The sequence below is a fragment of the Sphingomonas longa genome, from assembly GCF_016892685.1.
GTDB lineage: Bacteria > Pseudomonadota > Alphaproteobacteria > Sphingomonadales > Sphingomonadaceae > Sphingomonas > Sphingomonas longa.
Genome location: NZ_JAFEMC010000001.1, coordinates 510,849 through 737,293 on the forward strand (window position 1 = coordinate 510,849; position 226,445 = coordinate 737,293).

At 66.7% G+C, this 226,445-nt stretch carries 217 protein-coding genes, 5 tRNA genes and 5 pseudogenes (2 of these 227 cut by a window edge); 108 read left to right on the forward strand and 119 right to left on the reverse strand.

The features are described 5' to 3' along the window. Nucleotides 1–288 carry the beginning of a nicotinate phosphoribosyltransferase gene (pncB, locus tag ILT43_RS02450; RefSeq protein WP_211534346.1) on the reverse strand. 1,017 nt of this gene lie to the left of the window's left edge, so the window shows 288 of its 1,305 coding nt (coding positions 1–288); its start codon is at nt 286–288; its stop codon lies beyond the left edge, outside the window. Nucleotides 289–617: 329 nt separating this feature from the next. After that, complete coding sequence (locus ILT43_RS02455; RefSeq protein ID WP_239473988.1) at nt 618–1,817, reverse strand: multidrug effflux MFS transporter; 1,200 nt, start codon at nt 1,815–1,817, stop codon at nt 618–620. A gap of 184 nt (nt 1,818–2,001) precedes the next feature. On the opposite strand from ILT43_RS02455, the gene ILT43_RS02460 reads away from it, so the two are divergent. Next, on the forward strand, nt 2,002–2,469 hold the full coding sequence (locus ILT43_RS02460) for a hypothetical protein (protein WP_204193889.1): 468 nt from the start codon (nt 2,002–2,004) through the stop codon (nt 2,467–2,469). Between the two features lie 1,094 nt (nt 2,470–3,563). Here ILT43_RS02460 and mutL read toward each other — a convergent pair. Then, nucleotides 3,564–5,315 carry a DNA mismatch repair endonuclease MutL gene (mutL, locus tag ILT43_RS02465; RefSeq protein WP_204193891.1) on the reverse strand — a complete coding sequence of 584 codons (1,752 nt, stop codon included), beginning with the start codon at nt 5,313–5,315 and terminating at the stop codon, nt 3,564–3,566. A 160-nt stretch (nt 5,316–5,475) separates the two neighbouring features. Here mutL and ILT43_RS02470 point away from each other — a divergent pair, with 160 nt between their 5' ends. From ILT43_RS02470 to ILT43_RS02505, 8 genes are all read left to right on the forward strand, one after another. Continuing rightward, nucleotides 5,476–6,516, forward strand: a complete 1,041-nt coding sequence (locus ILT43_RS02470; protein ID WP_055848136.1) for a rod shape-determining protein — start codon at nt 5,476–5,478, stop codon at nt 6,514–6,516. 23 nt (nt 6,517–6,539) lie between these two features. Further along, complete coding sequence (locus tag ILT43_RS02475; RefSeq protein ID WP_204193893.1) at nt 6,540–7,418, forward strand: rod shape-determining protein MreC; 879 nt, start codon at nt 6,540–6,542, stop codon at nt 7,416–7,418. Further along, nucleotides 7,415–7,954 (forward strand): rod shape-determining protein MreD, encoded by a 540-nt coding sequence (gene mreD / locus ILT43_RS02480; RefSeq protein WP_204193895.1) that lies wholly within the window; start codon nt 7,415–7,417, stop codon nt 7,952–7,954. Before ILT43_RS02475 ends, mreD begins: the two co-directional genes overlap by 4 nt. Beyond that, the gene (gene mrdA / locus ILT43_RS02485; protein ID WP_204193897.1) at nt 7,951–10,026 is read left to right on the forward strand and encodes a penicillin-binding protein 2; all 2,076 of its coding nucleotides are present in this window, start codon (nt 7,951–7,953) and stop codon (nt 10,024–10,026) included. Before mreD ends, mrdA begins: the two co-directional genes overlap by 4 nt. Continuing rightward, complete coding sequence (gene rodA, locus ILT43_RS02490; protein WP_204193899.1) at nt 10,023–11,132, forward strand: rod shape-determining protein RodA; 1,110 nt, start codon at nt 10,023–10,025, stop codon at nt 11,130–11,132. Before mrdA ends, rodA begins: the two co-directional genes overlap by 4 nt. Before the next feature lie 103 nt (nt 11,133–11,235). Continuing rightward, nucleotides 11,236–11,311: transfer RNA gene (locus tag ILT43_RS02495), tRNA-Lys, on the forward strand. 101 nt (nt 11,312–11,412) lie between these two features. Further along, on the forward strand, nt 11,413–11,763 hold the full coding sequence (locus ILT43_RS02500) for a DUF6481 family protein (protein ID WP_204193900.1): 351 nt from the start codon (nt 11,413–11,415) through the stop codon (nt 11,761–11,763). Continuing rightward, nucleotides 11,760–12,431, forward strand: a complete 672-nt coding sequence (locus ILT43_RS02505; RefSeq protein WP_239473854.1) for a spermidine synthase — start codon at nt 11,760–11,762, stop codon at nt 12,429–12,431. The genes ILT43_RS02500 and ILT43_RS02505 overlap by 4 nt, the downstream gene beginning before the upstream one ends. Before the next feature lies 1 nt (nt 12,432). On the opposite strand, the gene ILT43_RS02510 is transcribed toward ILT43_RS02505, so the two are convergent. After that, on the reverse strand, nt 12,433–14,022 hold the full coding sequence (locus ILT43_RS02510) for a tetratricopeptide repeat-containing sulfotransferase family protein (protein WP_204193902.1): 1,590 nt from the start codon (nt 14,020–14,022) through the stop codon (nt 12,433–12,435). A 137-nt stretch (nt 14,023–14,159) separates the two neighbouring features. Here ILT43_RS02510 and ILT43_RS02515 point away from each other — a divergent pair, with 137 nt between their 5' ends. From ILT43_RS02515 to ILT43_RS02525, 3 genes are read left to right on the forward strand one after another with little or no spacing between them, the layout of a single operon-like run. Then, nucleotides 14,160–15,359, forward strand: coding sequence for an HlyD family secretion protein (locus ILT43_RS02515; protein ID WP_204193904.1), 1,200 nt, complete (start codon nt 14,160–14,162; stop codon nt 15,357–15,359). 2 nt (nt 15,360–15,361) lie between these two features. Next, complete coding sequence (locus ILT43_RS02520) at nt 15,362–16,927, forward strand: MDR family MFS transporter (RefSeq protein WP_204193906.1); 1,566 nt, start codon at nt 15,362–15,364, stop codon at nt 16,925–16,927. Then, nucleotides 16,927–18,369, forward strand: coding sequence for an efflux transporter outer membrane subunit (locus tag ILT43_RS02525; RefSeq protein ID WP_204193908.1), 1,443 nt, complete (start codon nt 16,927–16,929; stop codon nt 18,367–18,369). Before ILT43_RS02520 ends, ILT43_RS02525 begins: the two co-directional genes overlap by 1 nt. Nucleotides 18,370–18,381: 12 nt before the next feature. Here ILT43_RS02525 and ILT43_RS02530 read toward each other — a convergent pair whose 3' ends face one another. Both ILT43_RS02530 and ILT43_RS02535 read right to left on the reverse strand, forming a co-directional pair. Further along, entirely contained in the window at nt 18,382–18,930 is a 549-nt protein-coding gene (locus tag ILT43_RS02530) for a TetR/AcrR family transcriptional regulator (RefSeq protein ID WP_204193910.1), read from the reverse strand. Between the two features lie 71 nt (nt 18,931–19,001). Further along, nucleotides 19,002–21,002: a FecR domain-containing protein gene (locus ILT43_RS02535; RefSeq protein ID WP_204193911.1), complete on the reverse strand. Its 2,001-nt coding sequence runs from the start codon at nt 21,000–21,002 to the stop codon at nt 19,002–19,004. Nucleotides 21,003–21,175: 173 nt separating this feature from the next. Here ILT43_RS02535 and ILT43_RS02540 point away from each other — a divergent pair, with 173 nt between their 5' ends. After that, on the forward strand, nt 21,176–22,846 hold the full coding sequence (locus tag ILT43_RS02540; RefSeq protein WP_204193913.1) for a ShlB/FhaC/HecB family hemolysin secretion/activation protein: 1,671 nt from the start codon (nt 21,176–21,178) through the stop codon (nt 22,844–22,846). A gap of 11 nt (nt 22,847–22,857) precedes the next feature. Continuing rightward, on the forward strand, nt 22,858–25,158 hold the full coding sequence (locus tag ILT43_RS02545; protein ID WP_204193914.1) for a putative bifunctional diguanylate cyclase/phosphodiesterase: 2,301 nt from the start codon (nt 22,858–22,860) through the stop codon (nt 25,156–25,158). Nucleotides 25,159–25,163: 5 nt separating this feature from the next. On the opposite strand, the gene ILT43_RS02550 is transcribed toward ILT43_RS02545, so the two are convergent. The 3 genes from ILT43_RS02550 to ILT43_RS02560 form a co-directional block, all read right to left on the reverse strand. Beyond that, the gene (locus ILT43_RS02550) at nt 25,164–25,661 is read right to left on the reverse strand and encodes a hypothetical protein (RefSeq protein ID WP_204193916.1); all 498 of its coding nucleotides are present in this window, start codon (nt 25,659–25,661) and stop codon (nt 25,164–25,166) included. Next, nucleotides 25,658–26,524, reverse strand: coding sequence for an N-acetylmuramidase family protein (locus ILT43_RS02555; RefSeq protein ID WP_204193918.1), 867 nt, complete (start codon nt 26,522–26,524; stop codon nt 25,658–25,660). Before ILT43_RS02555 ends, ILT43_RS02550 begins: the two co-directional genes overlap by 4 nt. Nucleotides 26,525–26,622: 98 nt before the next feature. Then, nucleotides 26,623–29,220: a M1 family metallopeptidase gene (locus tag ILT43_RS02560; protein ID WP_204193920.1), complete on the reverse strand. Its 2,598-nt coding sequence runs from the start codon at nt 29,218–29,220 to the stop codon at nt 26,623–26,625. Nucleotides 29,221–29,328: 108 nt separating this feature from the next. Here ILT43_RS02560 and ILT43_RS02565 point away from each other — a divergent pair, with 108 nt between their 5' ends. Beyond that, nucleotides 29,329–30,297 (forward strand): NAD(P)H-dependent flavin oxidoreductase, encoded by a 969-nt coding sequence (locus ILT43_RS02565; protein ID WP_204193922.1) that lies wholly within the window; start codon nt 29,329–29,331, stop codon nt 30,295–30,297. A 182-nt stretch (nt 30,298–30,479) separates the two neighbouring features. Here ILT43_RS02565 and ILT43_RS02570 read toward each other — a convergent pair whose 3' ends face one another. Together ILT43_RS02570 and ILT43_RS02575 are read right to left on the reverse strand one after the other, a co-directional pair. Then, the gene (locus ILT43_RS02570; protein WP_204193924.1) at nt 30,480–30,944 is read right to left on the reverse strand and encodes a DUF1465 family protein; all 465 of its coding nucleotides are present in this window, start codon (nt 30,942–30,944) and stop codon (nt 30,480–30,482) included. Nucleotides 30,945–31,016: 72 nt separating this feature from the next. Further along, on the reverse strand, nt 31,017–31,214 hold the full coding sequence (locus tag ILT43_RS02575; protein ID WP_211534347.1) for a YdcH family protein: 198 nt from the start codon (nt 31,212–31,214) through the stop codon (nt 31,017–31,019). A 168-nt stretch (nt 31,215–31,382) separates the two neighbouring features. On the opposite strand from ILT43_RS02575, the gene ILT43_RS02580 reads away from it, so the two are divergent. Further along, nucleotides 31,383–31,541, forward strand: a complete 159-nt coding sequence (locus tag ILT43_RS02580) for a DUF465 domain-containing protein (RefSeq protein WP_082474815.1) — start codon at nt 31,383–31,385, stop codon at nt 31,539–31,541. Between the two features lie 32 nt (nt 31,542–31,573). Here the strand turns inward: ILT43_RS02580 and ILT43_RS02585 are convergent, their stop codons facing one another. From ILT43_RS02585 to ILT43_RS02605, 5 genes are all read right to left on the reverse strand, one after another. Beyond that, entirely contained in the window at nt 31,574–31,975 is a 402-nt protein-coding gene (locus tag ILT43_RS02585; protein WP_204193928.1) for a PilZ domain-containing protein, read from the reverse strand. A gap of 110 nt (nt 31,976–32,085) precedes the next feature. Continuing rightward, nucleotides 32,086–32,547, reverse strand: a complete 462-nt coding sequence (dksA, locus tag ILT43_RS02590; RefSeq protein WP_204193934.1) for an RNA polymerase-binding protein DksA — start codon at nt 32,545–32,547, stop codon at nt 32,086–32,088. A 504-nt stretch (nt 32,548–33,051) separates the two neighbouring features. Further along, nucleotides 33,052–33,639: a hypothetical protein gene (locus ILT43_RS02595; RefSeq protein ID WP_204193936.1), complete on the reverse strand. Its 588-nt coding sequence runs from the start codon at nt 33,637–33,639 to the stop codon at nt 33,052–33,054. Between the two features lie 99 nt (nt 33,640–33,738). Then, complete coding sequence (locus ILT43_RS02600) at nt 33,739–33,963, reverse strand: hypothetical protein (protein WP_204193938.1); 225 nt, start codon at nt 33,961–33,963, stop codon at nt 33,739–33,741. Between the two features lie 168 nt (nt 33,964–34,131). Further along, nucleotides 34,132–34,641, reverse strand: a complete 510-nt coding sequence (locus ILT43_RS02605) for a host attachment family protein (RefSeq protein WP_204193946.1) — start codon at nt 34,639–34,641, stop codon at nt 34,132–34,134. 146 nt (nt 34,642–34,787) lie between these two features. On the opposite strand from ILT43_RS02605, the gene serS reads away from it, so the two are divergent. The 5 genes from serS (at nt 34,788) to ILT43_RS02630 (ending at nt 39,626) form a co-directional block, all read left to right on the forward strand. After that, nucleotides 34,788–36,065, forward strand: coding sequence for a serine--tRNA ligase (serS, locus tag ILT43_RS02610; protein WP_204193948.1), 1,278 nt, complete (start codon nt 34,788–34,790; stop codon nt 36,063–36,065). Then, a complete protein-coding gene (gene surE, locus ILT43_RS02615) occupies nt 36,065–36,829 on the forward strand; it encodes a 5'/3'-nucleotidase SurE (protein ID WP_204193950.1) in 765 nt (254 codons plus the stop codon). The genes serS and surE overlap by 1 nt, the downstream gene beginning before the upstream one ends. 3 nt (nt 36,830–36,832) lie before the next feature. Further along, the gene (locus tag ILT43_RS02620) at nt 36,833–37,960 is read left to right on the forward strand and encodes a M23 family metallopeptidase (protein WP_204193952.1); all 1,128 of its coding nucleotides are present in this window, start codon (nt 36,833–36,835) and stop codon (nt 37,958–37,960) included. Nucleotides 37,961–38,010: 50 nt separating this feature from the next. Further along, nucleotides 38,011–39,240 (forward strand): tyrosine--tRNA ligase, encoded by a 1,230-nt coding sequence (gene tyrS / locus ILT43_RS02625; RefSeq protein WP_204193966.1) that lies wholly within the window; start codon nt 38,011–38,013, stop codon nt 39,238–39,240. 68 nt (nt 39,241–39,308) lie between these two features. Next, nucleotides 39,309–39,626: a PilZ domain-containing protein gene (locus tag ILT43_RS02630; protein WP_204193967.1), complete on the forward strand. Its 318-nt coding sequence runs from the start codon at nt 39,309–39,311 to the stop codon at nt 39,624–39,626. A 183-nt stretch (nt 39,627–39,809) separates the two neighbouring features. Here ILT43_RS02630 and ILT43_RS02635 read toward each other — a convergent pair whose 3' ends face one another. Then, entirely contained in the window at nt 39,810–40,250 is a 441-nt protein-coding gene (locus ILT43_RS02635) for a DMT family transporter (RefSeq protein WP_204193969.1), read from the reverse strand. Nucleotides 40,251–40,292: 42 nt separating this feature from the next. After that, the gene (gene recG / locus ILT43_RS02640; RefSeq protein ID WP_204193971.1) at nt 40,293–42,344 is read right to left on the reverse strand and encodes an ATP-dependent DNA helicase RecG; all 2,052 of its coding nucleotides are present in this window, start codon (nt 42,342–42,344) and stop codon (nt 40,293–40,295) included. Nucleotides 42,345–42,417: 73 nt separating this feature from the next. Between recG and ILT43_RS02645 the strand changes: the two genes are divergently transcribed. Together ILT43_RS02645 and mfd are read left to right on the forward strand one after the other, a co-directional pair. Continuing rightward, nucleotides 42,418–42,684, forward strand: coding sequence for an FAD assembly factor SdhE (locus ILT43_RS02645; RefSeq protein ID WP_204193972.1), 267 nt, complete (start codon nt 42,418–42,420; stop codon nt 42,682–42,684). A gap of 35 nt (nt 42,685–42,719) precedes the next feature. Then, a complete protein-coding gene (gene mfd, locus ILT43_RS02650) occupies nt 42,720–46,187 on the forward strand; it encodes a transcription-repair coupling factor (protein ID WP_204193974.1) in 3,468 nt (1,155 codons plus the stop codon). A gap of 170 nt (nt 46,188–46,357) precedes the next feature. Here mfd and ILT43_RS02655 read toward each other — a convergent pair whose 3' ends face one another. Then, nucleotides 46,358–46,777, reverse strand: a complete 420-nt coding sequence (locus ILT43_RS02655; protein ID WP_204193986.1) for a YybH family protein — start codon at nt 46,775–46,777, stop codon at nt 46,358–46,360. Then, nucleotides 46,774–48,231, reverse strand: coding sequence for a GGDEF domain-containing phosphodiesterase (locus ILT43_RS02660; protein ID WP_204193988.1), 1,458 nt, complete (start codon nt 48,229–48,231; stop codon nt 46,774–46,776). The genes ILT43_RS02655 and ILT43_RS02660 overlap by 4 nt, the downstream gene beginning before the upstream one ends. Before the next feature lie 127 nt (nt 48,232–48,358). Here ILT43_RS02660 and moaA point away from each other — a divergent pair, with 127 nt between their 5' ends. The 3 genes from moaA to ILT43_RS02675 all read left to right on the forward strand — a co-directional run bounded on the left by moaA (nt 48,359) and on the right by ILT43_RS02675 (nt 50,311). Then, nucleotides 48,359–49,363 (forward strand): GTP 3',8-cyclase MoaA, encoded by a 1,005-nt coding sequence (gene moaA / locus ILT43_RS02665; RefSeq protein WP_204193989.1) that lies wholly within the window; start codon nt 48,359–48,361, stop codon nt 49,361–49,363. Continuing rightward, complete coding sequence (locus ILT43_RS02670; RefSeq protein ID WP_204193991.1) at nt 49,360–50,139, forward strand: NAD kinase; 780 nt, start codon at nt 49,360–49,362, stop codon at nt 50,137–50,139. The genes moaA and ILT43_RS02670 overlap by 4 nt, the downstream gene beginning before the upstream one ends. A 97-nt stretch (nt 50,140–50,236) precedes the next feature. Continuing rightward, nucleotides 50,237–50,311, forward strand: a tRNA-Asn gene (locus tag ILT43_RS02675). A 219-nt stretch (nt 50,312–50,530) separates the two neighbouring features. Here ILT43_RS02675 and ILT43_RS02680 read toward each other — a convergent pair. From ILT43_RS02680 to ILT43_RS02695, 4 genes are all read right to left on the reverse strand, one after another. Beyond that, nucleotides 50,531–50,803: a hypothetical protein gene (locus tag ILT43_RS02680; protein WP_204193993.1), complete on the reverse strand. Its 273-nt coding sequence runs from the start codon at nt 50,801–50,803 to the stop codon at nt 50,531–50,533. A 123-nt stretch (nt 50,804–50,926) separates the two neighbouring features. Continuing rightward, a complete protein-coding gene (locus ILT43_RS02685) occupies nt 50,927–53,983 on the reverse strand; it encodes a TonB-dependent receptor plug domain-containing protein (RefSeq protein WP_204194000.1) in 3,057 nt (1,018 codons plus the stop codon). Nucleotides 53,984–54,245: 262 nt separating this feature from the next. After that, nucleotides 54,246–55,085: a hypothetical protein gene (locus ILT43_RS02690; protein WP_204194002.1), complete on the reverse strand. Its 840-nt coding sequence runs from the start codon at nt 55,083–55,085 to the stop codon at nt 54,246–54,248. A gap of 71 nt (nt 55,086–55,156) precedes the next feature. Further along, complete coding sequence (locus ILT43_RS02695; protein ID WP_204194004.1) at nt 55,157–55,675, reverse strand: hypothetical protein; 519 nt, start codon at nt 55,673–55,675, stop codon at nt 55,157–55,159. Between the two features lie 234 nt (nt 55,676–55,909). Between ILT43_RS02695 and ILT43_RS02700 the strand changes: the two genes are divergently transcribed. The 5 genes from ILT43_RS02700 to ILT43_RS02720 all read left to right on the forward strand — a co-directional run bounded on the left by ILT43_RS02700 (nt 55,910) and on the right by ILT43_RS02720 (nt 58,932). Beyond that, nucleotides 55,910–56,503 carry a hypothetical protein gene (locus ILT43_RS02700; protein WP_204194006.1) on the forward strand — a complete coding sequence of 198 codons (594 nt, stop codon included), beginning with the start codon at nt 55,910–55,912 and terminating at the stop codon, nt 56,501–56,503. A 736-nt stretch (nt 56,504–57,239) separates the two neighbouring features. Then, nucleotides 57,240–57,527 carry a hypothetical protein gene (locus tag ILT43_RS02705; RefSeq protein WP_204194007.1) on the forward strand — a complete coding sequence of 96 codons (288 nt, stop codon included), beginning with the start codon at nt 57,240–57,242 and terminating at the stop codon, nt 57,525–57,527. Between the two features lie 86 nt (nt 57,528–57,613). Beyond that, nucleotides 57,614–57,883, forward strand: a complete 270-nt coding sequence (locus tag ILT43_RS02710; RefSeq protein WP_204194009.1) for a hypothetical protein — start codon at nt 57,614–57,616, stop codon at nt 57,881–57,883. After that, nucleotides 57,880–58,212: a hypothetical protein gene (locus ILT43_RS02715; RefSeq protein WP_204194011.1), complete on the forward strand. Its 333-nt coding sequence runs from the start codon at nt 57,880–57,882 to the stop codon at nt 58,210–58,212. The genes ILT43_RS02710 and ILT43_RS02715 overlap by 4 nt, the downstream gene beginning before the upstream one ends. Before the next feature lie 432 nt (nt 58,213–58,644). Further along, complete coding sequence (locus tag ILT43_RS02720; protein ID WP_204194013.1) at nt 58,645–58,932, forward strand: hypothetical protein; 288 nt, start codon at nt 58,645–58,647, stop codon at nt 58,930–58,932. A gap of 30 nt (nt 58,933–58,962) precedes the next feature. Here the strand turns inward: ILT43_RS02720 and ILT43_RS02725 are convergent, their stop codons facing one another. Genes ILT43_RS02725 through ILT43_RS02755 form a run of 7 tightly spaced genes read right to left on the reverse strand, consistent with a single transcriptional unit; the run spans nt 58,963 to nt 63,569 of the window. Next, entirely contained in the window at nt 58,963–59,304 is a 342-nt protein-coding gene (locus ILT43_RS02725) for a LuxR C-terminal-related transcriptional regulator (RefSeq protein WP_204194015.1), read from the reverse strand. Then, a complete protein-coding gene (gene sctT, locus ILT43_RS02730) occupies nt 59,301–60,077 on the reverse strand; it encodes a type III secretion system export apparatus subunit SctT (RefSeq protein ID WP_204194016.1) in 777 nt (258 codons plus the stop codon). Before sctT ends, ILT43_RS02725 begins: the two co-directional genes overlap by 4 nt. A gap of 26 nt (nt 60,078–60,103) precedes the next feature. Continuing rightward, complete coding sequence (sctS, locus tag ILT43_RS02735) at nt 60,104–60,373, reverse strand: type III secretion system export apparatus subunit SctS (RefSeq protein ID WP_204194018.1); 270 nt, start codon at nt 60,371–60,373, stop codon at nt 60,104–60,106. Between the two features lie 30 nt (nt 60,374–60,403). Next, complete coding sequence (gene sctR / locus ILT43_RS02740; RefSeq protein ID WP_318293451.1) at nt 60,404–61,075, reverse strand: type III secretion system export apparatus subunit SctR; 672 nt, start codon at nt 61,073–61,075, stop codon at nt 60,404–60,406. Between the two features lie 3 nt (nt 61,076–61,078). After that, the gene (locus ILT43_RS19760; protein WP_204194025.1) at nt 61,079–62,110 is read right to left on the reverse strand and encodes a FliM/FliN family flagellar motor switch protein; all 1,032 of its coding nucleotides are present in this window, start codon (nt 62,108–62,110) and stop codon (nt 61,079–61,081) included. Beyond that, a complete protein-coding gene (locus tag ILT43_RS02750; protein WP_204194027.1) occupies nt 62,107–62,430 on the reverse strand; it encodes a FliO/MopB family protein in 324 nt (107 codons plus the stop codon). The genes ILT43_RS19760 and ILT43_RS02750 overlap by 4 nt, the downstream gene beginning before the upstream one ends. Further along, the gene (locus ILT43_RS02755) at nt 62,430–63,569 is read right to left on the reverse strand and encodes an EscU/YscU/HrcU family type III secretion system export apparatus switch protein (RefSeq protein ID WP_204194029.1); all 1,140 of its coding nucleotides are present in this window, start codon (nt 63,567–63,569) and stop codon (nt 62,430–62,432) included. Before ILT43_RS02755 ends, ILT43_RS02750 begins: the two co-directional genes overlap by 1 nt. Before the next feature lie 288 nt (nt 63,570–63,857). Between ILT43_RS02755 and ILT43_RS02760 the strand changes: the two genes are divergently transcribed. From ILT43_RS02760 to ILT43_RS02815, 12 genes are read left to right on the forward strand one after another with little or no spacing between them, the layout of a single operon-like run. Further along, nucleotides 63,858–64,631, forward strand: coding sequence for a lytic transglycosylase domain-containing protein (locus ILT43_RS02760; RefSeq protein WP_204194030.1), 774 nt, complete (start codon nt 63,858–63,860; stop codon nt 64,629–64,631). Nucleotides 64,632–64,654: 23 nt separating this feature from the next. Next, nucleotides 64,655–66,652 (forward strand): flagellar biosynthesis protein FlhA, encoded by a 1,998-nt coding sequence (locus tag ILT43_RS02765; protein ID WP_204194032.1) that lies wholly within the window; start codon nt 64,655–64,657, stop codon nt 66,650–66,652. A gap of 2 nt (nt 66,653–66,654) precedes the next feature. Next, a complete protein-coding gene (gene sctC / locus ILT43_RS02770; protein ID WP_204194033.1) occupies nt 66,655–68,595 on the forward strand; it encodes a type III secretion system outer membrane ring subunit SctC in 1,941 nt (646 codons plus the stop codon). Continuing rightward, a complete protein-coding gene (locus ILT43_RS02775) occupies nt 68,592–69,713 on the forward strand; it encodes a hypothetical protein (protein ID WP_204194035.1) in 1,122 nt (373 codons plus the stop codon). The genes sctC and ILT43_RS02775 overlap by 4 nt, the downstream gene beginning before the upstream one ends. Nucleotides 69,714–69,770: 57 nt before the next feature. After that, nucleotides 69,771–70,082, forward strand: a complete 312-nt coding sequence (locus ILT43_RS02780) for a hypothetical protein (protein ID WP_204194036.1) — start codon at nt 69,771–69,773, stop codon at nt 70,080–70,082. Nucleotides 70,083–70,108: 26 nt separating this feature from the next. After that, complete coding sequence (locus tag ILT43_RS02785; RefSeq protein ID WP_204194038.1) at nt 70,109–70,507, forward strand: hypothetical protein; 399 nt, start codon at nt 70,109–70,111, stop codon at nt 70,505–70,507. Between the two features lie 28 nt (nt 70,508–70,535). Beyond that, nucleotides 70,536–71,270, forward strand: coding sequence for a type III secretion system inner membrane ring lipoprotein SctJ (gene sctJ / locus ILT43_RS02790; protein WP_275431416.1), 735 nt, complete (start codon nt 70,536–70,538; stop codon nt 71,268–71,270). After that, the gene (locus ILT43_RS02795) at nt 71,267–71,725 is read left to right on the forward strand and encodes a hypothetical protein (protein WP_204194041.1); all 459 of its coding nucleotides are present in this window, start codon (nt 71,267–71,269) and stop codon (nt 71,723–71,725) included. The genes sctJ and ILT43_RS02795 overlap by 4 nt, the downstream gene beginning before the upstream one ends. Beyond that, a complete protein-coding gene (locus ILT43_RS02800) occupies nt 71,722–72,321 on the forward strand; it encodes a FliH/SctL family protein (RefSeq protein ID WP_204194042.1) in 600 nt (199 codons plus the stop codon). Before ILT43_RS02795 ends, ILT43_RS02800 begins: the two co-directional genes overlap by 4 nt. After that, nucleotides 72,318–73,643, forward strand: coding sequence for a FliI/YscN family ATPase (locus ILT43_RS02805; protein ID WP_318293452.1), 1,326 nt, complete (start codon nt 72,318–72,320; stop codon nt 73,641–73,643). Before ILT43_RS02800 ends, ILT43_RS02805 begins: the two co-directional genes overlap by 4 nt. Beyond that, nucleotides 73,640–74,074: a hypothetical protein gene (locus tag ILT43_RS02810; protein ID WP_204194044.1), complete on the forward strand. Its 435-nt coding sequence runs from the start codon at nt 73,640–73,642 to the stop codon at nt 74,072–74,074. The genes ILT43_RS02805 and ILT43_RS02810 overlap by 4 nt, the downstream gene beginning before the upstream one ends. Nucleotides 74,075–74,082: 8 nt before the next feature. Then, entirely contained in the window at nt 74,083–74,745 is a 663-nt protein-coding gene (locus ILT43_RS02815) for a hypothetical protein (protein ID WP_204194046.1), read from the forward strand. Between the two features lie 10 nt (nt 74,746–74,755). Here ILT43_RS02815 and ILT43_RS02820 read toward each other — a convergent pair whose 3' ends face one another. Both ILT43_RS02820 and ILT43_RS02825 read right to left on the reverse strand, forming a co-directional pair. Next, entirely contained in the window at nt 74,756–75,583 is an 828-nt protein-coding gene (locus ILT43_RS02820; RefSeq protein ID WP_204194047.1) for an ankyrin repeat domain-containing protein, read from the reverse strand. Between the two features lie 107 nt (nt 75,584–75,690). Next, on the reverse strand, nt 75,691–76,563 hold the full coding sequence (locus ILT43_RS02825) for a Tle-like phospholipase domain-containing protein (protein ID WP_204194049.1): 873 nt from the start codon (nt 76,561–76,563) through the stop codon (nt 75,691–75,693). Nucleotides 76,564–76,788: 225 nt separating this feature from the next. Here ILT43_RS02825 and ILT43_RS02830 point away from each other — a divergent pair, with 225 nt between their 5' ends. Further along, nucleotides 76,789–77,697 (forward strand): LysR family transcriptional regulator, encoded by a 909-nt coding sequence (locus ILT43_RS02830; RefSeq protein WP_204194051.1) that lies wholly within the window; start codon nt 76,789–76,791, stop codon nt 77,695–77,697. A gap of 575 nt (nt 77,698–78,272) precedes the next feature. Here ILT43_RS02830 and ILT43_RS02835 read toward each other — a convergent pair. The 11 genes and pseudogenes from ILT43_RS02835 to ILT43_RS02890 form a co-directional block, all read right to left on the reverse strand. Further along, nucleotides 78,273–78,839, reverse strand: coding sequence for a hypothetical protein (locus ILT43_RS02835; protein WP_204194053.1), 567 nt, complete (start codon nt 78,837–78,839; stop codon nt 78,273–78,275). Nucleotides 78,840–78,987: 148 nt separating this feature from the next. After that, on the reverse strand, nt 78,988–79,185 hold the full coding sequence (locus ILT43_RS02840) for a hypothetical protein (RefSeq protein WP_204194054.1): 198 nt from the start codon (nt 79,183–79,185) through the stop codon (nt 78,988–78,990). A 362-nt stretch (nt 79,186–79,547) separates the two neighbouring features. Next, nucleotides 79,548–79,721 carry a hypothetical protein gene (locus ILT43_RS02845; RefSeq protein WP_204194056.1) on the reverse strand — a complete coding sequence of 58 codons (174 nt, stop codon included), beginning with the start codon at nt 79,719–79,721 and terminating at the stop codon, nt 79,548–79,550. A gap of 249 nt (nt 79,722–79,970) precedes the next feature. Continuing rightward, nucleotides 79,971–80,246: a hypothetical protein gene (locus ILT43_RS02850; protein WP_204194058.1), complete on the reverse strand. Its 276-nt coding sequence runs from the start codon at nt 80,244–80,246 to the stop codon at nt 79,971–79,973. A gap of 307 nt (nt 80,247–80,553) precedes the next feature. After that, entirely contained in the window at nt 80,554–80,964 is a 411-nt protein-coding gene (locus tag ILT43_RS02855) for a hypothetical protein (protein ID WP_204194060.1), read from the reverse strand. A 1,275-nt stretch (nt 80,965–82,239) separates the two neighbouring features. Next, nucleotides 82,240–82,638 (reverse strand): annotated as a pseudogene (locus ILT43_RS19820) (DDE-type integrase/transposase/recombinase); the annotation flags it as partial. A gap of 185 nt (nt 82,639–82,823) precedes the next feature. Beyond that, entirely contained in the window at nt 82,824–83,444 is a 621-nt protein-coding gene (locus ILT43_RS19655; RefSeq protein WP_204196123.1) for a carboxylesterase family protein, read from the reverse strand. After that, entirely contained in the window at nt 83,389–84,288 is a 900-nt protein-coding gene (locus ILT43_RS19660; protein ID WP_204194064.1) for a carboxylesterase family protein, read from the reverse strand. Before ILT43_RS19660 ends, ILT43_RS19655 begins: the two co-directional genes overlap by 56 nt. Next, a complete protein-coding gene (locus ILT43_RS02880) occupies nt 84,285–87,704 on the reverse strand; it encodes a glycosyl hydrolase 2 galactose-binding domain-containing protein (protein WP_204194071.1) in 3,420 nt (1,139 codons plus the stop codon). Before ILT43_RS02880 ends, ILT43_RS19660 begins: the two co-directional genes overlap by 4 nt. 40 nt (nt 87,705–87,744) lie before the next feature. Further along, nucleotides 87,745–89,283 carry a tryptophan halogenase family protein gene (locus tag ILT43_RS02885; protein WP_204194073.1) on the reverse strand — a complete coding sequence of 513 codons (1,539 nt, stop codon included), beginning with the start codon at nt 89,281–89,283 and terminating at the stop codon, nt 87,745–87,747. A 113-nt stretch (nt 89,284–89,396) separates the two neighbouring features. Next, nucleotides 89,397–92,513 (reverse strand): TonB-dependent receptor, encoded by a 3,117-nt coding sequence (locus tag ILT43_RS02890; RefSeq protein WP_204194074.1) that lies wholly within the window; start codon nt 92,511–92,513, stop codon nt 89,397–89,399. Nucleotides 92,514–92,836: 323 nt separating this feature from the next. Here ILT43_RS02890 and ILT43_RS19825 point away from each other — a divergent pair. Together ILT43_RS19825 and ILT43_RS19830 are read left to right on the forward strand one after the other, a co-directional pair. After that, nucleotides 92,837–93,140, forward strand: a pseudogene (locus ILT43_RS19825) (IS481 family transposase); the annotation flags it as partial. A 226-nt stretch (nt 93,141–93,366) separates the two neighbouring features. Further along, on the forward strand, nt 93,367–93,531 hold the full coding sequence (locus ILT43_RS19830) for a hypothetical protein (protein WP_425530281.1): 165 nt from the start codon (nt 93,367–93,369) through the stop codon (nt 93,529–93,531). Between the two features lie 493 nt (nt 93,532–94,024). On the opposite strand, the gene ILT43_RS02900 is transcribed toward ILT43_RS19830, so the two are convergent. The 5 genes from ILT43_RS02900 to ILT43_RS02920 are packed head-to-tail and all read right to left on the reverse strand — an operon-like array spanning nt 94,025 to nt 99,700. Beyond that, entirely contained in the window at nt 94,025–94,690 is a 666-nt protein-coding gene (locus ILT43_RS02900; protein ID WP_204194076.1) for an alpha/beta fold hydrolase, read from the reverse strand. Continuing rightward, nucleotides 94,687–95,763, reverse strand: a complete 1,077-nt coding sequence (locus tag ILT43_RS02905) for an AbrB family transcriptional regulator (RefSeq protein WP_204194077.1) — start codon at nt 95,761–95,763, stop codon at nt 94,687–94,689. The genes ILT43_RS02900 and ILT43_RS02905 overlap by 4 nt, the downstream gene beginning before the upstream one ends. Nucleotides 95,764–95,788: 25 nt before the next feature. Then, the gene (locus ILT43_RS02910; RefSeq protein WP_204194079.1) at nt 95,789–97,090 is read right to left on the reverse strand and encodes a CitMHS family transporter; all 1,302 of its coding nucleotides are present in this window, start codon (nt 97,088–97,090) and stop codon (nt 95,789–95,791) included. A gap of 37 nt (nt 97,091–97,127) precedes the next feature. Continuing rightward, complete coding sequence (locus ILT43_RS02915) at nt 97,128–98,630, reverse strand: OprO/OprP family phosphate-selective porin (RefSeq protein ID WP_204194081.1); 1,503 nt, start codon at nt 98,628–98,630, stop codon at nt 97,128–97,130. After that, a complete protein-coding gene (locus ILT43_RS02920) occupies nt 98,627–99,700 on the reverse strand; it encodes an ABC transporter substrate-binding protein (RefSeq protein WP_204194083.1) in 1,074 nt (357 codons plus the stop codon). Before ILT43_RS02920 ends, ILT43_RS02915 begins: the two co-directional genes overlap by 4 nt. A 101-nt stretch (nt 99,701–99,801) precedes the next feature. Here ILT43_RS02920 and ILT43_RS02925 point away from each other — a divergent pair, with 101 nt between their 5' ends. Together ILT43_RS02925 and ILT43_RS02930 are read left to right on the forward strand one after the other, a co-directional pair. Continuing rightward, nucleotides 99,802–100,467, forward strand: a complete 666-nt coding sequence (locus ILT43_RS02925) for a response regulator (protein WP_204194084.1) — start codon at nt 99,802–99,804, stop codon at nt 100,465–100,467. Continuing rightward, a complete protein-coding gene (locus tag ILT43_RS02930; protein ID WP_204194086.1) occupies nt 100,457–101,875 on the forward strand; it encodes a sensor histidine kinase in 1,419 nt (472 codons plus the stop codon). Before ILT43_RS02925 ends, ILT43_RS02930 begins: the two co-directional genes overlap by 11 nt. Nucleotides 101,876–102,018: 143 nt before the next feature. Here the strand turns inward: ILT43_RS02930 and ILT43_RS02935 are convergent, their stop codons facing one another. Then, a complete protein-coding gene (locus ILT43_RS02935; protein ID WP_204194088.1) occupies nt 102,019–103,110 on the reverse strand; it encodes an ATP-binding protein in 1,092 nt (363 codons plus the stop codon). A 212-nt stretch (nt 103,111–103,322) separates the two neighbouring features. Between ILT43_RS02935 and ILT43_RS02940 the strand changes: the two genes are divergently transcribed. Together ILT43_RS02940 and ILT43_RS02945 are read left to right on the forward strand one after the other, a co-directional pair. Next, nucleotides 103,323–103,487: a hypothetical protein gene (locus ILT43_RS02940; protein ID WP_204194090.1), complete on the forward strand. Its 165-nt coding sequence runs from the start codon at nt 103,323–103,325 to the stop codon at nt 103,485–103,487. Between the two features lie 397 nt (nt 103,488–103,884). After that, entirely contained in the window at nt 103,885–104,982 is a 1,098-nt protein-coding gene (locus tag ILT43_RS02945; RefSeq protein WP_204194091.1) for a helix-turn-helix transcriptional regulator, read from the forward strand. A 279-nt stretch (nt 104,983–105,261) separates the two neighbouring features. On the opposite strand, the gene ILT43_RS02950 is transcribed toward ILT43_RS02945, so the two are convergent. Then, nucleotides 105,262–106,740, reverse strand: a complete 1,479-nt coding sequence (locus tag ILT43_RS02950) for a deoxyribodipyrimidine photo-lyase (RefSeq protein WP_204194093.1) — start codon at nt 106,738–106,740, stop codon at nt 105,262–105,264. A gap of 97 nt (nt 106,741–106,837) precedes the next feature. Further along, nucleotides 106,838–108,568 carry a tryptophan-rich sensory protein gene (locus ILT43_RS02955; protein WP_204194100.1) on the reverse strand — a complete coding sequence of 577 codons (1,731 nt, stop codon included), beginning with the start codon at nt 108,566–108,568 and terminating at the stop codon, nt 106,838–106,840. Nucleotides 108,569–108,871: 303 nt separating this feature from the next. Here ILT43_RS02955 and ILT43_RS02960 point away from each other — a divergent pair, with 303 nt between their 5' ends. The 3 genes from ILT43_RS02960 to ILT43_RS02970 are packed head-to-tail and all read left to right on the forward strand — an operon-like array spanning nt 108,872 to nt 113,137. Then, nucleotides 108,872–109,558, forward strand: a complete 687-nt coding sequence (locus ILT43_RS02960) for an ATP-binding cassette domain-containing protein (RefSeq protein WP_204194102.1) — start codon at nt 108,872–108,874, stop codon at nt 109,556–109,558. Further along, nucleotides 109,548–112,076, forward strand: coding sequence for an FtsX-like permease family protein (locus ILT43_RS02965; protein WP_204194104.1), 2,529 nt, complete (start codon nt 109,548–109,550; stop codon nt 112,074–112,076). Before ILT43_RS02960 ends, ILT43_RS02965 begins: the two co-directional genes overlap by 11 nt. Next, the gene (locus ILT43_RS02970; protein WP_204194105.1) at nt 112,076–113,137 is read left to right on the forward strand and encodes a lipocalin-like domain-containing protein; all 1,062 of its coding nucleotides are present in this window, start codon (nt 112,076–112,078) and stop codon (nt 113,135–113,137) included. Before ILT43_RS02965 ends, ILT43_RS02970 begins: the two co-directional genes overlap by 1 nt. Before the next feature lie 225 nt (nt 113,138–113,362). Here ILT43_RS02970 and katG read toward each other — a convergent pair whose 3' ends face one another. Beyond that, nucleotides 113,363–115,585, reverse strand: coding sequence for a catalase/peroxidase HPI (gene katG / locus ILT43_RS02975; protein WP_204194107.1), 2,223 nt, complete (start codon nt 115,583–115,585; stop codon nt 113,363–113,365). A gap of 90 nt (nt 115,586–115,675) precedes the next feature. On the opposite strand from katG, the gene ILT43_RS02980 reads away from it, so the two are divergent. Continuing rightward, nucleotides 115,676–116,587, forward strand: coding sequence for a hydrogen peroxide-inducible genes activator (locus ILT43_RS02980; RefSeq protein WP_204194109.1), 912 nt, complete (start codon nt 115,676–115,678; stop codon nt 116,585–116,587). Nucleotides 116,588–116,721: 134 nt separating this feature from the next. Here the strand turns inward: ILT43_RS02980 and ILT43_RS02985 are convergent, their stop codons facing one another. Together ILT43_RS02985 and ILT43_RS02990 are read right to left on the reverse strand one after the other, a co-directional pair. After that, a complete protein-coding gene (locus ILT43_RS02985; RefSeq protein WP_204194110.1) occupies nt 116,722–116,976 on the reverse strand; it encodes a hypothetical protein in 255 nt (84 codons plus the stop codon). Nucleotides 116,977–117,193: 217 nt separating this feature from the next. Continuing rightward, nucleotides 117,194–117,619, reverse strand: coding sequence for an SDR family NAD(P)-dependent oxidoreductase (locus ILT43_RS02990; RefSeq protein ID WP_425530287.1), 426 nt, complete (start codon nt 117,617–117,619; stop codon nt 117,194–117,196). On the opposite strand from ILT43_RS02990, the pseudogene ILT43_RS19835 reads away from it, so the two are divergent. Continuing rightward, nucleotides 117,578–117,670 (forward strand): annotated as a pseudogene (locus tag ILT43_RS19835) (IS5 family transposase); the annotation flags it as partial. The gene ILT43_RS02990 and the pseudogene ILT43_RS19835 sit on opposite strands and share 42 nt — an antisense overlap. Before the next feature lie 281 nt (nt 117,671–117,951). On the opposite strand, the gene ILT43_RS03000 reads toward ILT43_RS19835, so the two are convergent. Genes ILT43_RS03000 through ILT43_RS03025 form a run of 6 tightly spaced genes read right to left on the reverse strand, consistent with a single transcriptional unit; the run spans nt 117,952 to nt 124,902 of the window. After that, nucleotides 117,952–118,857, reverse strand: coding sequence for a glycosyltransferase family 2 protein (locus tag ILT43_RS03000; RefSeq protein WP_204194115.1), 906 nt, complete (start codon nt 118,855–118,857; stop codon nt 117,952–117,954). After that, the gene (locus ILT43_RS03005) at nt 118,854–119,759 is read right to left on the reverse strand and encodes a polysaccharide pyruvyl transferase family protein (protein ID WP_204194116.1); all 906 of its coding nucleotides are present in this window, start codon (nt 119,757–119,759) and stop codon (nt 118,854–118,856) included. The genes ILT43_RS03000 and ILT43_RS03005 overlap by 4 nt, the downstream gene beginning before the upstream one ends. Then, on the reverse strand, nt 119,756–120,823 hold the full coding sequence (locus tag ILT43_RS03010; RefSeq protein WP_204194118.1) for a glycosyltransferase: 1,068 nt from the start codon (nt 120,821–120,823) through the stop codon (nt 119,756–119,758). Before ILT43_RS03010 ends, ILT43_RS03005 begins: the two co-directional genes overlap by 4 nt. Then, nucleotides 120,820–121,740 (reverse strand): glycosyltransferase family 2 protein, encoded by a 921-nt coding sequence (locus ILT43_RS03015; RefSeq protein WP_204194119.1) that lies wholly within the window; start codon nt 121,738–121,740, stop codon nt 120,820–120,822. The genes ILT43_RS03010 and ILT43_RS03015 overlap by 4 nt, the downstream gene beginning before the upstream one ends. A gap of 13 nt (nt 121,741–121,753) precedes the next feature. Next, nucleotides 121,754–122,902 carry a glycosyltransferase gene (locus ILT43_RS03020; RefSeq protein WP_204194121.1) on the reverse strand — a complete coding sequence of 383 codons (1,149 nt, stop codon included), beginning with the start codon at nt 122,900–122,902 and terminating at the stop codon, nt 121,754–121,756. Continuing rightward, complete coding sequence (locus ILT43_RS03025) at nt 122,899–124,902, reverse strand: HAD-IIB family hydrolase (RefSeq protein ID WP_239474010.1); 2,004 nt, start codon at nt 124,900–124,902, stop codon at nt 122,899–122,901. Before ILT43_RS03025 ends, ILT43_RS03020 begins: the two co-directional genes overlap by 4 nt. Before the next feature lie 367 nt (nt 124,903–125,269). On the opposite strand from ILT43_RS03025, the gene ILT43_RS03030 reads away from it, so the two are divergent. The 4 genes from ILT43_RS03030 (at nt 125,270) to ILT43_RS03045 (ending at nt 128,180) form a co-directional block, all read left to right on the forward strand. Beyond that, entirely contained in the window at nt 125,270–125,623 is a 354-nt protein-coding gene (locus ILT43_RS03030; RefSeq protein WP_204194124.1) for an aldo/keto reductase, read from the forward strand. A 108-nt stretch (nt 125,624–125,731) separates the two neighbouring features. After that, on the forward strand, nt 125,732–126,406 hold the full coding sequence (locus ILT43_RS03035) for a recombinase family protein (RefSeq protein ID WP_204194130.1): 675 nt from the start codon (nt 125,732–125,734) through the stop codon (nt 126,404–126,406). 129 nt (nt 126,407–126,535) lie between these two features. Continuing rightward, on the forward strand, nt 126,536–127,597 hold the full coding sequence (locus tag ILT43_RS03040) for a ParA family protein (protein ID WP_204194137.1): 1,062 nt from the start codon (nt 126,536–126,538) through the stop codon (nt 127,595–127,597). Next, nucleotides 127,578–128,180, forward strand: coding sequence for a HEPN domain-containing protein (locus ILT43_RS03045; RefSeq protein WP_204194139.1), 603 nt, complete (start codon nt 127,578–127,580; stop codon nt 128,178–128,180). Before ILT43_RS03040 ends, ILT43_RS03045 begins: the two co-directional genes overlap by 20 nt. Before the next feature lie 90 nt (nt 128,181–128,270). Here ILT43_RS03045 and ILT43_RS03050 read toward each other — a convergent pair. After that, nucleotides 128,271–128,345: transfer RNA gene (locus tag ILT43_RS03050), tRNA-Gln, on the reverse strand. 46 nt (nt 128,346–128,391) lie between these two features. Beyond that, nucleotides 128,392–129,474: a branched-chain amino acid aminotransferase gene (locus tag ILT43_RS03055; protein WP_204194141.1), complete on the reverse strand. Its 1,083-nt coding sequence runs from the start codon at nt 129,472–129,474 to the stop codon at nt 128,392–128,394. 63 nt (nt 129,475–129,537) lie between these two features. Between ILT43_RS03055 and ILT43_RS03060 the strand changes: the two genes are divergently transcribed. Next, a complete protein-coding gene (locus tag ILT43_RS03060) occupies nt 129,538–130,026 on the forward strand; it encodes a MarR family transcriptional regulator (protein WP_204194143.1) in 489 nt (162 codons plus the stop codon). A gap of 1 nt (nt 130,027) precedes the next feature. Here ILT43_RS03060 and proC read toward each other — a convergent pair whose 3' ends face one another. From proC to ILT43_RS03085, 5 genes are all read right to left on the reverse strand, one after another. Then, a complete protein-coding gene (proC, locus tag ILT43_RS03065) occupies nt 130,028–130,834 on the reverse strand; it encodes a pyrroline-5-carboxylate reductase (protein WP_204194144.1) in 807 nt (268 codons plus the stop codon). Further along, nucleotides 130,831–131,337, reverse strand: coding sequence for a type III secretion system chaperone family protein (locus ILT43_RS03070; protein WP_204194146.1), 507 nt, complete (start codon nt 131,335–131,337; stop codon nt 130,831–130,833). The genes proC and ILT43_RS03070 overlap by 4 nt, the downstream gene beginning before the upstream one ends. A gap of 71 nt (nt 131,338–131,408) precedes the next feature. Then, a complete protein-coding gene (locus tag ILT43_RS03075; protein WP_204194148.1) occupies nt 131,409–131,687 on the reverse strand; it encodes an accessory factor UbiK family protein in 279 nt (92 codons plus the stop codon). Between the two features lie 22 nt (nt 131,688–131,709). After that, nucleotides 131,710–132,261, reverse strand: a complete 552-nt coding sequence (locus tag ILT43_RS03080) for a tryptophan-rich sensory protein (RefSeq protein ID WP_204194150.1) — start codon at nt 132,259–132,261, stop codon at nt 131,710–131,712. A gap of 191 nt (nt 132,262–132,452) precedes the next feature. Then, on the reverse strand, nt 132,453–133,187 hold the full coding sequence (locus ILT43_RS03085; RefSeq protein WP_204194152.1) for a TlyA family RNA methyltransferase: 735 nt from the start codon (nt 133,185–133,187) through the stop codon (nt 132,453–132,455). Nucleotides 133,188–133,369: 182 nt separating this feature from the next. On the opposite strand from ILT43_RS03085, the gene ILT43_RS03090 reads away from it, so the two are divergent. Beyond that, nucleotides 133,370–134,035, forward strand: a complete 666-nt coding sequence (locus ILT43_RS03090; RefSeq protein ID WP_204194153.1) for an RBBP9/YdeN family alpha/beta hydrolase — start codon at nt 133,370–133,372, stop codon at nt 134,033–134,035. A 225-nt stretch (nt 134,036–134,260) separates the two neighbouring features. Here ILT43_RS03090 and ILT43_RS03095 read toward each other — a convergent pair whose 3' ends face one another. From ILT43_RS03095 to ILT43_RS03125, 7 genes are all read right to left on the reverse strand, one after another. Next, nucleotides 134,261–135,313 (reverse strand): Ig-like domain-containing protein, encoded by a 1,053-nt coding sequence (locus tag ILT43_RS03095; protein ID WP_204194155.1) that lies wholly within the window; start codon nt 135,311–135,313, stop codon nt 134,261–134,263. A 25-nt stretch (nt 135,314–135,338) separates the two neighbouring features. After that, the gene (locus tag ILT43_RS03100) at nt 135,339–135,500 is read right to left on the reverse strand and encodes a hypothetical protein (RefSeq protein WP_204194157.1); all 162 of its coding nucleotides are present in this window, start codon (nt 135,498–135,500) and stop codon (nt 135,339–135,341) included. Further along, the gene (dxs, locus tag ILT43_RS03105) at nt 135,497–137,422 is read right to left on the reverse strand and encodes a 1-deoxy-D-xylulose-5-phosphate synthase (protein WP_204194158.1); all 1,926 of its coding nucleotides are present in this window, start codon (nt 137,420–137,422) and stop codon (nt 135,497–135,499) included. Before dxs ends, ILT43_RS03100 begins: the two co-directional genes overlap by 4 nt. Nucleotides 137,423–137,531: 109 nt before the next feature. Beyond that, nucleotides 137,532–137,999, reverse strand: a complete 468-nt coding sequence (locus tag ILT43_RS03110; protein ID WP_204194160.1) for a Fur family transcriptional regulator — start codon at nt 137,997–137,999, stop codon at nt 137,532–137,534. Between the two features lie 57 nt (nt 138,000–138,056). After that, nucleotides 138,057–138,440 carry a MerC family mercury resistance protein gene (locus tag ILT43_RS03115; protein ID WP_204194162.1) on the reverse strand — a complete coding sequence of 128 codons (384 nt, stop codon included), beginning with the start codon at nt 138,438–138,440 and terminating at the stop codon, nt 138,057–138,059. 81 nt (nt 138,441–138,521) lie between these two features. After that, nucleotides 138,522–139,526 carry a DUF6976 family protein gene (locus ILT43_RS03120; RefSeq protein ID WP_204194163.1) on the reverse strand — a complete coding sequence of 335 codons (1,005 nt, stop codon included), beginning with the start codon at nt 139,524–139,526 and terminating at the stop codon, nt 138,522–138,524. Beyond that, nucleotides 139,523–139,666, reverse strand: a complete 144-nt coding sequence (locus tag ILT43_RS03125; protein ID WP_204194165.1) for a hypothetical protein — start codon at nt 139,664–139,666, stop codon at nt 139,523–139,525. The genes ILT43_RS03120 and ILT43_RS03125 overlap by 4 nt, the downstream gene beginning before the upstream one ends. Before the next feature lie 228 nt (nt 139,667–139,894). Here ILT43_RS03125 and ILT43_RS03130 point away from each other — a divergent pair, with 228 nt between their 5' ends. From ILT43_RS03130 to dcd, 5 genes are all read left to right on the forward strand, one after another. Next, nucleotides 139,895–140,935, forward strand: a complete 1,041-nt coding sequence (locus ILT43_RS03130; RefSeq protein ID WP_204194166.1) for a COX15/CtaA family protein — start codon at nt 139,895–139,897, stop codon at nt 140,933–140,935. 141 nt (nt 140,936–141,076) lie between these two features. Next, nucleotides 141,077–141,556: a 50S ribosomal protein L13 gene (gene rplM, locus ILT43_RS03135; protein ID WP_082474823.1), complete on the forward strand. Its 480-nt coding sequence runs from the start codon at nt 141,077–141,079 to the stop codon at nt 141,554–141,556. Further along, nucleotides 141,556–142,113 carry a 30S ribosomal protein S9 gene (gene rpsI / locus ILT43_RS03140; protein ID WP_211534349.1) on the forward strand — a complete coding sequence of 186 codons (558 nt, stop codon included), beginning with the start codon at nt 141,556–141,558 and terminating at the stop codon, nt 142,111–142,113. The genes rplM and rpsI overlap by 1 nt, the downstream gene beginning before the upstream one ends. A gap of 311 nt (nt 142,114–142,424) precedes the next feature. Continuing rightward, the gene (locus ILT43_RS03145) at nt 142,425–144,188 is read left to right on the forward strand and encodes a bifunctional metallophosphatase/5'-nucleotidase (RefSeq protein ID WP_204194168.1); all 1,764 of its coding nucleotides are present in this window, start codon (nt 142,425–142,427) and stop codon (nt 144,186–144,188) included. A gap of 69 nt (nt 144,189–144,257) precedes the next feature. Beyond that, complete coding sequence (gene dcd / locus ILT43_RS03150; protein WP_055847979.1) at nt 144,258–144,812, forward strand: dCTP deaminase; 555 nt, start codon at nt 144,258–144,260, stop codon at nt 144,810–144,812. 6 nt (nt 144,813–144,818) lie between these two features. On the opposite strand, the gene ILT43_RS03155 is transcribed toward dcd, so the two are convergent. Both ILT43_RS03155 and eno read right to left on the reverse strand, forming a co-directional pair. After that, the gene (locus tag ILT43_RS03155) at nt 144,819–145,139 is read right to left on the reverse strand and encodes an FtsB family cell division protein (protein ID WP_204194169.1); all 321 of its coding nucleotides are present in this window, start codon (nt 145,137–145,139) and stop codon (nt 144,819–144,821) included. After that, nucleotides 145,136–146,419, reverse strand: a complete 1,284-nt coding sequence (gene eno / locus ILT43_RS03160) for a phosphopyruvate hydratase (protein ID WP_204194171.1) — start codon at nt 146,417–146,419, stop codon at nt 145,136–145,138. The genes ILT43_RS03155 and eno overlap by 4 nt, the downstream gene beginning before the upstream one ends. 145 nt (nt 146,420–146,564) lie before the next feature. Here eno and ILT43_RS03165 point away from each other — a divergent pair, with 145 nt between their 5' ends. The 5 genes from ILT43_RS03165 to ILT43_RS03185 are packed head-to-tail and all read left to right on the forward strand — an operon-like array spanning nt 146,565 to nt 148,512. Beyond that, on the forward strand, nt 146,565–147,086 hold the full coding sequence (locus ILT43_RS03165; RefSeq protein ID WP_204194172.1) for a hypothetical protein: 522 nt from the start codon (nt 146,565–146,567) through the stop codon (nt 147,084–147,086). A gap of 27 nt (nt 147,087–147,113) precedes the next feature. Beyond that, nucleotides 147,114–147,422 (forward strand): phage holin family protein, encoded by a 309-nt coding sequence (locus ILT43_RS03170; RefSeq protein ID WP_204194174.1) that lies wholly within the window; start codon nt 147,114–147,116, stop codon nt 147,420–147,422. Continuing rightward, nucleotides 147,419–147,754, forward strand: coding sequence for a DUF3618 domain-containing protein (locus ILT43_RS03175; RefSeq protein ID WP_204194176.1), 336 nt, complete (start codon nt 147,419–147,421; stop codon nt 147,752–147,754). Before ILT43_RS03170 ends, ILT43_RS03175 begins: the two co-directional genes overlap by 4 nt. Beyond that, complete coding sequence (locus ILT43_RS03180) at nt 147,751–148,230, forward strand: DUF883 family protein (protein WP_204194178.1); 480 nt, start codon at nt 147,751–147,753, stop codon at nt 148,228–148,230. The genes ILT43_RS03175 and ILT43_RS03180 overlap by 4 nt, the downstream gene beginning before the upstream one ends. A gap of 54 nt (nt 148,231–148,284) precedes the next feature. Further along, nucleotides 148,285–148,512 carry a DUF4170 domain-containing protein gene (locus ILT43_RS03185; RefSeq protein WP_204194179.1) on the forward strand — a complete coding sequence of 76 codons (228 nt, stop codon included), beginning with the start codon at nt 148,285–148,287 and terminating at the stop codon, nt 148,510–148,512. Nucleotides 148,513–148,700: 188 nt separating this feature from the next. Here ILT43_RS03185 and ILT43_RS03190 read toward each other — a convergent pair whose 3' ends face one another. The 5 genes from ILT43_RS03190 to carA form a co-directional block, all read right to left on the reverse strand. Next, nucleotides 148,701–149,336 (reverse strand): rhomboid family intramembrane serine protease, encoded by a 636-nt coding sequence (locus ILT43_RS03190; RefSeq protein ID WP_204194181.1) that lies wholly within the window; start codon nt 149,334–149,336, stop codon nt 148,701–148,703. A 4-nt stretch (nt 149,337–149,340) separates the two neighbouring features. Further along, nucleotides 149,341–149,817 carry a transcription elongation factor GreA gene (greA, locus tag ILT43_RS03195; protein ID WP_204194183.1) on the reverse strand — a complete coding sequence of 159 codons (477 nt, stop codon included), beginning with the start codon at nt 149,815–149,817 and terminating at the stop codon, nt 149,341–149,343. 76 nt (nt 149,818–149,893) lie between these two features. Next, nucleotides 149,894–153,238, reverse strand: coding sequence for a carbamoyl-phosphate synthase large subunit (carB, locus tag ILT43_RS03200; RefSeq protein ID WP_204194190.1), 3,345 nt, complete (start codon nt 153,236–153,238; stop codon nt 149,894–149,896). Beyond that, nucleotides 153,238–153,504: a hypothetical protein gene (locus tag ILT43_RS03205; RefSeq protein WP_204194192.1), complete on the reverse strand. Its 267-nt coding sequence runs from the start codon at nt 153,502–153,504 to the stop codon at nt 153,238–153,240. The genes carB and ILT43_RS03205 overlap by 1 nt, the downstream gene beginning before the upstream one ends. Beyond that, complete coding sequence (carA, locus tag ILT43_RS03210; protein WP_425530282.1) at nt 153,501–154,682, reverse strand: glutamine-hydrolyzing carbamoyl-phosphate synthase small subunit; 1,182 nt, start codon at nt 154,680–154,682, stop codon at nt 153,501–153,503. The genes ILT43_RS03205 and carA overlap by 4 nt, the downstream gene beginning before the upstream one ends. Nucleotides 154,683–154,780: 98 nt before the next feature. Between carA and ILT43_RS03215 the strand changes: the two genes are divergently transcribed. The 4 genes from ILT43_RS03215 to rpoD all read left to right on the forward strand — a co-directional run bounded on the left by ILT43_RS03215 (nt 154,781) and on the right by rpoD (nt 159,705). Next, nucleotides 154,781–155,248, forward strand: a complete 468-nt coding sequence (locus ILT43_RS03215) for a GatB/YqeY domain-containing protein (protein ID WP_204194202.1) — start codon at nt 154,781–154,783, stop codon at nt 155,246–155,248. Nucleotides 155,249–155,312: 64 nt separating this feature from the next. Further along, entirely contained in the window at nt 155,313–155,765 is a 453-nt protein-coding gene (locus ILT43_RS03220; protein ID WP_204194203.1) for an endonuclease domain-containing protein, read from the forward strand. 47 nt (nt 155,766–155,812) lie between these two features. Next, on the forward strand, nt 155,813–157,672 hold the full coding sequence (gene dnaG / locus ILT43_RS03225) for a DNA primase (protein WP_204194205.1): 1,860 nt from the start codon (nt 155,813–155,815) through the stop codon (nt 157,670–157,672). Continuing rightward, nucleotides 157,672–159,705 carry an RNA polymerase sigma factor RpoD gene (rpoD, locus tag ILT43_RS03230; RefSeq protein ID WP_204194207.1) on the forward strand — a complete coding sequence of 678 codons (2,034 nt, stop codon included), beginning with the start codon at nt 157,672–157,674 and terminating at the stop codon, nt 159,703–159,705. Before dnaG ends, rpoD begins: the two co-directional genes overlap by 1 nt. 246 nt (nt 159,706–159,951) lie before the next feature. Here the strand turns inward: rpoD and ILT43_RS03235 are convergent, their stop codons facing one another. The 4 genes from ILT43_RS03235 to trmD form a co-directional block, all read right to left on the reverse strand. After that, nucleotides 159,952–161,151: a DUF418 domain-containing protein gene (locus ILT43_RS03235; protein ID WP_204194208.1), complete on the reverse strand. Its 1,200-nt coding sequence runs from the start codon at nt 161,149–161,151 to the stop codon at nt 159,952–159,954. A 10-nt stretch (nt 161,152–161,161) separates the two neighbouring features. Continuing rightward, nucleotides 161,162–162,520: a DUF418 domain-containing protein gene (locus ILT43_RS03240; RefSeq protein ID WP_204194210.1), complete on the reverse strand. Its 1,359-nt coding sequence runs from the start codon at nt 162,518–162,520 to the stop codon at nt 161,162–161,164. A gap of 115 nt (nt 162,521–162,635) precedes the next feature. After that, the gene (gene rplS / locus ILT43_RS03245) at nt 162,636–163,028 is read right to left on the reverse strand and encodes a 50S ribosomal protein L19 (protein ID WP_055848026.1); all 393 of its coding nucleotides are present in this window, start codon (nt 163,026–163,028) and stop codon (nt 162,636–162,638) included. 2 nt (nt 163,029–163,030) lie between these two features. After that, a complete protein-coding gene (trmD, locus tag ILT43_RS03250; protein WP_204194212.1) occupies nt 163,031–163,759 on the reverse strand; it encodes a tRNA (guanosine(37)-N1)-methyltransferase TrmD in 729 nt (242 codons plus the stop codon). Nucleotides 163,760–163,883: 124 nt separating this feature from the next. On the opposite strand from trmD, the gene ILT43_RS03255 reads away from it, so the two are divergent. Beyond that, complete coding sequence (locus ILT43_RS03255; RefSeq protein WP_204194214.1) at nt 163,884–164,789, forward strand: NAD(P)/FAD-dependent oxidoreductase; 906 nt, start codon at nt 163,884–163,886, stop codon at nt 164,787–164,789. Nucleotides 164,790–164,792: 3 nt separating this feature from the next. Here the strand turns inward: ILT43_RS03255 and ILT43_RS03260 are convergent, their stop codons facing one another. The 6 genes from ILT43_RS03260 to ILT43_RS03285 all read right to left on the reverse strand — a co-directional run bounded on the left by ILT43_RS03260 (nt 164,793) and on the right by ILT43_RS03285 (nt 168,832). Further along, nucleotides 164,793–165,107, reverse strand: a complete 315-nt coding sequence (locus ILT43_RS03260; protein ID WP_204194215.1) for a hypothetical protein — start codon at nt 165,105–165,107, stop codon at nt 164,793–164,795. Between the two features lie 103 nt (nt 165,108–165,210). Continuing rightward, the gene (locus tag ILT43_RS03265) at nt 165,211–165,522 is read right to left on the reverse strand and encodes a hypothetical protein (RefSeq protein WP_204194217.1); all 312 of its coding nucleotides are present in this window, start codon (nt 165,520–165,522) and stop codon (nt 165,211–165,213) included. Then, entirely contained in the window at nt 165,519–166,097 is a 579-nt protein-coding gene (locus ILT43_RS03270) for a hypothetical protein (protein ID WP_204194219.1), read from the reverse strand. Before ILT43_RS03270 ends, ILT43_RS03265 begins: the two co-directional genes overlap by 4 nt. 648 nt (nt 166,098–166,745) lie before the next feature. Beyond that, nucleotides 166,746–166,830, reverse strand: a tRNA-Leu gene (locus ILT43_RS03275). Between the two features lie 54 nt (nt 166,831–166,884). Beyond that, nucleotides 166,885–167,256: a DUF805 domain-containing protein gene (locus tag ILT43_RS03280; protein WP_204194220.1), complete on the reverse strand. Its 372-nt coding sequence runs from the start codon at nt 167,254–167,256 to the stop codon at nt 166,885–166,887. 67 nt (nt 167,257–167,323) lie between these two features. Continuing rightward, nucleotides 167,324–168,832 carry a YifB family Mg chelatase-like AAA ATPase gene (locus ILT43_RS03285; RefSeq protein WP_211534383.1) on the reverse strand — a complete coding sequence of 503 codons (1,509 nt, stop codon included), beginning with the start codon at nt 168,830–168,832 and terminating at the stop codon, nt 167,324–167,326. 103 nt (nt 168,833–168,935) lie between these two features. Here ILT43_RS03285 and ILT43_RS03290 point away from each other — a divergent pair, with 103 nt between their 5' ends. From ILT43_RS03290 to yihA, 6 genes are all read left to right on the forward strand, one after another. Next, nucleotides 168,936–169,250 carry a hypothetical protein gene (locus ILT43_RS03290; protein ID WP_204194223.1) on the forward strand — a complete coding sequence of 105 codons (315 nt, stop codon included), beginning with the start codon at nt 168,936–168,938 and terminating at the stop codon, nt 169,248–169,250. Between the two features lie 104 nt (nt 169,251–169,354). Continuing rightward, on the forward strand, nt 169,355–169,489 hold the full coding sequence (gene rpmH, locus ILT43_RS03295) for a 50S ribosomal protein L34 (protein WP_055843128.1): 135 nt from the start codon (nt 169,355–169,357) through the stop codon (nt 169,487–169,489). 5 nt (nt 169,490–169,494) lie between these two features. Continuing rightward, nucleotides 169,495–169,812 carry a ribonuclease P protein component gene (rnpA, locus tag ILT43_RS03300; RefSeq protein WP_204196127.1) on the forward strand — a complete coding sequence of 106 codons (318 nt, stop codon included), beginning with the start codon at nt 169,495–169,497 and terminating at the stop codon, nt 169,810–169,812. Next, nucleotides 169,809–170,027: a membrane protein insertion efficiency factor YidD gene (gene yidD / locus ILT43_RS03305; RefSeq protein WP_204194225.1), complete on the forward strand. Its 219-nt coding sequence runs from the start codon at nt 169,809–169,811 to the stop codon at nt 170,025–170,027. Before rnpA ends, yidD begins: the two co-directional genes overlap by 4 nt. Before the next feature lie 64 nt (nt 170,028–170,091). Further along, complete coding sequence (yidC, locus tag ILT43_RS03310; protein ID WP_204194226.1) at nt 170,092–171,798, forward strand: membrane protein insertase YidC; 1,707 nt, start codon at nt 170,092–170,094, stop codon at nt 171,796–171,798. Then, a complete protein-coding gene (gene yihA, locus ILT43_RS03315) occupies nt 171,795–172,430 on the forward strand; it encodes a ribosome biogenesis GTP-binding protein YihA/YsxC (RefSeq protein WP_204194228.1) in 636 nt (211 codons plus the stop codon). Before yidC ends, yihA begins: the two co-directional genes overlap by 4 nt. A gap of 194 nt (nt 172,431–172,624) precedes the next feature. Here yihA and ILT43_RS03320 read toward each other — a convergent pair whose 3' ends face one another. Further along, nucleotides 172,625–172,840, reverse strand: coding sequence for a hypothetical protein (locus ILT43_RS03320; protein ID WP_204194229.1), 216 nt, complete (start codon nt 172,838–172,840; stop codon nt 172,625–172,627). A 136-nt stretch (nt 172,841–172,976) separates the two neighbouring features. Here ILT43_RS03320 and ILT43_RS03325 point away from each other — a divergent pair, with 136 nt between their 5' ends. From ILT43_RS03325 to dapE, 3 genes are all read left to right on the forward strand, one after another. Further along, entirely contained in the window at nt 172,977–174,290 is a 1,314-nt protein-coding gene (locus ILT43_RS03325; RefSeq protein ID WP_204194231.1) for a M28 family metallopeptidase, read from the forward strand. A gap of 70 nt (nt 174,291–174,360) precedes the next feature. Then, complete coding sequence (locus ILT43_RS03330) at nt 174,361–175,023, forward strand: glutathione S-transferase family protein (RefSeq protein ID WP_204194233.1); 663 nt, start codon at nt 174,361–174,363, stop codon at nt 175,021–175,023. Next, entirely contained in the window at nt 175,020–176,132 is a 1,113-nt protein-coding gene (dapE, locus tag ILT43_RS03335; protein ID WP_204194241.1) for a succinyl-diaminopimelate desuccinylase, read from the forward strand. Before ILT43_RS03330 ends, dapE begins: the two co-directional genes overlap by 4 nt. Nucleotides 176,133–176,184: 52 nt before the next feature. Here the strand turns inward: dapE and ILT43_RS03340 are convergent, their stop codons facing one another. From ILT43_RS03340 to ILT43_RS03350, 3 genes are read right to left on the reverse strand one after another with little or no spacing between them, the layout of a single operon-like run. Further along, complete coding sequence (locus tag ILT43_RS03340) at nt 176,185–176,691, reverse strand: Smr/MutS family protein (RefSeq protein ID WP_204194243.1); 507 nt, start codon at nt 176,689–176,691, stop codon at nt 176,185–176,187. Between the two features lie 25 nt (nt 176,692–176,716). Beyond that, nucleotides 176,717–178,090 (reverse strand): murein transglycosylase A, encoded by a 1,374-nt coding sequence (gene mltA, locus ILT43_RS03345; RefSeq protein ID WP_204194244.1) that lies wholly within the window; start codon nt 178,088–178,090, stop codon nt 176,717–176,719. Between the two features lie 13 nt (nt 178,091–178,103). Further along, on the reverse strand, nt 178,104–178,754 hold the full coding sequence (locus ILT43_RS03350) for a Tim44/TimA family putative adaptor protein (protein WP_204194245.1): 651 nt from the start codon (nt 178,752–178,754) through the stop codon (nt 178,104–178,106). A gap of 167 nt (nt 178,755–178,921) precedes the next feature. Between ILT43_RS03350 and secB the strand changes: the two genes are divergently transcribed. The 3 genes from secB to trpS all read left to right on the forward strand — a co-directional run bounded on the left by secB (nt 178,922) and on the right by trpS (nt 182,377). Continuing rightward, on the forward strand, nt 178,922–179,443 hold the full coding sequence (gene secB / locus ILT43_RS03355) for a protein-export chaperone SecB (protein ID WP_204194246.1): 522 nt from the start codon (nt 178,922–178,924) through the stop codon (nt 179,441–179,443). Nucleotides 179,444–179,807: 364 nt separating this feature from the next. Continuing rightward, the gene (gene murJ / locus ILT43_RS03360) at nt 179,808–181,373 is read left to right on the forward strand and encodes a murein biosynthesis integral membrane protein MurJ (protein ID WP_204194248.1); all 1,566 of its coding nucleotides are present in this window, start codon (nt 179,808–179,810) and stop codon (nt 181,371–181,373) included. An 11-nt stretch (nt 181,374–181,384) separates the two neighbouring features. Next, nucleotides 181,385–182,377: a tryptophan--tRNA ligase gene (gene trpS / locus ILT43_RS03365; RefSeq protein ID WP_204194250.1), complete on the forward strand. Its 993-nt coding sequence runs from the start codon at nt 181,385–181,387 to the stop codon at nt 182,375–182,377. 163 nt (nt 182,378–182,540) lie between these two features. Here trpS and ILT43_RS03370 read toward each other — a convergent pair whose 3' ends face one another. From ILT43_RS03370 to mutM, 4 genes are all read right to left on the reverse strand, one after another. After that, a complete protein-coding gene (locus ILT43_RS03370) occupies nt 182,541–183,518 on the reverse strand; it encodes an NAD-dependent epimerase/dehydratase family protein (RefSeq protein WP_204194251.1) in 978 nt (325 codons plus the stop codon). Between the two features lie 67 nt (nt 183,519–183,585). Beyond that, entirely contained in the window at nt 183,586–184,959 is a 1,374-nt protein-coding gene (gene dnaA, locus ILT43_RS03375; protein ID WP_239474020.1) for a chromosomal replication initiator protein DnaA, read from the reverse strand. Nucleotides 184,960–185,410: 451 nt separating this feature from the next. Further along, on the reverse strand, nt 185,411–185,674 hold the full coding sequence (gene rpsT / locus ILT43_RS03380; RefSeq protein ID WP_204194255.1) for a 30S ribosomal protein S20: 264 nt from the start codon (nt 185,672–185,674) through the stop codon (nt 185,411–185,413). 102 nt (nt 185,675–185,776) lie between these two features. Continuing rightward, nucleotides 185,777–186,592: a bifunctional DNA-formamidopyrimidine glycosylase/DNA-(apurinic or apyrimidinic site) lyase gene (mutM, locus tag ILT43_RS03385; RefSeq protein WP_211534351.1), complete on the reverse strand. Its 816-nt coding sequence runs from the start codon at nt 186,590–186,592 to the stop codon at nt 185,777–185,779. A 55-nt stretch (nt 186,593–186,647) separates the two neighbouring features. On the opposite strand from mutM, the gene ILT43_RS03390 reads away from it, so the two are divergent. After that, nucleotides 186,648–187,379, forward strand: a complete 732-nt coding sequence (locus ILT43_RS03390) for a class I SAM-dependent methyltransferase (RefSeq protein WP_204194264.1) — start codon at nt 186,648–186,650, stop codon at nt 187,377–187,379. 7 nt (nt 187,380–187,386) lie between these two features. Further along, a complete protein-coding gene (gene ubiB / locus ILT43_RS03395; RefSeq protein ID WP_204194266.1) occupies nt 187,387–188,919 on the forward strand; it encodes a 2-polyprenylphenol 6-hydroxylase in 1,533 nt (510 codons plus the stop codon). A 21-nt stretch (nt 188,920–188,940) separates the two neighbouring features. Here the strand turns inward: ubiB and ILT43_RS03400 are convergent, their stop codons facing one another. Continuing rightward, nucleotides 188,941–189,180, reverse strand: a complete 240-nt coding sequence (locus ILT43_RS03400; RefSeq protein WP_204194273.1) for a hypothetical protein — start codon at nt 189,178–189,180, stop codon at nt 188,941–188,943. 29 nt (nt 189,181–189,209) lie between these two features. Further along, entirely contained in the window at nt 189,210–190,241 is a 1,032-nt protein-coding gene (locus ILT43_RS03405) for a spore coat protein U domain-containing protein (RefSeq protein ID WP_204194275.1), read from the reverse strand. Between the two features lie 166 nt (nt 190,242–190,407). Here ILT43_RS03405 and ILT43_RS03410 point away from each other — a divergent pair, with 166 nt between their 5' ends. Beyond that, nucleotides 190,408–192,258 (forward strand): M61 family metallopeptidase, encoded by a 1,851-nt coding sequence (locus tag ILT43_RS03410; RefSeq protein WP_204194276.1) that lies wholly within the window; start codon nt 190,408–190,410, stop codon nt 192,256–192,258. Nucleotides 192,259–192,360: 102 nt separating this feature from the next. On the opposite strand, the gene ILT43_RS03415 is transcribed toward ILT43_RS03410, so the two are convergent. Both ILT43_RS03415 and rpsU read right to left on the reverse strand, forming a co-directional pair. Beyond that, complete coding sequence (locus ILT43_RS03415; RefSeq protein ID WP_204194278.1) at nt 192,361–192,945, reverse strand: FKBP-type peptidyl-prolyl cis-trans isomerase; 585 nt, start codon at nt 192,943–192,945, stop codon at nt 192,361–192,363. A gap of 112 nt (nt 192,946–193,057) precedes the next feature. Continuing rightward, nucleotides 193,058–193,264 (reverse strand): 30S ribosomal protein S21, encoded by a 207-nt coding sequence (gene rpsU / locus ILT43_RS03420; protein WP_088331195.1) that lies wholly within the window; start codon nt 193,262–193,264, stop codon nt 193,058–193,060. A 225-nt stretch (nt 193,265–193,489) separates the two neighbouring features. On the opposite strand from rpsU, the gene cysS reads away from it, so the two are divergent. Next, on the forward strand, nt 193,490–194,920 hold the full coding sequence (cysS, locus tag ILT43_RS03425; protein WP_204194280.1) for a cysteine--tRNA ligase: 1,431 nt from the start codon (nt 193,490–193,492) through the stop codon (nt 194,918–194,920). Here cysS and ILT43_RS03430 read toward each other — a convergent pair. After that, nucleotides 194,912–195,838: a M48 family metallopeptidase gene (locus ILT43_RS03430; protein ID WP_204194287.1), complete on the reverse strand. Its 927-nt coding sequence runs from the start codon at nt 195,836–195,838 to the stop codon at nt 194,912–194,914. The two genes, cysS and ILT43_RS03430, sit on opposite strands and share 9 nt — an antisense overlap. Before the next feature lie 101 nt (nt 195,839–195,939). On the opposite strand from ILT43_RS03430, the gene rfbF reads away from it, so the two are divergent. Then, complete coding sequence (rfbF, locus tag ILT43_RS03435) at nt 195,940–196,710, forward strand: glucose-1-phosphate cytidylyltransferase (protein WP_204194289.1); 771 nt, start codon at nt 195,940–195,942, stop codon at nt 196,708–196,710. Further along, a complete protein-coding gene (rfbG, locus tag ILT43_RS03440; RefSeq protein WP_204194291.1) occupies nt 196,710–197,780 on the forward strand; it encodes a CDP-glucose 4,6-dehydratase in 1,071 nt (356 codons plus the stop codon). Before rfbF ends, rfbG begins: the two co-directional genes overlap by 1 nt. Here the strand turns inward: rfbG and ILT43_RS03445 are convergent. The 11 genes from ILT43_RS03445 to ILT43_RS03495 are packed head-to-tail and all read right to left on the reverse strand — an operon-like array spanning nt 197,767 to nt 209,010. Then, entirely contained in the window at nt 197,767–199,134 is a 1,368-nt protein-coding gene (locus tag ILT43_RS03445) for a glycosyltransferase 87 family protein (RefSeq protein WP_204194292.1), read from the reverse strand. The two genes, rfbG and ILT43_RS03445, sit on opposite strands and share 14 nt — an antisense overlap. After that, nucleotides 199,131–199,523, reverse strand: coding sequence for a GtrA family protein (locus ILT43_RS03450; RefSeq protein WP_204194294.1), 393 nt, complete (start codon nt 199,521–199,523; stop codon nt 199,131–199,133). Before ILT43_RS03450 ends, ILT43_RS03445 begins: the two co-directional genes overlap by 4 nt. Continuing rightward, the gene (locus tag ILT43_RS03455) at nt 199,520–200,485 is read right to left on the reverse strand and encodes a glycosyltransferase (protein ID WP_204194295.1); all 966 of its coding nucleotides are present in this window, start codon (nt 200,483–200,485) and stop codon (nt 199,520–199,522) included. Before ILT43_RS03455 ends, ILT43_RS03450 begins: the two co-directional genes overlap by 4 nt. Then, complete coding sequence (locus ILT43_RS03460; RefSeq protein ID WP_204194297.1) at nt 200,482–201,051, reverse strand: hypothetical protein; 570 nt, start codon at nt 201,049–201,051, stop codon at nt 200,482–200,484. The genes ILT43_RS03455 and ILT43_RS03460 overlap by 4 nt, the downstream gene beginning before the upstream one ends. Before the next feature lie 59 nt (nt 201,052–201,110). Next, nucleotides 201,111–202,094 (reverse strand): NAD-dependent epimerase/dehydratase family protein, encoded by a 984-nt coding sequence (locus ILT43_RS03465; protein WP_204194299.1) that lies wholly within the window; start codon nt 202,092–202,094, stop codon nt 201,111–201,113. Continuing rightward, a complete protein-coding gene (locus tag ILT43_RS03470; protein ID WP_204194301.1) occupies nt 202,091–203,926 on the reverse strand; it encodes a thiamine pyrophosphate-binding protein in 1,836 nt (611 codons plus the stop codon). Before ILT43_RS03470 ends, ILT43_RS03465 begins: the two co-directional genes overlap by 4 nt. After that, nucleotides 203,923–205,317, reverse strand: coding sequence for a lipopolysaccharide biosynthesis protein RfbH (gene rfbH / locus ILT43_RS03475; RefSeq protein ID WP_239473860.1), 1,395 nt, complete (start codon nt 205,315–205,317; stop codon nt 203,923–203,925). The genes ILT43_RS03470 and rfbH overlap by 4 nt, the downstream gene beginning before the upstream one ends. Before the next feature lie 60 nt (nt 205,318–205,377). Continuing rightward, nucleotides 205,378–206,415: an oxidoreductase gene (locus ILT43_RS03480; protein ID WP_204194303.1), complete on the reverse strand. Its 1,038-nt coding sequence runs from the start codon at nt 206,413–206,415 to the stop codon at nt 205,378–205,380. Continuing rightward, nucleotides 206,412–207,320, reverse strand: a complete 909-nt coding sequence (locus tag ILT43_RS03485; RefSeq protein ID WP_204194305.1) for an SDR family oxidoreductase — start codon at nt 207,318–207,320, stop codon at nt 206,412–206,414. Before ILT43_RS03485 ends, ILT43_RS03480 begins: the two co-directional genes overlap by 4 nt. Continuing rightward, nucleotides 207,317–208,141, reverse strand: a complete 825-nt coding sequence (locus tag ILT43_RS03490; RefSeq protein WP_425530288.1) for an inositol monophosphatase family protein — start codon at nt 208,139–208,141, stop codon at nt 207,317–207,319. The genes ILT43_RS03485 and ILT43_RS03490 overlap by 4 nt, the downstream gene beginning before the upstream one ends. Before the next feature lie 56 nt (nt 208,142–208,197). Next, nucleotides 208,198–209,010 carry an aldolase/citrate lyase family protein gene (locus tag ILT43_RS03495; protein WP_239473861.1) on the reverse strand — a complete coding sequence of 271 codons (813 nt, stop codon included), beginning with the start codon at nt 209,008–209,010 and terminating at the stop codon, nt 208,198–208,200. 200 nt (nt 209,011–209,210) lie between these two features. Here ILT43_RS03495 and ILT43_RS03500 point away from each other — a divergent pair, with 200 nt between their 5' ends. The 4 genes from ILT43_RS03500 (at nt 209,211) to ILT43_RS03515 (ending at nt 212,071) form a co-directional block, all read left to right on the forward strand. Continuing rightward, a complete protein-coding gene (locus tag ILT43_RS03500) occupies nt 209,211–210,149 on the forward strand; it encodes a D-2-hydroxyacid dehydrogenase (protein ID WP_239474025.1) in 939 nt (312 codons plus the stop codon). Between the two features lie 52 nt (nt 210,150–210,201). Continuing rightward, nucleotides 210,202–210,387, forward strand: a complete 186-nt coding sequence (locus ILT43_RS03505) for a hypothetical protein (protein WP_204194316.1) — start codon at nt 210,202–210,204, stop codon at nt 210,385–210,387. A 126-nt stretch (nt 210,388–210,513) separates the two neighbouring features. Then, nucleotides 210,514–211,887 (forward strand): class II 3-deoxy-7-phosphoheptulonate synthase, encoded by a 1,374-nt coding sequence (locus ILT43_RS03510; RefSeq protein ID WP_204194336.1) that lies wholly within the window; start codon nt 210,514–210,516, stop codon nt 211,885–211,887. Between the two features lie 109 nt (nt 211,888–211,996). After that, nucleotides 211,997–212,071 (forward strand) — tRNA-Glu (locus ILT43_RS03515). Between the two features lie 63 nt (nt 212,072–212,134). On the opposite strand, the gene ILT43_RS19665 is transcribed toward ILT43_RS03515, so the two are convergent. Beyond that, nucleotides 212,135–212,260 carry a hypothetical protein gene (locus ILT43_RS19665; RefSeq protein WP_275431403.1) on the reverse strand — a complete coding sequence of 42 codons (126 nt, stop codon included), beginning with the start codon at nt 212,258–212,260 and terminating at the stop codon, nt 212,135–212,137. Nucleotides 212,261–212,427: 167 nt separating this feature from the next. Between ILT43_RS19665 and kynU the strand changes: the two genes are divergently transcribed. Then, entirely contained in the window at nt 212,428–213,675 is a 1,248-nt protein-coding gene (gene kynU, locus ILT43_RS03520; protein ID WP_204194360.1) for a kynureninase, read from the forward strand. A 2-nt stretch (nt 213,676–213,677) separates the two neighbouring features. Continuing rightward, nucleotides 213,678–214,952, forward strand: a complete 1,275-nt coding sequence (locus ILT43_RS03525) for an SLC13 family permease (RefSeq protein WP_204194372.1) — start codon at nt 213,678–213,680, stop codon at nt 214,950–214,952. On the opposite strand, the gene ILT43_RS03530 is transcribed toward ILT43_RS03525, so the two are convergent. Beyond that, entirely contained in the window at nt 214,949–216,250 is a 1,302-nt protein-coding gene (locus tag ILT43_RS03530; RefSeq protein ID WP_204194373.1) for a UDP-glucose dehydrogenase family protein, read from the reverse strand. The genes ILT43_RS03525 and ILT43_RS03530 overlap by 4 nt on opposite strands. 225 nt (nt 216,251–216,475) lie before the next feature. On the opposite strand from ILT43_RS03530, the gene ILT43_RS03535 reads away from it, so the two are divergent. From ILT43_RS03535 to ILT43_RS19840, 3 genes and pseudogenes are all read left to right on the forward strand, one after another. After that, nucleotides 216,476–217,699, forward strand: a complete 1,224-nt coding sequence (locus tag ILT43_RS03535) for an acyltransferase family protein (protein WP_204194374.1) — start codon at nt 216,476–216,478, stop codon at nt 217,697–217,699. A 126-nt stretch (nt 217,700–217,825) separates the two neighbouring features. Then, nucleotides 217,826–219,094: a nucleotide sugar dehydrogenase gene (locus ILT43_RS03540; RefSeq protein ID WP_204194375.1), complete on the forward strand. Its 1,269-nt coding sequence runs from the start codon at nt 217,826–217,828 to the stop codon at nt 219,092–219,094. Between the two features lie 569 nt (nt 219,095–219,663). Further along, nucleotides 219,664–220,275: pseudogene (locus tag ILT43_RS19840) on the forward strand (glycosyltransferase); the annotation flags it as partial. A gap of 201 nt (nt 220,276–220,476) precedes the next feature. Here ILT43_RS19840 and ILT43_RS19845 read toward each other — a convergent pair. Continuing rightward, nucleotides 220,477–221,178, reverse strand: a pseudogene (locus ILT43_RS19845) (NosD domain-containing protein); the annotation flags it as partial. Between the two features lie 153 nt (nt 221,179–221,331). Between ILT43_RS19845 and ILT43_RS19425 the strand changes: the two are divergent. From ILT43_RS19425 to ILT43_RS03570, 5 genes are all read left to right on the forward strand, one after another. Next, nucleotides 221,332–221,700, forward strand: coding sequence for an acyl carrier protein (locus tag ILT43_RS19425; protein ID WP_239473863.1), 369 nt, complete (start codon nt 221,332–221,334; stop codon nt 221,698–221,700). A gap of 12 nt (nt 221,701–221,712) precedes the next feature. Further along, complete coding sequence (locus ILT43_RS03555) at nt 221,713–223,629, forward strand: HAD-IIIC family phosphatase (protein ID WP_204194763.1); 1,917 nt, start codon at nt 221,713–221,715, stop codon at nt 223,627–223,629. After that, complete coding sequence (locus ILT43_RS03560; protein ID WP_204194764.1) at nt 223,626–224,552, forward strand: class I SAM-dependent methyltransferase; 927 nt, start codon at nt 223,626–223,628, stop codon at nt 224,550–224,552. The genes ILT43_RS03555 and ILT43_RS03560 overlap by 4 nt, the downstream gene beginning before the upstream one ends. Before the next feature lie 66 nt (nt 224,553–224,618). Continuing rightward, a complete protein-coding gene (locus ILT43_RS03565; RefSeq protein ID WP_204194765.1) occupies nt 224,619–226,163 on the forward strand; it encodes an MBOAT family O-acyltransferase in 1,545 nt (514 codons plus the stop codon). Nucleotides 226,164–226,180: 17 nt separating this feature from the next. After that, nucleotides 226,181–226,445, forward strand: partial view of a hypothetical protein gene (locus ILT43_RS03570; protein ID WP_204194766.1) — the beginning only. The gene runs 788 nt beyond the window's last position; only the first 265 of its 1,053 coding nucleotides appear in the window; its start codon is at nt 226,181–226,183; its stop codon lies off the right edge, out of view.

Here is a 226,445-nt window from a genome sequence, read left to right on the forward strand (position 1 = left end):
GCCATAGAAGCTGTTGCCGGCCAGCCAGATCAGCTCGCGCTTGTCGAACCGCAACGTGCGGGCGTGATCGAGCTGCGCCCGCAACTCGCCCTCGTCGATGATGTCGGCCAGCCGCACGGACCGTGTGCGGTTGATCAGCGTGAACGTGGCGTCGACGGTCGGATGCGCGTTACGGATCATCTGCAGCATCAGCAGCTTGTAGAAATCCGTATCGAGCAGGCTGCGTACGATGGGATCGAGCCGCCAGCCGTGGTTCCACATCCGCGTGGCAATGTCCGTCACCGGCATGAGGCGCCCTGCCCACTCGTCATCGTAACGCCCCCTTGCATCGGAACGCTACGATCAGCATCGCCGACCGTTCCGTCTCGCCCCGGTCGACACCCTAACCCTATGGGAAACTTCATAAACTATGTTGGACTTTGCGTCGGTGCGGGGAAATCATCCGGCGCGGTCGCGTTCGACGACGAACTGCACCGCATCCGAGAGGTCCCCGATGAGCCAGCCCGCCCCGCCCGATCGCCGTTATCTGCGCATGGTTATCGGCGGTATCATCGCCCTCGTCGCGCTCATCATCGTCATCAGCACCGCACACTATTGGGCGACCTTCAACTAAGCCGCTACTCCGCCGCCATCCGCGCCCGGAACAGCTGACCGCGCTCGATCAGCAGCACCACGACGAGCACGGCCAGTCCGATGCCGAGATACCCGATCGCCAGCGGCATCGTCGTGCCATTATACGCCTGTCCGATGATCGAGCCGACCACGACCGCGCCGATGCTGGTGATGAAGCCCTGCACCGACGACGCGCTGCCGGCGATGTGCCCGACCGGCTCCATCGCCATCGCTCCGAAATTCGATCCGCACAGGCCGATGCACGTCATGCTCAACGCCTGGAACAGGATGTAGCTGACGAGCGACTCGTGCCCGCTGGCGATCACCGCGATGTGGACGATCGACAGCCCGATCAGGGCGAACACGCCCGCTTGCGAGATCAACCGCGTCCCCAGCCGCTCCACCAGCCGGCTGTTGGCGAAGCTCGCACATCCCATCGCGAACGCGCACAGCGCAAACAGCAGGGTAAACCGCTCGCCCGCGCCGAACTCGTCGACGAAGATCTGCTGGGCGGACGACACGAACGCGATGATCCCGCCGAACGTCAGCGATGCGGCGAAGGCGTAGCCGACCGAATAGCGGTCGGTCAGTGTCGTGCGGTACGCGTTGCCGAGCGACGCCAGCGAGATCGCCCGCCGCCGCGCCACCGGCAGCGTCTCCGGCAGGCGCAACGCACTCCACGCCAGCACGAACGCCGCGAATGCGCCGAGCGCGTAGAAGATGAAGCGCCACGGCCCGAACGCGAGCAGGCCCTGACCCAAGGTCGGCGCGAGGATCGGCACGAGAAAGAAGATCATCTGCGCCAGCGACAGCGTCCGCGCCATCTGTCGGCCGGAGAATTTGTCGCGCACGATCGCCACTGCCAGCACGCGGGTCGATGCGGACATCAGCCCCTGCAACATGCGTGCACCCAGCAGCGCTGCGAAGGTCGCCGACCCCGCCGCGAAGATGCTCGCCGCGACGAAGCCTGCCAGCGTGACGATCAGGATAGGCTTGCGCCCGAACCGGTCGGCGAGCGGCCCATAGACCAACTGGCCGGTCCCGAACCCGAGCATATAGGCGGTGACGATCCACTGCCGATGATTGGCGGTCGCGATCGCAAGGTCGTGGCCGATCTGCGACATGGCGGGCAGCATCAGGTCAACGCCCAGCGCATTCACCGCCATCACCGCCGCAACGAAGGCGACGAACTCCTTGGGGTGCATGTCGGTTCTGGGCGGGTCCGCGGCAGGCGTGCCGGTTTCCGGCGATTGTTCGGTCATCCCGGCCGCTTAGCGCGGGATCGACAAGGAGGCCACGAGTTCAGCAGGCCACCTCGCTTGACTTTGTAGACGCGCACGTATTTTATACGTGAAACTTCAATTAAGGTATTTGAGAGGTGGAGGTCACATGTTGATGGCGATAGCGATTGCCAATTTCCTTCTCGCGCAACATCCGACCACGCCCTTGTGGCTCAAGGAACTCGAACCTCTTTGGCGCGCCACGACTTCGGGGCATCGGGTGAGCAACGCAGAAGTATCCGCAGACGGTCAAGCTAATCTGGGGGATTTACATCGCCGGATTCTGCTCTCAGATCAAGGTAGCCGTTCTGATGTACTGACGGAGTCATACATCAGAAAGTCATTTCCTAAATCTGCGTATAAAGGCTCCAAACTGCACATCCAATGTATTCCTTCGCTTTGTGAGATTGCCTCCTTATACAAAGCAGAAAGACGAAGCACCGATCTGTTTATAAAAGATTACAACTCTTTTTTATCAAAAATATGCACCAGCTTAAAGGGAAGATGTACGATCGCGGTCAACGACTCGAATTCAAGCCGATTAGGCTCTATACTATTGTCCTATGTTAGCTATTGATTTCTCTAACTTGAGGTTATTGACTTGAGATATTTAGTAACTTTGGCTATCGCCGTTTCAGCGCCCGCATTGGCTGTGCAACAGCGCGCGCCCTGCTTTGAGTGCAGGACCGGAGATCAACCAGATCTATGCATTGTAGTCGGAGTGCAACCTCAGAGCATCAGGGGCTATAAATATTGTGATACAATCGATGTTCGGAAGCCCGGCGAGCCGATTTTTACCCCTGGCCAAGCAAATCCCCGCCGATACTGGTGCGTGAAAACCTCCCAGTGCGATACTAGGCGACTAAGCGCGACAACCGGAGTTGCCGACGAGCTTTGCCATTACGAAAACTCCTCGCCCAAAGTCGGATGATCTTTGTGAAGGTTGCAACGGTAGGGTTATGCACCTTGATTATATTGCAAGTTATGCTTCACAGGCAAGGCCCAACCACCGAGAAACCGCTTTCTTCCGAGCCGATTACAGTGTTACGTGGAGATTTCGATGTCAGTCCGCGACATTCGACCCCACCCACTACCCCCTTACCCTTATCCGGGCAAGGGCACTACGGAGCCATCCCAGTCGAGAATCAAGGCAATCTACTTGAGGGAATACTTCCAAAAAAGGCAGTGTCTGACTTTCCAAACGACCCGAGTTTGCTCCATCGCAATTTCAGAGCTCAGCAACGAGATCTAAATTGGGCGCCTCAGGCAGAAAAAACGCTTAAACTTTACTCGGTCAAAACGCCCTATCTCGACAAATCGATAGAGACTCGCGTAATCTGCGCTACAACTATTTGCGAGTTTGCAGGAGTAATCGATAGCACAGCATCCATCTCAAATATGAATGTTGCTTTGAGCTACCTCCAATCTGCTGAGTCGATCCGCTTTGCAGAAACTAACGGGTTTGATCCACACGGCTACTCTGTAGCCTTTGGATCATCGCCATCTCGACCATCGTCAGTCACATTCGTTCGCTATTTCGTGAAGAAGTAAAACATGATTGATCCCAATAGATTGTCGGGTCGATCACAGCGATGATGAGATGATGAAAGCGCATTTGCTGTTAAACGTCGTTCCAGTCTGAAGGCGAGCATCATTTGCTTGATATGCTAGTCACCGCCCGAACAGCTTCTCCACGTCGCTCATCTGCAACTTCACCCAGGTCGGTCGGCCATGATTGCACTGGCCGGAATGCGGCGTGGCCTCCATCTCCCTCAGAAGCGCGTTCATCTCCATCACCGACAGTACCCGTCCTGCCCGAACCGATCCGTGGCAGGCCATCGTCCCCGCCACCGCATCGAGTCGTTCGCGCAGCGACAGCGCTTCGTCGAATGCGGCGAGTTCGTCGGCGAGATCGGTGACCAGTCCGCGAGGATCGGATTGGCCCAGCAGCGCCGGCGTCGCGCGGACCAGCATCGCGCGAGTGCCGAACCGCTCCAGCTCCAGCCCGAACTCCGCCAATTCATCCGCCCGCGCCTCCAGCCGATCGCAGGCGGGCTCGTCCAGCTCCACCACCTCCGGCAGCAGCAGCGCCTGCGCCGCGACCCGACCGCCGGCCAGCGCCGCGCGCATGCGTTCCAGTACCAGCCGCTCATGCGCGGCATGCTGATCGACGATGACGAGGCCGTCCTCCGCCTCCGCGACGACATAGGTCCGCGCCACCTGTCCCCGCGCCACCCCCAGCGGGTGTGCGATCGTCGCGGGGGGCGCAGCGTGCGCGGGTTCGGCCCGTGCCTGGGGCGGCGGGGCGTTGAAGTAGCCGGGGCGGCGATCGAACAGGGTCGTCGCGACGGGCGCAGGCTCCGACCAGTGCGGCACCGCCGCGACCGGTTCCGGCTGCCACCGCGTCAGCGCGTCCGCGGCCGGGCGCTGCACGCTGCGATGACCGGCATCGTCCAGCGCGCGGCGCAAACCCGACACGATCAACCCCCGCACCAGCGCCGGATCGCGGAACCGCACCTCCGTCTTCGCCGGGTGCACGTTCACGTCGACCTGCTCGCCCGGCAGGTCGAGGAACAGCGCGACGACGGCATGGCGGTCGCGCGGCATCATCTCCGCATAGGCCCCGCGGATCGCCCCGATCAGCAGCCGGTCCTTCACCGGACGGCCGTTGACGAACAGATACTGGTGGTCGGCCACCCCGCGATGGAAGGTCGGCAGACCGGCGACACCGCCCAGCACCACCTCCTCGCGCACCCAGTCGATCGCGACGGCGTTCTCCGCCAGCGCCCGGTCGGTCAGCGCCGCGACCCGCGCCGGCCGGTCCTGCCCCGGCGGCACCGACAGCACGCGCCGGCCGTCATGCTCCACCGACACCCCGACATCGGGCCGCGCCATCGCCAGCCGCCGCACCGCATCGAGGCAGGCGGCATACTCGCTGCGCGGACTGCGCAGGAACTTGCGCCGGGCGGGCACGCGCGCGAACAGGTCCTCGACCAGGATGCGCGTACCGGGCGGCAGCGCAGCCGGCCCCTCGTCGACCACCTCCCCGTTGTCGACCACGCGTCGCCAGCCGTCCGCACCCGCCGGCCGGCTCTCCAGCGTCAGCCGCGCGACGCTCGCGATCGAGGGCAATGCCTCGCCGCGAAAGCCCAGCGTCGACACCGCCTCGATCGCCTCGTCCGGCAGCTTCGACGTGCAATGCCGCTCCAGCGCCAGCGCCATGTCGTCCGGGTTCATGCCGCAGCCGTCGTCCGCGACCTCGATCCGGGTCAGCCCGCCTTCGGAAAGGTTGATGGCGATCCGAGTCGCCCCCGCGTCGATCGCGTTCTCGACCAGTTCCTTCAACGCGCTGGCGGGCCTTTCCACCACTTCACCGGCAGCGATACGATTGACCAGATGCGTGGGGAGACGCCGTATTGACATGGGGCCGGCACTTAGACCAAGCGCAGGCATCCCGCGACCCCGCACGATGTGAGAAACCGCCGCTTACTTTTGTCGGGGCGGGTTTCGGGGGATGCCGACGCGATTGCCCGACGACCCGAAACTTTCCGACCCCAGCGGCCGGCCTGACACGGAACCCTTCATGAATCCCTTCCGCTTCTTCAAGTTCATGTCGCAGGATATGGCCATCGACCTCGGCACCGCGAACACGGTGGTGTATGTCCGCGGCCGCGGCATCGTGCTGAACGAGCCGTCGGTGGTCGCGGTGGAGACGCTGAACGGCGTCCGTCGCGTCAAGGCGGTCGGCGACGACGCCAAGCTGATGATGGGCAAGACCCCCGGCACGATCGAGGCGATCCGCCCCCTGCGCGATGGCGTCATTGCCGACATCGATGTCGCCGAGGAGATGATCAAGCACTTCATCCGCAAGGTGCACGGCCCCCGGAAGTTTGCGCGCTGGCCGGAGATCGTGATCTGCGTGCCGTCGGGATCGACCAAGGTCGAACGCCGCGCGATCCGCGACGCCGCCTCGAATGCCGGTGCCAGCCAGGTGTTCTTGATCGAGGAGCCGATGGCCGCCGCGATCGGTGCCGACATGCCGGTGACGGAGCCGATCGGATCGATGGTCGTCGATATCGGCGGCGGCACGACCGAAGTCGCGGTGCTGTCGCTGCGCGGGCTCGCCTACACCACGTCGGTCCGCGTCGGCGGCGACAAGATGGATGAAGCGATCGTCAGCTACGTTCGCCGCAACCACAATCTGCTGATCGGCGAGGCCACGGCCGAGCGTATCAAGCAGGAGGTCGGCTGCGCGAAGCCGCCCGCCGACGGCATCGGGGCGGTCATCTACATCAAGGGGCGCGATCTGGTGAACGGCGTGCCCAAGGAGATCCAGATCAATCAGGGCCAGATCGCCGAGGCATTGTCGGAGCCGGTGGCGACGATCGTCGAGGGCGTCCGCGTTGCGCTGGAGAATACTGCGCCCGAACTCGCCGCCGACATCGTCGATCAGGGCATCGTCCTGACCGGCGGCGGTGCGCTGTTGCAGGGTCTGGACGAGGTGCTGCGCGACGAAACCGGCCTGCCGGTGATGGTCGCCGAAGACCCGCTGACCTGCGTCGCGCTCGGCACCGGTCGCGCGCTGGAGGATCCGATGTTCCGCGGCGTCCTCCAGAACGGCTGACCTCCAGGGAAGGAGGCCGGCGCATGGCGCCCGTCCACGACCGCAGGGCCGGATTTTCAAGGCGGCGGCAATACAGCATGTTCATCGGCTACGTTCTGGCCGTGGCCGGAGCGGTGGTGGGTGGCGTGTTGCTGGTCGCCAGCCGCTTCGACCCGCCACTGTTCGCCGGCATGCGCATGGCCGCGGCGGGCGTGACCGCGCCGGTGTCCTCCGGGCTGTCGGCGATCGGCCGCGGTCTTGCGGTGGTCCCGGAGACGATCAACGGCTGGATCTTCGCCCATCAGGAGAATGCCGCGATGAAGCGCGAGCTGGCGGTCACCCGGCCACTGCTGTCTCGCGCCCGCGTCATCGCCTATGACAACCGCCGGCTGCGGACGCTGCTCGCCCTGCGCGATCGCGACGAACAGGTCGTCGTCACCAGCCGGCTCGTCAGTTCCTCCGCGTCCAGCGGGCGGCGGTTCGCGCTGCTGAACGCCGGGCGGTTGAACGGTGTTCTGCCGGGCATGCCGGTGCGTGGGCCGGAGGGGCTGATCGGTCGCATCACGGAGACGGGGCTCAACGCCGCCCGCGTGCTGCTGCTGTCCGACCCCGACAGCATCGTCCCCGTTCGCCGCACGCGCGACGGCCTGCCCGCGATCGTCGCCGGGCGCGGCGACGGCGCGGTCGATCTGCGCTCCGTCAACGCCACCAACGTGCGCTTCTCCCCCGGCGACCTGTTCGTGACCAGCGGCACCGGCGGGCTCTACGCACCCGGCATCCCCGTCGCGCGCGTCGTCAAGGGCGGGTCCGACACCGTCATCGCCCGCACCTTCGCGCAACCCGACAGCTTCGACTTCGCCCTCGTCAGTCGTGTGTTCGTGCCGTTGCCACCTCCGCCGCCCACACCGGCCGCCGCGCCTTGAGCACGATCGAGTACAACCCCTTCGCGCCACCGCTGGCACCGGGGCGCGCGCGTGCCCTGCCGTGGATGACGGTGATGGCCGGATCGCTGACGACGGCGGTGCCGGTGATCGCGACCTTCCCGATCCTGCCGCCACTGGGGCTGCTGATGCTCGTCACGTGGCGGCTGCTGGCGCGGTTCGCCTTGCGTCCGTGGGCCGCGGCGCCGCTCGGCGCGTTCGACGACCTGCTCAGCGGACAGCCGCTGGGGTCGGCGGTGCTGCTTTGGTCGCTCGTCTTCCTCGGCGTCGACCTGATCGAGCGACGACTGGTCTATCGTGACTTCTGGCAGGACTGGCTGATCGCGTCGGCGGCGATTATTCTGTGCCTCGCCGGCGGGCGCATCCTGGCGGTGCCGATGGGCGCGCAGGTCGACGGCGCGATGGCAGCGCAGGGCGTCGCGACGATCCTGCTGTTCCCGGTCGCCGCGCGGCTGGTGGCGTGGATCGATCGCAAACGCGGCATGAACTCCGGCCTGCCGACCGGGGACACCGCATGAGGCGCAACCCGAAGATCGTCACCGAAGCGATGCAGTCCTACAGCTTTTCGCGTCGCGCTTGGCTGCTCGGCGCTGCGCAGGCCGGCGTCGGCGTGATGCTGGCGGGACGGATGGCCTGGCTCTCCGTCGCCCAGAACGAACATTACAGCATCCTGTCGGAAAAGAACCGCGTCGACTCGACCCTGATTCCGCCTCGCCGCGGCTGGATCGTCGATCGCAACGGCGTGCCGATCGCCAACAACCGCACCGACTTCCGCGTCGACATCATTCCCGACCGACTGCGCGACGAGGACCGCGTGCTGGTGCTGCTCCAGCAGCTGCTCCGCCTGACGCCGGAGGACATGGCCCGCGTGAGGATCGATCTCGATCGCGCCGCGGGGTTCCAGCCCGTGCAGGTCGCCGAGCGGCTGGACTGGGATCGATTCGCGGCCGTCAGCGTGCGTCTGCCCGAACTGCCCGGCGTCCAGCCCAGCCGTGCCTTCGCCCGCCACTATCCGGCGGGTGCCGCCGTGGCGCATCTGACCGGCTATGTCGGCGTACCCAACGCCGAACAGTTCAAGGCTACGCGAGACGGCTTGCTCGTGACGCCGGGCTTTAAACTCGGTAAGGACGGCCTTGAAAAGGCTTTGGAAAGTCGCCTGCGCGGCAAGCCCGGTGCGAAGCGGGTGGAAGTCACGGCCCGCGGCAAACTGGTTGCCGAACTCGCGACCAAGCCCGACGTACCCGGCAAGACCGCCAAGCTGACAATAGACGCCGGGCTTCAGGAATATGCCGCACGTCGACTCGGCACCAATTCCGGCTCTGCGGTGGTGATCGATTGCCGCACGGGCGAGATGCTGTGCATGGTGTCGGTGCCCGCTTATGATCCCAACAGCTTCTCGGACGGGATCAGCCATTTGGAATGGCAGATGCTGTCGGAAGATGACCACGTTCCCCTGATGAACAAGGTCACGCAGGGCCTCTATCCACCTGGATCGACCGTGAAGCCGATGAACGCGCTGGCGCTGCTCGATGCCGGGGTGGCCGCCGATCAGCGGATCAATTGCACCGGCGCGATGCGCGTCGGCACGGGCGTATTTCACTGCCACAAGCGCGGCGGCCATGGCCCGCTCGACATGAAGGGCGCGGTCGCCCAGTCCTGCGACATCTACTTCTACGAGATGGTCCGGCGGCTCGGCTACGACCGGATTGCCCCGGTCGCGCGCACCGTCGGGCTGGGGGAAAAATTCGAACTGCCCTTCACCACGCAACGCTTCGGCACCGTGCCCGATTCGGCGTGGAAGCTACGAAAATACAAGGACGAATGGCGCGTCGCGGACTCGCTAAACGCGTCGATTGGCCAAGGCTACGTCCTCGCGAACCCCCTCCAGCTCGCGGTGATGGCAGCGCGCCTCGCGTCCGGTCGCGCGCTCCAGCCGAGCATCCTCGCCGATCGGGTCCACCGCGACGCGCCCGCCCTGCCGTACCAGTCGGAACATCTGCAACTGGTGCGGGAAGCGATGTGGGGCGTCGTCAATGGCGGCGGCACCGGCGGCGCGGCACGGCTGCTGATCCCCGGCGTCCAGATCGCTGCCAAGACGGGTACTGCGCAGGTCCGGCGCATTACGATGGCCGAGCGCCGGTCGGGCGTGCTCAAGAACGGACAACTTCCGTTCAAGCTGCGCGACCACGCGCTGTTCGTCTGCTTCGCGCCCGCCGACAATCCGCGCTATGCCGCTGGCGTGGTGCTCGAACATAACGGCCACACCGTGCGCAACCTGGATACGCCGCTGATCGGCCGCGACATCATGACTTATCTGCTCGATCGCGAGCGCGCGCTCGCCAGCCTCGCCGAGGTCGAACCGACGTGGGGTGGCGACATCGCCACGCGCATGGCGGCGACCGAGGCGGCGTACCGCGCCGCCCGCAACCCGCCTCCCGCCGCCGCCGCGACCAAGACCGACGCGGTCGTCCCCAGCGACGCGCCCGCGGTGGAGCGCGCGACCGACCTCGCCAACCAGACCCAGGCTGCGCTCGCGACCAACACGGTCGCCGAGGAAGGCTCCACCGAAGGCACGGAGCGCGACGAATGAGCGGCCGCACCGTCCCGGAGGGCCTCGCCCGCCTGCCCTGGAAGGTCATCCTGCTGGTGATCGCGATCGGCGTGTTCGGACAGGTCGTGCTGTACTCGGCCGCCGGTGGCTCGTTCAGCCCCTGGGCCAAGTCACAAGGGTTGCGGTTCTTCGTCCTGCTCGCCGGCGCCGTCGCGATCTCGCGCGTGCCGGAGCGCGCGTGGAAGGCTGGCGCGTTGCCCGCCTATGCACTGATCCTGATCGCGCTGGTGCTGGTCGAACTGCTCGGCGCGATCAAGGGCGGCAGCCAGCGCTGGCTGGATCTGGGTTTCATCCGCCTGCAACCGTCGGAGTTCATGAAGCCGGCGATCGTCCTCGCCTGCGCCAAATTCTACGACATGCTGCCCGCGGGCGAAACCCGCCGCTTCTCCGCGATCTGGCCCGCAGCGCTGCTGATCGGCCTGCCCGCCGCGTTCGTCATGAAGCAGCCCGATCTCGGCACCGGCCTGATGATCTGCGCGGGCGGTGCGACGGTGATGTTCCTCGCCGGCATCCCGCTCCGCCTGTTCGTCGGCGGCGCCCTCGCCGCGGCGGTGGCGATCCCGCTGGCGATCAATTTCGTCCTGCACGATTACCAGCGCAATCGCATCCTGATCTTCCTCGATCCGGAAAGCGATCCGCTTGGGACCGGCTATCACATCAGCCAGTCGAAGATCGCGATCGGGTCGGGCGGTATCTGGGGCAAGGGATTCCTCAACGGAACTCAGAGCCACCTCGACTATCTCCCTGAAGGTCATACGGATTTCGTCTTCGCGACGATGGCGGAGGAGTGGGGTTTGGTAGGTGGCTGCCTGCTGATCCTCGCCTTCCTGCTGGTCATCCGCTGGGGCATTGACGTCGCACAGGCCGCGGAGGGGCGCTTCGCCCGGCTGGCTGCCGCCGGGCTGGCGACGACGATCTTCTTCTACGTCGCCATCAACCTCATGATGGTGATGGGCCTCGCCCCCGTCGTCGGCATTCCCCTGCCGCTGGTAAGCTTCGGCAGCTCGGCGCAGCTGACGGTGCTGCTCAGCCTCGGCATCCTGATGTCGATCGATCGCCAGAATCGCCGCCGCCCGCGTTGGTGAGATTTGGCGCAAACGCAAAAAGGGGGTTGCGCCCCTCGCCCACGCTGCTAACAGCGCGCTTCCCGACGCGGGGCGGCACACTCAGCCACCCGATGAACGGTACGGACGCATAGCTCAGTTGGTAGAGCAGCTGACTCTTAATCAGCGGGTCCTTGGTTCGAGCCCAAGTGCGTCCACCAGATTTTCCAGGGGCTTCGCGGTGACGCGAGGCCCTTTTGGTTTGTGGCTTCCCCGACTATCATCACCTTGGGCGATCACGCCCGCAACAGCGGAACCCTACATGGCAGGCTTCAAGGCCCCCGATTTCAACGAGCGTAACGCCGCCGCGCGCGACGCCAGGCAGCGCGCGCTGGAGCAACTGCGAGCGAAACCCGCGCTTGACCCCGAGGTCGTTGCCGAGCGTGCGGCCAAGCAGGCTGCGAAGGAGGCTGCGGAGGCCGAGAAGCGGGCCGCCAAGGCCGCCGCGATCGCCGCCGCCAAGGCGGAACGCGAAGCCGCTGCCGCCGCCAAGGCTGCCGCGGAGGCCGAAGCCGCCGCCGCCAAGAACCCGGCGCGGCTGCTCCCCACCGAGGCCGAGCTGAAGGCCGCTCGCGATGCGCGCTATGCCGCGCGTAAGGCCCGCAAGCGTTGACCCCACGCGAGTTGCTGGGCGTGGCGGAGGTGCCGGGCGGTCCGCCGCTCCGGCTGTTCCGCCGCGGTGGCGACTTCATGATCGTGCTCGAGCGCAACGAGCTGATGAGCACGCGGATGAACGGGTCGGAGATCGCGCTGGGCACGATGACGTGCCAGCGTCTGGGCGACCGCCCTGCCCCGCGGCTGCTGATCGGCGGCTATGGCATGGGGTTCACGCTCAGGGCAGTGCTGGGGCTGCTGAAAGCCGATACCAGAGTCGTGGTGGCCGAGCTGGTGCCCGGTATCGTCGAATGGGCCCGCGGACCAATGGCGGCGCTGACCGATGGCTGCCTCGACGATCCTCGTGTCGATCTCCGCCTGACCGATGTCGGCGCGGTGCTCGATGCGCCGGACGATCGCTTCGATGCGATCCTGCTCGATGTCGATAACGGCCCCGACGGGCTGACCCGGCCAGCGAACGACGGGCTCTACACGGCCCGCGGACTTACCCGCGCCCGCATGGCGCTGCGGCCGGGCGGCATCCTCGCCATCTGGTCCGCCGCGCCCGACGCCGCCTTCGCGCGGCGGCTGTCGCAGGCCGGATTCGAGGTCGACGAGGTCCGCACCAAGGCGCGCGACAATGGCAAGGGACCGACCCACGTGATCTGGTTCGCGACCCGGCACTAGGTCACTCGGCGAGCGGCCCCAGCCAGCGTTCGTAGGGCCGCCACGACTCCAGCGCCGCCACGCTGATCGGCTGGCGCACCTGTTCGGCGCTGGGCGTCCGGATCGCCCGCTCGGTGCGATGGAAGTCGAGGCACGCCGGCTCGAACGGCAGGCCGAGATAATCGAGCAGGCGGCGCACCGTCGTCTCCGTATCGGTCACCAGATCCTGCAATTCGACCGGGTGGACGGCGCCCGGCAGCAGATCGTCCCAGAGCGTCATCATCCGCACATAGCCGCGCCGGTAGGCTGCGATATCCTTCAGTGAATTCGCGAAGGTGAACCCGCGCGAGAAGAGCTGTTTATAGATAGACAATCCACCACCCAGCGCGTCGCGGCGCATGTCGATGATCTTCGCGTGCGGCAGGATCGTCTTAATGAGGCCGACATGGCGGAAGTTCGCGGGGGCCTTGTCGATGAACAAGCGCCGCCCCGTCCGGCGATGGCTTCGCGTGCGGCGCAGATATTCGCGTCCCAGCGCTTCGAGTCCCTTGGCGTCGGTCGCTGCGAGCGTCTGCTGATACGATATGCCCCTGCCTTGCGGCGACAGCGCGATGTGCCGGACGATCGCCTCCAGGTCGCCGAGTTCGCGCGTCGCCTCGATCGCGGAGTGACTGGCGAGGATTTGCTCCACCAACGTGGAGCCGGACCGCGGCAGGCCAACGATGAAGATCGGGCCCGGCTCGGCGCATCCGGCGGCGGCGCTGCGCTCGAAGAACGCGGGCGTCAGAGAGCGACGCGTCGCTTCGATCTCCGCGTCGATCGCGCGAGCGTCATGCGGCTGTTCGGCGCGTTTGTCATGGTTCGCGGCCTGATATTGCGCGAACGCCGCGGCGTGATCGCCCGCAATCTCGCGCGCCCGCGCCAAGGCGAACGAGAGCGGCGTGCGGTCCGCCGCCGACAGGTCGTCTCGCGCCAGCCAGCCTTCCATCGCCACGACCTCGTCTTCGGTGAAGCGAAACATCTTGATGTCGGACAGCGCCCAAGACCCCCGCCCGACTTCCCTGCCGGTAGAGATCGCACGGCGATAGCTGCCGATCGCCGCATCGGTGTCGCCCAGCGTCCGCTGCGCGTTGCCCAGCGCCAGCAGCGCTTTCGCGTCGTCCGGATCGGCATCGACGATCGCCTGCAACCCGTCGCGCGCGCCCACATGATCGCCACCCTGCTCCATCAGGTGCACCGAGATCGTGCGATACGCGGCGACGTCGGGCCGCGCGCTGCGTCGCACCGCGACGATCGCCTGCGCATCGGCTATGGCGAGCCGATCGAGCACCTCGACCAAGGCGGACCAGATGTCGTGGCGATCGGGCGCCTGTTCCGCCGCGGCGATCAGAAGTTTGCACGCCGACGCGTCCTGCCCGGCCTGAACGCCGATCCGCGCCATCATCAACAGCGCCGGCACGTTGCCGGCATCGTCCTGAAGTATGTCGGTCAGTGTCGAATGGGCACCGCGGACGTCGCCTGTTGTCAGGAACCGTTGCGCCGCCTCGAGCCGGGCCGATGCTACTGCGGTTTGCCGGGGGTTTGAAGGTCGCGAGCGGGTCGTCTGGGTCATCGGCCAGACAGTAACTCCCTTTAGTGCCAAGTTTCCAGCCGTCGCGTAGGCAGCCGCCCCTACCCCACCGCCCGATGGTTGAACCGGACACGATGTCCGTTTATGGGCGACACCAAGCCCTTTCAGCCGAGCGCATCATGACCCAGGACGATTCCGCCGACCCCGCCTCGGCCCAGCACGACGATCATGGCCGGCACGATGCAGAGCCCGGCGCGGACACAGCCCCGCCGGCCAAGCGCAAGCTCAGTGGCCGGGCAAAGGCGATCCTGCTGATCGTCGTGCTCGGGCTGATCGTCGCCGGCATCCTGTGGTTCATCGATTACCGGGCGCACGGCCAGTATCTTCAGGAAACCAACGACGCGACGATCCGCGCCGACGCCGTCACCGTCTCTCCCAAGACGGCCGGCTATGTCGCGGAAGTGCTGGTCACGGACAATCAGGATGTCGCCGCCGGTCAGCCGCTCGTCCGCATCGATCCACGCGACTACCGTGCCCAGATGGCGCAGGCCGACGCGCAGGTCGCCGTCGCCCAAGCGCAAGCGGACAGCGCCCGCGCCCAGATTCGCGAGCAATATGCCACGATCGAACAAACCCGTGCGCAGCTGGCCGCCGCACGGGCGCAGGCGGCGTTCGATGCCTCCGAAGTGGCGCGCTACACGCCCCTCGCCGCGTCCGGCGCGGAAACCCGGGAAAAGCTCGCCCAGCTTCGTGCCACCGCCACCCGCTCCGCCCAGGAGGCCCGCGCGCAGGCGGCGGGGCTGCTGACCCAGCAACGCCGCATCGCCAGCTTCACGTCGCAGGTTCGCCAGGGCGAGGCGCAGGGCCGCGCCGCGCAGGCCCAGAGAGAGGCCGCCAACGTCGACGTTCAGGCGACGCTGCTGCGCGCGCCGATCGCCGGCCGCGTCGGCGACAAGACCGTAACCGTCGGCCAATATGCGCAAGCGGGAACCCGGCTGATGTCGCTCGTCCCGCTCGACAAGCTCTACATCGTCGCGAACTTCAAGGAGACGCAATTGGCCCTGATGCGCGTCGGTCAACCTGCGACGATCAAGGTCGACGCTCTCGACGGCGTCGAACTCCACGGCCGCGTCGTCAGCCAGTCGCCGGGCACCGGTGCGCAGTTCTCGCTGCTCCCACCCGAGAACGCGACGGGCAACTTCACCAAGATTACGCAGCGCGTGCCGGTCCGCATCGCGCTGGAAGCGACGGCGGACGCCCGCCGCCTGCTCGTGCCGGGCCTGTCGGTCACGGTTACCGTCGACACGATCTCGGCCAAGGGCGATCTCGACCGCATCCGCGACCAGCAGAAGCAGTTGCAGGACCGGCAGGCGCGCTGATCATGGCCAGCGTCGCCCTCGACCGTCAGCCCGCAAGAAGCCAGCCGGAAAAAGCCGACGCCGCCGCATGGCTGGCGGTGGCGGCGGGAACGATCGGCGCGCTGATGGCGACGCTCGACATTTCGATCGTCAACTCGTCGCTGCCGACCATCCAGGGTGAAATCGGCGCGAGCGGTACGGAGGGGACGTGGATCGCTACCGCCTATCTGGTGGCGGAGATCGTCATCATCCCGATGTCGGCATGGCTGACCAGGCTGTTGGGGCTTCGTACCTTCCTGCTGATCGCGGCGGGGCTGTTCACGGCCTTTTCGGTGCTGTGCGGCATTTCCACATCGCTGCCGATGATGATCATCGGTCGCGTCGGTCAGGGGTTCACCGGCGGCGCGATGATCCCGACCGCGCAGACGATCATCGCCCAACGCCTGCCCCGGTCGCAACAGCCGATCGGCATCGCCCTGTTCGGCGTCACCGCGATCATGGGGCCGGTGCTCGGGCCACTGATCGGCGGCTGGCTGACGGAGAATGTCAGCTGGCACTACGCCTTCTTCCTCAACGTGCCGATCTGCGCGATCCTCGTCGTACTGCTGCTCGTCGGACTGCCGCATGACAAATTGCGGCTGGACCTGATCGGGGAGGCGGACTGGTTTGGCATCGCCGGCCTTGCGCTCGGTCTTGGCGGGCTGACCGTGTTTCTGGAGGACGGCCAGCGCGAACAATGGTTCTCGTCCGAACTCATCCGCTGGATGGCGTTCGTCTCCGTCACCGGTTTCGCCCTGTTGTTCTGGGGGCAGCTCACCGCGCGAAGACCGATCATCAAGCTCAAGCTGCTGCTCGACCGCCAATTCGGATCGGTCGCATTGATGGGCATCGTGCTCGGGATGGTGCTCTACGGCACCTCCTACGCGATCCCCCAATTCCTGTCGGCGATCGCCAATTACAATGCGCTGCAATCGGGCAAGGTGGTGCTGCTGTCCGGCCTTCCCAGTCTGGTGATGATGGCGATCGTCCCGATCCTGCTGAAGCGCGTGGATATCCGGCTAGCGGTGGCCGCCGGCCTATTCATCATGGGCGGATCGGCGCTGCTCGACTCGAACCTGTCGCTGGCGTCGTCCGGGCCCGACTTCACCGTCTCGCAGCTGCTGCGCGGTGTCGGCCAGATCCTCGGCATGCTGTTCCTCAGTCAGGCAGTGGTGCGCTCGGTCCCACCCGAGGATGCCGGCGACGCGTCGGGCCTGTTCAACGCCGTCCGCAATCTCGGGGGCAGCTTTGCGCTGGCCGGCATCTCCATCTTGCAGGACCAGCGTATGTGGTTCCACTCGCGCCGGCTGGAGGAGACGCTGAACGCCAATTCCCCCTTGGTGCAGGACTATGTCGCGGGGCTGTCGCAGCAACTCGGCGGCACGCCGACCGCGATGCGACTGATCGGGCAGCAGATCCAGGGGCAGGCGCTGGTCATGACGTACAACGACATCTTCTGGATCATGGGCATGGGAACGCTCGTCGTCCTGCCCCTCGTCCTGTTCCTCCGCCCGCTCCCGAAGGACGCCGCGCCCGCGGCGATGCACTGATGACGACACGCGCCGCCCTGATCCTGTTGCTCGCCTCGCTCTCCGCCTGCACGGTCGGACCGAACTACGCCGGCCCGCCGAGTGTCGCGTCCGACGCCGCGACTCGCGGCACTTTCGTGCGCGCGAGCGATGCAGCGCTTACCCCCGCCCCCGGTCCGGCGCGCTGGTGGGAGGCCCTCGGCGACACGACGCTGACGGCGCTGGTCGACGACGCGTTGGCGCGCAGCCCGACGATCGATCAGGCGCAGGCCCGCATCCGCGAGGCGCGCGCGCAATTGACGCAACGGCGCAGCGCGCAGCTTCCCGGCGTCAGCGCCAACGGCACCTATCTCCGGGCCGAAGTGCCGGGCGTCGACCTCGGCGGCGACGAAAGTGGCGGTGGCAGCGGTGGTTCGACCAGCCTCGCCTTCTACAATGCCGGCCTCAACGCCTCGTGGGAGGTCGACCTGTTCGGCGGTGCGCGCCGCGGCGTCGAACAGTCGGAACGCACGATCGAGGCGCGCTTCGCCGACCTCGCCGACGCGCAGGTCAGCCTCGCCGCTCAGGTTGCGCAGGGCTACGTCTCGCTCCGGGACGTGCAGGCGCGCATCCGTCTCAACGCCCGCTCGACCGCGTTGCAGGAGCGACAGGTCGCGCTGACGCGGCAGCGTTATGCCGCCGGCACCGCCTCCGCGCTCGATGTGGAGCGGCTCCAGACCGCGCTCTCGAATACGCAGGCGCAGGCGGTCCCGCTCGGCTCCCAGCGCGACGAATATCTCAACCAGCTGGCGGTCCTGACCGGCCGTACCCCGGGTGCGCTCGACGCGACGCTCGGCACCGTCGTGCCGGTGCCGCTGCCCCCTGCGAACGTTCCGATCGGCGACCCCGCCAGCCTGATCGCCAACCGCCCCGACGTGCGCTCGGCGGAGCGGCAACTTGCGGCGAGTACCGCCGCCATCGGCGTCAACCGCGCCAAGCAACTGCCCGGCATCCGCTTCCTCGGCCTGCTCGGGCTCGGCGGCACCAGTCCCGGCGACATCTTCGATCTCGGCAACCTCACCGCGCTCGCCGCACCGTCGCTCAGCTGGTCCTTCCTCGACTTCGGGCGCGCCGCCGCCGCGACCCGCGTGTCGGAGGCGCAGCGCGATCAGGCGGAGGCGAAGTACAAACAGGCGGTCCTCACCGCGCTTCAGGATGCGGAGACCTCGCTGTCGCGCTTCGGCAACCTGCGCCTGCAACTCGCCAGCCTGATCCGCGCCCAACAATCCGCCGCCCGCGCTGTCGCGCTCAACGATCAGCGAGTGCGGGCCGGTACCAGCACGACGATCGATCAACTGGACATCGAGCGGCAGCGTCTGTCGGCGGAGATCGCCGTGGCGCAGGCGACCGCGCGACTGACCAACAGCTACGTCGCGGTTCAGAACGCGCTGGGGCTGGGCTGGACGGTACCGCCGGCGTCCTGATCGTCGCTCAGGCTAGCCTCTTGGCCGCAGGCCGTGGAGCAGCACCGGCATCGCCTCCGCCACCATCGCCTCGGCAGCCTCGCGCGAATGCTGCGGCAGCAACAAACCGCCCAGCATGCGCAGCGCCAGCATCGCCTGACGCGCGGTGACGCGGGGATCGAGGCTACCGTCCGCGTGCCCACGATCCACGAACGGCGACAGGATACCCTCCAGCCGCAAGGCAAGGGCTTCCAGCGCGATGCGGGTCTCGCCCTCCATCGGCAGATCGGCCGCCAGCCGGTCGAACAGCGCGCTCGCCTGAACGCCGGCCAGCGCCATCGCCATCATCGTGCGATCGAGTGGGACGGAGACGTCCAGCCCCGCGGCGATACGATCGAGTTCGGCATGGAACACCGCGATCAGCAGCGCGACGCGGTCCTTGAAGTTGCGGTACAATGTCCCGCGCCCGACCCCCGCCAGCGCGGCGACCTCCTCCAGCGGAACGAGGTAGCCCTTGGCACGGAAACAGTCGGACGCCGCCGCGATCAGGGCGTCGCGGCGCGCCTGCGCGTCACGCCGCATCGCGACCGGTTCGGAACGGCGGGAACGTCATCCCGTCCTGATGCCGCCCCGCCCCGGTCCGCGCAAGCCGATCAGTCCTTCTTGCCCTTCAGCAGGTCGTTGAGCTTGCCCGCGATAATGCCCAGCGGATCGAGCAGCGACGGCGTCGGCCCGCTGCCCTTCGCCTTGTCGGCTGCCTTCGCAGCATCCTCGGCCGCCTTGGCAGCGTCCTTCGCGGCCTTGTCCTGCGCCTTCGCGGCATCGCCCGCGGCCTTGTCGGCGGCCGCCTGAGCATCCTTGGCCGCCTTCTCGGCCTCCCTGTTGGCCTTGTCGGACGCGGCGTCCGCGGCTTTCGCCGCGTCCTTGGCGGCCTTGTCGGCAGCCTTGTCGGCAGCATCCTTGGCCGCATCGCGGGCGACCTTGTCGGCGTCCGCCTTCATCGCATCCTCGGACGCCTTGGCGGCATCCCTGGCAGCCTTGTCGGCGTCCTTTGCCGCCTTGTCCGCAGCCCTGGCCGCGTCCTTGGCAGCCTTGTCGGCGGCATCGCGCGCCGCCCGTTCGGCATCCTTGCCAAGCTGGGCCGCCGCATCCGCCGCCGCCTTGGCCGCGTCCTTCGTCGACTTGTCGGCTGCCGCGGCGGCCGCCGCCGCGCTGGCGCGCGTCGCGTCCTCGGCCGCGCGCGCCGCGACCGCCGCCGCCTGCGCCGCCGCAGCCTGAGCGACAGGATCACCCACTGCCGCCGCTGCATCCTGCGCGGCCTTGGCAGCGTCGCGGGCAGCCTGGTCCGCCATCGCCTGCGCGGCGACCTGGTTCGCTTCCTGAGCGGCGCGCTGCGCTTCCGCCGCGGCGGCTGCGTCCGCCGCACGCTGCGCCGCCTCGGACGCCTGCGCCGCGGCTTCGGACGCCGACCGCGCGGCATCCTGCGCCGAACTGTCGGTCATCATCTGTGCAGCCTGCGCGGCAGCTTGCGCGGCGGCGGCGGCGGCGGCCTGCGCCTCCACCTGCGCCGCCGCTCTCGCGAGCCGCTCCGCCTCGGCCGCTTCGGCAGCCGCCGCCGCGCTCGCGGCAGCCTTCGCGGCATCCTCGGCCGATTGCCGCGCAGCCTGATCGGCTTGAACACGGGCCGCAGCGGCAGCGGCGGTCTCCTGCGCGATCCGATCCGCGTCCGCTTTCGCCTGTGCTGCTGCCGCGGCGGCGGCGTCCGACTGACCGGCGGTGGTCACCGCCTGATCCTGCGACGTTTTCGCCTCCATCATAACCGCCGCCACCTCGACGGTTTTGACGGCCGCGGTCGAGGCTTCGGTCGCAACCCGCGTGGCGCTCGCCACGTCGGCCACGGCCGCGGCGATGCCGCCGCCGATCGTGCCGGCGACCAGACCACCCGTCGTATCCGCCAGTGAGACGGGTGCTTCGTACACCGCCGTCGTCACCGCCACCGGCTCGGCAGCTTCGGGAGGAGCGGTCGCTGCGGCATCCGGCGCAGCGACCGCTGGGACCGTCGGAGACTCGCCCGCCGCGCCCGGAGCCTCGACGACTCGCGTCACCCCGTTGCTCTCCACCTGCATGCGCGCGCGATCACCCGCTCCGACCAGCGCGACCGCGCCCGGCAGGATCAGGTCGTGCGCGCGGCCATCCGCGGTGGCGACATCGACCGCACCTTCCAGCACCTGCACGGACGCGCCCTTCGCGTCGACACCGACGGAGAAGGTCGTGCCCTTCACGACGGCGGCGAGGTACGGCGTCTTCACCTCGAAATGCGGCGTCATCTTCTTCTTGATCATGAAGACGATGTTGCCGAAATCCTCCCATACCCGCGTCACGCCGGTGGCCGGCTCGACTTCGGGCAGGCGAAGCTGGGACGACGGGGAGACCATCATATATTCGGTGCCGCGGATCAGCACGACGCGCCCGCCCTTACCCGTCGTCACGGTGTCGCCCGGGGTCACCGCCAGACCACGCGTCGCGATCTTGCCGATACCGGCGCGCGAGACCTGAACCGGCCCCGACATCTCGCTGATCGTCCAGCCGCCGGGTCCCGCCAGCGCCGCCGTGGAACAACTGATGGCCAGCAGGGCCAGGACTCGTTTGTGCATCACCGTCTCCCGGTGGCTGTCATCGGACAGTCACCCATGCCCCCTCTCGCGCGGCCAAGGTGTCGGTCGCGTTGCGAGACGGAGTTAACGCAGCGTTAGGTCCAAGTTGCGGGAGATAACCTTTTGCAAAGGCTTCAGAGGCTAGGTCGGGCTCCACACAGCTGGACGACCCGATGCCGCGCCTTCGACGATTTCTTGCCACCCTGCTCATCGGTGCCGGAGGCACGCTGGGGTCCCACTGGGCAGACGCTCAGGTCCGGCTGGACCGCGCCGATCCCAGCATCACCGAACAGGCACTACCGCAAGCGACCAAGCCTGGCGAGACGCTGACCGCGGACCCGGCGGTGGAAGCACCCGCCGCCGTTGTCGAGAATTTGGCCGGTGCCACGGGTGTCGTCGCCGCGATCACGGTGACGGGCCGCACGCAACTTCCCTCGTCGGCGTTCGCCGCCGTCCTCACCGACTATGTCGGTCGCCAGCTCGGCCGCGACGAACTCGCCCGGCTCGCCGGCGCGGTTGCCGGCGTGGCGCGCCGCAGCGGCTATCCGTTCGCCAGCGCCTCGATCGAGCCACAGGCGATGCGCAGCGGCATCCTGCGAGTCACGCTGGACGATGGCCGTGTCGATGCGGTGCGCGTGATCGGTGCGATCAATCCGGTCGCCGATCGGCTACTGACGCGGGCGCTGGTCACGGGGCGTGGCGTGCGGCGGTCCGAACTCGAACGCGCGATCCTGCTGGTCAGCGACATCGCCGGCGTGACGGTGAAGAGCAACCGCTACACGCGCCAGGACGGCTTCGGCATCCTGCTCGTCACAATCGCGCAGGATCGCGCCAGCGCCTATGTCCAGGTCGACAATCGCGGCAGTCGCGAGGTCGGCCCGATCCGGTCGACGATGCTCGCCAGCCTGCGCGGATTGGCCGGTCCGGGAGACGAGTTGTCGCTGATCGCGGCGCAAACGCCGTTGAACCCGTCGGAATTCGCCTTCCTGCGCGCCCGCTACGCCGCCCCCGTGGCGAATGACGGATCGATTCTGTCGGTATCCGGCTCCTATGGTCGTTCCAATCCCGGTGCCTCGCTCGCCCGCCTGGATGTCGTCGGCAAAAGCGTCGACCTTTCCGCCGCCTATGCTCGCCCCCTGATCCGCAGCCGCGCACGCAGCCTGTGGAGCACGCTGGAGTTCAGGGCGATCCAGATCCGGCAGACGCTGGCAGGCGTGCTGCTGCGCGACGACCGGCTGGCGACGCTGACCGGCTCGCTCAACGGTGCGGCTCGCGTCGGCGGCGGCGTGCTGCGTGCAGAGGCATCGGTAGTCGGCGGACTGCCGCTATCGGGTGTCAGTCACGAGGGGGATGCGCGGATCTCCCGGCGCGACGGTGACGCGCGGTTCGCAACGATCGGTTACACGATCGACTGGACGCATACGCTGTCCGGCCCGATCAGCCTCGTTCTCGCCTCCTCTGGTCAGCTAGCCTCCCGCCCCCTGCTCGCCACGGCAGAAATCGGTGCGGGTGGCCCATCCTTCGGTCGCGCCTATGATTATGCGGAACGTACCGGCGACAACGGTATCCTCGGCTCGGCAGAAGTCCGCGGCGACCTTGGCCGGATCGCGCCGGGCGTCGTCGAGCGGGCGCAGCTTTATGCGTTCGTCGATGGCGGCACCGTCGGTAACTGGCGCAACGGTGTCGGCGGCGGGTCGCTCGTGTCGAGCGGCGCGGGCATCCGCGCAGGCCTGTTCGCGCGCCTCGACGGGATGATCGAGGTGGCGGTACCCTTGAACGCCGACCGGTTTGACACGCGCAATCGCCGCCCGCGCCTGTCGTTCCGTCTGTCGCGCAGCTTCTGATCGACTCGCCCATGTTCGCTCGCTCACCTTTTGCGTTGTTTCGGCGGGCCCGCGCCTCCTCATGGGCGATCCTCGGCATTGCGCTGGCGATCGGAGTCGGGGTCGGTGCGACCCGCCTGGGCGATACCGCCGACCATATGCTCGACACGCTCCGCTTCGAGGCGGCGACCCGCAGCGCCAGCGGCGGAGTCGCGATCGTGGAAATGGACGCCGCCAGTGTAGCAGCGATTCAGCGTTACCCCTGGTCCCGCGCCCATTATGCCCGCGTCGTCGATGCCATGCGCCGGGCGGGCGCCGCCTCGGTCGTGTTCGACGTCGATTTCTCGTCCGGTTCGGACACCGCCGGCGACACGGCCTTCGCGGCGGCTCTCGCGCGCGCCGACGGGCTGGTGACGCTCCCGACCTTTGGACAACAGGCCGGCGCGGGCAGCACGCGGACCATCGATGCGCTGCCGATTCCTGCCCTGCGTCAGCATGTCGCCCTCGCCTCCGTCAGCATCGCCCCCGACAGCGATGGCGTCGTCCGCGCGATGCCGCTGGCGACGATGACCGCCGGCGTCCCCCGCCCCTCGCTCTCGGCTTATATCGCCGGCCGGCCGGGGACTGCCGACCGGACCTTCCCAATCGACATGGCGATCGATCCCGACACGATCCCGCGCCTCAGCTTCGTCGCGGTCGAGCGTGGCCGGTTCGATGCCGCCGCCGTACGCGGCCGCAACGTCCTGATCGGCGCGACCGCGATCGAGATGGGCGATCGGTATGCGGTCCCCGTCTGGGGCGTCCTGCCCGGCGTCGTGGTTCAGGCTTTGGCGGCAGAGACGCTTCTGGCCGGCGTACCGGCGGTCGGCGATGGTCTGACCCCCACGCTGCTCGCGCTGTTGCTGGCGACCTGGGTGCTCGCCCTCCGGTCGATGCGCGCCGTTCTCGGTGGTGGCATCGCGGCCGGTACCGTCATCATCACTGCGGTCCTAATCGCGCAGCACGGTTTCAGCACGCTGTATCCCCTGGCGGGGGCACTCGCGATCCTGCTGGTCGCCACGCTCGGCGCGGCGGTGCGGCACGTCGCCGGCCGCTTCCAGGCTCAGCGCACCACCGACGAGGCGACCGGGCTGCCCAATCGCCACGCGCTGCCCGTCACCACGGACGGGGCGTTCGTCGTCGCGCGGCTGGTCAACATCGACAGCCTTGCCGCCGTCCTCGACCGCCAGTCGCTCGCCGACGCCGTCGTCCGCACCGCGGAGCGACTGCGCCTGATGAGCGCGAACGCCACCGTCTACCGCCTCGACCGCCACCATCTCGGCTTCGTCATAGCCGATGGAGCCGAGCCGGAGGGGCAGCTTCAGGGTTTGCGCTCGATCCTGCTGCAACCGGTCGAGGTGGGCGGGCGGCGGATCGACGTCGGCGTGGCGATCGGGCTGGCGGAGGTCGGCGAGGTCGAGCGGCAGGTCGCCGACGGCATGCTCGCCGCCGACGCCGCCCAGCGCGAGGGTGTGTTCTGGCGTCGCGCCGCCACCAATCTCGACCAGATCGAGCGGCAGGTGTCGCTGATGGGCGAACTCGATGACGCCCTCGCCGCCGGTCAGATCGAGGTTTTCTACCAGCCCAAATTGTCGCTCGCGCAGGGTCGTCCCACCAGCGTCGAGGCGCTGGTGCGCTGGCGTCATCCCGAACGCGGCTTCGTCGGCCCCGACCTGTTCATCCCCCTCGCCGAGCAGACCGATCGAATCGCGCCGCTGACGCTGTATGTCGTGGAGCGAGTCCTGACCGACATCGCGAACTGGCGCGGGCTGGGCCCCGATCTCGCCGCCGCGATCAACATCTCCGCCAAGCTGCTCTCGGCACCCGCCTTCAACGCGGCGATCGAACGGCTGCTGGAGCGATCCGCGATCCCGACGTCACTGCTGATCTTCGAGGTCACCGAATCGGCGGCGATGTCCGATCCCGACAAGGCGGTCGCGGCGCTGCGGCGCTACCGAGAACTGGGCATTGCCGTGTCGATGGATGACTACGGCACTGGCCAGTCGACCCTCACCTACCTACGACAACTGCCGCTCAACGAACTCAAGATCGATCGCAGCTTCGTGCAATTCGCGCATCAGAACCGCAACGACGCGGTGCTGGTCCGCTCCACGATCGACTTGGCCCACGATCTCGGTCTGAAGGTCGTGGCGGAGGGGGTGGAGGACGCCGAATGCCTGGAATTCCTGCGCGCCGCCGGCTGCGACATGATCCAGGGCTATCACATCAGCCGGCCTCTCCCGCTCGACGCGCTGCTGACCTTCATCGCCACGCCGGTCGCCGCCGCCGCGTAGATCGGTCAGCGTGTCGCCAGCGCCCGGCGCATCGCGGGGATGGTCATCGTTCCCATCCGGTCGACCAGCCCGAGCGACAGCGCGTCGTCGACGGTCCACCGGCCCGATCGCCGGTCCAACGCCACCACGACGGGCGTGCGCCCGGAGGCGTTCGGGGACGATGTGTCATAGACGAACCCGATGCGCGGCATCGGTCCCGGCACGACGCCGACCGCGGCCAGCCCATCGCAGGACACCGTTTCGGTATTGCCGATCCCGATCGTCTCCACCGTCACCGCCCCACGCCCCGGCGTGGTCAGGGTGACGCGGCAGCGGTAGGGGGAGTTGAAGGGGGACTGACCCGGCGGCGGCTCATACCGGATCGACCGCACGACCAGCGGCGGCAAACCTCGCAGTTTCAGCGTTACGGCCGGGTGGACGGCGCGCCCGCGCGACACGGCTGCGACAAGCGACGTCGCGTCCGACATCAGTCCACAGACGGCCATCAAAATGACCACCCTCATCGCTTCGTCAACGCGGCATAAGCATCGGCCATCTTCGTATCATACGCATTGTCGGCGTATTTGGGTCCATTGTAGATCCTAGCGAACGTTGCCCATTCGCGCTTTTGAAGCGCCGTCTTCAGGCGCCCGTCCGCCCCGATGAAGGACACGAACGCTGCAAGGTGGCGACGTTCCCCCTCCAGCATGGCATCGACGAACGATGCGACGTTCGTAAATCCGCACGCCTTGAAATTGTCGCCCATGATCTGGAACTTGCCCCAGGATGCCGACCGCAGCGCGGCATCCTCGTCCAGCATCGCCGCCCGGATCAGCTTCGGATACTGCGCAGCGAACTTGCCGTAGCCGCCCGCCGATTTCGCCGAGATATCCGTATGGCTGCGGTCGAACGCACCTTGGGTGAGGCGTGAGAAATAATGTCGTTCGAACAAGATCGTGGGCCGCCCGACATTGTCCCAACTCGACGATTTCGTTTCGGTGTCCGCCACCGCCCGGATCGCAGCGGCATCCGCCCCCAGCGTCTTGGCCGCCGCCTCGTAATCCTGCGCGGTCAGCCCGTCATCGATATGCGCCCAGCAGAAGGGCGTGAACACCCGGTGCCGCGGTCCCGCGATGACCGCCTTGTCCAGCGCCTTGAACGTATAGCCACTCGGCGAAATCACGCCGTCCGGCTTGGCAAGCGCCGCACCGTTCGCCTGAAACGCACGGATCGCACGGTCCAGCTCCGCGTCGAACGGGCCCTGCTCCGGAGGGGGCGACAGCGGCTGCACCCAGCGGGCGTGCCGGCGTAGCAACCGCCGGACCAGCGCTACGTCGTCTGCAAGGTTCGCGCTGCCGGTGCCGACACTGGCCGTAATCCTGTCCATGACCTTGTCTCCCCCGACCGAGTCATACCACGGATACGACAAAGGGGAGTAGCGGCATCCCGCTACTCCCCTCCTCGGCGCATCGAATAACTAAGCTCTTACAAACCCAGCCAAGCCTGCGTACCCGGACGTAACTTCTCGGCCGCCGCCTTGCGCACGCCGATCAGCTGGATCGTCTGCTGCGCCGGCTTGCGCGCCGGCTCCGGCAGATACTTGTCGGCATAGGCCTGGATCTTGCCCGGCATCGCCGGATCGTTCGATCCGCCACCCAGCCCGGCGACATAGCCGCCGCGTTGGCTCTGCTCGACGAAGGTGTCGACCAGTTCGCGGTTCGCGATCGCCCAGTCGAATGCCAGATCGGGGTGACGGCCCGCGACCGACCGCAACAGGCTAGCCTTCTGCGGCGGCGTCAGCGCGTCCGTCTTGATCAGGTCCAGCGCGCGCTGACCGATCGCCGGATCGCGCGCCGCACCCAGCAACGAGACGTAGCGGTTCTTCACCACCGGCGACCGCTCCGCCTGCATCAGCTTCAGCAACTGATCCCACTCCGCCGACGTGGCGTTGATGGCATAGGTCGACAGGATGGGCTGGCGGATCGATGCCGGGATCGCCGTCGGGTTCGTCGCAAGCTGCGCGACATAGCTGCGGGCGCGGGCGACGACCATCGGATCGCCATTGGAGCCCAACCGCCCGACCAGCGTCTCGCGCAGGTTGTTCGCCAGCGGCTCCTCGCCCGACCGCGCCTCGAAACCGATCCGCGCCAGCACCGGCGACAGCATCGCGTTGGTTTTGGTACGCAGCGGCTGCTCCAGCGGAGTCTGGTCGAACAGACCGGTCAGCGTGCCCAGCTTCGACGCCACGACCGACCATTCCAGCGGATCGGAGCCGGCATTCACCCGGTCCTGCACCGCGAAATAGCGGGTCAGGTCCTGATAGCCACCGAGCGCCAGTCCAAAATCGTCGCCGAGCGTGCCGACCCGGTCCTCCAGCGTCAGCTTCGCATAGTCGCGCACGATCGCGGAATGCCCGGCCTCGTCGTACAGGACGCGCGTGTAGCTGCCCTTGCCGCGGTTGAGCACCACGGTGCCGCAACCCTTGACCTTCACCGGCGTCACCTGTGCGCCCGATACGACGGCGCTGGTGCTGCCGCCGCCGACCGTCGCGACGACCAGCGGTACGTGCCACGTCTGCGCGGTCTTCGACGGCGCGTCGAGGCCATAGCGCCCCTGCGACAGCGACACCGTCGTCACGCCCCCGGCGCAGCGCGCGCCGGCCATCGTCACCAGCGGCACGCCGCCCTGCAACGTGAAGTCGTGCGCGATCTTCGTCACGTCCCGGCCCGCCGCGGCCGACAACTCGGTCCAGAGCTGATCGGTAACGGTGTTGCCGTATTTGTATTTCGCCATGTAACGGCGGATGCCGTCACGGAACTTCACCTCGCCCAGCGTCGACTCCATCATGCCGATGACGGCCTGGCCCTTGGAGTAGGTGATGCCGTCGAACGCCTGACCGATCTCGTCGACGGTCTGGACGTGGCGGATGATCGGGTGGGTCGCCGCCGTCGCGTCGAGCTGCATCGCGCCCTCGCGCTCATAGGCGACGGCGACCGCATCGGCCTTCCACGTCGGGTTCAGAACGCTGGTGGCCTTGCCCTCCATCCAGCTCGCGAAGCCCTCGTTCAGCCACAGGTCGTCCCACCAGCCCATCGTGACGAGATCGCCGAACCACTGGTGCGCCATTTCGTGCGCAACGACGCTATGGACCTGCTGACGACCGCTCTCCGCGGTGCGGGCCGCGTCGAACAACAGGGTCGGCTCGAAATAGAAGATCGCCCCCCAATTCTCCATCGCGCCGAAAAACTGGCTGGACCCCGGACCAGCGATCATGTCCATCTTCGGCAGCGGATAGGGCTGGCCGAAATAGTCGTTGTAATAGGCGAGCAGCCGCTTCGCCGCGCCCAGCGCGTAATCGCCCTGATCGACCACCCCCTTGCGGGTGATGACGCCGATCTCGACCGGCCCGCCCTTCACCGTCTTGCGATCGACATCGCCCATGCCGAGGAACAGCAGATAGCTGGACATCAGCGGCGTCTCGCCGAACTTGTACAGTTGCGACCCGTCCGCCTGTTTCGCCACGTTGCTGGCGGGCATGTTGGAATAGGCCAGCTGCCCCGCGGGCGCGGTGGTCGTCAGGCGGAACCGCGCCTTGAACGACGGCTCATCCCACATCGGTGCGAACTTGCGCGCGTCCGGGGCCTCGAACTGGGTCGCTAGCATGCGCGCCGGCGTGCCGTCCGCATTGCTGTAATCGATCGCGAAGAAGCCCGATGCCGACTGGCTGATCTTGCCCGTCCACTGGAACGCCACCGCGTGGCGACCCACCGTCGCCGGTGCCGCCAGCGTCAGGGTCAGCGTCTGCGCGTCCTTGTCCATTGCGATCTTCGCGGGCTTGCCGTCGAACGTCGCGCTGGTCACGTCGAGATCGGCGGCGTTCAGCACGATCGTGCGGGTCGCTTCCCGCACGTCGACCGTCACCGTCTCCGCCCCCGAAAAGGTCAGCGTCTTGGCATCCGGCCGCACGCTGATATCGTACAGCACGGGCACGACGTTGCGTGGCAATTGCCCGGAAGACGTAGCGGCGGCGAGCGCCGGCGCGGACACAGACAGCGACAGCAGGGCTGCGACGGCGAGCTTCATGAAACAGAATCCCCTATTCGGTGTATGGTGCGTGTCATACGCCATCCGGAGCGGGTTTCAACGGGTGGTCGCTGGACAGCATCGTCTCGTCCCGCCAAGGTTCGCCGCATGACGCTTCCCGCCCTGTTCGATCGCCTCCGCCTGCCGGTCATCGGCTCGCCGCTGTTCCTGATTTCCGGCCCGGAACTCGTGATCGCGCAGTGCAAGGCGGGCATCGTCGGCTCGTTCCCGGCCCTCAACGCGCGCCCCTCTGCGATGCTCGACGAATGGCTGCACCGGATCACCGAGGAACTCTCCGCGTACAACCGCGCCAATCCCGATGCCCCCGCCGCGCCGTTCGCCGTGAACCAGATCGTCCACCGCTCGAACGACCGGTTGGAGGCCGATCTCATCACCTGCGCCAAATGGCAGGTGCCGATCGTCATCACGTCACTGGGCGCGCGCGAAGACCTGAACGCCGCCGTTCACGGTTGGGGCGGCATCACGCTCCACGACGTCATCGACGACACCTTCGCCCGCAAGGCGGTCGCGAAGGGCGCGGACGGCCTGATCGCGGTCGCTGCTGGTGCCGGCGGGCATGCCGGCCGCCAATCGCCGTTCGCACTCATCCAGGAAATCCGGCAGTGGTTCGACGGACCGTTGGCGCTGTCCGGGTCGATCGCCAGCGGCGGCGCGGTTTTGGCGGCGCAAGCGATGGGTGCGGACCTAGCTTATATCGGTTCCGCCTTCATCGCCACCGACGAAGCCAACGCCGACGCGGCCTACAAACAGGGTATCGTCGACGGGCGCGCCAAGGACATCGTCTATTCCAGCCTCTTCACCGGCGTTCACGGCAACTATCTGCGCGGCTCGATCGAGGCGGCCGGCCTCGACCCGGACGCCCTGCCGGAGGGCGACTACAAGACGATGAACTTCGGCCAGAGCAACGGCGGCGAAGGCAGCAAGGCCAAGGCGTGGCGCGACATATGGGGGTCAGGCCAAGGCATCGGCGTCATCGACGCAGTCGAACCGGTCGCAGCGCGCGTTGCCCGGATGCAGGCGGAGTACGACACCGCAAGGGCGCGCATCGGCGCCTGACGGCTGGAACCCCTGCCCGACCCCGTTCCCCTCCTTATTTTCGCCTTCAGGGGATTGATGCGGATCGCTCTCCCCTCAACGGCATGCCTCCTTTCTACTCCCTCCCCTTCAGGGGAGCGTTGGGGTGGGGCCTCTCCACCGGTGACCCACCACCGAAATCCGCCTTACTGCCGTCAGCCGATCTAAAACGACGCAGCCAACCGCCGCTGCAACGAATGCACGCCACACGCCGCCGTCGGCACGTCACCCGCCAGCGTCCGGTCCATCGCCGCAGCGCGGCGGTGCAGCGCCGCACTTGCCGCAATCAGGCGCCCTGCCCGCGGCGGCAACGTCGCCGCGACGTCCGCATCATGAGCGGGAGCATCGCCCAGCCGGCGAGACGGATCGGCGGCGGCCCGCGGGGTGAGTTCGCCCGCCTCGACCGCGCGTTGCGTCATCAGCCATGCGATGACGTGCATCAGCCGTGTCGTCACCTTCAGCGACTCGCACGAAAACGTCACGCGGGCGAACGGATCGAGCGACTCCCGCTCCTCCCGGCCGGCCTCGTCGAAATACGCGCGCACTTCGTCGGCCAGCAACATCGCGTCGGTGTAGAGCGCATCGACGAAGCGGCGATCGAGCCGCGAATCAGGCGTGGTGCGGGTCATGACGGATAATTTACACGAGCGGCGTGACGCGACCATGCCCTACGCGCGCGCCGTGCGTCCCGAAGTCGCGCGTTAAGCAATAATGTCGGGGACCAGTTGGTCTTCCAGCATCGCAATCTCATCGCGCAGCCGCAGCTTGCGCTTCTTGAAGCGTGCGAGCTGGAGCTGGTCGGGCACCGGGACGATCGCCAGCGCAGCGATCGCGGCGTCCAGGTCGCGATGGTCCTGCCGCAGCACGTCCAGCCTGGCGATCAGTTGCGTATCGTCCACTTGCGTCCCCAACCCCGTCCGATTGGCTCTCTGTAACGGAAAAGCGGCCCGTGGAAACGGCCGACGGACGATCGCGCACGGAACATCGCAATCGGTTTCGATCGCATGGCGACAAAACCACGCGTGCGTGGTTTACTCCATTCCCCGTTAGCAAAGGAGACCCTGCCCATGCAGTCGACCGCGCATCAGACAGCCCTCGAGGGCAAGCATGCCACGCTTGATCGGCGCATCGCCGAAGAAGAGCACCGGCCGCTTCCCGATGCTGTGACGTTGGCCGCACTCAAGAAGCAGAAACTCAAGCTCAAGGAAGAGATCGCCGGGCTGTAGAGCCGGTGATCGCAAGCCCTGCCTCGCCCGCTTCAGCGGCGGGGTAGCGGCTTGGCATAGAAGGGCGTCGTCGTGCCGCCGCCGATCGGTTTCCGCGCCAGTTGCGGGTCGATCGCCTGGTCCAGGGCGATGCCCAGCCGCCCCTCGGCGCACCACGCCACCTTGCCGGTGACCGCGCCGACACCGCGCATGTCCAGCCATACCGGTGTGCTCGCGGCGACCCGCGCCGGATGCTCCGCCATCAGGCCCCCGGCCGACAGGTTGCGGATGCGAACGTCAAATACGGTCGGATCGTCGCCGATCTTCAGGCGGGCGCTGAGCAACAGGCTGTCGCGATGCCGCTGCCGGGAGCCCGACCCGCTATCGGCATCCCCGCTACTGCCATGATGCGCGTCCGGCTCCGCTCCGTTCCACTCGCGTGAGATGCCGTCCATATTCACATGCGCCCGTATGACCTGACCGAGCGTCCGCGTACCCGGCAGAACGTCGCCAAATCCTTAAAATGAGCGCCCGCGATCCCTGAAGCGTCCCGCTTCGGGACAGCTTAATCCTCGCGGGAAACCTTCTCGTTACGCTCGTGCCGCTCCTGCGCCTCGACCGTCATCGTCGCGATCGGCCGCGCCTCCAGCCGACCCAGGCTGATCGGCTCGCCGGTAACCTCGCAATACCCGTATTCGCCCTCGTCGATCCGCCGGATCGCCGCATCGATCTTGCTGATCAACTTGCGCTGCCGGTCCCGCGTCCGCAACTCAATCGACCAGTCGGTCTCGCTCGATGCACGATCGGTCAGGTCCGCCTCGCGCAGCGAGTCGACCTGAAGCTGCGAGAGAGTCCCCTGCGCCTCCAGCAGGATCGATTCTTTCCAGCACAGCAATTTGTCACGGAAGTATGCCTGCTGACGCAGGCTCATGAACGGCTCGTCGGCCGTGGGTCTGTAGCCGTCGGCATCGTTCGCCGCGCCCAGACCGGAGGGAAGCTCATCCACGCGATTCAACACGGTCGCCATGCCCCACTCTCCTTCGACCCATCGTGCGCGGCATGTTTGCTCGCGGCATCGGGTCGCCCCCAAATATCGATGCGCCTATAGTAGCGGATCGAACGCCTCACAAGCGGACGGTGAAGAAACCGGGTCCGTGTTTTCAAACTGATGTGGCGGGAAAACCACGCTCTAGCGGCGCTGCGTAGGTGCCACAGTGGTTACGAGGTCTGCGCTGTATCATTGTGGCACGTTAACCCCGCGAAGCATGATCCATGCGGTCGTTCCGGAGCAAAACTCCGCCAAATCGTGGTTAACGCGATTGCGCTTAAGAGTTTGTTGGCCCCCTTACTCGCACAGCGGATAGGTGCCGCCGAATCCCGGGTGTCCGGGCTTTGGTTGCGACGCAAACGGGAAAGCGACCGATCTTATGTCTGTGCGGATGGCTCTTGCAAAACTCTGCGCTTGCGCCTGCGGCGGAGCCGTGATCGGCGGCGGCGCTGTTCATGTCGCCGAGCGTCCGCAACGCGTCGCCTATTCCAAGCAGAAGATGGTCAAGCGAGTCGCCCATCGCCAGGTCGCCAGCAAGCCGCGCGTCCGCCGCGTCACGACCCGCACGACCACGACCTGCGCGCCCGCGGTCGTCACCGTCTCCACCCAATCGCCGCCCGTTCCGATCCCCGAACCGATGGGCAGCCCGTTCATCGGCGGCGGTGGCGGCTTCGCGCCGGCGGTGATCGGTGGCGGCTTCGGTGGCAGTCCCGGCTTCGGCGGCGGATTTGGCGGCGGCTTCGGCTTTGGTGGCGGCGGTGGCGGCGGTTCGGTGGTCATCTCGTCCACCAGCTCCGGCGGCAACGTCATCTCCAGCTCCAGTTCGGGCAATGTCTCGAGTTCGACCGGCGGCGTCTCCAGCTCGTCGGGCAACGTGTCGACCTCGTCGGGCAGCGTGTCGAGCTCCGGCGACGTTTCTACCTCGAGCGGGAATGTCTCCACCTCGTCGGGCGTGTCGACATCCTCGGGTGTTTCCACATCGAGCGGCAACGTGTCGACCTCATCCGGTGTCTCCACGTCGTCCGGGGTTTCGACCTCGTCGGGCGTGTCCACGTCGTCGGGGGTTTCCACCTCCTCCGGCATCTCCAGCGCCAGCTCGGCGTCCAGCGCCAGTTCGGCGTCGAGTGCGAGTTCGGCCTCCAGCGCCAGTTCCGCCTCGGGCAGCAGCGGCTATCCGGGCAAACCCGGCCATCCGTCGTCGAGCGGCGGCTGGTCGTCGAGCGGCGGGTGGAGTTCCAGCGGCGGCTGGTCGTCCAACGGGTCGTCCGCGAGCAGCGCCTCCTCGGCCTCGAGCGCGTCCAGCGCATCGTCGGCGTCGAGCGCCTCTTCCGCCTCGTCGGCCTCGTCCGCCAGCAGCGCATCGGGCAGCACCGGCTCCAGCGGCGGCCCGCCCACACCTGTTCCGGCCCCCCCGATGGTCCTCCTGTTCGGTGCAGCGGCCGTCGCGCTCGTCGCACGTCACCGCCGCGCCAAGCCGCAGGCCGCCTGATCCGCTGACATAGAAAAAGGGCTCCCGCGCACGACGGGAGCCCTTTTTGAGTGTGGTACCGTCGCGCCGAGCGGCTACGCCGACCGCAGCGCCTGCTCGATATCGGGCACGGCATGCCCGGTCAGGTCCTTTGCCAGTTCGCCTGTCAGACGGTCGCTGACCGCTTTGTGGTAATGCTTGCGCAGTTCGCCCAGCGTCTTCGGCGGCGCGACGATGATCAGCGATTCAAACTCGTTCGCGAGCGCCCGGCGCTTGAGCATGTCGGCGGTTTCCGCGGCGAAGCGGTCTTCCTCCTGCTGATGATAGTCGGTCTCGCCCATCGACCCACGCGACGGGGCGAACTGCGCGCCACCGCCAGATGCGTGGTTGCTGCCACCCTGCGCCACCGCGGGGGCACCCGCACCGGTCTGCGTCGAGCGCGCACCGCCAGCGGCATCCGTCTTCTGGTCGCGATCGGCGGGGTTCACATGCTCCTGCGCATGTTCGACCTGCAAGTTCGGGAATTCGGCATCGCCCTCGTTGCGGAAGAACAGCGCCTTGCGACCGTCGGCCACGAGCACGAACGCGTTGTGGGGAACCTGCATCGTCTCATCTCCTGATTATCGTGCCTCTGGAGGGTGTAACGCCGGCCGCGGCGAGAGGGTTGCCGGTCCCTTGCCCAAGTACGTTCGCCCGCGCAGTCGGACGCCCGTCTTGCGTGGCTTCCCCGCGCCCGGCATAGCCCCGCGCCATGCACGACATCCGCGCCATTCGGGACGATCCCGCCGCTTTCGACGCCGCCCTTGCTCGTCGGGCCTTGCCTGCGCAGGCGGAGTGGCTGGTCGCGCTGGACGAGCGCCGTCGCCGCACCACCGCCGCCGCGCAGGACGCGCAGACCCGCCGCAACGACCTGTCGAAGCAGATCGGCCAAGCCAAGGCGCAGAAGGACGAGGTCCGCGCCACGGCGCTAATGGCGGAGGTCGCCGACCTCAAAGCGCGCTTGCCGCAACTGGAAGAGGAAGAACGCGCGATCGGCGCGGAGCTGGACGCCGCGCTCGCCGCCATCCCTAACCGCGCCGCCGCCGACGTCCCGGAGGGCAAGGACGAGGACGATAACCGACTGGTGTCCGAATGGGGCACCCCGCGCGCGTTCGACTTCGACGTTCGCGAGCATGACGCGATCGGTCCCGCGTTGGGCATGGATTTCGAGGCCGGGATTGCCATCGCGGGTGCCCGCTTCACGCTGTTGCGCGGCGGCATCGCCCGCCTGAACCGCGCGCTCGGCCAGTTCATGCTCGACCGCCTCGTCGCTGAGCACGGGTATGAAGAGGTTGCGCCGCCCGTGCTCGTGCGCAGCGAGGCCCTGTTCGGCACCGGCCAGCTGCCGAAGTTCGCGGAGGACCTGTTCAGGACAACCGACGACCGGTGGCTGATCCCGACCGCCGAGGTTTCGCTGACCAACCTCGTTCGCGAGCGCGTGCTGGTCGAAGGCGAACTGCCGCTGCGCCTTGCCGCGCTGACGCCATGCTTCCGCTCGGAAGCGGGCGCCGCGGGGCGCGATACGCGCGGGCTGATCCGCCAGCACCAGTTCGACAAGGTCGAGATGGTGTCGATCGTGACGCCCGACGCGTCCGATGCCGAACACGAGCGCATGACCCGCGCCGCCGAGGGAGCGCTGGAAGCGCTGGAGCTACCCTATCGCCGAATGCTGTTGTGCAGCGGCGACATGGGGTTCTCGGCTGCGCGCACCTATGATCTGGAGGTCTGGCTGCCCGGTCAGGCGCGGTATCGCGAGATTTCCAGCTGCTCGACCTGCACCGACTTTCAGGCGCGCCGGATGAACGCCCGCTATCGCCCGGAAGGCGGCAAGCCGCAGTTCGTGCACACGCTCAACGGCTCCGGGCTCGCGGTCGGGCGCACGCTGGTCGCGGTGATCGAAAATTACCAGCAGGCGGACGGTTCGGTCGCGGTCCCGGCGGTGTTGCAGCCCTATCTGGGCGGTCTGACGGTGTTGGAGCCGGCGCGCTGATGCGCATCCTCCTGACCAACGACGACGGGTATCATGCCCCCGGCCTGAAGGTGCTGGAGCGGATCGCCGCCGCCTTCTCGGACGACGTCTGGATCGTCGCGCCCGCCGACGAGCAGTCGGGCGCCGGCCATTCTCTGACGTTGACCAAGCCGCTCAGGGTACGTCGTCATGGCGAGAAGCGCTTCGCGGTCGCGGGAACGCCGACCGACGCGGTGATGATGGCGGTGGCGAAGATCATGGCCGATACGCCGCCCGACCTGATCCTCTCGGGCGTCAATCGCGGCGCCAATCTGGGCGAGGACGTGACCTATTCAGGCACCGTTTCCGCCGCGATGGAGGGCGCGCTGGCCGGGATCCGATCGATCGCGCTGAGTCAGGTCTATAGCCGCGACGGGCTGGGCGATTCAGTGCCGTTCGGGGTGGCGGAGGCGTGGGGCGAACGCGTGCTGCGGCCCCTGATCGACGCGCCGATGACGCCGCGCACGCTGGTCAACGTCAACTTTCCGGCCGTGCCGGTCGACGCGGTGAAGGGCATCCGCGTCGCCCCGCAGGGCCTGCGCGATTACGGACGGCTGAAGATCGTCACCAACACCGATCCGCGCGGCTATGATTATCATTGGTTCGCGCTGGGCGTGACGGAGCATCGCCCCGGCAGCGACGATGATCTGGCGGCGGTGGCGGACGGCCATATCTCCGTCACCCCGCTGCATCTGGACATGACGCACGCAGCGTCGCTCGCGATGCTCGAACGGGCGTATCGCTGAGCGATGCGGACGCGGGCGCTCCTGCTGATCGCGGTCGGTCTCGCCGGCTGCATCCCGCAGGTCGAGCCGCCTGCCTCCTACAGGACGCCGCCATTCGGAGGGCCTGCCGAACGACCTGCGGAACCGGTCGCCGGCCCGGTGCCCGACGAACCGCCGCAAGATACATTGGGCGCGGCGGAGGAGCCGGATCGCCGCGTCGGCACCGTTGCGCTGCCAGCCGCCAGTTCGAAGCCGGCCTGGGAAGCGCGCCCGGTCGCGGCGGATGCAGTGGAGGTCGAGGCATCGACCTACACCGTGCGGTCCGGCGACACGCTGCGCCGGATCGCCGACCGCACCGGCGCGGGGCTGGACGCGATCGCGCGCGCCAACGGTATCACCTCGCCCTACACGGTGCGGATCGGGCAACGGCTCGACATCCCGGCGGGGCGCTATCACCTCGTCCGGTCGGGTGAGACGGGCATCGCGATCGCCCGCGCCTACGGTGTGGAATGGTCGCGGATCGTCTCCGCCAACGTGCTGACGGAGCCGTACACGCTCAGCGCCGGGCGGCGGATCGTGATCCCCGGCACCGCCGCCGGCCAATCGCGCGCGTCCGAACGCGCGGCGGCGTTCAGGCTCGACGTCGACGACATCCTGACCGGCGGCGAGCCGGCGCTCGCCCAGAACCAGGCACCCGCACGGCCGGTGTCGCGCCCCACGCGCAAGCTGCCGCCGACCACCCCGGTCGCGCCACCGGTCCGGCTGGCGGGCGGCGGCTTCGGCTGGCCGGTGGACGGCCGCGTCGTCAAACGCTTCGGCCCCGGTGCCAGCGGCGAACGCAGCGACGGGATCAAGATCGCCGTGCCGCTGTCGACGCCCATCCGTGCGACCGCCGACGGCGTCGTCGCCTATGCCGGAGACGGCATCAAGGCGCTGGGCGGCCTCGTCATCATCAAGCATGGCGGCGGCTGGACCAGCGTCTACGGCCATGCTTCGAAGCTGCTGGTCAGCCGCGGCCAGAGCGTGAAACGCGGCCAGACGATCGCGCTGTCGGGCGACACCGGCTTCGCGGCCGACCGGCCGGAGGTGCATTTCGAACTGCGCAAGGGCCGCACGCCCGTCAATCCGCAAGGGCAATTGCCGCAGACCTGACGGGATCCGCGGGACGTGACGCCGCGCCCGCGAGTTGCTAACCGCCGGCCATGTCCTACCAGTCCGACCTGCTCACCGTCCTCGGCAACCGCGGCTACATCCACCAGCAGACCGACGCCGTGGCGTTCGATGCGCTGGCGGCGAAGCAGATCGTCCCCGGCTATATCGGCTTCGATCCGACCGCGCCGTCGTTGCACGTCGGCAGCCTGGTGCAGATCATGCTGTTGCGCCGGCTTCAGCAGACCGGCCATAAGCCGATCGTGCTGATGGGCGGCGGCACCGGGAAGATCGGCGATCCGAGTTTCAAGGACGAGGCGCGCAAGCTGCTGGGCGAGGACGGGATCAAGGCCAATGTCGCGTCGATCCGGCGCATCTTCGAACGCTTCCTGACCTTTGGCGACGGGCCGACCGACGCGGTGATGCTCGACAATGCGGACTGGCTCGACGCGCTGGAATACATCCCTTTCCTGCGCGATGTTGGCCAGCATTTTTCCGTCAACCGGATGCTGTCGTTCGATTCCGTCAAGCTGCGGCTGGATCGCGAGCAGTCGCTGTCGTTCCTCGAATTCAACTACATGATCTTGCAGGCGTACGACTTCCTGGAACTGTCGCGCCGTGCCGGCTGCCGGTTGCAGATGGGCGGCAGCGATCAGTGGGGGAACATTGTCAACGGCATAGAACTGGCGCGGCGGATGGACGGCACCGACGTGTTCGGCTTGACGACCCCACTCATCACGACCGCCGACGGCGGCAAGATGGGCAAGACGATGTCGGGTGCGGTGTGGCTGCACGAGGATCAGTTGCCGCACTTCGACTACTGGCAGTTCTGGCGCAACGCCGACGATCGCGATGTCGGCCGCTTCCTGCGCCTGTTTACCGACCTGCCGCTCGACGAGATCCGCCGGCTGGAAGCGCTGCCCGGCGCGGAGATCAACGAGGCGAAGAAGGTGCTCGCCAACGAGGCGACGGCGATGTGCCGCGGCCGTGCCGCCGCCGAGGAGGCTGCCGAGACTGCGCGCCGGACGTTCGAGGAGGGTTCAGGTGGTGCCGCACTGCCGACCTTGACGGTGAGCGGATCGATCGGCGTGCTCGACGCGCTGCTCGGGCTCGGACTCGTGAAGTCGAAGGGCGAAGCGAAGCGCCTGATCGCGGGCGGCGGTGCGCGCGTCGACGGCGAGGCGATCGGCGACGAAGCGGCGTCGATCGCCGTTACGGCACCCCGCCGGCTGTCAGCGGGTAAAAAGCATCACGGAATGCTGGTTCCGGGTAATGCAGATTAACGTCCGGTAAGGATTCGCACCGGTATACGAAGTCTGCGTCGCGACAGCCGACGCGACGAGGATCGAGAATGAACAGCGCCGGCCTTCGCACCAGCATAGACGATCGCAGCGAACCCCGCATCGACGTCATCCACCGCACCCGTCTGGCGTGTACGGATGGGGTCGAGCGGCTGGCGACGGTCGTCAACGTCTCCGCCCGCGGACTGATGGTCCGGGTCGACGGCGAATATGGCGAAGGCGACCGCGTCCAGATCACGCTGCCGCGGGTCGGAAAGGTCGCCGCCGAGGTCCGCTGGTCGCTGGGTGGTCGCATCGGCTGCCGGTTGGAAAGGATGATCGGCATGTCCGACTATCATCAGCTGTTACAGGCGATCCGCCGCGCCTGAACACGAAACAAGCCGCCGATCTTGCGACCGGCGGCTTCCCCCGACGGACATCGGGAAGGCTGGGTAGGACGGCAGGATCACTCCCGGCCCGACCCTCTGGATACCTGCATGATCTTCTAATGACGGCAGGTCAATACGGGTCCGTCACGGCTTTGTAACAATTCGGGACGCCGGGTCAGCGACTTAGCCACGCCGGACCAGCAGCACACCGGCGATGACCAGCGCGACACCACCGATCCTCGCCACGCTGACGGGCTCGACCTTCAAGCCCAACAGCCCGAAATGGTCGAGCAGGATCGCCGTGACGAGTTGCCCTGCGACCGCGATCGTCAACGTCGAGGCCAGGCCCAGCCGCGGCGCGGCATAGGCCAGGGCGGCGACGAAGCACGCACCATACAGCCCGCCGGCCCACGCCCAGCCGGGCGCCCCCTTCAGGGCGGAGAGCGGTGTGCGGTCCAGCGCGGCCCATCCCGCAGCGAGCACCATCGTACCGACCGCGAACGACACCAGCGAAGCGAGCCAGAGCGACCCGGATATCTTCGCGAGCGCGGCGTTGGTCGGCGGCTGCACGGCGACGCCAACACCGGCGAGCAGGACGATCAGGATGGGGATCAGGGCAGCCATGACCGCGATCGTTGGCCGCAAGGGCCGAACCCGTCAATGCTGCTAGCCCGACCGCAGCCGCGCCACCCCCGCATCGCGTTCGAACAGGTACAGCGCAATCCGCGCCGCCTGCCCCCGCTCGCCCTCCAGACCGCCATCGCGATCGACCAGCAGCCGCGCATCGTCCTGCGCGCATTGCAGCAAGTCCGGCAGCAGATCGGGCGGTGCTAGGCGGAAGCCCTGCTCGCCCGACTGACGCGTTCCCAGCATCTCGCCGCCGCCACGCAGCCGTAGATCCTCCTCAGCGATGCGGAAGCCGTCGTTCGTCTCCCGCATCAGCGCCAGTCGCGCGCGCGACGTCTCGGACAGCGACGATCCCCGCACCAGCAGGCAGCGCGACAGACCGCCGCCGCGCCCCACGCGTCCGCGCAACTGATGGAGCTGCGCCAGCCCGAAACGGTCGGCATGCTCGATCACGATCAGCGTCGCGTTCGGCACGTCGACGCCGACCTCGATCACCGTCGTCGCGACCAGCACGCCCAGCGCCCCCGCCGAGAACGCCGCCATGACGTCGTCCTTCTCCGTGGGCTTCATTCGGCCGTGAACGACGCCGACCTTGCCCGGGAAGCGCCGCCCGAGTTCCTCCGCCCGGGCCTCGGCTGCAGCGAGATCCGACTTCTCGCTCTCCTCGACCAGCGGACACACCCAATAGGCTTGCCCGCCTTCCGAAAGGTGGCGACCCAGCGCATTCACCATCTCGTCCAGCCGATCCTCCGATATGACGCGCGTCTCGATCGGCTGCCGGCCCGGCGGCATCTCGTCGAGCCGGCTGACGTCCATCTCGCCATATTGCGCCAGCGTCAGCGTGCGCGGGATCGGCGTCGCGGTCATCGCCAGCAGGTGCGGAGGGCGCGCGCCCTTGGCTTGCAGCATCAGCCGCTCGGCGACACCGAACCGGTGCTGCTCGTCCACCACCACCAGCGCCAGATCGCGATAGCCGACCGCCTCCTGAAAGATCGCGTGCGTACCCACGAGGATATCGATCGATCCGTCAGCCAGCCCCATCAGCGTCGCCTCCCGCACCCGCCCCTTGTCGCGCCCGGTCAGCACCGCGACTTCCAGCGGCAGCCCGGCGAGCGTGCGCCGCAGCGTCTCGTAATGCTGCCGCGCAAGGATCTCGGTCGGGGCGAGCATCGCCGCCTGCGCCCCCGCCTCCACCGCCACCAGCATCGCCATCGCCGCGACCAGCGTCTTGCCCGACCCGACATCGCCCTGAAGCAGCCGCAGCATCGGTGCCTCCTGCGCCAGATCGCCCTCAATCTCCCGCACCGTCCGCGCCTGCGCGCCCGTCAAGCTGTACGGCAGCTTCAACAGGTCGCGCAGCCGGCCGTCGCCGGCCAGCGCCCGCCCCCGCCGCTTGCGCGTGTCGGCGCGCACCAGCGTCATCGCCAGCTGGTTGGCGAACACCTCGTCATAGGCCAGCCGCGCCCGCGCCGTCGCGTCGGCGGGATCGGCGTGGATGCGGACCAGCGCCTCGCGCCAGTCGGGCCAGTCACGCTTCGCCTTCAGCCCCGGCTCGATCCATTCGGGGAGCGCCGGTGCGCGCTCTATCGCCTGATCGACGAAGCCCGACAGTCGCCGCGACGTGATGCCTTCGGACAGGGGATAGATCGGCTCGCGCGCCCGCAGGACCTCACCCGGATCGGCCAGCTCGGGGTGTACGATCTGGAGATCCTGGCCGTATTGGTCGAGCCGCCCCGACACCAGCTTCGGCTCGCCGAGCGGCAGCAGCTTCTTCGCCCAGCCGGGATGTCCGCCGAAATAAGTCAGGCTGACGGCGTTCCCCGCCGCATCGAACGCGTTGACCCGTGTCGGTCCACGCCCGTTCGATTCGCGATAGCTGCGCGGCGTCAGCACGATCGAGATGATCCGCCCGGCGTCCGCGGCATCCAGCTCCTCGCGCGGAACCCGGTCGACCCAGCCGGTCGGCAGGTGAAAGGCGACATCGACGACGCGCACCAGCCCGAGCCGATCGAGCGGCTTGGCGAGCGCCGGCCCGACGCCCTTCAGCGACGTGACCTCTGCGAACAGCGGATTGAGGATAACGGGGCGCATGACTAGATACGCTCCTATACCCCAGCCGACGTGCGCCGCCAGCGCCCGCCGGCTTATCGCCGTTGGGAGCCTTATGGATCACGAAACCCGTATCAAGCGTCTGCGATTCCGCAGTTGGCACCGCGGTACGAAGGAGGCCGACCTGATGATCGGCGGTTTCTTCGACGCGCATCACGCCGGCTGGACTGCCGACGAGCTCGACTGGTTCGAGACGCTGCTGGAGGAACAGGATGTCGACATCATGGCGTGGGCGATCGGGTCGCTCCCCTGTCCGCCGCAATGGGACGGCCCGATGATGCATGCGATGCGCCAGCTCGGCTACGTCCCCATCGCCAAATGACTTAGCCCCTCCCGCATCGGGAGGGGGGAGATACCATGCCCGACCTGAAGACGATCCTGACCGCCAAGACCCCGCTGGCCCTGTCCGGCGTTCCCGACGGGTTTCGCCCATCGCTGCTTGCCGATCTGGCAAGGGCGGCGAAGACGCGGCTGGTGTTCGTCGCCGCCGACGATCAGGCGATGCGCGCGATCGCCGCAACCGCACCCTATTTCGCACCCGATCTGGAGGTGGTGCAGTTCCCCGCCTGGGACTGCCTGCCCTATGATCGCGCCTCCCCCACGCTGCGCATCATGGCCGAACGCATCGCCGCACTGCACCGGTTGCAGGCCAAGCCGAAGACGCCCCAACTGGTGCTGACCACGGTCAACGCCGCCACCCAGCGGGCGCTGACGCCATTCCGCATCCGCCAGCTGGTCGCGACGCTCGCGCCGGGCGAGCGGATCGGCCGCGACGATCTTGCCACGCTCCTGCAAGCCAATGGCTATGTCCGGACGGAAACCGTTCACGATCAAGGAGATTATGCTGTTCGAGGCGGCATCGTCGACCTGTTCCCGAGCGGGGAGGAACAGGCGTTGCGCCTCGACTTCTTCGGCGATGAGATCGAGAGCGTCCGCACCTTCGACCCGCTGGACCAGCGCACCACCGGCCGCATCGACGGCTTCACGCTCCTGCCCGCGTCCGAGGCGCTGCTGGAGGAAGAGTCGATCAAGCGCTTCCGGACGCGCTATCGCGAGAGGTTCGGCGCCACCGCGACCGGCGATCCGCTGTATCAGGCGGTGTCGGACGGTCGCCGTCTCGCCGGCATGGAGCACTGGCTGCCCCTGTTCGAGGACAAGCTGGTAACGCTGTTCGATCATCTCGACGCCGAGGCCGTGATCGTCCGCGACGGCGTCACGGGTGCCGCAGGCGAAAGCCGGTTCGAGGCGATCGCCGACTATTACGAGAACCGTAAACGCGCGGAGGCGGCGCAGCCGGGCAGCTATCGCCCCCTGCCCGCCAAGGCCCTATACCTCGATGCCGACGAGTGGCGCGCCGCGCTGGATACGGCGACCACGCACGTCACGACCCCCTATCACGAGCCAGAGTCGAAAACCGTCCTCGACTTCGAGGTCGACGGCCCCCGTGACTTCGCCCCGGAGCGCGCCGCGCAGACCAACGTCTACGAAGCGGTGGTCGAGCATCTGGAGAAACTGCGCAAGGACGGTCGTAGGCCGGTGCTCGCCAGCTATTCGATCGGCGCGCGAGAACGCCTCGGCAACCTGTTGAAAGATCACGGGTTGAAGGGCGGAAAAACGGCAGAGACGTGGCAGGAGGCGCTGGGCGTCGCCGATACCGCCAAGAGCTTCGGCGTCGCGCTGGTCGTGCTGCCGCTCGACCACGGCTTCACAGCCCCCGGTGTTGCCGTATTGACCGAGCAGGACATGCTCGGCGACCGGCTGGTCCGCCGGACCAAGCGCAAGAAGTCCGCCGATGCGTTTCTCGCCGAGCTCGCGACGCTGTCGCCGGGCGACCTCGTCGTTCACGCCGATCACGGCATCGGCCGCTATGTCGGGCTGACCTCCGTCCCGGTCGGCAAGAGCCCGCACGATTGCGTCGCGCTGGAATATGCCGGGGGCGACAAGCTGTATGTCCCGGTCGAGAACCTCGAAGTCCTGAGCCGCTACGGATCGGGCGAGGAAAGCGCCAGCCTCGACCGACTGGGCGGCGAGGCGTGGCAGCGTCGCAAGTCGAAGATGAAGGAGCGCATCCGCGAGATCGCGGGCGACCTGATCCGGACCGCCGCCGAGCGCGCGCTGCATCAGGGCGACGTCATGGAGCCGGACGCCGCGGGCTACCCCAGCTTCGTCGACCGCTTCCCCTATTCGGAAACCGACGATCAGGACCGCGCGATCGACGACGTGCTGAACGATCTTGCCGCGGGCAAGCCGATGGATCGGCTGATCGTCGGCGACGTCGGATTCGGCAAGACCGAGGTGGCTTTGCGCGCCGCCTTCGTCGCGGCGATGGCCGGCAAGCAGGTCGCGGTGGTGTGCCCGACGACGCTGCTCGCGCGTCAGCATTTCAACAACTTCAGCGCCCGGTTCGATGGCTTTCCGATGAAGATGGGGCGCCTGTCGCGCCTCGTCACCGCGGGCGAGGCGAAGGCGACGCGCGACGGATTGGAGGCGGGCACGATCGATGTCGTCATCGGTACGCACGCGCTGCTGGCGAAGAACATCGACTTCAAGCGGCTGGGGCTGGTCATCGTCGACGAGGAGCAGCGGTTCGGCGTCACGCACAAGGAGAAGCTGAAGGCGTTGCGGGCGGACGTCCATATGCTGACGCTGACCGCGACGCCCATCCCGCGTACGCTCCAGATGGCGATGTCGGGCCTGCGCGAACTCTCGGTGATCCAGACGCCGCCGGTCGATCGCCTCGCGGTACGGACCTATGTCATGCCGTGGGACCCGGTCGTGCTGCGCGAGGCGTTGCTGCGCGAGCATTATCGGGGTGGACAGAGTTTTATCGTGACGCCGCGACTTGCCGACCTGCCGGACCTCGAAGATTACTTGAGGAAGGAGGTGCCCGAAATCCGCTATGTCGTGGCGCATGGCCAAATGAGTGCGACCGATGTCGAAGAGCGGATGAGCGCCTTCTACGACAAGAAGTTCGAGGTGCTGGTATCGACCACGATCATCGAGAGCGGCATCGACATCGCCTCCGCCAACACCCTGATCGTCAACCGCGCCGACCGCTTCGGCCTTGCCCAGCTCTACCAGCTACGCGGGCGCGTCGGCCGCGCGAAGACGCGCGCCTACGCCTATCTCGTGACTCCGCCGGAGCGGCAGATGACCGACGCCGCGGAGAAGCGGCTGAAGGTGCTCTCCGATCTCGACTCGCTGGGGGCCGGGTTCCAGCTGGCCAGTCACGACCTCGATATCCGGGGGGCCGGCAATTTGTTGGGTGACGAACAATCCGGTCATATCAAGGAGGTTGGCTACGAACTCTACCAGTCGATGCTGGAAGAGGCGATCATGGATGCGAAGGCCGGCGGCCTGCGCGATCGCCCGCGCGACTTCAGTCCGCAGATCACCGTGGATGCGCCGATCCTGATCCCGGAGGATTATGTCCCCGATCTCGACCTGCGGATGGGCCTCTATCGCCGCCTGAACGAGCTGGAGGCTTCGCAGGAGATCGAGGCGTTCGCGGCGGAGCTGATCGACCGTTTCGGGCCGTTGCCCGACGCGACGGACAATCTGATCCGCGTCATCGAGATCAAGCTCAATGCGCGCAAGGCCTGCATCGCCAAGATGGACGTCGGCGCGAAGGGCGTACTCGTCAGCTTCCACGACAATAAACCCGCGAATATCGATGCCTTGCTGGCCTATGTCGACAGGCTGAAGGATGTCGCGAAGCTGCGCCCGGACGGCAAGCTTGTCCTCAACCGGGCGTGGCCCGACGCCAAGGCTCGACTGCATGGCGCGCTGCAATTGTCGAAGGGGTTGGCGAAAACGGCAGGGTGAGAGGCGGAAGATATCCGACCTCGCAGTGCCTAATTACAAGCGATCAAACGCGTCGCCCCTGCTGCGTCATGCCGGACTCGTCCGGGCATGATGGAGAGGGTGACAACATGAGTCCAACCGCCTGCCAGGATATAGCGCCGCCGCGACTGCCCGGGGTGGCCCCCTACCGATCAGCTACTATGGTCGCTCAGGATCAGCCATTTGCCACCGCGCTTCTCGAACACCAGCGTCGTCATGCCGGTCTCGATCTTGTCGCCGGTCAGCGTCCAACGCGCGATGTACAGCCGGTGCGTCGGATCGAGCGCCTTCTCCACCAGCGGCTTGAAACTCAGTGTCCCGCGCAGCTTGCCGGTCGCGCCATAGTTCTTTCGGTACCGGGCCGCGATCGCTGCCTTGCCCCGCGCAAGGCCGTCGCCGTCACCGGTCACGAACACCGCATCGTCGGCATACACCGCCAGGAAGCGATCGAGATCGTTGGTGTTCCACCCCGCCGCGCTTTCCGCCATCGCCTTCCCGACACCGTCTTCTGCGGGAGCCTGCGCCACGATCGCGGCGGGAGCCAGCACGAGCATCATCGACGAACCGATCATTGTCCCTCCACCATCCGCACCAGCGCAGCCTCGTCCAGCGGGCCGGCGCGCAGGAAGCCCTGATACCAGCCGCATCCTTCCGCTGCCAGCAAGGCCAGTTGCTGCGGCGTCTCGACCCCTTCGGCAATCACCGCGAGGCCCAACGCCCGGGCGATCTCGATCACGCCTCGCACGACGACGCGGTCGCGAGGATTGCCGGCAATATCGCGCGCCAACGCCTTGTCGATCTTCAGATAATCGAGCGGCAGCGCCTTGAGATAAGCCAGACTGGAATAGCCCGTACCGAAATCGTCGATCGCCACCCGGCACCCCGCCCCGCGCAGTTCGGCGAGCAGCGCCGCCGCGGCATCCAGTTCGCGGATCATGCCGGTCTCGGTCACCTCGACCGTTAAACGTCCGCGCGGAAAGCCACTGGCGTCGACGCGGTCGAGGAACAGCCGCGCGAAGCCGGCGCGGGTCACGTCGGCGGCAGTGAGGTTGACCGACAATCGCAGGGCACCCAGGGACCGCGGCCACGCCGCCGCCCGCGCCAGCGCCAGTTCCTGGATGTGATCGGACAAGGCGATGCCGAGGTCCGCACGGTCGGCGGCGGCGAACAACTCCTCCGCGCCCAGCGACCCCAGCCGCGGATGCGACCAGCGCGCCAGCGCCTCGACCCCGACGATGCGGCCCGTGGCGATCTCCACCTGCGGCTGGAACACCACCGCGATTTCCCCGGCCGCGACCGCATGATGCAGGTCGATCGCGAGTTCGTCGGGCGGCGCCGCCCCCTCCCGCGCGGCGACCCGCACGGTCGCGCCGTCGCTCGCGCGGGCGTGTTCCAGCGCGTCGATCGCGCGGCGAACCAGCGCGGCGGTATCGTCGCCGGCCTCCGGCTGTGCCAGTCCCAACCGTGCGCCCGCCATCACCGGCACGTCGCCGATCGCATAGGGCCGCGCGAGCGCCTGCGCGATCCGGGCGACGGCGGCGGCCGCCTCGCCCTGGTGCACTGCCACCAGGAAACGCGCCGCTGACAGGGTCGTGACGGACGCCCCCGTCGCGGCAGAAATACGTTCGGCCGCCTGCACCAGCGCCGCATCGCCCGCGCCGCGACCATGCGCGGCGTTGAGCAAGTCGATCCGCGAAAGAGCGACCGCGATCACCGCCTTGTCGCGTTGCGCAGGGAAAGCGTTCGGTATCTCGGCCGCTTCGCCTAGCGGCGTGCGCCGCTCGTGCAGTCGGGCCATGGCAGCGAACCGGCGGGCGGCCGTCACGGATGCGTCATCGCACGGCTCGGTGAGGAAATGGCTCGCTCCCGCCGCGGCATAGGGCAGCGGGTCTTCGCCAGCCGCGAGCAGGACCAGCAGCGGTCCTCCATCGGCGGCGAGCGCGACGACCTCCGTCAGAGCCGCGTCGGGCCGACCACGCGCATCCACTAGTGGCACGGCCCCGCCCTGCTCTTCGCCCCCGTTCATTGCCCGATCCTAGGGGAAAGCCGCACGTCGTGGGAAGAGCATGTTCGGCATCGCGGTGAAAGGTTGCGCTCCCGCGGAGAAAAGTCGGGCTTGCCGCCGCCCCTCCCGCATCCTAGCTCCTGTCGTGATGAGTTGCGCCACCACCAACCCGATGATCGACCCGCACGGCCGGACGATCCGCTATCTGCGCATCTCCGTCACCGATCGCTGCGACCTGCGCTGCCGGTATTGCATGTCGGAGAAGATGACGTTCCTGCCGCGATCGGCACTGCTGAGTCTGGAAGAGATCGCGATCATCGCCGAACGCTTCATCGCGCGCGGCGTCACGAAGATCCGCTTGTCGGGCGGCGAGCCGCTGGTCCGCCGCGATGTCGGCGAGCTTGTGCGACGGCTCGGCCGACTGGTCGGCTCCGGCCTCGACGAGCTGACGATGACTACCAACGGCACGCGCCTCGCGGAACATGCCAGCGAGATGGTCGACGCCGGGATCCGCCGCGTCAACGTCAGCCTCGATAGCCTCGACCCCGACACCTTCCGCTTCATCACCCGGCACGGCGACGTGACGCAGGTTATCGCCGGCATCCGCGCCGCTCGCGATGCCGGACTACGGGTCAAGATCAACGCCGTGGCGCTCAAGGGTCTCAACGAACACCAGCTTGCGCCGATGCTGCGCTGGTGCGTCGAGGAAGGGCTGGACCTGTCGCTGATCGAGACGATGCCGCTCGGGGCGATCGACGAGGATCGCACGGACCGTTTCCTGCCGCTCACTTCGGTGTTCGACGCACTGTCCGCGGAGTTCCCGATCGTCCGTGACTCGCACCGCACCGGCGGACCAGCGCGCTATTGGCGGGTCGAGGGTACCGACACGCGTCTCGGCCTGATCTCGCCGCTGACCGCCAATTTCTGCGACGGCTGCAACCGCGTACGGCTGACGACCGAGGGCAAACTGTACCTCTGCCTCGGTCACGACGATCAGGTCGATCTGAAAGCGGCGTTGCGCGACGGCGGCCTTGGGGCGCTGGACGAGGCGATCGACATCGGCCTCGGCCGCAAGCCCGCGCGCCACGACTTTCGGATCGAGGCCGGCTCTGCCCCGGCGGTCGCCCGGCATATGAGCGTCACCGGCGGATGAGCCAGCCGCCGCGGCGGGCGCTTGTCGCCTCCCCCACCACTCCGGCGCAGACCGCCGCGGCGGAACTGGCGGATGCGCAGGATTGGGTGGATGTCGAGGATGCAGACCTGATCGTCGCGCTCGGTGGCGACGGTTTCATGCTCCAGACGCTGCATCGCATGCTGGAGCGTCGCAAGGCGCCCGTACCGGTGTTCGGGATGAACCTGGGCACCGTCGGCTTCCTGATGAACGAGTGGCGCCGGCATGGGCTGGAGGGGCGACTGGAACAGGCGCGTCCGTTTAAGGTCACGCCGCTGCAATGCACCGTCACCGGCAGCGACGGGCGCATCCACTCCATGCCCGCGATCAACGAAGTGTCGCTGCTCCGCGAAACGCGCCAGACCGCCAAGCTGGAGGTGATAGTCAACGATCGCATCGTCCTGCCCGAGCTCGCCTGCGACGGTATCCTCGTCGCCACGCCCGCAGGATCGACCGCATACAATTTTTCCGCGCAGGGCCCGATCCTGCCGCTGGGATCGAACCTGCTGGCGCTGACGCCGATCAGCCCTTTCCGCCCCCGTCGCTGGCGCGGCGCGATCCTGCCCGACAAGGCGCGGATCGCCATCCGCGTGCTCGATTCCGGCAAGCGCCCGGTGTCGGCCGTCGCCGACCAGCGCGAGATTCGCGACGTGGCGGAGGTGACGATCTGCGTCGACCGGGCGCGGGAACTGACGCTGATGTTCGATCCCGAACACGCTCTCGATGACCGCATCACGATGGAACAGTTCATCGCCTGACTACCCTGTTACGGCGGTCGTGAACGGATTGTCGCAATATGGTCACGCAAGGGGTTGCGCCGCCGTTTCGACCGTTTATAGGACCGCGGCACGGCATTCCCTGATAGCTCAGCGGTAGAGCTCTCGACTGTTAATCGAGCGGCCGTAGGTTCGAATCCTACTCAGGGAGCCAGCCCCACGATCGTCGGAAGATCGCCTCCGCGCGATGTGGTGGCTGCTCGGTGGAACCGCTACTGGCGGATTCTGTCGCGCTTTCTTCAAGCCGCGGACTGGATCAGGTGGCCTACAGTTCCACGCTGCGATGTCGGCTCGCCCGAGGCACCGCGCAGACGCCATCCTTCTGACCGACAAACATCCGGTCGCCCCGGTGGACGGCGGGACGCTCGTCCCGTTAATTGCGCCCAGGCACCCCGGTGCGGCGACGTGCCAGCGCGTTTTCGGCGTTGACCCCGTTCTCATTGTCGATCGTCGCCCACTCCCGGCGGGTGTGGCATACGTTCTTCGACAGGAAGCTCCCCAGCGCCTGCTCACGGCGGCACACCTTCTTGTCGGGATCGGGCGTGGCGGAGGGCGTCTCCTTGCTCGCAGGCGCGTCCTGAGCGCCTGACGAGGCTGCCACCAGCAGCGCGGCGGCCGAGGCGATCATGATCGTCATCTTCGTCATGCGATGTTCCTATTCAACGAGCGAATTCTTGGCGACCCACGGCGACCGTCGTCCGGGCGTAAACACACGAAAAAGGGGCCCCGGCGAATATCGCCGAGGCCCCTTTTTCTTCGTCATACCGGCTTAGAAGCCGAACTTGACGCCGGCGCGGAACTGACGGCCGAAGATGCCCTCACCCGCCTGCACCGGGTTGTAGAGATACGCACCATAGGTCGCCGGATCGAGCGGCGGCAGGTCGTTGAGCAGGTTCAGGACGTTGAAGTAGAAGCTGAACTTGTCCGTGACCTTGACCGTGCCGACGAGGTCGACGGTGATGTATCCGTCGACATTCTCCGGCAGGTAATCGACCGCCAGGCCGCCGTCGCCGCGCACGCCACCCTGATCCTCCGCCGACAGGTTATACCCGGCGACGTAGTTCACCGTGCCGCTGAGGCTGAACTGGTCCTGGATGTCGAGCGTCTGCGTGACGTTGGCGCGCCAGCGGGGCGTGCCCGAACCCGCCGTCAGGTTGTAGTTGCCGAGCGTGCCGACATACTTCTCCTTGCGGCCACCCGGAAACGTCGTGCTCAGGTCGAACAGGATGCTGCCTTCGCCCGAGATCGTGTAGCGGAGGCCGTCGGTCAGGTCGAAACGCGCCGTGCCGCCGATATCCAGGCCCTGCGAGTGGATCGTGTTGGCATTGACCAGCTGCGACCGCACCAGACCGACGCGCGGCGTGGCGTTTTCGAACCCGACGCCAACCGCGTCCGGAATGACCTCGAAGCCGTCAGGGATGGTCTCGCCTGCGTAATAGGCGGCCAGTGCGTCGCCCGCCGTCAGCGTCGTGATCGCACCCGTCTTCTTGATGTCGAAGAAGTCGACCGTCAGGGCGACGTTGCGGATCGGCTCGAACACGATACCGGCGGTGAAGCTACGCGACTTTTCCGGGTTCAGGTTCTGGCTGGCGAGCGTCGTCTGACCGTAGCTGCCGGACCGGATGTAGGTCGGACAGTCGGCGAACGTGGCGACAGTGCAGCCATATTGCGCCAGGTACGTGTCGTTGAACAACGTCGCATTGTTCGTGACATAACCGGTCGTCGGCAGAGCGTTGGCCTCACCGAAGCTTGGGATGCGGAAGCCGCGCGACCACGTTCCCCGCACCGCCAGCTGGCGGAACGGCGTGAACTTGGCGCCGATCTTGGGCGAAAAGTTGCTCTGGCCCGACGAATAATGATCGTAACGGCCCGAGGCGTTCACCAGGAACTGCTCGACGATCGGCAGCTGCAACTCGCCGAAGGCCGAGCTGACCGTGCGGTTGCCGCTGGTGCCGAACGCATTGATCGTGAAATACCGCTGCGTCGGACCGTTGATGTCCGGGTTCGCCGACGGCGCGTCAATTGCCTCGTAGAACACCGATCCCCCGAATGCGAGCTGAGCCGCGCCACCCGGAAGCTGGAACAGCTCCTTCGAAACCGACGCCTGCAACTGGTACAGGTCCGAGCTCGAGTCCGCGATGTTGGTCGGGGTCAGGTAATCGCGCGTCGCCTGCGAATTCTGCGACGGGTCGAGGAAGTTGTAGCTGCCGTCCGCGATCACATCAAGCAGATGCTGGATATAGACATAGCCTGCCTGCGTGCGACGCAGGTCGGTGTGCATCGCGGTCGCATCGACGCGGTAGTTCCAGCCACCGTCGATCGTGCCCTGCACACCAGCTGCCGCACGATAGACGCGGTTGCGCGTGGCGTTGTACGTCACCGAGTTCGGCAGCGTACCGAGCAGCAGCGCCGTCTGACCGGCCGCCGCGAAGGGGTTGTTTGGGTTGAGCGTGCCGTTGGTGGCGCCGCAATTCACCGTACCACGCGGGCAGACATAGACCGGCAGCGTCAGGGGAGCCGAGCCAGGAGCATATTGCGCCGCCGCCGACGAAGTCGAGAATTGCGGGAAGAGGATGCCCGCCGGCGCGTTGCCGCGAATGACCGACGGATCGCCGCTGTAGTTGGACGAGGACTGCTGGAAATTGACCTGGAAATAGGCCTCTGCATTGTCGCCGACCTTGCCGGTGAACCGCGCAGACGCACCGAAACGTTCGATATTCGGCGACACGACGCCGTACTGGTTCACCAGATCCTGCTGACAGACGACGTTGGCGATCGCACCGTTGTTGGTCTGCGCACGATCGGCATCCGTGGTGTTGTAAGGGGTGCCGTTCAGGCAGCCCGGCGTCAGCAGCTGATACCGCGATCCGGGGACGGCCGTCGTACCCGTCGCCGGACGCACGAAGAAGTTCGCGCCGGCGATGACGCCGTTGTTCGGCAGCAAGCCGTCGGAGCCGAGGCCGTTGGCGATGTTGTTCGGACCACCCGTGCCGACGCCGCGCTGGTCGGCGGAGTTGAAGGGATAGGGCAGGTCGCGATTGTAGACCGCCTCGCTGCGGAAGAAGAAGCCGCTGATGTAGGCGTTGTAGCCCTTCTCATCCAGGTCGCCGGTGCCGGCGGTCAGCGTCAGGCGCTGGTTGGCGGCGACGCCGTCCTGGCTGATGCCCGCTTCCGCACGACCGCTGATACCGTTGAACTTGCGCTTGGTGATGACGTTGACGACGCCCGCGATCGCGTCCGCGCCGTAGCTGGACGATGCGCCGTCGCGCAGGACCTCGATGCGGTCGACGATGTCGTCCGGGATCGTGTTGAGGTCAACGAAGTTGCGCGTCGCGTCGTCGGCCAGCGGGTAATAGGCCGCGCGCAGACCGTCGAACAGCACGAGGGTCGAGTTGGTCGACAGACCACGCAGCGACACCGCCGACGCACCGCCGGCGAACGCGCCGTTCGCGGTGAAGGAATTGGTCAGCGCCGGGCCGTTGTTCGATGCCAGCGACTGGATCGCGCCCTGCACCGTGTTGATGCCGCGCGCGTCCAGATTGGCCGCGGTGATCGTCGTGACCGGCGACGGCGTCGCCGAGTCGGTCTGACGCAACAGCGAACCGGTGACGACGATCTCGTCGTTGCCGTCCGTAGCCGCACCCGTCGCATCGGTCGCGTTCTGGACCTGCGTCGTGGGTTCGGCCGAACGCGCCTCGGCGTTGGCCGCGTCCTGAGCGGGAGCCGGCGCGTTCTGCGCTGTCGCCGGGGCGCTCATGGCGAGCAGAACGGCCAGCGTCGAGACGCTACCGCCGAGTGCGCGCCACTTGGTCGCTGAGCTAATCATGGTGTTACTCCCCTTACGCGGCCACCTCGGGCGGTCCGCTCACGTGTCTGCAATCATCGCCGGGGGCTGCCCGGAACGGACGCTGCATAAGCCGCTATGTGGCTGAGTAAACGTGACGAATTTGGTAAATTGGTTTTCGCCGGAACCGTTGCAACAAGGTCACAGTTTATGACCTATTCGGACCTTTCCCGACACATACGACAAGGCTGGCTGCGCGCGAATATCATCGCCGCGGCCTGCCCGACCTGCCGTAATATGCCGGTCAGATCCGCACCACCGACCGGCGTTCGACGCGGTACCGCATTTCCGCAGCGAAGCTGCGCGCGGCGGCCTGCTGGTAGACGCCGGCGTCGCCATCGCGGCTCAGTCGCTCCAGTTCCGCGAAAGCACGTGCACCGTGGCGCTTGCTGGCGAACAGCTCGGTGGCGGTGTCGGCGACGACCTTGCCCCCGCTCGGCCATGTCGACAGACAGGCAAGGCCAGCGACGACCTCCCGGAGTTGATCGGGTGCGATGTCGGTACGCTTCAACAGCGAACCGCGCCGATACGCCTCGGGATAGTCCCGCTCGAACCGCGCGATCGTCTCCGCCTCGACCGACGCGCTGACAGTGTAGGGCGACACACAGCCCGGCGTCGTGTCGGCCGCGGCCCGCGCGACCGCCGCCGCGGGTGACGTCATGCGGCCATCGACCCAGTCGAACTGCACGATCTGCCGCGACACCGGGTCAGGCATCGCAACGCTCGGCGCTCCGGCCTGCAACCGCAGCGTCGCGCCGTCGGCACAGGTGCCGAACGGCGCGGACACCTGCAATGCCCCCGTCGTTGGCTGAGTCACGATGACGTATCGCGCCGGACACTCGCCAGCCGCCGCGCCGCGAACCAGATGATAGCGTGTCGTGCGGCCGCGCACGGTGCCGACGACGCGGACCTGATCGACCAGCGTCGCGCCGAACGGCCGCGCCACGACCTCCTTGCCGATCCGGATCGATTGCGGGTCCGCCACCGTGGCCTTGCTGGCGGACGCCTTCGCCGGCGCCCCGCCGGTTTGAGCCTCTGCGCTGCCGGCAATCGCCAGCACGGCGGTCAGGACGAGCAACCTCATTGGCGAATTCCCCTGCTTCTGCCGCTATAGACCGGCCAAACGCCTGGAAGTTCCGGGCAATGACTGCCGGGCTATTCGAGGCCGACCGACAGTCGTGCCGCCGCCGCATTGACCCCATCGATCACGCCGTCGATGCCGCCATAATTACCGCCGGAGCCGTTTCCGTTGACCGACGCGTCGAGCGCCTGCCCCATCGCTGCGATCTGCTGATCAGCCGATCCGCCCGACAGGCCGGCGACATGCACCACCGCGGCGCGCGTGAAATCCTCCAGCGCGCGGTGCAGTTCACCCGATTGCGCCGGCGTCGCCCCGAACCGATCCGACAGCATGTCCGTCAGCCCCTTGAGGCCATACACGTCGCCGCCCCGCGCCAGCTCGGCCATGTCCGGCCGAAACCCGTCCGACACGCCCGCCTGCGCCGTCCACGCTTCTGCCGGTGCGGAGGTCGGAGCCACAGCTCCTACCCATGCGAGCACGCGGTGCCCGACCTGCCCCAGCGCCGCGCGTGTCGCGTCGGCGGCAGTCTCAACGGAGGACGTGCCCGGCTGAGCAGCGGGCGACAGGGATGAAATGCGATCGATCGGTGTCATGGCTATTGCTCCAACGTGCTACCGATATGCGAGCAAGGCGGACGCGGCGCCATAGTCGCTCCGACTAGTCAGCATCGGCGGCCCTCTAAGCGTTTCGATTAGCCGTCTAGTCGATTTGCTGAGCGCGCCCGCCGTCGGAAGTCGCCATAAAGGGTCGGCAAGGCGGCGATCGGCGTCGCCCTTCGACCCCCCGGACCGGGCTTACTCGCCGGGATGATAGATGGGAGAATGACAATGTTCGGTATCAATCTCAACGCTGTGTCTCTGATTTCGACCGTTGCTCTCGGTCCCGTTGGCGGCCTTGGCATGCAACTCGCGACGCAGGTTTTCGCCAATATGGGCCAGCAGATACTCCAGGGCATGGGAGAGAGGATGAACCTCGGCCAGTCGGCTATCGATCTAGCTCTGGATTCGTTCACCAGTTCGAGCGGCGGGGTTCGGGCATCCGGCGACTTTTCGGGATCGATCGGCGAGTTCGGCAGTTATCTGGGCGGTAGTCCTGCGCAGATCGGCGAGCAGGAGCGGAATACTTTGGATTTCGTGAACAACACGATCAGGCAGGCTGGAGAGAGCAGCGAATTCAGTGAGGCCCGATCTTCGGGCAAGGGGGGTGGTTGGTTGATGGCGATGGCCAAGGCTCTGGGCGCACAGCTCGACCAGTTGGGCGACGAAATGTCTCGCACTGCCGGTCAAATCACCAAAGACACACCAAGCCTTTCGGCAGAGTTCGGCGTCATGACGCAGCAATTTAGCATGCTAATGAACGCCGCAACGAACAGCATCAAAACAGCCGGTGAAGCAATGGCGAAGGCGGCGGGCCGAAATTAATCGCAGATTCAGCCGAAGCGTCGTAAAAGGCCCGTTCAAGTCGAACGGGCCTTTTCAATCTGGGAGATACTTCATGATGATGCGTTGGATGTATTCTTCGATCTTAGCCGGGTTGGCTGGCACGTTTGGTGCCAGCCCAGCGGCAGCGCAGTGGGACCCCGGCCTTGTCGCGCAGGGTCAGGTATTGAGCGGAACGGCACGTGGCTACGCGGAGCGTGGTGGCTGGAGGGATAGGGATGCGCGACGCTCATCTCCGCAAAGCGATGCCAAGATATGCGCGTCCATTCCCCAGTACAGAAGCCGGTGGGGTAGAAAACATCCCAAGGTGTTGGAACTGACACGCCTGTGCCGCAAAGCAGGCTACTGACCCAGCGATTGCTCTGCGGACAGTGACAGAAGGAGCCAAGGCAATGCCTCGTTATGTCATTCTGGGAGTATTATTGCTTAATTCAGCCCCCGCCGCTGCGCAAGATGTGCTTGGCCCGGTAAACCCGGTCGATTACATGCCCGCGATCACGATGGGTTCGGCGATCGAGGCTGATGCCCGGAGCTCCTCGCGCCGCCGCACAGCTCGCTTGCGGGGCGTATCCGATGCGCAGACCTGTCGCGAGTTGCCGATTTACAGGTCGAAGCTGGGGGCCAAGGACTCGCGGATCGTCCGTCTGACCAGAGCGTGCAGGCAGGCGGGATATCGCTGATCGCCGGCAGTTGGACGAACGCGTCCGGAGAAAGGCTCATGCATCATTTAGCGTATTTGGGAGCGCTGGTTTTGATAGCAGCCCCCGCCGCTGCGCAGGACGTGCTCGGCCCCGTCAATCCTGTCGATTACATGCCGGCGATCACGATGGGCGCCGCAGCCGAAGCCTCGGCCCGGTCGTCCGGTCGGGAAGCGCGAAGCCGCCGTGGATCGGCTGCGAACACGCGCCGTACCTGCGCGAAACTTCCGACCTATCGCGCACATTATGGCCGATCCAATCGCCAGGTCATCCAGTTGACCCAGCTTTGTCGAAAGGCGGGCTACTGAACCGTTCTGCGTCGGTCGAGACGTGTCTAAGGCTCGAGAGGTAAGGAGTTGAAATGACACCGCCCCCCTACGCAATCGCGCGTTGCATGTTCGCTGTCGCCGCCGCTGCCGCGATTTGGCCCGTTGCCTCCGGCGCGCAGATGACACCGATCGATCCCGCCGCCTGGTCGACGCCGAACGTCATGGTCGAAGGGCTGCGGAACGGTGATCGAGGTCGGACCCGTTCTGCCCGGGACCGTGAAGCCTCCGCGATCCGGACATGCAGGAGCCTGCCTGCTTTTCGCAGGAAGCTCGGTGCTTCCGATCCGAAGATTATCAAGCTGACCCAGCTTTGTCGCAAGGCCGGATACCGATGAGTGCGGCGCGTTCCGCCGCACCCCGGTACCCGACGATGCTGGCGCTCGCGGCTACGGCTCTGCTGGCCGGATTCGGCACGCATGCCAAGGCGCAGGATTTGTACACCAGCCCACTCGATCACACCGGCGTGATGGCGCTCGGCTCGGCAGCGGACGCACAGGCCGAGCAGGTCGCTCGGCAGGACCGGTCGAAGCGGCGAACGACCGCGCGACAGCCCAGCACGCGTCGCGCCTGTTCCGTAATACCGTCGTTTCGCGCCAGATTCGGTGCTTCCGATCCGCGAATCGTCCGACTGGCACGGCTCTGCCGTCGGGCTGGTTACCGGTGACGTCAGGATGGTCAGCCGAAACCTGGGTGATCGAGCTCGTTATGTCGATGTCGGAGGAAGCCTGATGAAGCCCAATCCCCTTTCCGCCCTGATCGCCTTCATGGCCTCCGGAGTCGCCGTGGTTCCAGTCGGTGCGCAGTGGGACCCCGGCCTCGTCGCGCAGGGTCAGGTCCTGAGCGGCACGGCGCGCGGGTTTGCGGAACGCGGAGGTGTGCGAGATCGGGCCTCGCGTCGCACCTCCGCAAGCGACGCGAGGATATGCGCGTCTCTCCCTCAGTACCGGGCGCGCTGGGGCGCCAAGCACCCCAAGGTGCTGGGACTCGCGCGTCTCTGCCGGAAGGCGGGGTATTGACGGTGTCCCGGTCGGCGCAGCTTGACGGTCATGATATCGAACGTCGCCGACCGCATCGGCTTAGGCGCTGGAGCAATTGCATGTTCAAGGTTCGTGGCATCCCGGTTGTCGCCATCGTCACCGCACTCTGGTGTGCGCCGGTGGCGGCACAACTCGATCCGGCCATGATCGCACAGGGGCAGGTGCTGAGCGGCACGGCGCGCGGCTATGCCGAGCGCGGCGGCGTGCGCGACGACGGCGGTCGGGGCTCGCCCGACAAGACCGCCCGGATTTGCGGACAGGTGCCGAAGGTGCGCGCACGGCTTGGCGCGAAGAACCCGCGATATCTGGAACTGGCGCGGTTGTGCAGGAAAGCCGGCTATCCCTGAGCGCTTGACCCTGACGGTCGCCGGCCTTGCTCAATCCGCAGGGTAGAACAGCATTCCCGCCAGCGCGGCGAGTTCGCGCATGCCGTCCAGCTCCAGCTTGCGCGTCACGTTCGACAGATGCACGCGCACGGTGTTCTCCGAAATCAGCAGCAGCGTCGCGATGTCGGCGTTCGCGCGGCCCCACCCCAGAAAACGGATGCAGGTCAGCTCCATCGGCGTCAGCTTCAACAGCGCGTCGCGGTGGCGCGCGGGGACCCGCGCCGCCTCCACGATATGCTCGCCGAGCGTGACCGGGGCCGCCGCGCCGGGCTGCGCATCCGCCTTGCGCAGCAGCTCCGCGATCGCCGCGAGCCGCTCGGCATCGTCGGTCACTTGCTCAGGCCCTTCAGGATGCCGATCACGACATCGGGCCGACTGCGGATGTCGCGCGCGACGATCTCCACATACGATCCCGCCAGCATGAACAGCACGAGCGTCGCGGCGAACGCCTTGATCGACAGCGACAGGGTGAAGACGTTCAATTGCTGCGCGAAGCGGTTCATCAGGCCGAGCGCCATGTCGATCAGGAACAGCACCGTCAGCACCGGTGCCGCGAACAGCGTGGCGAGCACCGTCAGCCGTCCGAACTCACCGATGAACAGGTTCAGCCCGCGCGCATCCAGCACCGGCATCGTCGAGGCGATCGGCCACAGCGCGTAGCTTTCCATCAGCACGCCGATCAGCAGCGTCAGTCCGCCCGAGGCCATGAACACCACGCCCGCCAGCCGCCCCAGAAAGGCACCGTTGAGGGATGTCTGATGCCCCGACAGCGGGTCGACGATCTGCGCCAGCGTCGCGCCGACCTTGGTATCGATGATCTGCCCCGCCGCCTCCAGCGCCCAGAGCACCGACCCGAAGAAGAACCCGACGACGAGGCCGACGAACACTTCCTTGGCGAAGATCTGGAGCCACTGACCGGGGCCGAGCGCGAGGATGTCGATCGCGGGCTGGAGGATGAACGACACGAGGCCAAGCGCGATGAACACCGAATTGCGGACCAGCGCCGGCACCGTCTCGCTGGAGAAGATCGGCAGCAGCAGGAACGCCGTCGCGATCCGCGCGGTCGCCACGCCGAGCAACAGCGTCTGGTCGGCCCAGCCGTTCACCTGGCGACGCCGTTCATATCACCCGATCACTGTGACGTGATGACCGCGAACTCCGTGAACACGCGGTCCCCGAAGCGATACAGCGCACCCGCGAGCAGCGAGGCGGTGACGAACAGCGTCAGCACGATCGCAAAGAACTTGATCGTGTATTGCAGCGTCTGTTCCTGGATCTGCGTCGCCGCCTGCACGACGGCGACCAGCAGTCCGGCGACCGACGCGACGATGATCGGCGGCGCGGACAGGATCAGCACCAGCCACAATGCCTCGTTGGTCAGCGTGACGAAATCGCCGTTCATCGCGCGTGCTTCCTGTCAGACCGGTTCCGTTCAGACATAGGATAGCACCAGCCCGTGCGACAGCTTCACCCAGCCATCGACCAGCACGAACAGCAACAGCTTGAACGGCAACGATATCGTGGTGGGGGACAGCATCATCATGCCCATCGCCAGCAGGATGTTGGAGATGACGAGGTCGATGACGAGGAACGGCAGGAAGATCAGGAAGCCGATCTGGAAGGCGAGGCTGAGTTCGCGCACCACGAACGACGGCACGACGACGATGAAGTCGCGGTCCGTCATGGTCGAGGCGACTTCCGGATTGCCGACGCGCTGCGCGGTGCGCAGAAAAAAGCCGCGCTCGGTCGGCGAACTGTGCTTGATGAGGAACGCGCGCAGCGGCTCCTTGCCGGCGTCGACCGCGGTCAGCATCGTGCCCGTCGATCCGGCGATGGCGCTGCCCGCCGCCACCGACTGGTTCTGCTGGATCTGCGCCTGCATCTGCTGGCCGACCGGGTACATGACGTACATCGTCAGGATCAGCGAGAGGCCGTTCAGGACGATGTTCGGCGGCACCTGCTGGAGGCCCAGCGCATTACGCAACAGGCTCAGTACCACGACGATCTTCGTGAACGAGGTCACCATCACCGCAAAGAACGGGGCGATGGCGAGCGCGACGACGACGACCAGCGCGGAGCCGGGCGTGAAGGTGGAAAGGTCCACGCCTCAGTCGCCGGACGAGAGCGGCACGTCGGTGACGAGCACGCCGAACCCGTCGCCGATCGCGACCAGCTCGCCCTGCGCGACCACCGTGCTGCCCGCGAGCACCCGCACCGCGAGCGTGCCGCCGGGTGACGGCAGCGGCAGGACGGTGCCCGGTGCCAGCGTCGCCAGCGTTTCGGTGCTGATCCCGTCGCCCGGCAGCTCGATGAGGGTCGGGATCGACACGCCGGTCAGGTCGACGGACGGCCCAGCCCCCCCGGTAACCGGCGAGGGTATCGGCTCGTCGCGCCGCTCCTCGATGGAGTTCAGCGAATGGTCGGCAGCATGTTCGTGCACGATGTACGCTCTCCCGGCGACGTCGATTCGTCCCACAGCCATATCGTTTCGTCCCGGCAACGCCAATCGCGCGCTCAGGGGCGATGTCCCCAACAGGATCAGATCGCCCCGCGCCAGAGCCTGCAATCGCTTGACCGGCAGCGATGGCCCGGCCCACCGCAAGCGCCAGCGCAGGTGAAGCGATGGCATCGCCTGCGCCTCGAGTTCGCCGACTTCCAGCGGCTCGACGTCCAGGTCGCTGGGCAGCGCAACGATCAGGCGGCTATGCGCCTGCCCGCCATGGCCACCGTCGCGGTGCGCGTCGATGCGCAGGAAAAGATTTTCGCGCGGCGCCTCCCGGATCAATCCGGATGGAAAAAGCTCGGTGCCGAGCACCCGCTCCAGCGTGGCGACCACGGGCTCGATCCGCAGCAGCGCCGCCGCCGCGCTGGCCGCATCGGGCTCTCCGCCCGCAGTCGTCATCGGCGCCAGATCGCCATCCAGCAGCAGCGGCGACACCAGCACGGCGCGGCCCCGCCCGTCGAAGCGGATCCACGCCCCCGCCGCACGGCGATCCCGCTCGGTGGCGAGGCGCGCGCGGGTGCGCAGGCGATCGACGACGCGGCGGTTCAGGCTGGCGATCAACAGGCTCTGCAGCTTCGCCTCGCCGGGATCGAGCCGCCGCAGCGTATCGCGGATCGGGCTGTGCCGGTCGCTCACGAACGGGTCTCGCTTTCGGCGTCGACGCGCCGCACTGCCGTCTTGCCCCAATTCTTGAGCAGGCTGACGCCGCCGCTCGCGACGCCGATCAGCATCAACTCGCCCTCCGCCTCGACCAGGATCAGCCGTTCGCGCTGACCGACCGCCAGTGCGCGCACGAAGCGCAGTTCGCGATCCGGCTCACCCAGGCGACGACCCATCCCGCGGTCCTGCCAGTGGCGCATCAGCCGGATCGCGCCGTATGCGAGCCCGAGCACGATCGCGAGCGCGATCACCATGCCGAACAGCCCCGAAATCGCGGTGCCGAGCGTCGAGTCCATCAAGCATTCTCCGAAAGGTCGACGGGCCGGTCACCGGCCTCGCCGTCGCGGACGCGTTGCGCCCACAGGATGATCTGCGCGATCGCGTCGAACATGTCGCGCGGGATCACGTCGTCGACGCCGCAATCCTCATACAGCTTCCGCGCGACGGGAACGTGTCGAATGATCGGCACGCCCGCCTCTTCCGCGGCTTCGCGCATCGCTTTCGCCAGCGGTCCCTCCCCCTTGGCGCTCATGGTCGGCACGGGGCAGGTTTCGCGGTCGTAATCGATGGCGATGGCGATATGCGTTGGATTCACGACCAGCACATTCGCCGAACGCGCCGCGCCGACGGAATTCTGGCTGGACCATTCCTCATGCAGTTGCCGGCGCTGCTGCTTGATCTGGGGATTACCCTCGTTTTCCTTCGACTCGTCGCGGATGTCGCGCAGGCTCATCCGCAGCTTCTTCGTGTAGCTATGCTTCTGCCAACCGAAGTCGAGCACGGCGACCAGCAGGAACACGCCGAACGTCCACAACAAAGCGTCGCGGACCAACTCGCCCGTGAACGCCAGCGCCGCCGCCGCCGCGGGACGCCCGTCGACCTCCGTCTCGCCGACCAGCAGCGGCCCGGTCTTGCCGAGGATGTCGCCGAGCGAGCCGCGCAGCACCAGCCAGATCACGAACACGATCAGCGCCGCCTTGGCGATCGTCTTCAAAAGCTCGATGACGTTGTCGAGGCTGAACATGCGTTTGATGCCCTCGACCGGGTTCATCTTGTCGAACGACGGCGTCATCTTCTCCATCGTGAAGACGCCGCCGGCCTGGAGGAACTCAGCCAGCACCCCCGCCAGCGCGGCCGGAACCAGCGCGACGGCGGTGATCACCAGCAATGCGACGATAGACGCGTGGCCGAGCGACGCCAGCGCGATAGGGAACGGATCGCCCCGCCCGATCATCGTAAACCCGGCATCGAACAGCCCGACGATATAGTCGCCGGCGAACCGCACGCCGAATGCCATCACCACGAACCAGACGAACAGCACGGCGGTCGCGGTGACGTCCTTCGACTTGGCGACGTCGCCCCGCTTGCGCGCGTCCGCCAGCTTCTTGGGCGTCGGCTGTTCGGTCTTGTCGCCACTGTCGTTCTGCTGAGCCACGACATCCTCCCGAACCTTGCGGCGACGCATTCCGTAACGTCGCGGCGACTGGCCGTTTGCGATGCCGGCGGGATCATCCGCCGACCCGTCGTGGGTAGACCGGCAATTGCATCGCCAACCACCATTGCGGGTCAGGCTGGTTTATTTGCGGGACAAAATGTTCACAATGCGGGTAACAACCGTCATCTGGCTGGCCTAGCCTAATCATGCGTCAAGATTCGACAGGCCGCGACAGGATTGTTTCACGACGACCCTGCGGCGGTTCCGGACCCAGAAACGGAGAATCCCATGCCCGCCACGACCCGATCGGCCACCCGGTCGCCGCCGATACTAGGCTGCTATGTGGTCGGGGCGATGCTCTTCGCCGCCCCCGCCTTTGCCCAAAGCTGCGATACGGCGGCGCTCGGAGCGCGCTTCACCGAGGCCGCCGCGCTGTGCGCCGATCAAGGCGCGCCGGTCTCGCGCAAGGCTGCATCGGCTCCGTTGCCGGCCAGCGTTCCTGCAGCGCCGGTCACGGCACCGGCTGTGGCCACCGCGGCGAGCGCGGCGGTCCGGCCCGGCATCGCGGCACGGGAGCCCGTTTCGATCCAGATGACCGGCTATCGCCGCCGCCTGGCCAAGGCGGTTGCGACGGTCGAGGCGCGCCGCGGTCCGGTGGACTCCCGGTTGCTGAACGCGGTCGGCCAGCGCTACCGAATCGATCCGCGTCTGCTGGCGTCGATCGTCCATGCCGAGTCGGCCGGTCGGCCGACCGCGGTGTCGAACAAGGGTGCGCTTGGGCTGATGCAGGTGATGCCGGGCACCGCACGTGGCCTGGGCGTCCGCGATCCCCAGCAATTGCTCGGCAACCCCGCGCTCGCGCTCAGTACCGGTGCGGTCTACCTCAAGCAGTTGCAGCGACAGTTCGGCAACAACGTCCCGCTCGTGCTGGCGGCGTACAATGCCGGGCCGGGTGCGGTGATCCGAGCCGGTCGCCGCGTACCCCGCTACCGTGAGACGCAGGGCTACGTTGCCAAGATCATGGGCAGCTACACCACCCGCGCCGCCGCCGCGCGTCGCTGATCCGGTTCGGGGGGCAAGCGGGCATGAGCGTCGAACGATATCTGGCATCGCAGGACACCGTGCCGCGCACGGGACTGTTCGCGCGCATCGCCGACCTCGCGCTGCCGATGGGCGCGGTGTCGATCATCGCGCTGATGATCCTGCCGTTGCCGACGTTGCTGGTCGACCTGCTGGTCGGCATCAACATCACGTTCGGCGTGATGCTGCTGATGACGACCCTGTATATCCGCGGGCCGCTCGATTTCTCCAGTTTCCCGTCGATCCTTCTCGTGTCGACGCTGTTCCGGCTGTCGCTGTCCGTGGCGACGACGCGGATGATCCTGATCGACGGCCACGCCGGCAACATCATCCAGACGTTCGGACAGATGGTGGTGGGCGGCAACATCGTCGTCGGGCTCGTGGTGTTCCTCATCATCACGGTCGTGCAATTTATCGTCATCGCCAAAGGCGCCGAGCGTGTGGCCGAGGTCGCCGCCCGGTTTAGCCTCGATTCGATGCCGGGCAAGCAATTGTCGATCGACAGCGATCTCCGTTCCGGCCTGATCGACAAGGACGATGCGCGCCGCCGCCGCCGCACGCTGGAACAGGAGTCGAAGCTGCACGGCAGCCTCGACGGTGCGATGAAGTTCGTGAAGGGCGACGCGATCGCCTCGATCGTCATCGTCGTCGTCAACCTGATCGGCGGTCTCGCGGTCGGCGTCATGCAGCAGGGCATGGCGCTGGGCGACGCCACGCATAAATACTCGATTCTGACGATCGGCGAGGGCCTCGTCGCCCAGATACCCGCACTGCTCGGCGCAATGGCGGCGGGCCTGATGGTCACGCGCGCGACCGATGACGAGGACGACGCGAATCTGGGTCAGGTCATGCACCGCCAGTTGGTCGCCAATCCGCGCGTGCTGCTGTTCGTGGGCGCGACCGCGTTCCTGATGGCGCTGGTCCCGGGCTTTCCGACGTTGGTGTTTCTGTTCCTGGGCTTCTCGCTGATCCTCGGCGGGGCACTGCTCCATCCCAAATTGCAGCCGCATCTGATGCGCCACATCGCGCCGTTGCGGTCGCAGGTGATGCGCGGGCGCGAGCCGGAGCGGCTGGCGACGATGCACACCGCGCCCGCCCTGCCCCGGCCCGTCGTCCCGCTGCTGCTGGAACTGCGGGGCGCGCGCCCGACCCAGTCGGAGGAGGTCGCTCTGTCGCAGCGGCTCGGCGCCTCGCTCGATGCTCTCCAGCATCGCTCGGGCGTGCCGCTGCCGCGGCTGGCGATCCACTTTCTCGATCCCGAAGCACCGCCGTCGTGGCGATTGCTGGCATTCGAACTCGGCGTCGCGGGCGGGCCGATGGACGATCTCGGCGACGTGGCCGATACCGTTCCCGATCAGGTCCGCCGGCTGCTGCCGCGCTTCCTCGGCGTGCAGGAGGCGGTGACGCTGCTCAACCGCGTCGGCGAAACCTATCCGGAGGTCGTGAAGGAAGCGGTGCGGGCGATCCCGTCTGCGCGGATCGCCGAAATCCTGCGCCGGCTGGCCGAGGAAGAGGTCAGCATCCGCAACATGCGCGACGTGCTGGAGGGGATGACGGAGGCCGCCGGGCAGGAACGCGACATGGCGCGGATCGCAGATCTGACGCGCATCGCGCTGAAGCGGTACCTGATGGACCAGATCGCACGCGACGGCACGGTGCGCGCGCTGGTGGTGAAGCCGGAGCTGGAAACCCGGCTGCGCGATTCGATCCGGCTGGTGGACGGCGTCGAGCGAGTCGCCCTGCCGCCGGACGTCGCGCGTGAGTTGGTGTCGACCATTCTGGCGACGGCCGAGGCGACGCAGGCCGATGCGCTGGTCACCAGTTACGAGGTACGCCGCGCGACCCGCAAGCTGATCGAGCCGGATATCTGGAACCTGCCGGTCCTCGCTTTCAACGAATTGACCCCTACCACGCGGATCGAGATCATCGGCCAGATCGGCCTGCCGGCGGTGACGCTGGCGGACCCGAGCGCCGGTGCGGTCGCGACCACAGAATCGGAGTGACGATGCAGATCAGGACGACCCGCACGATGCCGCTGGCCGCGGCCTTGCTCGCCACGGTTGGCGGCTTCGGCCTGCTGGCGGGCGCGCCCGGCGCGGCGCCGGCGGCGGTATTGCAGGCGGTGCCGCCGCGCACGCCCGCCCCGAATCCGGCGACCGTGCCCAACGGCGTGACGATCACCGCGCGCGAGCAGCCGATCGCCCAGTTCCTGCGCGACCTGTTCGGTCGCGTCGGCCGCCCGGTCGTGCCCAGCCCGAAGCTGACCGGGACCGTGAACGGCGTCTTCACCGGATCGATCGACAAGATCTACCGGGACATCGCCCGCGCGTTCAACCTCGTCAGCTACGACGACGGGGCGGCGCTCTACGTCTATGCGGGCAGCGAGGTGTCGGTGCAGACGCTGAACGTCGGCAGCGACGGCGCACAGCGGATCCAGCGTCAGGCGCGGGCGCAACGGCTGATCGACGGGCGCAACACGCTGCGCGCGGCCGGAGACGGTACGCTGGTCATCAGCGGCACGCCGCGCTTCATCGAACAGGTCACGGCGCTCAGCCAAGGTGCGAACTCCGCGCCCCTTCCCGGCCCGGGTTTCGGCGGCAGCGGCGGCGGTTTGTCGACCAGTTTTACGCCCCCGCCTCCGCAGCCGCTGGAATTCCGGGTCTTCTATCTGCGCTATGCCCGCGCGGAGGATACGGTGATGAACGCCGGTGGTCGCGAGGCGCGGATACCCGGCATCGCCACGATCCTGCAGAACCTCGTCCTCGATCAGCGGCCGGGCGGCAGCGCGTTGGGCCAGACCACGACGCAGTTCGGGGCGCGTCTCGTCCGCCAGAGCCAGCCGCGGCTGCGCGGTCTCGGCCTCGACTCGGTCGCACCCGATTCCAGTCAGGCGTCGTTGCTGGCGCAGAGCGACATTCTCGGGCTGGGCGCGAACGCGGGCGGCGGCGCTATCGGCGGTGGCGGCGACGTGGTCGCCCCGCTGACCAGCGATATCGTCCGGATCGAGCCGAACCCGGCGCTGAACGCGATCATCGTCCGCGACGTGCCGGAACGGATGGCCGCCTATGACTCGCTGATCCGCGCGCTCGACGTGGAGCCGCAGATCGTCGAGGTCGAGGCGACGATCATCGACATCAACATCGACAAGCTGCGTGAACTCGGCATCAACTGGCGGCTGTCGACGGGCGGGTTCGGGGCGCTGTTCGGCAATGGCGATGCCACGTCGGACGGCCGGTTGCTGCCGATACCCGGATCGCGGCGCGGCAACGTCGACAACATCTCCCCATCCGGGAACGGCGGCACAATCTCGACGATCATCGGCAGCCAGCGCGAGTTCCTCGCCCGCATCCGCGCGCTGGAGCAGAAAACCGCCGCGCGCGTGATCGCCCGGCCGCAGTTGATGACCCTGTCCAACAGCGAGGCGGTGTTCGATCGCACGCGCACCTTCTACGTTCGCGTCGCCGGGCGGGCGGAGGTCGACCTGTTCAACGTCACTGCCGGCACCGTCCTGCGCGTCAACCCGCACGTCTTCCGCGATCACGACCAGACGCGCATCCGGTTGATGGTCAATATCGAGGACGGCACTTTGACGGGGCAGTCGATCGAGAACCTGCCGATCGTCGAGCGCGCGACCGTCGCGACGCAGGGCATGGTGCTGGACGGCGAGAGCCTGTTGCTGGGCGGGATGACGATCGATTCCGATCTGGACATCGAAACCAAGATTCCGCTGCTCGGTGACATTCCGGTGCTCGGCAACCTGTTCAAGACTCGCAGCCGGAATCGCAACCGGACGGAGCGGCTGTTCCTGATCACGCCGCGCACGGTGACGCTCGGATCGCGCCTGTCGCCGTCCGCCGCCAGCATCGCCGGCGCCCCGATGCCCGCGCCGGGCGCTGTGCCGCCGATGCCCTCCGTTCCCGTCCGAAACACGGGAGTGCCCCGATGAGCGAGGGCGGCAACGTCCTGCGCGTGCTCGGCGGCCGGCTATCGGGCACGCAGAAGCAATTGCCGGACGACGGCCGCATCTCGATCGGTCACCAGTTCTGGCAGGACGTCGTGATCCGCGATGCCGCGGTGAAGGGGCATGCCGTCGATCTCGTCGTCAGCGACGGCGGCGCCGCGCAGGTGACCGTGCTGGAGGGGTCGATCGAACTGCTCGGCTCGACCGTCGACGCCGGCCAAACCGCCCTACTGCCGCCCTACGTCCCCTTCACCATCGGTGCCATCCCCCTGGCCTGGGGCGATCCCGAAAGCCCGCGCTGGAGCGAGGCAGGCGGACTCGCGCTGGCGAAGCCGTCGCCGCCGCCCCTGCCGCCCTCGGCAAGGGAACACGCGGTGACATGGGCACGCGGGGTCGGCGGACAGATCGATGCCGGAATCACGCGCAAGGTCATCGGGGCCGGACTGGCGCTGCTGCTGGTCGTGGCCCTGCTCGTCGGCCTGATGCCGGCGATCGACGCGCTGGGCCTGCGCGGCAGTCCGGCTGAGCGGGTGCAGCGAGCGCTGACCGCGCGCGGTCTGACCGATCTGCAGGTGGTCCGGGATGGCGATGCGGGCGGTGTCGTCGTGCGGGGGCTGGTTCGATCCGATGCCGACCGACAGAAGGTGGAAAGCGTGTTGCGCGACACCTATTCACCGGGCCGTGTCGAGGTGCAGACGACCGAGGAACTGGCGCAGGCGAGCGTCGATGTCGCCCAAATGCGCGGCTTCACCGCCAATGCCCGATCGTTGGGCCGCGGCGTGGTTGAGCTGCACACGACACCGCTGTCGGCGGAACAAAGACCGCAGTTGTTCCGTGCCGTGAACACCGACGTTCGCGGCATCAAGCGACTCGTGATCCGGGACGATCTGCCCGCAATCGACGACCAGCCGCTGAAAACGATCAGCGACGCCACCAAGAAAGTGTCGACCGTCGTCGTCGGGGACCCTTCTTTCGTTCAGACCGTTGATGGTGGTCGGTACTTTACGGGTGCTTTGATGCCCAGCGGGCATCGGCTCGTCCGATTTGAGGGGGATACTGTCGTATTCGAGAAGAACGGCAAGCTCACCCGGGTTAGTTTCTGAACGAACGAAGGCCCCGCATTCGGCGGGTATGACGCAAACGGACACAGGAGAAGGCACATGACTTCCACCCCCGTCACGAGCAGCCTGGGCATGATGGCAGCCTCCCCGCTCACCAGCAACCGCTCCAGCAAGGGCGGCGACACCGGCCAGTGGTTCGAGGCGCTTGCCAGCGCCTGGGGCCAGACGCTGGACCAGCAGGCCGGCCGGATCGAGCAGATGTCGAACCAGATTTCCGACGGCGGCGACAATCCGTCGCAGATCACCAAGTTGACCGCCGAATCGATGCGGATGTCGTTCATGGCGAACAGTTCGTCCACGTCGATCGACAGCGTCGGCAAGGCGCTGGAGACGATGGCGCGCAAGGGCTGATCCGCTAGCGAGAGGGAGACGACATCATGTCGATCGAAGCAATCGCGGCCACCGGGGCGGGTATGGCCCCGCCGCCGACCGAGACGGTGCAGGCGCCTCCCAGCGCCTCCATTTCCGATATCTCGGGATTTCAGGATGCCCTGACCACTGGCAACATGAACGGAGCTGCCGCGGTCGGTGGGCCGGATGCTATGTCTCCGGCACTGAAGGCGGTATTCGGACAACTCGAGAGCGTGAATGGCGAAGCGAAGTCTATCGCCGATTACGCAAAGGTTGCCGAAGCCAAGGGCACGGAAATGACTCCGGGCGAGGTCGTCAACCTGACGATGCGCAGCCACGAATTCATGTTCCATTGTCAATTGACGTCCAACATCGCCAATCGGACCTCCGACGGGCTTCAGCAGTTGTTCCGCCAACAGTCCTGAGGGGGAACACATGACAATGCACGCGAACATGAGGCGGACGCTCGCCATCATCGCCTGCGTGCTGCTCGCGGCCTGCGGCCAGACCGAGCTCTACAGCAAGCTCAGCGAGTCGCAGGCCAATGAGATGATCGCCGTGCTGCAAACGGCTGGCATCGACGCCTCCAAGACGGAGGTTGCCGAAAAGGGATGGACGCTTTCGACTGCGCAGGGCGACTTCGCGCAAGCCGTCAAAATCCTGCACACTCAGGGCTATCCGCGCGAGGAATTTGCCTCGCTCGGCACTGTCTTCAAGAAGGAAGGTTTCGTGTCCTCCCCCACGGAGGAGCGGGCGCGCTTGCAATGGGGCCTCAGCCAGGAACTGTCGCGGACCGTGTCGGAGATCGACGGCGTGGTACAGGCCCGCGTTCATGTCGCGCTGGCCGATGACGACCGGCTGGGTGACCGTAAGCGCCCCGCTTCGGCCGCGGTGTTCATCAAGTATCGGCCGGGCGCGAATATGGACGCGCAGGTCGGCAAGGTGAAGGCAATGGTCGTGAACGCGGTCGAGGGCCTGAGCTACGAGAAGGTATCCGTGTCGACCTTCCCGGCGCAGCCGCTACCCATTGCAGCGCGGGCACCGGCCGACAACATGGTCCGGGGCAGCATCGCGGCGCTGGCGGTGCCGATCGTGCTGCTGGTCGCGGCGTTCTTCGGTTATCCCGGTTTCCGCCGCTGGCAACAGCGTCGCCGCATCGCCGCTGCACTGCCCCCGGTTGAACGATGACGGCGGTCGCTGAACGCGCCCGGCTGGGAGCGATCGGTACCGATCTGATCGGCGTCGATGGCGGCCCCGCCGAGCGCAGGGTTGCGCGCTTCGTTGCCAGCCTGAGCGGCAATCCCATCACCATCACGCATTTTTGCGATCTGGGTAAGACGCCGGTCTGGCGACGTTGGCCGCGGGCGGCTCAACGGCGGCTGGCGCAGCGCGTGGCGCTCGCTTCGATCGCCGACGCGGTGGCCGGGTCGATCGACGGCGAATGGCTGGGAGCGTTGGCGGACGTTGCGGGCGAGGATGCACTCGACTGGGCCGCGTCCCAGGCGGAACGCGTCGTAGCAGGCGACATGACCACGCTGGCGCCCAAGGATCTGGAAGCACGCGGCTTCTCGCTGCTAGCGTCGACGAGAAGCGACGACAGAACGGCGAAATGGATCGCGGCAGCGATGAAGGTGGGGGCATGAGCTATATCCTGCTCCGCGCCGATGCCATCGCGACCACGCTGGCCGAGGACCCCGTGGTTCCGGCCGCCGATGTCGGGGCGCTGACCGACGCGATGGCGTTGCTGGATGCGGCGGCCAAGGTTCGTGCCGATACGGATGCCGCCGTTGCGCGGGCCATGGAAGCCGGTCGAGCCGAAGGCTACGCTGCCGGGCGAGAGGAGGGTCGCGCCGCCGTCGCTGCGGACATCGACGCCGAACGCTTCGCGCTGGCGCTGCGCGACAGGGAGGTGCTGGCCGAGCGGCAGGGGGCGATCGCTCACCTCGCGCTCGAAGTCGTTCGCCGAATCGCCAGTTCACTGGGTCCCGAAGAAACGATGGCAGCCATCGTCGCGCGCGCAACGGCAGACGTCGCACCCGATACGGCGCTCACTGTTCGCGTCGCGCCGGCAGTGCTGGATGCCGTGGCGGAGCGGCTGGGTAATCGTGCCGGCCTGACGGTCGAGGCCGATCCTGCTCTCGATCCGCTCGATTGCGTGATCGAGACCGCGCTGAGCCGGGTTCAGGCCGGGCTCGATACGCAGCTCGCGCTGATCGAGCGGCATTGGTCGTCGCAGTGACGGACGGTTCGCATTCGGTCGTCGAACGGCTGCTTGCCGGACTTGATCGGGTCGACACCGTCGAGCGCCGGGGACGGCTGGTTGAGATCCGCGGCACGACGATCAAGGTCACCGGCATCGCCGCGCGGATCGGTGCACAGTGCGAGATCGTCGAACCGTTGACCGGACAGGTCGTTGCGGCGGAAGTGATCGGCATCGACGGCGATGCCGCGATCCTGACGCCGCTGTCGGACGTACGCGGCCTGTCGCCGGATGCCGAGGTGCTGGTGCGCGAGAGCGACGGCAATGTCCGTTACGGCGAGGCGCTGCTGGGACGCGTGCTCGACGGTCAGGGCCGGCCGATCGACGGCAAGGGGCCGCTGCCCGACGGGCTCGCGGCGACACCCCTGCACGCGCCGGCACCGCTGCCGATGGACCGCGCGCTGATCGATACGCCGGTCGCAACTGGAGTACGGGCGATCGACACGCTGCTGACGCTCGGCACGGGCCAGCGGATTGGCGTGTTCGCGGCGGCGGGCGGAGGCAAGTCGACGCTGCTCGGCATGCTGGCGCGCTTTGCCGATGCGGACGTGATCGTCATCGCGCTGATCGGCGAACGTGGTCGCGAAGTACGTGAGTTCATCGTCGACAGCCTTGGCGAGGAAGGGCTGGCGCGCACCGTCATCGTCTGCGCCACCAGCGATCGCGCCGCGATGGAACGCGTCCGCGCCGCGCATCACGCGACCGCGATCGCCGAGGGGTTCCGCAGCGAGGGCAAGCGCGTGCTGTTGCTGATGGATTCGGTAACGCGCTTTGCCCGTGCCCTGCGCGAGATCGGGCTTGCAGCCGGCGAACCGGCGGTGAGGCGCGGGTTCCCGCCGTCCGTCTTCGCCGAACTGCCGCGCCTGTTCGAGCGCGCAGGCAACGACGATCGCGGCTCGATTACCGGCGTCTACACCGTGTTGCTGGAGGATGAGGACGAGGGCGATCCGGTCGGCGAGGAAGTACGGTCGATCCTCGACGGACACATCGTGCTGTCGCGCAAGCTGGGTGCGGCGGGGCATTACCCGGCGATCGATGTGCTCGCGAGCCTCAGCCGATTATTCCCCCGGCTGGCGACAAAGGAGCATCGCACCGCCGCCGGTCGCCTCCGCGAGTTGATGGCCAAATATGTGGAAATCGAGTTCCTGGTACAGGTTGGCGAGTACAAGCCGGGCAGCGATCCCCTCGCCGATCGGGCACTGGCGGCGCGGTCGGAAATCGAGACGCTGCTGAAGCAGGATGCGCTGGCGCACGAGCCGTTCGATACCGCGATCATGCGGCTGCGCGCGGTGGCGGGATGAGCATTCGCGACGACCTCGCGCTTGCGCATAAGCTGGTCGGGCTGCGGGCGATGCGGATGCGCGTCGCTGCCAGCCGGCTGACGGAGGCTACCCGATTGCGAGAGCGGGCGGAAGCGGAGCGGGCCGCCGCCGATGCGACGTCCGCGCAAGAGGCCGAGTTGCACGAGGCCGCGCGCGAGGACCTCGCCGCCGATCCCGCCGAGGCGGAACTGCGGCTTGCGGTGCTGGACGCCGCGCGTTTCCGCACCGCCGTTGCGGGACAGGCGCTGACCGATGCGCGTCGCGTCGAGGACGAGGAGCGCGGGGCGGAGGCGGAACGGCGGCGTCAGGTACTGCTCGCCAACCTGCGCCACGATGCGCTCGCCGAACACGCCCGGACGCTCGCACGCCGCCATCGTCGCCGCGCCGAGGCGCGTGCGGCCAACGAGTAGGAGGACCCATGACCTCGATCGACAGCAGTCGCTCCGCATCGCAGCCCCAGCGCACGTCTCGGACGGCATCTCCCCACCAGCCCCAGCAGCAGCCGGCCGATGCGAAGGCGATGGGCGAGGCGCTGGCGAGTGCGCGCCGCCAGATGCCGCCGGTACCGGCCCGGCCGGGCGGTATGCCGCAGCGCGCGCCGACGAGCGCCGCGACGGCGGCACAGCGAGACGGGACGGCGGGGGAGATGGCAGCAGCACTGTCGGCGGCACGCGGTCGCGACGGCGACGCCGCGCTCGCGGACCGCTTCCGGCTCGATCGCGAGGGTGGCGACGGCAGCGCCGGCTTCGGTCAGGCGCAGACCGCCGCGCCCCCTGCCCCGCTGCCGATGCCGCAGATGCCCAGCGCGATGATCGATCCCAGCGGCTTCGCGCAGATGCTCGCCGACCTGTGGACGCGCGAGAACGGCAAGGGGCACAAGGAGGTGCAGGTGCGCTTCGGCGACAGCGCGTGGCCCGCCACAGGCGCGCGCCTCGTCCGCAATGCCGCGGGAACACTGGATGTCGCGCTGCTGGTGGACTCCGCCGCAACCGGTTTCGGCGACCGTCTGCCCGGTTTGGAACGGCATCTGGCAGATGCGGGCGTCGCGGTCGGGTCGCTGGCGATGGAAGCCGACGGGTGACCCGCCCTCCCTACTGAACGGACGCCCCGTCCTTCGCGTTCGCGGCGATGAGCGCAAGAACCTTTTGCGGCACCCGCTTGGCTCCGCGCGCACCGGCGGGGGGCCAGGCACCGTCCAGCGCCAGGCGACGAACCGTCCGGGGATCGGGCGCGGGGTCGGGCCAGCCGAGCGTCGGCAGCCGCGCCTTCAGACGTTGCTGCGCCTCGCGATCCTCTTGGCTGTCGGTCAGCATCGGTGTCGAGGCGGAGGTCCCGAGGTTGGCACCCCCGACATCGATCGCGAACGGGTCGGCCCCCTTCGCCAGCAGCAATTCGGCGATCCGGAACCGCTCCATGTCGAGCGCGATGTGCAGCGGCCGCTTGCCGCTGCCGCTCATCGCGTCGGGATCGGCGTGGAAGTCGAGCAGCATCGTCACCGCGCCGACCGAATTGCGTGCGATGGCGTCGCGCATCGGGCCGAGCGGCGCGGCAAGGGGCGTCGCGCTGGCCCCAAGTAATAGTAAGCGGTGCGCAAGTGCCGGATCGTTCGCGTTGAGCGCGAGCCGCAACGGGTAACCTTCGCCGTTCAGCCCGTCGGCGGGCGCGCCGGCGCGGCGCAGGAAGTCGATCGCCTCGGGCTTGCAGCTCGCGACTGCCAGCGTCAGCATGTCGCGACGATCGTCGATCCCAGCCTTCGCAAGCGCCGGGTCAGCGTTCAGCAGCCGCCCGGCCGTATCGAGATCGCCGGCCAGGAGCGCCTCTCCTAGGTCGCGAGCCGATTGACCCAGTCCGGCCCTTTGCAGCATCGCCGCGTCCGGCAGCGCCGTGTCGGCGGGAAAGCATCTCGCGTTAGCAGTCATGCCACAACCACTCAGCAGGCCGGCGAGCAGGAGGGGAGCAAGGATCGTTCGCACATGACGTACACTCGGCCCGGCGAGGCGCCCGGTCAACAGGCGATGCGCCGGCGTCAGCGCAGCGCCGCCGTGCCCGCCAGCACCCAGTCCATGCTGTGGCGGTCGATCACGTTCAGCCCTTCGAACCAGTTCACGCCGTCCGGTCGCACGTCTGGCAGTTCGTGCTGCGTCCCGTACGCCTCGGGCAAATCCGCAATCGCGACACCCGCTGCCCCGCCCCAGCCGCCGCTCACGACGGTGCCGAGAATGCCGCCGACAACACGATCGCCACCCTCCTGAAGGGCGGTCAGTATCTCATTCGGCACGCGATAATTATCGACGGACGCGCTTCCGCGCCCGGCCGCGGTGGCGATCGTCGTCGCATCCGCGATCGTGTCGCCGTGTAGGCCGGCGGCGTTGAATGTATCGGCCGGACTGCCCGACGCGATGCCGGCGGTGCTTGCCAGTCCGCCGCCGAGCGAGTGGCCGGTCATGACGAAGCTGGCGTCGGAGCGAGCCGCCGCTCGCCCGATCTCCAGCGCGCGGGCGTAATGTTCGGAATCAAGGCCGATGCCCTGCTGCGCGTTCGACAGCCAGTCGGCGCCACTCTGGCTGCCACGAAACGCGATGACAAAGTCTTCGCCGGGCATGTCCGAGGCGTATACCCGTGCGCGAAAGGCGTCGGTGCCCGGATCGAGCTGGTCGGGATCGAGGCCGAGGCGTTCCAGCTCTGCCGACGTTGCGACGCGGTAGCCCGCAGGCGGCGAGGCCGTATCGTTATAGACGTCGGCGGCAAGCTGCGCATGCGCATGCACGCTGGCGGGATCGGACCGCAAGGTCGCTGTCGTCGCCGCACCGACGCTGCCGGTGGTACCGCCCGGCGTGGAGGGCAGCGCGCCCCACTCGGCGCGATACGCCCGAAGCCCGGCATCGGCGGTCTGGTGCACGGACGGTGGCACGATCGATGGAGCGCTCGATGGAGCGCTCGTACCTGCGGATGTAATCGCCACCATCGAACGGCTCCTCGCCATTATTCCGTTTGACGATCGTGGGACGACGGAAGCGATCTGCCTATACTCGTTTCGACTAGGACGCTGCTGAGAGCGCCCTTGCATTCGTCCCCGGTTCCCTCACCCGATTGCGGTCTTCGCCCGTCGGGCGCACAGCAGGATATGCCTCCAAGCCGATCCGACCTCGCCGATTTCACCTACTTCCTGGCGATCGCCCGGCATCGCAGCTTTCGCCTTGCCGGATTGGAACTCGGCGTCAGCGCCTCTGCGCTGAGCCACGCGCTGAAAGGGCTGGAAGGGAGGCTTGGCGTCCGCCTGCTCAACCGCACCAACCGCAGCGTGACGCTGACCGCGGCCGGCGAGGAATTGCAGGCCGCGATCACCACCCCGTTCGAAGCGATCGGTGCGGCCGTCGAGGCCCTCAATCGTTATCGTGACGGACCATCGGGCCGCGTCCGCATCAACGTGGTCGTGGATGCAGCGCCGCTGCTGCTGGCGCCCGTAATGCCGAAATTCGCCGAGCAATACCCGGATATCGAAGTGGAGATCGCCGCCAACAACCACATGGTCGACGTGATCGATGGAGGCTTCGATGCCGGCATCCGCTATGGCGGCACCGTGCCCGAGGACATGGTGGCGCAGCGGCTGTCCGCCGATCTCCGCTGGGTGGTCGCCGCCTCGCCGGCCTATCTGGAACGGCACGGCGAGCCGCAGACGCCCGACGACCTCCAGAACCATCAGTGCATTGGAGTCCGGATCGGTGACGGCAGCATCTATCGCTGGGATTTCGAAGGTCCGGCAGGTGAATTCACGGTGCGCGTGCCGAGCAAGATCACCGTCGACGAAACCCGCGCGATGCTGTCGCTGGGGCTTGCCGGGATGGGCGTGATGTACGGGCTGGAACCGGTGTTTGCACCGTATGTGGCCACCGGCGAACTGCGGATCGTCCTTCAGGACTGGGCAACGTTCGGACCCGGCTATCACGCCTACTATTCCAGCCGCCGACAACTTCCGACCGGACTGCGCCTGCTGATCGACCTGATCCGGCAGATGCAACCGCTCGGACTGTGATGCCGCGCGTCTACGGTGATACTTGGCTGGGGCGGCAGCAATCTCAGCCAACCACAGAACCACCTAACCTGTTGAATTGCTGACACACAGAATAGGTCTGTATGCCTCATTGCTACAACGCGTTGGCAAAGTCCGTAATGGCGGTTTGCGATCGGCGACAGAGACATATTGCCGTGAGGCAGGAAAATCCTGAGCTGTCCCGTTGGGCTGTCGATGACGTGGCTGCCTGTGAGTGGACGCTCGGCGTATCCTCATCTTGCGAATCGCTCTCCCGTCTTCAGGGACCCTAACTCTTCATCAAAAACGTCGATCAGCTTAACCCCGTACGGATTAGCCATACGCCACGGCGACCGGCTTGTGATCCTCGCTGCCATCATTCCTAGTTAGTCGCAACCGACAGTACGCGACCGATAAAGCTCGCCAACCGCGCTTCTACCCCACTTCGATGAGCCTATTATGCTGCAGGATCGGCGATCAGATAATGTGCTTGAAGCGGAACCTCTGAAAGCGTTTGCGCTAGACTGGCGGCACTCGCTCTGCCGCCCCCACGGGTCCAAGATCTACCTCATCGAGACTTATTCGACCTCACCAAGCGTCAGCCTCTGCCCTGCGGAGGCAAACGCGAGACCCTGGATGCGCTTCACTGCGCCACGATACGGCCGCGCCGCGCGCAGGATGAGGCCGCTCTGCCCGAGCAGGACTGACGATCCCCTGATGGTAGGAGGAATTAGTGCCGTCCGATACCCGCGCATCTGCCAAAGCAGCAGGTTTTGAAGACAGCGGAAAGCCTCGACTCCGCGCAACATGACGTCGACGCGGACCGGGTGGAGCTCCTGCGGCGATTGCACCGACAGCAACAGCACATCAAGGAGCGTCGTGCGGGCCAGCCTATTAATTTCAGCCAGCGCTGGCGCGATCGGGTCGGCAGGATTTGCGGCGCCGACCATGATCAGGCCTGCCGCAGGCAGGTGCAGGCAGCCATGCGGCAGTCCAGGCTTGATGCCGGTCCGAAAACAACCGGCGCCGGCAGATGCGGCAGCATGCCCACCATCTCCCGGAAGATCGGTGAGCCGAGATGTAGTGTGTCGATTAGCGTCGTCATGAAGGCGTCCGTCGGCGATCTCGGCGATCTCGGCGAGCACAGGCTCGCCAGAGTTTTCGCGTGTTCGGGATTGAAATCAGGGCAAGCGATCACAGCGCCAGCGACGCCAGCGCTTGGCTTGGACACGTATCCAGCTTGGCGTGGAGCGCAGCTCGAGGGACCGCTGCGGTCGCAAACTGCGCCTGCGGTCAGGCTATGCTGAAGGTGGGCATGCGCAGCGTCGCCTCTGCTCGCTGGATGCCGCCGGCAAGATCGGCCAGCTTATCGTCGATGTGGACGATCTCGCAGTCCTCGACCATGAAGTAGCCGCGCACGTCGCCTGTCGGCAGGATCGCCGCTTGCCGGCCGTTCGGCCGCGAGCCAGAGCCTGCACCGCGGGTAGACATAGCAGCACGCCTCGCGCGGCGCGATGACATGAAGGTTGGTCAGCGTGTCGCGCCCCTGGTGCTGTTCGAATGTGAGGTAGAGAATGTTGCTGTCCGAGGCGGCCGCCGCCCCGGCAAGGTAGACAATGAGATCCCGGTTAGGGGCTGCGCTCCCACTGCCGATAAGGCCCTTGCGCACACGCGGCCGTTGCCGATGGCAAGGACGGCATCGATATACGCCTGAACGGTGGTGGAAGTATCGGTTACTGCTGCTTTCTCAGTGGTTTCATCCCCCGAACCGGGGACACCTGACCTCCTCCCCCCGCTTCTGTCCTCGTCTCTTCTCGTTCTTCTCCGCTCCTCCTTGGCCCTGCGTCTTCTCGTCACAGCACGAGTGAGGCTGCCGCTTCGCGGTCGAGTGCGCGGCCCCCAGCTGCCGTTGCGGGCAGGATCTGGTGGAGCGGCCAGGCGGGAAAGCCATCGGCGGGGCAGATGCCAGCTGCCTCGCAGGCTGCTAGATCGGCAATGGTTTCGATGTCGAGCGTGATCGTCTTCATGGGGTAATCCGATAAGAACAGGGTATGGACAGCTGTCCATGCGCCGAGAGAAGGATATCGGTCCGAGCGCGGCCAGAAGTCGCTGGTCGGACAAGGGGCAGACGCAGTGCCCGTCGGCACAGAAGCAGCGAGGAGGCGTGCGGCGAGCTTTGCGGGTGACGGCTGATTTCAGTGGTTCGCTTGCCCAGCGACGATCGCGGCGATCTAACTGGCAGCATCGGCCCGCACCATCAGGTCTTGGACAGCCGTCTAGGGACGCTGTGCGCAAAGCCCGATGCCGCGTCCGGTGAGCGATGCCCACAGCTCGCGCTTGGGTGCTGCCAGCCAGAGCACCCCCTTCAAGCGGCAGGGCCGCATGGCGCGGACGATCTCCACGCCGCCGAGATGCCGCATGGCGAGATCGACCGTCACAGCCTCATCGTCGCGGATGCGGGCGACGACGATGTCCCCGCCGTGTTCGTCGACGCGCCGGAACATCTCCGCTGCTCCCAGCGTCATCGGTGAGCGTGCGGCGAGCACAAGCATGTGACGCTCCTAGTAGCGAACCCGGACATCTGTCCGGATCCACGTATCGGGATAGGCGGCGTGTCCGCGATCGGCGCGGTGACGTAGCGCAGCAGCGCGGCGAGGCCGCGGTCAGTCGGTGCAAGGATCTGGAGCAAGGAGGAACGTTCTGAGTGAGATGACCCTGGACGCGTGTCCAGGAGAAACCCTGCCGATCTTTTCATCGATCTTCCCGGCTGCGCCCTCTCTCGCTCGTACCCTCTTGTACCCTGCTCGCCGCACGCTGATGTTTGGTCGGCCGGCTTCGGACTTGACCATGAGCCACACGCTAGTCGCCGAGGATCTCGCCCAGCCTTTCCAGCTGAGCCAGCGTCGCATCCGGCGTCGTCTGGAACACGGCGCTTGCACCGATGAACCAGGCGATCAGCCGCGGCACCCGCGCATCACCCGGATTGCAGCGCGACGTCAGCAGGGCCTTGATCTGCAGACGCCGCTGGAAGATGTGGCTGGTGACAGTGTTGACACCGTCGATCCGGGTGGTGACCAGCGCCGCCACGCGCATCATCAGCATGGGCAGGGTGCCCGGCTCCTCGAACAGGGTACGACAGCGCTCCTGCATCTCGCCGATGTGAAGACGCGGCGGATCATCAGGGCGCAGCAGGGAGGCTTCGAACCTGTCGAAGATGTGGTCGACGAGCAGTCGTTCGCGCTCGCTCTCGGGCAGCAGGTTGGCGACCATTGATTTGCTGAGACCAGTCCTCGTTGCAGATCGCGCACGGTGAGCCCGGCCCGGCCGCGGTCGACCATCAGCAGCGCAGCCTCCTCAAGGCATCTCTAGGTCTGTTCGGCTCTGTTCGCCATCTTGGCTATGAGGATTAGCCGCCGCTTTACAGGACGCGAATGGCGTCAGAGTCCCAGAGGAAAATAACTTCATCTCAGCCGCAGCGCGGGTAAAACCCAATGACGTCAGCGAAGCAGGTCGGGAGGATGAACTGCCGATCTGACGCATGCTCCGGGATTCAGCGCTGCAATTGGGAACCGTTCACGCGGCCCTCGCCTCCCGCCACCTGCCGGAAGCACCTCGAAGCCCCAGCTGCGCGGGCCAGGCGGTGTCAGCAAGCCAGCTGGCCCAACCGGCGGCAACGATTGCGCGAGCGCCGGGTTTGGTCAGGTCGCCGAAGGCTCCAAACGTGCATCCATGCGGCTGCCGCACGAACCACAGGCAGTGGATATATTGCTTGTTACTGCGCGCGGCGAGAGCCGGCACGTGCTGGACGAGATTGGTCGCGAGTGACAACAGATGAAGACATCCGCCGGATTTTTCGAATGGAACGAGGTCCGGAAGATCAACCAGCGTATGGTCGTGCAGGTGAACGCCTGACCGCTTCCCGCAATCCAGCGAGGTTGATCTTAAAACATTAGATATGTCTCCCGCGAACGCCACTCCCAAGAGCTTATGAACAACCGCGGGTCCGAGGCTTGTAATACGCACATGGCGCCGCGATGATTTCCCCGACCCTTCTGTCATAAGAGGAGCGATGCGGAGAGATTATGCGCAGTCAGTCGCTTCTCGTCGTCCTTGGATCAGGCTTACTCCTGGCAGCCGCTGCTGCGCCTGCGTAGAACATATCCCAGTCATTGCCTGTGGATCCCTTCCTGCCCCCCTCCCCCCCGGTCCCAATCCATAGCCATATCCGCCCGGTACGCTGAAGGCAGGAAGCCTCCCGGCCTTCAACCCGTCAGCCGAGGACATCAAAAGCGGAGCGGAGGTCAACAGCATATACGAACCAGCCAGCGGGAGTCATCGCGCTGGTGGGCGGCGGTGAGGTCGTGGTGAAGACGGCGCACGGCGAAGTTCGTGTCCCGCTAACGGCATTTGGTAAAAGCGAGCGGGGTCTGCTGCTGGAGATCAGTGCTTGGAATCTGGAGCGGCTCGCGGCTGAGGGCTGAGGATGCGGACACGGTACGAGCGTAGGCCGTCGGTAGTGATCTCCTTCAGTAAGCCGTGACGCTACAGCGCTTTCTTTATGAAGGTCAGCGCCGCCGCGTTTTCACGCCGCTGGGTGACGTAGCTCTCCATCACCTTACCTTCGTGATCTACGGCTCGCCAGAGTAAGACCGTCTCGCCAATCAGCTTCACGTGCATCTCGTCCAAGTGCCAGCGCCAGTCACAGAAGTCACGCATGTGGCTGAAGCGCTTCCTGCGCACCTCACCTGCAATCAGCGGCCCAGACCTGATGCATCACAGCCGCACGGTCTAATGGCACATGTCGGTCCCGCGCTCGAACAGCAGGGTCTCCACGTTGCGCAGGCTGAGCGGGAGGCGGACGTACATTAGCACCACCAGCCGGATCACCTCCGGCGAGGAGTTGAAGCGGCGGAACGAACTGGCTGAATTGGGCGGGCGCGGCATGCACCGATCTTAAAAATACCGCATCACCGACGGACGCAGCTGGACTGACGGAGCCGCCGACCCCGTCGCCGTTATGTTACGACTGCGGTTCCTCTTCAAAACGGCGGATCGTCAGGTGACTGCCTCCTGTCGGTGTCCGCGATGATGAAGATCCGCTCCCCGCTCCGGTTATTGCCGACGCGTGCTCAGCCGACGGGGTTCGATGCCCTCGAGTCGATTTCGTTGATAATTGCGCAGGCGGGTGGTGCCGTCGGCACTACCTCGCCGGCGGTCAGGGCTAGCAGGTGGCTTGCCTTGTTGAAGGCTGGCCAAGCCGGGAGGCCGGACCCATTGGGGTCACCCGTCTTGACGAAGTTCGCCCAATAATCCGCCAGCGACACGGACCCCAGCCGCTGCGTCCCGAAAATATACGGTAGTTCGGCCGAGTGGCGAGTCATGCCGCCGCCCGGCGCGCCATCGAATTCGTAGCTCCAGACGCGTGCGCCTCTGGTCGCCAAACGGGTCGCGAGTTGCAGAGCGGGGCAGCGGAACGTCGCGTCGGTGGCGATCTGCTGGTCGCGGGTGCCGCGGCGCGGATCGGCTGCGGGGTCCGGTCGGTCAAGGCGGTAGTGCGCGCGCGCTGCCGCTTCGTGTTCGCCGTAGGACAGGGCGATGAATGCGTCGCGGCGGGTCGTGCCGCCGGGGAGGTCCAGTTCGAAGGCGTTGGTGCCGATCAGCACGTCACGAGACGGGGCAGCGGCGATCAGCGTGCTAGGTTCGGCGGGGAGGACGGTACCGTCGACGGGTCGCGCGCAGCCAGCGATAATCGTTGTCCGTCAGCTTGGCGTCATGCAATTGCTGCCCGGCAGCGACGATCGCGGCAGGCGCGGCGGACCGCAGCGCCGTGACATCGCCGTTCGTGCCGAGCAGCCGATCGAACTGATCGCCTATCCGCAACGCCTGTTCGCGGCTGCGCGTCGGCAGGCCGAACTCCGGCGTCCCGCTCTCCAGAATCGCGCGGTGGAACAGCCCCCGCGCCGCCGGGACGGCGAGCAGCAGCCCCACATCCTGTGCGCCGGCACTCTCGCCCGCGATCGTCACGCGATCGGGATCGCCGCCGAAGCGTGCGACGTTGTCGCGCACCCAGCGCAGCGCCGCGACCTGATCGAGCAGCCCGAGATTGCCACTGCCGGGCAAGCCGCGGTGCATCAGGAAGCCGAGCGCGCCGAGCCGGTAGCGCACCGCGACGACGACGATGCCCTTGGCGACGATCGGGGAGGCCGCCATCTCGCCCGGTGAGCCCGCGATGTTGCTGCCGCCGTGGATCCACACCAGCACCGGGCGACGGCCGCTGACGGAGCCGGTGCCGACATCGAGGGTCAGGCAATCCTCCGACTGGAAGACGAAGTCGTGGTGGTTCCACCCGAAATCCGCCTGCGGGCAGGCGGGTGCGGGCGCCGTCGCCGTGCGGACGCCGCGCCATGGCGGCGGCGGCGCAGGCGGTGTCCACCGCCGCTCGGCGAGCGGCGGTGCGGCGAAGGGGATGCCGCGAAACACAAGCCGGCTACCGCTAGCGTCGCCCTGCACCGTTCCCGCCGTCGTCCGCACCGTTTGCGCCGCGGCGGGTACCGAAGCGACCGCGCAGACGATTGCCAGCAGCCGGCCGATCACCGGACCGAAACCACCGCGTCGGGCACGTTCCAGCCGCGCAACGTCAGGCCGGGCGTCGCGGTGACGATCGCCGGATAGCGCACGGTCAGCGTCTTCGCCTCGCCCGGCAGCAGCGACACGTAATTGTCGCTGTAATAGGCCGGCAGGATACGCTTGCCCGCGCCATCGACCAGCGTCAGCTTCGCGTTCAGCGCCGGGATGGCGGTGTCGTTCGACAGCGTGACGGTCATCGCGCGATCCTCGCCCTCCGTCCTCGGCGCGGTGGCCCTCGCCGTCAGAGCGACCGGCGCGAGCGCGGTGAGGTTGCGGTAAGCGGCGGTATCCTTGCCCCGCCAATAGAAGTTCTCCGACACCGGGTTACCGTCCGCATCGCTCAGCGTCAGGCTGACCAGCACCATCGGATGGCCCGCGAACAGCCGGTCGAGCGGCACCGCCGCCAGCGGGGTGGCGCGGTTGGACAGGGCGTCGACGCGGTCGGTGCGGGTGAACAGCTCGCTATTGTCAAGCCCGACGACGCGGACTTTGGCGGTCAGCCCGCGTCGGTCGTCACGCGTGGTGTTCAGCACCACCAGTTCGTTGCCGGGCAGGTTCAGCTGCACATGCAGCGGCTCCACCGCCTTCTTCGCCCCGTAATAAGCGGCGTGGGTGTCGTAATCCCACGAATAGATCTGCCATGCGTTCGACGGCCAGGCGGGGTGGGTCATCCACAGCAACCGCCCGGAATTCTTGGTCCAGAGGTGCCCCTGATACCCCTCGTACATCGCCTTGTGCGTTTCGAGGTTCATCATCTGCGCCTTGCGCTCGAAATCGGCGAAGTCTGTGCCCGCGCCGAACATCGTGTCCAGCGTCTGCATGAACGTCCTGGTGTCGCCGTTCCCGCCGAAATGCCAGTCGTGATAGGCGAGTACGTCGCCCAGCGGCCATCGGTCGGCGGCGGGGACGTAGGACGCGATCGATTCCTCCGTCGAGAAAGAGGGCGTGCCCGTCTCGACCGAGAAGCCCGTCGCGAGATCGGTGAAATAGCCGACCGGCGGGCGGTAGTTGTACGGCCCGGAGCCTTGGAGGTTGACCGAATTGGAGCTGCCGGTGAACCAGCGCGTGCCGTCCAGTTCGAACACCGCCTTGTCCAGCCCCTCGTTCAGGGTCGGGTAGGGCACGCCTTCGTTGCGGCCGAACCACAGGATGATCGACGGGTGGTTGCGGTATCGGCTGATCGTGTCGCGCGCATTGGCGAGGAACAGGCCGGGATCATCCGGCTCGATCTGGAAATTCTGCGTCGACTGCCAGAAGTCGTTCAGGACCATCATGCCGTTCTCGTCGGCAAGATCGTAGAACTCCTCCTCCGAGTTGTTGCCCATCCAGTTGCGGATGATGTTCATATGCGCCTCCTTCTGGAGGCGGAAGAACGGCTTCAGCCAGTCGTAGCTGACGCGTTTCATCGCGTCGTCCATGCCCCAGTTGCCGCCGCGTGCGGCGATCTTCACGCCGTTGACGCGGATCGCCAGATGCGGCTCCGGCAGCGTATCGGTGATCGCCGTCACGCCCTTTGCCGTCTCGCCGGCGGGGGTCAGCGATTCCGACCAGCCGGTCGGGCTTTCCTTGATCGCGGCGTGGCGCACGTCGATCAGCTTCGTGCCCGCCAGCGCGCCGTCGGTGGTCTGCACGTTGACCCGGCGCAACGCGCCCTTCGCGTCGAACAGCGACAGGTCGTAGCTGACCTCGCGGATGCCGAAGCGATCCTGCTTGCTGTCGGACAGGCCGGCGGCGTCGCTGACCTGATACGACACGTCGTACAGATGCGGCTCGCCGTAACCGTTCGGCCACCACAGCCGGGGATTGGCGACAGTCAGTTGCCGGAACTCGGCGGGCGTGAACGCCACCTCGCTACGGCCGGTGGGTGCGGTCACGGTCTTGTCGACGGTCACCCCCTCGAACGCGACGCGGACGGTGACGGGCCTGGCCGCACCGTCGTTCTGGATCGGCACGGTGACGTACACGTCGGCACGATCGGTGCGGGGCAAGGGCAGGTCGGTGACGACATGCGGGTCGAGGATGCGGATGTCGCCGTGCGCGACGAGCTCGACCGGCCGCCACAGGCCTGTATTACGATCGCGGATGCCGGGTATCCAGTCCCACCCCTCCGTCGCGACGAAGGTCGGGCCGTCGATCGCCAGTTGGCCACCGTTTTCGCCGACGCCGCCCTTGACCGATTGCTCATGCGGGATGCCGGGATGCGGCGGCGGCGAGACGCGGACCGCGATCACGTTCTCCCCGGCGACCGGGGTGTAGTCGAACTGGCCGCGGATGAACGCGCCGCGCGTGTCGCCCAGCCGCCGGCCGTTCGCCCACATCTCCGCCGCGTAGTTGACGCCGCCGAACACGATCGTCAGCCGCTTGCCCGCCGCCTCTGCGGGGACGGTGAAGCTGGTGCGGTACCAGTAATCCTGCCGCGCCAGAGTCTCCGGGATCCTGAGGTTGTTCAGTCCGTAATAGGGGTCCGGATACACGCCGCGATCGACCAGCGTCTGAAGCACGGTGCCGGGCACCGTCGCAGCGCGCCAGTTGTTGCCACGAACGCCCGGTCGCGAGAGTGTCGCGCCGTCGCCTTTCACGTCCGGCGCGGCGGCGAGTTGCCACCCGTTGATCTGCCAATGGCCGGGCGCGGTCGGCTGCATTGCGGGCGCGGTCGACACCGGCTTGGCGACGGGCGCGGTGTAGGCGTCGCCCTTGCTCTGCGGCAGCGTCCACGCATCCTGTTGCTGGGTCAGACCGATATTCGCCTGCTTCTGGAACGGCCAGCCGACACCGACCTGCCATAGCTGGACGACCGCGAAGTCGGGACGCGCGCGGACCGTTGCGGCAACCTCTGTCGGCAACAGTGCAGTGTCGTGGACGGTCGCGCCGACCAGCGTGCCGCCAAAATGCGTAGCGCCGGGCTCCGCGGGCGCGACCGCCAGCGTCGGTGAGACGGCGGTGGAAGAGGCACGTGTCCCGCCGACGCGGCGACCGTCGACGTACAGCGACAGGGTCGTACCATCGGACACCGCCGCGACATGCGTCCAACGTCCGGCGGCGAGCGCCGGCCCCCGCAACGATGCCGCCCCGTCGCGCGCGACGATGCGACCACCCGCGATCGTCAGCATCCGCGCGCCGTCGCCACTGCCGATCGCGATCAGCGTAACGGTGCCGGTCTGAACCGCATCGGCGCGGACCCATGTGGCGATGCTGTACGGCGCGCCTGCCGCGACGAGGCGTTCGGCGCCCTGCAACGGACGCGCGATGCCGATACCCCCGGCGAGGAAGCTGGCGTTGTAGGGGCCGCCGTTGGTCGGCACCGCCGCCAGCCCGGACCCGGCGGCCAGCGCGGCAACGAAGGCCGTGATTCCGTGACGAGCGCGCATGTTCCAGACGGTCATTTCATTCCTCGGCTTCATGTTCGGGTGGTGGGGTGTTGCGCTAGCCCGCACGCACGCGGTCGAGAAAGCGAGCATGCGGTTCGGCGTGGGTCAGCGTGCCCGCGATCGCCGCCTTCATCCGCGCGAAGGTGTCGGCCAGTTCGTCATGGTTGAACTGGTCGGCCAGCGGTGAATGGCGGGTGGGGAGGTCGTCGAACCCGGCATACATGCTGAGCCAACTCGGGTCCTGAAACGTATCCCACTCGTTTCGCACGAACTCGCCGCCCGCGCGCCACGCGTCCAGCTTGATCTGGAGATTGTCCGGCGGGGTCAGCGCGCGCATCCGGTCCCAGAACGGTTCACCTGCGCGCCGGTTCGACCAGTAATGCAGGAACAGGAAATCGCGCAGCCGCTCGAACTCCAGCGTCGATTGCCGATTGTAGGTGGCGGCGAGCCGTGGGTCCATCGCCCGGTCGGGGAACAGCGCGACGAGCCGCTCGAGGCCCGACTGGATCAGCGTGATGCTGGTCGATTCCAGCGGTTCTAGAAAGCCCGAAGCCAGCCCCAGCCCAACGACGTTGTGATCCCAGAAGCGCGCGCGGTGGCCGGTGGTGAAGCGCAGCTTGTTGGGGTTCGCCAGCGGCTCCCCCTCCAGCGAGGCGACCAGCATGTCCTCCGCCTGCTGGTCGTCCAGATGGTCGCTGCAATAGACGTGGCCGTTGCCAACGCGCTGGCGCAGCGGGATGTGCCATTGCCACCCGGCGGTGCGCGCGGTGGCGGTGGTCAGCGGCTTGTGCGTCGCCACCGCCGCCTTGCACGGGATCGCAACGGCGCGGTCGCAGGGCAGCCAGCGGCTCCAGTCGACATAAGGCACGCCCAGCCCCTCGCCGAGCAGCAGGCTGCGGAACCCCGAACAGTCGATCCACAGGTCGCCCTCGATGCGGCGACCATCCACCAGCGTCACCGCCGCGACGCGGCCGTCGCCGTGGTCGCGCACGACTTCGACGATCCGGGCATCGATATGCGTCACGCCGTTGGCCAGTGCGAGGCGGCGGAGCAGGGCGGCGAATTTCGATGCGTCGAAATGCACCGCGAAGTTGAACACGCCGAGATCGTTCTGCGGTCGGTCGTTGGGTGGCAGGAACAGCCCATGCTCCGCCAGTTGCGTGGCAAGGCAATATTTGCCGAGCGGCGTCGGGTCGCCCGCCGCCCGCTGCTTCAGCCAATAATGGTGAAATGCCACGCCGCGCGCGGGCACGCCGTACAGGCCGAATGGGTGGAAGAACGCGTGGCCCCGCTCGCGCCAGTCGGCGAAGCGGATGCCGTATTTGATCGTGCCCTCGGTTTCGCGCAGCACGTCCGGCTCGCCGAGTTCGACGGCGGCGAAGAAGTCGCGGATCGCGGGCACGGTCGCCTCACCGACGCCGACGGTGCCGATGGCGCTGCTGTCCACGACGGTGATCGCCAGTCGCAGGTGCGCCAGTTTGCGGGCGAGATAGGTTGCGGCCATCCACCCGGCGGTGCCGCCGCCGACGATGACGATCGAGCGCACAGCCGGGCGTGCCGGGTCGGCCTCGGGGTAAGCGGCGGTGGAGTCCATGCGCGTCGCTCCGTCGATCAGAAGGGAGGGCGGATGGTGCGCCACTCCGTCTCCCAAAAAAAGCGCCGCATCGACGGTGAGACGATGCGGCGCAGGTGGGAGGGTCAGGGCGATCAGAACTTGACGCGGACACCGCCGATGAAGCGGCGCTCGTAGATGTTCTCGAACAACACCTGATCGCTGTACGTCAGGTAATAGCGCTCGGTCTCACCCGTCAGGTTCGAAGCCTGGCCGTACAGCGTGACATTCGGCAGGATGTCGTAGCTGACTGACGCGTCCAGATAGCTGGTCGGCTTCTGGTACTGCGCCAGCCCGCCGATCCCGCCGTAATCCGACGAGACCAGACGCTTCGAGCGGTAGTTGTAGGCGACGCGCGCCTGGAAGCCGTACTGCTCGTACCACAGGGCGGCGTTCGCCTGATGCTTCGAATTGTCCTGGAACGGCTGCTTGTTGCCGGCCAGATCGGTGCGGCCCGCATCGCCGAGCGAAAGCGTGTAGTTGGCATCGACGCCGAAGCCGCCGAAGAAGCCGTTGACGCCGTAATCGGCCAGCGACTGACGGGCGGAAACTTCCGCACCCTTCAGCGTGCCACCTTCACCCTGACCGATCGTGTTGATGACGACCGGACCGCGGATCACGCCGTCATTGTCCGGAATATCGTTCCGGATGTCGGTGCCGTTGGTGATGAAACTGTCGACCTTGATATAGAACACGCCCGCCGCGATCAGGCTCGACCGGCCGGTGTAATATTCCAGGCTCGCTTCGGCATTGTCGGCGCGCCACGGATCGAGTTGTGGGTTGCCGTTGGAATTGCCGCCCTGCGCGCGGAAGATCGGCGGATTGACCGACGTGTCGATCGCGTAGTTGACGTTGAGACCACCGCCCCACTGGTCGAGGTTCAACAGCGTCATCGTCTTCGAATAGGCACCGCGCAGGCGCAGCTTGTCGGTGATGTCGAACGCGATGTTGAACGCCGGCAGGAAGTCGGTGAAGTCACGCTTCGTATAGGCGTCCCCGATGTCCTGACCCGAAAGGCCGTAAGGCTGCGGCGCGCCGACGATGTTCTGACGGACGGTGAAGCGCGTATTGACGACGCGCAGGCCACCATTGGCGCGGAACGGCAGGCCAAGCAGCTCGCCCTCCCCGCTGACCTCGGCATAGCCGGAGATTTGCTTAAGATCGATGCCGAACGAGTTCGCCGGATTGATGTTGTTGATGCTGCCCGGATAGAAGCTGTTCTGGAACGACTCGGAATCGTCCATCGCCTTCGGATCGAGGACGTAGAGCGGCGGGGTGCCGGCGGCGGGCAGCGAATACTGCTTGATGATGCCGGCGAACTTCGGATCGTTGGCGAGGCGCGTGTAGCCGGCCGTGTAAGGCACGCCTTGCGCATCACGCACGCTGCACGACGGATCGTTCAGGTTGACGTCGAACGCCTTCCACTTGACGAGGCAGCCGCCCGCAGGATTGGCGGGGTTGTCGGTGTTGCCCGCGTAGAAGGGCGACACCCGCTCGAACGTAAACTGCTCGACGCTACGCTTCCCGTAACGGCCACCGAACTTCACGGTCATCTGCTCGTTCGGCTTCCACTCCGCATCCGCGCGGAACGCATAGATATCGCCGTTTTGGTAGACGTTGTTCTCCGACGAGATCGTCTTCAGGCCATAGCGCGAGACGTCCTGCGTCTGGGTCAGGAATGCCTGCGGGAAGGTGAAGACGGGCGCGCCGCTGGAATAGTCCACGGTCGCCTGCTGGCTGTACGGTGCGTAGCCGGTCGGATTGAACTGCACGTCGCCGCCGATCGAGGCGGGATAGTTGCCGACGCCGTTATACGCCCACTGCGTACCGTTGGTCAGGTTGAACTGCGCGTAGGACTGGTCGGACTTGCGGCTGGCCTTGCCATAGATGCCGCGAACGGTGGCCTTGAAGTTGCTGCCGTTGTCCCAATCGAGCTGCAGATTGTAGTTCTGCGACTCCGACTTCACCCGGAAGGTTTCCGAGTAGCTGTCGAACGCGGGCATGTCGTACTGGAAGGTCTGCACCGTGTTCAGGTTGAACCCGTTTACCACCGCACCCGTGTCACGCGAATTGGTCGGCAGGAACGGTGAGGTTTGCCAGCTGATGTCCTGGAACTGGAAACCGGCGGTGCGGTCATACTGCGTCTGACGAGTGTAGAAGCCGTCCGCGGTCAGCTTCAGCGCATCGTTGATCTGGAACTGGAGCGAGGCATTGGCACCGAACCGCTCGCGGCTGGTGATGCGGTTCCAGGCAGTGTGCGACTGCGGCGTGATGAAGGCGTCGTTCGCGTCGCCGTCGCCGTTCACGTCGTAGCCGACGATCGTGCCGGCACCGTTGCGCACCGGCGTGCCGCGGCTGACCTCGACACCGTTGACGAAGTTGCCAATCGCGAAGTCGCCCTGATTGGTGGCGCTGCCACCCTCGTTGCGCAGGGCGACGCCGTAATCCTGGATTCCGCGGAAGCTGTTCGACAGGTCGAGGTCGCTATAGGCGGCCGAGACGAGCAGGCCGACGCGGCCGGCATTGTACGATATCAGGCCGTTGAACGACGGATTCCACTTTTCGGTGCGGTCGCCATACTGACCCTCCGCTGCCGCCGACATCGTCAGGCCGCTCTTCAGGTCGAAGGGGCGACGCGTCAGGAGGTCGATCGTACCGGTCAGGCCCGCCTGCTGGAGCGAGGCGGTCGGCGACTTGAAGACGGTCGCGCCGGAGAAGAGCTGCGACGGGATGTCGGTGAAGTTCGGCTGCACGGACGTAACCGAGTTCGCGCCGAGGAACTGCTCGCCGTTCATCAGCGTCGTGACCTGCGGCAGACCGCGGATGTTCACCGCGCCGCCTTCGCCCGCCTCGCGGCGGATCTGCACGCCCGGAATACGCTGGAGTGAGTCGGAGATCGTCACGTCCGGCAGCTTGCCGATGTCTTGCGCGCTGATCGCTTCGACAACGCTGTCAGCATTGCGCTTAACTTCGATCGACCGCGCCTGGGAAGCCCGGATGCCGGTGACGACGATGTCGGTTTCTTCGGCCGACTGGTCGGGGGCCGCAACCGGGTCCTGACTGGTTGCCGGCGCGTCGGGCGTGTTGCCCGTCGGTATCGTCGTCTGTGCGCCTGCGGCCGTCGCGGCCAGCACGGCAAGGCCGAGCACCACCGGCGACGCGGCCGACAGCAGCACCTCGCGCAGACACAGCTTCTTGGAACTACCCGTCATCATCATCCTCCCACATCGACGTCGTTAATGCCACCGGCACACGCCGCTCTCATAAGCAATTTGGTTTATTCATTCGGAGCTAAGCATTGTCAAGCGCACTGGAAGTGTTTCGTAAAGGGTGCGAAATCTTCGGCATGCTTGCCGGCCCGGCGATCTGGGCTGCCTCCCCGGCATGAGCTGAAATCCGCGCAGGGCAACACGTGATGTGTCTAGGTGTATGATCCCGTGGTTGATGGTGCGATCCTTCTGCTGGAATGGAAGGAGGCCGTGTGGGACAAGTTCGTCATGGGAGCGCCACGATCACGCCCGCCGTCTGAGCAGCAATACGGCCGTCGCAAGCTTCGCTCGCGACGCTGAGCCGTGAGTTGGGGATCAACCCAAGACAGTCGCGAAGTGGCGCAAGATGGCAACGGCCGGTATCTGAAGACCGGTCAAAGGCCGCTCGCTCAACAACCCTGACGCAAGCGGAGGAGACAATGGTTGTGGCGTTCCGCCGACACACGCTGCGGCCGTTGGACGACTGCCTCTACGCGTTGAAGCCACCGATCTCGCACCTGACCCGGTCAGCTGCATCGTTGCCTCCAGCGGCACGGCGTCTCCCGCCTGCCGGACATCGAAGGCGACAAGGCCCTCTTGAGCGAAGTCGAAGGGAGCATTCAGTTTGCCGAGCAGCCCCGTTCCCTCACCGCCCTGATCGCGTCAGATGCGCTTCGACATGATCTGCTAGGCGGACGGCATTGAGCATCGGCTCACGAAACCGGACCACCTGTGGACCATGGCCCGGTTGAGCAAATGAGCCGCACCATAAAGAAGGCAACCGTCGAACGCTTCCACTACGGGGAGCCACGGCAAGTTGCGGACGCACCTCGGCGACTTGATGGCCGCCTATAATTTAACCCGCTGGCTAAAGACGCTCAGCAGCCTCACACCCTACGATTACATCGCCAAGATCTGGACGTCAGCGCCAGACCGGCTCATCGTCCACCCGATCCACCAGATGACGGGACAAAACACCTAGTGACTGATTATGCGGCAGCGGGCGATGACGTACCTTCCGATATTCCGCGTTTGGAAAAGCCTTTTTGGCAAGTTGATCTTGCCGCTCGGGTGAACGACCTGCTGCGCCCTACTCCCGACTCCACAGCACATCTGCACGTCGTGAAATAGACACTTGGTTGACACTAGCATTGCCACTTGGACGTGAAAGACGGAGCCGCTGACCGCGGCTCCATTGACTGATTGGATGTTTTCTGAGGCCAATCATCTGACGGGAGGCGTCGTCTTCTTGGCATCGTGCCTCCAAGACGTGATGACACACAAGCGGTCACTCCGCGCCTTAATCCAGCCTCCCACAACGAGACGTCCGTTGCATCCGAGGCGAGCGGCCGCTCTGAAGCGAGCCACGGCTTACGATCGTCTGGTCGCGCAAGCCGTCAATGGAGCTCGGCCCCACCTGACGAAGGTCGCGATCATACGGGCACTCCTCTACGCCTCAATGTGCCCGAAACCAGCTACGTGTGGGCGTAGAGCAGCCATTGCCGCAGCAGCATTGTCACCTCTCCCGGCCTCTCCATCGGTGAGAGGTGGCCGCAGTGATGCAACTCATGGAACTTCGCAGGGGGAATGCGGTCGGCCAGTTCGCGCGCATCGGCGGGCAAGCAAATCCGGTCCCGATCGCCAACTGCGACGAGTGTTGGCACGTGAACCGCGGCGATGGCGGGTTCGATATCGGGCCGGGCCAACAGCGCGCGCTGCTGACGCTCGAACACATCGGCACCGACTCGTTCCGCCATCGCCTGTACCGGCCCGCTGATGATCGATGTCAGCATCGGGTCGGAGTGCGGCGCGGTCGCCAGCATGCCCTGCTCCCCTACCGTTCGTGGCCGCATCTGCATCGTCGCGCGGGTGCCGAATAATGCGATACGATCGATCCGGTCCGCCGCCTGACGCACCATTTCGAGCGCGACGTAACCGCCCAGACTAACCCCGGCGACGGCAAAGCGCGGCGGCGCATAGGCCAGCACGCGAGCCGCCATGCCGGCCAGTGTATCGTCCACTGTCAGATCACCCAATTCAGGATGCGCGACGTCGCCGAGATCGACGACCTGTCGCGCCCACAGTTGCCCGTCGCACCCCATCGCGGGAAGCAGAACCAGCGGCATCGGCTTGTGGATCATGATGTGGGTTCCTCACGGGTTGGACGGAAGGCGAACGGCGCCGCGACGAGGACGATAACGACGCGGGCGAGGTGGTGGACGATGACGACGCCGGGTTCGAGCGCGAGGCTGAGCGCGACCATGCTCATCTCCGCCAACCCGCCCGGCGAATAGGCGAGCGCCAGCAGCGCTGGGTCGAGGCCGGTGGCACGGCCGAGGATCAGCGCGAAGGCGAAGGTGAGCGCGAGGAGGATCAGCGTCGATCCCGCTGCCAGCGCGAGTATGCGGACGAACGCGCGCAATGTCAGGCCGCCGAACCGGCAGCCGATCGTCGCCCCCAGCCCGACCTGCGCCGCGGCGAGCAGCCAGCCGGGCACGCGGAAATCGGTGATGCCGGTCGCGTGCAGAGTCGCACTGACCGCGAGCGGTCCCATCAGATGCCAGGCCGGCAGGCGCAGCGCGCGGCCGATCAGCAGGCCGACGATCATGCTGCCGCCGCCCCAGAGCAGCAGGGACACGTCGGGCCACGCCGATGCCGCGGTCACCGGGGTCGCCGGCACCGCGGCGGGGGCGTGGACGTGACGGATCACGAACGGCAGGGTGAACACGACGAGGAATATCCGCGCGGCGTGTATCAGCCCGACGGTGCGCTCGTCCGCACCACGCTCCCCACCCATCAGCACCATCTCCGCGATCCCCCCGGGCATGCCCGCGAAGTAGGCGGTGGCGGGGTCGAAGCCGGCGACGCGCCGGAACCATGCGACGCAGGCCAACGCGGCGATCCCGAGAAAGACCGGCAACATCGCCAGCGGCAGCCACCATTCGCGCGCCGTTTGCCACAGGCCGGGATGAAAGGAGCAGCCCAGCACCACCCCGATCACCGCCGCCATCGGCCGGCGTGTCGCCGCGCCGGCCGCGACCGGCAGCCCGGCGATGCTGGCGAGCGCACAGGCCGCCATCGATCCCAGCACCCAGGGGAGTGGCGCGCGGATCGCCACGAACGCGGCGCCGCCCGCCGCACCCACGGCGACCGCCGCCGCGAAGCGTAGGACGATGCGCGCGGCATCGCCGTCCGGGACGAAGCGCCTGCTCATCCGGCCCCCCTCGCCTTTCTCCTCCTCACCCGATGAAGGGGAAGGCGAGGACCAGCATGCCGACCACCGTCATAACCGTGCATACGAGAATGGCCGGCACCAGCGTGAACCGCTGGTGATCCGCCAGATCGACGCCGGCGAGGCTGACGAGCAGGTAGGTCGACGGAACCAGCGGGCTGAGCAGATGGACCGGCTGCCCCATCAGCGAGGCGCGCGCGATCGCCATCGGCTCCACCCCGTAATGCGTCCCCGCCTCCGCCAGGATCGGCAGCATCCCGAAATAGAAAGCGTCGTTCGAGATGAAGAAGGTGAACGGCAGGCTGAGCAGCGCGGTGATCGGCGCCATGTACGGCCCCAGCGCGGGCGGGATGAAGCCGACGACCTCCTTGCTCATCGCCTCCACCATGCCGGTGCCGGCCAGGATGCCGGTGAAGATGCCCGCCGCGAAGATCAGCGATACGACCGACAGCACGTTGCCGGCATGCGCGGCGATCCGCTCCTTCTGTTCGGCGACCTGCGGATAGTTGACGATCATCGCCACCGCGAAGGCGAGCATCATCAGCACCGACAGCGGCAGGATACCCGATACCAGCCCGGCGAGCAGAAGCACCGTCAGCGCGGCGTTGAACCAGCGCAGCTTCGGCCGGCGCGCCTCCGGGAACTGCGACACGGCCATGCCGCTGAATGCGGTCGGCTCGTTCGACTTCACGTGGCCGATGCGCGCGCGCTCCTTGCGGCCGAACCAGATTGCCAGCCCGACGAGGAAGGCGAGCCCCGCGAGCATGCCGGGGATCAGCGGCAGGAACAGTGTTGCCGGATCCAGCTTCAGCGCGCTTGCCGCGCGTGCGGTGGGCCCGCCCCAGGGGGTCAGGTTCATGATGCCGCTGGTCGCCATCAACAGGCAGCACAGATACAGTCGGTTCATGTCGTACCGCTTGTACAGCGGCAACAGCGCGGCGATCGTGATGATGTACGTGGTCGACCCGTCGCCATCCAGGCTGACCATCGCGCACAAGGCAACGGTGCCGATCAGGATCTTCAGCGGGTCGCCGTGGACGAGGCGCAGCAGCCGGTTGACCAGTGGATCGAACAGGCCGGTATCGGTCATGATCGAAAAGAACAGGATCGCGAACAGCAGCATGACGCCGGTCGGCGCGAGATTCTTGATCCCCTCGATCATCATCTCGCCGACGCCGCCCGCAAAGCCGGCGATCAGTGCGAAGATGGTGGGGACGACGATCAGCGCAACGAGGGGTGTCATGCGCTTGGTCATGATAAGGGTCATGAAGGTGGCGACCATCAGGAAGCCGTACAGGGCAAGGCTCATGCGATGCTTCCTCGATAGGTGGTGGAGCCGGACGGCATCAGAAGGTCACCGCGACGCGCGCACTGACGGTTTCGCCGTCGTCGGGGCCGATGAAGGCGCCGCTACGATTGTCGGTGTTCCAGTGGATCGCGTTGACCTGAATGCGGGTGAAGCTGTTGAGATACCAGTTGACGCCGACCGTCGCCGCCCAGCCCTCTCCGCCGGTCAGCAGGTCGGTATAATCGAGGTTCTCGTAGCGCGCGGTCAGCTCGATCGCGCCCGGCCCGCCCTCGAACAGGGGGTCGAGCACGCGCGGCTGTCCGAAGCTGCCGAGGCGCGGATTGTACGGCGGCAGGTCGCCAGTGATGAACCAGCCACCCGACAGGCTCCACGCCTTGCTGACGAAATCCGGTCGGCCACCGTCGAGCCGTGCGTTGCGTCGCCCGGCCTCTCCCATGATCCAGACCGGTCCGGCATAGCCGCCCAGTTCCGCGCCATAGCCGGTGGTGCCGGTGCCGCCGGTCAGCGGCCCGCTCGACACGCGCAGCGCGCCGTTGAAGCGACCGCCGATCACCGTGTTGCGGGTCAGCGTCGTCGCCGCGCTCGACAGCGACTCGTCGAAGCCCCACAGGCCGAGGTGGAGCACGCCGCGATCGGTCTTGATCGGGTTCCAGTGGACGCGCCCGAGCAGCGTGCGGCTGTCGCTGACCGCCTGATTGCCGTCGACACGGTCGCCGGTGATGGTGAGCGACGCGTGCCCGGTCTTCCAGAACAGGCGCGGCATGATGCCGAGACCGTAGAAGCCGCGTTGCGGGATGATCGCGGTGGAGACGGTGCTGCGTTCCATGAACGGCGTCGAGTCCGACCCCGTCGACCCTTCGAACGCGCGATCGTTGAACAGGTGGCCGGCGCGCACGTCATAATCGAGGCCGGGCGCTATGCGGTTGCGCCAGCCGATGAAGGCGGTGACGACATCGACCTCGTTCTCCGAAAAGTCGCTCTCGAACTGATAGAAGAAGTGCGTGCCGACGCCGCCTTCCAGTCCCAGCCGCAGTGCGCGCATGCCGGTGGTGGTGATGTTGCGGTCGTCATATCTCGACCCGAAGCTGGAGCTGACATCGGTCAGGATGCGGCCACGCGGCTTGAACGTGTAGACGCCGTCGGCCGAGTGGAACACCGGCAGGCCCGCGCCCCACTCGGTGGTGACGCCGGCATCGTTCGCCTCCCGCGCCCGGCCGACGTCGCGCTCGGCCGGTCCGGGCGGAACGAGTTGCGGCGCGAACGGCGCAGTGACCTGAGGGCGACGGGTCTGCTGCGCGACCTGCACCGGCGCGGGGGCGCTGGCGGAGGTGGTTGCCACCGTACCTGGGGTGGCGGGCGCCGGCATGGCCGCGATCTGTTGCGCGCCCTCCAGCCGGTCGAGACGCGCCTTCAATGCCGCGATCTCCGCGGCCTGCGCGCGGACGAGGGTCGCCAGTTCGTCCGCGCTCGGCGTCTGGGCCAGCGCCGGGGTGGCGACGACGAGCGCGATCAGCGCGCAACCGGTTCGCAACAGGGTCATCGTATGTCGGCTCCTTCGACGAGGATGGCGTTCCAGTCGGCGAGGAAGCGCCGACGCTTGATCGAATCGAGGTTCACGAGCAGCTGCGGTCCGACGCGGATCGGCCGGGCCCGGTCAGGCCCCAGTCGCGGCGCGCGAACGTCGGCGCGGACCGGCAACAGCCATTGCCGCGCGAGCAGCGGCTGACCGGTGCGGGACAGCAGGAAATCGAGGAACAGCTTCGCCGCGGCAGGACGGCGGGCGTTGCGCGCGATGAACGCGACGCGCGACGCCACGAGCACGTAGTCGCGCGGAAACACGACCCCGATCCGCGGGTCCTTGCGCGCGCGGGTCAGCGCATAGGGACCGACGACGTTGTACGCGATCGCGGCGCGCCCGGTGGCGACGGCATCCAGCATTGGTTCGGTCGTGCGCGACAGCAACGGTCGCGTCGTCGCCATCGCCCGCAACAGCGACCCTGTGTCGCGCGTGATCGCGTAATCCTCCGTCAGGTACAGATACCCGACGTTGGACCGCGCCGGATCGTAGGTTGCGACGCGGCCATTCAGAGCGGACCGGCGATCCCGCAACAGCCGCTCGAACGCCTCATGCGTGCGCGGCACGCTGGCCGACGGAATCAGGCGCTTGTTGTAGACGAAAGCGACAGGCTCCGACGTGACGCCGTAGCCCATGTTCTTCCACACCGCGGCCGGCGGCAGCGCCGGCTTCTCGGGGCTTTGATAGCTTTGCGCATAGCCGTCGTTGATCAGCTTGGCCTGAAGATCCATCGCGGACGACCAAACCAGATCGGCAGTCGGCCGGTGTGCGCGCGTTTCCGCCACCACCCGGCGATAGATGTCGCTCGATTCGAGTTCACGGTACTGGACGATCACGCCGGGATAGGTGCGGCGGAACGCCGCGATCACCGCCGTCATCGCCGCAGCATCGGCATTGCCGTAGACGCGGACGCCGCGCTCGGCGCGCGCCTCCGCGATCAGCGCGTCGTAGGATCGTGGATAGCCGGCGGGCCGCTGCGCCGATGCGGGCACGGCGAGGCAGAATACCAGCATTAGCAAGAACAGGGGACGCATCGTTCAGGCTCCTCTCGCTTCCCGGCTCTGCGTTCGGGTAAGTCGACAAGGATGGGCTACACGGGCAAGCTGTCATCAACCTTTCACGGGCGATACTGACAGTGAGGATCTTGATCGTCGAGGATGATGCGCCGCTGGCCCGCAGCATCGTCGCGCTGTTGCGCACCGCCGGCCATGCGATCGATCACGTCGCGACCGGCGCGGACGCGCTGATGGTCACCGCCGACGACGTCTACGCGCTGGTGATCCTCGACGTCGGCCTGCCCGATATCGACGGATTCGCCGTGCTCCAGACGCTGCGGCGGCGCGGGCAGCGCGTGCCCGTGCTGATGCTGACCGCGCGCGACGCACTGGACGACCGTGTCCGCGGTCTCGATCTCGGCGCCGACGATTACCTCCGCAAACCGTTTGCGCCGGAGGAGCTGGAGGCTCGCATCCGCGCGCTCGGCCGTCGTCGCGGTGGCGATCCGACGCCGGAGCTGGCGGTGGGAACGCTCGCACTCAACCGCTCTACCGGCGAAGCGCGGGTAGGCGACCGGCTGCTCGACCTGCGCCGTCGCGAGTGGACGGTGCTCGATGCGCTGGCCACCCGCGCTGGGCAGATCGTGACGCGGGAAACGTTGCAGGCGGAGGTCTTCGGCTATGACGAGCCGGTCGGCCCCAATGCGCTGGAGGTGAACATCACCCGGCTGCGCGGCAAGCTGGCCCCGGACGGCCCGACGATCCGGACGGTTCGTGGCGTCGGGTATCTGCTCGATGCGACCTGAGCCGCGCCACCGCGCGCTGGCGCTGCGGACGCGGCTGTTCACCGCGATGCTGGTGCCGCTGCTGGCGATCGCGGTGCTGCTGGGGCTGGCCGGTGCGACGCTGATCGCCGACGTGGTCCGCCGCACCAACGACCGCGTGCTCGGCGGCGCGCTGGGGGCCATCGCGGAGACGGTGGAGGTGGAACGGGGCGAGGTGACGTTGGACCTGCCCGCCGCCGCGTTCGGGATGCTGGAGAACAGCGAGCGCGACAACGTCTATTACCGCGTCGCGGTCGGCGAGCGGCTGTTGACCGGCTATGCCGACCTGCCCGCGCCGGCCGTCGGCACGGTCGAGATCGACACGCCCGGTTTTCGGTTCGCGACCTATCGGGGCCAGAAAATCCGCATCGCCGAGGTCCGCCGCGCGCTGCCGCGGATCGACAAGCCGGTGATCGTGCAGGTTGCCGAGACGCTCGACGGGCGTGCCTCGCTCCAGCGACGGTTGATGATCGCGCTGCTGGTGGGCGAGATCGTGCTGGTCGGCATGGCGATGCTGCTGATCCGGCCGGCGCTGGCCTGGAGCCTGCGTCCCCTCGCCCGGCTACGCAGCGCGGTGGAGGCGCGCGACACCCGCGCGACGCCCGACCTCTCCCCGTTGCAAGCCGGTCTTCTGCCGGCCGAGCTGCGCCCGCTGTCCGATGCCTTCGATCATCTGCTCGCACGGCTCGATACCGCCACCGCCGGGGTTCGCCGCTTCACCGCCGACGCATCGCACCAGATGCGCACGCCGCTCGCGGTGCTGAAGGTGCAGGTCGCGCTGGCCCGGCGCGGCGACGTGCGGGCGCTGGGCGAGATCGCCGACGCCGCCGACCGGCTGGAGCGGCTGGTGACCCAGCTTCTCGCTCTGGCGCGAGCGGAAGAGGCGGGCACATCGCCGCCGGTGGAACGCGTCGACCTGCGCGAGGTCGCCATCGCCGCCATCAACCGCCGCATCCACGATGCGATCGAGGCCGGGGTGGAGGTGCAGCTGGACGCGCCCGACGCGGATGTCATCATCGCCGGCCATCGTACCCTGCTCTTTGAAATCGTGTCGAACCTTCTCGACAACGCGATCCGCTACATCGGTACGGGCTCGTCGATCACCGTCACCATTGTCGGTGGCGATGCATCCGCGTCGATCGCCGTGGCCGACGATGGTCCCGGTATCGGCGACGGGGACTTGCGACGGCTGGGCGAAAGATTCTTGCGCCTCAGCACGAGCGCTGGGCGGGAGGGCAGCGGCCTGGGTCTGGCGATCGTGCGATCGGCGGCGCAACGCTTGGGCGCACAGCTCCAGTTCACCAATACAAAGCCGGGGCTCCGCGTGACGCTACGCTTTGCAGATCTAGCTGATCCAGCGGCGCAGGTGCCCATTCCTCCTACACAATAAAAGGTGGCTCAGACCCGGGCAGCCGGGGCGCGATATCCGCCTTCCAACTTCCGCCGTTCGCTCATCTACCTACCCGCACGCCATTTCGCCCGAGGCAAAACACGCCTCAGGCAAAGCCATCTGCCGATTGGCAGCGGTTGCCCTCAACGGTGAGCATGTTGTCTCCATTTGGCTGAGAGCATCGCCTGCAGCATATCCACATAGCTCCAGCCATCAGCCCGAGCGGCTATGGCGGAGAGGCAGTCCTGATCGTCGCGACCGGGACGGCCTGGCCCGGTCATGTTGGGCTTCATGTTCAAGTCAAATAGCTTGAACGATCCATGGCGGTCGGCACGGCAGTCGATCCGGATTGCTGCGCGGGCGTCGACGAGCGCGCCTGCGGCGACACAGCTTTCCATCATGCTGACGATCGTCGGCTCGCGCAGTCGCTCCTCATCGATCGCCGCGCTGTTGGCGGTCACCAGAACATCGCCGTTGTAGGGGGCGACACCGTTGCGCTGATCGAACCGATGGACGGGTCGTAACGCCCAGTGGGATTGCACGTGCGATCCGTCCGGACGCGGAGAGGCAGGCGGCATGACGGTTACGGTCATCTCGTCACCGTCGAGATATTCCTCGACCATCAGCATGTCGCCGAAAGTTGCGGCTTCGATCAACGCTGCTGCGGCACGACGCAGCTGGCCGATATTCGCGACAAGCGTAACACCCTGGCTGCCGCGACCACGCACCGGCTTTATCATCAGCGGGAAGTCCATGCCACGGGCAGCACACTCCTGCTCGACGTCTTTCAAAGCGCAGACGCGCTCTCGCGCCGTGCCAGACAGCAGGAACGATCGTGCCATTGGCAGACCCGCCTCTGCCAGCATCTGGTTGGTTTCGAATTTATCATCGTAGGCGTGCATGGCCGCTGGAAGCTGGCCAACGATGTCGACATCCTCAAGAACCGCCTCAAGAGGATGCCCGACGAACAACACCGTGTTAGCCCATAGCGTCGACGCGCCAGCATCGGTCGCTGCGCGGATGCCGTTGATGGTGTCGGGAAACACCCAATCGAGAGCCTTACGGACGTCAGGAAACTGCTCCGGAGTAACGACGTTCACGCCCGCCATTCGCAGTGCATGCGCTATATCCGCGCCCCCATCCGAATAGCCGCCTGGCTTCGCCTCTTTGCGGAGCCCGTCGATCAGCGGTGGTAGCAGCGCCTGATGCAGAACGGCAACCGGTTCTGGAGTCATGGACGGTCTCTTGTTCGAGAGTCGCTAGCGCACCGAGCGGCTTAGCGATAGCTTGCGGCAGCAGCAGAGCCTTCTGAAACTGCGCCTTGGACCGGATGCGATGGCGATAGGATGATCGCCGAAGCTCGACAAACTGCCCTCTAAGCGGGTGGAGCGCGAGCAATGATGGCCTGAGCTAGACGGAGGCGGGCCTTCCATGTCTTCACCGATGGATGGCCGGCAGCCAAACCGGCGAGCCGCCCTTCGATCTGAACCACTTCTCGCCGGGCTTCTTCAAGCTCGTCAGCGGTTGGGGCAGGCTGGATGTTGGCGCGTGCACGCGCGCCGGTGCGTCCGTTGCTCTTAGTCATGGCTTTGCGATGATCCCAGATGGATGATCCGGTCAAGAAAGGACGACTATGACGACGCTTGCGGGGGGCGTATGGCCGCTGAGACTCGACTGCGGACGTTCGCGCGGTGCGTCGCGTCGCCCGGAGCCAGCTATTCATTCCCGTTCGCTCGCCACGGCCATCGACATCAAGGCCATCGGCACGCCCCGTAAGGCAGCAGCGTCATCTGTTCGGCGCCAGCATTACCTGAGCCCCGCCCTAACAAAGCCGATCCCCGATGATCCCACCGATTCATCAACGGTTCGTGAATGCCGGCCGGCTAGTCGGTCTTGCGAGGGGGTAAGCGCCGAGTGGCGCCTGAACGGCGTGGTACCCGGTCAGAGTACTAGAGCGGTACCAGAAGGCCGTGGTTGGTACTTCCTCCTTAGGCGCTACCATGGCGGGCATGAAGATAAACGAGATAGACGAAAGCATGCTGGCCGCGATCCTGCGCCTGACAACGGGTGAGCGGGAGTGCTTGAAGCGGTGTCTGGAGCATCAGACTGCCAAGGAGATGGCGTTAGATTTGGGCGTCTCTCCTCACGCTGTCGAAAAGCGTCTCAAGATGGCGCGTGCCAAACTGGGCATGTCGTCATCGCTTGAGGCGGCAAAGCTGGTGGCAGCAGCCGATGCGTCCAACCGCCTGGTACCCCAATCGTCCGCCCTTTCCGGAACCAACGCGATCGTCGAGGGGGTTCACGCCGCGCACCCGCCGATCACGCGGGGCAAGCGGCGCCCCTCCATCTACGTAATTTCAGGAGCGATCTTTATGATCTTAGTCGCGGCAGCCGCTCTCTTCGCCTGGCTCCAGCCCTCTGGCAATGGCGACCAACGGGCATTTCCGCCCACCGCTGCCGATGCGCCGGCATTAGCAGCAACCGCAGCGCAAATACCCGATACCGAAGCTGTGCTGCGGCAGCTGGTCGCCGGTCTCGCGAGCGGTTCGCCCGATTACAGAAGACTCTCGCCTAGGTTCGCTGAGGTCGTTCGCAGCGACCTTCCCATGACACACCCCATGTTCAAGGCCCTCGGCGAGCTAAAATCCGTGACGTTTCGCTCACGCGGCATGAAGAACGATGACATCTACAACCTCGTCTTCACCAACGGCGAGGTTTTGATGTCGGTTGAGCTCGACGCCCAAGGCAGAATGGCGGGCGGCATACTGCAACCAGGCAACCGCACTCCTTCTTCGGCGACGCCATTACCTGGCACTGAGGCTGCAGTAAGGCGCCTTGTCGCTGGCCTGGCAAGCGGCTCCCCCGACTATGACAAGCTTGCGCCAAAATTCGGCGATATAGTCCGCAGAGATATGCCGATGTCACAGCCCATGTTCAAATCTATGGGCGAGTTGAAGTCGATCACTTATCGCGGGAAGGGCAGAATGGGAGACGATGTCTACAATCTGGTCTTTGCCAACGGTGAAATATCGATGTCCGCTGTGCTCGACGAGAATGGACGAATGGCCGGAGGGTTCATTGCTCCGCCGAACACGCCTCTTCCATGATCCTGCGACAGTAGCGAAGCGGAGAGCTTTCTCCATCATAAACAACCGCTCACCCGTTGGGAGTGAAGTCAGATATCACAACTGTCCCGGGGCTTAACGGGTCACCTGAGTAGGAAATTGCCAAGTGAGCCCTGCCCCGGCTTGGGCCGGGGTAATTGTCCAATTTCCTGTGAAGCGACGACCAAGAAGATGACATACAGCGCCACTGGTGGCTTGTGTGAGAACGGTCGTCCTTTCAGCCGACATTCCGTTGTCCCGAGAATGAGGCGGCGGTACGGCTCAGACGGTCGGCTCACCGGTAAGATATGGATCGACCGGCACCTCTGCCGGGATTGTCAGTCGCGTAACCGGCCTCGCCGCGGCGGTGGCGAGCCATTCATCGCCGCCTTCCCTGCGGCGGGTGGAGCCGTCGCCGCGGACAGCCACGCGCCCGTAGATCGGCCGCTCCCGATCCGATGGCGAGCCAGCAAAGATCGCCGAGATATTGCCGTAGGTCGACGGGTCGCGACCGTCGAGGCTCAGCCGGTCGTTGAGGTAGCACGCTGTGGCCCATGCCGCCTCGGGGCTGGGCGTCATCGCGATCAGGCGCTTGCACCAGTACATCCGCAGATTGTTGTGCATCCAGCCGTCGAGGAGGAACTGCTTCTGGCAGGCGTTCCAGGTCTGATCGCGCGTTTCGCCATGGACAAGCGCGTCCAGCGTCTCCAGCTCGGGTCGCGGATCGCCGGCGTGCCGGCCGAGCGTCTCGACCGCCCATCCTGCGATGCGGTCGTAGCGTTCCGGCGCGGCGAGCGCCCGCGCCTGGTAGTGGAACCACTCGCGCCAGCCGAGGAGCTCGTCGGCGAACTTGGCCTTGTGCTTGCTGCCAGCCTCGGCAGCCGTGACCGCGGCCATTATCTCGCGGGGGCCCAAGACGCCGAAGTGCAGATAGGGCGATAGGCCGCTCGCGCCGTCCGCCCGCGTGGCATCGTTGCGCGCCGACGCGTAGCCGGGCAGCACCTCCGTTACCAACCGCCGAAGCCGGGCTTCCGCCGCGGGTCGGCCAGCCGGGTGCATGTCGCTGACGGGCAAACTGTGATCGATCGCGAGAGCGGCCACCAGTGCGTCGAGATCGCACGTGTCCAACGCGTCTGGCGAGAAGGGCAGAGGGCCAGCGTAGGCGGACACGTCCGGCACCGCCTCATCCGCCTCCATCCAGTTGGCGCGCTCGGGCTCGTGACGGCGCAGGAAGCTTGAGCGGCCACGAATATCGTCGCTGAGTAGGGCCGGCGGCACCAGGCAGGCAGAGTTCACCGCATAGACCGGCACCGCGGTTCGCGCGGCGACCCGGTCGGACTGCCAGCGAGCAACGAAGGTCGGCTGATCCTCCAGCACGATCGCCGCCGCCTCGGCGCCGAGGCGGTGCACAAGGCCCTTCTCCCGATGCCCGGCCCGGTCGACATGATGGACGCAGGCGAAGCCGCGATCGCGGCACCCAGTACCAAGATCCCGGCTCGCTCCCAGGATGAAGTGATGCAGCCGGTCGGAGGCATACGGATAATCCTCGCGTACGCCGTGGTAGACCAGCACGGGCAGCGACAGCGCATTGCCGAGCCGGATGCTTGCGTCGATCACCGGATTGTCGCGGGCTCGCAACGCCTGCTGCAACCAGCACAGCACGAAGCGACCGCTCGCGTTCGGCACCCGATCATTCAACGCCTGCACGCGCGGTGCCCCCCGCCAATCGCTGAGGCCAACAGGCAGAGCGGCAGTCACCATCCCGTGCTGCCTCGCCCGCGCTTGTCCAGCCGGCGCACCGGTTCGATCACGCGCCGGCAAAGCGGACGGTCGCCGCGGTGCCGGACCGTGACCCGTCTCATCGCCGCTCTCCCGGGTTGTCGCGCCAGATGCGTTCGGCCAGCAGCGTCGCGAAGCCAAGCCAGGCGACGAACGGGATCGCCGCGGCGGCAGCCGGACGGTCCACCTTGGCGGCCGTCGCGAGATAGGCTGCACTGCTGGCAACCATCGCCCCCGATGCCACCGCGCTGGCCCCCAGTCGCTTTTCGCGGAAGAACAACTGCGTCCAGCCGCCGACCATAGCGGTATTGAGCAGCCACAGGCCGACCGCAGCGTTGCGCGCCGTTCCGGATGGCTGACGAAGCAGGCGATACCCTCCAACCGCGAGGCCAGTCTCCAGCATCGGCCAAGCCGCGCCGAACACCGCATCGGGCGGGGTGTAGCCGGGTTTGTCCAAGCGGCGATACCAGCGGCGGATGCCGGGATGCGACGGATCGGGTGCGTTGCGCCGGCCGACGATCGCGCTCGCACCGAGCACCACAGCGACGGCGCCGAGCGCCAGTAGTGGCGACAAGCCCGCCGCCGCTGGTGACCTCGGTGCGATCAGCGATCCTCCAGAGGTTGGCGTGTCATAGCGCGAGAGATCGACGTCCCTGGAGCGGCCACCGAACAACTTGCCGGCGACGCTGCGCACAACCGGGCGGCTCGCCACGCGCAGCGCGCCGTGGAGCAACCCGATGCCGAGGCGGCTGTGAGGATTCGCCAGTCGCGGCGCAAGCCTGGGGACGCTCTGGGCATCCTCGACCATCGGGCGCATCGCCTGCTCGTAGGCCTTGAACGCCGCCCGCATGTCGGTGGAGCGGATGAGTTCCTGCGCCAGAACGTAGGCGCCGGTGACAGCCAGCGTCGTGCCGTAACCGGCGATCGGCGTCGCGCACCATGCCGCATCGCCGGTCAGCACCACCCGCCCTCCCGACCAGCGGGGCATCCTCACCTGCCGGAGCACATCGAGGTAGAAGTCGTCGGTCGTCTCCAGCGCATCCAGAACGCGGTCGGTCTGCCAACCCGCATCGGCGAAGCGGGTGCGCAGCCACGCCTTCTGCCGGTCGCCGTCCCAATCCTGCTCTCCGCCGGGCGGCTGCTGCACCGACAGCATGGCGCGCGCGGTGCCGTGCCGGTCGGGGCGAAGCGACACACTGCGACCGCCAGGCGCATTGTACCAGCGCCACAGCCGATCGTCGTCCGCCTGCCTCGGAATGGTGAAGTAGGCGATCGTCAGGTTCATCCAGCGGGGCGCGTTCTCGCCCGGGAAGACCATTTCCCGCGATGTCGACCCCACGCCCTCGGCGACGATGACCACGTCGAATCGTTCGGTGGTCCCGCTCGCAAAGGTGACCGTAGCGCCGTCATCGTCCTGCTCGACGCCGGCGATGCTGTCGCCGAAACGGTAGGTCGCGTGCTCGCCGGCCGGCTCGTAGAGCAGCCGGGCCAAATCGCCGCGCAGGATCTCCATCTCCGCGGTCGGCCCATCGGCATCCGTATCGGCGGTCAGGAACTGCGCCGCCACACTGCCGTCCTCCTCGACCCAGGCGGTCCCCTCTTCGCCGGTGCCCTGCTCCAGCGCCGCCTGTTCCAGCCCCATGCGACGCAACACCTCGCGACCAACCCCGCGCACGTCGATGTTCTGGCCGCCGTCGCGGAACCCGGGCGTTCGTTCGACCACGGTGACGTCGAGGCCGGCGCGGCCCAACCACCAAGCGGCGGTGTTGCCGGCGACGCTCGCGCCGGTGATCAGGATGCGGTGGGACATTGGCATGCTACTCCTCGGCTGCCCAACGAACGGAAGCAGATAAGTCGCCAGCCGAGTCAATTTCCGCCGGATCGTAAGCGGAACATGATGCGCGACACGTTCAAGACGACCGTGAGCCTGGTGCCGACGATTGCAGATTGAAGCGTTCGGCTGGCTGGACCCAGAAGCAGACGTTGGTGGCCGCTCCGCGCGATACGCCCAGCAGTCATTGGTTCAGCTCGGATTAGCCTGAGCAGCTGACCTATGTTGCCAGACCGGGGCTACGGCATTGCGGTTAAGCTTCACCTTCGCCACGCATACCGCGTGACTGGTCACCCGATCCTTCTCGACGTTCAGGCGCTCGGCAAGTCGGTACCGGGGCCCCGGCGATTGTTCCGGTCGCTCGATCTTCAGGTCCGTGCGGGCGAACTGGTAGCGATCATCGGCGAGTCGGGCGTGGGCAAGTCGACGCTGCTCAATATCCTTGCCGGGCTCGACGACGCCGATGACGGCCAGGTCGCGATCGACGGCACGATACTCGGTTCGCTTGACGAGGCTGCGCGGACGCGCCTGCGACGCGAGCGCATCGGCTTCGTGTTCCAGGCCTTTCACATCCTCCCCTATCTCACGCTGCGTCAGAACGTCGCGCTACCACTCGCGCTGATATCGCCGGACGCCGACGCGGCGGAAACGCGTGCGACGGCGATGTTGACGGCAGTCGGCCTCGGCGATCGCGGCGACGGCTACGCGCGCGACCTCTCGGGCGGGGAGCTCCAGCGGGTCGCCATCGCCCGCGCGCTAGTGCATCGACCGTCGCTGATCCTGGCAGACGAGCCAACCGGCAATCTCGATCCCGACACCGCGTCGCGCGTACTGGCGCTGTTCGCCAATGCCGTCCGCGACAACGGCGCGGCCGGCGTGATGGTCACGCACTCGGATGCGAGCGCGGCGATCGCCGACCGGGTGCTGACGCTCGGCGCGGACGGGCTGGTGGAGCGTCGTGGCCGCTGAGCCCGGCCTTCTGTCTGGTCGGCTCGCGCTCGGCTGGCTGATCGGCGGCGAATGGCGGTTCCACCCCGCCCGCTTTCTCACCACTGCAATTGCGATCGCCGTAGGCGTCGCGCTCGGCTTCGCGGTCCACCTCGTCAACGGATCTGCGCTCGCCTCCTTTGATGGCGCAGTACGGGGGGTGAACGGAGCGGCCGAACTTTCCGTCACCGCGACCAGCCCGTTGGGGATCGATGAACGGCTCTACCCGCAAGTCTTGCAAGGTGCCGGCGTGGCCGACGCGAGCCCGGTCGTGCGGCTCGATGCACGGATCGGCGGCAATCGGCTGACGCTGCTCGGGCTGGACGTCATCCGCGCGGCCGCAGTGACGCCGTCGCTGGTCGGCATCCCGCCGCAAGGGCCGGCTTCCAGCAGCGACGGCGTCTTCGATGAGTCCTCACTGTTCCTGTCCCGCACGGCGTTGGAGCGGTCCCGCCTAGCGATCGGTGACCGGGTTACCGTGACAGCAAACGGGCGCAACGTTCCTCTGCGCGTCGTCGGCACGCTCCCCGCTGCGGAGGCGGACGCTGCGATCGGCGTGATCGATATCGCCGCAGCACAGTGGCGCTTCGAGCGGATTGGCAGGATCGACCGCATCGATCTTTCCCTATCCAACCGCCGGACAGCGGAAGAGGCGCTTGCCCAGCTCCTACCCGCCGATGCGATCCTGTCGACGGCGCAGGCGCGGGGCGCGCAAGGATCGGCGCTGTCGCGGGCGTACCGCGTCAACCTCGACATGCTGGCGCTGGTGGCGCTGTTGACCGGCGGGTTCCTGGTCTACTCGGCGCAGTCGTTGTCGGTGGCGCGGCGACAGCGCGCATTTGCGCTGCTGCGAACGCTGGGCATGCCGCGCCGCGCGGTGGTCGCTGCGGTGGTTGTCGAGGGGGTCGTGATCGGGATCGTCGGCGGGGCCACAGGACTCGCCGCGGGGTACGGCCTGGCGTGGTCGGCGCTGCACTGGTTCGGCGGCGACCTGGGTGCCGGCTATTTCGGCGGCACCGCCGCGCGGATAGTCTTCCAGCCTGCAGCCGCAGCGGGGTTCTTCGCGCTGGGGTTGATCGCCGCGGTCCTCGGCAGTGCGGTACCCGCACGTGCCGCCGCGCGGGCGGCACCGGCGGCAGCGCTGAAGAACGCCGGTGACGTGCTCGACCCGCGCCGCGCCGTGGCGTGGTGGCCTGCGGCCGTGCTGCTGGCGGCGGGCGGGGGCGCGGCGTTGCTGCCCGCAACCGGGGGGCTCCCCTTGTTCGGCTTTCTGGGCATGGCGCTGATGCTGGCGGGCGGCGTCGCTGGCGTACCCTGGTTTGCGCGATCGCTGCTGGCCCCGCTTGCGCGGCGCCGCGGGGGGAGCGTGCCTGCCATGCTTGCCATCCGGCATCTGCACGGCGCGCCCGGCGAAGCGGCGACCGCATTGTGCGGCATCGTGGCGTCGACGGCGCTGATGATCGCGATGGCGACGATGGTGACCAGCTTCCGCGGCGCTGTCGATACGTGGCTGGGGCAGGTGCTCGGTGCGGACCTGTATCTGCGCGCCAATGCCGGCGCCAGCTTCGACCCGGCCACGCGAGCGCATCTTGCCGCCACGCCGGGGGTAGATCGCCTGGCGTTCAGCCGACAATTGCCTCTGACGATCGCCGCTGATCGTCCGCCGATCAGCCTGATCGCCCGGCCTGAACGCGGAGGCCGCGATCCCCTGCTCGTCCTCGTCGAGCGTACCTCAAGCCTGCCCGCATCTGCGCTGCCGGTCTGGGTGTCGGAGCCGGCACAGCGGCTCTACGGGTGGGATCCAGGTGAGACGATCATCCTGCCGATCGCCGGCCGGACGCGGTTCACCGTCGCCGGAGTGTGGCGCGACTATGGTCGACAGGCCGGCGCGGTGCTGGTCGACGAGGCGGACTATCAGCGGCTGACCGGCGACACCGGCCGCGACGAGGTGTCGGCGACGCTCCAACCCGGCAGCGACGCGACCGCCGTCGGCAAGGCGATGACGGCACGCCTTCCCGGAGCGCTGCGGGGCCAGGTGGACGTGACGCAGCCCGCCGTGCTCAGGCGGCTCGCGCTGACCCTGTTCGACCGTAGCTTTGCCGTGACCTACCTGCTGGAGGCGGTGGCGATCCTCGTCGGGTTGGCTGGTGTCGCCGCAACGATGTCCGCACAGACGATCGCGCGCGAACGGGAGTTCGGCATGCTCCGGCACCTGGGGCTCACGCGCGGGCAGCTCGGCGCGATGCTCGCGACCGAGGGGGCGGTGGTCGGGCTGACCGGCGCGCTCGCAGGCATCGGGCTTGGGCTGGTGCTGGCGCAGGTCCTGATCCACGTCATCAACCCGCAGTCGTTCAACTGGACCATGACGACGCGGGTGCCGCTCGGGACACTGTTCGGCGTAGCCGCCGCGCTGACCGGCGCATCCGCCGCAACTGCGGTGCTCGCTGGTCGCCGTGCGACGGCAACGGGCGCTGTCCAGTCAGTACGGGAGGATTGGTGATGCGGAATGCGCTCTCCGGGTGGTTGGCGCTGGTCGCGGTCGCGGCGCCCGCCGCCGTACCCTACCCCGTCGTCCGGCCCGGCATCACTCTCGCCTTTCCGGCGGATCACGGCGCGCACCCGGGGTTCCGCACCGAATGGTGGTACGTCACCGGCTGGCTCCGGACGGCGGCGGGCGAAGACCTCGGCTTCCAGGTCACGTTCTTCCGGACGCGCCCTCCCGTCGACGCCGCGAACCCGAGCCGCTTCACTGCACGGCAGGTGGTGTTTGCGCACGCCGCACTGTCCGATCCCGCTACCGGTCGCCTGCTACACGGCGAGCGCGCCGCACGCGTGGGTTTCGGCCTGGCGAGGGCACGCACGGGTGACGCCGATATCGGCATCCGTGACTGGCGCCTGCGCCGCACGCCTGACAACCGATGGACTACCCAAATCTTCGCCAACGACTTTGCGCTGGCGCTCGATTTCCGACCAACGCAGCCGCCAATGCCGCAGGGCCTTGCTGGATACAGCCGCAAAGGGCCCCGGCCGGAGCAGGCGAGCTATTACTACTCCATCCCTCACCTGCGCGTTGCTGGCCGTGTCCGACGTGGCGATCGCATCGTCCCGGTGACCGGCGAGGCCTGGCTCGATCGCGAATGGTCGTCCGACTATCTGGCTCCCCAAGCTGAAGGGTGGGACTGGACGGGGCTCAATTTCGATGATGGCTCTGCGCTGATGGCGTTCCGCATCCGTCGCAAAGGTGGTGGCACGCTGTGGGCCGGCGGTGCGCTCCGCCGCCCTGACGGCATCACCACCCCGCTGGGTCCCCGCGACGTTGCATTCCGGCCGCTGGCGACATGGCGGAGTGGCGCGACCGGCGCAGTTTATCCCGTATCACAGGAGGTAAGTATCCGCGTCGATGGCCGGATCGCGCGGTGGCGCCTGACCCCGATGTTTGCGGCTCAGGAGCTTGACGCGCGCCGCGGAGGCCTTCCGGTTTACTGGGAAGGTGCGGTCCGGACACCAGGCGGTCGCGGCTATCTCGAACTCACCGGCTATAATCAGGCGCTCAGGATGTGACGATATGATCGACAAGTCCCTCCCCGAGTTCCCTGCTGCCGCATCCGCGCGGCAGGACAACGGGGATGATCTCACCTTCTACGCTCCGCCTCGGGCACCAGACTTCGGTGCTCCTACGGCTGTTGTCGCGCCGATAATGAAGCTCGTGCACCAGCATGTTTAAGACGGCGCACAACCAGAAGGCGATTGCTTTCGCAACCGCCTTCTTCCCGGTTCAAGCCACTGTCAGGTCGCAATGTTCGAGGTCACCGGCTTGGCCGTCACATCGAAACGATCGGCATCCATGACCTTGACCCAGGCCTTGATGAAGTCCCTGACAAACTTCTCCTCGTTGCCGTTCTCGGCGTAAACCTCCGCCGTTGCGCGCAGCTGCGAGTTCGAGCCGAACACCAGGTCCGTGCGAGTGGCGCGCCACTTCTCGCCCTTCCCGCCGCGGTCGTGTCCGATGAACTCCTCGTCGCTCGACGGATCAACGAGCTCCCAAAAAGTCTCGTTGTCGAGGAGGTTGACGAAGAAGTCGTTGGTAAGCTGCCCCTTCCGCTCAGTCAGGACGCCCTCGGGCTTGTCGCCGTGGTTGGCGCCCAGCACGCGCAGACCACCGAGCAGAACCGTCATCTCCGGAGCCGACAGGCCAAGCAGCGAAGCCTTGTCGAGCAGCAGCTCCTCCGTCTTCACGGTCTGCCGCGTCCGCAGGTAGTTGCGGAAGCCATCTGCCTGCGGCTCCATCCATGCGAAGCTCTCGACGTCGGTCCAGTCCTGGGTCGCATCGCCGCGGCCACCGGTGAACGGCACCTTCACGTCGAACCCGGCATCCGTCGCTGCCTTCTCGATCGCCACCGAGCCCGCAAGCACGATCGCGTCAGCAAGCGATATCGAACCGCGGAGCTCGTTGAGCTTGGCAAGCACCGATGCAAGCTCGGCTGGTTCGTTGATCGCCCAGCTCTTCTGGGGCGCCAGCGCGATGCGCGCGCCGTTGGCGCCGCCGCGGTGGTCGGACTTCCGGTAGGTCGAGGCCGATGCCCACGCAGTCTTGACGAGCTGCCCAACGCTGAGACCGGAGGTCAGCACCTTCTGTGCGAACGCAGCAATCTCATCGTCGCCTGGAGCCGTTCCCTCGGGCACCGGATCTTGCCAGATGAGCGTTTCCTCCGGAACCTCTGGGCCAAGGTATCGTACCTTCGGCCCCATGTCGCGGTGGGTCAGCTTGAACCATGCACGTGCAAAGGCATCGTCGAGAGCCGACTGATCGTCGCGAAATCGCTCGGAGATCGCGCGGAACTCGGGATCCAGCTTCAGCGCCATATCGGCGGTCGTCATGATCGTCGGCACGCGCTTGCTGGGGTCCCGCGCGTCGGGGGCCATGTCCTCCCACTCGGGGTTGACGGGCGTCCACTGCTTGGCACCCGCCGGGCTGGACGTCAGCTCGTAGTCGTACTTGAACAGCAGGCGGAAATAGTCGCCGGTCCACTTCGTCGGATTGTTCGACCACGATCCCTCGATACCCGAGGTGGTGATATGGCCCTTGCCGATCTCTTCGCTGTCGGTGAGCCAGCCGAGCCCCTGCATGTGCACGGACTCAGCGGCAGGCTCCTTGCCGAAATTCTCAGCCGGCTTGGCTCCATGCGTCTTGCCGAAAGCGTGACCGCCGGCCGTGAGCGCGACGGTTTCCTCCGAGTTCATCGCCATGCGCGAGAAGGTGGCGCGCATGTCTCGCGCCGAGCCGAGTGGATCAGGATTGCCGCCGGGACCTTCCGGATTCACGTAGATCAGACCCATCGAGTCCGCAGCCAGCGGTCCTTCCAGCTCTAGCTGCTCGTCAGGACGGATGCGGGTCTTGTGTTCCGCGTGTCCGATCCACTGCTCCTCGGCACCCCAGTACGTGTCACCCTCCGACTGGAAGACGTCCTTGCGCCCACCGGCGAAGCCGAAGGTCGGTCCGCCCATGCTCTCGATGGCGACGTTCCCGGCGAGGATGAACAGGTCCGCCCAGCTGATATGCTTCCCGTACTTCTGCTTGATCGGCCACAGCAGGCGCCGTGCCTTGTCCAGATTGCCGTTGTCCGGCCAGCTGTTGAGAGGTTCGAAGCGTTGTTGGCCCGACGAGGAGCCGCCACGTCCATCGGTAACCCGGTAAGTACCCGCGGCATGCCACGCCATGCGGATCATGAAAGGGCCGTAGTGCCCGTAGTCCGCCGGCCACCAGGGCTTGCTATCGGTCATCAGGGCGGTGAGGTCGGCTTTCAGCGCCGCGTAATCGAGTGCCTTGAACGCTTCCGCATAGTCGTAGTCCTCGCCCATTGGGTTCGGAGAGACACCATGCTGATGCAGTATCTCGACCGGCAGAACGTCTGGCCACCAATCCTTGTTGGTGCGACCAAGGAGCGAGCGAACGGTACCAGCGCCGCCGCCATTCCGGCCCTCCGGGCACCGGGGATCTTCGTCAGCCATGTTCTCACTCCTCTATATGATTGCGCCACCGTAGTAGGGACGATTGATTTATCCAATGGATTGAAGCGATTTCTGCTATCACTTTAAACGATGAAGCCTACGCCATCGCTCCGACAGTTGTCGTATCTGCTTTCGCTCTATGAGCATGGCAATTTTGGACGCGCAGCTACCGCTTCGTTCGTCTCCCAGTCCGCACTGTCGGCCAGCATCGCGGAACTCGAGCGAGTGCTCGATGTGATCCTTGTCGACCGCTCCAAGCGCCATGTCCGCTTCACCCCGATTGGAGAGGAGATAGTGGTACGGGCGCGACAGATGGTGTGCGCTGCCGAAGACCTCCACCTCGTTGCGCAGCGCTCGCACGAGCCGCTTGTGGGATCGTTACGGCTGGCGGTGATCCCTACGATTGCGCCCTTCCTGCTGTCCGGCATATTGTCGGCACTCGCGTGCGATTGGGCGCAGTTGCAGCTGTATGTGCGCGAGATGCTGACAAGCGTCGCGTGCGAAGCGATGGGTCGCGGCGAAATCGACTGCGTATTGCTCGCCCTTCCGGTCGAATGCGGAGAGGTGGAGAGCGTCGACATCGCGGCCGATCGGCTTGTCCTCGTAGCCGCCGAGGGACACGACAGCTTCGCATCACCGGCATGTGAAGCGGACGACGATCGCCTGCTCCTGCTCGAGGATGGTCACTGCCTCAAGGAGCATGCTCTCGCGGCTTGCAATCGCACAGAGAGGGAGGCCGAAAGCCGGCTGGTCGCCTCTACGCTGCACACGCTCGTCGAACTGGTAAACGCGGGCCTTGGCTACACACTGATCCCACAAATGGCCATTGAGGCCGGAATCCTTGACGGCACTCGTGTTGAACCTCGTCGACCGCAGGGCCTTGAGGCAGTGCGTCAGATCGCCCTCGCCTGGCGCAGCGGTCATCCCCGTACGAGCGAGTTCCGACTGCTTGGCGCAACCATTCGGCGAGCGGTCGGCAGAGATGCACCTGAACCCGACTAACTCATGCGCCCTTCTGACGACCACCCTCGTTGGGGGATCGCGCCACCGCAATCTTTCGAGCGCAGCTACGAATTATCCGCCGTCGCGCCGCCGAATGACCTGCCGATCGGGTTACTGCAGCCTGGCACGTCTCGTCAGCGCGTCGGCGGCGGCGCGTTGACCCCTGACTGCGTTTCGCCGGTAGCCTGCTCCACCACGTGGGTCGTCATCATCGCAAAGCCTGCGCCGAAGAGCGGCAGGATGGTAAGGATCGCCCAAACCATGGAGCTGCGCCGGGATGTCAGCCGCTTGGAACGGTGCAACCACATGCCAAGCGCGGCGAGGAAGATCGATCCTGCGACGCATGCGAGCAGGACGCCGAGGATCGGACTGCCAGTATTCTCACCCATCACGCGCTCTCCTAATCAGGAACGCAACGACGGCGGGGCTATTGGTGTTCATGAAACCGAGCACAAACCGCTCCGCTGATAACCGAGTTTACCGTTAGCTCTCTGAATTCGACGGATGACGCCAGTTGAGGTCCGAGTGCACACAAATGAGCGTCGTCGACCGCGTCGGATCGGCTTGCAGAATACGTGATCAGTGCAGCCCGACTGGCTGCACTGATCAGTAGTTCGGCCACACCGCCGGGGAGAAGACGCCACCATCGACCAGCAGCGTCTGTCCGGATACGAAAGAAGATTCTGGTCCTGCGAACCAGACAACGGCCGCCGCAACGTCCTCGACCGTGCCGACGCGCCGAAGCGGCGTGATTGGCGACCAACGTCCTGCGTAATCGTCAACCTCCGCGCGGGTGCGATCGGTTTCGATCGCGCCGGGTGCGACGCAGTTGACGCGAATGCCATGCGGGCCAAGCTCAAGCGCGGCTACCTTGGTCAACTGCTCGATGCCGCCTTTGGACGCGATGTAATCGACAAGCCGGGAGAAACAGCACCGTGATCCGGGCGCACCACTGCGCCGTCGGGCTGAAAAAGGGATCAGGAAGCCGAGGGGCTCGGCAGATCCCGAGGCGGCTTCACGACCAAGCTGCACGCCCGCTGCGATGGTCAGGGCCGACCACCATGCTTCGTCCTGACGCCGGGAAATACCGCTGGCGCGATCTCGTGAGCGCCTGTTGAACAAACTCAAGAACTGGCGTCAAGTCGCAACCCGCTACGACGAAACCACGAAATCCGATCTCGGCTTCGTCGCGCTCGCCTCAGTTACGCTGTGGCTGCCCTTTGTCCACGTGGCCTAGTCGCGTTGGCGATCTCGTCTGGTACTTGCAACGTTCGACCATCAGGTCCGGGATTGTTGACGATCGATAAGCTTCTGCAAACGGCCGCCCAAAAAGATATTGGGCGTCATTTGCTAAGTGGACGGGCTCAATCCGAGTGATGGGCCTTGCTCGAAATCCGTGCCGACGCGAACGCTGTGAAACCGCGGACGATCCCAAGTAGGCGAAAGGTGTGGAAAAAACGGACGGATGAAAAAGGGCGCTCACCGCCGCCCAGTTCTGCGACGGCGCTCCACACATCGCCCCATATCGCTCTGGCGATCCGGGAACCGTCGAACAGGTACTTCGCGTAGAGCGCACCGTCGCCGAACGCATAGCCGGCCAGCAGCTGGCGGAGCGTCTCGGCGGATCGCCGGCCATGATGATGCGCGACGACGAAATACGGATCGTATCGCACCGGTATGTCGTGGCGCAGGGCGCGAATTACGAAATCCGTGTCCTCCGCGGCGCGAAATCGCCCGCCCGCGCCGAACCGCTCATCGAAAGACCCGATGCGCGCCACCACATCGCGCGTGAAGGCAAGGTTCGCACCCATGACGAAGCCGTTCGGAAAGCGATTGCGCGGCGCTCCCATGGCGTAGTCTTCCAGTTTGATCGTCACGGCCAGGTCGTCAGGATCGCCGAGCAGGATGCGACCGCCGATGACCACCGGCGATGGAGCTTGGTCAAAGCGCGCGACCAGCATCGCGAAGAAACCCGCGTCGAGCACGCAGTCGTCGTCCGTCATCGCGACGATATCTCCGCGCACTCGTGACAGTCCGGCATTACGCGCGCGTGCCAGTCCTGGTCGGGGTTCGTCGACGACCGTGACCGGAAAGCACTGCCGGGAACGCCACGCCGCCAGACGCGTGAGCGTGTCGTCGGACGATCCGTTGTCCACGACGACCACCTCGAAGGCATCGAACCCGGCCGCCGCCCGCGTGATCGAGGTCAGCAAGCGGTCGAGCGATGCGCCGCGATCGCGCGTGCAGACGAGGAGGCTGACCTGGATCATCGCACCCGTTGCAATAGCTGTGGCGATCCTCTGGTCCACGCCTCGATATAGGAGGAGAGCTTCCCGTATTCGTTGTCGAGCGCGATGTGCGGGATATCGAGGAGGACCGCCAGGATGTGGGCATGCAGGCGGTCGGTGACGATCCGACGCCCCCTCGACAGGGTCGCCAGCCCGCGCTCCACGCGGGCGGTGGCCAACGCGAAACAATAGTCGGCGAGCGGTTGTCCCGATCGGGCGAGCGGCAGCACTCCGTCGTCAAGCCAGTCGACGATCACCCGGTCATCGCAGTCGCCCATGATCGCGGCATCGTGGATCACGCGCTCGTCGTCCGTCCGCATCAGCATCAGCAGGTCGCAATGCGGTTCCGCTCGCGGCTGTCGGCCCAGCGCAAAGGCGCTGTCCGGGGCAAGATCGGACGGGCAGCCCCAGTGACGCCGGGCGGTCGACAGGCTGGGGCGGTCACGAAGATAAAGATGGAAGGCGGGGTGCGCGGCGACCGCCTCCGCGAATGTCTCCATGCCCCCCGGAGCACGGAAGTGAACCGACTGAGGCAATTGCACGATGCTGCGATCGCGAACGTCGCGCAGTACGCGCTCGCGGAAACGTTGGTGATGGGGCCAGATGTCGCCGAGATTGCCGCCGCCGTGCAGGAACAGCACCCCCGCGGGGCTCGCCGCCCGAAACGCGCCCAGATCGAACCCGTCCCAAGTTGCGACATAATCGGGATCGCGGCCGGTAACCGATCGCAGCATCCGGATCTCGCCGAGCCAGATCGCACTGTCACCGACGTTGGCATGGTCGGGGAAGTCGATCAGCGCATAGCGATCGCCCGGGCCAACATGACGGCGATACAGGGCCAGCAAGGCGGCCTGCTGCTTCACGACGACATCGTTCCCGCTCATGCTGCCGAGGCGGTGGCGGAACCGACCTCCCGGTAGAGGTGCTCGCAGCGGTCGAGCCACCGGTCGCGAGTGAACAGCCGTTCCACCCGGTTTCGTGGCACGGTTCGCGGTATCGCCACGGCGTCGGCGATGACGTCGGCTAGCGCTTCCCACTCGTCGGGAGGCGCGAAACGTCCGGCTTCGCCCACGACCTCCCGCGCTGCGCCACGATCGAACGCGGCGACGGGCAAGCCGCAGGCCATCGCCTCGATCGCCACGAGACCGAAGGGTTCATCCCAGCGCGGCGTGAAGAGGAACACCGCCGCCCGACCGAGTTCGGCGGCCAGTGCCTCCCCCTGCACATGGCCGCCGTAGACGATCGTCGGCCCGAGCAACGGTTCGACTTCCGCAGCCCAGTAATCGCGGTCCTCGATCGAACCGAACATGATGAGCGGCACGCCAGCGCGCAACGCCGCCTTCGCGGCGAGGTGCGTGCCCTTGTTCGGGGTGATCCGGCCGCACCAGATCGCGCCGCCGCCGCCGTCGCCATAGGGCCATGCCGCAGGATCGATCCCGTTATGCAGCACCGACACCTGCGGCGGCGCACCGTCCGGAAACCAGGCCCGCAACTGGGTGTGCGACGTCACGGTCAGCCGGTGGGTCGACGTCGGGCTGGCCTTCACGAACCAGTGCAGCGCGTCATAGGGCGGGACGTGCAGCGAGGTGACGGTCGGAACGCGTGCGGTGCGGGCCGGCTCGATCGGGAAACGATGCAGGCTGTTGTTGTGAACGACGTCGAAGCCGCCACGCGCTATCCGGTCGCACGCGGCGGCGTAGCCGGCGTCGACATGCGCGATCAGCGGTGCCGACCCGCGATGCTCCGCCCAGGGAAAGGTGCGCTCGTAATGTTCGGCCAGGACCGGATCGAGCGTGAAGCGCGGATCGCTGTCGCCCGACGCGAACAGCACGACCTCGTGTCCGCGGGCCATGAGGCCGTCGGCGAGATACCAGCTGTGCGACTCCATGCCGCCCATGAATGGTTGCGCGATGCGCTGGCGGACATGGGCGAGCAGCGCGATTTTCACGCGGCGACACGCTCCGACGACGCCGGTCGCGCCTCCAGCACGCGGATGACGCTGGCGGTGTTGGCATAGGGTTGATGGCTCTGCTGCCCCGTCAGCGCGAGGTCGTCGGCATCGGGTCGACGCAGAATTTGGATGGGGCGACCCTCGGCATCGTCGATAAGACCCATCAGGCGGAAGGCGTAGAGCCAATGCCCCATCGTCCGGTAGCCCCAGCGCGCCTCGAACAGTTCGGCGTTGCGGACGACGCTGTCGAGGTGATGGACCGGGGGCATATGGTGGGGGTGATACTGGTGGTGCGACAGTCCGCCCTTGATCCAGGCGATCGGCACGCCTGCCGTGTCGAGCACCTTGCCGAAGTCGGTATCCTCGCCCCCATATCCGCAATACCCCTCATGAAAGCCGCCGACGGCCATGAACGTCGCGCGGGTCATCGCGAAGTTGAGCGACCAGAAGCAACGGTAGTCGTTGCAGAGTTCGATGCCATCGGCGGGCGGGCCGCGCCGGTCGGAATGACGGATGGCGACGGCGTCGAAATCCTCGCTGCGCCAGTCGCCGGTGTTGGCACCGCCGGGCAGGTACAGGACTTCGCCCATTAGTAGTCCGTCGAGTTCCTGGAGGCGGCGCGCATAATCGGCGATCAGCGACGGGGCCGGAATGCAATCCATGTCCAAAAAGACGAGCTGATCGCCGATCGCCGCACGCGCGGCGGCATTGCGCGCCGCAGCCAGCGGCAGGTCCGTGCCTGCGATCATCAGTTGGCGGATCGGGAACGTGGCCGTCGGCAGGTCGTAGGCGACGTCCTGCATCACGGCGACGATCAGCTCGACCGGGGCAAGGGTCTGGCGGGTCAGGCCGATGACGAGATTGCGGAGGTGATCGGGCCGGCCGCCGGCCAGCGTAACGACGGAAACGGTCATGGGCAGGCTCCGGTCAGATCGATGGAAGTTGGTCAGTTGCAACCGGACCGGCGACGGGACGCACGGTCGGCCACAATCGCGCTGCCAGCTCCTCCAGCCAGCGAGCGACGTCGGCGGCGGGCGCGTCGGCGATCATCGCCTGCTGACGAGCGGGTCGATGCATCGCCAAAGCCTCGTCGATCGCATGCCCCCACGCACCGGCAGACGACGGCAGATACGGTCGGACGCGGGCGACGCCCGCTGCGGCCAGTGCCTGCGCCTTGCGATGCTGCTCGTCGAAATAGCGCCATTCCGGCACCGCCAGCCAGGGGCGTGCCGCGGCGAGGATCTGCTGACAGGTGGTGTTGCCGGTGGAGGCGATCACGAGGTCCGCCGCCGCGACATAGTCGGTGGCATCGTCCACCCAGCCGCGATGTTCGATGTTGGCGGGCTCCGTCGCATGCCAGTCGCGGACGACCGGACCGATCGTGATCCAGCGCGCGGCGGGACGGCTGCGTGCGCCGACGCCGAGTGGTGCCTGTGCGAAGCCGCTACCGCCACCGCCGGCCATGACCAGGATCATCTCCTCATCCGCGGCGACGCCGATCCGCTGGCGTGCAAGCTCCCGCTCCGGGATGCGAGTGTCGACCCCCAGTCCACCCGCGAAACAGGTCCGCGACAGCATCGCGCCGTCCCATTCGGGCTGCGCCAGATCGGCGTGAAAAGGGGCTAGCAACCCCGCGGCACCGTCATAGGCGGCCCGGTGGCCGGCATCGCTCCGATCGCCGTGTTGCAGGACCTTGACATGCGGCACGCTGCAAATGCGAGCGAGTTGAGCGACTTCGGCCGAAACGTCGCAAATCATCAGGGCAGGATCGGCGTCCGCAAACCACTGCGTCATCGCCGCCATTGCTGTCCGAATACCGGGCCACCCCAAAGGCGCGCAGTGGAGGGTGGAAGGGGTCGGTACCCAGTCGGCGGTTGCGACTTCGTCGCCACATGGCTCGAAAAGAGAGGGGATGCGAACGACGTTTACTTGCGGCGGCAGCGTCGGAAAGATGTCGTCCCGTGCGGAGAAGATCGTCAGCGGCCGTTCGACGGGCAGCGCATGGGCGATCGCGGCGCAGCGTTCGGCGTGACCACGCCCTTGATGATGCACGAAATAGCCGAAGGGACGGGTCATGCCGCGATCTTCGCGTCGATCGTGATACCCAGCCGTTCCAGTCCCTCCAGTACGCCCGCCGCATGGTGTCGCTCGGCACGATAGAGGCCGCACCGAGGCGTCAGCGTCGCGAGTTCGTGACCGGCATTGCCGACCACGATCGCCGCGCCGCACCGTTCCAGCATGTCCAGATCGTTGCCGCTGTCGCCGGCCGCGACGCAATCTGCCAACGTTAGTCCGACGCTGTGCGCATAGGCATCGATCGCAGCTGCCTTGCCGCCGCCGGGGGCCAAGATGTCGATCAGTCGCCCGTGCGAAAAGATCACATGCGCGGACAGACCGGCCGAGCGAAGCGTATCCCTGATCGCCTCAGCGTCTTCCGCTGTGCCGAAGAAGCTGAGCTTGTGCGGGCCTGCGGTCGCGGCGGGTTGTGGTGTGATGTCGAGCGGAGCGAGCACCGCACGGACGGCGGACAGATTCCAGTCGATGTCCAATGTGGCGGCATAATCCGGGCAGGATCGCCAATCACCGCTCGCATCGCGGCGTATGATCCGGGTGCCGACATCGGTGATGAACGCGTCCGGGTCTGGAAGCCGCCACTGGGCCAGCACCCGGCGGGCGTCCGCAAATGAGCGACCCGTCGCCACGACGAAAGGCATGTCGTCAGACCGTCGCCACTGCGCAAAGGCCTCGGCCCCGCGGAGACAGCCGGTCAGCGTGTTGTCGATGTCGCATGCGAGTAGCGAGGGTGGACGGTGCATTCGCCTGCTCAACCCGGCATAAACGGCGATCGCGCGCTCGGCATATCGCGTCCAGTTGTACAGGCTATGATTCGCGCGGGCCGCGGCGTGGAACCGGGCGTGAAGCGCGGCGTCGCCGATCACGGTGCGGCAGGCCTCCGAAATCGCCATCGGATCGCGCGGATCGATCACGATGCCGTGGCCGATCGCAGCGACTATCTCGGCCGGCCCGCCATGCGCCGTCACCACGACGGGCACGCCCGCTTCCGCTGCCTCGATCAGGGTTAATCCGAACGGCTCATGGAACGCGGGATTGACGAATACGCCGCCTTGCGCAGCTCGCCGATACAGGCCGGCGACATCGGCGGCATCGTGACGCGGGGGTAATGCGACACGCCGGCGCAGCAACGGTGTGTCGCACAGGTCGCGAAGCTCCCGGCGCACGGTATCTTCTTCAGGCGAAGGGCGGCCATCGTCCTGACCGGCCAGGATCACGAGATTGGCCTGTTCCCGCAGACGAGGGTCGGCAGCATAGGCGCGCACCAGTCCCGCCAGGTTCTTCTTGGCGACCGGCCGTGCGATCGCGAGAATGATCGGCAGAGTGGGCCGGTCGAATACCTCGTTCAGGCGATCGTCGAGCGTCGACGCGGCGGGGTCGCACTGGCGCTGCGGCACACCGGGTGCGATACAATGGACGGAGCCGCCCGCTTCGACGCCATAGGCACGCACCTGCCGATCGGCCTCGTCGCGCGTCGACACGATCAACGCGTCCGCTTCAGCGATCGCCTTGGACTCGGCAACGATCCGAGCATTCAACGTGCCGTCGTCGAGCCCCTGATCCCGCTTGTCGATGGCTAGCGCATGCGGCGTGTAGACGAACGGAATGCCGAAGCGGCGTCGAGCCTCCATCGCGACCTGAGCCGCGTCCGCGAAATGCGCGTGGATGACGTCGGGCAGTGCCGGAAGCGTTGCCAAGTAGCGGCAAAAGGCACGCATGAACTCCGGAAGTTCCGCCCCGAGAGCTTCCTTTTCAAGGTAGCGGTCGCTTACCGTCGCGATCCGCCGGATTGCAACGCGGTCGCTGACATATTCACGATCGAGGGCGTGGTTCGCCGGCAGATGCGCCTCGGTGAATTTCCGGGTCACGATGATCACGTGCGAAGCTGGCGACGACCCCGCCTGGGCTTTTGCGGCTTCCATCACATAGGCTAGGTGCCCGCCAGAGTCAGCTGTAATGCCAAAATCGAGCGGCGGCGCTTTCAGGCAGCCGCCAAGCGCCATGTGCAATATGAACAAGCTACCCCCGCAACGTTAGCGAGCCGAAACGATCCACGTTAGACAAGTTTCCAGTCGAACCTCATCGTTTTTGATCCATGTGAATTTCGGTCGATCGGAATGGACCTGTTTGCCGACACGTTCGCAAGGCCTCCGCCGGAACGTATCAAGAACAAGATTGCAGGAGCGCTTCACCAGCTTCGATTGTGCGGCAACGATCCAATGCCGGACATTCGCGAGCTCTTTGTTGCTTCCGAAGATCCGCCGTCCGTTCACCTCGTCCCGATGCCTGCCGTGTTGGCCAGGCGCGGGGCCGCGCTGGGTTGGATGCTTGTCACGGCGACCCGAACCTCATGCTGCGCGGTGCATCATCATGACGACGATCGCTTTACCCAACGGCACCATGGTCCCCGCACTAGGCCAAGGCACATGGAATATGGCGGAGGACGCTTATCGCCATGCCGATGAAATCACGGCGTTGCGCACTGAAATCAATTTCGGAATGACGGTGATAGACAGCGCAAAAATGTATGTGGACAGCGAGTGCGAGCGGCTCGTTGGGCACGCGATCGCCAGGCGCCGGCAGGACGTGTTCCTCGTCAGCAAAGCCTATCCCCAGAACGCCTCACGTGCGCGATTGCCGAATGCATGCGAAGCGAGCCTGCGTCGCCTCAGCACCGATCGGCTCGACTCTATCTGCTGCACTGGCGCGGAGCGGTTCCGCTAGCCGACACCATCAAGGCGATGCAGGGGCTGGTCGACGCGAGCAAGATCCTGCGCTGGGGCGTCAGCAACCTCGATACCGACGTTGCGAAATTGTGGAAGGCATCGGATCATGTGCAAGGTTGTCGCCTACTACCGGGTCTCTACGGATGCCCAAGGGCGATCTGGACTAGGCCTGGAGGAGCAGCCGGGGGCGGTAGGCACGCTGTGCCGCAGCCAAGGGTGGCATATCGCAGCCGAGTTCACCGCGGTCGAGAGCGGCAAGCGCGACGACCGCCCGCAACTGGAGGCCGCTAAGCACCGCGCGAAGGTCACTGGGGCGGTCCTGGTGGTTGCCAAGCTAGACCGCCTCTCGCGCAACGTCGCGTTCCTGGCGTCCCTTCAGGATAGCGGAACGCGCTTCCTAGCTGCTGACATGCCGGAGGCGAACGAACTCACCGTCCACATTATGGCTGCCGTGGCGCAAGCAGAGCGCAAAGCCATCGGCTTGCGGACCCGAGAGGCGTTGGCGGCTGCGAAGGCGCGTGGGGCTAAGCTAGGAAACCCTAATGGCGCTACGTCATTGCGACGCGCCGCAAAAGGCAACGGAGCGGCGGTGGCTGCAATCCAGTCCGCAGCGGAAGATCGTGCAGCAGACATTGCGCCAATCCTCCCAGACATTCGAGGGTCGGGAGTCGTTTCGCTGCCAGCCATAGCGAAAGAGCTGAACGCGCGTGGAATCGTGACTCCGCGTGGCGGAACTTGGCATCCATCGTCAGTTCGCAACCTCTTTGCGCGTCTAAGTTGAACGCCTCCACGTCACTCCCAGCCGGAAAAGCTCGTCTGCCTGCCCTGCATTTATCGATCTCCAATCAGGTCGTCGCTATTGCGGTAACGGTACCAGACCGTAAGCTGGCATCGAAATCGGAGAACAGTCTTGGCCACAGTTATCAGCTTGTTCAACCACAAGGGCGGCGTGAGCAAGACCACTACTGCCTTCAATCTAGGCTGGATGCTCGGGCGGCTCGGCAAGAATGTGCTGATGGTGGACTGTGACCCCCAATGTAATCTCACAGGCATGGTTCTTGGCCTGGAGGACATGGAGACTGCTGAGTCGATCCAAGGATCGAAGGACGGAAGGCCGCTCAATATCCGAGAGGGCCTTGCTCCAGCATTCGAGTCGCGCCCTGCGCTGATACAGGCCGTGGAATGCGTCCAAGTACCCGGCAATGAGCGGCTGTGGCTTTTGCCTGGTCATATCGGAATGGCAGAATATGAGGTCACCCTCGGCATCGCTCAGGAGCTGTCCGGCTCTTTAGTGACCCTCAGGAACCTCCCGGGATCGCTTCGGTACCTCATCGATCGCACTGCGCTCGAATATGACATCGACATTGTGCTGGTAGACATGAGTCCCAGCCTTGGATCAATCAATCAGAACCTGTTAGCTACAAGCGATCTTTTTCTGGTGCCGATGCACCCTGACTATTTCTCCACGATGGCGATTAACTCACTGACCACTGTCTTGCCGAAGTGGAAAGCGTGGGCGGATGCTGCCTCTTCCATCCCGACCTTGCAGCAAGCTGAGTACCCTTTCCCCAACACCACGCCTCGTTTTCTTGGCTATGTCGTGCAGAAGTACCGGCCCCGCGCAGGCGTACCCTCACAAGCCTTTCAGACATGGATCGACCAACTGGAACACGCAGTCGCCGGCACCTTCATCCCAGCCATGCAAGCTAATGGACTGATGCTGGATCCGGCCATTTACGAAGCAGGCGGCTATGATCCTGCACAGCCGATCTTGCAGATGCCCGACTTCAACTCACTCATCGCAAGCTCACAAGAACACCAAGTTCCAATCTTTGAGCTGACCCCGGTCCAGCTTCAGCAAGCAGGCCGCGTCTTGGCGACATCCCAGGCCTCCCAGCAGCAGTTTGGCGAGTTATTTCAAGTCACGGCCAAACGGACAATCAGGGTGATCGATGCAATCGGCGCTCGATGAGTTTGATGACAGCATATCGCGGGTCAGACATCTTCATGGTCTTCACTCAGCTCTCTCAGCCACCCTTACGACAGCAGTCGACGTAAGCGACATCCTGCGCGCCGAGGTTGTAATGGTTGTCAGCGCCTTGGATCGTTATGTCCACACTCTAGCGCGCCTCGGCATGCTGGAGAGCTACGCCGGAGCCCGCCCGAAAACTGATGCCTTTAACCGCTTTCCTGTTCCGCTCTCCGTAACACCGCTGTTGCGACTTTCTGCAACGGCGGCTTCAACGCTCGATTCCGAGATACGGACGAAGCACAGCCACTTGTCCTTCCAGCATCCCGACAAGATTGCTGAAGCCGTTCGGCTCTTCTCTGCCGTTAGCCTGTTGGAAGCGGTGGGAGCAGAAATGGACATGACTGCGGCTGATGTGAAAGCGACCCTTGGCTTGATCGTTGATCGGCGGAACAAGATTGCGCACGAAGCAGACGTGGACCCCTCCTTTCCAAGACAACTTTGGCCAATCAACCGTGCGATGGTCGAGGGGATGATCGACATAGTCGAATCGGTAGGCCACGGAATCCACGCGGCTTGCGTTTAATCGCAACCTCAAAAACCTGCCCCACGATCCTGCCCCACAGAAGGCAAAAAGAAGGCGGTAAGTCCTTCTAAAATCAGGGTTTTAGAGATTTGGCTGGGGCGGCAGGATTCGAACCTGCGCATGGCGGCACCAAAAGCCGCTGCCTTACCGCTTGGCGACGCCCCAGTGGAGCGCGGCCTTATAGCGACGCTCGCGACAGAAGGAAGCCTGTTCAGCCCAGGCGATGCAGCCAGTTGTGCGGATCGGGCGCGGTGCCGCGCTGGATGGCGTTGAGTGCCTGATGCAGGCGCTGCGTGATCTGGCCGGTGCCGCCGCCGCCGATCGCAAAGTCGCCCTCGGCATCCTTGACGTTGCCGACCGGGGTGACGACCGCCGCGGTGCCGCAGGCGAACGCCTCGACCAAACGGCCGCTCTGCGCATCGGCCCGCCACTGGTCGATCGCATAGGGTTCCTCGCGCACCGTCAGCCCGTCGGCACGGGCGAGCGTGATCAGCGAATCGCGGGTGATGCCCGGCAGGATCGTGCCGGTCAGCGGCGGCGTCACCAGCGTCCCGTCGTCGAGGACGAAGAACAGGTTCATGCCGCCCAGCTCCTCCACCCAGCGGCGATCGATCGCGTCGAGGAACACGACCTGATCGCACCCCTCCGCGATCGCCGCCTTTTGCGCGATCAGGCTGGCGGCGTAGTTGCCGCCGCACTTGGCGGCGCCGGTCCCGCCGGCGGCAGCGCGGGTATGCTCGCGGCTGACCCAGACGGTGATCGGGCGCATGCCGCCCTTCCAATAGGCACCGACCGAGGAGGCGATGACCATGTACAGGTATTCGGCCGCCGGCTTGACGCCAAGGAATACTTCGGACGCGAACATGAAGGGGCGAAGGTACAAGGCCCCCTCGCCGCCGGGTATCCAGTCGCGGTCGGCATCGACCAGCCGCTCGATCGACTCGATGAACAGGTTTTCCGGCAGTTCCGGCATCGCCAACCGGCGCGCGCTGTCCTGAAAGCGGCGGGCATTCGCGTCGGGGCGGAACAGCGCGGTGCCGCCATCCTCCAGCCGGTATGCCTTCAGGCCCTCGAAAATCTCCTGCGCATAATGAAGCACTGACGACGCCGGATCGATCTGCAACGGCGCGCGGGCGGTGACGTGCGGATCGTGCCAGCCATCGGCGTCGGAAAAGCGGATGACCGCCATGTGATCGGTGAAGACGCGGCCGAACCCAGGATCGATCATCCGCTCCGCCCGATCGGTGCTGGCGACCGGCGAGGCATTGGGGTCGAACCGGAAGGAACTGGGCATCGGCGTCTTTCTGGCATTTTTTGGTGTTGCGGTCGCCTAAGACGGATGTCTAAACGGGTCAACATGGCTGCCGCTGCACCTTCTGCCCCCGCCCTGTTCCTCCGCGAGCCCGAGCTCCGCAGAGGTATGGAATTGCTGTACTTCGGTCACGCACACCTCACGAAATCGGCTGATCGCGTTCTGGCGGCGGAGGGTCTCGGACGGGCTCACCACCGCGCGTTGTACTTCGTTGCCCGAAAGCCTGACCTGACGGTCAGCGAATTGCTGTCGCTGCTGGCGATCACCAAACAGTCGCTCGGACGCGTGCTGACCGAACTCGCCGAGCGCGGGCTGGTCGAAACGCGGGCGGGCGATCGCGACCGGCGGCAGCGGCTGTTGCGGCTGACGCCCGCCGGGGTAGCGATGGAAAGCGACCTGTTCGAGGGGGTGCGGCAGTTGATGTCCGCCGCCTATGCGAGCGCGGGTCAAGCCGCGGTGGCGGGGTATTGGGCGGTGCTGGAAGGCCTGATTCCCGAGGAGGAACGTGGGCAGGTTCAGGGGCTGCGCGACTGACCTAGCGCGCCGCCGCCGCCATGGCGGCGTTGCGCTCTGCCGAGGCGGCGAGCGTCGCCCTCAACAGCCGCTTCAAAGCGTCGTCCCGGTCGAGAACGTTCAGCCCCTCGCGAGTCGAGCCACCGGGGCTGGCCACCCGATCGGCCAGAGTCGCAGGCGTCTCGTCGCTGGCGGCGAGCATGTCGGCGGCGCCGGCCAACGTCGCACGGGCGAGGCGGAGCGCCTGATCCGCGGGTAAGCCGAGCGCCGCGCCCGCCTCCGCCAGCGCCTCGGCGAAGCGGAACACGAAGCCGGGGCCACAGCCCGCCAACGCCGTCACCGCGTCATAGTCGGCAGCGTCCGCGATCCACTCCACCAGGCCGAGCGGTGCGGCCAGCGCCTCGGCCAGCGCATGCACGGCGGAGTCTGTGCTACTCGTGTGGAGCGCAGTCACACCGCGCCCGATCGCCACCGGCAGGTTGGGCATGGCGCGAACGATCGCGGCCGACGGGATACGTCCGGCGAGTGCCGCCTCCTCGACGCCTGCGAGGATCGACACCAGCACCGCCGGCGACAATCCTGACAGCGCCGGCGCGACGATCTCCAGTTGCTGCGGCTTGACCGCCAGCACCAGCACGTCGGGTCGTTCGTCGAGCGGAATAGCGGTTAGGTGACGGACTCCGTCCGGTACCGGGCGCATCGTGCGGGTAACGACCGTGACCTGTCGCGGATCGAGCCCGGCGGCGATCCAGCGGGTCAGCATCGCGCCGCCCATGTTGCCGCAGCCGATCATCCACAGCGGACCGTCCAGAACGAGCGGCGCGCTCATGCCTCGCCGTGCGTTTCGACCAGTGCCGCGGCCAAAGCCTCGCGCGGGCTCTTGCCGCCCCACAGGACGAACTGGAACACGGGATAGAAGCGCTCGCATTCCTCGATCGCCGACTCGACCAGCAGCTCGGCGCCCGACAGGCTCAGCATCGGCTCTTCCTCGCCGTCGACCAGCGCGGCGTGGCGGTACAGCAGGATACCGCTAGACGACCACAATTCGAAATGCCCGATCCAGAGCTGTTCGTTGACGAGGCCGATCGCCTCGTACAGCGCCGGCCGGCGATCGTCGGTGGCCTTGATGTCTGGAAAAGCCAGGAATTGCAGGACGCTGTCATCGTCGCGCCAGAGGGCGCGCAGTTCGTAGGTCGTCCAGCTGCCCTTGATCGACGCGACGATCTCGTCGTCGTGTCGCTCGAATTCCCAATTATGGGCGGCGTAATACGCCTCGAGCATATCGATCGGGGCAGACGGTTCGTTGTCGTCGTGGTCGGTCTGGTCGAGCATCCTGCTCCTTATGCCGCATCACGGCGCGCGATGCGAGACGCCCGTGCTGGGCGCGGAAGGTTAGGCTAAGGTTAGTCCAATGCAGCGTTCGGCGAGGGCGCGGCCGACGCCGATTTCGCCTCCAGCGCGTCGAGCCGGGCGCGCAGGGCGTCCGCCTCGTCGCGCGCCGCCGCGGCCATCGCCTTCACCGCGTCGAACTCGTCGCGGCTGACGAAATCGAGCCCGCCGATCCACTCGCGTGCGCGCGACCGGGCGCTCGACTCGGCTTCCCGCCCCATGCCGGCGATCGTACCCGCCGCGCCGTTGAACAGCTTGGCGACATCGTCGAGGAGGCGGTTTTCGGATTGCATCGTCGTTCCTTGAAAGTTCCGTCTACAGCATCTGGGATGTACGGGCCGTCGGCACAAGGGTTTCCGCATCGGGGTTGAGGCGGTGGATGCTCCACGTCAGCACGCCCGCGAAGCTGATCCACACCAGATACGGCACCATCAACCACGCCGCCGCGCTGCGGATCCGCCCGAACGCGACAGTGGTCGCAATGCCCAGCACCAGCATGCCCGCGATCACCACGGCGGCGAGCAACACCTGATGCGCGCCGAAGAAAAGCGGCGTCCAGCCGAGCGACAGCCCGAAGGCGAGCACGAACAGCAGGATCGCGAAGCCGCGCCCGCGTGCCCCGCGCGCGTTGAGGATCATCGCCAGCGCCAGCCCGAGCAGGATGTAGAGCGTGGTCCACACGATCGGGAAGACGATGTCGGGCGGGTTCACCGACGGCTTGTTCAGCGCCAAATACCACGCATTTTCACTCCCAGCCGGGACCGCGCGCCCGGACAGGAAGCCCAGCAGCAGGATCAGCGGCACGGTGAACACCGCCCAGCGCAGGAACGACGCCCTCAACTGGCCCTTCGATGCGATCCCGCCCACGCGCGCTCCTGTCCGTCGTTTCGCAGGTGATGCCCGACATGCGGGGTGGCGTAAAGCTGGCCTACGGATTCCGTTTCAACGGCGAAAGTGGGAGCCGTTCTTGCAGACGCATCGATCCCCGACCGCCATACCGGGACGAGCGCGACATGACGGAGCGTGAGTGTTCGGGCGTACCGCCACGCCTGAACGCGCTAGGTCCGCACCGCGCCGATCAGGAATTCGACGTTCCCCTCCGGCCCCGTGATCGGGCTGGTCGTCGTCGCCGCGACTTGCCAGCCCGCGCTGTCCAGCCATGCCGCGACCTCCGCGCAGACGCGGGCGTGGATGACGGGATCGCGGACGACGCCGCCCTTGCCGACCTCGCCCCGCCCCGCCTCGAACTGCGGCTTGATCAGCGCGAGCAGGCGTGCACCCGGTTTCGCGAAGGACAGCGGCCGCTCCAGCACCTTGGCCAGCCCGATGAAGCTGGCGTCGCAGACCACCAGATCGACCGGCTCCGGAATATGCGCGTCGGTCAGGATCCGCGCGCTGGTCTGTTCGTGCACGACGACCCGCGCGTCCTGCCGCAGCTTCCACGCGAGCTGGTTCGTTCCACTGTCGACGGCATAGACCTTCGCCGCCCCGCGGGTCAGCAGCACGTCGGTGAAGCCGCCCGTGGAGGAGCCGACGTCGATCGCCACCGCTCCGGTCACGTCCCAGCCAAGCTCGTCGAGCCCGTGCGCCAGCTTGATGCCGCCGCGCGACACCCACGGATGATCGCGCCCGCGCACGTCGAGCACGACGTCGTCGGCCAGCTGCTGCCCCGGCTTGTCGAGCTTGCGATCGCCGACGAACACCAGCCCGGCCATGATCAGCGCAGCCGCTCGCGTCCTCGATTCGGCAAGCCCGCGATCGACGAGCATCTGGTCTGCGCGCAGTTTCGGCATGCGTCCCTATCGCGCTGCCAACGTCCTGCCGCAACCCGGCGTCGCACCGGCGCAGCAGACCCGAATCGCTATTGTCTACCAAGCTAGTAGGAATAGCTTCGTGAGCGGGGGGCGTGGCCCGACGGCGTGCCCTAGAGCGCCGAAAGCCCACGCCCCTTCGATTGAATAGAAGGAGAGGCGTCATGGGATCGTTCGCTCCATTCGAGGGCGTACAGCCGACCATCTTGACCGTGCCGGGCCTTGGCGGCTCCGGCCCGTCGCATTGGCAAAGTCTGTGGGAGCGCGAGCGGCACGACGCGATCCGCGCCGAGCTCGGGATGTGGAACACGCCGCATCGCAACAGCTGGGTGACGAAGCTGGATCAGGCGATATCGACCGCGCAGGCACCGGTGATCCTCGTCGCGCATTCGCTCGGCTGCATCGCCGTGGCGTGGTGGGCATCGCTCAGCCCGCAACCCTATGGGTGGCCGGTGGCGGGGGCGCTGCTGGTGGCCCCGGCCGATGTCGACCGCGCCGATGCGCCGCCGGAGATCAGCGGGTTCGCACCCGCCCCGCGCGGCGCGCTGCCGTTCCCGTCGATCGTGGTCGCATCGACCGACGATCCGTGGATCACGTCGCAGCGAGCCCACAGCCTGGCGGCGGAATGGGGCAGCCATTTCGAGGAGGTCGGCGCGCTGGGCCACATCAACGCGGCGAGCGGCCTTGGTGCGTGGCATGACGGGCAGGACCTGCTGGAACGCGTGATCGCCGCCAGCGGCGACGGGCGGGGGCATCAACGCACACCGGGCGACGCGCGGCGGGTGCTGGCGACGCCTGCCGAAGCGGTGCGGCGGGGTGCGCGGGGTTAGATGGGGTAGGACGCCGGGAACACCCTTGGATGACGAAAGATAAAAAACGCCGCGCTTCCCTCACCATTCGAGGCGGTTTCTCCGTAGTTCCGCGCGGGCGGGAAACAGTCACTGGCCTCCAGACTTCACGAGGGGAACGATCGCTCCGCCGGTCATCGCGGGCGAAGCGAAGCAATCCAAGCCGCGAGAGCCGACGTGGGCCGCTTCGCTCCGCTCGCGACCACGTCAGCGCGTGGAGAATCGGATGACCTCAGGCCGCGCCGGCGTTCCATTGGCACCGACGAAGTTCCTGAACCGACCGTAGTTGATGCCGACGGCATACGCCTTGCCCGCCAATGCCGTGCAGCGGAGGGAAAAGGTCCGGCCGTCTGCGGACACCTGCGGCCGGGGATCACAATCGGGATATCCCGCTACGTCCGTCGATGTGAAGGAGTAGCTGTCACGCTGCATTGGCCGATCGAACGTCACCGATATTGTCACGGGACCAGCAGGTACGACAGTTCCGTCGGCGGGACGGCTGCGGCTGATCTTCGGAACTTCGCGGCTGACGCGATGATGATAGGCGACGAACACGCCTTTACCGTCTGGCCCGGCGGCGACCATGAAGGTGCCTTCGAGTGTGAAGCCCATGTCTGCAGGACGAATGAACCGGTAGTCCTGCAACTGTTCGAGCGTCTTGCCCCCTCGCTCGTCCTCGATTTCACCCGCAATCTCGCACAATGTCGACGCGCATGTTGCGCGAAGCCTGCTCAACCCGGCGATCGATCCATAGCGGTTGAGCAACGCCGCTTCGGTCGTGGTGACCCAACCCGTGTCTCGCCTCTCGCGGCGGAGCTTACCGTACAGGGCCTCGACGCCGGGAAACGACTTCATCTCGATAGAGCCCAACAGAGGATCGGGCGCGATCGGCGCGGTTTGCTGCGGCAGGAGCAAGTAGGCGAACACCCCCGCTGCAATCAGGATAGACATGGCGATCAGCACCTTCGGCCAGCGGCCCGCCGCACGGTGCGACGGGTCCGTGGCGACGGGCTGACCGACGGGCGGCGCGGCGGCCATCCCGATTTCCTCGTCCCGATTTTCTTGGGAGGCGCTCGCCGCCGCCAGCTTGCGGGCGAGTTCGCGGCTGCTGCCAACGCCGGTCTTGCGCCGCGCCTCGCGCAGGCGTTCGTTGACCGCATTCTCGGTCAGGCCGAGTTCGACCGCGGCGGTCTTGGCCGTGTGTCCCTCCGCCAGCAGGGCGAGCACGCGACGCTCGATGCCCGTCAGCGGCAGGTCCACCGCCGCGGCCCCGGACATCGAAGGGTCAGCCATCGACCGGCTCGCCGTCTCGCTCCACGGCCCGCTCCTTCTCAGCGCGGGAGGCGGCGGTCGCGGCCTTCATCCGGCGCCAGAGGTGGACGTTGACGCCGACCAGCAGCACCAGCAGCAGGCCGGTGAGGACGACGACCGCCGTCCACCCCTTCAAGCCCGCGCCCCCTCCGGCACTGTCGCGCTGTTGTGGCGCAGTGTCGTCAGCACGGTCGTGACGATGCCGTCCGCGTCCAGGCCGGCGGCGGCGTACTGCACCTCCGGCTTGTCCTGATCCTGGAACGTATCGGGCAGGCGCATCGTGCGCAGCTTGAGCCCGCCGTCGATCAGCCCCTCGTCACTCGCCAGCGTCAGCACGTGCGCGCCGAGCCCGCCGACCGCGCCCTCCTCGATCGTCACCGCGACCTCGTGCGTGGTCAGCAGGCGGCGGATCAGCGCCTCGTCGAGCGGCTTGGCGAAGCGCAGATCGGCGACCGTCGTCGACAGCCCCTTGGCCTCCAGCTGCTCGGCGGCTTTCAGCGCCTCCTCCAGCCGGGTCCCGAGCGACAGGATCGCGACGGTCTTGCCCTCGCGCACGACGCGCCCCTTGCCGATCTCCAGCCGCTGCGGCTGTTCCGGCAGGTCGATGCCGATACCCGCGCCGCGCGGATAGCGGACCGCGATCGGGCCGCTGTCATGCAGCGCGCAGGTGTGCGTCATGTGCAGCAGCTCCGCCTCGTCCGCCGCTGCCATCACGACGAAATTGGGCAGCGTCGCGAGATAGGTGACGTCGAACGATCCGGCGTGTGTCGCGCCGTCCGCACCGACCAGCCCGGCGCGGTCGATCGCAAAGCGCACCGGCAGGTTCTGGATCGCCACGTCGTGGACGACCTGGTCGTAGGCGCGCTGGAGGAAGGTCGAATAGATCGCGCAGAACGGGCGCATCCCCTGCGCCGCGAGACCGGCGGCGAAGGTCACCGCGTGCTGCTCGGCGATGCCGACATCGAAGCAGCGGTCGGGGAAAGCCTGTGCGAACTTGTCGAGGCCGGTGCCCGACGGCATCGCCGCGGTGATCGCGCAGATCGTCGGGTCGCGCTCGGCTTCCTTGGCCAGCTGCTGGCCGAACACGTTCTGATACTGCGGCGGTCCCGGCGGGGCCTTGGCCTGAGCGCCGGTGATAACGTCGAACTTCTGGACGCCGTGATATTTGTCCGCCGCCGCCTCGGCCGGGCCATAGCCCTTGCCCTTCTTCGTCACGACATGAACGAGGATCGGCCCCTCCTCGGCGTCGCGAACATTCTCCAGCACCGGGATCAGATGGTCGAGATTATGGCCGTCGATCGGGCCGACATAATAGAAGCCCAGTTCCTCGAACAACGTGCCGCCCATCGTCATGCCGCGGGCGAACTCGTCGGTCTTGCGTGCAGCGGTGTGGAACGGCCGCGGCAGCTTGCGAGCGAACTTCTTCATGAGTTCGCGCAGGCCGAGGAACTCGCGACTCGATACGATCCGCGACAGGTACGCGGATAGCCCCCCGACCGGCGGCGCGATCGACATGTCGTTGTCGTTCAGGATGACGACCAGCCGGTTGCCCGCCTGCTCGGCATTGTTCATCGCCTCGTACGCCATGCCCGCCGACATCGCACCGTCGCCGATCACCGCGATACCCTTGCCGGGCGTGCCCGCCAGCTTGTTCGCGATCGCGAAGCCCAGCGCGGCAGAGATCGAGGTCGACGAGTGCGCCGCGCCGAACGGGTCGTATTCGCTTTCCGAGCGCTTGGTGAAGCCGCTCAGGCCGCCACCCTGCCGGAGCGTGCGGATGCGGTCGCGGCGACCGGTCAGGATCTTGTGCGGATAGCATTGGTGACCGACGTCCCACACCAGCCGGTCGCGCGGCGTGTCGAAGACATAATGGATCGCCGTCGTCAGCTCGACCACGCCGAGTCCCGATCCGAGATGCCCGCCGGTCATGCCGACCGCGGCGATCGTCTCGGTGCGGAGTTCGTCGGCAAGCTGGCGAAGCTGTTCCGGCTTCAGGGTGCGGAGGTCGGCCGGGGTCGAAACGGTGTCGAGCAACGGGGTTGCGGGGGTATCAGACATGGCGGCGGTTTATCCCACCCCGGCGGTGGTGTCGATTGCAACCGGTGATGGGCGAATTCTTGTCCCGTTCTGCAACCGGCGTGCACGTGGCCGCTACGGGTTGGGTGCTTCAGTTCACCCGGCAATCAGCGCATCGGCCGCGAACCTCGATCACCGGGCGGACCGGCTGGAACCCTGCCGCGCTCGCCGCCGCGCGGACACCGCCGGTAACGCTGTCATTGTCGAGGTGAGTCGTCTGGCCGCACTGATCGCAGACGAGGAAGATGCAGTCGTGCAGGCAGTCGGGATGCGCGTTCGCGACATAGGCGTTCGCGCTTTCGACTCTGCGCGCGAGGTTCGATCCGACGAACAGGTCGAGGATGCGATACACGCTGTTGGCCGCGACGCGCCGCCCCTCCCGCTTCGAGACGGCATCGGCGATGTCGTAGGCGGACGCGGGCTTGGCGAACCCCGCCAGCGCCTCGAACACGCTGGCGCGCATCGCGGTCCATTGCTCGCCGGATTTTTCCAGCGTCGCCTGCGCCGCGGTGAAGAGGGCGTCGCCCTCCGGCTCATGATGATCGTGCGCGTGCGCCATACGTCATGAGATAAGGTGACGTGCCCCCGCGGGCAAGCGCCGCCTTAGCTGGCCGCCTTAACTGGTCGCGCGGCGGTTCAGGTCGTGACCGAACGCCAGCAGACCAACGCCGACGATCGTCCACAGCGCTTCGCCGCCGGAGCCGTCGTGCGGCAGGTTCATCGCCCCCGCCATGACGCCCAGTCCGAATGCGCCCATCGCGGCCGGCATCGCGTAGCCGTGGATCAGGATGCCGCGACCCAGCGCCACCGCGCCCATCACGATCGCCAGCGTCAGCCCGATCTCGTGAAAGATGGGGTCGAGCAGCATGCCCCCCGCCGCCGATGCCAGCGCGAGGAGCACCGACGTCGCGAGACAATGCACGACGCACAAACCCGACAACCCGATCGCGAAGCGATCGAGACTCGAAAGCCAGTTGGGACGGTGCAGGACGAAACTCACGACCGCCATGTAGCCAAGCCGAAGCAAGGTTACAACATCACATCGTGCAATTTCGCCTGCCTATTCTGGCGTCGGAGCGGTTCAGCCCTGCTCGATGGTCAGGTGCACCATCGTTTGCGTGAGCAGGACGTAGGCGATTTCCCCGAACGTCATCGGTCCGGTGATCGTCCCCGTTCGCTGCCCCTCCAGATCGGCATAGGCGTAGTTCAGAACGCAATTGCAGCTGAACGTCGGGGCCGTCTCCATGCCGGCCACCGCCGCCTCGAACTGGGTCGGATAGTGGCCGATCGGCTTGGCGAAGCGATAGGCCATGCCGGCGAAGACCGGTGCAAAGAATTCGACCCGGCCCTCATCGTCGATGATCCGGGCGATCGCCACGTTGATCGCCGCGCCGTTATAGTCGGCGACCAACGGCAGGCGCGTGTCGATCCCGCGATCGGCGATGAAGTCGACGAGCCGCATCCGCTCCCCGTCGACACGCACCCATTCGGTGGAGAAACCGGGCTCGTCGAACGTCAGCGTCTCGCCATCGCCCTGCTCGAACAGGTTGACGATATCGACCTTGGCGAACACCGTGTCGGGCAGCGCGACGTGCATCACGGCGGCGGCCGAGTCCGATACTCGACCGGTACGACCGTCGAAGACCTTGGCGGTGTCGATGCCGACACGGTCGAGTGCGACGCCCGTCACCCATCCGACGACGGGCCGGTCGAACAGCCCCTTCCACTCCGTACCTTCGATCGCGAAGCGGCTGTGCACCGGCGATTGCGACGGCAGCAGGATCACGCTGAAACCATTGTCCGCGCCGTCGGCGGCGAAGTGCGGCAGCGAGTCGGCGTCATAGATCGCCTGATGCGCGATGCTGGCGGACACCGGCAGGCGCGCAACGAAGATGCGCTCCGCGTCGTGGATGCCGCCATGCTCGGCGGTCATGAAATAGGGGATCGTGCCACCGATCCAGTCGCCGCGGGGAAGTTCGCGCAACAGCCGCTCGTCGCCGGCCAGGAGCAGCATAGCCCCGGCTTCGATCATGCCGGCGACTTCGGCGACGCCGTGCAGCGATCGGTGGAAGGTCATGGCGTTCATCGTGCGGCTCCCGCAAAGATCGACTCGTAATCGGGTGCAGCAAACCGCAGGTTCGCGACGAAGAACTGCCGGAGTTCGGCCACGAGCGCCTGCAAAGACGACGCGTCGCGCTCGTAGGCGCCGCGGATGCGGATCATCATGATCCTCAGCGCCAGACAACGATATTCGAATTTCCGCTCACCCGATACGAGTGTCCGCCATCGCGGATCACTCTCCGGTGCAATCGCCACGTCGCCTTGTTGTACCACGATGTTCCCCATCAAGTCCGATGCCGGGATTAAACCGATTTGGGCTAAATATTCCTTTACTGGGTGGATGCGGAAACCTGTGACACTTGGCCGACGAGATAAGCTGCGGTAAACGCGCCCATGCTTCAGGTCAGCGCCGCATTCATCTCGTCCACCCGCCCGCGCGCGGTGGCGCGCTGGCTGTACGCGGTCGCCGCGCTGATCGTGGCGATGGTGATCGTCGGCGGCATCACGCGGCTGACCGAGTCGGGGCTGTCGATCACGCAGTGGAAACCGATCAGCGGCATCGTGCCGCCGCTGAACGATGCGCAGTGGCAGGCGGAGTTCGCCAATTACCGCCGCATTCCCGAATACACCGCGTTCAATCAGGACATGACGCTCGCCGGGTTCAAGGCGATCTTCTTCTGGGAATATCTGCACCGCCTGCTTGGCCGCGTCATCGGCATGGCGTTCGCGCTGCCGCTGATCTGGTTCGCGGTGCGGCGGCGCATCCCCGCCGGCTATGGCTGGCGACTGACGGCGCTGCTGGCGCTCGGTGGGCTTCAGGGCGCGATCGGCTGGTGGATGGTTGCCTCGGGCCTGTCGGTGAGGACCGATGTAAGCCACATCCGGCTGGCGGTTCACCTGACGACGGCGCTCGTGATCCTGGCGGGCATCGTCTGGACCGCGCTCGACCTGATGGCGTTGCACGGCAACCGCATGGCGGCGCCCGCCCGCCTCGCGCCGGTGGCGACACTGGCGCTGGCGGCGTTGTTCGCGCAGATCGTCTATGGCGCCTTCACCGCCGGCCTCGACGCCGGTTACGCTTTCGCGAGCTGGCCGCTGATGGGCGATTCGCTGTTCCCCGCTGGCGTGCCGATGCTGTCGCCGGGGTGGAGCAACGCGGTCGACAACCCCATCGTCGTGCAGTTCATCCACCGCTGGTTCGCCTTCGCCGCCGCCGCCGCGCTCGTCGCGCTGGCATGGCGGGCGAATCGCGTCGGCGCACGCGGGGCGGCCGGGATGGTCGTGGTGCTGGTCGGGCTCCAGATCGCGCTCGGCATCTCCACGCTGCTCAGTGGCGTGCAGATCGGCATCGCGGTCGCGCATCAGGCGAATGCGGCGCTGCTGCTGATCGCCAGCGTCGCCGCGGCGCATGCGATCGGCCGGCGGCGGACCTGACCGTCAGAACACCTCTGGTATTCTGATACCCGTCAGCAATGTGGCGGATTGCTTGACTTCCGGGCGACTTTCCACGAATGGATCCCGGTCCGCGCCGCTCCTTCTGGAAGCGGCGCGCTCTCGTTTGAAAGGTCTACGCCCATGAAGGCGCTCATGAAGACCACCAAGTCGGCCAAGCCGCATGAGGTGGAGAAGAAGTGGCACATCGTCGACGCCACCGACCTGGTTGTCGGTCGCGCCGCGGTGGTGATCGCCAACGTCCTGCGCGGCAAGCACAAGACGTCGTTCACCCCGCACGTCGATTGCGGTGACAACGTCATCGTCATCAACGCCGACAAGGTTCGCTTCACCGGTAACAAGGCCGGCAAGAAAATCTATTACAAGCACACCGGCTATGCCGGCGGCATCAAGGGCGTGACCGCCGCCAAGGTGCTCGAGGGCCGCTTTCCGGAGCGCGTTCTCGAGAAGGCCGTGGAGCGCATGATCCCGCGCGGCCCGCTGGGTCGCGAGCAGATGCGCAACCTGCGTATCTTCAAGGGCGAAGCGCACCCGCACGAGGCGCAGAACCCCGAGGTCCTCGATATCGCCGGCATGAGCCGCAAGAACAAGGTGGGCGCATAATGACCGACAACCGCCAGTCCCTCGCCGATCTGGCCGCGCTGACGCAGACGCCGGCCCCCGCTCCGCAGTCGGGCGACACGTCCGCGCAGCAGGCCGAAGACTATATGTCGGGTGCGGTCGAGGCGCCCCGCGCGCCGACGATGCCGCTGCGTGAGCAGATCATCGACAAGCAGGGCCGCGCCTATGCCACCGGTCGCCGCAAGGATGCGGTCGCCCGCGTCTGGGTGAAGCCGGGTTCGGGCAAGATCACGATCAACGGTCGCGATCAGGAAGTGTATTTCGCGCGTCCGACGCTGCGTCTGGTCATCAACCAGGTGTTCGGCATCACCGAGCGCGAGGGCCAGTACGATGTGGTCTGCACCGTCAAGGGTGGTGGCCTCTCGGGTCAGGCCGGCGCGGTCAAGCACGGCATCAGCCAGGCGCTGACCAAGTACGAGCCGATCCTGCGCGCGCCGGTGAAGGCCGCGGGCTTCCTGACCCGCGACAGCCGCACGGTCGAGCGTAAGAAGTACGGCAAGGCGAAGGCCCGTCGTAGCTTCCAGTTCTCGAAGCGCTGATCCTTTCGCTTCCCGCGAACGATGGAGGGCGGTCCCGCGGGGCCGCCCTTTTTCGTTGCGGTTCCTGTGGGCGGAGGGGATTCGCTTGCCGAATGGCTGGCGCGATTTCATTCCTTCCGCTCCTGCGTCGATTTGAGAACGCGTTCGTCATGCCGGGCTGGTTTCGGCATGACGGCAGGGGTAAGACGGCGGCTTAGCGTCCAGAACGGACCGGCACGCAGGCTGCCGCGCACCCGCCGCAACCCTCTGGCGATCGCGGAGAACTGTCGCTAGAGGCGCGGCCAATAACCCCCGACGATATCGAGACCGCCATGACAGCGCGCCGCTTCACCACGCTGCTGCTTCCCGTGCTCGCCGCCCTGCCCGGCTGTGCGGCGCAAGTCGCGCGCACTGGCGCGGCCCCGATCGATGTCGGCATCCTCGCGATCAACGACTTCCACGGCAATCTCCAGCCGCCGCATCTGGCGATCACCGCCCCCGACGGGACGACGCCGGTCCCGGCCGGCGGCGCGGCGTATCTCGCGTCCGCCATCGCCAGCCTGCGGCGCGCGCATCCCAACTCGATCACCGTGTCGGCCGGCGATATGACCGGGGCGAGCCCGCTACCCTCGTCGATCTTCCTCGACGAGCCGACGATCACGACGATGAACGCGATGGGCGTCGATCTGAATGCTGTGGGCAATCATGAGTTCGACCGCGGCACGACGGAACTGCTTCGGCTCCAGAATGGCGGCTGCGCCCGCAACGCCACCCCCCTGCCCTGTCGATTGGAGAAATTCGGGGGCGCACGCTTCCAGTATCTGGCCGGCAACACCATCATGGAAAACGGGGCGAGCCTGCTCCCCGCCACCGCCATACGGACCTTCGGCCAAGGATCACGGCGGGTCACGATCGGCTTCATCGGCCTGACCACACGTACGACGAACACGTTGGTCAGCCCTACCGCAATTCGCGGCATCCACTTCGCCGACGAAGCCGACACGGCCAACCGTCTCGTCCCGGCTTTGCGGGAAGCGGGGGCGGACACGATCGTACTGCTGGTCCACGAGGGCGGATATCCGCAGCCGGAGACCGATCCCAATGGATGTGCAGGGTTGAGCGGCCCCATCGTCGACATCGCGAAGCGGCTCGACCCGGCGATCCAGGTCGTCGTCTCGGGGCACACGCATAAGGCGTATATCTGTCCCAACATCGCCAGCCGCCCCCTGCTGCTGACCAGCGCGGGCAAGTTCGGGTCGATCGTCACCGATATGACCCTGCGATTCGATCCACGCAGCAAGCGCCTCATCGACAGCAGCGCCCGTAACGTCATCGTTCAGGGCGAGGCGTTCGAGGTGGACGGACGAGCGGTCGGGCTGTCCGACGCCGTGCCACGCTTCGCGGCAGACCCGGTTGTGGGCAAGATCGTGGATCGCTACGTGACCGCATCCGGACCATTGGCGGAGCGCGTGGTCGGCCACATGACCCGTGCGCCTGCACCGAAGGATGGGCCACCACGCGGTTACGAGACGGAACTCGGCAACCTCGTCGCCGACGCTCAGTTGGCCGTCATGAGCGTGCCGGAGAATGGCGGCGCGCAGGTGGCGTTCATGAACCCCGGGGGCATCCGGACGGACCTGAAGATCGGTGATGGTGGTGCGGTCACCTTCGCCGACGCCTATGCGGTGCAGCCGTTCGGCAACGTGCTGATGGTCCGCGAATTTACGGGCGCCCAGCTACGCGCAGTGCTGGAACAGCAGTTCGACATGGGGGGCAAGACGCTGGTCCTCAGCGTGGCTGGCATGACCTACGCCTTCGATCGCTCCCGCCCCGCAGGGCAGCGGATCATCGACGTTGTCGTTCAAGGTTGTCCGCTCATCGACGCGGAACGCTATCGTGTGTCGGTCAGCAACTTCCTCGCCGTCGGCGGCGACGGGTTTACCAGTTTCGTGGTCGGTCGGGACATCCCCGGACAGGGCATCACCGATGTCGATGCGCTGTCGGATTATCTCGGTCGCAGCATTGTGACGCCACCGCGGGTAAACCGCATCGCCGACCGTACGCCTCCCGGCTGGACGGGTCCGTCGACGCGCTGACGCCGCCGATCACCCCTTGCCCCGCCCCGCCCTTGCCGCGATGAGCGACGGCAAAGGGGAGCCCGACCGATGTCCGTCATGTCCGACCGCTGGATTCGCGAGCGCGCGCTCGCCGATGCGATGATCGAGCCGTTCGTGGAGTCGCAGCGTCGCGACGGTTGCGTCAGCTACGGCCTGTCGTCCTACGGCTATGACGCGCGGGTCGCGGACGAGTTCAAGATCTTCACGAACGTCGATAGCGCGATCGTCGACCCCAAGAACTTCGCCGCCAACAGCTTCGTCGATCGCAAGACTGACGTATGCATCATTCCGCCGAACAGCTTCGCGCTGGCGCGGACGGTTGAATATTTCCGCGTGCCACGCGACGTGCTGGTGATCTGCCTCGGCAAGTCCACCTATGCGCGGTGCGGAATCATCGTGAACGTGACTCCGCTGGAGCCGGGCTGGGAAGGCCATGTCACGCTGGAATTCTCCAACACCACGCCCCTGCCCGCCAAGGTTTATGCCAACGAGGGCGCATGCCAGTTCCTGTTCCTGCAAGGGAACGAGCCCTGCGAGACGAGCTACGCCGACCGCGCAGGTAAATATATGGGCCAGCGCGGCGTGACCCTGCCGCGGCTGTAGTCCGCGCTATTTTGGATCGAGCGGGACGATCACCTCGTCGGGATGAGCGACGTTCAGTTCCTTGCGGACCATTTCGTCGACCATGTCCGGGTTGGCGTGATCGGGATTGAGCAACGCCACGCGGTTGCGCAGCACCTCGCGGCGCTTGTCGAGCACCGCAAAGTCCTTCTCCCGCTTGGCGAGCTGCCGCTTATAGTCGCCATACGCGAGTACCCCGTTCGGCCCCAGGATCGCGTAAGCCCCGAAGAAGGCCAGCACCGTCAACGCCAGCGCCGGCACGGCGGCGCGGCGCAGCGTCTTCCGAAAGGTGGATTCCCGCGTCTTCATCGCGCCCCCATCAGGATGTCACGACCGGCATAACGCGCGGCATCGCCCAATTCTTCCTCAATGCGGATCAACTGGTTGTACTTCGCCAGACGGTCGCTGCGCGACAGGCTGCCGGTCTTGATCTGGCCGCAGTTGGTCGCGACCGCGAGGTCGGCGATCGTGTAATCCTCGGTCTCGCCCGAACGGTGGCTCATCACCGCCGTGTAGCGCGCACGCTGCGCCATCGACACCGCCTCCAGCGTTTCGGTCAGCGTGCCGATCTGGTTGACCTTCACCAGGATCGAGTTGGCGTAACCGCCGTCGATGCCCTGCTTCAGGCGCTTGGGGTTGGTCACGAACAGGTCGTCGCCGACCAGCTGCACCGTGTTGCCCACTGCCTCGGTCAGCGCCTTCCAGCCCTCCCAATCGTCCTCGCTCATGCCATCCTCGATCGACAGGATCGGATAGCGACGCGTCAGGTCTGCCAGATACTCCGCCATCTCGTGGCTGCCGAGCACCTTGCCCTCACCGCTGATGTCGTACCGGCCGTTCTTGTAGAACTCGGTCGCCGCGCAGTCGAGCGCCAGCATCACGTCGTCGCCGGGGGTGTAGCCCGCCGTCTCGATCGCCCGCATGATGAAGTCCAGCGCCTCGGTGGTGCTGGCGATGTTCGGGGCAAAGCCGCCCTCGTCACCGACGCTGGTGGCCAGTCCCTTGTCGTGCAGCGCCTTCTTCAGCGCGTGGAAGATTTCGGAGCCGCAACGGACGGCCTCCAGAATATTCGGCGCGCCGACCGGCATCACCATGAACTCCTGGAAATCGATTGGGTTGTCGGCATGCTCGCCGCCGTTGATGATATTCATCATCGGCACCGGCAGCAGATGCGCCGAGACACCACCGACATATTTGTATAGCGGCAGACCGCGCGCCTCCGCCGCCGCCTTGGCCACCGCGAGGCTGACGCCGAGGATCGCGTTCGCGCCCAGCCGGCCCTTGTTCTCGGTGCCGTCCAGCTCGATCATCGCGCGGTCCAGATCGGCCTGATCCTCCGCGTCCATGCCCAGCACGGTGTCGGCGATCTCGTCGTTCACCGCCTCGATCGCGTCGTCCACGCCCTTGCCGCCCCAGCGGCTCTTGTCGCCGTCGCGCTTCTCGACCGCCTCATGCTTGCCGGTGGACGCACCCGACGGCACGGCCGCGCGGCCGAAGCTGCCATCCTCCAGCAGCACATCGACTTCCACGGTGGGATTGCCCCGGCTGTCGAGGATCTGGCGGGCGTGGATGTCGATGATGGCGGTCACTGGGCGCTCCTGGCAGCGTATCGTTCGCGCGGTGCTGTAGAGCCGTGCCGCGACGTGGGCAATCGCCACGCCGTGCATGCCCGGTTTGCCAGCAGGGAACCGGTGGGGATAGGTTTTGTTGAAGCGTGGTAACGGAGGAACACACATGGCCGACGACGACCTCAAGCCGATCAGCGACGGCGACATCGTAACCCCGCCCGCCAGCACGGCCTTTCAGCCAGCGGAACCGCTGAAGGACGCAGGCGTGGAATTCGCGCCCGCTTCGGACGACACGGGCACCACCACCAGCAAGACCGAAACCGCCAAGCAGGCGATCCGCGATACGACCGGCAAGGTCGGCCAGCAGGCCACCGAAAAGCTGCGCGCGTACGCCGATGACGGCAAGGCGCGTGCCGGTTCGGCGCTCGACCAGCTGTCGCAGTTGCTGATCGATGCAGCCGGTCAGGTCGACGACAAGCTCGGTGCGCAATACGGCCAGTATGCTCGGACAGCCGCCGATCAGGTGCAGGGCTTCGCCGAGACGGTGAAGAACAAGGATGTCGACGACCTGCTGGAGGATGCGCGTGGCTTCGTGCGCGCCAGCCCCGGGGTGGCAATCGGCGCGGCCGCCGCTCTGGGCTTCGTCGTCGCACGACTGTTCCAGTCCGGCCTCGACGATCGGGCCTGATCCGTCATGTTCGGGGAACAACCGGGGGTGACGACGCTGGTCGGGCGGCTGGTCGATGAAAGCCGGACGCTCGTCTCGGCCGAAGTCGCCTTGTACAAGGCGAAGGCGGGCGAGCGGGTCAGCGCTTACAAATCCGCGATCGTGTTCTTCGCGATCGCGGGGGTGCTGGGGTTGGCGGCGCTGGTCGCGCTGCTGGTCGGCCTCATCATGGCGTTGGCGACCGTACTTCACCCGATCTGGGCGACGTTGATCGTCGTTGGCGTCGTGTTGCTGCTCGCCGCCGTTCTCGGGATCGTCGGCAAGGGCCGCCTCGCGGGACCGGAGCGCAGCGTATGAGCAATCCCAAACTCGACCTGCTCGCCGCCAAGGCGGAAGCCGCGCTTGCCCGCGAGCGTCTGTCCGGCACCGTGGCACAGCTTCAGGCGAAGCTCGACCCCAAGGCCCTGGCCGAAGAGGCGAAGGACGCCGGGCTGTCCGCCGTCCGTGCCGGCGCGGAGGGTGCCCGTCGCAATCCGGGCATCATCGCCGGGGCCGCCGCCGCCACGGGCCTGCTGCTCGTCAGCGGCCCGATCGCACGGTTCTTCCACCGTCGCCGCGTCCGCAAGCCCGTCCCCGCGCAACCCATCGCCCATTCCGAAGCCCATTCCATCGAGGTAACTGAGCCATGACCGATCAGCCCAACGACACGCATTCGACCTTCGAGGACGCCCGCGCCGCCGCCGCACAGACGCTGCACGATGCGCGGGACAAGGCATCGGAGGCGCTCGCCACGTCGAAACAGACGACCAAGCAGGCGGTCCACCGTGCCGCGAGCGAGATCGAGACCAATCCGCTCGCCATTCTCGCCGGTGGCCTCGCGGTCGGTGCGCTCGTCGGCGCCTTGGTGCCGCGCAGCGCACGGGAAAAGGAACTGCTCGCCCCCGTCGGCAAGCGTATCTCCGACACCGCGCGTCAAGCGTTCGCCGCCGCCAAGGAAGCCGGCCGCAGCGAACTGGATCAGGCCGGCCTGACGCCGGGCGCGGCCAAGGATCGCGGCAAGGACCTGCTCGATGGCGTCAAGAGGGCGCTGGTCAGCGCGGGCAGCGCCGCCGCGCAGTCCGCGAAGAAGCCGGACGCATCGGCGCAGTCGCCCGAAACCGTCTGATGCCGCTACGGCGGGGGTTCATTCCCCCGCCGCCAGCCGCTAAGGGATGCGGCCATGAGCAAGCTCCATCTCGTCTTCGGCGGCCGGGTCACCAACCCGCAGACTCTCGACTTCGCCGATCCTGCCAATCTCGACGTGGTCGGCATCTTCCCCGATTATGCCAGCGCCGAAAAGGCCTGGCGCGCCGCCGCGCAGCGCACGGTCGACGACGCCGAGATGCGGTTCGTGGTCGTGCACCTGCACCGTCTGCTGGAGCCGGATGCCGTCAAGCCTGCCGGCTGATCGTCGAGGGAGCCGCGTATCGGAAAACGGCGCGGACTCGGATCGACGTCGGATTCGTCAGCATACACAGCCCGTCACCGTCACGGTCGCTCCCGACTGGTTGCAGAACCACAGCTCAAATAGTCGGCCGGTGAGGTTGGAGGTCAAGCGGGGGCTAGGATGAGCGACCCTGCCGCCGCAGGATCGGGTCAGGCTCCGCGATACCGCCAGATCAGCAATGGCCGCGTCAGCAGCAGCCCTGCGACGAACCCGCCGATGTGCGCACCGATCGCCACTGCCACGCCACCCATGCCGGCGAGGTCGATCAGCAACTGGATGCCGATCCACGCCGCCGCCAACCACGCCGCATGCACGAGGTTCGCCGATACCGGCCCCATCCGCCGCGCGCGTCGCTCGCCGTATAAAAGCGCATACGCCGCGATGATCGCGGAGATCGCACCCGACGCGCCGATCATCGGCATGGGCGACGCAGGGTCGAAGGCCCACTGCCCTGCCGCCGCGAGATATGCGCCGACCCCGTACAGCACCAGTACTGCCAGTGGACCCAGCGCCCGCTCGACCTGTTGACCGCAGAACACGAGCATCACGAGGTTCAGCGCGACATGCGCCCAGCCGCCGTGGATCAGCGTCGCGGTCAGCGGCGTCAACCAGTCCGGCACCAGGAAAACATGATCGACCGGCACCGCCCCGCCGATCCGGCCGGGGATGAACCCCGCCTCAATCGCCGCGACGGGAATGTCGCCGGTCAGAATCAACAATACCGACACGACCAGCGTGACCACGGTCAGCACCGCGGTCACCCGCCACTCGCGCCAGTCGTTCATGACGTCAGATGAACGCGATCTTGGAGACGACATAATAGCGATCGCCTGCCGGCACCGACACCTCGACCTCCTCGTCGACCTTGCGCCCAATCAGCGCCCGGCCCAGCGGCGAGTTGTAGGAGATACGGCCGCGCTTCGCGTCCGCCTCGGTCTGGCCGACGATCTGGTACACGACCGGCTTGTCGTCGTCGTCGAGCAGAGTCACCGTCGCGCCGAACACCACCTTGTCACCCGACAGGTCGCGCGGATCGATGATCTGCGCGCGCGACAGCTTGTCCTCGATATCGGCGATCGACGCCTCGATCTGGCCCTGACGCTCCTTGGCGGCATGATATTCGGCATTTTCCGACAGATCGCCGTGCGCGCGGGCTTCCTCGATCGCGTCGACGATGGACGGGCGCTCCTCTTTCAGACGCCGCAAATCCGCGGTGAGGGTTTCGTAGCCCTCCTGCAGCATCGGCATCTTCTCGACGGTCGCCATGATCTCGTTCCCCAATTCCTATTCCCGGGACGACCCGTCAGGATCGCCCGCACACGTCACGTCGTTATGTCCGGGATCAGTCGTGCGACTGCGAATAATAGGACTGAAGGGGCCTGACTTCAAGGACACCCCCGCCCGCATCCCGTTGCGACGCCAGGATCGCCCGCGCCGCTTCCACGCTGGCCGGGGCCGTCGTGAAATACGGGATGCGCCCGGCCAGTGCCGCCTGACGGATAGGCTTGGAATCCTTTAGCGATTGCCAGCCTTCGGTGGTGTTGAAGATCAGGTCGATGCCACCATCCGCGATGCGGTCGACGATATGCGGCCGCCCTTGCGCGACCTTGTTGACCCGTTCGACCGGCAGGCCGGCGCGCGTCAGGAAATCCGCGGTGCCATCCGTTGCGACGATCGTGAAGCCCGCCTCCACCAGCGCCTCGACACCGGGGACGATGTGCGGCTTGTCGCCCGGCTTGACGCTGACGAACACCGCGCCTTTCGTCGGCAGGACGGTCCCGGCACCCAGCTGCGCCTTCGCGAAGGCCGTCGTGAAATCGCCCGCGATACCCATGACTTCACCGGTCGATCGCATCTCCGGTGACAGGACCGGATCGACGCCGGGAAAGCGCGAGAACGGAAATACCGCTTCCTTCACCGCGACATGCGCGATGTTGCGATCGATCGTCGGCAGGTCGCGCAACTTCTCGCCGGCCATCACCCGCGCTGCGATCTTGGCGATCGGGGTGCCGATCGCCTTCGCCACGAACGGCACCGTCCGCGAGGCGCGCGGATTCACCTCGATGAGGTAGACCTTGCCGTCCTTCACCGCGAATTGGATGTTCATCAGCCCGACGACCGACAGCGCGCGCGCCAGCGCCTCTGTCTGCCGCTCGATCTCCTCGACGATCTCGCTGGGCAGGCTGTACGGCGGGATCGAGCAGGCACTGTCGCCCGAATGGACGCCGGCCTCCTCGATATGCTGTAACACGCCGGCGACCACGACATCGTCACCATCGCAGATCGCGTCGACATCCACCTCGATCGCGTCACGCAGGTACTGGTCGATCAAAACCGGTGCGTCACCAGACACTTGCACGGCGGTCTGGATGTAATCGTCGAGCTGCGCCGGCCCCTCGACGATCTCCATCGCCCGCCCGCCTAGCACGAAGCTGGGCCGCATCAGCACCGGATAGCCGACGCGTGCGGCGACGTTGATCGCCTCGTCCCGGCTGCGCGCGATGCCGTTCGACGGCTGCAACAGCTTCAACCGGTTGACCAAAGCCGCGAACTGCTCGCGGTCCTCCGCCAGATCGATCGCCGCCGGCGACGTACCAAGGATCGGGATACCGGCAGCCTCGAGCGCCCGCGCGAGGTTCAGCGGCGTCTGCCCTCCGAACTGCACGATCACGCCGACCAGCTCGCCGCGCGATTTCTCGACGTCGAGGATCGCCAGCACATCTTCCGCGGTCAGCGGCTCGAAATACAGGCGGTCGGACGTGTCGTAGTCCGTGCTGACCGTTTCCGGGTTGCAGTTGACCATGATCGTCTCGAACCCGGCATCCGCCAGCGCAAAGCACGCGTGGCAGCAGCAGTAATCGAACTCGATCCCCTGCCCGATCCGGTTCGGCCCACCGCCGAGGATCACGATCTTGCGGCGGTCGCTCGGCTGGCTCTCATCCTCCGGCTCTCCGAACGTCGGCGCTTCGTAGGTCGAGTACATATACGGCGTCTTCGCGTCGAACTCGGCGGCGCAGGTGTCGATGCGCTTGAACACCGGGCGAACGCCCAGCTTCAACCGATGCGCCCGCACCTCGTCCTCGGTGACGCCGCCGGTCATCGCCTTCACGACCTCATGGATCAGCCCCGATCCGCGCGCGATGCCGCGGTTCATGCCGCGCAGATTGGCGGACTGCAGCGCCAGCCACGCCAGCCGCTTGTCGGCGAAACCCATCGCCTTCAGCCGGCGCATGCCCGGCGCGTCGATCGGCAGGCCGTTCGCCATGACCTCAGCCTCGGCCGCGACGATCTCCGCGATCCGCTCCAGGAACCACGGGTCGTATTTGGCGATCGCGTGAACCTCGGTGACGGTGAAGCCCTCGCGTAGGGCCTGCGCCGCGACCAGCAGCCGGTCCGGCGTCGCGGTCGCCAGTGCCGCCTCGATCTGAGCACGCGGTGCGCCGACCAGATGCGCGACCTCGTTGAAGCCGGACAGTCCAGTCTCCAGCCCGCGCAAGGCCTTCTGCATCGACTCGTGGATATTGCGGCCGATCGCCATGACTTCGCCGACGCTCTTCATCGCCGTACCGAGCAGCGGTTCGGAGCCCTTGAACTTCTCGAACGCGAAGCGCGGGATCTTGGTGACGACGTAGTCGATCGTCGGTTCGAAGCTGGCCGGCGTCGCACCGGTGATGTCGTTCTCGATCTCGTCGAGCGTATAGCCGACCGCCAGCTTCGCCGCGACCTTGGCGATCGGGAAACCGGTAGCCTTCGATGCGAGCGCCGACGACCGCGACACGCGCGGGTTCATCTCGATGACGATCAGGCGACCGTCCTTCGGATTGACCGCGAACTGTACGTTCGAACCGCCTGTTTCCACTCCGATTTCGCGCAACACCGCGATCGATGCGTTGCGCATGATCTGGTATTCCTTGTCGGTCAGCGTCAGCGCCGGCGCGACGGTGATCGAGTCCCCGGTGTGGACGCCCATCGGATCGACATTCTCGATCGAGCAGATGATGATCGCGTTGTCCTTCCGGTCGCGCACCACCTCCATCTCATACTCTTTCCAACCGAGCAGCGACTCCTCGATCAGCACTTCGGTCGTCGGCGACAGGTCGAGCCCGTTGCGGACGATCTGGATGAACTCGGCACGGTTGTACGCGATGCCGCCGCCGGAGCCGCCCATCGTGAAGCTCGGCCGGATGATCGCCGGCAGCCCGACCTTCTCCAGCCCCTCCAGCGCGTCCGCCTCGGTGTGCGCGATTGCCGAGCGCGCGCTTTCCAGCCCGATCCGGTCCATCGCGTCACGGAACTTCAGCCGATCCTCCGCCATGTCGATCGCGTCGGCATCGGCCCCGATCATCTGCACGCCGAACTTCTCCAGCGTACCGTCTCGGAACAGCGCCAGCGCCGTATTCAGCGCGGTCTGCCCGCCCATCGTCGGCAGGACGGCGTCGGGCCGCTCCTTCTCGATGATCTTCGCCACCACCGCGGGCGTGATCGGCTCCACATAGGTGGCGTCGGCCAGCTCGGGGTCGGTCATGATCGTGGCGGGGTTGGAGTTGACGAGGACGATGCGATAGCCCTCCTCCTTCAACGCCTTGATCGCCTGCGTGCCCGAATAATCGAACTCGCACGCCTGCCCGATAATGATCGGCCCCGCGCCGATAACGAGGATGGAGGAGATGTCGGTGCGTTTGGGCATTACTTATCTTCCGAAAGCTGTTCGTTGCCGATAAAGCCGAGCTTCTTCGGGGCCATACTCACGCGGAGACGCTTGAGCACGCAGTCTATTCTTTTGTACTTTGCGTTAGGCGAAGGGCGAAATCGTATCGCTTCGCCTCCGAGATGAACGAGCCACTGGCGTGGGGCTTTACACGCATCGCTCATGATATTGAGCTGAGACTGGTTCAAGTCCACGCGGGATTTAGCGATCGCTCCTTGGATCGCCAAGGCAAACAAGAAGCTCATGCTGCCTTTACCAGCGACCCTACAAACCGCTTAAACAGATAGAAACTGTCCTGCGGCCCCGGCGACGCTTCCGGGTGATACTGCACGCTGAACGCCCGCCCGCCGTCCAGTTCTAGCCCGGCGTTCGATCCGTCGAACAGCGACACGTGCGTCTCCGTCACACCGGCGGGCAGCGAGTCCCGCTCGACCGAGAAGCCGTGGTTCATACTGGTGATCTCGACCGCGCCATCGCTCAGCCGCTTGACCGGGTGGTTCGCCCCGCGATGTCCCTGGAACATCTTGGTCGTGGTCGCCCCGACCGCCAGACCCAGCAGCTGGTGACCGAGGCAAATGCCGAACAGCCGCAGCTTCGTATCGAGCAACTGCCGGATCACCGGCACTGCATATTCGCCGGTAGCGGCCGGGTCGCCGGGGCCGTTCGACAGGAAGATACCCTCCGGCTTCAGCGCCATGATCTCGTCGAAACTGGCGGTCGCAGGGACCACCGACACCTTCGCTCCCGCATGAACAAGGTTGCGGAAGATGTTGTGCTTGCTGCCGTAATCGATCGCGACGACGTGCGGGCGCGACTCCTCGCCGACCGCGTCGTCATAACCGAAGCCCAGCCGCCATACGCCACCGCCCCACCCGCCCTGCGTCTCACGCGAGACGGCCTTGGCGAGGTCCATCCCTTCCAGCCCCGGCCATGCGCGGGCGATGCCCAGCAGCGCTTCCAGATCGAACTCGCCCGCCACCGAATGCGCGATGACGCCGTTCGGGGCGCCGCCGGTGCGGATGCGGCGGGTCAGCGCGCGCGTGTCGATTCCGGCTAGGCCGATGCGGGCATGCCGCGCCATCCAGCCGTCCAGCCGCTCCATGCTGCGGAAGTTCGATGGCGCGGTCGGGTCCTCGCGCACGATCATGCCCAGCGCGTGCGGGCCTTCCGCCTCGACGTCGTCGGGGTTCGCGCCGACATTGCCGATATGGGGAAAGGTGAAGGCGATCATCTGACCCGCGAAGGACGGGTCGGTCATGATCTCCTGATAGCCGGTCATCGCGGTGTGGAAGCACACTTCGCCCACCGCATGCCCCTCCGCGCCGAAGCCGCGGCCCCACAGCACGTCGCCACTGGCGAGGACGAGGCAACCGGTGGCGCTGTCTGGTTTAGCGGGCATGACGAAAGGCGTGGGCTCGGCCATGATGCGGCGGGCACTCCGTTGGTTGATCTACGATGTCGCTAAGCCCCGCCCGCTAAACTCGCCCATCCCTCCCGTCAATCTGCTATGGCCGCGCCACCATGATTCGAGACGACATCAAGCAAGCCCAGATCGCCGCCATGAAGGCCGGCGACAAGGAATCCCGCGCCGCGATCGGCCTGATCCAGGCCGCGATCAAAAACCGCGACATCGAGGCCCGCGCGCCGCAGAGTCGGGAGGGCAAGGCCCCCGATGACGACGACGCCCTCGTCGTCGAGGTGCTGCAGAAGATGGTCAAGCAACGCCGCGAATCGATCGCGATGTACGAGACCGGCAACCGCCCCGAACTCGCCGCGGCCGAAGCGGCGGAGGTCGCGGTGATCGAACGCTTCCTGCCCGCGCGGATGAGCGACGCGGAGACGACGGCCGCGATCGAGGCGATCAAGACCGATCTCGGCGCGACCGGCATGAAGGACATGGGCCGCGTGATGGCCGAACTGAAGGCACGTCACGCCGTGACCCTAGACATGGCGAAGGCCAGCGGGCTGGTGAAGGCAGCGTTGGCGTAGGCTCTTTCTTAACTCCCCTCCCGCTTGCGGTAGGGGTTGGGGGACGGCCGGAGCCACCAACTCCATGACAGCGCCCCGAAACCAAGCCCGCATCCTCCGCAACAATCCCACGGAAGCCGAAGTGCGACTCTGGCGTGCGTTGAGCGCGCGGAAGGTCGCACGCGTGCGCTTCAACCGGCAAGTGCCGGTCGGAGCTTACATCTGCGACTTCGTGGCTCGATCGATCGGCTTGGTGATCGAGGTCGACGGCGGGCAGCATGACTCGGCCGAGGACGCTCGACGCACCGAAGTGTTGGCAGCGCGGGGCTTTCGCGTAATCCGGTTCTGGAACAACGACGTGCTCTCCAATCTGGAAGGGGTGGTCGCAGAGATCGAGCGGGTGCTCGCGGAACGCCCCTCCCCCAACCCCTCCCGCCCTGCAGGAGGGGAGCAAGAAGTTCATCAAACTCCCCTCCCGCTCGCGGGAGGGGCCGGGGGAGGGTTCGGTGCCACCAACTCGGCCGCATCACGCGAATAGTTTGCCAACCCCTTCCCCCTGCGCCATGAGTGAATAGAATCGCGCGCATGAGCCTGTCGCCCGCCTTCCTCGACGAACTGCGTGCGCGCACGTCGCTGTCGGCGTTGATCGGCAAGACGACCAAGCTGCAAAAGGCCGGCCGCGAGATGCGTGGCTGCTGCCCGTTCCACAACGAGAAGACGCCCAGCTTCTACGTCAACGACGACAAGGGCTTCTACCACTGCTTCGGCTGCTCCGCGCATGGCGATGCGATCCGGTGGATGACCGACCAGCGCGGCCTGCCCTTCATCGACGCGGTCAAGGAACTGGCGCAGGCGGCCGGGCTGGAGATGCCCGCGCAAGACCGCCAGTCCGCGGAGAAGGCGGAGCGCGCCAAGGGCCTGCACGAGGTCATGGCCGACGCCGCCATCTGGTTCACGGAGCAACTCAACGGCCTGTCCGGCAACGACGCGCGCGCGTTGCTCGACCGGCGCGGCATCTCGCCAGAGACGGCGCGCACGTTCGGCATGGGCTTCGCGCCCGATTCGCGCGGGCGGCTGAAGACCGCGCTGAAGGATTACGGCGATCCGCTGCTGGTCGAGGCCGGCATGCTGATCCAGGTCGAGGGCAAGGAGCCGTACGACCGTTTTCGTGGTCGCCTGATGATCCCGATCCGCGACGCGCGCGGCCGGACGATCGCGTTCGGCGGGCGCATTCTGGATCAGGGCGAGCCGAAATACCTCAATTCGCCCGACACGCCGCTCTTCGACAAGGGCCGCACGCTCTACAATCTCGATCGCGCCGCCCCCGCCGCGCGCAAGGCCGGCCGCGTGCTGGTGGTCGAGGGGTATATGGACGTGATCGCCCTGTCGCAGGCGGGCATCCACGAGGCCGTCGCCCCGCTCGGCACCGCGCTGACCGAGGCGCAGCTCGAACGGCTGTGGCGGATGGTCGACGTGCCGATCCTGTGTTTCGACGGCGACGCCGCCGGACAGAAGGCTGCGTTGCGCGCCGCGCACCGCGCGCTGCCGATGCTCGCGCCCGGCCGCAGCCTGTCGTTCGTGACCCTGCCGCAGGGTCAGGATCCGGACGACCTCGTCAAGCAGGGCGGCCCAGCCGCGGTGGAAGCGCTGCTCGCCAAGCCGGAGCCGCTGGTCGAGCGACTGTGGCAGAGCGAGGTCGCCGCCGAACCGCTCGACACGCCGGAGCAGCGCGCCGGCCTGAAGCGCCGCCTGTCGGACCTCGCCAACAGCATCGCCGATCCCGCGGTGAAGTCCGAATATCTCGCCGAATTCCGCCGCCGCGCCGATGCGCAGGTCACACCGCAGCGCAAGCCGTTCGTACCGTTCCAGCGTGGCAAGCAGCCGTGGCGGCCCGGCCCGCTGCCCGTCACGCAGGATGCGAAGGCCGTGCGCGCCGCCGGGATCGACCGGGTGCTGGCCAAGGCGGTGCTCGCCGGTCTGATCCGCCATCCCGCGGAGATCGCACGCCATATGGAGGTGCTCGGCAGCCTGAAACTGGCCGACGGCGCGCTCGGCCGGCTGTTCGAGGCGGTGGTCGACGTCGCGCTGGAGGACCGCCAGCTTGATAGCGCGCGCCTCGTCACCATATTGGCACGATCCGGTTTCGAGGGGATCGCCAGCGATCTCCTCCGCGCCGACACGATGCCCTATTCGTTCACACGCAAGGCGGCCGATACAGTTCGCGTGCGCGAAGACCTGGACGAGGCGATCGCCATCCTGATCGCCCGGCCGGAGGTCGATGCACTGCTGGCCGAGGCGACCTCGGCGATGCAGGCGCGCTTCACCGACGAGGCGTTCGAGCGACAAGTGGCATTGGTTAGAGAGAAACAGGCGTTGGAATTGCGGCTTGCAAACCTATGTCAGGCGCACGAAGACGCCCGGTTATCGGGACCCGAGGGTAATTAATGGCGAAGTCGAACGGCAGCGGTGGTGATGATGGCGGCGTCGAGGTGACCGACGCGCCGCTCATCGATCTCAATGACGCCAACATCAAGAAGCTGATCGCCCGCGCCAAGAAGCGCGGCTACATCACCTACGACCAGCTCAACGAGGCGCTGCCGCAGGACCAGATGTCCTCCGACCAGCTCGAGGACGTGATGTCCGCGCTCAACGAAATGGGCGTGAACATCGTCGAGAACGAGGAAGCGGGCGAGGACGGCGAAACCGAGGAGCGCGCGGACGACGGCGACGAGCCGGAGGCCGCCGAGGGCGAGTCCACCGACACCGCGCTTCCCGAAAAGAAGAAAGAGACGATCGATCGCACCGACGATCCGGTCCGCATGTACCTGCGCGAGATGGGAGCCGTGGAGCTTCTGTCGCGCGAGGGCGAGATCGCGATCGCCAAGCGGATCGAGGCCGGCCGGGACACGATGATCCTGGGCCTGTGCGAATCGCCTATCACCTTCAACGCGATCATCGACTGGTCGACCGCGCTCAACGAAGGCACGATGCAGCTGCGCGAGATCCTCGATCTCGACGCGATGCTGTCCAAGGGTCCGTCGGCCGAGCAGGTCGAGGGGGCCGAGGACGAAGGCGACGAGATCAGCGAGAAGACTGCCGGCGCGTCCTTCAAGGAAGAGGAGGACGTCAAGGAAGAGGCGTCCGCCGACGACGAGGACGACCTGACCGAGCGTCGCACGCCGCGTCCGTCCGACGACGAGGAGGAGGACAATACCCTCAGCCTCGCGCAGATGGAGGAGCAGCTCAAGCCGATCGCGCTGGAGCGGTTCGCCAACATCACCGCGCTCTACAAGAAGTTCTCGAAGCTTCAGCAGGCCCGGCTCGACTCGATGTCGGCCGGTGGCGACATGTCGGCGGCCGACGAACGCAAGTACCAGAAGCTGCGCGAGGAACTGACCGCCGAGGTCGAGAGCGTCCAGTTTCACAACGCCAAGATCGAATATCTCGTCGATCAGCTCTATGCCTTCAACCGGCGCCTGACCGCGCTCGGTGGCCAGATGCTGCGTCTGGCGGAGCGCCACAAGGTGCCGCGCAAGGACTTCCTCGACCGCTATGTCGGGCACGAGCTGGACGACACGTGGCTCCAGTCGCTCGGCAAGATGGACAAGAAATGGTCCGCCTTCGTCGCGAACGAGAGCGAGTCGGTCGATCGTATCCGCAACGAGATCGGCGAGATCGCGCAGGCGACCGGCATGGCGCTCACCGAGTTCCGCCGGATCGTCAACATGGTCCAGAAGGGCGAGCGTGAGGCGCGTATCGCCAAGAAGGAGATGGTCGAGGCGAACCTGCGTCTCGTGATCTCGATCGCGAAGAAGTATACGAACCGCGGCCTTCAGTTCCTGGATTTGATCCAGGAGGGCAACATCGGCCTGATGAAGGCGGTCGATAAGTTCGAATATCGCCGCGGCTACAAGTTCAGCACGTACGCGACGTGGTGGATCCGTCAGGCGATCACCCGCTCGATCGCGGATCAGGCGCGGACCATCCGCATCCCGGTCCACATGATCGAGACGATCAACAAGCTGGTCCGCACCAGCCGCCAATTCCTCCACGAGCAGGGCCGCGAGCCCACGCCCGAGGAGATGGCGGAGCGCCTCTCGATGCCGCTCGAGAAGGTCCGCAAGGTGATGAAGATCGCCAAGGAGCCGATCTCGCTCGAAACGCCGATCGGCGACGAGGAGGATTCGCACCTCGGCGACTTCATCGAGGACAAGAACGCGGTCATCCCGGTCGATGCGGCGATCCAGGCGAACCTGAAGGAAACGGTCACCCGCGTCCTCGCCTCTCTGACGCCGCGCGAGGAGCGCGTGCTGCGCATGCGCTTCGGTATCGGCATGAACACCGACCACACGCTCGAAGAGGTCGGCCAGCAGTTCTCGGTGACGCGCGAACGCATCCGCCAGATCGAGGCGAAGGCGCTGCGCAAGCTCAAGCACCCGAGCCGCAGCCGCAAGATGCGCAGCTTCCTCGACCAGTAACCCCTTCTTTTCCCTCTCCCCTTGGGAGAGGGAGGGAGGAGCGCAGCGCCTGAAGGGTGAGGACGAGTACCCTCGCCCTTCAGGCGCGGCACAGCGCGCGGCGAGATCAGTATACTACGCCGTCGTCGCCCCCCAGCCGTTCGGGCTGAGCTTGTCGAAGCCACCTGACCGCAAGCCTCGACGCTCGTGGCCAGAGCCGCTCGACAGCCTCAAGGCGAACGGAAGGTCGGGAGCGCAGAGCCCCCCCTACCGAAGCGGCAACCGTCGCCCCTCCGCCAGCGACCGCCACGCCCACTCCACCGGCGCGATCCGGAATCGCGCGACCCACCAGTTTGCCGCCACCAGCAGCACCGCGTTCACCGCCAGCGCGGTCGCCATCATCGCGGCCCACCCCTGCTCCCCGTACAGTCCCAGCGCGAATGGCGGGTACAGCAACCACAGGCACACGGCGGACTGCGCGACGTACAGCGTCAATGCCGTCCGCCCCGCCGCCGCAAAGGGCCGCAGCAGCCACGCACCGAGGGCGCTGCCAAGCAACAGATTCAGCAGCCCGATATGCCCCAGCGTCGTCGCCAGCCGCGCCACCTCGTACAGCATATCGACCGCCGGCCCGGCATCCCGCCCGGCCAGTTCCGCCGTCACGCCCGCGATCCGCACCGGCAGCCCGACGGCGTATCCCACCATCACCAGCACCGAGTAGAAGCCCCGCGACCGGCCGCCCTGCAACACACCCCACCGGAACAGCGCCGCACCGATCAGCATCGTGCCCGCCGCCTCCAGCACCGTCTCGATCTCGCCCGCGCGCAGCAGTACCACCTCGATCCGCCACAGCGCGCCCGCCCACCCGGCGAAGTCGCTCGTCCGCGCCGCATCCTCCAGCACGATGTCGCGTGCGTGATCGATCGCCACTATAGCCGTGCCCGGATCGATCAGCGCCACGCCGTTCGCGATCAACTCCGTCACCGTCAGCCACAGCCCGATCGCCAGCATCTGTCCCGGCTCAAGCCGTCGGAACCAGACGACGATCAGCGCCGCCAGCGCATAGCTGTGCAGGATATCCCCCGGCCACAGCAGCACCAGCATGTGCACGATGCCGAACGCCAGCAGCACCAGATTGCGCCGGACGTAGCGGCGTACCGCCAAACTTTCGCCCACCTGCCCCGCCGTCCGATCGGTCAGGATCACCATGCCCGCCCCGAACAGCATCTCCAGCAGTGCGCGGGCGGTTCCCTCCGCCAGCACGTCGCGCACCGCCCAAACGCTGCGGTCCGCGATCGTCCAGCCGAAATGCCGCGGCTCGACCCAGGATGCCCAGATCGATCCGCCCATCTCGTTGATGTTCATGAACAGGATGCCGAGGATCGCGACCCCGCGCAGCACGTCCAGCGACAGCAGCCGCGGCGCGCCATCGGGCTCGCTTCCCGCTATCGATGGCCCCGCCGTCATCGCAGGGTCGCTACCCCGCGCGTGCCTCCACCGCAACGCCGCGGAACGGTAGGCGCCGCCCCTCGGCCAGCGACCGCCACAGCCACTCGACCGGCGCGATCGTATAGTGGCGCAGGTAGACGTTCGCGACCCACAGCAGCAGCGCGTCGGTCGCCAGCGCCGTCAGCATCAACCCCGCCCATCCCTGCGTCGCGAACAGCCCCAGCGCGAACGGAGGATAGAGCAGCCACAAGCACAGCAACGTCTGCGTGATATACAGCGTCAGGGCCGTCCGCCCCGCCGCCGCGAACGGCTTCAGCAACCGTCGTCCCGCCGCGGTTGTCAGCAGCCAGCACACCAGCCCGACATGGCCCAGCGTCATCGCGATCCGGCCATATTCGTCGCCCGCCCACAACAGCGTCACACTGTCGTCCAGCCGACTGGTCCGCCACGCCGCAATCACCCGGATGCTCAACCCGATCGCGGACCAGCCGATCGCCATCCGCCGATAGAAGGCGGCACTGCGCAGCCCCTGCAAGATCCCGAGACGGAACAGCGCCGCCCCGATCAGCATCACGCTGGCCGCCTCCCACAGGACATTCACCACCGTCATCGGCCGGGACGCGCGGCGCACATATTCACCGATCATCGCCCCGCGCCAAGCGTCGAACCCCTGCGAACGTGCGCGCAGTTCGGTGGCGCTGTCGCGAACAGTCTTGGCGACGAAGCCGTGCCACATCTCCAGACCGGCGATCGCCTTCTTCTCGTCCGTGGTCGGCGCGATTCCCTGCGCGCGGTGCACCTTGGCGGACGCGACCAGCACATTCTCCCGCACCGCCGTCCGCATGTTCGGCAGCTCGCGTGCCGCGGACCACGTCGCGAAACTCAGCCCCAGCACGATCAGTGCCCAGACCGGCAGCCGCCGCAACGGGAACACGATCAGCGCCGCGAGCGCATAGGTGTGGAGCACATCGCCGGGCCAGAGCAGCACGAACACGTGCACCATCCCGAACCCGAACAGCACGACGTTGCGCCAGTAATAGCGCCCGATCATCCGCCATCGACCAATCCGGTCAGCCAACCTGCCGGTCAGGATCACCATCCCCGCCCCGAACAGCATCTCCAGCAGCGCCCGCGCGGTGCCGGTCGCGAACACCTGCCGCAGCCACCAGAATAGCTGATCGAACGGCGTCCACCCGATCAGGTCCGGCCGCGGCCCGTGCGACGCGGCCATCGTCCCGCCCATAGAATTGATGTTCATGAACAGGATGCCGAGGATCGCGATCCCCCGCAGGATATCCAGTGTCGCGATGCGCGGCGCGCCGTCCGGCTCCTCGCGCGCGGCCGACTCTCCGACGACCGCGTCGGTCGCCACTATCCCCGTCGTCATGCCCCCGCTCCCCCGAACGAAGGCGTCATCATGCGCCGCGTCGGGGCAAAAGAAAAGGCGGCGGTCCCGTCTGGAACCGCCGCCCGATCTGAAAGCCGGAAAAGGCTCGCGTGGCTTATTCGGCCGCTGCGGTGCCCTTGGCCGGACGCGTGTCGCGACGCTCGGCGATACGCGCCGACTTACCGGTGCGGCCACGCAGGTAGTAGAGCTTGGCGCGACGCACCGCACCCTTGCGCACGACGTCGATCGAATCGATGTTCGGCGAGTACAGCGGGAAGACGCGCTCGACGCCCTCGCCGAAGCTGATCTTGCGGACCGTGAACGACGATCCCATGCCCTTGTTCGAACGCGCAATGCACACGCCCTCGTACGCCTGGACGCGGGTACGCTCGCCCTCGACCACGCGCACGCCGACGCGCAGCGTGTCGCCGGCGCGGAATTCGGGGATCGCGCGCTTTTCGGTCAGCTTCGCGATCTGCTCGGCTTCGATCTGCTGGATGATGTTCATGTTCAATCGTCCTGTCGTCGCCGCGCGCCAGAGGGCGACTGGACCCGAGCACCCTCATGGCGCTCCCAAAGGTCCGGCCGCCGTAGCCGTGTATCGGTCTCGGCCTGTGACTTGCGCCACGCCGCGATCCGCGCATGATCCCCCGATCGCAGCACTTCGGGGATCGTGCGCCCTTCCCATTCATAGGGGCGGGTATAATGCGGGTATTCGAGGAGGCCGCTTTCGAAGCTTTCCTCGTCCCCACTGGAAGCCGCGCCCATTACGCCGGGAATCAGCCGAACGCAAGCGTCCAGCAGCACCAGCGCCCCCATCTCGCCGCCCGACAGCACATAGTCGCCGATCGACACTTCCTCGATCGCGCGCGCCTGGAACAGCCGTTCGTCGAAACCCTCGAACCGACCGCACAGGATCGTCGCGCCCGGCCCCGACGCCAGCGCCCGCACGCGATCCTGCGTCAGCGGCGCGCCCCGCGGCGTCATCGCCAGCACGGGCCGGTCGTCGGCGACGCTGTCCAGCGCCGCTGCCACGACATCCGCGCGCAGCACCATCCCCGCGCCGCCCCCCGCCGGCGTATCGTCGACGGAGCGATGCCGATCGGTCGCAAAATCCCTGATCTGGACCGCCTCCAGCGACCAGCGTTCCTCGCGCAGCGCCCGCCCGGCGATGCTCGCCCCCAGCGGTCCGGGAAACATTTCCGGGTACAGCGTCAGCACGGTCGCCGCGAACGTCATGCGACTCCTGCCCTGATGTTCAGAAAACGCCTGCGGTTGAACGGCCTCGCAGGAAAGTCGTTACTCATCCGTTCCTCCATCTATAGGGGGCACTAGGGCAAGGGCGAAGAACGAGGCAAGCCGCATGGACGACTGCATCATCGTGGGAGCCGGCCCCGCCGGCCTGACCGCCGCCATCTATCTCGCGCGCTTCCACCTCAGCATCCGCCTGTTCGACTCCGGCGACAGCCGCGCCGCCTGGATCCCGCGCACCCACAATCATGCCGGCTATCCGGACGGAATCGCGGGCCGCGACCTGCTCGGCCTGATGCTGTGCCAGGCCGAACGGTACGGCGCAGTGCGTGAAGAGGCGGTCGTCACCGCGATCGAACCGGCCGATAACGGCTTCGTCGTCCACCTCGGCGACCGCATCGCGAAGGCGCGCACCGTCCTGCTCGCCACCGGCGTCGTCAACAATCGCCCGAAAATGGACCCCGCCCTGCACGACGACGCCCTGAGTCGCGGACTGCTCCGCTATTGCCCGATCTGCGACGGGTACGAGGTGACCGACCGCCGCGTCGGCATCATCGGCAAGGGCAGCCACGGCATGAAGGAGGCGCTGTTCCTGCGCGGCTACACACGCGACGTGACGCTCGTCAGCCCCGAACCCGATCTCGACCTCGATCCCGCCTGCGAAGCGGCCCTCGACGCCGCCGGCATCGTGCGCGTGCAAGGCCCCTGCGGCGGCTTCGCGATCGAAGGCGACCAGCTAGCCTTTGACACCGCCGAAGGCCGCATGCGCTTCGACAGCGTCTACCCCGCGCTCGGGTCCGTGATCCGCTCCGACCTCGCCGTCGCCGCGGGTGCCCGCGCCACCGCCGAAGGCTGCCTCGAAGTCGACGATCACCAGCGCACCACCCTCCCCGGCCTTTTCGCCGCCGGCGACGTGGTGAAGGGGCTCGACCAGATCAGCCACGCGATGGGCGAAGCCGGCGTCGCCGCCACGACGATCCGCAACCTCTTGGACGAACAGCGGCCGTTGCGGCGGTGAGGGTCAATCGCCGGATACTTCGCCCTCCTCGTCGAGCAGCTTGGCCTTGACGCGTTTCCGACGGACAGTTTGCACGATGTCTTCTATCTCGAATAACAACTCGCGTCCCTGATCGGTTTTACCGTTATCCACGTTCGGGTCACCTAAGAACAACGCTTTAGCACGTTCAGCGGTACCTATCAGGGTCGCGTATCGCTCCTCACCGAGCTTTTTTCGAGCGATGCCAGAACTTTCGGTGAGCTGCCTGAAGACCGTGTCGATATTGCGCTCCGGCAATTTACCCGAACCATCTATGAACGTCGGAGCGTCCAAGATCATCGCCCCAAAAAGATCATATATTTCACCCAGAGATGCGGGGATGTACAAATTGGAAGTTGCGTAAGGGTTCTTGCCTGCCTCGTTCGTCGGACACGTCGCCTCTTCAGTCCCTCGCGTCACGCTGCGCCTCCAACTCGGCGAGCCTGACGGGATCATCGGCTGCGAGCGCCTCTTCCAGATACAAGCTATACGGTATGTCGCGCACCAACTCCCGTGCCTCGTCACTATAGTCTTCGGAGATGATCGCGAACGCATCCACCAGTTCCCTGAGGAATCCCTTTTCCATCTCCTCGAGATGGCAGGCGAGGGATTCCATCATGTTCACAGCATTATCGGGATTGAGCTCTTCCTCGTCGCTCAATTCCAGGAATACGTAGAACTCCGCGATAATGCTTGCAACCTGCCTGGCAATCATCGCTTCACGACCTTCACATGAATGTTGGTGACGTTCATCTTTTTGAACAGCTTCAAAGCCTTAGTCTTCTGGGCAGCAGTTGGAACTTCCCATAATCCGATCAAATGATGTTCTGCCAATACCCCCGATTGTCGCAGGAGCTGAGCCCGCGCGTTGGGGGCATCAACCACTTTCATTTTTCGGTCGATCACATAATCGCCACGGACCCCGTCGAACTTCACCGGCCGTTTCGAACCATCCACCATCGTCCGCATCAACGTCGGCGCCGGACCGGGACGCGCGCCGGTCGCCGCGTCGTTATAGGCTTTCCAAGGTTTCTTGGACTTCGTGGTTTCCTTGACCCAGCCGATCTGCGGAGGGTCGAAAGTCCGCCGCGGCCTTGCCACGCGAAGTCGGCGCAATGCTGCAACTCTGGAGAGCGTTGCTCCCGGCGCTGCCGCCAGTGCGACATTTCCAGCAACCGATCCGGTAAAACGACCGACGTCGCGCGCCGAGGCATTGGCCACCGCGCTTGCGGCGCGCGAAACCTGGATCCGAGCAGGCGTATCCTCCGCGGAGATCGCGGCATCGATCATGCTGGCCACCCCGCCTGCGGCGTCGCGGACGGTGGTCGCCGGATTGGTCGTGACCGCAGATCGGATACCCTCCACTGCTCCTTCCCCGACGTCTGAGAGTCCTTCGCCGACGCCGCCGAAGAACTCAGTGATGGGGTTCGACTGATCGGTAGGTTGCGTTCTGGCAATGTAGCCAGGCTTCGTCCTCGACGCACCAAGTCTGGCTGATCTCCGGCCTCCTGCCGACAATCCGGCTCGCGCTGCCTCCACCTTTGCGATGTCGCGTTCTGCGAGGTCATACGCTCTTGCAAGGCGCGCGTGCGGTTGCCCCGGCTTGGCGCGCCACTCCTCGCTGCACCGGCCACGTCACCACCCCCGCCGTGGCGGCTTCCAGCGCCCGCAAAGGTGAACCGACCGTCCGTGGGATCGTGCCACGGGTTGAATTTGAGTTCGAGATCGCAAGTACCGGGCGCCGGAAGCAACTTGCCCGTCCGCAGCCACCCCGAAAAAGCGCCGGACCGGCTCCCGCCAGATATCCCCGTCATGCCAAACTCCCCCTGCCCCAAAAGAACAGATAGAGAACAAACGCAGGAAAGTCAAGTTCGCGACTCAGCGCCTGCACCAGACCGGTGACTGGTCTGCTGTTCGATCAATTGACTTGCGAGAAGGTGGTGCCCCTGGCCGGACTCGAACCAGCATGCCTTGCGGCAACCGATTTTGAGTCGGTCGCGTCTACCAATTTCGCCACAGGGGCAGCGGCGGGCTGGCTAGACCAGCACCCGCCGCTGCGCAACCCGTTATGCGGTGGTCAGGCGAACACATCGTCCGAGGTGTCGGCATCCTTCGGGTCCTCGCCGTATCGATTGGTCCCGCCAGTGCCCTCCATGCAGAACAAGGCCAGCAGCGCCAGCGAGCCGAGGACGGGAACAAGGCTCACCCAGATCCACCACCCCGATCGATCGGTGTCATGCAATCGCCGGATCGACACCATCACGCTCGGGACCATGAACGCGAGGATGACCAGCGACCCGATGATGCCCTCACCTCTCGCTTCGCCAAGGGAACGATCGACGAAGCCGGTCGCGCAGATCACCGCCACCTCGAACAGCGTGAACATCCAGAATTCTCTTCGCCGCGAACGCCCCCGGAAGTCGCCAATCCGTTTCAGCGGCAGGAACATCCACTTCATCGTTCTTCCCCCTCGTCATGCCCGCGCCCCCTGCGCGAGCGAACCATCAAATCGATCATCACGCCCGCGGCGGCTGCCGTCGGTAGCTCAGCGCCTCCGCGATATGGATGCGCGCCACCTCCCCGCTCCCGGCCAGATCGGCGATCGTGCGCGCCACGCGCAGGATGCGGGTGTAGCCGCGCGCGGTCAGCCGCATCGTCTCCGCCGCCTGCCCCAGCAGCTTGCGGCCGGGGGCATCCGGCGTCGCCACCGCGTCGAGCAGCGCACCGTCCGCCTCCGCATTCGTGCGGACGCGCTGCTCCCGGTATCGCTCCGTCTGGATCGCCCGCGCCGCCGCCACGCGCGCTGCAATCTCTAAGGACCCTTCCGTCGGCGCTGGCAGGATTAAATCGGCGGCACTCACCGCCGCGACATCGACGTGCAGGTCGATTCGGTCGAGCAGCGGCCCCGACACCTTCGCCTGGTAATCCGCCGCGCACCGCGGAGCCCGAGCGCACGCCAGCCCGGCGTCGCCTAGGTGCCCGCACCGGCACGGGTTCATCGCCGCGATCAACTGCACCCGCGCCGGAAACGTTACATGCGCATTCGCCCGCGCCACGCTGACGGTGCCGGTCTCCAATGGTTGCCGAAGCGAGTCGAGCACCGCCCGCTGGAACTCCGGCAGTTCGTCGAGGAACAGCACGCCGAGATGCGCGAGGCTTACCTCGCCCGGCTTGACCTTCAACCCGCCCCCGGTCAGCGCCGCCATCGATGCCGAGTGATGCGGGCTGCGAAACGGTCGCGCCCGCGTCAGCCTGCCGCCCGTCAGCGTCCCTGCCACCGACTGCACCATCGACACTTCCAGCGCCTCGGCCGCATCCAGCGGCGGCAGGATACCCGGCAGGCACGCCGCCATCAGCGACTTGCCCGCGCCCGGTGGCCCGCACATCAGCAGATTGTGGCCGCCCGCCGCCGCAATCTCCAGCGCGCGCTTGGCGGTTTCCTGACCCTTCACCTGGTTCAGGTCCGGACCGGTCCGCGCCTCCTCGACCTCCCCGGCGGGCGGTGCCGCCAACAGACCGCGCCCGTTGAAATGGTTGAGCAATGCCAGCAGGTCGGGCGCGGCGACCACCTCCACCGAGGCCGCCCACGCCGCCTCCGCCCCTTGCGCGGCCGGACACACCAGCCCCTTGTCCTCGCTGCTCGCGTGCAACGCCGCCAGCAGCACGCCCGGCGAGGGCGCGATCCGGCCGTCCAGCCCCAATTCTCCGACGACGACGTAATCCGCCAGCATCTCGACATCGACGATGCCCATAGCGCCCAGCAACGCGAGCGCGATCGGCAGGTCGAAATGCGACCCTTCCTTCGGCAGGTCGGCTGGGCTCAGGTTCACGGCGATGCGCTTCGGCGGCAGCGCCAGCCCCATCGCCGCGATCGCCCCGCGCACCCGCTCGCGGCTCTCGCCCACGGCCTTGTCGCCCAGCCCGACGAGGTTGAACGCGGGAAGCCCGGCGATCAGCTGGACCTGCACCTCCACCGGCCGCGCCTCCAACCCCAGATACGCCACCGTCCGCACGATCGCCGCCACATCATCCCCCACCAAACTCACTTTCATCCATAGCAGCCTATTTTGAACAAGCGAGCGCGAGCGCCGTCTTGCAAACACAACACACCGGTTCCAGATGCGGTGCGTGATCCCCGCCCCGCCCGCTCGCCGCCCCGCGATTCGAATCGCGCAACTCGTGCTGGGTGGCCTGCTGATCGTTGCGGCACCGCTGCTGGCGCCGGTGCCGGGTCCGGCCGGTATCTTCCTGTTCGCGGGCGGGCTGGTGCTGATCCTCCGCAATTCGGCGGCGGCGCGTCAGCGGTTCGCGCGCGCCAAGCGCAAATGGCCGCGGACCGGGCGCATTATCGACCGCGCGATGCGCCGTGAAAGCGCGCTCCGCCGCCTCGCCAGAGAACGCCAGAACGAGCGCCAGAAGACGCGTCGCGACGGTCCGCAATGATCGGCCGCGCGTTGACTTCGACCGGTCGCTCGCTTATGCGACCGCCAACAAGGCCGTCCGCGTGGCGGCCCTTTCTGTTTGAACGATACCCAAGGGAATGAACGATGAAGCGGACCTTCCAGCCGAGCAACCTGGTTCGGGCACGCCGGCACGGCTTCCGGTCGCGGATGGCGACGGTGGGCGGCCGCTCGGTGATCCGCGCTCGCCGCGCCCGCGGCCGCAAGAAGCTGTCGGCGTAACCGTAATATCACGCCGTCGGGATTTCCTGGCGGCGAACACTGGCCGTCGCGCACCGATGCCGGGCTTCGTCCTGCTGGTGCGGGACCGCCGCGATGACGACCCGGCGATGCGGGTCGGATTCACCGTCACCAAGAAGATCGGCAACGCGGTCGTCCGGAATCGGATGAAGCGCCGCTTGCGGTCGCTTGCGCGTGAGCTGCTGCCGGTGGACGGCATTCGCGGTGCGGATCACGTGCTGATCGGCCGCAACGGCGGCATCGAGCGCGATTACACTGCGCTCCGCATCGAACTCGCGAAAGCCCTGAAGAAGGTCGCGCGGTGAGCCTCGCGTCGCGCGCCCTCATCCTCGTCGCGCGGGCGTGGCAGGTCGGACCCTCGGCGGTGCTGCCGCCGTCCTGCCGCTACGACCCTTCCTGTTCGGCCTATGCAATCACCGCCCTTCGCCGCTATGGCGCGGTCAAAGGGGGCTGGCTGGCGACGAAGCGCATCGCGCGCTGCCATCCGTGGGGCGGTTACGGCCCCGATCCCGTGCCATGACGCGTGACCACCCTCTACTTGGCCGACCTCGACCGGGGCGACCTCTTTTACCGGGGCTGACGACTTGAAGAACGATCGCCAGAATTTCGTGCTGTTCGCGGTGATCGCGGCGCTGATCCTGTTCGGATGGCCGCTGATCCAGAACCGGTTCTTCCCGACCGCCAACCCGCCCGCGACCAAGATGGTCGACGGCAAGCAGGTCGCGCTGCCGCCCAAGCCCGGTGCCGATCCGACGGCCGACAGCCCCGCCGCCGTCCGCGACCGCCGCGTGGTACTCGCGGAAAGCCCGCGCGTGCAGATCGAAACGCCGACGCTGCGCGGATCGATCAACCTGCGCGGCGCGCGGATCGATGACCTCGTGCTCGTCGGCTACAAGGAAACGGTCGCCAGGAACTCCGACCCGATCCGCCTCCTGTCCCCGGCCGGCGCTCCGCAGGCGTATTTCGCCGGCTTCGGCTGGCGCGCCGAGGGCCTGACGCCGCCCGCCGCCGACGCCGTCTGGACCGCCTCCTCGCAAAAGCTCGCGCCCGGCCAGCCGGTGATGCTGACCACAACCAACGCCACAGGCCAGCGCTTCGGCATCCAACTGGCGGTCGACGACGGGTATATGTTCACCGTCCGCCAGACCGTTCAGAACGCCGGCCAGCGCCCGGTGCCGGTCGCCGCGTACGGTTATGTGAATCGCAGCGGCGTGTCGAAGGACCCCGATAGCTGGACGATCCACACCGGCCCGATGTCGGTCGCGAACGGTGCCGCCAACTACAAGCCCGACTTCAAGGACGTCGATGCCGGCCCCCAGCGCTTCACGACGCAGGGCGGATGGCTCGGCTTCACTGACAAATACTGGCTGACCGCGTTGATCCCGGATCAGGCCGCGACCTTCGACGGCCAGTTCCGCGCAGGTGCGAACAGCGCCTACCAGGCCGATTTCGCGGTTCAGCCGCGCGTCGTTGCGCCAGGCCGAAGCCTGACCCAGACCTCGCGCTTCTTCGCGGGTGCCAAGGAAGTGCGCCTGCTCGACCGCTACACCGACGATCAGGGCGTGGCGAAGCTCGATTACGCGATCGACTGGGGCTGGTTCCGCATCGTCGAGAAGCCGATCTTCTATTATCTCGACTGGATCTTCCGCCACGTCTTCAACTTCGGCATCGCGATCATCCTGCTGACGCTGACGATCCGCCTGCTGCTTTTCCCGATCGCCCAGCGCCAGTTCGCCTCGATGGCGGCGATGCGTGCGATCCAGCCCAAGATGAAGGCGCTGCAGGAGCGGTACAAGGACGACAAGGTCCGCATGCAGCAGGAGGTCATGGCCCTCTACAAGCAGGAAAAGGTCAACCCGCTTGCCGGGTGTCTGCCGACGCTGATCCAGATCCCGATCTTCTATGCGCTGTACAAGGTGCTGATGCTGACGATCGAAATGCGGCATCAGCCGTTCGTCGGCTGGATCAAGGATCTGTCCGCACCCGATCCGGCGACGATCATCAACCTGTTCGGCCTGATCCCCTTCACCCCGCCGCATTTCCTGGCGATCGGCGTCGTGCCCGTCCTGCTCGGCATCAGCATGTACTTCCAGTTCAAGCTGAACCCGCAGGCGATGGACGAGACGCAGAAGCAGGTCTTCGCCTTCCTGCCCTGGGTGCTGATGTTCGTGATGGCGCCGTTCGCGGTCGGCCTTCAGGTCTACTGGATCACCACCAACTGCGTCTCGATTTTGCAGCAGCGCCTGCTCTACGCCCGCCATCCGGGCCTGAAAGAGCCGGTGAAGAAGTGAGCTTCACCGACGAACAGCTGGAGATCGCACGCAAGGCATTCGCCGGGCCGGTCGCGTTCCTGAAGTCCGCGCCCAAGCTGGAGCATCTGCCAGATCCGCTGGTACCGGAGGTCGCGTTCGCCGGCCGTTCGAACGTCGGCAAGTCGTCGCTGCTCAACGCGCTGACCAACCGCAACGGCCTCGCGCGCACGTCGAACACACCGGGCCGCACGCAGGAACTGAACTTCTTCGATGTCGGCAACCCGCTGGCGTTCCGGCTGGTCGACATGCCCGGCTACGGCTTCGCCAAGGCGCCCAAGGACATGGTCCGCCAGTGGCGCTATCTGGTGAACGACTTCCTGCGCGGCCGCGACGTGCTGAAGCGCGCTTTGGTGCTGATCGACTCGCGTCACGGCATCAAGGAAGTCGACCGCGAAATCCTCGCGATGCTCGACAAGGCCGCCGTCAGCTACCGCATCGTCCTGACCAAGGCCGACAAGGTCAAGGCCACCGATCTCGCCGCCGTCACCGCCGCGACGGCCGAGGAAGCCCGCAAGCGCCCCGCCGCGCACCCGGACATCATCACCACCTCCAGCGAAGGCGGCATGGGCATCCCCGAACTCCGCGCAGCGGTGCTGGAAGCGATCGGTTGATGGCTCTCCCTCTGAGAGAGAACGCCGCGCGGTCGGTAGAGAACCTCTCCCCTCCCTCTTAGGGAGGGGTTGGGGGTGGGTAGAATGCTCGCGATACGGATACAGTCGAGCGGGGCCTCACCGTATCGTCCGGCTCCCACCCACCCCCGACCCCTCCCTTGCAGGGAGGGGAGAGCATAGGCCCACCCGCCAAATTAGCCCAACCCGCGCGCCGCAGCGATCCGCTCCCGCAGCGCCTCCGACCGGCTCGGCAGAGGCGCACCGTCTCGCCCGAACACGAACGTCGGCGCCGTCACGAACGCCGGCACCCGCGACGCCAGTTGCGCGCACAGCGCCCCATCCCGGTGCGGCGCGCTCGCCGCCGATGATGTTCCCGTAACCGCGGTCAGCGCGTTCGTGCGATAGCTCATGCGTGGCTCTCTCCAGGGCGTCCTGCCCCGACGATCCTCATAGCGTCGCCACCGCTGCCACCAGGTGCACGAACGCGGTTAAGCAATCTTGCCGGTGCGGAACGGCCGCTCTACCGTTCCGCAAAAAGGGGAAGACATGACATTCTCGATCCGGGCGACGGCCGCCCTTCTGCTGGCCTGCGCATCTCCCGCGTTCGCGCAGGACACCGTCACCCTCGCCTCCGTCCGCGCGCACGAGCGTTTTCTGACCAGCGACGCCATGCGCGGCCGAGGCAGCGCCACGCCCGACGAAGCCCTCGCCGCCGCCTATGTCGCGGCGCAGTTCGAAGCGGCAGGGTTGGTGCCCGTGCCCGGCACGGCCGGCTACATCCAGTCCGCACCCGTGATCCGCCGCCGCGTGACAGGCCCGTCCGTCCTGAACATTGGCGGTGCCCCGATCGCCGGGGCCGGTCTCGCCAGCGGTGCCGGCCCGGCGGTCAGCGGTACCTTGTTCGTCACCGGCAAAACCAATGCCAGGATCCCGACCGGCGCAGCCGTGCTGTTCACCGGCCCCGCCGCCAAGCGCCGCACGGTCTTTAGCGCGGCATCGAAAGCCGGGGCGACGATGCTGATAACGGTGGCCGACCGCCCGGCAGAGGATACCCCGCCGCATGACAGCGTGCGCCTTGCGGACACTCCGCAACGCCCGCGCATGGCGATCGTGACCGTCCCCGCCGCCGCGGTCGCGACGCTGAAATCGGGTTCGGCGGTCACGCTCGCCACGCCGGTCGTGGAGGAACGGGCCGCGACCACCAACGCCATCGGCTTCCTGCCCGGCACCGACCCGGCAGCCAAGCTGCTGCTGCTGACTGCGCACCTCGATCATCTCGGTGTCCAGCCGGACGGCATCCGCGCCGGCGCGAACGACAATGCGTCCGGCACCGTCGCCGTCATCGAGCTGGCGAAGGCCCTCGCGAGCGGCCCGAAGCTGAAACGCGGCGTGATGTTCGTGGCCTATGGCGGCGAGGAAGCGGGCCTGCTCGGCTCGCGCTATTTCGGCGAGCATCCGCCCGTCCCGCTCGACACGATCGCCGCCAATGTCGAATTCGAGATGATCGGTGCGCAGGACCCGAAACTGCCCAATGGCGCATTGATGATGACCGGCATGGAACGCTCCGATCTCGGCACGACGATGACCGCGCAGGGTGCGAAGCTCGCCGCCGATCCCTATCCGGACCAGCATTTCTTCGAACGCTCGGACAACTACTCGCTCGCGCTCAAGGGGATCGTCGCGCACACCCTCTCGGGCTGGGCGACCATCCCCAGCTACCACACCAAGGACGATAACTTCGCCAGTATCGACCTGGGCTTCATGACCGGCGCGATCCGTTCGCTCGTCACGCCGCTGCGCACGCTCGCGAACAGCGATGCACAGCCCGCGTGGAAGCCGAACGGCCGGCCAAAGGAGTAGGGCCGGCCGAAGGAGTAAAGCGGACCGGAGGAGATTGCCCGATCCGCCGTCACCCCCTACCCCGTCGCGCATGAAGCTCATCATCGGCAACAAGGCCTATTCCTCCTGGTCGCTGCGCGGCTGGCTCGCGGCGAAGCAGTCCGGGCTGCCCTTCGAAGAAGTCGTCGTGCCTCTGTACGACGACGACTGGGACCGCCGCCGCGCCGGCGACGAGTTCGCGCCCTCGTCGGGCAAGGTGCCGATCCTGTGGGACGGCGAGGCGGTGGTGTGGGACAGCCTCGCGATCATCGACTATCTCGCCGACAAGGTCGGCCGCGACGCGTTCTGGCCGGCCGACGATGCCGCCCGCGCGATGGCGCGATCTATGGCGGCGGAGATGCACTCCAGCTTCCCCAATCTGCGCCGCCAGCACCCGATGAACATCCGTCAGGTGTTCCCGCCGCAGCGTCCGACCGACGAGGTGCTGGTCGAACTGCAACGGGTTATGGAATTGTGGGCGCAGGCGCGCGCCCGCTTCGGCGGTGACGGCGAGTTCCTGTTTGGTGACTTCGGTGCGGCGGACATCATGTTCGCCCCCGTCGCGACGCGCATCGTCACCTATCAGCTGCCGATCGCGCGCTTCGCCACCGGCTATATGCAGGCGCTGCTGAACCACCCCTTCATGCAGGACTGGATCGCCTCCGCGCAGGAAGAGGATTGGATCATCCAGAAGTTCGAGCAGCCCGCGACATGATCGATCCCGTCGCGCTCGCCGCGGCGTTGCTGCGCGCCGACAGCGTCACGCCCGCGCGCGGCGCGGTGTTCGATGTACTGGAGGCGGCGCTCACCCCGCTTGGTTTCGCGATCGACCGGTTCGTGGCGGGAGAGGCCCCGGACGGACCGGTCGAGAACATGCTCGCGACCCGGCCCGGCACGGGTCCGCACCTCGCCTTTGCCGGCCACCTCGACGTGGTCCCACCGGGAGAGGGCTGGCAGGGCTCGCCCTGGTCCGGCGAGATTCGCGGGGAGCTTCTGTACGGGCGCGGCGCGGTCGACATGAAGGGCGCGATCGCCGCTTTCGCCGCCGCCGCCGCGCAAGCCGCAGGGCCGCCGCTGACGCTCATCATCACCGGTGACGAGGAGGGTCCCGCCACCTTCGGCACGCTCGCGTTGATCGATCGCATGGCCGCCCGCGGGATCGCGCCCGACCTGTGCATCGTCGGCGAGCCGACCTCCGCCGCCCGATTCGGCGACACGATCAAGATCGGCCGGCGCGGATCGGTCAACATCCACATCGACGTCGCCGGCAAGCAGGGCCATGTCGCCTACCCGCACCTCGCCGACAACCCCATCACGCGGCTCGTGGCGATCCTGGCGGATGTCGACGCGCTTGTGCTGGATCACGGCAATGTCTGGTTCCAGCCGTCGAACATCGAGGTCACCGACCTGACCTGCGGCAACCCTGCGCACAACGTCATCCCGGCCCATGCCGGCGCGCGGTTATCGATCCGCTTCAACGACGAACACAGCGGCGCGGCGCTGATCGACCGTATCGCGGAGATTGCCACCCGCCACGGCGGCACCGCTCAGGGCCGCGTCTCGGGCGAGGCGTTCCTGACCCAGCCCGGCCCGCTGTCAGCCACCGTCTCCGCGGCGATCGTGGCGCGGCTCGGCATCGTTCCCGAACTATCGACCACCGGAGGTACCTCCGACGCCCGCTTCCTGTCGCGGCTCTGCCCGACGGTGGAGTTCGGCCTGCTCAACGCCACGATGCACAAGGTCGACGAAGCCGTCGCGATCGCGGACCTGCTGGCCCTGACCGACATCTACGCCGACGTGATCCGGCGAGTCGGCGACGCTTAAAGGCGTCAGCGGATCTTCTCCGCGGGTCCGCATCCCCACAATCCGCAAAAGTCTAACCCGGCTCCCGCCCCCGCCGCAGGATGATGTACAAGGCCCCCTGCCCGCCATGCCGCGGGTGCGCGCCCCGCACCGCCGCAATCGCGTCGCAATGCCGCGAAGACCCCAGCCAGTCCGAAACCGCCGCCCGGATCGCACCGCGTGCGTGCGGGCGCTCGCTCTCCGGCCGCGGTGGTTTGCCCGTCACCAGCAACAGCACCCGGTCGCCGCGCCGGATCGCCCGCTCCAGCCCCTGATCGAGCAGCGCATGCGCCGACGCCAGCGTATGCCCGTGCAGGTCGATCGAGCTGTCCGGCGAGACGATCCCCCGCCCCAGCTTGCGATCCCAGGAGGCGTCGAGCGTATTCTGCGCGACCCGCGCTGCCGATGCGGGCTTCACCACCACCGGAGCGACAGGACGCCGCACCTCCTTCACCCGCTGCGGAAACTCGACCTGCTTCGCCGCCTCGGGCGCGACCGCCGCTACCGGCCGCACCACGCGCATCGGGCGGACGGTCGCCATCACCTTCCCCCAGGCGCTGGCCTCGTCAGGGTGTAGGCGACGCACCGAGGATCCCGTCGAGCCGCCCCGTCGGTGACGAAGCCACCGGAGCCGCATAAGGCACAGCCGGCACCCGCCCGGCGTTCAGCCGCGCGACGGTACCGACCGGCAGCAGCAGGAACGCGGTGCCGCGCCCGGACATGCCGCCCGCCGTCGTCTCCGCGCCCGCACCAGCGCCCCAGAACGTATCGAAGCGGTTGCTGCCCTTGATCGCGCCGCCGGTATCCTGCGCGACCCACAGCCCGCTCGCGTCCGCCCGATCGAGCGACAGGAACACCGGCGCACCCAGCGGCACGAACTTCGGATCGGTCGCCGCACTAACCTGCCCGGTCACAGCATAGCCCATCGCCCCCTGCGGCGGGCCGTCCAGCTCGCGGAAGAACACGAAGCTCTTATTCTCGCGCATCAGTGCGCGGCCCTGCTCCGGATTCGCGCGCAGCCACGCGACGATGCCCTGCATCGACGCCTGCCCCGGCTGCAACAGCCCGCGCTGCCGCATCAGCGATCCGATGCCCGTATAGGCACGCCCGTTTTGCGTGTCGTATCCGATCCGCAGGATGTTCCCGTCCGGCAGCCGCAGCCGTCCCGACCCCTGGATTTGCAGGAAGAACATCTCCACCGGGTCCGCCGCCCAGGCGATCACGGGTGCCGACTTGGCGAGCGCACCGTCCTCGATCTGCGTGCGGTCGTAATAGGGCACCAGCGCGCTGCCCTCGACCCGCCCTCGCACCTTCTTGCCCTTGAGATCGTCGGAGAACTTGCCGAGATCGACATCGATCAGGTCGGTCGGGCGACCATAGACCGGCACTTCATACCCCGACCGCCGCTCCAGCGACCCGCGGATTTCCGGTTCGTAATAGCCGGTCGCGAACGCCTTGCCGTCACCGACCTGCACCGCCTCGAAATATTGCGCGAAGAACGCCCGAGCATCGCCGCCCGCGGCTGCGGCAGCACAGGCCGCCTGCCAGTCCGCACCGCGCGTCAGCCCGGAGGTGTCGACGCGTCGCATCAGCCCGGGGCAGGAGCGCGCGAACGCCACCCGCGCCGCCTCCGCCTGCGCCGGCGTCAACGGCAATGACGCGATCGGCGGTCCCGCGATCACGCCCGCCGCGACCGCCGTCGCCGCCCCGGCGACCGGCGTCACCGGCACCGCCACGATCGGCACGGCGCCGATGATACGGCCGTCCGACGGCCGCACGTTGACGGGCACGTCGGGGCGCGACGGCTTGTGCGCGACCTTGCCAGCGGTTGGCGGCGGAGCCGGCATGCCCGGCACGTTCGATACGGTGGTCGGCGGCACGATGCGCCCGCCGCAGGCCGCCAGCGCGAACGCCAGCGGCAAAGCCAGATGAACCTTCATCCGGCGGCGGTTATCAGGCTTCGTCGGTATCGACGAGCTTCCAATTCGGGTCGCCACTCTTCAGGCGACGCGCGAACGTCCAAACGTCGTGCGTCTCGATCGCGTCCGTCAGCGATCCGGCGATCACCTGACCCTCGGCATCGCGCGTGACCGCAGCGATGTCGGCGTCGAAGCGCACCGTAATGCGCGCCTCGCCCGCCTGCACCGCCGCGTCGGCGATCGCCGCCTGCTCGATGCGGATCAGGCGATTGTCGAGCGTCTCACCGCTCTCGCGGCGCTGCGCGATCGCTTCGTTGAACGCACCCAGCACCGGCTCGTCGACCAGTTCGGCCAGCGCCGCCTCGTCGTTGCGCCAGAATGCTTCCAGGATCATCCGGTATGCGCCCTGTGCTCCGCCCAGGAACTGCGCCACGTCGAATCCGCTTTCGGCGCCGACGATCTGGCGAAGGCCCGGCTCCGCACCACTATCGATGTTGCGGTTAGCCGGCTCCCGCACCTCGGGTGTCGCATCGATGGTCCGCGGCGCGGACGCGAGCGCGCTCCGCTCCTCGGCGGCACGCGCCAGCGGCTGCTGCTCCGCCCCCGTACGCTTCCCGAGCATGGCATACAGCCGCAAGCCTAAAAAGGCGGCGATCATCGCGAACACAATTACGTAGAGCACCATGCCTCCGATCCAGTGTGCCAACATAGGCCGCACCGCGCGTATTTCCAACCCGGCCCGTGAAACGCTTCCCGTTGAACCTGACGGGGTGCGCTGCTAGGCGACCGACCCGATGGGTCGAACGCGCGAGCGCGTCGCTTCGCTCCGCCACCTAAACGAAGGAAGACCAGATGGCACAGGACAACGGCCCCGATTTCGGCGATTTCGGCGCGCAGGATGCGAACCAGCCGCTCGCGAACGGAGCCGACACCGCCCCCGCCGCCGGCATGATCTCTCAATACGTCAAGGACCTGTCGTTCGAGAACCCGACCGCGCCCGCCATCTATCAGGTGCAGACGCCGCCGCAGATCGACGTGCAGTTCAACATCGCCGCCAACCAGGTCGCCGACGACGTGCACGAGGTCGTGCTGAAGATCGACGTCCGCGCCGAGACCGAGGGTCAGGTCGCCTTCATCGTCGACCTCGCTTTCGCCGGCCTGTTCGGCTTCCGCAACGTGCCGACCGAGCAGATCCAGCCCTTCCTGCTGGGCGAGGCTCCGCGCCTCCTCTTCCCGTTCGCCCGCCGCGTCCTCGCCGACGCCGTCCGCGACGGCGGCTTCCCGCCGCTGCTGCTGGAGCCGATCGACTTCGGCCAGCTCTACCTGCAACAGGCGCAGCAGCAGGGCCAGTCGCCCGTCGCCGGCGTCGCCTGACCTCTGACCGGTTGAGGGTGGGATGAGCGTGGGCCGAGGTCCCCCTCACCCGGCTGCCTCCCCCCTCCCGTTCGTCTCGAGTATCTGTCGAGCGTGGTCGAGGCGGCGTATCGCGAGACATACCCCGTGGGCCAAGTCTTTCGATATGGTCTCTCGCCTCTGCTCGATCCCTACTCGAGACGAACGGCGTGGAGTGGTTGCGAGGCGGGTGGATAGGGGCAGCACCCCGCGAACTGCTGGTGCCGAGCGCAATCGAAGCACAGGCCCCAAAATGCCGATCTTCGACTTCGCACCGCGCGAACGGTAAGGCGGATCGCCCGCCGCCCCTCCGAACGGACCACCCCATGCCACTCCAGCCGCTGACATGAACATCGCCAAGGCGCTCGGCTCGGTCGGCGGGCTCACGCTCGTCAGCCGCGTGCTCGGCGTCGCCCGCGACATGCTGTTCGCGCGCTTCGTCGGTGCGAACTTCGCGTCGGACGCGTTCCAGATCGCGTTCCGCCTGCCCAATATGTTCCGCGCGCTGTTTGCGGAGGGCGCATTCTCCGCCGCCTTCATCCCGATGTTCAACCGCAAGGTCGCCGACAAGGACGGCAACGGCCTGCCCACCGGCGTCGCCTTCGCAGAGGACGCGCTGTCGGTGCTGCTTCCGGTGCTGATCGTCATGACCATCGTCATGGAGGTCGCCGCGTGGCCGATGACGTGGCTGTTGTCGGGTGGTTTCCACGACGCCACGCCGGAACAGTTCGCGTTCGTCGTCTCGCTCGCGCGCATCACCTTCCCGTATCTTCTGCTCATCAGCCTCGTCTCGCTACTCGGCGGCATCCTGAATTCGCTGCACAAATTTTGGGTCAACGCCGCCGCGCCGATCCTGCTGAACCTGACGCTGATCGCCTCGCTGCTGCTGTTCCACACCCACGAACCGCTGTTCACCGCGCGTAATCAGGCGATCGCCGTCACCGTCTCGGGCGTGCTGCAACTGCTCTGGCTGATGGACGCGTGCCGCCGCTCCGGCGTGCGACTGCGGATCAAGCGCCCGACGCTCAACCCGGACGTGAAGAAGCTGTTGTCGTTGATCTGGCCCGCCGCCGCCGGGTCTGGCGCGGTGCAGATCAACCTCGTCGTCTCCACCGCGCTGACCGCCGCGCTGCTGCCGGCCGGCTCGGTCAGCTACATCTATTACGCCGATCGTCTGAACCAGTTGCCGCTCGGCCTGATCGGTATCGGTCTCGGCACCGTCCTCCTTCCCACCATCTCGCGCCATCTCGGTCGCGGCGAAGAGGCGGAGGCGATGGCGACGCAGAACCGCGGCATGGAACTCGCGCTGTTCCTGACGCTGCCCGCCACCGTCGCGCTGATCGTGTGCGGGACGCCGATCACGGCCGCGCTGTTCCAGCACGGTCGCTTCACCGCGCTCGACAGCCTGCTGACCGCGCAGGCGCTCGCCGCCTTCTCGATCGGTCTGCCCTCCTACATCCTCGTGAAGGTACTGACGCCCGGCTATTACGCGCGGTCCGATACGCGCACGCCGGTGCGCTATGCGACGCTGTCGATGGCGGTGAATCTCGGCCTCAATCTCGCGTTCATCGTGCCGCTGAAGCATGTCGGCCCACCCCTCGCGACCGCGATCGCCAGCACCGTCAACGTCGTGCTGCTCTATCGCACGCTGGCGAAGCGCGGCCACTTCGTTCCCGACGCGCAACTGCGCCGCCGGGCGCCGCGCCTGCTGATCGCCGCGGTGATGATGGGCGCGGCGATGTGGTTCCTGAACGCGCAGTTCCAGCCCTATGTCACCGGCACCAACTGGGAACGCTGGGGCGCGCTGGCGGTGCTGGTCGCCACCGGCGGCCTCGTCTATGCCGCCGCCACCATCCTGACCGGCGCGGTCCGCAAGAGCGACCTCGCGCGTCTGGTCCGCCGATCCACCTGAAGGAATTCCCGTTGCGCGTCGTCTCCGGCATCCAGCCCACCGGCAACCTCCATCTCGGCAATTATCTCGGTGCGATCCGCCAGTGGGTCGATATGCAGCATCAGGCAGAGTCGCTGTTCTTCCTCGCCGATCTGCACGCGCTGACCGTCGCCATCGATCCGAAGGAACTCGCGTCGAACACGGTCGAGATGGCCGCGACCCTGCTCGCCTGCGGGATCGATCCCACGAAGGCGATCCTGTTCAATCAGGCGCGCGTGCCGGCTCATGCCGAACTCTGCTGGCTGCTGCAGGGGACCGCCCGCATGGGCTGGCTCAACCGCATGACGCAGTGGAAGGACAAGGCGGGCAAGAACCGCGAAGGGGCCAGCGTCGGCCTGTTCACCTATCCCGTCCTGCAAGCCGCCGACGTGCTCCTGTATCAGGCGACGCACGTCCCGGTCGGCGACGACCAGAAGCAGCATCTGGAACTCGCCCGCGACATCGCCACCAAATTCAATCAGGATTTCGGCGTCGAGCTGTTTACCCTGCCAGACCCGTTCATCTCCGCCGCCGCGCCCCGCATCATGTCCCTGCGCGACGGTACCGCCAAGATGTCCAAGTCCGATCCGTCGGAGGCGTCCCGCATCGCCCTCGTCGACAGCGACGACGCCATCGCCCAGAAGCTGCGCAAGGCGAAGTCCGATGCCGGCGAACTTCCCGCCACCGCCGCCGAACTCGCCGACCGCCCGGAGGCGCGAAACCTCGTCACGATCTACGCCGCCCTTGCAGGCACCGGCGTCGACGCGGTCCTGACCGAATTCGCCGGCAAGGGCTTCGGCACCTTCAAACCCGCGCTCGCGGACCTCGCGATCGGCGTTCTCGCCCCGATCCGCGAACGGATCGTCAATCTGCTGGATGACCGCACCGCCGTCGCGAAGGTGCTGGAAGACGGCGCCGACCGCGCCCGAACACTGGCAGCTCCGACGCTGCTCGCGGCCCAGCAAGCGATGGGCTTGCAAATCTGACCCGCAGCGCACGGCGCATGGCGGGTGCCGACTGTCCTACACACCCCGAATCCTGCATAGACGGCAGGAGACATCAGCCCCGCCGCGCGCTCGCCGAACCAAGCACGTTGGACTAACCTTAGCCTAACCTTCCGATCGCTCGATCAGGCCAACCCACTCGAACTCAACCATAATATCCGCGGAACCACGAAGCGAATCGGTCCAGCCCCTCGTCCAGCATCACCTTCGGCCGATACCCCGTCAGCGCATGCAGCTTCGACACATCGGCGAAGGTCGCCGTCACGTCCCCCTTCTGCATCGGCCGCATCACCTTCTCCGCCGTCCGCCCCAGCGCCCGTTCCAGCGACTCGATCATCGCCATCAGCCCCACCGGGTGACTGTCCCCGATATTCAGCACCCGGTGCCGCGCCGCCCCATCGCCTTCCGGCGGGTGATCCAGCGCTCCGACGATGCCATCGACGATATCGTCGATATAGGTGAAGTCCCGCGCCATCCGCCCCTCGCCGAACACCTCGATCGGCTCGCCGGCCATGATCTTCTGCGAAAACGAGAAATACGCCATGTCCGGCCGTCCCCACGGCCCGTACACCGTAAAGAAACGCAGCCCCGTCTGCGGCAGGCCGTACAGCGCCGCATAGGACTGGCTCATCAACTCGCAGGCCCGCTTGGTCGCGGCATAGAGCGACACCGGCGCATCGACCGGATCGTCCTCGCGGAACCCCTGCCCGCCCATCGGCCGGTCGCCATAGACGCTGCTCGACGACGCATAGACCAGATGCCCGACGGCGGGCGCATGCCGGCATGCCTCCATCACCGACAGATGCCCCGCCAGGTTCGACCGCTCATAGGCGAAGGGGTTCTCGATCGAATAGCGGACCCCGGCCTGCGCCGCGAGGTGGACGACCCGCATCACCCCCTCCCGCCGCACCAGCGCCGCCACCGCCGCGGCATCCGCGATGTCCATCCGCTCGAACGTGAAGCCCGATAGCCCGTCGAACGTCGCCAGCCGCGCCGCCTTGAGCGTCGGATCGTAATAGTCGTTGACGATATCGATCCCGACGACCCGCTCGCCCCGCGCCAGCAGGCGATGCGCGGTCGCATGCCCCACGAAACCCGCGGCTCCCGTCACCAGCACTGTCATGATCGTCTCTCCGCCGCCGCTTCGCAAAGCTGCTTACCGGCCGAGAGTTACCGAAACCAGCCGGCCCTCAAGCTTCCAGCTCGCGAAGTAACACGCGCACCGCCGCATCGACATCGCGGTCGCTGTCGCGCAGTTCCTCGATCCGCCGCACCGCGTGGATGACGGTCGAATGATCGCGACCACCGAACTTGCGCCCGATCTCCGGCAGCGAGCGGGTCGTCAGCCGCTTCGACAGATACATCGCGATCTGTCGCGGCCGGGCCACAGCCCGCGCTCGCCGCGCCGAGATCAGGTCGAGCGGCTTCAGGTCGAAATGCTGGCTGACCAGCTTCTGGATCTCGTCGATCGTCACCCGCCGCTGTGCCCCGCGGAGCGAATCGCCCAGCGTCTGCACCGCGAAGTCCAGGTCCAGCGTCTCGCCGGTCAGCGACGCATAGGCGACGACGCGCATCAGCGCGCCCTCCAGCTCGCGGATGCTCGAATGGATGCGCGCCGCCAGCAGGTCGAGCACGTCGGCCGGAACCTTGGCGTCGGGCAGGTCCGCGACCTTCCGCGTCAGGATCGCACGACGAAGCGGCAAGTCCGCCGCCTTGATATCGGCAACCAGCCCCGCCCCGAGTCGCCCGATGATGCGCGGCTCGACACCGTCCAGATGCTGGGGCGCGCGATCGGCGGCGATCACCAGCCGTTTACCGGCACCGACAATCTCGTTGATGGTGTGGAAGAACTCTTCCTGCGTCGCGTCCTTGCCGGCGATGAACTGGAGGTCGTCGATCAGCAGCAGGTCGGCCGACCGCAGCCGCGCCTTGAACGCGAAGGTGTCGCGCACCCGCATCGCCGCCACGAAGTCGAACATGAACCGCTCGGCGGACATGCACAGCACGTTCGCGTCGGGGTTCGCCGCCAGGAACGCATGCGCGATCGCATGCATCAGGTGCGTTTTCCCCTGACCGGTGCCCCCATGCAGGAACAAGGGCGAGAAGCGCGGCCGCCCCGGCTCGGCGACGGTGCGGGCGGCGTTGAAGGCGACGCGGTTGGACTGATCCACCACGAACCGGTCGAACGTGTAACGCGATTCGAGCACCGGGCGCTCGAAGATCATGCCGGCATCCGGTGCCGCCGCGACCTGCACCGGCGCACGCTCCGGCGCCGGCGACTCGATCGTCAGCACCTCGGCCACCGCACCCAGCCGCCGGGTTTCGACCTCGACGCTGCGCACGTGCGGCAGATGCTGCCGGAACTCCAGCGCCAGCCGGTCCGCATAATGGCTGCGGACCCAGTTCGTCATGAATGCGGACGGCAGCGCCAGCCGGACCGTGTCCGCCTCGTCCGCCGCCACCAGCTCGATCGGCTTCAGCCACTGGTCGAACAGTCGGGCGCCTGCCGATTCCCGCAGGCTGGCACGCACGCGCGCCCAGGCTTTCGCCTGCTCGCCCGCCATGTCTGCCTGCCGATCGTTCACGCGCGCACTCTCCCGCCGGCAAAGGCACGATGCCCCGCCGTTTCTCATCTTCCAGCGACAAAAAGCCCCCGAGGTCATTCCCTGGAATGACCGGCTTTGGTTCGACTGATTCTGACGCCGCGGTGGTCACCGGCGGCGTGGGATCGATTATGAAGACCGGGGGGTGACGATCAAGTCACGAAAAAGAAACATACGGGATTGACTCACGCAAACGCGTCAGAATTCGCACAAGCCACTGTAAAATATGAGCTTTTGGAGATTTGACAGCGGCTTCGGGTCACGAATCGCGGCGAATCCTAGGGTTATCGCCAGACCCGTTCCGGTTCCTTCGGGATCAAGGTTTCAGCCACGAAAAAGCCCGCCGGGATCGCTCCCGGCGGGCTTAATTCAGTCGATCGACCGCGTCGGCATCGCGCCGCCGCGCGTCACCTCACGCGAGGCCGGACAACGCCTTGGTCAGGCGCGAGAACTTGCGGCTGGCGGTATTCTTATGGAGTACGCCCTTGGCGACGCCGCGCTGCAGCTCAGGCTGCACCGCTGCCAGTGCTTCGGTCGCCGCGGCCTTGTCGCCCGACGCCAGTGCCGCTTCGACCTTCTTCACGAAGGTACGGATGCGGCCGACGCGTGCACCGTTCACTTCGGCGCGACGGTCGTTGCGACGGATACGCTTCTTGGCTTGCGGCGTGTTCGCCATGCTGGGTCGTTCCTTAGGTGGTCATCATTGGAAAAGAGGCGCCGGGAACACCCTACGCCTCTCGAAGGCGACGCCCTTAGCGTTTGCCGCCGCGTGGGTCAACTATGTCCGCTGGCATTTGGGGCACCAGAAGGTGGATCGCCCCGCCTCCGTCCGGCGCTTCACCGGCCCACCGCACGCACAGGCTTCACCCTCCCGGCCATAGACCAGGAACTGCTTCGAAAAATAGCCGAGTTCGCCGTCCGGCGCGGCGAAATCGCGCAAGGTCGATCCGCCCGCAGCGATGGCCGACTCGAGCACCGCACGGATCGCGGTCACCAGCCGCTCCAGGCGATATTCGGAAATCCGTCCCGCCGCCCGCGACGGCGCGATCCGCGCCATGTGCAGCGCCTCGCATACATAGATGTTGCCGAGTCCCGCCACGATGCGCTGGTCGAGCAGCATCGCCTTTATCGGCGCAGCCCGCCCCGCCAGCGCGAGCGCCAGATAACGCGCCGTCAACTCCGGCCCGAGCGGTTCCGGCCCCATGGCCGCAAACGGCGGATACTCCGCCACCGCGTCCGTCCGTACCAGGTCCAGAAAGCCGAACCGCCGCGGATCGTTCAACGCCAGCCGCCGCCCGGCGTCCGTCTCGATCACCAGATGATCGTGCGCCAGCAACTCCCCCGGATCGACCCGCCAACGCCCCGACATGCCGAGGTGGAAGATCATCGTGTCGCCACGATCCGTATCGATCATCCCGTACTTCGCCCGCCGCCCCAGCGAGGTCACCGTCGCCCCCTGCATCCGCTGCCGCAGATCGAGCGGGATCGCCTTGCGCAGGTCCGCACGCCGCGGCTCGACCAGCGCCAAACGCTGTCCGGACAGCACGGGAGTCAGCCCCCGAACGGTAGTTTCCACTTCGGGTAATTCTGGCACGCCAGTCAGCTAGGTTGCGTTTGCCCGGGCCACAAGCGCCCGCTAGGGCAATCGCATGACCGACACCGTTTCCTTCGGCTACGAAGACGTCGCCCCGACCGAGAAGACCGCCCGCGTCGGCGGCGTCTTCACCAGCGTCGCCTCCAGCTACGACTTGATGAACGACGCGATGTCGGGCGGCATGCATCGGCTGTGGAAGGATCGCTTCGTTCGCCGCGTGAAGCCGCGCGGGCACGAGCAGATCCTGGACATGGCCGGCGGCACCGGCGACATCGCCTTCCGCATGGCCGTGTCCGGCGCCGCGATCACCGTCGCCGACATCAATCCGGCGATGCTCGAAGTCGGGATGGAGCGCGCGCAGAAGCGTGGCATAGACGGCTTGGTCTGGACCGAGGCGAACGCCGAGTCGCTTACCTTTCCCGACCGCTTCTTCGACGCCTACACGATCGCGTTCGGCATCCGGAACGTCACCGACATTCCTGCCGCCCTGAAGGAGGCGCACCGCGTCCTGCGCCGTGGCGGGCGCTTCTTCTGCCTCGAATTCTCGACTGTGACGTGGCCGGGCTTCGCGGACGTGTACGATGCCTATTCGCACAAGCTGGTGCCGAAGCTCGGCCAGCTCCTCGCGCGCGACGCCGACAGCTATCGCTACCTGATCGAATCGATTCGTCGCTTTCCGGACATGCCGAAGTTTCAGCAGATGATCGGTGACGCCGGCTTCGTGAATACCAGCGTCGAACCGATCATGGGCGGCCTCGTCGCGATCCACTCCGGCTGGCGGATCTGACCGCTTCGTGACATCGCCCATCGTTCATATCTGGCGCCTCGCGTCGTGGGGCCGCACGCTCGCCCGTCACGGCGCCCTCCTGGGCATCGAGCGTGACCCGAACACCCCCGCGCCGGTCCGCCGGCTAGCGCGTATCGTCCGGTTCGGCGCGCGCATGCCTGCGCAGCCGCGCTATGCCGACGCGTTCCAGGCGATCGGTCCCGCCGCGATCAAGCTGGGCCAGACGCTCGCCACCCGCCCCGACCTTGTCGGGGAGGACGCGACCCGCGACCTGTTGCGGCTTCAGGACCAATTGCCGTCCGTTCCGTACGACATCATCCGCGAGGCGATGCGCGCCGGCCTCGGCCGCGATCCCGACACGTTGTTTTCTCGCATCGAGGAGACGCCGGTCGGCGCCGCCTCGATCGCGCAGGTCCACCGCGCCGTCACCACGGACGGTCGTCAGGTCGCGGTCAAGGTGCTGCGTCCCGGAGTCGAAGAGGAATTCGCCCGCGCGATCGACACCTATCAATGGGCCGCCGCACAGCTCGAGGGCATGAGCATCGAGGCACGCCGCCTCCGCCCCCGCCTGACGATCGAAAATTTTCGGCGCTGGACGCTGCGCGAACTGAACTTTCGACGCGAGGCGGCCTCCGCCTCGGAACTCGCCGAGTCGATGACGGCCGAACCGGATTTCGTCATTCCTGCGGTCGATTGGGCGCGTTCGACGGCCAAGGTGCTGACCATCGAGTGGATCGACGGCATCAAGCTGTCCGATCGCGCCGCGCTGATCGCCGCCGGCTATGACCTGCCCAAACTCGCGCAGACCTTGGTCCGCGCTTTTCTGCGTCAGGCGATCGCAGAGGGATTCTTCCACGCCGACATGCATCAGGGCAATCTGTTCGCCCTGCCCGGCAACAAGATCGCCGCGATCGATTTCGGCATCATGGGCCGGATCGACCGGCGGGCGCGGGTGTGGCTGGCGGAGATCCTCTACGGCCTCATCACCGGCAACTACAAACGGGTCGCGGAAATCCATTTCGAGGCGGGCTATGTCCCCAGCCACCACAATGTCGCCGAGTTCGCGACGGCGTTGCGCGCCGTGGGGGAACCTATGCGCGGCCTGCCCGTCAAGGACATGTCGATCGGCATGATGCTGGACGGCCTGTTCTCGATCACCCGCGACTTCGACATGGTCACGCAGCCGCATCTCCTGCTGCTCCAGAAGACGATGGTGATGGTGGAGGGCGTGGCGACCGGCCTCGATCCGGACATCAACCTCTGGCACACCGCCGCCCCGTTCGTGACGGAGTGGATTCGCACCGAACTGGGGCCGGAGGCGGCGCTGGCCGACCGGCTGATCCTCGATTTCAAGACGCTCGCGGGCCTGCCCGATCTCGTCCGCCGGATCGAGGCGCGCTATCCCGCGCCCGGCGGCGAGCCTCCCGCTCCGCCCCTCAAGGAAATCGAGGTCGTCCGCATCGGGGGCTGGCGCTACGCGCTCGTCGCGGCGCTTTCCGCGGCGGCGGGTGTCGGCGCGGCGCTGGCGGTCCTGCACTGACGGACCAATCCGGCAGCAGCGTCAGCCGCCGTGCGCGTGGATGATCGGATCGAACGCCTCGGGATCGGCACGAAGCCGTGCGAACTCGCTTTCGTCGATGTCGAAGCGTCGCTGATGTCCGCCGAGATCGCCGGTGTCATATTCCAGGACGAACCCGCCTCCCTCGCGCCAGGCATGCCACGCCGGGCCCCAGACATTATCGACATCGTTCTTGGGCCGTTTGGGCGTCGGTACGATCTTGTCTCCAAAGACCAGCTTCATGCCCATCTCCCTGGCATATCGCGCCATCGTCAGCGCACCCGATACGATATGCGGATCGCAAAGCTCGACGTCTTGGCCATGATGCCCCGTGCCCGGACCCTGACATGCGTCACCGCCCGTTCCGACGCGGAATTGCCCGACCCCGGCAGGTACGTCCAGGTCTGGCCATTGTCGGCAGAGAAGTCGACGTCGTCCCCGGCATCGCTCGCGTCGGTATAGCGCAGGCTCATCGCCGACGCCGGCGATCCTTCCATCAACGTGATCGCAGCGCCCGTCCATCCGTCGCCGCTGCCCAGCGCGATCGCGCTGCCCTCCGGCGTCGGCACGACGAACTCGACCGGCCCGCCGTCCAGCGGCACGATGTCGGGATTGGTGAAGCTGACGGACACCGATCCGCGGCTGCCGGGGATCGCCTTCGGGTACGTCGAGCCGTTGACCGGATCCCAGATCGTCGTCGTGCTCATCGCCATCGTCGCGTTCTGCGGCGTCACGCTCAGCGTCACATCGATCACCGATCGGCCGCTGCCCACATCCGAATCGCCCAGACAGATGCCGAGCAGGCCGATGCCGCCGTTGCACATGTTCCAGTCCCAATCGATCGTGATCCGGTCTTTGTAGACGCCGACCGGCGGCAGCGTCGCCTCGTCCGGTCGCACGAAGAATGGCAGGTCCGCAGTGCTGCCGCCGAGCAGGCCCAGTACGTTCAGTAAATTGTTCTGGAGGTAGTTGATCGTCGTCCCCTGCGCGAAAGCATAGGTGCCGCCCGCATCCGCCGACGCCTTGTACGCGACGCTGCCGCCGCCGGTCCGCAACAGCTTGAACCCGTTCGTGCTGCGGAACGTGGCGCGGATGTAGTTGCCGTTCAGAAGTACCAGCAGCGCGGTCCCGCATTGCAAGCCCGCCCGGCTTTGCAGCGCCGGCACAGCCTTCGCCTTCACCGCGCCGGGCGAATAGGTGCCGAGCGACGTGGCGACCGTCGACGTCAGCGTACACGCCGCGGCGGGTACCGCGATCAGTGTCGCGGCCAGACCAGTAAGGACGACTAAGATGCGGGAGAACAAGGCTGAATCCGTCAGACTGTTGGCGATCCACGGTTCATCACGGCCGCGCGCCTAACGAAAGGTAACTGCCCCGGAGCGGCAACATTCCCGCGCCGGACCCAACCCGCCCCCGGCGCTGTTCAGCCGTCGCCGCAGTCGCTAGACCGAGGCGAAACAAGGGGGATCAATGTCGACCACTTCCCGGCTCCTGCTCGCCGCCGCCATCATCGCCACGCCCGCCACTGCGCAGGTCGCCTCCCCGGTGACCGCGCGCGATCCCGGCCCCGCCGCGCCCGTCCAGTACGACGTCGCCTTCCCCAACGCCGTCCATCACGAGGCGCGGATCACCGCGACGTGGCGCAACGTGCCCACAGGCCCCCTGCGCGTGCAGATGGCACGCTCCTCCCCCGGCCGCTACGCGATCCATGAATTCGCCAAGAACGTCTACGACGTGACCGCCGTCGACGGCACCGGCCGTGCGCTGACGCTGACCCGCACCGACCCCTATGGCTGGAGCGTTTCCGGACACGACGGCACCGTCGCGGTTACCTACACACTCTATGGCGATCACGGCGACGGCACCTATGCGCAGATCGACATGACGCACGCGCACCTGAATATGCCGGCGACCTTCCTGTGGGCGACCGGCTTCGATGCGCAGCCGATCCGCGTTCGCTTCCGCCCCGCCGACCCCAGCTGGAAGATCGCGACGCAACTCCCCGCCGCAAGTGGTGAAGCAACCACCTTCTGGGCGCCCAATCTCCAGTATTTCATGGATAGCCCAACCGAACTCAGCAATTTCACTCTTCGCGAGTGGCAGGACGCTGGTCGCACCTATCGTCTCGCCATGCACCACGACGGCACCGACGCCGATGTCGACCGGTTCGCCGCGAAGGCGAAGAAGGTCGTGCATGCCCAGATTGCGACGTTCGGCGCGCCGCCCGCCTACGACTTTGGCACCTACACCTTCATCGCCGACTACCTGCCCTACATCACCGGCGACGGGATGGAGCATCGCAACTCGACGATCATATCCGACAAGCGCTCGCTCTACGCCGCCAACGACGCGCAGTTGAACACGCTCAGCCACGAGTTCTTCCACTCCTGGAACGTCGAGCGTATCCGCCCCGCCGAACTGGAGCCGTTCGACTTCACCCGGGCCAACCCGACGCCGTCCCTGTGGGTCGCGGAGGGCTTCACGCAATATTATGGGCCGCTCGCGATCCGCCGCGCGGGGGAGATGTCGGTGGACGCTTATCTGGCGACCCTCGGCGGTACGCTCAATGCCGTCCTCAACAGCCCCGCCCGCGCACACGGCGGCCCGAAGGAGATGAGCCTGCGCGCGCCTTTCGTCGATGCGGCGAAGGCGATCGATGCGGTCAATCCCAACATCTTCGTGTCCTACTATATCTATGGCGCAACCCTCGCCGCCGCTCTCGATCTGGAATTGCGCGGCAGGTACTCCGGTCAGTCCCTCGACACCTATATGCGCTTGCTGTGGAAGCGGCATGGCGCGCCCGAAAAGCCCTACACGATCGCCGATCTGCGCACCGCGCTGGCGACGCTGACGGGCGACCAAGCGTTCGCCGACCGGTTCTTCGCCAAGTCGGTCGAGGGTAGCGACCTGCCAGATTTTGCCGCCCTCCTCGCGCAAGCCGGACTGACGTGGCAAGCCGCCAATCCCGGCGGCGCATGGGTCGGCGCGGCCGACGTGACCGCCGATGGCCCCGCCGTGACGCTCAGTCAGTCGCCGGCGGCGGGAACCGCACTCTACGCGGCCGGTGTGGAGCGCGGCGACCGCATCATCGCGCTGGGCCGCACGACAGTAACGAGCGCGCAGGACTGGCAGTCGGCTCTGGGCCGGCTGGAGCCCGGCACGCCGCTGGATATCCGATACGTCCAGCGCGGCAAGGAACGCGCTGCCACGCTCACCCCCAACACCGATTCCACGAAGCAGCTTGTCCGCAGCGAGACTGTCGGCAAACCCATCACGGCCAAGCAACGCGCCTTCCGCACGGCTTGGCTAGGCGCGGAGTAGCCAGTTCCAGAGCGAACTTGAGCGCTGATGGCACCACGCCCGGCGAAACCGCGGCAAGCGCTTAAACCAGCCCTTGCATACTCGCGGTGAGGCGCCTCACCATCAGCGCTGCGGCTGGACTCCGGGGGGCATACCGCCCGGGCCGGCGGGGCCGCCGGGCGCGCCGCCGCCCATCATCATCTGTTGCTGCTGCATTCGCTGGATCACTTCCTGCGGCAGGAAGTCGAGCAGTTCGATGTCGAAGACCAGCGTCGAGTTCGCGGGGATCGCAGGGCTCGGCGACTTGTCGCCATAGCCGAGCGCCGCAGGGAGCCACACGCGATACTTCGCGCCCTTGGGCATCAGCTTCAGCGCTTCGGAGAAGCCGGGGACGACGCCGGACACGGGCATCGGCGTGGGCTGCTGCGACTTGTCGAAGGTGGAGCCGTCGAGCAGCTTGCCCTCGTAATTGATGAGCGCGACATCGGTGTCGGTGGGCTTGGCACCGGCGCCGGGCTTCAACACCTTGTACTGAAGACCGGAGGCGGTCGTGACCACGCCCCTTGCGCGCGCATTGCGGGTCATCACGTCATCACCCTGACGCGCCAGTGCGAAGGCGCTGACCAGTGCCAGCGCAAGCCCGATCCACAGATAGATCAGATAGCTACGCTTGACGGGGCGGAGGGGAACAGCGGTGACGGTCGACATGGAAACACCTGGAGTTGGGGGCACCCTAGTCGGCGCCGTCACCGATAATCAGTCTCGAAGTGGAGGAAGTGGAGGCCCTGCGAGGGGTTTCTCCACTTCGCCCGAAGCGCTTTTACCGGGCGCCGTCGCGCTCAGCGCGCTTGCGATCCATCTTGCGCGCACGACGGACGGCCGCGGCACGCTCGCGTGCACGCTTCTCCGACGGCTTCTCGTAATGACGGCGCAGCTTCATCTCGCGATACACGCCCTCGCGCTGCAGCTTCTTCTTGAGCGCGCGCAGGGCCTGGTCGACATTGTTATCGCGAACGATGATCTGCATAAAACCAATAAGCTCCAACGAATAAAGCGGCCGCGAACCTTGGTTCGCGCCGTGTGACGGCGGCGCTTAGCAGCGCCGTTCCAAAAAAGCAACTCGAACCGCCCCCATGCACGCCGTGCCGCGGCTGTGCCTGCTGCCCTGTGCGGCGCTTCTCGTGTAGCCGCACCCGCCTCGGCCGTGGACTCCTCTTGGCCGGGGCCCCGATCCGCCGCTAAGGACGGCGGCATGAACGGCGTCCCCCTTGTCCTGTACAACAGCCTGTCGCGTGCGATCGAAACGTTCGTGCCGATCGATCCCACTGATGTCCGCGTCTATTCGTGCGGGCCGACCGTCTACAACTACGCGCATATCGGCAATCTGCGCGCCTACGTCTTCACCGACACGCTGGGGCGCGTCTTGCGGTGGAAGGGGTGGCCGCTCACCCACATCATCAACATCACCGATGTCGGGCATCTGACCTCGGACGCCGATGCCGGTGACGACAAGATGGAGGCTGCGGCGAAGGCGGCGGGGCAGGACATCTGGGCGATCGCCGCGCATTACACGGCGACGTTCAAGCAAAACCTTCGGGACCTCAACATCGTCGATCCGTCGCGCTTTCCGCTGGCAACGGATCATGTCGCAGGCATGATCGACTGGGGATCGGCCATCGAGGCGAAGCACTGCTACCGCCTGCCCGACGGCCTGTATTTCGATACCGCGAGCGTGCCGGATTACGGCAGCCTCGCGCGGCAGGTCCATGACGAGGGCGAGAGCCGGATCGATCCGGTCGCCGGCAAGCGCAACGCGGCGGACTTCGCGATCTGGCGTACGTCCACGCCGGGCGAGAACCGGCAGATGGAGTGGGACTCGCCCTGGGGCCGCGGCGCGCCGGGCTGGCACCTCGAATGTTCGGTGATGAGCCGCCAGTATCTCGGGCCGAAATTCGACATTCACACCGGCGGCATCGACCACCGCGAGATCCACCACCCCAACGAGATCGCGCAGAATCAGGCGATGAGCGGCACCGCCGACACCGGCGCGAATTACTGGCTGCACAACAACTTCCTGGTCGAGCGGGCGGGGAAGATGTCCAAGTCGGCCGGCGGATTCAAACGGCTGCAATCATTGGTCGATCGCGGCTTCCACCCGCTGTCGTACCGGCTGATGTGCCTCCAGGCGCATTACCGGTCAGAGATGGAGTTCTCGTGGGAGGGCCTCGCCGCCGCGCAGACCCGGCTGAAGCGGCTCGTCCAGAGCGTCGAGGCTTTGCGGGCGCGACCGGCGGCACCCTCCGCCGGATCGGCAGCGGCCTATGTCGAGCGGCTCGATGTGGCGGTGTCGGACGACCTGTCGACGCCGCGCGCGCTGATCGCGCTGGACGAGTTGCTGGCCGACAAGAAGGTTTCGGCAGGCGATCGGCTGGCGGCGCTGGCCGAGTTCGACGCCGTGCTGGGCCTCGGGCTGGCGACCCTGACGCGCGCCGATCTGCGCACGCGGCCGGCGGACGCGACGATCGATGCGGACGGGATCGAGGCGAAGCTGGTGGAGCGGCGCGAAGCGCGCGCGGCGAAGGACTTCGCCCGGTCCGACGCGATCCGGGACGAACTGGCGGCGGTGGGTGTCGAGGTGATGGACGGCGACCCGATCGGCTGGGACTGGCGGCCCCTACTTTAGGGGCTGGTCGCGCGTCGCCAGCAGGGGCGGCGTCCAGTTGCGTCCGGCATCCTTCGGGATGCGTGCGGCCTCGGCATCGATCGCGGCGGCGCGGTCCTTGCTCGACGCGTGCGTGCGGCTGCGGAACAGGCCGCCGTCGATATCGCCGCCATGCTCTCGCCAGAAGCGCGCAGCGTTGCGCGGATCGTACCCGGCATTGTGGAGGAGCGCGACGGATAGCTGGTCCGCTTCGTCCTCGGTCCGCCGGAACAGCCGGCCATTGCGCCCGAACTCCGACAGCACGCCCCATTTGACGCCCGCCGCCTCCAGCCGGTTCCGGTGGTGGAGGACGTTATGCGACAGCTCGTGCGCAACGACGGCGGCGACCTCCGCATCGGTGTAGCGTTCGAGGAAACGGACACCGATCCGCACCGTCGTGCCGTCCGCCTCCGCCGTCATCTTGGGACCGAGGATCAGTTCGAAATCGGTACGGCAGCCGGGGCTGGCCGGAACGGTCACGCCGCGATCGGCGAGCGTCAGCGCCAGCGGCCGGTCGGCAGGGCGCGCGGCCAGCACCTTCAGCGTCGCCTCCCGCGTGGCGGAGGTGGGTGGTGTCGCGGACTTCGGCACGGGCGCACCGTCGATCGCGACGAGGCCGTCGTTGGCGCGCACGCCGGCGGTGGCGGCGGCGCTGCCGGGTACGACCGCCTCCACCGATACGGGGGCAGCGAAGCGGAAGGTGGCGCGCGCGGCGGGCTGCTCCTCGACCGGATACTGGTCTAGTGTGTGGATCACCAGCCCCGGCGCGGGTGCTCGCCGGTCGCACAAGCCGACGTTGGCGACCGAGAGCCGGTGGCCGATCGTGGCGAGGCGCAGGTCGGCGGCACGCAACGTCTCTAGGTCGGGAGCCTGAAGGGCAAGCAGGAGGAGCGCGATCATCGCCGCCGCGATAGCCGTCCCCTGACGTAACGGGAAGCGTCGGCGCGATTGACACACCCTCCCCCGCGCCTACACCCGGCCGCGTCAACGAGGGAGGCACTGTGAGGGCGGTAATCCTGGCCGGCGGGCTCGGCAGCAGGATCGGCGAAGAGACGTCGGTCCGCCCCAAGCCGATGGTCGAGATCGGCGGCATGCCGATCCTGTGGCACATCATGAAGATCTACGCGGCGGGCGGGATCAACGACTTCGTGATCTGCCTCGGCTACAAGGGATATGTCATCAAGGAGTTCTTCGCGAACTACTTCCTGCATACCGCCGACGTGACGATCGACCTCGAAACGAACGCGATCGACGTGCATCACGCGCGCAGCGAGCCGTGGCGGATCACGTTGGTCGAAACCGGCGCGACGACGATGACCGGCGGCCGGCTGGCGGCGATCCGGTCGTATCTGACCGAGGGCGAGCCGTTCTGCTTTACCTATGGCGACGGGGTCGCCGACATCGACGTCGCGGAACTGGTGGCATTCCACCGCAGCCACGGCCGACGGGCGACGATCACCGCCGTCGCGCCGCCGGGGAGGTTCGGCGCGCTGGAGTTCGACGGCGATCTCGTCACCAGCTTTCGCGAGAAGCCGGCTGGCGACGGCGGTCTCATTAACGGCGGGTTCTTCGTCGCCGATCCGTCGGTGCTGGACCTGGTCGAGGGGCCGGACACCTTGTGGGAGCAGGAACCGCTCAACGTGCTGGCGGCGGGCGGCGAACTGGTCGCGTTCCGGCATGACGGGTTCTGGCAGCCGATGGATACATTGCGCGACAAGCAGCATCTCGAAGAATTGTGGAGCAGCGGCCGGCCACCGTGGAAAAGATGGTGATGGACTGGACAGGTCGCCGCGTCTTCGTGACGGGGCATACCGGCTTCAAAGGCGGCTGGCTGGCGCTATGGTTGCACCGATTGGGGGCGGAGGTCACCGGCTTCGCGCTGCCGCCGCCCACCACGCCCAGCCTGTTCGACGCGGCGCGGGTAGGCGATGTCGTGCGCCATATAGAGGGCGACATCCGCGATCTGCCGACCCTGCAAGCTGCGATGTCGGAGGCGCGGCCGGACGTCGTCTTCCACCTCGCCGCGCAACCGCTCGTGCGGCTGTCCTATGACGAGCCTGTCGAAACCTATGCCACGAACGTGATGGGCACCGTCCACACGCTGGAAGCGGCACGACGTGCGGGCAGCGTCACGGCGTTCGTCTGCATCACGACCGACAAATGCTACGAGAACCGCGAGTGGGTGTGGCCGTACCGCGAGAGCGATCCGATGGGCGGCCACGACCCGTACAGCAGCAGCAAGGGTGCGGCGGAGCTGGTCGTCGCCGCCTATCGCCGGTCGTTCTTCGAGCGAGACGGCATCGGCCTAGCCTCGGTGCGCGCGGGCAACGTCATCGGCGGTGGCGACTGGGCCGCGGACCGGCTCGTTCCGGATCTGGTCCGCGCGTTCGAGATGGGGGTCGCGCCGGCGATCCGTGCGCCCGACGCGGTGCGGCCGTGGCAGCATGTGCTGGAGGCGCTCGGCGGCTATCTGATGATCGCGGAGCGCTTGCTGGCAAAGGACGCGGGCTTCCCGGACGCGTGGAACTTCGGGCCGGCGGACGACGATGCCCGGCCGGTGTCGTGGATCGTGGATCGGATGCGCGCCGCTTGGGGCGGAGACGCCGCCGCGCCGGTCGCATTTGGCGGCGCCGTCCCGCACGAAGCCGGGCTGCTGCGGCTCGACTGTTCGAAGGCGCGGGCGATGCTCGGCTGGCGGCCGGCGCTGCCGCTGGGCGAGGCGCTCGAATGGATCGTCGACTGGCACCGGCGCACCGCCGCCGGCGAGGACGCGCGTGCAGTGACGCTGGAGCAACTGGCGGACTATTCGGCGCGGTCGGGGATCGGCATCACGCCGGCCTGACCGCCTGCCCCTCCCCCGTCAGGATGTGCAGGTCGTGCCGAAATCGCCGGCGCGACCGCCAGCGTTGTCCGCGGATGTCGTCCCAAACCTCTCGGAGGGTCAGGCAGGCGAGCGCGACGGGGATGGACATGTTCAGCATCGGCCGAACGAAGGGTCCGAGCATGATGGCGTAATCGACCGGTTGCACCCGGCCGCCGAAGAAGGTCTCGCGGACAAGCGGCGGCATGGAATAAAGCGGCCAGTCGAGCGGGATGCAGATCAGGTAGCAGGCGACGATCGCGCATTTGCGTGCCGGTCCACGCCACGGCTCCATGAACACGAACAGGATCGGCAGCATCGCGGCGTAGCCACCGGCCTCGCTCGTCACCAGGGCGAAACACAGGCCGAGCGCCGTCAGCCGGAACATCGGCACCGCTTCGGGCCGCAGCCATGCCGCCGCGGCGGCGGCGACGATGAAGCCTTGAACGATCAGGGTCAGCGCCGGCAGCACCACGAGCAACGCATCGACGTTCGCCGCGCCGATCAGCGACGCGACGGGCAGGTCGCCGGCCTGCAACAGCGTCATCGTCGATGCGTAGGTGAAGGCGTACCAGAGGTTGGGCAGCGCATCCGCCTGCCCCTCCGCGAAGCCGGTGATGTTCGTCACGATCTCCCACGGCGTCCCCCGGCCGAGCATCGCGAAGCTCACGAGGTACACGATCACCACGGCGAACACCGCGCCCTCGAACCAGCGCCAGCGGCGGCGCAGCAATTGCGGGAAAAGCGTCGCGATCAAATACGGCTTGAGGTTGATCGCGCACGCGACTGCCACCCACCGCCAGCGCGCTGACCTCAGCAACGGTCCATAGGCGAGGATCAGCCCGGTGAACGCCAGCAGGATGAGGTTGCCGCGTTCGAGCGCCGCCGTCATCGGCAGCCCGGCGGACAAGGCGACGGCGCGCGGCCACGCCGTCCTGCGATCGATCCGGACGAAGGTCCGGGCGATCAGCACGACGTTCAGCACGAAGATCGCGTGGATCGCAACCGCGCCGAGCCAGTCGCAGCCCCGCGCCGCATAGCCGCCCTCACCGCCCCCGCCCTGCATGTAGCAAAAGGGCAGCCCCATCAGCTTCAACAGGACGAAGGTCAGCGGCGGGTAGACCGAGCCCCAGCTGTCATAGGTGCCCGGATCGCGCGCCCAGCCGGCGGTGCTGAACCAGTCCATCCACACCTCGCCTGCTTCGTGGAAGTAGGGCTGCGGCAGATAGCCGTGCGTCCACACGTGGATCATCGCTCGCGCCAGACCCGCGAGGATGACGATCGCCAGCAACGGCTCCAGCCAGTGACCGATCGGCCTGACCCGCGCCGGCTTCATCCGGCGGCGGCGTCCCGGAACACCCAGTGTTTCAGGACGAAGTAGTTGATGAACGAGGTCAGGACGAGCGCAAGGAACCCCGCCAGATAGTCGGACTGCACCAGCCGGTCCGCCCCCGCGAGCGTGACGAGGCTGATCAGGTAATTGACCATGTAGGAGGTCGCGAATCGCAATTTGGCCGGCCCGGCGGCTCGAAAGACGTGGCGCGAATAGGTGACGTAATTGAACGCCACGCCGATCGCATGCGCCACGACTTGCGCTATGTACAGGTTCAGACCGAGCCACACGAACAGCGCGAACAGCCCGAAACCGAACGCCGCATTCAGGATGCCCGCCTGATAATAGCGCCATATCTGCGCCAGCCGCGACCATTCGATGAGGTGAATCACCTCCGCGGCTCGACAGGAAGGCGTGGCTCCGCCGGAAAGTTGACCCGCTCCCGCTCGACCACCAGCGGCGTGCCGCGCGTGCGCTCGGACACCAGCCGCGCCTGATCGCCGATCAACCCGAGGAATCCGAACAACAGCGCGAATTGCAGCTGCACCACCGCCGCAACCAGCCACCAGCCACCCGCGCCGCCCACCAGCCACGCGATCGGCGCGGCGACCAGCGACATGGCCGCCAGCATCCCGCACAGCGCCGCAACCGGAAAGGTCAGGCGGATCAGGTTCTTGGACGAACTCGCCAGCCCCGACAGCGCGAAGTCGAGCAACGTCAGGAAGTTGTTCTTCGACACGCCCCGCAGCCGGCCCGGCCTCGGATATCGGACGATGTCGACCGGATAGCCGGTCTCCACCAGCATGCCGCGGAAGAACGGCTCCGGCTCGCGCAGCGAGGCGATCGCGTCCACCACCTTGCGGTCGTAAAGGCCGAAGCCGGTCGCGTCGGGGATGATCCGGTACTCCCCGACTTTGCCAGCGAACCAGTAGAAGATACGGCGGAGCGAGCCGAACACGAAGGTCGATCGCCCCTGCTCGCGCACGCCCAGCACGATATCGAACCCGGCGCGCCACTGCTCCACGAAGCGGCCGAGCAACTCCGGTGGGTCCTGAAAATCGGCGCACATGCCGACGACGGCCCGGCCGCGCGCCTGGAAGATGCCGTGCGTCGGGGAACGCATCTGCCCGAAATTGCGCGTGTTGACGATCAGGCGGACGCGCGGATCGGCTGCGCACAGGCCGCGGACGATCTCGGCCGTGCGATCGGTCGAGGCGTTGTCGATGAAGATGATTTCGAAACTGGCCCGCGCCCGTTCCAGCTCCGCGACGACCGCCGCGGCGATTTGCGCGGCGTTGTCTTCCTCGTTGTAGCACGGGATGACGACGGAAATACCCGGTCTATCGGTCGTCACGGTCGCTCCCTCCCAACCGGCGGTCGCCAGCCATAGAATTCGATGCCCAGCCCCACGAGCAGGATCAGCACGCCGATCGCCGCCGGGCCGGTGTTGTACTGCCGTGCGGGGTCGACGAACGCCGGTTCGAGCACGCGCACCATCGCGAAGGATGGCTGCCCGGCTGCGATCTCGCCAAGCCGCTTCTGCGTAGCCACTTGATACGCCGCGACGATCTGCCGGGCGAAGGCGGCGTCGCCTAGCGCCGCTTCGATCTGGACGATGCCGCCACGCATCGTGCGAGTGACGACATGGTCGTCCAGCCAGCGCTGCGCAGTCAGTTCGTCCGCGAGGTCCAGTCGTGTGATCAGCCTAAGCCGTCTCAGAACGCGTTGGCGGACCTCGATGCTGCGGGCGATCCGCAGCACCGCCTGCACGACAGGACGATCGCGCGTGTCGGGAAATGAGCGCGCAGGCCGATCCGCGGGATCGGCCACCAGCAACGTGACCGCTGCCCGGTGCCGCTCCGGATAAAACGCCAGCATCGCACAGATTGCCAGCGCCACGCCGAACAGAGCCCGCCGCAAGTTCGGGGATCGCAGCGCGCGTGTTCGGCGAAGCGAACCGATCAGGGTCGGGGGCGGCGTCACCGGACATGCTCCCACTCGGGCACCATCGCCTCCGCGGTATCGGCGATCTGGTCGCCCAGCGGCACGGCCGTGATGCCGTGGCGGGTTAACAGGGCCTCGTACGCGCGGCGGTCGCCGCTATATTCGTCGACCCGGTCCGACCCGATCGGTGCGCGCGTGATCTCACCGCCGAGCACATCCGCCACCGCCGCGCCGACCTGTGCGAGTTCGAGCGGCTCGCCGCCGGTGTCGAAGGCGTGAACGCCCGGTTCCGCGAGCAACAGCAGGACGACGAGCGACATCAGCTCCCGGATCGCGACATAGCCGCGGACGACGCGGTGCGGCGCGCGGACGGTGATCGGACGATCGGCGAGCGCATCGAGGATGAACGCCGCCATCGCATAAGCCTGATGCTTGTTCATGTACGGGCCGGTGACGTTGAAGATGCGAGCAACTACGGCGGTGCCACCGGTCGCGCGCGCCCAGGCAGCAAAGTCGCGTTCGTCGCGGCACTTCAGCAGACCGTAGAGGCGCATGTCCGCCCCCGCGCCCGGGTCGTCGGCAAAACGCGCGGCGCCGGACGACGCGACGAACACCCCCGTCGCGCCGATCGGTCCAAGCGCCTCCAGCACCAAGCCGCTAAGCGCCTCGTTCGCCGCCGCATAGTCGCCTGCGGCGATGTCGGCGACCCGGTCCTTGGTCAGGAACGCGAGATGCAGGACCAGCGTCGGAGCGGGCGGCAAACTTCCGATCTCGGCTAGCGGCCGTTGATCGATCGTCGTGCCGTCGCGCAGCGTCAGCGTGCGGGCCGACGCGCCGAGCGCGTGGACGCGATCGGCGAAGCTCTCGCCCAGCGCGAACCGAAGCAATTCCAGCGTCGCCAGCCCCAGCCAGCCGCCAGCCCCCGTCACGACGATGCGCCGGCCACTCGCGGAGAGCGCATCGGCGGCGGCGGGCGTCAGCCGCTGGCGGGCGCGGACCCCCGCCCGCCAGTCGCTCATATCGCCATCATCTCCGCCAGTTCTTCGCGTGGCAAGAACGGAGCCATGTCCTCCAGCGGCGACGTGACCATCGTGCCGTCGTCCAACCGGCGCGAGGACAGCCGCGGCGCGAAGCCCTGACGCTTGTCGATCATGACTTCGCACAGATGCGGCCCCTCGCCGGCCAGCGCTGCGCGGATCGCGGAGGGCAGGTCGGTGTGGTTGTCGACGCCGGATGCCGGAATGCCGAAACCGCCCGACAGCCGCTGGAAGTTGGGGAAGGTCACGCCGCTGTCGGGGCCGCAGCCGACGATGTTGGTCGGGAAGTAGCTCTGCTGTGCCTGACGGATAGAATGATAGCCGTCGTTGTTCAGGAGGAAGATCTTGATCGGCATCTGCGCGCCGACGATCGTCTGCAATTCCTGAAGGTTCATCATGATGCTACCGTCGCCGGCCAGACAGACGACGCGCTTAGCCCCCGACGCGTAGAACGCGCCGATCGCAGCAGGCAGATCGTACCCCATCGAGGCGCAGCCGGAATTGGTGTAGAGGCGCTGTCCCTTCTTGAGCACCGCCGCCTGGAAGATCGTGACGCACGCCGTGCCATCACCGGTCACGACGATGTCGCCCTCCTCCAGTTCCGCGAACAGCGCTTCGCCGAAGACGTACGGGTTGATCGGCGATTCCTGCGTGCGGTACTCCTCGAGCACGACGGGGTAGCGCTCGGTCCGCGTCCGGCTGCGTGCGAGGAAGCCGGCGCGGGCGGCCCGATTGTCGGTGGCCGGCGCCGTCGCGGTTGCGGCCGCGGCGAAGAAGTCGCGCAGATCGGCGTGGATCGGGCGATCGATCGACAGCGTCGGCTTGGCGAGCTCCGCCGCATCGACCTCGACCATCGCCACCTTCGCATCGCGGGCGAAGCTCTGCCAGTTGAAGCTGACCTGGCGGATGTTGAGGCGCGATCCGAGGATCAGGACGTAATCGGCCGTCTGAATCGCGAAATTGCCACCGCGGTTGCCCAGCGATCCGGGCCGCCCGACGTAGAGCGGATGATCGTCGGGCACGGTGTCGTGCGCGTTCCAGCCGGTGACGACGGGCACGCCGATCCGCTCCACGAACTTCAGGAATGGCGCGTGTTGCCCCGACAGCCGCACGCCCGCACCGGCGAGCACCACCGGCCGCTCGGCGGCGTACAGCTCGTCCAGCATCGCCGACACTTCGGCGTCAAGCGCGTGTCCGGTAAGCAGCCCCTGCTCGGCGGCGGTATTCGTCGCCTCGCCGTGGTGATCGTCGGCGGCGGGGTCGTAGCCCTCCAGCAAGGCCGGATCGACCAGCGCGCCCTGCACGTCGCCGGGAATGTCGATCCAGACCGGGCCGGGCCGGCCGCGCACAGCGAGGTGCAGCGCCTTCTCCACGACCTTGCGGACGTCGGTCGGCTGATCCAGCACCACGGCGTATTTGGTGATGCCGGCCGCCATGCGGACAATGTCGACCTCCTGATCGCCCAGCTGACGCAGGCGCGGGTCGATGAACGGTGCGTAGGTCTCGCGCTTCACCTGCCCGGACACGACCACCATCGGGATCGAATCGACATAGGCGCCGTAGACGCCGTTCAGCGCGTTGACGCCGCCGGGACCGGTGGTGACATTGACCAGCGCCGGCCGCCCCAGCAACCGGCCATAGCTTTCCGCCGCGATCGCGGAGGCCTGCTCATGATGCAGGAACAGGCAGCGCAGACCGGGATGCAGGCCGAACGCGTCGTTCAGGTGCATCGAGCCGCCGCCGGTCAGGACGAAGGCATCGGTGATGCCGAAATCGGCCAGCGCGTTGGCGATATAGTCGGCAACCCGGATCATGCCGCGCTCGCGACCCGCGCACCCGCGACGAAGCGGCGGATCATGTCGACCTGGAACGCGATGTGATCCTCGGTCAGGCCGGGATAGAGGCCGATCCAGAAGGTGTGATGGGTGACGAGGTCGGCGTTGGTCAGCTCCCCGACCACGCGATACTCACGGTGGCGCATATAGGGCTGGCGTAACAGGTTGCCGCCGAACAACAGGCGTGTGCCGATCCGGTTCGCATCCAGCCACTGGGTCAGCTCGTCACGCAGCAGACCCGATTCCGGCCGTATCGTGATCGGATAACCGAACCAGGACGGGTCGCTGTTCGGCGTCGCCTCTGGTAGGATCAGCACGTCTTCCAGCGGCTTCAGCGCCTCCGTCAGCAGGGCGAAGTTGCGGCGACGCGCGGCGACGAACTCGTCCACGCGATCGAGTTGCGCGACCCCGACCGCCGCCTGCATGTCGGTGATCTTCAGATTATAGCCGGCGTGGCTGTACGTGTATTTGTGGTCGTAGCCGGTTGGCAGGCTGCCCAGCTTGCGCGCGAACCGCTTGCCGCAGGTATTGTCCATGCCCGGCGCGCACCAGCAGTCGCGACCCCAATCGCGCATCGATTCGATGACGCGCTTCAGCCGCGGCTTGTCGGTGAACACCGCCCCGCCCTCGCCCATCGTGATGTGGTGGGCGGGATAGAAGCTCAGCGTGCCGATATCGCCGAACGTGCCGACATGCTGGCCGTTATACGTGGCACCCAGCGCGTCGCACGTGTCCTCTACCACGAACAGACCGTACTTCTCCGCCACCCGCATCACCTCAGCGATGTCGAACGGGTTGCCCAGCGTATGCGCGATCATGATCGCGCGCGTCCTGTCGGACACCGCCGCCTCGATCATCTCGGGCTTCACATTGTAGGTCGGGATGTCGACATCGACGAACACCGGCACCAGCCCGTATTGCAGCGACGGATTGACCGTCGTCGGGAAACCGGTGGCGACGGTGATGACCTCGTCGCCCGGCTTCAGTGCTTCACCGCGCAGATAATGCGAAGTCAGCGTCGACAGCGCCAGCAGGTTCGCGGACGAGCCGGAATTGGTCGTCAGCGCATGCTTCACGCCCAGCCGCGCCGCCAGCTTGCGCTCGAACTCGTCGTTGAAGCGACCGGTAGTCAGCCAAAAATCGAGCGAGCTGTCGACCAGCGACCGCATGTCCGCCTCGCCGTAGACCTTACCCGACACCGGCACCGGGCTCTGACCTGCGACGAACGGCTTTGGCGCGTGGAAGGACCGGGCATATTGCCCGACCAGATCGAGGATCAGCCCGCGGAGCTGCGGCTCGTCGCAATCCTGCGCCATCTTCATCAAGGTATCGGGATCGGTGGCGAGATCGCTGGCGGCGGGCAGGGTCATGACGGCTCCGGTATGCGGATGATGCCGTCTCCTATGCGAAATAGATGGTTAACGCGACGTTCACGCCAAGGTGTCTCGCATCGCATTGTCGAACGGTACGAACGCCTCGCGCGCCGCGATCTTCCTCGCGAGGTCTGGATTGGCGATGAACGCCCGGCCCCAGGTGACGGCGTCGAGCAGTCCGGACTCCACCTCCGCCTCCGCCTCTTCGATCGACAGCGACGCACCGCCGATCAGCACGCCTTTCCATAGCGGCCTGATCTTGCGCACCGCGGGGCCGGACGTATCGGCATAGACCGACCCCGCGCCGCTCACGTCCAGCGCGACGAGGCCCAGCCTGCGCAGTTCCGGCAGCAAATAGGCGAGCATGGCGTCGATGTCGGGCCACTCGTAGAGCCCGCCCATCGTCCGCGACGGGCTGATCCGCGCGATCACCTTGTCCGCAGGTACGGCGGCGAGCACCGCCTCCACCAGTTCCAGCACGAAGCGGCAGCGGTTCTCGACCGAGCCGCCATAGCGGTCGGTGCGATCGTTGACGCGCGCATCGAGGAACTGGTCGGCGAGATAACCGTGCCCCGTGTGCAGTTCGACCGCATCGAACCCGACATCGATCGCGCGACGCGCGGCATCGGCGAAATAGCCGTAGATCGTCGGCATCTCGTCCGCGTCGAGCGCGCGGGGTACGCCATAAGGTTTGTCGTTCTGCCGGTTGACGCCCTCCGCGGCGCGATCGGTGCTGCTGACCGGGGCGTCGCCGGTGAAGTCGGAATGGCTGATCCGGCCCATATGCCAAAGCTGACAGGCGATCTTCGCCCCGCCCTCATGCACGCCATCGACGACCTTGCGCCAGCTTTCGGCATGCGCGTCGGTGGCGATATAGGGCGCGTCCTTCCAGCCGTCGCCGCTCCGATGGATGATCGTGCCCTCGGTCAGGATCAGGCCGACGCCGCCATCCGCGCGGCGCTTGTAATAGTCGCGCATCGCGTCGGTCGCATGCCGGCCCTCGCCCGCGAAGCTGCGGCTCATCGCCGACATGACGGTGCGGTTGCGCAAGGTGATGAAGCCGGGCCGCTCCAGCGGGTCGAGAAGACGGGTCATCGGGCAGGCTCCAGCCGGTAACGATCGAAGAACGGATGCGACAGATAGGCGTGCAGCGTCGCGCGCCAGTCGCGTTGCAAATTGCGCCCCTCCGCCTCCAGCCGCGCGCAACTGAGTACGGCGCGATCGGGGCGACGGCCGAGCTCGTTGCCCGATACGGCCGTGGCGGCGACGGTGACGACTTCCAGCCGGTCCGACCAGCCGAGCGCGCGGACGATCTCCGCCGCGATCTGCGCGAAGGTCGCCTCGCCGCGGCACGCCATCTGGTAGCTGCCCGATGCGCCCGCCGCGACCAGCGCCAGCGTGTTGAAGGCGAGATCGTTGGTCCAGGTCGGCTGCCAGGCGCGATCGCCCACCTCGAACCGCGTCTCGCCCCGGTCGATCGCCGCACGCATGACGGGGATGATGCGGCCGACGAAGTTCTTGTCCGCCTCCTCGCCCCCGAAAAAGCCGGCCATGCGCAGGATCGTCGCGTCGGGGATCGCGGCCGTGACCTCCCGCTCCGCTTCCAGCTTCAGTTCGCCGTAAAACGACAGCGGACGCGGCGGCTCGTCCTCCGGGATGGGGTTGGCCGCGCCGTCGTAGGTCAGGAAGGATTGCGGATACACGAACCGCGCGCCCACTCGCTTCGCCAGCGCGACGGCGTTGCGAGTGCCGGTCACGATCGTCTCCCGCGCCGCCTCCGGTTCGCGCGCGCAGCCCTCGACATCGACGCGCGCGGCGCAGTGGATGATCCAGCCGCTCGCGATCCGGTCGGCCCAGCGATCGAGCGCGGCGGGATCGCGGACATCGAGCTCGTCCCGGCCCGGCGCATGTACCGTCAGTGCCGGGAAGCGTCCCGCCTCGAGCGCCAACGCACGGCCGAGCATCCCCCGGCCGCCGGTTACCAGTACAGCGATCGTCATGCGGTCTCCGCGAAGCCGGTTTCGTAGGGGCGCAGCACGTCCATCGCCTGCTGCCACGCAAGCTCGGACGATGCGGCCACCAGCCCGATATTGCCGTCGTCGATCCGGTAGGGCGTTCCGTCCCAGCGGGTCACGAGTCCGCCCGCCTCCGTCAGGAACAGCGCGCCGGCGGCGTGGTCCCAAGGCAGCGTGCGCTGGAACAACGCGATGTCGTAAGTCCCGTCGACGAGCCTCGGATAATGTTCGGCGGCGCAGAACGGGATCGGCTGGACATCGTACACCGGCCCGGCGCGGGCGATCACCTTGTTGCTCGCGGCATCGGTCATGAAGCGCGTCGCCAACGTCGCCACCCGGCGTTCGCGCGTGTCGCTGGACGCGCGGATCGGTGTGCCGTCCACGAACGCGCCGCCACCCGCGATCGCGTGGCAGACCCGGCCCGAGACGGGATCGTACAGCCAGCCGGCAACGGTCGATCCATCCTCGACCAGCGCGACGATGATGCCGAACGGCTCGCGACCGGCGGCGAAGTTGGCAGTGCCGTCGATTGGATCGATGATCCAGATGCGGCCGCGGCCGAGATCGTTCATCAGCGAAGGATCGGCGGCGCAGGCCTCCTCGCCGACGATGCGCACGCCGGGATCGATCGTCGCCAATCCCTCGAACAGCCGGACTTCGGCTTCGCGGTCGGCGACGGTGACGAGCTCGCCGCGTGACTTCTCGACGATCTCATCGGCGGCGAGGTTGCGGAACCGGGGCATGACGACGGTTTCGCCGACGCGCGCCAGCAACGCCGCCACCGGCTGATGAAGGTCATGCATCAGGACTGATCCCCTTCGGCTGTGCCGATGCGGGCACGCTGCGTCGGTGTCCGGTCGCCTCAGGCGGCCCGGACGAACGGCATAACCGCGGGGGCATCGGCACGCACGCGCTTTTCCATCATCGCGATGCGCGCCTGATCCTCGGACGCGATCCGCTGATAATGGTCGCGCTTGTTTCGGAGCCATTCCAGCTCGAACTCGACGGCATTGGCAATGCCGGCCTCGATCGACGCCAGCGCCGCGGCTTCGCCCTCGAAGATGACCTTCCGCGTTTCGAACCGGTCGAGGCGGATCGCCTGGATCTCGCGCAGCGCCGGCACTGCGTCGGCGGACACCGATCCGCCGACCACCAGCTCCAGATCATGCTCGCAACAGGCATGCGCGACAATCAGTACGGCATCGGTGATCGAGCGATCGTTGATCGCGGTCCGCGCCATGCCGCGGGACAGCGTGAAGTCGACGCGGCCGAACACGACGCCGGTGCCGCTCGCCTTGGCGATAGGCAGCATCGCATCGAGGTTTTGCAGCGTCGTTTCGGTTTCGAGATTGAACAGGAAGCGCGTGTCGTCGGCATCGCCATAGACCTTCGTGCGCGCCTCGACGAACTTGCTCAACGCATAGGGCGTCTCGACCATCGGTGCGATGATGTAGTCGATGCCGTACAGCCGCGACGCGAGCAGGTCGGACACCGCTTCGCACCCGCCGATCTTCAGCGCGACGTCGACATCGGCACGGCGGGCCAGTTCCAGCAGGCGCAGCAATTCGTCGGGACGCGTCCCCTCCGCCTCGAACTCCGCCTTCACGGCGACGACACCATACTGGTCACGACCGCGCTTCAGGCAATCGAGCATCTTGCGTTCAGACTGGTTCATCGTCGTTCCCCGTTCCCGGCTGCGATCCATCGCCGAACCCCCGCTCTGGCGAACGCGACCGGCCAATCATGAAGTAAGTCGTAAGCTCCGAGTCGCTACCGAATGGTTAATGCGCGTTTGCATTTGGCAGCACGGCCGAAACCGGCGAATGATCTGCCGGATAATCATGGTTCGGGGAGGCGAAGATCACGCGCATGTCGATGAAACTGGTCCTGCCCGCCCCTGCCCGCCCCCTGCTGGAGCCGCATCTGCCGGCCGGCGCGACGACCTCGTGGTTTGCCACCGTCGAAGAGGCCAAGGCTGGCATCGCGGACTCCGAAATCGCCTGGGTCGACCTGCAACCCAGCCACCTCGTCGCCGAAGTGCTCGCGGCAGGCGGTCCGTCGCTGCGCTGGGTGTCGACGATCTATGCCGGGCTCGACGCATTTCCGCTGCCGATGCTGCGCGAGCGCGGCGTGACGGTGACGAACGGCAGCGGCATCAACGCGGTCACCGTCGCGGAATATGCCGTGATGATGGTGCTCGCCGCGGCGAAACGCTTCGATACGGTCGTCCGGCTGTACGACGCGCGCGAATGGCCCTGGGACGCGCCCGGCAAGCTGGAACTGGACGGCAGCCGGGCGCTGGTCGTCGGCTATGGCACGATCGGGCGGCTGATCGGCACGCGGCTGGCGGCGTTCGGGGTGGAGGTGACGGGGGTCACCCGCTCGGGTCGCGACGGCACGCTGGCCGCCGACGCGTGGAAGCCGCGGGTCGGCGAATACGACTGGATCGTCCTCGCCGCGCCGTCCACCGGATCGACGCGCGCCCTGATCGGCGAGGCGGAGTTGGCGGCGATGAAGCCGGGTGCGTGGATCGTGAATATCGCGCGCGGCGACATGATCGATCAGGATGCATTGATCGCTGCCTTGACCGGGGGATCGATCGCCGGCGCGATGCTCGACCCGACCGACCCGGAACCGCTGCCCAAGGATCATCCGCTCTGGTCCACGCCCAATACGCTGGTGACGATGCACCTGTCCGGGCGCAGCCAGACGACGATGTTCCAGCGCGGCGCGGCGCTGTTCTGCGACAATCTGCGCGCCTATCTGGCCGGCGGGCCGATGCGCAACGTCGTCGATCTCGACGCAGGCTATTGAGGAAACGGAAGCTATTTCCGGGCGTTTGGCGATCATGGACAGGATATCGGGGATGATCGCGCAACCGCTCGTCGTGGAGCACGACACGGATATGGCCGGCATGGTCGCCGGCGACATCACGGTGCGGTCGGGCAGATTGTTACGGCTCGGCGGCATGGTTCGCGGCGATATCATCCTGGAGCCAGGCGCGCGGCTGGAGATGTCGGGCATCGTGTCGGGCCGCGTCATCCGCCGCTGAGCTTCGGTTAACTATCGCGCGGCCAAGCCACGCTTTCGGGCGGCTGCGGAAAGGGTCCAAACGATTTGCGCAGGCGGCACCGATGGCGCATGGGCGAGTGACATCGTCATCGTGCAAGGACTCGTTATGGCCGCCAACTGGGCCCCCGAAAGCTGGAACGCCGCCGACGCGCGCCAGATGCCCGACTATCCGGATGCCGCCGCGCTGAAGTCCGCCACCGACACGCTCGCCACCTATCCACCACTCGTCTTTGCCGGCGAAGCGCGCAGTCTGACCGCCGAGCTGGCGGAGGTTTCGGCCGGGCGCGGCTTCCTGCTTCAGGGCGGCGATTGTGCGGAGAGCTTCGCCGAGCATAGCGCGAACAACATCCGCGATACGTTCCGCGTCATCCTGCAGATGGCGGTCGTGCTGACCTGGGCTTCGAAGCTGCCGGTCGTGAAGGTCGGCCGCATGGCGGGCCAGTTCGCCAAGCCCCGCTCGACCGCGACCGAGACGATCGACGGCGTCGAACTGCCCAGCTACCGCGGCGACAACATCAACGACATTGCTTTCACGCCCGAAGCGCGCATCCCCGACCCGCAGCGCCTGATCCGCGCTTATGCGCAGGGCGCGGCGACGCTGAACCTGCTGCGCGCCTTCGCGCAGGGCGGCTACGCGAACCTGCATCAGGTGCATCGCTGGACGCACGATTTCATGGGCCGCAGCCCGTGGGCCAAGAAATACACCGAAACCGCCGACCGCATCGGTGAGGCGCTGGAGTTCATGGCGGCTTGCGGGATCGACCCGGAAACGGTGCCGCAACTGGCGCAGACGCATTTCTACACCAGCCACGAAGCGCTGCTGCTGCCGTTCGAGCAGGCGATGACGCGGCAGGATTCGTTGACCGGCGACTGGTACGACACCTCCGCCCACTTCCTGTGGATCGGCGACCGCACCCGGTTCGAGGGCTCGGCGCATGTCGAGTTCCTGCGCGGCATCGGCAACCCGATCGGCATCAAGTGCGGCCCCTCGTTGGAGCCCGACGATCTGTTGCGGATGCTGGACACGCTCAACCCGGGCCGCGTGCCCGGCCGCATGACGCTCATCACCCGATACGGGTACGACAAGATCGAGGCCGGGCTGCCGCGCCTCGTCCGCGCCGTCACCCGCGAGGGACATCCGGTGGTCTGGAGCTGCGATCCGATGCACGGCAACACCGTGAAGGCGGTGACCGGCTACAAGACTCGCCCGTTCGACCGCATCCTCGCCGAAGTGCGCGGATTCTTCGCCGTCCACCGCGCCGAAGGCACCCATGCCGGCGGCATCCATGCCGAGATGACGGGCCAGAACGTCACCGAATGCACCGGCGGTGCCGTCGACGTGACCGAGCAATCGCTGGCCGACCGCTACCACACTCACTGCGACCCGCGCCTGAATGCAGGCCAGAGCCTGGAGCTGGCGTTCCTGCTGGCGGAAATGCTCAACGCGGAAATGGCGGAGCGCCGGAAGGTAGCTGCCTGAGCTGATGGGGGCGGCGCCGGCGAGCGGGGTACCTGGGAAATGCGTGGGACCCGCGTGATCGCGCTTGACGTCCGCCGTCCCCTTCCATAAACGCGCCGCTCCACCGGACGGCCCCTTCGTCTAGCGGTTAGGACGTCGCCCTCTCACGGCGAAAACACGAGTTCGATTCTCGTAGGGGTCACCAGCGGCGGCTTTCCGCGCGCTCCGGCCTGTTCAAAACACGCGGCAATGCGCCGGCTTGCCGATCCTATTTCGACAGAAACAGGATCAGGCCGATGATCGCCACCCAAAAGCCCGCGCCGAGCAGCAATGCGCCGCCCAACCCGAAATATAACGGATAGCCGCGCTCCTTCGGCGGCGGATCGGTGTTCACTGCCCTCTCCTCCCCCGGCGCGGCGCTTGGGCGATCCTAGTCTCGCCGCGCAACATGTGTAAACAATCCGTTACTAACCAAATTGTCCCATAGCGGGCTGCCGGAAAGAGCGTATCGGACACTGTGGTTGCGTCGCCTACCGCGTCGCCGCGATAGGATCATGCAGAATGTCGCGCTTTCTCAAATATCCCGATCTCGACGCCGCACGCGCGCTCGATGCCGTCGACCCGCTGGCATCGATGCGCGCTCGGTTCGCGCTGCCCGAGGGCGTGACCTATCTCGACGGCAATTCGCTCGGTGCGCTGCCGCGAACCACGGCTGCGCGGCTGAAGGAGGTCGTGGAGCGTGAATGGGGCCGCGACCTGATCGGCAGCTGGAACAGCGCCGACTGGATCGGCGCGGCGCGGCGGGTCGGCGGCCGGATTGCACCGCTGATCGGGGCGGAGGCGAACGAAGTTCTGGTGACCGATTCGACCTCGGTCAACCTCTACAAGCTGCTGGTCGCGGCGGTGAAGGCGTCGCCCGGACGGACCACGATCCTGTCGGAGCCCGGTAATTTTCCGACCGACCTGTATGTCGCCGACGGCGCGGCGTGGAGCGTCGGGGCGCAGGTGCGGACGCTGCCGGTCGAGGATATCGTCGCGGCGATCGACGACGATGTCGCGGTCGTGATGCTGACCCACGTCCACTACAAGACCAGCGCGATGCTCGACATGGCCGGGATCACCGCCGCCGCACAGGCGAAGGGCGCGCTGGTGCTGTGGGACCTGAGCCACAGCGTCGGTGCGGTGCCGATCGACCTGAACGGCTGCAACGCCGATCTCGCGGTGGGGTGCGGATACAAGTATCTGAACGGTGGACCAGGCGCCCCGGCCTTCCTGTACGTGGCCGAACGGCATCAGGCGCGGCTGCGATCGCCACTGTCGGGCTGGATGGGCCACGCTGCGCCTTTCGCCTTCGACGACGGCTATGCGCCGGCCACCGATATCGCCCGCTTCCTGTGCGGCACGCCGCCGATATTGGGCTTGGCCGCGCTGGAAGAAGGTGTGAAGCTGTTCGAGGAGGTCGCGTTCGACGCTCTGGTCGCGAAGTCGCGGTCGTTGTCCTCGCTGTTCGTGACCCTGATGGACGAATTGTGCGGAGAGTATGGGTTCACGCTGGCGAGCCCGCGCGATCCGGCGGCGCGTGGCAGCCACGTGTCCTACGGACATCCGGAGGCATATGCGATCTGTCAGGCATTGATCGCGCGCGCCGTGGTCGGCGACTTCCGGGCGCCCGACATACTCCGGCTCGGCTTCACACCGCTGTACACCAGCCACGAGGAGGTCTGGCGCGCGGTCGATACGCTGGCGGCAGTGATGCGCGAGCGCGCGTGGGACCGCGCGGAGTATCGCGAGCGGGCGGCGGTGACCTGAGCGTGGTACGCGACGTGTCGGTAGCGTCTTCAGCCGCACTGGCCGTCTGGGCCATCTGCCTGATCGCAACCGTCGGCGTCATCGTGCGCCCGTTCCGACTCCCGGAGGCGGTATGGGCGGTCGCCGGCGCGGCGGTGCTGGTCGGCACGGGGCTGATCTCCCCGACGCTCGCCCTTGCCGCAGTGATGAAGGGCGCAGACGTCTACCTGTTCCTGATCGGCATGATGCTGCTGTCGGAAACCGCCCGGCAGGCGGGGCTGTTCGACTGGGTCGCCGTGCAGGCCGTACGACACGCCAACGGTTCTTCGACGCGGCTGTTCGCTTTGGTGTTCGCGGTCGGTGTACTGGTCACGACCTTCCTGTCCAACGATGCCACTGCGGTGGTGCTGACCCCCGCCGTCTATGCGGCAGCGCGGCGGGCCAAAGCGGACCCGCTGCCGATGCTGTTCGCCTGTGCGCTCGTCGCCAACGCCGCCAGCTTCGTGCTCCCGATCTCCAACCCCGCCAATCTGGTGCTGTACGGCGGCCATATGCCCCCGCTCGGCGTATGGCTGGCATCGTTCGCGCTACCCTCGGCGCTGGCGATCTTGGCAACCTTCCTGGCATTGCGCTGGATCGAGCGGGAGCGGCTGGCGATGCCTTGTGAAAGCAACGTCGAGCCGCTTCTCCTGTCGCGCGGCGGTGCGCTCGCGCTGGCTGGCATTGTCGCGACGGCGGCGGTGCTGGTGACGGCGTCGGCGCTGGACCGGGAGTTGGGCCTGCCCACATGCCTCGCCGGGATCGTAACGACCGCGCTGGTGTGCGTCGGCAGTCGGCGGTCGCCGCTTCCGATCGCTCGCGACGTATCGTGGTCGGTGCTGCCGCTCGTCGCAGGGCTGTTCGTGCTGGTCGAGGGGCTGGATCGCACCGGCGTGGTCGCGGCGCTGGCCGGCCATCTCCGCACCTATTCCGCCGCGTCGCCCACCGAAGCAGCCGCGGTATCCGGCGCGGTTCTCGCGTTTGCATCCAACCTGACCAACAACCTGCCCGCCGGCCTGATCGCCGCCAGCACGATCGCGCAGGCGCAGCCGCCGCGGATCGTCGTCGACGCGCTGTTGATCGGCGTCGACCTCGGTCCGAACCTGTCGATCACCGGTTCGCTCGCCACGATCCTGTGGCTCGCGGCGATCCGGCGCGAGGGGGAGGATGTCGGCTTCCTGCGCTTCCTGAAGGTCGGGTTGGTGGCGATGCCACCGGCCCTGTTCCTCGCGATCGGGGCGCGGCTGATGCTCGGTTAGCGTCCCACTGCGTAATAGGTGAAGCCGGCCTCCTCGACCATGTCGCGCGGATAGACGTTGCGCAGGTCGACGATCACCGGCTCGGTCAGCAGCGACTTGACGCGGCGGAGATCGAGCGCGCGGAATGCGTCCCACTCGGTCACGATCGCCAGCGCGTCCGCACCCTCCATCGTCTGGTACGCGCCCTCGCAATAGACGACGGTGTCGAGCACCTGCTTCGCCTGCTCCATCCCCTCGGGATCATAGGCGCGCACGGTCGCACCTGCGTCCTGCAATGTCTGGATCACCGCGATTGCCGGGCTGTCGCGCATGTCGTCGGTGTTGGGCTTGAACGTCAGGCCGAGCACCGCAACCGTCTTGCCGCGCACGTCGCCGCCCATTGCCGCGATGACCTTGCGGCCCATCGCGCGCTTGCGATGGTCGTTGACCGCCGCGACCGTCTCGACGATCCGCTGCGGCGCCTCGAAATCGTCGGCGGTCTTCAGCAGCGCCAATGTATCCTTGGGGAAGCACGATCCGCCATAGCCCGGACCCGCATGCAGGAACTTGTCGCCGATCCGCTTGTCCAACCCGATGCCGCGCGCCACGTCCTGTACGTCGGCGCCGACCTTCTCGCACAGGTCGGCGATCTCGTTGATGAAGGTGATCTTGGTCGCCAGGAACGCGTTGCCGGCATATTTGGTCAGTTCCGCCGCGCGCCGGCTCATCTCCACGATTGGCGACTTGTTCAGGTACAACGGCCGATAGACCTGCCGCAGCACCGCCAGCGCGCGCGGATCGTCCGAGCCGATGACGATGCGGTCGGGCCGCTTGAAGTCGTCGATCGCCGCGCCCTCGCGCAGGAACTCCGGGTTAGAGGTGACGGCGAAATCCGCCTCCGGGTTCGCTTCGCGAATGATCCGCTCGACCTCGTCGCCGGTACCAACGGGCACGGTGGACTTGTCGACGATGACGGTGAAGCCGGTCAGCGAGCGGCCGATCTCCTCCGCCGCCGCATAGACGTAGGACAGGTCGGCATGGCCATCGCCGCGGCGCGACGGCGTGCCGACCGCGATGAACACCGCCTCCGCATCCCGCACGCCCTCCGGCAGGTCGGTGGTGAAGCGCAGGCGCCCCGCGGCGACGTTGCGCGCGACCAGTTCCTCCAGACCCGGCTCGAAAATCGGCATCACACCCTGCAATAGCAGGTCGATCTTGCCCTGATCCTTGTCGACGCAGCAAACGTCATGGCCGAAATCGGCGAAACAGGCACCGGAGACGAGGCCCACATAGCCGGAACCGATCATCGTGATGCGCATGAAAACCCCTTGTGCATTCGCGCACTACGACCCTCCGGGATGTCGCACGCGGTCGTCGTTACCGACGCGCTCCTACCCAGCGCCAGTCGCGAACGCCAGCCTGCCGAACCGCCGGCCTTCGTCGAATGACACGATGCCGACACGAATTCGGCTCGCCCCGCCGACAGCTTTGCTTCATCCTCACGGGCTAGAGCCGCCACTCCAATAATCCGTTGACGGGACCCCGTGCCGATTTTCGATCATCCTTTCGCCGCGCTGTTCGTCCTCGCCCCCCTCACCTTCGCCGTGGCGACGCTGGTCGGCAGCGCACTCGCCCGCGCGGGCTTTCCGTTGCAGGATGCGAGTCGGCGGATCGGGCATATCGACGGTTTGCGCGGCTATCTCGCATTGGCGGTGTTGATCCATCACTTCGTGATCTGGACCAACGTCACACGGCTGGACCGGCCCTGGGGCGCGCCGGTCGAAAACGTGCTGAACCAGCTGGGTCCCGGCGCTGTGGCGCTGTTCTTCATGACCACGGGATTCGTCTTCTACCCGCGTGTACTGACCGGCTGGCGCGGCAATCGCTGGGTGGCCGTCTATATCGGTCGCGTGTTCCGCATCGTGCCGCTGGTGGCGGTGTCGGTTGCGATCATCGCGGCGATCGTCCACTGGCGCACCGGCGCAATGCCGGGCGTGCGCGACGTCAGGGCAGCAGCGCTGTGGATATCGAGCTGGTCGCAGCCGGCGTTGCTTGGCGACCCGCTGGCTTCGCGGCTCAACGCTCATGTGCTGTGGTCGTTGTGGTACGAGTGGTTCTTCTACCTGCTCGTGCTCCCCGCCTGCGCCTTCGGCATGGACATCGTCCGCGGGCGATTGCCGAGCTGGATCGTGCCGGCGGCGCTGCTGGTCGTGACATTGGCGGCCCGGGCATTTCACCTGCCCCGCAACGTGCAAGTCTATGTACCCCTGTTCGCGGTCGGCATGCTCGCGTTCGAGGTAAGCCGGCACGAGCGATTCGCCGCCCGGCTTCGCGGTGCTGGTGCGGCGGTTCTGTCCGTCGCCGTCCTCGCCGCCGCCATGCTGCTGTTCCACGAACCGTTCGGCATCGTGCCGATGGCCGGTTTCGCGCTGTTCTTCACGGCGGTGGCATGCGGCAATCCAATCGGCGGCATGCTCGCGACCCGCGGCGCGCTGGTCCTCGGCGAGTGCTCCTACGGGCTGTATCTCCTGCACGGGATCGTGCTGGCGCTGACCTTTGTCGAGGGGCGCGGCGCGATCGATGCGCTGCCGGTCGCATGGCTCGGCATACTGCTGCCGCTGCTCGCCATCGTCGCGGTGCTCGTGACGGCCACGACGTATCTTGCGATCGAGCGCCCCGGCATCCGCGCGGGCAAGCGGCTGGCGGGCTGGTGGACGGGTCGCCGCCGCCCCGCCGTCAGCGCTCCGGAACTGGAAGTCGCGCCCTGATACGAGCTTATCGCCGTCGTAACGAACGACTGCTAGCGGCAGTCGTTCGGTTGACAGGGTTTCGCTGCACCGCGCAATAGGCGTGGGAGCTGGCAGGTATGCCGTGTCGCGTGAGGGAGCAAACGCTTGAAGATCGCCATTTTCGGCCTCGGCTATGTAGGATGCACCGCCGCTGCGTGCATCGGATCGCAGGGACACCGCGTCGTCGGCGTCGATGTCAGCGCCGCCAAGGTCGACGCGATCGGCAACGGACGCTCCCCGATTGCCGAGCCGAAAGTGGACGAGATGCTGAAGGCGATCCATGCCGACGGTCGCCTTTCCGCAACCGTATCGATCGGTGCGGAACTGGACGACACGGACATCGCGATCGTCTGCGTCGGCACGCCCAGCGGCCCCGACGGCTCGCACAACATGAGCTATATCGCGCAGGTGACGCGCCAGATCGCCGCCGCGGTGAAGCCCGATCGCACGTCACCGCTGACCGTCGCCTATCGCTCGACGATGCGGCCGGGTTCGATCGACCAGATCATCGTCCCGATCTTCCGCTCGTTCCTCGGCGACGCGGCCGACCGGGTGGTGGATCTGGTCTACAATCCCGAGTTCCTGCGCGAAGCCACCGCTGTGGACGATTATTTCCATCCACCGAAAATCGTGCTCGGCACCCGCGACGGCGGCCCATGCGCAGCGATGGATGCGCTTCACGCCGGTATCGAAGCGCCGGTCTTCCACGTTCCCTTCCGTGAAGCGGAGATCACCAAGTTCGTCGACAATAGCTGGCACGCGGTGAAGGTCGCGTTCGCCAACGAGGTCGGCCGCGTCTGCCAGTCGCTCGATATCTCGGCGCGTCAGGTCCACCAGATCTTCGTGTCGGACACGAAGCTGAACATCTCGCCTTATTACACGCGGCCGGGCGGCGCGTTCGGCGGATCGTGCCTGCCGAAAGACGTTCGCGCCTTGCAGCACATCGCTGCCGATGTCGGCGCCAACACGCACCTGGTCGATTCGCTGATCCGCACCAACGAGGCGCACAAGCATTACCAGTTCACGCGCTTGATCCGCGACCTGTCGCCCGGCGCCCGCGTGCTGATCGTCGGACTCGCGTTCAAGGCGGACACCGACGACCTGCGCGAAAGCCCGGCGGTGGACATCGCGCGCAAGCTGCTCGACGCCGGATATCAGGTGCAGGTCTACGATCCCGCACTGACGCCGGAACAGTTGGTCGGTCAGAATCTCGGCTACGCCTATGCCTATCTGCCGACCATCGACACGCTGCTGGTCGATCGGGCCGCAGCCGAATCGGGAGAGTACGACCTGATCGTCTCCACCAACCGACTGATCGACTCGCTGTCACTCAGCAGCGGCGCACCCGTCGTGGACGTGAGTGCGATCCCGTGAACCACGACTTCCCCACGCACATCGAGGGGCAGCCGCTCGCCGGCAAGCGCATCCTCATCATCGTCGAGAATCTGCCGCTGCCGTTCGACCGCCGTGTCTGGCAGGAGGCGCGGACGCTGAAGGCGGCAGGCGCGACGGTGTCCGTCATCTGCCCGACCGGAAAGGGATACGAGGCGCGGTACGAGTTGCTCGATGGCGTACACATCCATCGCCACCCGCTGCCGCCCGACGGCCACGGGCCGATCGGCTTCCTGCGCGAATACAGCGCAGCGCTGTTCTGGGAAACGGTAATCGCGTGGAAGATATTCTTCACGCGCGGGATCGACGCGATCCAGGGTTGCAATCCGCCCGACCTGATCTTCCTCGTCGCGCTGCCGTTCAAGCTGTTCGGTGTACGCTTCGTGTTCGACCACCACGACATCAATCCGGAACTGTACGAGGCGAAATTCGGCAAACGCGGCTTCTTCTGGAAGCTGATGGTGCTGTTCGAGAAGCTGACGTTCAGGACCGCGCGCGTGTCGATCGCGACCAACAACAGCTATCGCCAGATCGCGCTGGAACGCGGCGGCATGAAGGCGGAGGACGTGTTCGTCGTTCGATCCGGTCCCGACCTGTCCAAACTGAAGCAGGTTGCCCCGGTCGATCGCTGGAAGAACGGTCGCCGTTATCTCGTCGGCTATGTCGGCGTGATGGGCGAGCAGGAGGGCATCGATCTGCTCATCGACTCGGTCCAGCATCTCGTCGGCCCGATGGGACGGCAGGACATCCAGTTCTGCCTCGTCGGCGGCGGCACCAGCCTCGCCGGGCTTCAGGCGGATGTCGCTGCGCGCGGCCTCTCGGATTACATCACCTTCACCGGCCGCGCGCCGGACCAGACATTGTTCGAGGTGCTGTCGACCGCCGACATCGGGGTGAACCCGGATCGGGTGAACCCGATGAACGACAAGTCCACGATGAACAAGATCATGGAATACATGGCCTTAGGCAAGCCGATGGTCCAGTTCAACGTTACTGAGGGGCGTTTCAGTGCACAGGACGCGTCGCTCTACGCGAAGGCGAACGATCCCGTCGATCTGGCGGAGAAGATCGCCGGTCTGCTCGACGATCCGGACGCACGTGCGGCGATGGGTGACTTCGGTCGCACCCGCGTCGAGCGCGAACTGAGCTGGACGCATCAGGTCGACCCGCTGATCGCCTTGCCGCTCCGGATCGTCGGGAGCCTGATTGTCGCACACGACGAGGCCCTTGCCCTGGATCCTGATCCACGCACGGATCAGGCCGAAGGGGAAGTTCAGCATGCGAGATCCCGTCACCGATCGGACGACGTTGTTCGTCACCGTCGCGCCGTCCACGTCCTGAAGGACGATCCCATTCCACGCCGACACGACCATCGTGTTGTCGCGAACGGTCAGCCGCCGGAAACGACCGCCAAGTGGATTGCGGAAGAAGATTCCCTGCATGTAGCCGGTGCCGACGTTCCCCGTGACGGTGATGTCGTCCGTGCGCTGAGCCCCGGGCGTGCTCCACCCCTGAACGCAGTCGGGGTGGTCACCGTCGACCAGCAGCGCTCCGTTCGACGCGTAGATCGGCATGATCGGCCGGAAATTCCGGCAGACGTTGTTCTGGATCATGACTTGGCTGGCCATCGTCACGTTGACGCCGTCGGAGCGTACGCCGTCGAACACGTTCTGGTCGACACGGACGCTTGTGCTGCGACTAATCGTCAGACCGATGCGCGGACCGGTCACCCGCATTCCCGTCACGCGCACGTTCCGCGCGGAATCGACCGCTACGCCATAAGCCTGCGAAGAAGGCCCGACGATCCTGCCTCCCCTGATCTCGACCCCGGACGTATTGCGGATCGTCAATTGCGTGAACGTGGCGCGGCTGGAGTCTACGATCAGCGTAGGCGTGAAACGCCGTCTCGGCATCGTGACTTTACCGTAGTCGCCCGGCATCAACGTCAACGTCTCGCCATTTTGCAGCGCAGCAAAAGCGTCTGCAAGCGTTGCGGGTGTCGCAGTGCGCGCCTCGGCAGGCGTTGTTGATATCAGACCGGCCGCTATGGACGCACACGCCCCCATGAACCGGTGCGTCACTATGCGCACACGTCACTCCCTTGATCTACATTTTGTATAACAGGGGCTCTGACATGGGTTTCGGTACAGGCGCAAACTTAGTCACCCGAGTTTCGGAACGTCTCGTCGCCTTTGTCGTGCGGCATCGGAAACGACCCTATGGTGCGTTTTAACCTCTCCGAATGGATCACCCGTCTATTCCCTCCGAACCCGCCTGCCGCCGCCGATTGCTTCCCGCATCGCACAATGTTAGCAGCCGGCAACCAGATGAAGGGGTCTATTTTCGTGAGCGACGACATCCTCTCCCGTGTTCAGTCGATCATGGCCGACACCTTCGACGACGACGACCTGACGGTCACCGCCGATACGACTGCCGCCGACGTGGAGGACTGGGACTCGCTCAGCCACATCCGCCTCGTTGTCGCCATTGAGCGCGAGTTCGGCATCAAATTCTCGAATGCCGAGATCGAGGGGTTGCAGAATGTCGGCGACCTTGTTCGTGCGATCGAAGCGAAGCAGGGCGCCTGAGGGACGGTCGCCGTGCTGTCAGACCTGGCGTGGCTGCCCCCCGCCCCCGCATCGATCCGTGACGATTTCAAAGCGTTGAAGGCTGCCGCCACTACACCGGACGCCGCCTTCTCAGATGCACTGACCCGTGTGTCGCTGCACCGGCTCGACGAAGGACAGCTTGCGAAGCTGGCCGGCATCGTCGGCCGCGTTGCGGGTGATCTGTCGCCGTTCTCGCGCGTGAAGCTGGGGCTGCTCGGTGACGGCACGCTGTCGTTGCTGGCTTCGGCGATCGTCGGTTCCGGCGTGCGTCACGGCTTGCTGATCGACGTGGTCGAGGGGGGTTACGGCAGTGCGGTGCAGGACGCCGCCGATCCGTCGAGCGCGCTGCGTGCGGCCGGTTTGGACATGGCGCTGCTCGCGCTCGATCATCGCCTCGCCGGGCTGGACCGCGCGATGCCGACCGCGGCGGACGCGGCGGCGCAGGTCGACGCGGCGTTCGGACGGATCCGGATGATCGTCGACGGAATGCGCGCGGATCTGAAAGGCCCGGTCCTCGTCCAGACGCTGTCGACCCCCGTCGAGCCGCTGTTCGGCAGTTTCGATCGCGTCGAGCCCGGCTCGGTTTTTGCGATGGTCGAAGCCCTCAACCGCCGGCTGGCGGAATGGGCGCGCGAGGGGGGGATCGTCCTCGTCGACACTGCGCGGCTTGCCGCGTCGGTCGGGCATGAGCGTTGGGACGATCCGCGCCACTGGCATGCATCGAAGCTCGGCTTCTCGCCGGACATGATCCCCGTCTACGCTGACGTCGTCGCGCGCACGATCGGCGCGATCCGCGGCAAGGCGAAGAAGGCGCTGGTCCTCGATCTCGACAACACATTGTGGGGCGGGATCATCGGCGACGACGGTCTGGACGGTATTGCGCTTGGTCAGGGTAATGCCACGGGCGAGGCGTTTCTGGCGATCCAGCGGCTCGCGCTCGAATTGCGCGCCCGCGGCGTCGTGCTGGCGGTGTGTTCCAAGAACGAGGATGATGCCGCCCGTCTTCCCTTCCGCGAGCATCCCGACATGCTGTTGCGCGAGGAGCATATCGCCGTCTTCCAGGCGAACTGGACCGACAAGGCATCGAACCTGAAGGCGATCGCCGAGACGCTGAACATCGGCGTCGACGCACTCGTGTTCCTCGACGACAATCCCGCCGAACGCGCGCAGGTCCGCCGCGAACTGCCGCTGGTCGGCGTGCCCGAGCTGCCTGCCGATCCCGCGCTGTATCCGCGCATGCTGGCGGCAGCGGGCTATTTCGACACGGTCGCGCTGTCCGAGGAGGATCGGCTGCGCGCCGACCAGTACCAGGCGAACGCGCAGCGCGCGCAGATGCAGGCTGGGGCGTCCGACATGGATTCCTACCTCGCATCGCTGGCCATGACCTGCACGATCCGTCCGGTCGACTCCATCAGCCGCCCGCGGGTCGCGCAACTCATCAACAAGTCCAACCAGTTCAACCTCACGACACGTCGCTACACCGAAGCCGAAGTCGCTGCCGCCGAGGCGGACCCGCAGCGTCATGCGGTACAAATCCGCCTCGTCGACCGGTTCGGAGACAACGGCATCATCTCCGTCCTGATCGCCGACAAGGGCGATGCGGACTGGACGATCGACACGTGGCTGATGAGTTGCCGCGTGCTCGGCCGCCGTGTGCAGGAGGCGGCACTCGCCCACCTCGTCGCAGCGGCAGGCACGGAGGGCGCAGAGCGCCTCATCGGCCATTTTGTGCCGTCACCGAAGAACCGCATGGTCGAGGATCATTACGCGAAGCTGGGCTTCACCGCCGATGGCGATCTTCCGGACGGCGGCACGCGCTGGGTGCTCGATCTCGCCGACTATACACCGCCGGTCCTGCCGATGCAGGTCGATGATCTTTTCCGCACCGAGGAGCGCCAGGCCGCATGACCGACAGCCCCTATGCCCATTACCCGAACATCGCCCGGCTGGTCGACGCGGTGGTCGATGTCTGGCCCGATCACGGCACCTATCTGGAGAAGAGCTTCGGCGCGCGCACCGACTCGCTGCTCGACACCAGCGACAAGATGGCGGCGGCGGTGCTGGAACTGGCGGCGGACGACGTGCGCGGCACGGCGGAGGATTATCGCTGGCTTTGCGACCGGATTCGCGAGGAGGAACTGAACTTCGCACGCACCGACGCCTATCGCTTCTCGACCTTTGAGGAGACGAACGCGCACGTCTATTCCGACGACGAGTTCATGAAGCGGTACATGAACGGCCTGCTGTTCAGCCATGTCCTGTGGTTCATGCACGCATCGTCGCTGCACTTCTTCGCGCAACGCCTCGCCGCGCGGGTGAAGGCCGGTGGCAAGGTACTGGAGGTCGGCTCGGGCCACGGGCTGCTGCTGTTCCTGTGCCTGCGCGACCTGAAGATGCGCGAAGCCGTTGCATGGGATCTGTCGCCCGTGTCGCTGGAGCATACCAAGGCCGCCCTCGCGCGGCTGGGTGCCGAGGGGCGCGCGCGCTTCGCGGTGCAGGACATGCATCAGGCGGAGGCGACTGGCGAGCAGTTCGACCTCGTCATTCTCAGCCACCTGCTCGAACATCTCGACGATCCCATTCCGGCATTGACGACCGTCAAGAAGCTGCTGAGCAAGGACGGCGTGCTGTTCGTCAACGTGCCGCTCAACGCGCCGATGCCGGATCACCTGCAATTGCTGCGCGATCCGTCGGAAGCCGAGAAGATGCTGGTCGATGGCGGCTTCCGCGTGCTGGAGATCGCGAGCCACACGACGCAGGCGATGCCGCTGGGCAAGGCGTTGAAGCGCAAGGCCGCGGTCACCTGCTCGATCATCGCCGAACCGGCCTGAGAGACCTGCCGAATGACGCGCAAGACAGCCGTATCCATCGTCGATGTTCGGGTTCGATAGCGCGGCATGCTGTTCAACTCGCTTGTCTTTATCTTCTTGTTCCTGCCGGTGGTCGTCGCCGGCTATTGGGCGCTCGCGGCAACGGGGCGGCATCGTCCGCGCCTGATCTGGCTCGCCGCCGCCAGCCTGTTCTTCTACGGCTACTGGGCGCCGCGCTACATCCTGCTGCTCGTCTTCTCGATGACGGTCAATTACCTGCTCGCGGCGGCGATACAGCGCCTGCCGGAGGGCGCCGGGCGGCGACGGAATCTGCTGATCGGCGGCATCGTCTTCAACCTCGCGCTGTTGTTCTACTTCAAATATTTCAATTTCTTCATCGACAATCTGAACGCGGTCACGGGCGCCGGCATCACGATCGCCCGGATCGTCCTGCCGCTCGCCATCTCGTTCTTCACTTTCCAGAAGATCGCGCTGCTGTTCGACGTGTACCGCAAGAAAGTACGGCTCGGGCCGGTGACGGAATACGTCACCTTCGTGCTGTTCTTCCCGCAGCTGATCGCCGGACCGATCGTCCATTATTCGGAACTCGCGCCGCAGCTGGCGGATCGGCCGCGGCTGTCGGCGGCGTCGCGCAACATCCTGATCGGCCTCATCATTTTCGCGATCGGCCTGTTCAAAAAGACCGTGCTGGCCGACACCGCCGCGCTCTACGCCAGCCCCATCTTCGACGCCGCACGCGACGGTTCCGCGCCGGGCTTCGTCGCGGCCTGGACGGCGGCGTTCAGCTACACGCTCCAGATCTACTTCGACTTTTCCGGCTATTCCGACATGGCGATCGGGCTGGCGCGCATGTTCGGCGTGCTGCTGCCGCTCAACTTCCACAGCCCGCTACGCTCCGGAAACATGGCCGAGCTTTGGCGGCGCTGGCACATGACGCTATCGCGCTTCGTGCAGAGCTACATCTTCCAGCCGCTGTCGATGCCGCTCGCGCGCTACGCGTCCCAACGCTTCACCGCGCCCTACGCATTCCTGGCGGTATCCACGCTCGCCCCGACCTTCCTGTCGATGGTCATCATCGGCGTCTGGCACGGCGCGGGATGGAATTTTGTGATCTTCGGCGCGATGCACGGCATCTATGTCGCCACGTACAATGCGTGGGATTTCTACTGGAAGAAGAAGCGCAAGAAGAACCCGCAGCGTCCGTGGTCGAAGGCGGCCGCGCACATCGTCACGATCCTGTGCTTCGTCGCTGCCACCGTGCCGTTTCGCGCCGTGGACGTCCATGTCACCGGCCGCTTCTTCGGCGCGATGCTCGGGCTGAACGACGGTAGCATCCCGTGGTCGGCGCTGGTCCCGCTGGGTGCGGCAGGCGCGGTGGCGTCGCTCACGATCGGCTGGCTGATCGTCGCGCTGCTCCCGAACACGCAGCACTTCATGACCCGCATCGAGCCTGCACTGGAATGGGCGAAGTGGCGCAAGGTTGCCCCCGCCGTGATCCCGGCGGAGTGGAAGCCGACGATCGGCTGGGCGATCGTGTCGGGCGTGTTCCTGTTCGTCGGCGTCGCGTTCATCATGCGCGGCACCACCGAATTCATCTACTTCAACTTCTGATGGAGGAGGCACCCATCATGACCGACCTCCCCTTCGCACGCCGGCCGTGGCCGCTGTTCGCGACGATCGCCGTGACCTTCGCCGCGCTGTTCTTCGCGGTGCTCGCGCTGCCGCACGATCCGTATATCCGCTTCCAGCAGCTGTCGAAGACGATCCAGTTCCGCAGCCAGTGGGTCTACGAACGCATCGCGCTGGATCGCACGCCGATCGACATCGCGGTGGTCGGCAATTCCCGCCTCGGTGCCGGGGTCAGCGCGCCGCTGGTGCAGGCGCAGCTTCGCC

Excerpts from the sequence above, each read along its gene's own strand:
- ILT43_RS02455 (WP_239473988.1), bottom strand. The coding sequence starts at position 1,817 with ATGCACCCCAAGGAGTTCGTCGCCTTCGTTGCGGCGGTGATGGCGGTG.
- ILT43_RS02460 (WP_204193889.1), top strand. The coding sequence starts at position 2,002 with ATGTTGATGGCGATAGCGATTGCCAATTTCCTTCTCGCGCAACATCCG.
- mutL (WP_204193891.1), bottom strand. The coding sequence starts at position 5,315 with ATGTCAATACGGCGTCTCCCCACGCATCTGGTCAATCGTATCGCTGCC.
- ILT43_RS02470 (WP_055848136.1), top strand. The coding sequence starts at position 5,476 with ATGAATCCCTTCCGCTTCTTCAAGTTCATGTCGCAGGATATGGCCATC.
- ILT43_RS02475 (WP_204193893.1), top strand. The coding sequence starts at position 6,540 with ATGGCGCCCGTCCACGACCGCAGGGCCGGATTTTCAAGGCGGCGGCAA.
- mrdA (WP_204193897.1), top strand. The coding sequence starts at position 7,951 with ATGAGGCGCAACCCGAAGATCGTCACCGAAGCGATGCAGTCCTACAGC.
- rodA (WP_204193899.1), top strand. The coding sequence starts at position 10,023 with ATGAGCGGCCGCACCGTCCCGGAGGGCCTCGCCCGCCTGCCCTGGAAG.
- ILT43_RS02500 (WP_204193900.1), top strand. The coding sequence starts at position 11,413 with ATGGCAGGCTTCAAGGCCCCCGATTTCAACGAGCGTAACGCCGCCGCG.
- ILT43_RS02510 (WP_204193902.1), bottom strand. The coding sequence starts at position 14,022 with ATGACCCAGACGACCCGCTCGCGACCTTCAAACCCCCGGCAAACCGCA.
- ILT43_RS02515 (WP_204193904.1), top strand. The coding sequence starts at position 14,160 with ATGACCCAGGACGATTCCGCCGACCCCGCCTCGGCCCAGCACGACGAT.
- ILT43_RS02520 (WP_204193906.1), top strand. The coding sequence starts at position 15,362 with ATGGCCAGCGTCGCCCTCGACCGTCAGCCCGCAAGAAGCCAGCCGGAA.
- ILT43_RS02525 (WP_204193908.1), top strand. The coding sequence starts at position 16,927 with ATGACGACACGCGCCGCCCTGATCCTGTTGCTCGCCTCGCTCTCCGCC.
- ILT43_RS02530 (WP_204193910.1), bottom strand. The coding sequence starts at position 18,930 with ATGCGGCGTGACGCGCAGGCGCGCCGCGACGCCCTGATCGCGGCGGCG.
- ILT43_RS02535 (WP_204193911.1), bottom strand. The coding sequence starts at position 21,002 with ATGCACAAACGAGTCCTGGCCCTGCTGGCCATCAGTTGTTCCACGGCG.
- ILT43_RS02540 (WP_204193913.1), top strand. The coding sequence starts at position 21,176 with ATGCCGCGCCTTCGACGATTTCTTGCCACCCTGCTCATCGGTGCCGGA.
- ILT43_RS02545 (WP_204193914.1), top strand. The coding sequence starts at position 22,858 with ATGTTCGCTCGCTCACCTTTTGCGTTGTTTCGGCGGGCCCGCGCCTCC.
- ILT43_RS02550 (WP_204193916.1), bottom strand. The coding sequence starts at position 25,661 with ATGAGGGTGGTCATTTTGATGGCCGTCTGTGGACTGATGTCGGACGCG.
- ILT43_RS02555 (WP_204193918.1), bottom strand. The coding sequence starts at position 26,524 with ATGGACAGGATTACGGCCAGTGTCGGCACCGGCAGCGCGAACCTTGCA.
- ILT43_RS02560 (WP_204193920.1), bottom strand. The coding sequence starts at position 29,220 with ATGAAGCTCGCCGTCGCAGCCCTGCTGTCGCTGTCTGTGTCCGCGCCG.
- ILT43_RS02565 (WP_204193922.1), top strand. The coding sequence starts at position 29,329 with ATGACGCTTCCCGCCCTGTTCGATCGCCTCCGCCTGCCGGTCATCGGC.
- ILT43_RS02570 (WP_204193924.1), bottom strand. The coding sequence starts at position 30,944 with ATGACCCGCACCACGCCTGATTCGCGGCTCGATCGCCGCTTCGTCGAT.
- ILT43_RS02580 (WP_082474815.1), top strand. The coding sequence starts at position 31,383 with ATGCAGTCGACCGCGCATCAGACAGCCCTCGAGGGCAAGCATGCCACG.
- ILT43_RS02585 (WP_204193928.1), bottom strand. The coding sequence starts at position 31,975 with ATGGACGGCATCTCACGCGAGTGGAACGGAGCGGAGCCGGACGCGCAT.
- dksA (WP_204193934.1), bottom strand. The coding sequence starts at position 32,547 with ATGGCGACCGTGTTGAATCGCGTGGATGAGCTTCCCTCCGGTCTGGGC.
- ILT43_RS02605 (WP_204193946.1), bottom strand. The coding sequence starts at position 34,641 with ATGCAGGTTCCCCACAACGCGTTCGTGCTCGTGGCCGACGGTCGCAAG.
- serS (WP_204193948.1), top strand. The coding sequence starts at position 34,788 with ATGCACGACATCCGCGCCATTCGGGACGATCCCGCCGCTTTCGACGCC.
- surE (WP_204193950.1), top strand. The coding sequence starts at position 36,065 with ATGCGCATCCTCCTGACCAACGACGACGGGTATCATGCCCCCGGCCTG.
- ILT43_RS02620 (WP_204193952.1), top strand. The coding sequence starts at position 36,833 with ATGCGGACGCGGGCGCTCCTGCTGATCGCGGTCGGTCTCGCCGGCTGC.
- tyrS (WP_204193966.1), top strand. The coding sequence starts at position 38,011 with ATGTCCTACCAGTCCGACCTGCTCACCGTCCTCGGCAACCGCGGCTAC.
- ILT43_RS02630 (WP_204193967.1), top strand. The coding sequence starts at position 39,309 with ATGAACAGCGCCGGCCTTCGCACCAGCATAGACGATCGCAGCGAACCC.
- ILT43_RS02635 (WP_204193969.1), bottom strand. The coding sequence starts at position 40,250 with ATGGCTGCCCTGATCCCCATCCTGATCGTCCTGCTCGCCGGTGTTGGC.
- recG (WP_204193971.1), bottom strand. The coding sequence starts at position 42,344 with ATGCGCCCCGTTATCCTCAATCCGCTGTTCGCAGAGGTCACGTCGCTG.
- ILT43_RS02645 (WP_204193972.1), top strand. The coding sequence starts at position 42,418 with ATGGATCACGAAACCCGTATCAAGCGTCTGCGATTCCGCAGTTGGCAC.
- mfd (WP_204193974.1), top strand. The coding sequence starts at position 42,720 with ATGCCCGACCTGAAGACGATCCTGACCGCCAAGACCCCGCTGGCCCTG.
- ILT43_RS02655 (WP_204193986.1), bottom strand. The coding sequence starts at position 46,777 with ATGATCGGTTCGTCGATGATGCTCGTGCTGGCTCCCGCCGCGATCGTG.
- ILT43_RS02660 (WP_204193988.1), bottom strand. The coding sequence starts at position 48,231 with ATGAACGGGGGCGAAGAGCAGGGCGGGGCCGTGCCACTAGTGGATGCG.
- moaA (WP_204193989.1), top strand. The coding sequence starts at position 48,359 with ATGAGTTGCGCCACCACCAACCCGATGATCGACCCGCACGGCCGGACG.
- ILT43_RS02670 (WP_204193991.1), top strand. The coding sequence starts at position 49,360 with ATGAGCCAGCCGCCGCGGCGGGCGCTTGTCGCCTCCCCCACCACTCCG.
- ILT43_RS02680 (WP_204193993.1), bottom strand. The coding sequence starts at position 50,803 with ATGACGAAGATGACGATCATGATCGCCTCGGCCGCCGCGCTGCTGGTG.
- ILT43_RS02685 (WP_204194000.1), bottom strand. The coding sequence starts at position 53,983 with ATGATTAGCTCAGCGACCAAGTGGCGCGCACTCGGCGGTAGCGTCTCG.
- ILT43_RS02690 (WP_204194002.1), bottom strand. The coding sequence starts at position 55,085 with ATGAGGTTGCTCGTCCTGACCGCCGTGCTGGCGATTGCCGGCAGCGCA.
- ILT43_RS02695 (WP_204194004.1), bottom strand. The coding sequence starts at position 55,675 with ATGACACCGATCGATCGCATTTCATCCCTGTCGCCCGCTGCTCAGCCG.
- ILT43_RS02700 (WP_204194006.1), top strand. The coding sequence starts at position 55,910 with ATGTTCGGTATCAATCTCAACGCTGTGTCTCTGATTTCGACCGTTGCT.
- ILT43_RS02705 (WP_204194007.1), top strand. The coding sequence starts at position 57,240 with ATGCATCATTTAGCGTATTTGGGAGCGCTGGTTTTGATAGCAGCCCCC.
- ILT43_RS02710 (WP_204194009.1), top strand. The coding sequence starts at position 57,614 with ATGTTCGCTGTCGCCGCCGCTGCCGCGATTTGGCCCGTTGCCTCCGGC.
- ILT43_RS02715 (WP_204194011.1), top strand. The coding sequence starts at position 57,880 with ATGAGTGCGGCGCGTTCCGCCGCACCCCGGTACCCGACGATGCTGGCG.
- ILT43_RS02720 (WP_204194013.1), top strand. The coding sequence starts at position 58,645 with ATGTTCAAGGTTCGTGGCATCCCGGTTGTCGCCATCGTCACCGCACTC.
- sctS (WP_204194018.1), bottom strand. The coding sequence starts at position 60,373 with ATGAACGGCGATTTCGTCACGCTGACCAACGAGGCATTGTGGCTGGTG.
- ILT43_RS02750 (WP_204194027.1), bottom strand. The coding sequence starts at position 62,430 with ATGGACTCGACGCTCGGCACCGCGATTTCGGGGCTGTTCGGCATGGTG.
- ILT43_RS02760 (WP_204194030.1), top strand. The coding sequence starts at position 63,858 with ATGCCCGCCACGACCCGATCGGCCACCCGGTCGCCGCCGATACTAGGC.
- ILT43_RS02765 (WP_204194032.1), top strand. The coding sequence starts at position 64,655 with ATGAGCGTCGAACGATATCTGGCATCGCAGGACACCGTGCCGCGCACG.
- sctC (WP_204194033.1), top strand. The coding sequence starts at position 66,655 with ATGCAGATCAGGACGACCCGCACGATGCCGCTGGCCGCGGCCTTGCTC.
- ILT43_RS02775 (WP_204194035.1), top strand. The coding sequence starts at position 68,592 with ATGAGCGAGGGCGGCAACGTCCTGCGCGTGCTCGGCGGCCGGCTATCG.
- ILT43_RS02780 (WP_204194036.1), top strand. The coding sequence starts at position 69,771 with ATGACTTCCACCCCCGTCACGAGCAGCCTGGGCATGATGGCAGCCTCC.
- ILT43_RS02785 (WP_204194038.1), top strand. The coding sequence starts at position 70,109 with ATGTCGATCGAAGCAATCGCGGCCACCGGGGCGGGTATGGCCCCGCCG.
- sctJ (WP_275431416.1), top strand. The coding sequence starts at position 70,536 with ATGAGGCGGACGCTCGCCATCATCGCCTGCGTGCTGCTCGCGGCCTGC.
- ILT43_RS02795 (WP_204194041.1), top strand. The coding sequence starts at position 71,267 with ATGACGGCGGTCGCTGAACGCGCCCGGCTGGGAGCGATCGGTACCGAT.
- ILT43_RS02800 (WP_204194042.1), top strand. The coding sequence starts at position 71,722 with ATGAGCTATATCCTGCTCCGCGCCGATGCCATCGCGACCACGCTGGCC.
- ILT43_RS02810 (WP_204194044.1), top strand. The coding sequence starts at position 73,640 with ATGAGCATTCGCGACGACCTCGCGCTTGCGCATAAGCTGGTCGGGCTG.
- ILT43_RS02815 (WP_204194046.1), top strand. The coding sequence starts at position 74,083 with ATGACCTCGATCGACAGCAGTCGCTCCGCATCGCAGCCCCAGCGCACG.
- ILT43_RS02820 (WP_204194047.1), bottom strand. The coding sequence starts at position 75,583 with ATGACTGCTAACGCGAGATGCTTTCCCGCCGACACGGCGCTGCCGGAC.
- ILT43_RS02830 (WP_204194051.1), top strand. The coding sequence starts at position 76,789 with ATGCCTCCAAGCCGATCCGACCTCGCCGATTTCACCTACTTCCTGGCG.
- ILT43_RS02840 (WP_204194054.1), bottom strand. The coding sequence starts at position 79,185 with ATGTCTACCCGCGGTGCAGGCTCTGGCTCGCGGCCGAACGGCCGGCAA.
- ILT43_RS02845 (WP_204194056.1), bottom strand. The coding sequence starts at position 79,721 with ATGAAGACGATCACGCTCGACATCGAAACCATTGCCGATCTAGCAGCC.
- ILT43_RS02850 (WP_204194058.1), bottom strand. The coding sequence starts at position 80,246 with ATGCTTGTGCTCGCCGCACGCTCACCGATGACGCTGGGAGCAGCGGAG.
- ILT43_RS02855 (WP_204194060.1), bottom strand. The coding sequence starts at position 80,964 with ATGGTCGCCAACCTGCTGCCCGAGAGCGAGCGCGAACGACTGCTCGTC.
- ILT43_RS02880 (WP_204194071.1), bottom strand. The coding sequence starts at position 87,704 with ATGACCGTCTGGAACATGCGCGCTCGTCACGGAATCACGGCCTTCGTT.
- ILT43_RS02885 (WP_204194073.1), bottom strand. The coding sequence starts at position 89,283 with ATGGACTCCACCGCCGCTTACCCCGAGGCCGACCCGGCACGCCCGGCT.
- ILT43_RS02890 (WP_204194074.1), bottom strand. The coding sequence starts at position 92,513 with ATGACGGGTAGTTCCAAGAAGCTGTGTCTGCGCGAGGTGCTGCTGTCG.
- ILT43_RS02900 (WP_204194076.1), bottom strand. The coding sequence starts at position 94,690 with ATGATCCACAAGCCGATGCCGCTGGTTCTGCTTCCCGCGATGGGGTGC.
- ILT43_RS02905 (WP_204194077.1), bottom strand. The coding sequence starts at position 95,763 with ATGAGCAGGCGCTTCGTCCCGGACGGCGATGCCGCGCGCATCGTCCTA.
- ILT43_RS02910 (WP_204194079.1), bottom strand. The coding sequence starts at position 97,090 with ATGAGCCTTGCCCTGTACGGCTTCCTGATGGTCGCCACCTTCATGACC.
- ILT43_RS02915 (WP_204194081.1), bottom strand. The coding sequence starts at position 98,630 with ATGACCCTGTTGCGAACCGGTTGCGCGCTGATCGCGCTCGTCGTCGCC.
- ILT43_RS02920 (WP_204194083.1), bottom strand. The coding sequence starts at position 99,700 with ATGCGTCCCCTGTTCTTGCTAATGCTGGTATTCTGCCTCGCCGTGCCC.
- ILT43_RS02930 (WP_204194086.1), top strand. The coding sequence starts at position 100,457 with ATGCGACCTGAGCCGCGCCACCGCGCGCTGGCGCTGCGGACGCGGCTG.
- ILT43_RS02935 (WP_204194088.1), bottom strand. The coding sequence starts at position 103,110 with ATGACTCCAGAACCGGTTGCCGTTCTGCATCAGGCGCTGCTACCACCG.
- ILT43_RS02940 (WP_204194090.1), top strand. The coding sequence starts at position 103,323 with ATGGCCGGCAGCCAAACCGGCGAGCCGCCCTTCGATCTGAACCACTTC.
- ILT43_RS02945 (WP_204194091.1), top strand. The coding sequence starts at position 103,885 with ATGAAGATAAACGAGATAGACGAAAGCATGCTGGCCGCGATCCTGCGC.
- ILT43_RS02950 (WP_204194093.1), bottom strand. The coding sequence starts at position 106,740 with ATGGTGACTGCCGCTCTGCCTGTTGGCCTCAGCGATTGGCGGGGGGCA.
- ILT43_RS02955 (WP_204194100.1), bottom strand. The coding sequence starts at position 108,568 with ATGTCCCACCGCATCCTGATCACCGGCGCGAGCGTCGCCGGCAACACC.
- ILT43_RS02970 (WP_204194105.1), top strand. The coding sequence starts at position 112,076 with ATGCGGAATGCGCTCTCCGGGTGGTTGGCGCTGGTCGCGGTCGCGGCG.
- katG (WP_204194107.1), bottom strand. The coding sequence starts at position 115,585 with ATGGCTGACGAAGATCCCCGGTGCCCGGAGGGCCGGAATGGCGGCGGC.
- ILT43_RS02980 (WP_204194109.1), top strand. The coding sequence starts at position 115,676 with ATGAAGCCTACGCCATCGCTCCGACAGTTGTCGTATCTGCTTTCGCTC.
- ILT43_RS02985 (WP_204194110.1), bottom strand. The coding sequence starts at position 116,976 with ATGGGTGAGAATACTGGCAGTCCGATCCTCGGCGTCCTGCTCGCATGC.
- ILT43_RS03000 (WP_204194115.1), bottom strand. The coding sequence starts at position 118,857 with ATGATCCAGGTCAGCCTCCTCGTCTGCACGCGCGATCGCGGCGCATCG.
- ILT43_RS03005 (WP_204194116.1), bottom strand. The coding sequence starts at position 119,759 with ATGAGCGGGAACGATGTCGTCGTGAAGCAGCAGGCCGCCTTGCTGGCC.
- ILT43_RS03015 (WP_204194119.1), bottom strand. The coding sequence starts at position 121,740 with ATGACCGTTTCCGTCGTTACGCTGGCCGGCGGCCGGCCCGATCACCTC.
- ILT43_RS03020 (WP_204194121.1), bottom strand. The coding sequence starts at position 122,902 with ATGACCCGTCCCTTCGGCTATTTCGTGCATCATCAAGGGCGTGGTCAC.
- ILT43_RS03025 (WP_239474010.1), bottom strand. The coding sequence starts at position 124,902 with ATGGCGCTTGGCGGCTGCCTGAAAGCGCCGCCGCTCGATTTTGGCATT.
- ILT43_RS03030 (WP_204194124.1), top strand. The coding sequence starts at position 125,270 with ATGACGACGATCGCTTTACCCAACGGCACCATGGTCCCCGCACTAGGC.
- ILT43_RS03035 (WP_204194130.1), top strand. The coding sequence starts at position 125,732 with ATGTGCAAGGTTGTCGCCTACTACCGGGTCTCTACGGATGCCCAAGGG.
- ILT43_RS03045 (WP_204194139.1), top strand. The coding sequence starts at position 127,578 with ATGCAATCGGCGCTCGATGAGTTTGATGACAGCATATCGCGGGTCAGA.
- ILT43_RS03055 (WP_204194141.1), bottom strand. The coding sequence starts at position 129,474 with ATGCCCAGTTCCTTCCGGTTCGACCCCAATGCCTCGCCGGTCGCCAGC.
- ILT43_RS03060 (WP_204194143.1), top strand. The coding sequence starts at position 129,538 with ATGGCTGCCGCTGCACCTTCTGCCCCCGCCCTGTTCCTCCGCGAGCCC.
- proC (WP_204194144.1), bottom strand. The coding sequence starts at position 130,834 with ATGAGCGCGCCGCTCGTTCTGGACGGTCCGCTGTGGATGATCGGCTGC.
- ILT43_RS03070 (WP_204194146.1), bottom strand. The coding sequence starts at position 131,337 with ATGCTCGACCAGACCGACCACGACGACAACGAACCGTCTGCCCCGATC.
- ILT43_RS03075 (WP_204194148.1), bottom strand. The coding sequence starts at position 131,687 with ATGCAATCCGAAAACCGCCTCCTCGACGATGTCGCCAAGCTGTTCAAC.
- ILT43_RS03085 (WP_204194152.1), bottom strand. The coding sequence starts at position 133,187 with ATGCCGAAACTGCGCGCAGACCAGATGCTCGTCGATCGCGGGCTTGCC.
- ILT43_RS03090 (WP_204194153.1), top strand. The coding sequence starts at position 133,370 with ATGGGATCGTTCGCTCCATTCGAGGGCGTACAGCCGACCATCTTGACC.
- dxs (WP_204194158.1), bottom strand. The coding sequence starts at position 137,422 with ATGTCTGATACCCCCGCAACCCCGTTGCTCGACACCGTTTCGACCCCG.
- ILT43_RS03110 (WP_204194160.1), bottom strand. The coding sequence starts at position 137,999 with ATGGCGCACGCGCACGATCATCATGAGCCGGAGGGCGACGCCCTCTTC.
- ILT43_RS03120 (WP_204194163.1), bottom strand. The coding sequence starts at position 139,526 with ATGAACGCCATGACCTTCCACCGATCGCTGCACGGCGTCGCCGAAGTC.
- ILT43_RS03125 (WP_204194165.1), bottom strand. The coding sequence starts at position 139,666 with ATGATGATCCGCATCCGCGGCGCCTACGAGCGCGACGCGTCGTCTTTG.
- ILT43_RS03130 (WP_204194166.1), top strand. The coding sequence starts at position 139,895 with ATGCTTCAGGTCAGCGCCGCATTCATCTCGTCCACCCGCCCGCGCGCG.
- rplM (WP_082474823.1), top strand. The coding sequence starts at position 141,077 with ATGAAGGCGCTCATGAAGACCACCAAGTCGGCCAAGCCGCATGAGGTG.
- rpsI (WP_211534349.1), top strand. The coding sequence starts at position 141,556 with ATGACCGACAACCGCCAGTCCCTCGCCGATCTGGCCGCGCTGACGCAG.
- ILT43_RS03145 (WP_204194168.1), top strand. The coding sequence starts at position 142,425 with ATGACAGCGCGCCGCTTCACCACGCTGCTGCTTCCCGTGCTCGCCGCC.
- dcd (WP_055847979.1), top strand. The coding sequence starts at position 144,258 with ATGTCCGTCATGTCCGACCGCTGGATTCGCGAGCGCGCGCTCGCCGAT.
- ILT43_RS03155 (WP_204194169.1), bottom strand. The coding sequence starts at position 145,139 with ATGAAGACGCGGGAATCCACCTTTCGGAAGACGCTGCGCCGCGCCGCC.
- ILT43_RS03165 (WP_204194172.1), top strand. The coding sequence starts at position 146,565 with ATGGCCGACGACGACCTCAAGCCGATCAGCGACGGCGACATCGTAACC.
- ILT43_RS03175 (WP_204194176.1), top strand. The coding sequence starts at position 147,419 with ATGAGCAATCCCAAACTCGACCTGCTCGCCGCCAAGGCGGAAGCCGCG.
- ILT43_RS03180 (WP_204194178.1), top strand. The coding sequence starts at position 147,751 with ATGACCGATCAGCCCAACGACACGCATTCGACCTTCGAGGACGCCCGC.
- ILT43_RS03185 (WP_204194179.1), top strand. The coding sequence starts at position 148,285 with ATGAGCAAGCTCCATCTCGTCTTCGGCGGCCGGGTCACCAACCCGCAG.
- ILT43_RS03190 (WP_204194181.1), bottom strand. The coding sequence starts at position 149,336 with ATGAACGACTGGCGCGAGTGGCGGGTGACCGCGGTGCTGACCGTGGTC.
- greA (WP_204194183.1), bottom strand. The coding sequence starts at position 149,817 with ATGGCGACCGTCGAGAAGATGCCGATGCTGCAGGAGGGCTACGAAACC.
- carB (WP_204194190.1), bottom strand. The coding sequence starts at position 153,238 with ATGCCCAAACGCACCGACATCTCCTCCATCCTCGTTATCGGCGCGGGG.
- ILT43_RS03205 (WP_204194192.1), bottom strand. The coding sequence starts at position 153,504 with ATGAGCTTCTTGTTTGCCTTGGCGATCCAAGGAGCGATCGCTAAATCC.
- carA (WP_425530282.1), bottom strand. The coding sequence starts at position 154,682 with ATGGCCGAGCCCACGCCTTTCGTCATGCCCGCTAAACCAGACAGCGCC.
- ILT43_RS03215 (WP_204194202.1), top strand. The coding sequence starts at position 154,781 with ATGATTCGAGACGACATCAAGCAAGCCCAGATCGCCGCCATGAAGGCC.
- ILT43_RS03220 (WP_204194203.1), top strand. The coding sequence starts at position 155,313 with ATGACAGCGCCCCGAAACCAAGCCCGCATCCTCCGCAACAATCCCACG.
- dnaG (WP_204194205.1), top strand. The coding sequence starts at position 155,813 with ATGAGCCTGTCGCCCGCCTTCCTCGACGAACTGCGTGCGCGCACGTCG.
- rpoD (WP_204194207.1), top strand. The coding sequence starts at position 157,672 with ATGGCGAAGTCGAACGGCAGCGGTGGTGATGATGGCGGCGTCGAGGTG.
- ILT43_RS03235 (WP_204194208.1), bottom strand. The coding sequence starts at position 161,151 with ATGACGGCGGGGCCATCGATAGCGGGAAGCGAGCCCGATGGCGCGCCG.
- ILT43_RS03240 (WP_204194210.1), bottom strand. The coding sequence starts at position 162,520 with ATGACGACGGGGATAGTGGCGACCGACGCGGTCGTCGGAGAGTCGGCC.
- rplS (WP_055848026.1), bottom strand. The coding sequence starts at position 163,028 with ATGAACATCATCCAGCAGATCGAAGCCGAGCAGATCGCGAAGCTGACC.
- trmD (WP_204194212.1), bottom strand. The coding sequence starts at position 163,759 with ATGACGTTCGCGGCGACCGTGCTGACGCTGTACCCGGAAATGTTTCCC.
- ILT43_RS03255 (WP_204194214.1), top strand. The coding sequence starts at position 163,884 with ATGGACGACTGCATCATCGTGGGAGCCGGCCCCGCCGGCCTGACCGCC.
- ILT43_RS03260 (WP_204194215.1), bottom strand. The coding sequence starts at position 165,107 with ATGATCTTGGACGCTCCGACGTTCATAGATGGTTCGGGTAAATTGCCG.
- ILT43_RS03265 (WP_204194217.1), bottom strand. The coding sequence starts at position 165,522 with ATGATTGCCAGGCAGGTTGCAAGCATTATCGCGGAGTTCTACGTATTC.
- ILT43_RS03270 (WP_204194219.1), bottom strand. The coding sequence starts at position 166,097 with ATGATCGATGCCGCGATCTCCGCGGAGGATACGCCTGCTCGGATCCAG.
- ILT43_RS03280 (WP_204194220.1), bottom strand. The coding sequence starts at position 167,256 with ATGTTCCTGCCGCTGAAACGGATTGGCGACTTCCGGGGGCGTTCGCGG.
- rpmH (WP_055843128.1), top strand. The coding sequence starts at position 169,355 with ATGAAGCGGACCTTCCAGCCGAGCAACCTGGTTCGGGCACGCCGGCAC.
- ILT43_RS03320 (WP_204194229.1), bottom strand. The coding sequence starts at position 172,840 with ATGAGCTATCGCACGAACGCGCTGACCGCGGTTACGGGAACATCATCG.
- ILT43_RS03325 (WP_204194231.1), top strand. The coding sequence starts at position 172,977 with ATGACATTCTCGATCCGGGCGACGGCCGCCCTTCTGCTGGCCTGCGCA.
- ILT43_RS03330 (WP_204194233.1), top strand. The coding sequence starts at position 174,361 with ATGAAGCTCATCATCGGCAACAAGGCCTATTCCTCCTGGTCGCTGCGC.
- dapE (WP_204194241.1), top strand. The coding sequence starts at position 175,020 with ATGATCGATCCCGTCGCGCTCGCCGCGGCGTTGCTGCGCGCCGACAGC.
- ILT43_RS03340 (WP_204194243.1), bottom strand. The coding sequence starts at position 176,691 with ATGGCGACCGTCCGCCCGATGCGCGTGGTGCGGCCGGTAGCGGCGGTC.
- mltA (WP_204194244.1), bottom strand. The coding sequence starts at position 178,090 with ATGAAGGTTCATCTGGCTTTGCCGCTGGCGTTCGCGCTGGCGGCCTGC.
- ILT43_RS03350 (WP_204194245.1), bottom strand. The coding sequence starts at position 178,754 with ATGGTGCTCTACGTAATTGTGTTCGCGATGATCGCCGCCTTTTTAGGC.
- secB (WP_204194246.1), top strand. The coding sequence starts at position 178,922 with ATGGCACAGGACAACGGCCCCGATTTCGGCGATTTCGGCGCGCAGGAT.
- murJ (WP_204194248.1), top strand. The coding sequence starts at position 179,808 with ATGAACATCGCCAAGGCGCTCGGCTCGGTCGGCGGGCTCACGCTCGTC.
- ILT43_RS03370 (WP_204194251.1), bottom strand. The coding sequence starts at position 183,518 with ATGACAGTGCTGGTGACGGGAGCCGCGGGTTTCGTGGGGCATGCGACC.
- dnaA (WP_239474020.1), bottom strand. The coding sequence starts at position 184,959 with ATGGCGGGCGAGCAGGCGAAAGCCTGGGCGCGCGTGCGTGCCAGCCTG.
- rpsT (WP_204194255.1), bottom strand. The coding sequence starts at position 185,674 with ATGGCGAACACGCCGCAAGCCAAGAAGCGTATCCGTCGCAACGACCGT.
- ILT43_RS03390 (WP_204194264.1), top strand. The coding sequence starts at position 186,648 with ATGACCGACACCGTTTCCTTCGGCTACGAAGACGTCGCCCCGACCGAG.
- ILT43_RS03400 (WP_204194273.1), bottom strand. The coding sequence starts at position 189,180 with ATGAAGCTGGTCTTTGGAGACAAGATCGTACCGACGCCCAAACGGCCC.
- ILT43_RS03410 (WP_204194276.1), top strand. The coding sequence starts at position 190,408 with ATGTCGACCACTTCCCGGCTCCTGCTCGCCGCCGCCATCATCGCCACG.
- ILT43_RS03415 (WP_204194278.1), bottom strand. The coding sequence starts at position 192,945 with ATGTCGACCGTCACCGCTGTTCCCCTCCGCCCCGTCAAGCGTAGCTAT.
- rpsU (WP_088331195.1), bottom strand. The coding sequence starts at position 193,264 with ATGCAGATCATCGTTCGCGATAACAATGTCGACCAGGCCCTGCGCGCG.
- cysS (WP_204194280.1), top strand. The coding sequence starts at position 193,490 with ATGAACGGCGTCCCCCTTGTCCTGTACAACAGCCTGTCGCGTGCGATC.
- ILT43_RS03430 (WP_204194287.1), bottom strand. The coding sequence starts at position 195,838 with ATGATCGCGCTCCTCCTGCTTGCCCTTCAGGCTCCCGACCTAGAGACG.
- rfbG (WP_204194291.1), top strand. The coding sequence starts at position 196,710 with ATGGACTGGACAGGTCGCCGCGTCTTCGTGACGGGGCATACCGGCTTC.
- ILT43_RS03445 (WP_204194292.1), bottom strand. The coding sequence starts at position 199,134 with ATGAAGCCGGCGCGGGTCAGGCCGATCGGTCACTGGCTGGAGCCGTTG.
- ILT43_RS03465 (WP_204194299.1), bottom strand. The coding sequence starts at position 202,094 with ATGAGCGACTGGCGGGCGGGGGTCCGCGCCCGCCAGCGGCTGACGCCC.
- ILT43_RS03470 (WP_204194301.1), bottom strand. The coding sequence starts at position 203,926 with ATGATCCGGGTTGCCGACTATATCGCCAACGCGCTGGCCGATTTCGGC.
- rfbH (WP_239473860.1), bottom strand. The coding sequence starts at position 205,317 with ATGACCCTGCCCGCCGCCAGCGATCTCGCCACCGATCCCGATACCTTG.
- ILT43_RS03480 (WP_204194303.1), bottom strand. The coding sequence starts at position 206,415 with ATGACCCGTCTTCTCGACCCGCTGGAGCGGCCCGGCTTCATCACCTTG.
- ILT43_RS03485 (WP_204194305.1), bottom strand. The coding sequence starts at position 207,320 with ATGACGATCGCTGTACTGGTAACCGGCGGCCGGGGGATGCTCGGCCGT.
- ILT43_RS03495 (WP_239473861.1), bottom strand. The coding sequence starts at position 209,010 with ATGAACCAGTCTGAACGCAAGATGCTCGATTGCCTGAAGCGCGGTCGT.
- ILT43_RS03500 (WP_239474025.1), top strand. The coding sequence starts at position 209,211 with ATGAAACTGGTCCTGCCCGCCCCTGCCCGCCCCCTGCTGGAGCCGCAT.
- ILT43_RS03505 (WP_204194316.1), top strand. The coding sequence starts at position 210,202 with ATGATCGCGCAACCGCTCGTCGTGGAGCACGACACGGATATGGCCGGC.
- ILT43_RS03510 (WP_204194336.1), top strand. The coding sequence starts at position 210,514 with ATGGCCGCCAACTGGGCCCCCGAAAGCTGGAACGCCGCCGACGCGCGC.
- kynU (WP_204194360.1), top strand. The coding sequence starts at position 212,428 with ATGTCGCGCTTTCTCAAATATCCCGATCTCGACGCCGCACGCGCGCTC.
- ILT43_RS03530 (WP_204194373.1), bottom strand. The coding sequence starts at position 216,250 with ATGCGCATCACGATGATCGGTTCCGGCTATGTGGGCCTCGTCTCCGGT.
- ILT43_RS19425 (WP_239473863.1), top strand. The coding sequence starts at position 221,332 with ATGGTGCGTTTTAACCTCTCCGAATGGATCACCCGTCTATTCCCTCCG.
- ILT43_RS03560 (WP_204194764.1), top strand. The coding sequence starts at position 223,626 with ATGACCGACAGCCCCTATGCCCATTACCCGAACATCGCCCGGCTGGTC.
- ILT43_RS03565 (WP_204194765.1), top strand. The coding sequence starts at position 224,619 with ATGCTGTTCAACTCGCTTGTCTTTATCTTCTTGTTCCTGCCGGTGGTC.